The organism is Pseudomonas sp. ERMR1:02, assembly GCF_002277815.1.
Lineage (GTDB): Bacteria > Pseudomonadota > Gammaproteobacteria > Pseudomonadales > Pseudomonadaceae > Aquipseudomonas.
Window position 1 is genome coordinate 230,425 of record NZ_NKJI01000003.1, and the last position, 228,847, is coordinate 459,271.

Genomic DNA, 228,847 nt, shown 5'->3' on the forward strand with positions numbered 1-228,847 from the left:
GCGCGGCAGCTGTTGTTGCGAGCTGAGGGCTGGCGGCCGTATCGGGGGTATGCGGCGCAGTTGCTTTGGACATCACTGAATCGCGTGGACTGAGGTTGATTCGGATTTTTTGTCGACTGTGCTGCCGCCTTCGCGGGCAAGCCTCGCTCCTACAGGAGCGAGGCTTGCCCGCGAAGGCGATCTGAAGGTCACCACCACTGCGCGCGATGGGAACCCAATTCAGAGGCCGCAATCGCCCACTGCAACGGCGTACCCGTAATCTTCAGCGGCACCTGCAACCGATGCGCCGGCCCCCAGGGTGTCTGCTCAATCAATATCCCCTGATCGCCTTCATCCTCTGCCCGCAGCGGCTCTTCGGTGCCCGGTCCATTCTCGATCAACAACTTCGCCGTGCGTGCCAGCGACAACCGCGCCGATCCACTCTGTCCGCTGCTCAAGCGTTCTGCCAACAACTTGATCGCACTGGCGGCCATCAAATACCCGGTGGCGTGATCGAGCGCTTGCACTGGCAAGGGCGTCGGCTTGTTCGCGTGCTGCCAATGCATACCGGCTTCGGCAATGCCGCTGCTCATCTGCACCAGGCTGTCGAAGCCGCGGCGATTCTGCCACGGGCCGCTCCAGCCGTAGGCATTGAGGCTCACGTCGATCAGGCCGGGGGCCAGTTTTTGCCGTTCAGTGACACCGTAGCCCAGGCGCTCCAGAGCATTGGCGCGGTAGCCGTGGAGCACGATGTCGGCGTCCTTGAGCAGGCTTTCGAACACACTGCGATCAGTTTTGTCATGCAAGTCCAGGCGCGCACAGCGCTTGCCCAGGGTCATTTCCGGCACCACGCCCGGTTCGTTCCAGGTTGGTGGGTCGATACGCAAGACGTCGGCGCCAAGACCTGCGAGAAAACGGCTGGCTACGGGACCTGCGAGCACGCGGGTCAAATCCAGCACCTTGATACCGGCCAGCGGTTGCGCCACTGAACCCTGCCACGGTTTGGCGTTTGGGCTGCTGTGATGGCCGAGCTCAATCAGCGGTTCGGCATTCACGGCCTGACCTTGCGGATGGGCCTGCCATTGTTCCCAGGTGCGCATCTCGGCAGCGCAGCCACCGGCATCGACTACGGCCTGCTCCAGATCGCTCTTGGCCCATTGCGCCACTTTGCTCGCCATTGCTGCGCGGTCAGTGCAGACACCCAGCACCGATTGCGCCGCGGCGCGGTGATGGGGTGCATTGGTGTGCAGGCGAATCCAGCCATCCCTGGCGGCATAGTCACCGGCGATCGGGTCCCACAACGGTGGAACGCTCCAGCCCACTGGACGGATCGAACTCGAGAACCAGAACGAGGCCAGGCGCCGGTCGACTTCGAGGGTGGGTAAGCGTGCGGATTGCTGGTGGAGTAATTCGACGGTTGCCTGTCCGGCGGCCGCAATGCTGGCGCAGGCAAGGTCCGTGACGGCAAACGCCGAGGGCAGGGCACCGGTGCAGGTGAACGGGATTGGCGTGTGCGGCAAGCCGAGTGCGGCTTGAATGGACGTGAGTAAATCAGTCATCGAAGGCCCTCCGGAAAAGGGCTTCATAATAGATCGTTCCCACGCTCTGCGTGGGAATGCCTCAACGGACGCTCCGCGTTCGGCTCTGGAAGGGACGCGGAGCGTCCCGGGCTGCATTCCCACGCAGAGCGTGGGAACGATCAATCGGCGGCGGTATGGGCTACACCCGGAACTGATCCATCAGTTTCATCTGGTGGGTGGTCAGGTTGTTGAGCTTGCCGCTGATCTGCGCCGATTCGGTGGCTTGTCCGGTCAAGGTTTCGGTGACGGTGCGGATCGCCGAGACGTTGCGGTTGACCTCTTCGGCCACGGCGCTTTGCTGTTCGGCGGCGCTGGCGATTTGCAGGTTCATGTCGCTGATCACGGTGACCGCGTCGCTGATTTTGCCCAAGGCCTGGACCGCTTGCTGGATCTGCCCGGCATTGCTGTGGGCCTGGGTCTGGCTCGAATGCATAGTGGCAACCACGCCGCGGGTGCCGTTCTGGATGCGTTCGATCACCAGGCGAATTTCTTCCACCGAGTCCTGGGTGCGCTTGGCCAGGTTGCGTACTTCATCGGCCACCACCGCAAACCCGCGACCACTTTCACCCGCACGGGCAGCCTCGATCGCCGCGTTGAGCGCCAGCAGGTTTGTTTGCTCGGCGATGCTGCGGATCACTTCCAGCACCGAACCGATCTGCTCGCTATTCACCGCCAGGGCTTCGACTTCAGTCACAGCCTTGCTGACTTCGTCGGCCAGTCGATTGATGTCGCGGGTGCTGCGCTCGATGATCTGCATGCCATCGCGGGCCGACTGGTCGGCGCCCTTGGCGGCACTGGCCGCGTTCGACGCACTGTTGGCGACATCGTGGGCGGTAGCGCTCATTTCGTTGGACGCGGTGGCGACCTGGTCGATCTCGCGGAACTGCACCTGCATGCCTTCGCTGGTCTGGCGGGCGATTTCCGAAGACTGATCGGCGGTGCCACGAGCGTCGGTGATGCTTTGCTTGATCTGCGCGATAGTCGGTTGCAGTTTGTCGAGGAAGCGGTTGAACCAGCTGACCAGTTCGCCCAGTTCATCTTTCTTGCCGTAGTGCAGGCGTTGGGTCAGGTCGCCATCGCCGCTGGCAATCGCCTTGAGCATCTCGGCCACGCCGTTGATTGGCCGGGTGACGCCCGAGGCGGTGAGCCAGATCAGCAGCAAACCGATCAGGCCGGCAATGATCGCAACGCCCACCGCTTTGATCGTGCCGCTTTGCCGGGCATTGTCGAGCACCGCTTGCAGTTTCACTGAATCGGCCAGCAACACTTGCTTGGGTAAATCGATCACCACGCCCCAAGGTTTGGAGTCGGCAATCGGGCTGACCGGGTAAACCGCACGGATCAGGTCGCCCTGTTGGAGAACCTTCGGTGCGCCAGCACCAAGCAATTGCAGGACGTCCTTGCCATCCGCGCCGAGAGTATCGCCGATACTCTTGCCCACTTTCGTTGCATCGACACTGTAGGCAGCCATCACACCCGTGCCGGAGACGATCAGCATGTGCCCAGCGCTGTTGAACAACTCACGCTGGGAGTCCACCGACGCCGCTTGCAGGGCGTCGAGGGCGATGTCGACACCGACCACGCCGATGGACTTGCCATCCACCAGCAGTGGAACGGAAATGGTGGTCATCAACACTTCCTTGCCGCCGACGGTATCGGCATAAGGATCGAGCAGACAGGTACGCTTGCTGTCCCGAGGGCAGGTGTACCAGACGTTGTAGGGCGTGCCGCTGAGGTTCAAGGTGGTTTTGGTCATATCCTCTTCGACCATGATCGTGTTGAGCGCAGTTCCCCCGGCACGACTCCAGTAAGTGGCGAATCGCCCGATTTCGTTGGACTGGCGAGCGGCGTCATTGGCGAACTCGCTGTCCTTGCCATCCAGGCCATTGGGTTCGAACGCCAGCCAGATGCCCAGCACTTTGCCGTTGCGTTCGAAGGCAGTTTTCAAGCTCTGGTTCAACTCTTCGCGCAGGGTGCCGGGCTCAAGCGAACGCTTGGCGGCCATGTTGCGCATGTCCTTGATCTGATCCGCCAGGGCGGTCACTACCGTCAGGGTTTCACCGAACGTTTTCTGCACCCGCACCGCCTGCTCGGCAGCCTTGGCCTGCAGCAGGTTCTGCACGCTCTCGGTGAGCATCTTGCTGCTGGAGGCGCTGACCAGTTCATCGTTCTGATTGGTCTGGTAGAAGTTCATGCCCACGATCAATGCGACCACACCAAGCAGGCACAGACCGGAGAGCAGGACAGTTTTCAGGCGGATGGACAGTGAGTCGAACATAGGGCGAACTCGCGAAGGAATGAGTGTTGGCTGTGAGTCAGGTCGACTCGATACGCCAAATCCATTCAGCGCCATTCATTGCACATCGGCGTGGGGATGGGGTTGCATGAGAGCGATGCCGACGAACGGTCATGGTTGAACGTTTGCGCAGGAAAATGTGCCGAAAAGAGGCTAAAAAACGGGGAAAACCGAGGGGCGGATCAGGAGGGTTGCGGCACTGATTCGGGTCGCGACCAGATCCAAATGTTGCCCAGACCCATCCCGGCAATCGCCAAATAAACCGGCCAGCCATGATCAAGCATCACCAGCATCAGCGTGGCGCACAGCAACATACTGACAGTGGCACTGATCTTGGCTCGGCGCGCAATGACTTTGCCGTTGCGCCAGTTGCTCAGGATGGGGCCGAACAACCGATGGTTTTCCAGCCAGGCACTCAAGCGCGGTGAACTCCGGGTTGCGGCCCAGGCTGCCAACAGGATGAATTCGGTGGTCGGCAGGCCGGGAATGACGATGGCGATGAGGCCAATGCCCAGGCAGATGTAAGCCAGCAGGGCGAAGAGGAGGCGGGTGATTTTTGAGGTACTGCTCATAAGATCTACGTTTTTTTTGTAGGAGCGAGGCTTGCCCGCGAAGCTTTTGGCGGCTTCAAGATCCCCTTCGCGGGCAAGCCTCGCTCCTACAGGTACGGTGTTATCAGGCGAGTTCCGGAGTGGTGGAGTAAGCCCGCTCCAGCAACACCGTGAAGCGGTTGAACGCATCGATGGCGCCTTTATCCAGCTCGGCTTCTTCCTGGGCGCTCAGCTCAAGCCCGTCGAGGGTCTTGACGAAACGTTTCCAGCCTTCAGCGCGGCCGCCTGCCGGTTCGCCCAAGTGACGGGCACCGAAGGTTTCGCTCAAGCCAAGGCCTACGGCGCGCTTGATCAGGAACGCCGCGCCCAGTTTCGAGCCTTCGGACACGAAGAGCCAGCCCAGAGCTTCAGCGTTGCTCGAGTTGTTCAAGGCACCTGCGACCGGCACCGGAATTTCGGTTTCCAGGTCCGCCAGGTCAGCCTTGGCGGCCTCGGCACGGCAGCGATCAGGCAGGTCGGGGACGATGGCGGTCAGTTCGGCATCGTTGTACAACGCCACCAGTTCCGACTGAAACAGGTACTGCGCCACCACGAAGCGGGCGAAGCTGGCCTGGGTTTCGAACGGTGCGTGGGCTTTGACCAAGGCGTCGAGTTTGCTGTGGGGTTCGTGGGTGATCTGGTTCAGGCGTTGCGAGCGCAAGGCCGGGCGTTGAGCCGTGTCCCGATGGGTCATGGAAAATCCTTGAGAAAGAGAAGTGCCTGGTAACGAGACGAATGAGCAGGCGCATGACAGTAAAAATCCTCGTTGCGCGGCTCCAATAAAGTCGCGCTGCGAGGTGCGCATGGTCAGATATCCCAAACCAGATTGATCGCGAAGTTGCGACCTGGCTGAGTCAGGCGATCGAGGTTGGCGGGCTGTGTCACCGAGGCTTCGCCGACGCTGTCATAGCCCCGTACGTCATCCCACTCCCAGTATTTTTTGTCGGTCAGGTTGTACAGGCCGGCGTTCACGGTCACGTCGTCGGTCACCTTGTAGAAGCCGGCCAGGTCGAGCACGCCGTAACCCGGTGTCTTGAACTGGGTGCTCGTGCCGTCTGGGGTTTTGAAACTGGTGCTGTCGACCCGGGTTTTGCGTTTGACCACAGTCCAGCTCAGCAAGGCGCCGTATTTGTCCTGGTCATAACCCAGGCCAAACACGCCGGTCAGCGGGTTGACGCTATTCAGTGGCTCGCCGCTGTCATCGTTACGACCATGCAGGTAGGCCAGCGAGCCATGGGTATAAAGGCCACTTGGCGCACCGAACGTATCCAGGTTCAAGCGCCCCTTGAGCTCCAGGCCCTTGATGGTGGCGTGCTTGATGTTGTTGCTCTGGAACGTGAGCTCGGTGTAGCCAGGGGTAATGGCGTTCTCATTAATGAAGTCGCGGTATTTGTTGTAGAACACCGCGACATCGAAGGTGCCGGCTTCGAACTGGCCGCGCAAACCGGTTTCATAGCTCTTACTCTTTTCCGGCTCCAGGTCTGGATTTGGAGCGACCTGGTATCCACCTGCCACATTTTCGAATCGACCATACAACGCCTTGGCTGACGGTGTGCGGAAGCCTTCGGCGTACTGGCCGTACCAGGTGTAGTTGTCGTTGAAGCGATAAGTCGTACCGAGTTTCGGCGACAGGCGATGCCAGGTTTTTTCGTCCTCGTTCACCTCGCCATTGCCGCTCTGGTCGGCAGTGACCAGGAACTCGTCGGTCAGGTGCGGCTTGAGTTGGGTGTAGTCGTAGCGCAGGCCTGGCACAAAGGTCCAGTTGTTCCAGACGATCTGATCCTGGGCAAACAGGCTGTAGGTGTTGATGGTCGGATCCGGGAAGTCGCTGGCCGGGGTCAGGGTGTCGGCAGGGCTGACAGCGCCGATGACGCGGCAGGCGCCGGCAACGGTCAGGCAGGTGCCCGTGCCAGTGCGCAGGCCAGTGACTTTGTCCTGCTTGATGGTGGTGCCATAGGTGATGACATGGTCGGTGTCGGCGATGGCGAATGCCTTGTCAGCCTGGGCATCGAACACCCATTGGCGGTCTTTGTAGGTGGTGTCGCGGTTACGCAGCACCGTGCGCGACGGCGCGTAGATTTCCTCGGTGCTCTGGTCGGTCTTGGCGATCTGATAATTCAGCGTCCACTTGATGTTGTCGGCCAGGAGGCTGTTCAGAGCGAAGCTGTGATCAAGGCCAAAGCGCTCGCGGCTGATGGTGTCGTTGCCGGTGCGCGATTTGTAGAAGCCGAAACCGCGTCCTGCGTTGAACGGACCGCCCACGGCACTCAGTTGATTGGTGTCGCGATCATCTTTGTAGTGCTCGTAGGTCAAGCCGAATCGCGCATCATCGGCGTAGTTCCAGCCCAGCTTGGCCAGGACGTTGGTGGTGCGCACATCTTCGGGGTTGGCTTCGGTGCGGTTCAGGCCGGTGCCGCCGGTCTCGCCGTAGGATTGTGTTTCATGACCATTGCGCTGGCTCAGGTGCAGCAGGCCGTCGAAATCGCCGGTACGCCCCGCCACGGTGCCGGAAGTCAGCCAGCTGTCATCGGCCGAGCTGTAGCCGGTCTTCAAGCGTGCGCCGACGTCTTGGCCTGGCTTGATGATGTCGTCCGGGTCCAGCGTGTAGTAACTGACCGCGCCGCCGATGGCGTTGCTGCCGTACAGCACCGACGCCGGGCCGCGCAGGATTTCCACGCGCTTTATGATTTCCGGGTCGACATAGTTGCGGTTGGTCTGGGCATACGGGCCGTTGAAGAAGCCGTCAGGCACTTGCACGCCGTCCACCTGGGTCAGCACGCGGTCACCGTCGATGCCGCGGATGTTGTAGCCGGAAAGACCGGCACGGGTGCCAGTGCCGCCTACCGAAACGCCCGGTTCGTAGCGCACCAGATCCTTGATGGTGTTGACGTTGTTGCGGTCGAGTTCTTCGCGGGTGTGGACAGTGACGGTGCTCGGCACGCTATTCACGTCTTGTTCCTGGCGAGTGGCGCTGATGGTGACCTGCTGCAGGTTGAGTGCGCCGGGATTATTGCGTGGTTCAAGAATGATGTTGTTGGTGCCCAGTTTGCGATAGCTCAGGTTGGTCCCCACCAACAGCCGATCCAGGGCTTTTTCCGGCGACAACGACCCGCGCACCCCCGGTGAGTCCATGCCTTGTGCCAGTTCGGCCGAGAAGCCGACCTGCCAGCCAGTCACGGCAGTGAACGCATTGAGCGCCGACACCAATGATTGCTGGGGAATGGCGAACGAGTAGTTGCCCATGCTGCGGCCAGGCTGCTCGGCGGGCGTGGCGGCCATCAGCGGTGCAGTGCCAGCCATCAGGATGGCGGCGGTCAGCAGCGACAGCACGCGAGAAGGTGAAGAGGACTGGCGGGTAAGGCGAGAGGACATCGATAGCGCTCCGTGTCGCACGAATCTTTATAGGTGCTGACTGGCATCATGGAGATGCGAATCAATTGCATTGGCTATAACGAGACGTACAAGGACGGGCTATCGAGTAAAAATAATTCTCATTTAGTTCAGGATGACCAGCGCGGGGAATTCCTTGAGCCGGGCCGAGGTGATGTGGGCCAGCGAGCGGACCACGTCGAGCGGCTGGTCCAGTCGGTAATTTCCGGTCACGGCAACATTCGCCAACTGCTCGTTGTTGTTGATGATCCAGCCCGGATAGTAGCGACGCAGCTCCGCCAGCACTTGATTCAACGGACAGTTTTCGAACACCAGGCGACCCTGAATCCAGGCCAGGTCGGTGGCAGCATCAAGCTTGGCCGGTCGATCGAAACCGTTGGGGCCGATGCGGATGCTTTCCCCGGCAGTCAGGCGAACCCGTGCGTCGTCGCGGGTGGTGCGCAGATCGACATCCCCACGCTGCACTCGAACCTGGGTCACGCCATCCAGGTAACGCACAGCGAATGCCGTATCGCGAACGCTGGCGGTGACCGGGCCGGCGTCGATCTCCAGCGGTTGGCCGCGATGGGGCTGCACCTCGAAAAACGCTTCGCCCTGATACAGGCGAGCCACGCGCTGCTGGTCGTTGATGGTGCTGGAAAACGCCGAGTTGGTGTTGAGCAGGACTTTCGAGCCGTCCTCCAGTTGCAAACGCTGGCGTTCACCGACCACGGTCAGGTGATCGGCCTGCAAGCGCATCGGCAGGTTGCTGAAGCTGAACAGGCCGAGGATCAGCATGGCGGCGGTGGCCAACGGTTTCCAGTGCGGGCGCAGGCGTGACAAGAGCGTGACTTTGGTCGGCCGCGACGCCAGGCGTTGTGCGCATTGCGTGACTTGCGAACCGTTCCAGATCGCCTGGGCCCTGGCGAACGCATCGGCATGCGCCGGGTTGGCCGCGAGCCATTGGTGAAACTGGCGGGTCTGTTCTTCGCTCGGGCTGTCCAGCACGATCAGCCAGTCCAGGGCCTGGTCCATCGCATCAGCAGTGGCCTGCGCCGGTGAGGGCGAAGGGGAGCGGTGGGTGTCCGTCACGGTGTTTCCTCGGAGGGGCTTTTTGAGGAGCAGTTTCAAGCTACAAGCTGCAAGCTGCAAGTTCGGTCAGGCGTTGGGCTCGCCGTTTTTAACTTGCGGCTTGCAGCTTGAAGCTTGCAGCTGCCTCTGCGCTACCCCGATACAGATCGTCATGATCAGTTTCAGCTCCTTCTGCACAGTGCTGAGCGATACGCCGAGTTTTTCGGCGATCTCCAGATAGCTGTGCCCGTGCAGGCGGCTGAGGATGAAAATCTGCTGCTGACGGGAGCTGAGTTCACTGAGGCGCACGTTCAAACGCTCAAGCAATTGTTCTGCATGGGCGGCGTCCTCGGCACTGCTGGCGGGGGCGGCGACGCTTTCCATGACGTCCAGCGGGACGTCATCGACCATGGTGCGCGAGTGGATACGCCGCGCACGCAAATGGTCCAGCGCCAGATTGCGGGCGGTCTGGAAAACAAAGGGTTCAAGGTGATCGATGGCCCGCTCGCTGAGCGCACGGGTCACCCGCAGGTAGGTCTCCTGCAAGAGGTCTTCGGCGGTGCTGTGATCGTTGACCATCCGCTCCAGCGTGCGCAGCAGAGAGATTCGCTGGGTGATGAAGACGTCGTTGAAGCGCGATTGACTCACGGGAGGACCTGATCCGTTTCGAGCGAATGATAATGCTTATCATCCGCTCGGCTGGTCAAGTATTGATTTGTGAAGGTCTACGCACGGCCCTGCAAATACGTCGCGTAATCCGGAATCCGGTGCGCATGCGCCTGATCCATCAACGGGCTACTCAGCAGGTAGTCGGCGCTGCATTCGTTACACGCCACCGGAATGTTCCAGACCGCCGCGACCCGCAGCAGCGCCTTGATGTCCGGGTCATGTGGCTGCGGTTCGAAGGGGTCCCAGAAGAACACCAGCATGTCGACCCGTTGCTCGGCGATTTGCGCGCCGAGCTGTTGGTCGCCACCCAGCGGGCCGCTGATCATGCTCTCCACAGGCAGGTCGAGGCGTTGTTGCAACAACAGTCCCGTGGTGCCGGTGGCGACCAGTTCATGTTGCGCGAGCCGGTCTTTGTGCCGCTCGGCCCAGTCCAGCAAAAACACTTTGCAGTGGTCATGGGCGACCAGGGCGATGCGCTTGCGTGCCGCGATGGTCTTTTGTGTAAAGCTGATACCGATCATCGATGGTGCTCCGGAAATGGCACGCAGCCTGTAGGAGCGAGCCTGTCGAATCGTCGCACCGTCGCGATGGTCGTCAACGATGACGCGGGAAATCTGACACCCCACGGCGATCTTGAGTTCATCGCGAGCAGGCTCGCTCCTACAGGAAGGCGGCGTGCTGTTTTATTCGGCGTTGCACAACGCCAGGCAGTTATCGAGCATGCGGTTGGAGAAGCCCCATTCGTTGTCGTACCAGGCCAGCACCTTGAGCAGCTTGCCGCTGGATTTGGTGTGGTTGGCGTCGAAGATGGACGACAGCGGGTTGTGGTTGAAGTCGCTGGAAACCAGCGGCAGGGTGTTGTAGCCGAGGATTTTCGAATGCTGGCTGGCTTGTTTGAGCAGTTCGTTGACTTCATCGGCCGACGCTTCGCGTTTCAGCTGCACGGTCAGGTCCACCAGGGACACGTTGATCACCGGCACGCGCACGGCCATGCCGGTCAATTTCCCCGCCAGTTCCGGCAGCACCAGGCCCACCGCTTCGGCAGCGCCGGTCTTGCTCGGGATCATGTTCTGGGTGGCGGAACGGGCGCGGTACGGGTCGGTGTGGTAGACGTCGGTCAGGTTCTGATCGTTGGTGTAGGCGTGGATCGTGGTCATCAGGCCGCTTTCGATGCCCAGTTCGCGGTGCAGCACCTGGGCCACCGGGGCCAGGCAGTTGGTGGTGCACGATGCGTTGGAAATAATCTGGTGCGACTGGCGCAGAATGTCGTGGTTGACCCCGTAAACCACGGTGGCGTCGGCGCCTTTGGCCGGGGCCGAGATAATCACTTTGCGTGCGCCGGCCGTAATATGCGCGGCGGCTTTGGCCCGGTCGGTGAACAGGCCGGTGCATTCGAATACCACATCAATCTTTTCCGCGGCCCAAGGCAATTCGGCCGGATTGCGAATGGCGCTGACAGCGATACGGTCGCCGTTGACGGTCAGGCTTTCCTGATCATGCTGGACATCAGCTTCGAACGTGCCATGAACGGTGTCGTACTTGAGCAAATGCGCATTCATCGCGCTGTCCCCCAGGTCGTTGATGGCGACAATCTGCAAATCCTGACGATAGCCTTGGGTATAGAGTGCGCGAAGTACGTTACGGCCAATTCGGCCAAAACCATTGATTGCGATTCGAAGAGTCATATATCAGCGCCGCCGTCGTTTTGTTGTTGGAATTACAAGATTATTCGCAAAAAAATAGAAAACAAGCCTTTTTAGTGGCAATATTTTGTTCTATCTACAACGAGTGACCTGAATCAACTGGTCCAAATGGTCAACAAAACCGTCTGTCATCCCATCGACAACGGCTTTTGATCAGCATAGACAATCAGGTCGCCACATCCGTTAGCCTGGAGTTCTAAACATGCATCCCCGCGTCCTTGAGGTCACCGAACGGCTTATCGCCCGCAGTCGCGCCACGCGAGAGGCTTACCTTGCATTGATTCGCGGTGCGGCCAGCGACGGCCCGATGCGCGGCAAGCTGCAATGCGCCAACTTCGCCCATGGCGTGGCCGGTTGCGGCAGCGACGACAAGAACAGCTTGCGGATGATGAACTCCGCCAACATTGCGATTGTTTCGTCCTATAACGACATGCTCTCGGCGCACCAGCCGTACGAAGTCTTTCCGGAACTGATCAAAAAAGCCCTGCGTGAAATCGGCTCCGTCGGCCAGTTCGCCGGTGGTACCCCGGCCATGTGCGATGGCGTGACCCAGGGCGAACCGGGCATGGAACTGAGCCTGCCCAGCCGTGAAGTGATCGCGTTGTCCACCGCCGTGGCGCTGTCCCACAACATGTTCGACGGCGCGTTAATGCTTGGTATCTGCGACAAGATCGTCCCGGGCCTGATGATGGGCGCGTTGCGCTTCGGTCATCTGCCGATGATTTTCGTGCCGGGTGGGCCGATGGTGTCGGGCATTTCCAACAAGCAGAAAGCCGATGTGCGCCAGCGCTATGCCGAAGGCAAGGCCAGCCGCGAAGAGCTGCTGGAATCGGAAATGAACTCCTACCACAGCCCCGGCACCTGCACGTTCTATGGCACCGCCAACACCAATCAGCTGCTGATGGAAGTCATGGGCCTGCACTTGCCAGGTGCTTCCTTCGTCAATCCGAACACGCCGTTGCGCGATGCCCTGACCCGCGAAGCGGCGCATCAGGTGACGCGCTTGACCAAGCAGAATGGCGACTTCATGCCAATCGGCGAAATCGTCGATGAGCGCTCCCTGGTCAACTCCATTGTCGCTCTTCACGCTACAGGCGGTTCGACCAACCACACCTTGCACATGCCGGCCATCGCCATGGCGGCGGGTATTCAGTTGACCTGGCAGGACATGGCCGACCTCTCCGAGGTGGTGCCGACCCTGAGCCACGTTTATCCGAACGGCAAAGCCGACATCAACCACTTCCAGGCGGCGGGCGGCATGTCGTTCCTGATCCGTGAACTGCTGGAAGCCGGGCTGCTCCATGAAAACGTCAACACCGTGCTGGGCCACGGCCTGAGCCGCTACACCATGGAGCCGTTCCTCGACAACGGCGAACTGGTGTGGCGCGAAGGCGTGACCGACAGCCTCGACGAAACCATCCTGCGTCCGGTCGCTCGTGCGTTCTCGCCAGAGGGCGGCTTGCGGGTGATGGAAGGTAACCTCGGTCGTGGGGTGATGAAGGTCTCGGCCGTAGCGCTGGAAAACCAGATCGTCGAAGCGCCGGCCATGGTGTTCCAGGATCAGCAGGACCTGGCCGACGCGTTCAAGGCCGGTTTGCTGGAGAAGGACTTTGTCGCAGTGATGCGCTTCCAGGGCCCACGCTCCAACGGCATGCCGGAGTTGCACAAGATGACGCCGTTCCTCGGCGTGCTGCAGGATCGCGGCTTCAAAGTCGCACTGGTCACCGACGGGCGCATGTCCGGCGCGTCAGGGAAAATCCCGGCGGCCATTCACGTCAGTCCTGAAGCGTACGTGGGCGGCGCTTTGGCGCGGGTGCAAGAGGGCGATATCATCCGCGTCGATGGCGTCAAAGGCACCCTGGAGCTTAAGGTGGACGCCGAAGAATTCGCAGCGCGCACGCCGGCCAAGGGCCTGTTGGGTAACAACATCGGCACCGGTCGCGAGCTGTTTGGTTTCATGCGCATGGCCTTCAGCTCGGCAGAGCAGGGCGCCAGCGCCTTTACTTCTGCCCTGGAGACGCTTAATTGAAACTGGCTTTGGTCGGTGACATCGGTGGTACCAACGCACGTTTCGCGTTGTGGAAAAACCAGCAGCTGGAATCGGTCCAGGTTCTGGCGACGGCCGACCATGCCAGCCCGGAAGAGGCGATCAGCCTCTACCTGGGCGGGCTGGGCCTGGCGCCGGGCTCAATCGGTTCGGTGTGCCTGTCGGTGGCAGGCCCGGTGAGCGGTGACGAATTCAAGTTCACCAACAATCACTGGCGCCTGAGCCGCAAGGGCTTCTGTCAGAGCTTGCAGGTGGACCAGTTGCTGCTGGTCAATGACTTCTCGGCCATGGCCCTGGGCATGACCCGTTTGCAGCCGGGCGAATTTCGCGTGGTTTGCGAAGGTACCCGGAGCCGTTGCGCCCGGCGGTGGTGATCGGTCCGGGCACCGGCCTGGGTGTCGGCACCTTGCTCGATCTCGGCGAAGGGCGGTTTGCCGCGTTGCCGGGGGAGGGCGGTCACGTTGATTTGCCGCTGAGCAGTCCGCGGGAAACCCAGCTGTGGCAACACATCTTCAATGAAATTGGTCATGTCAGCGCCGAAACAGCGTTGAGCGGCAGTGGTTTGCCACGCGTCTATCGGGCGATCTGTGCGGTTGACGGCCATACGCCTGTTCTCGAAACCCCGGAAGCGATCACTGCCGCTGGTCTGGCGGGCGACCCGATTGCCCTGGAAGTGCTCGAGCAATTTTGCTGCTGGCTCGGTCGCGTGGCCGGCAATAACGTGCTCACCACGGGTGCACGGGGTGGCGTGTACATCGTTGGCGGCGTGATCCCGCGCTTCGCTGATTTCTTCCTCGAAAGCGGTTTCGCCCGGTGCTTTGCCGACAAGGGATGCATGAGCGATTACTTCAAGGGGATACCGGTGTGGCTGGTGACGGCGCCGTATTCCGGGTTGGTTGGCGCGGGTGTGGCGCTCGACCAGGCTTGAGACCGCGTCGCTCCTTTCGCGGGCAAGCCTCGCTCCTACAAGGTTCGCGCGAATCCTGTAGGAGCGAGGCTTGCCCGCGAAGAGGCCATCCCAGACACATAGATTTACGCTCGATCAGGCATAATCCGCCCAATTCAAACAACAAGGACGCCGCCCCGTGAGCTCAGTCAACAAGTCGATTTTGTTGGTCGATGACGATCAAGAGATACGCGAGTTGCTGGACACCTACTTGACTCGCGCCGGTTTCCAGGTTCGTACCACACCCGACGGCGCCGGTTTTCGCCAGGCCCTGAACGATGAGCCAAGTGATCTGGTGATCCTCGACGTGATGCTGCCGGACGAGGACGGCTTCAGTCTGTGTCGCTGGATTCGCCAGCACCCACGGCGGGCGCAGGTGCCTATCATCATGCTCACCGCCAGTTCCGACGAGGCCGACCGGGTCATCGGCCTTGAGCTTGGCGCCGACGATTACCTTGGCAAACCCTTCAGTCCGCGGGAATTGCAGGCACGCATCAAGGCCCTGTTGCGTCGGGCTCAGTTTGGTCAGGAGCGTAATGGCGGTGAAGTGCTGGCCTTCGATGACTGGCGGCTGGACATGGTCAGCCATCGACTGTTTCACGTCGATGGTGAAGAGGTGATTCTGTCCGGCGCCGATTTCGCACTGCTGAAACTGTTCCTCGATCACCCCCAGCAAATCCTCGACCGCGACACCATCGGCAACGCCACCCGTGGTCGTGAACTCATGCCACTCGATCGCATCGTCGACATGGCGGTCAGTCGCCTGCGTCAGCGTCTGCGTGACACCGAAAAACCGCCTCGCCTGATCCGCACCGTGCGCGGCAGCGGCTACCAACTGGCCGCCAATGTGATTGCCAGCAATGGTCACTGATTCTCTGCGTAAGCTCGCCCGACGGGTGCCGGTGCCGCGCTCGCTGCTCGGGCGCATGTTGCTGCTGACCCTGTTGGCGGTGTTGTTCGCCCAGACTTTGTCGAGCGTGATCTGGGTCTCGCAATTGCGCGCCACTCAACTCGCAGGCCTGGTCACCAGTGCCCGCAGCCTCGCCCATTCGATGACCGCCAGCGTCAGTTATTTCCGCTCGTTGCCAGTGGCATTCAGGCCGCTGGTGCTCGACCAGTTGCGCAGCATGGGCGGCACGCGGTTCGTGGTCACGCTCAACGACAAACCCTTGGGCATGGAGGTGCTGCCGATCACCCCACGCAAGGCAGCGGTGATCAAGGCTGTGGATGAAGTGCTGCGTCAGTCGCTGGGGCAGGACACGGATATCTCGGTCACTTTTGTCAGCCCCGAAGATCTGCGGATCTTCAATGGCGGTCTGAAACTCGATGAGTTGCCACGCTCCTGGGCGCACTACGCGCTGACCCTGGAACCGGTGAACCCGCCAGTGCTGGTGACACAGATCCAGATGGCCCTGGCGAATGGCTGTACATCGCCTCGCTGTTGCCCGAGCCCTACACCAGTCTTGAAGAACAAGGCCTGCCGGCGCAGCAGGTGTGGTTCATCGTCCTCACCAGCGGCTTTTTGCTGTTGTTCATCGGCCTGCTGGTGCATTGGCAGAGCCGGCCGCTCAAGCGTCTGGCGCGGGCGGCGCGGGACTTGTCGCTGGGCGCCGATGTCGAGCCGGTGGCCGAGGGCGGCGGCAGTGAAGTGGTCGAAGTCGGCCGTGCCTTCAACACCATGCGCGAGCGCATCAGCCGTTACCTGACCGAACGCAGCCAATTGTTCAGCGCGATTTCCCACGACCTGCGCACGCCGATTACCCGGCTGCGGCTGCGTGTCGAACTGCTCGAAGACGAAACCCTGCAAGCCAAGTTCGGCCGTGATCTGGATGAGCTGGAGCTGCTGGTCAAAGGCGCGCTGCAATGTGTGAAAGACACCGACATCCATGAAAACATTGAGCCGGTGGATCTCAACCATGTGCTCGATTGCCTGGTGGAACCTTATCTGGCACCCATTGGCAATGGCCGCGTGACCCAGCAGGGACGGGCGCTGGCGGCCTATCCGGGCAAGCCGCTGGCGCTCAAACGGTGCATCGGCAACCTGATCGACAATGCGCTGAAGTACGGCCAGAACGCGCACCTGCACATCGATGACGATGAGAGTGCGTTTGTGCTGCATGTCGACGACGAAGGGCCGGGCGTTCCCGAGCAGCGGCTGGAACAGGTATTCGAGCCGCACTTTCGTTTGGCCGGGCAGCAGCAGGGGTATGGGTTGGGGCTGGGGATTGCCCGCAATATTGCCCATAGCCATGGCGGGGAAGTGAGTTTGCAGAACCTGCGTGAAGGCGGGTTGCGGGTGACGCTTCAGTTACCCCGTTCAGTGGATTGACACACAAGACCTGTAGGAGCCGGCTTGCTGGCGATGGCGTCATTGAAAGCGCCATCGCCAGCAAGCCGGCTCCTACAGGTGTCTTTGTCACAGGTTGGTGACATAACTCGCCCCCTTCGTTACAAGCCCGCCCCGGACCGTTGTTTAGACTGCCCCCAGTCATAACAACAAAAAGGCCCCCATGCACACCTTCCAACCCGCCTTCAGCAGTTGGCTGAACGCACCCGCCCATCAACAATGGCTCGTCGCCGAAGGCTTGCGCCTGCTGGAATTTGCCAAGGCTGCGAAGCTGCCTGAAGGCTTCGGCAATCTCGACGAAAAAGGTCACCTGCCGGCCGACGCGCAAGCTGAAACCATGAACACCGCACGCATGACCCACAGCTTCGCCATGGCTCACATTCAGGGCTTGCCGGGTTTTGCCGAGCTGGTGGATCACGGCATTCGGGCCTTGCGTGGGCCTTTGCGCGATGCGCTGCATGGTGGCTGGTTCGCCATCGCCGAACACCGCGACGGCAACACCGGCAAGAACGCCTATCTGCATGCCTTCGTGGCGCTGGCCGCCAGTTCCGCGGTGGTCGCGCAACGTCCTGGCGGGCAAGCCTTGCTCGACGATGCCATCGACATCATCGACTCGTATTTCTGGAGCGAAGAGGAGGGTGCCATGCGCGAATCCTTCAATCGCGACTTTAGCTGCGAAGAAGCCTATCGCGGCGCCAACAGCAACATGCACGCCACCGAAGCCTTCCTCGCCCTGGCCGACGTCACCGGTGACAACCGCTGGCTGTGCCGCGCCCAGCGTATCGTCGAGCGGGTGATTCATGGTCACGCCGCCGCCAATGATTACTTGGTGGTCGAGCATTTCGACCGCGATTGGCAGCCGCTGCGCGAATACAACCACGACAACCCGGCCGATGGTTTTCGCCCCTATGGCACCACACCGGGACACGGTTTCGAATGGGCGCGGCTGTTGTTGCACCTCGAAGCGGCGCGGGTGCGGGCCGGGATGCTCACGCCGGGCTGGCTGGCCATCGACGCGCAAAAACTGTTCGAGAAAAACTGCCTGCATGGCTGGGACGTCGATGGTGCGCCGGGCATTGTCTACACCCTCGACTGGGACAATCGCGCGGTGGTTCGCCATCGCCTGCACTGGACCCATTGCGAAGCCAGCGCTGCTGCCAGCGTCTTGCTCAAGCGCACTGGCGATGAGCAGTACGAGCACTGGTACCGGATGTTCTGGGAATTTTGTGACCGTCATTTCATCGACCGCGAAGGCGGCAGTTGGCACCACGAACTCGATCCACTGAATCGCCCAAGTGCCGATATCTGGGCCGGAAAACCCGATCTTTATCACGCCTGGCAAGCGCTGCTGATCCCGCGCCTGCCCCTGGCGCCGAGCATGGCTACTGCTCTGGGGCAGTTGTCCCAGAGCGTTGCTGTGTAACCAGCTGTGTAACCAGCTGTGTAACCAGCTGTGTAACCATATGGTGACATTCGCGCGTCCCTTCGTTACCTGCGAAGGGGCGCGTCCTGTTTAAAATCCTGTGCAGCGCAAGCACCAGACTTGCAACGCATAACAACAAGAAAGGTACTACTAGATGAATGCGATTTCTCGCCTCGCTACTGTCATTTCTCTCGCCTCCCTGGTTCCATTTTCCGCGTTCCCGCTCAGCGCCCTTGCCGACGATTCCAAAGGTTCGGTGGAAGTCGTTCACTGGTGGACGTCCGGTGGTGAAAAGGCAGCGGTCGATGTCCTCAAGGCTCAAGTCGAAAAAGACGGCTTCACCTGGAAGGACGGCGCAGTCGCCGGTGGTGGCGGTTCCACGGCCATGACCGTTCTCAAGAGTCGCGCCGTCGCCGGTAATCCGCCGGGCGTAGCCCAGATCAAAGGGCCGGACATCCAGGAGTGGGGCAGCACAGGCCTGCTCAGCACCGACACCCTGAAAACCGTCGCCAAGTCGGAAAACTGGGATGGCCTGCTGTCGAAGAAAGTCTCCGACACCGTGAAATACGAAGGCGATTACGTTGCTGTGCCGGTGAACATTCACCGCGTCAACTGGCTGTGGATCAACCCCGAAGTCTTCAAGAAAGCCGGGATCGACAAAGCCCCGACCACCCTCGAAGAATTCTATGCCGCTGGCGACAAGCTCAAAGCCGCAGGCTTCATCGCGCTCGCCCACGGTGGCCAGCCTTGGCAGGACAGCACCGTGTTTGAAGACGTGGTGCTCTCGGTCATGGGTGCCGACGGTTACAAGAAAGCCCTGGTGGATCTCGATCAGAAAACCCTGTCGGGCGCCGAAATGACCAAGGCCTTCACCGAGCTGAAAAAAATCACCACCTACATGGACCCGAACCGCGCCGGTCGTGACTGGAACATCGCGGCCGCCGAGGTCATCAACGGCAAGGCCGGCATGCAGATGATGGGCGACTGGGCGAAAAGCGAATGGACCGCCGCGAAGAAAGTCGCGGGCAAGGACTATCAGTGCGTAGCGTTCCCGGGCACCGACAAAGCCTTCACCTACAACATCGACTCGCTGGCCGTGTTCAAGCTCAAGGCTGATCGCAAGGGCGACATCGCCGCGCAGCAAGACCTGGCCAAGGTCGCGTTGGGTACCGACTTCCAGAAAGTCTTCAGCATCAACAAGGGCTCGATCCCGGTGCGGACCGACATGCTGAACGAGATGGACAAGCTCGGTTTCGACGCCTGCGCTCAAACCGCCGCCAAGGACTTCCTGGCGGACGACAAGACTGGCGGCCTGCAACCGAGCATGGCGCACAACATGGCCACCTCCCTGGCCGTGCAAGGCGCGATCTTCGATGTGGTCACCAACTTCATGAACGACAAAAACGCTGACCCGGCCAAGGCCAGCGCCCAACTGGCATCGGCTGTCAAAGCGGCCCAGTAGTCCCGGGTGCCGCAGGCGTGCCTGCGGCCTCATTCGACGCGCTCTCCTGTAGGAGCGAGGCTTGCCCGCGAAAGCGGTGCATCAGTCGACATTTGTTTTGAATGTCAGTCCGCATTCGCGGGCAAGCCTCGCTCCTACAGATCCTCACCCATTCACCAGGATTATCCCGATGAGCTCTGTGGCGGTTTTCAGCAAAGCCTCACCGTTCGATGCGCTGCAACGCTGGTTACCCAAGTTGGTACTCGCGCCGAGCATGCTGATCGTGTTGGTTGGCTTCTACGGTTACATCATCTGGACGTTCATTCTGTCCTTTACCAACTCCAGCTTCATGCCGAGCTACAAGTGGGTCGGCCTGCAGCAATACATGCGCCTGATGGACAACGACCGCTGGTGGGTCGCGAGCAAGAACCTCGCGGTGTTCGGTGGCATGTTCATCGGCATCAGCCTGGTGCTGGGCGTGTTCCTCGCGGTGCTGCTGGACCAGCGCATCCGCAAGGAAGGCTTCATCCGCACCATCTACCTGTACCCGATGGCGCTCTCGATGATCGTCACCGGTACCGCGTGGAAATGGCTGCTCAACCCGGGCCTGGGGCTGGACAAAATGCTGCGTGACTGGGGCTGGGAAGGCTTGCGTCTCGACTGGCTGGTGGATCAGGATCGTGTGGTGTATTGCCTGGTGATCGCCGCCGTATGGCAAGCCTCCGGGTTTGTGATGGCGATGTTTCTGGCCGGCCTGCGCGGTGTCGATCAATCGATCATCCGTGCCGCGCAAGTCGACGGAGCGAGCCTGCCGACCATCTACCTGAAGATCGTGCTGCCGAGCCTGCGCCCGGTGTTCTTCAGCGCCTTCATGATCCTCGCGCACATCGCGATCAAGAGCTTCGACCTGGTGGCGGCGATGACCGCGGGCGGTCCGGGTTACTCGTCTGATCTGCCAGCGATGTTCATGTATTCCTTCACCTTCAGCCGTGGCCAGATGGGCATCGGTTCGGCCAGCGCCATGCTGATGCTCGGTGCCGTGCTGACCATCCTCGTGCCGTACCTGTACTCCGAGCTGCGAGGCAAACGCCATGACTAATCAACTTGGAAAACCGACGCTGAGCTTCAGTCGCATCGCCATCTACGCAACCCTGTTGCTGGCTGCTGCGGTGTACCTGATTCCGCTGATCGTAATGCTGCTGACCAGCTTCAAATCCCCGGAAGACATCCGCACCGGCAACCTGCTGAGCTGGCCGACCGTGGTCGATGGTATCGGCTGGATCAAGGCTTGGGACGTGGTCGGTGGCTACTTCTGGAACTCGGTGAAAATCACCGTACCGGCGGTTTTGATCTCGACCTTCATCGGTGCCATGAACGGCTACGTGCTGTCGATGTGGCGCTTCCGTGGTTCGCAACTGTTCTTCGGTCTGTTGTTGTTCGGCTGCTTCCTGCCATTCCAGACCGTGTTGCTGCCGGCCTCGTTCACCCTCGGCAAGTTGGGCCTGGCCAACACCACCTCGGGCCTGGTGCTGGTGCACGTGGTCTATGGCCTGGCGTTCACCACGCTGTTTTTCCGCAACTACTACGTGAGCATTCCGGATGCGCTGGTAAAGGCGGCGCGGCTCGATGGCGCGGGGTTCTTCACGATTTTCTGGAAGATCCTGCTGCCGATGTCGATCCCGATTGTGATGGTCTGCCTGATCTGGCAGTTCACCCAGATCTGGAACGACTTCCTGTTCGGCGTGGTGTTCGCCAGTGGCGATGCCCAGCCAATTACCGTGGCCCTGAACAATCTGGTCAACACCAGTACCGGGACCAAGGAATACAACGTTGATATGGCCGCCGCGATGATCGCCGGGCTGCCGACACTGCTGGTCTACATATTCGCTGGCAAGTATTTCCTGCGCGGGCTGACGTCCGGCGCGGTCAAGGGGTAGAACATGGCAACTCTCGAATTACGCAACGTCAACAAGACTTACGGTGCCGGTTTGCCGGACACCCTGAAAAACATTGAGCTGAAGATCGATGACGGGGAATTCCTGATCCTGGTCGGTCCGTCCGGCTGCGGCAAATCGACCTTGATGAACTGCATCGCCGGCCTGGAAACCATCAGCGGCGGCGCAATCCTGGTGGATGGCGCCGACATCAGCGGCATGAGCCCCAAAGATCGCGACATCGCCATGGTGTTCCAGTCCTACGCGTTGTACCCGACCATGAGCGTGCGCGACAACATCGCCTTCGGTCTGAAGATTCGCAAAATGCCGACCGCGGAAATCGACGAAGAAGTCGCCCGCGTTGCCAAACTGCTGCAGATCGAACACCTGCTCAGTCGTAAACCCGGTCAGCTCTCCGGTGGTCAGCAACAGCGCGTGGCGATGGGTCGTGCGCTGGCGCGGCGGCCGAAGATTTATCTGTTCGACGAACCGCTGTCCAACCTCGACGCCAAGCTGCGGGTCGAGATGCGCACCGAAATGAAACTGATGCACCAGCGCCTGAAAACCACCACGGTCTACGTGACCCACGACCAGATCGAAGCCATGACCCTGGGTGACAAAGTGGCGGTGATGAAGGACGGGATCATTCAGCAATTCGGTACGCCGAAAGATATCTACAACAACCCGGCCAACCTGTTCGTGGCGAGCTTTATCGGTTCGCCGCCGATGAACTTTATCCCGCTGCGTTTGCAGCGCAAGGACGGTCGTCTGCTGGCGCTGCTCGACAGTGGTCAGGCTCGCTGCGAATTGCCGCTGGGCATGCAGGACGCCGGGCTCGAAGACCGTGAAGTGATCCTCGGCATGCGTCCGGAGCAGATTGTCCTGGCCAACGGCGAGGCCAACGGTTTGCCGACGATTCGCGCCGAAGTCCAGGTCACCGAACCGACCGGGCCCGACACCCTGGTCTTCGTCAATCTCAACGACACCAAAGTCTGCTGCCGCCTGGCACCCGACGTTGCGCCGGCGGTGGGCGAGACCCTGACCCTGCAATTCGATCCTTCGAAAGTGCTGTTGTTCGATGCCAAGACCGGCGAACGCCTGGGGGCTGCCGGCCTGCCACAAGTCGAGAGCCACGCTGCCAACGTCGCTCAATTCAAAGGCCGCTGAGGTTAAAAACTGTAGGAGCGAGCACGCTCGCGATGGGCGTCAACGATGACGCTGGAAATCTGACACCCCGTGGTGTTCTCAGGTTTCTCGCGAGCATGCTCGCTCCTACAGAGGGGGAATCTGCGGCGCATGGCCTGTTGTGCGCCGCAACCGATGTAACCGCGTTAGATAAAAACAGTTAATAACAATAAAACGAGGATGTAGGGATGAAGAAGAACAACAGCGCTCAGCTTATCTGTCAGTTGTCAGCCATTGCGGCAATGATGCTGGCCGGTAGCGTGCACGCGGCTGACGCGTTTAGCGCCGATTCCGAATGGATGACCGGTGATTGGGGTGGCGAGCGGACCAGGCTGATCGAGCAAGGTATCGACATCAAAATGGACTACGTCGGTGAAGTGGGTGGCAACCTCCACGGCGGCTTCAACGACGACAAGACCGCGCGCTACGCCGACCAGTTTGGCCTGGGCGCGGCCCTGGACCTGCAAAAATTGCTCGGCTGGGATAACACCCAGGCCAAGATCCAGCTCACCAACCGTAACGGTGAGAACATCTCCAATGACCGTATCGGCGACCCGCGTGCTGGCACCTTGAGTTCCTCCCAGGAAGTTTACGGCCGTGGCCATATGGTCCGTCTGACCCAGTTGTGGATCAAGCACCAGTTCTTCGACAATACACTGGACGTCAAAGCCGGTTACTTCGGCGAAGGCGAAGATTTCAACACCTTCCCTTGCGAGTTCCAGAACCTGGCGTTCTGCGGTTCCCAAGTGGGTAACTGGGCAACCAACATTTGGTACAACTGGCCGATCAGCCAGGCCGCGATCCGCCTGAAGTGGAACATCTCGCCTGAGTTCTATGCGCAGATTGGCGCGTACAACCAGAACCCGACGCAACTGGAGCACGGTAACGGCTTCAAGCTCAGCGGTAGCGGCACCGAGGGCACTGTGTTGCCAGTCGAACTGGTCTGGTTGCCTAACCCTGGCAACCTGCCGGGCGAATACCGTGTCGGTTACTACAAAAGCACGGCCAAGGCCGATGACGTTCGTAAAGACGACAACGGCAATGATGCGGCAACCAGCGGCAATGCCTATCGCAGCCACGACAGCAAGCACGGCTACTGGTTCGTTGCGCAGCAACAACTCACTAGCCACAACGGCGACAAGACTCGCGGTCTGAACGTTGCCGCCAACGCCACCTTCCACGACAAGGACACCAACATCGTCGACAACTATCAGTCGCTGATGTTTGTGTACAAGGGCCCGTTCGATGCGCGTCCAAAAGATGACGTCGGTATCGGTTTCGCCCGTATCCATGTCAACGATGACGTGAAGAAAAACGCCGAGTTGGTCAACGCCGCCAATGGTGTCACCGAGTACGAGGATCCGCTGTTCTCGCCACTGCGTACCACCGAGTACAACTACGAGATCAACTACGGCTTCCACGTTACCAACTGGCTGACCGTGCGTCCTAACCTGCAATACATCACTCACCCGGGCGGTGTGGATGAAGTCGACAACGCGCTGGTCGCGGGCCTGAAAATTCAGTCGGTGTTCTAACGCTGTTGCGATAAGCTCCTCTCTCTATGTGCGCATTTTGCGGACAGCCAAGGCTGTCCGCTTTTTTTTGGGGACGGCGCATCCCGGTGACAGATGATTTTCAGGACCGTGGCACATGCTTGAGCATCCGCTACAACGCTTCTTCAAATCCTTGCGCGAACGACCGGTGTTTGCGTGGGAGCGCTATCAGAAGCGCGACGTGTTGGTGATCGATCATCCGCTGTGTCAGGCGGTGTTCAGTCGTCAGGGCGCGCAGTTGCTGCACTTTGAGCCCAAGGGGCAGAAGCCGTGGCTGTGGTGCGCGGCGAAGTGGCCGCAGGTCGGGGCCATTCGTGGTGGTGTGCCGGTGTGCTGGCCGTGGTATGGGCGTCATCCAAGCGAAAATGCCTGGCCGTCCCATGGCTGGGCGCGCTTGCTCGACTGGAAGTTGATCGACAGCAGCAGCGACGACGATGGTGTGCGCCTGCATTGGCAGCTTCAGCTGTGCGACTGGCAAGTGGACCTGCACGCGCACCTCGGTGAGCGCATGGATCTGCGTCTTAGCACCGAGCATCAAGACAGCCTGCCCTGCCAATTGAGTCAGGCGTTGCACGCTTACTGGCGTATTGGTGATGTTGGTGAGGTAGCGCTGTCTGGACTCGACGGCGCGCAAGGATACGATCAGTTGAACCGTGAAGTTTGCCTACAGGAAGGTGAGTTACGCGTTGATGGTGGCTGTCAGCGGGTGTTCCAGCATGACGGTGAATTGCAGCTTAATGATCACGCTTGGCAGCGGGCGTTGTGCATTGATACCGGTGACGCGGCGGATACGGTGGTCTGGCATCCGGGGTCACGGCCGTTGCTGGGGGTGAGCTGGAATGAGATATCGGAGTTTGTTTGCGTAGAGGCAGCAAGCGGCGGCACTGACAGCTTGTGCCTGAAACCCGGGGAGCGGGCGCATTTGAGTTTGCAGGCCAGAGTTGGGGCCTGAATTCTGTAGTGTTGCGGATGACGCCTTCGCGGGCAAGCCTCGCTCCTACAGGTTTTCAATTGACCGCGAAATCGGCGCAATCCTGTAGGAGCGAGGCTTGCCCGCGAAGAGGCCAGATCAGGCAATAGAAATCTCTGACTAGTTAAACTCGTCACCCACCGGATACCGGCTGGCATTCAAGCTCTCTTTGATCTTGCGCAAATGCGGCTGGAAATCCACGCCCCGACGCAAGGTCATGCCGGTGGCGAGCACGTCCAGCACGGTCAGCTGAATGATCCGCGAGGTCATCGGCATGTAGATGTCGGTGTCTTCCGGCAGCGGGATGTTCAGGCTCAAGGTGCTGGCCTTGGCCAGTGGCGAACCTTCGGCCGTCAGACCTAGCACCGAAGCGCCGTTTTCCCGGGCGATGCGCGCCACTTCCACCAGTTCGCGGGTGCGGCCGGTGTAGGAATGATCACGAACAGCTCGCCGGTGTGCGCCACCGAAGCGATCATGCGCTGCATCAGCACGTCGGCATGGGCGGTCACGGCCAGGTTGAAACGGAAGAACTTGTGCTGTGCATCCAGCGCCACGGGGCTGAGGCGCCTAGGCCGAAGAAGTGGATCTGCCGGGCCTGGATCAACAGGTCGACGGCGCGGCTGATCAGGTTCGGGTCCAGCGCCTGGCAAGCGCTGTCCAGCGACGCGATGGCGCTGCCGAAGATTTTCCGGGTGTAGGCTTCCGGATTGTCGTCGGCCTCCACCGCGCGGCTGACGTACGCCGCGCCGCTGGCCAGACTCTGGGCCAGTTGCAGTTTGAGCTCTGGGTAGCCGCTGACGCCGAACGAACGGCAGAAGCGGTTGACCGTCGGTTCACTGACCGAAGCGGCTTGGGCGAGGGCAGCGATGCTGAACCGGGTGGCCTGCTGTGGGTTGTGCAGGATCACCTCGGCGACTTTGCGTTCGGCCTTGTTCAACTCTTCAAGGCGATTCTGGATCTGCTCCAGTAAATTTCGCACGCGGTCCATATGAGTTTCCTTGATTCACCTGCGCCGATAAGCGCACGGCTAATGCAAAAAGGGCCTTTGGTGCGGCCCGTAACGGTGGCCTATCCTACTGATGGCTCCGACCGACCACCACTCGGAATCTGTATTTTGCGAAAATGTTGTGGTTATTACTACATTTTCCCTTGAGTGATGCCTTGAAAAAAGGTATTTGTAGCTTAACTTGATAAAAGAACAAACATCATGCTCTCGATTACGGTTGAACCTTGCACCTTTGCCTTGTTCGGCGCCTTGGGCGATCTGGCCCTGCGCAAGTTGTTTCCTGCCCTGTATCAACTTGATGGCGCCGGCCTGTTGCACGAGGACACGCGAATCATCGCGCTGGCTCGTGAGACAGGCAGCGAACAAGAGCATCTGGCGTTCATCGCCGCCGAGCTGCGCCGCTACGTCGGTGCCAAAGAGCTGGACGAAGCCGTGGTCGAGCGCTTCCTCGCCCGCCTGACGTATCTGCACGTCGATTTCATGAAGTCTGAAGACTATGTGGCCCTGGCTGAACAGGCTGGTAGTGCACAACGGGTCATTGCCTATTTCGCCACGCCGGCAGCGGTGTACGGTGCGATCTGCGAGAACCTGGCGAAGGTGGGGCTGGCGCAAAACACCCGCGTGGTGCTGGAAAAGCCAATCGGTTCGGACCTGGAATCCTCGCGCAAGGTCAACGATGCCGTGGCGCAGTTCTTCCCGGAGAACCGCACCTACCGCATCGACCATTACCTGGGCAAGGAAACGGTGCAGAACCTGATCGCCCTGCGTTTCGCCAACAGCCTGTTCGAAACCCAGTGGAACCAGAATTATATTTCCCACGTGGAAATCACCGTGGCCGAGAAGGTCGGCATCGAAGGCCGCTGGGGCTACTTCGACAAGGCCGGCCAGCTGCGGGACATGATCCAGAATCACCTGCTGCAACTGCTCTGCCTGATCGCCATGGACCCGCCGGCCGACCTGTCCGCCGACAGCATTCGCGACGAGAAAGTCAAAGTGCTCAAGGCGCTGGCGCCGATCAGTCCGGAAGGCCTGACCACCCAGGTGGTGCGCGGCCAGTACATCGCCGGCCACAGCGAAGGCAAATCGGTACCGGGTTACCTGGAAGAACCGAATTCCAACACCCAGAGCGACACCGAAACCTTCGTCGCCTTGCGTGCCGATATCCGCAACTGGCGCTGGGCCGGCGTGCCGTTTTACCTGCGCACGGGCAAGCGCATGCCGCAGAAACTGTCGCAGATCGTCATCCACTTCAAGGAACCATCGCATTACATCTTCGCTCCCGAGCAGCGCCTGCAAATCAGCAACAAGCTGATTATCCGCCTGCAACCGGATGAAGGCATTTCCTTGCGCGTGATGACTAAAGATCAAGGTCTGGATAAAGGCATGCAGCTGCGCAGCGGTCCGTTGCAGCTGAATTTTTCCGACACCTGGCGCAGCGCACGGATTCCCGATGCCTACGAGCGGTTGTTGCTGGAAGTGATGCGCGGCAATCAGAACCTGTTTGTCCGTAAAGATGAAATCGAAGCCGCGTGGAAGTGGTGTGACCAGTTGATCGCCGGGTGGAAAAAATCCGGTGATGCACCCAAGCCGTACGCGGCCGGGTCCTGGGGACCGATGAGTTCCATTGCTCTGATCACGCGGGACGGGAGGTCGTGGTATGGCGATATCTGATTTGAAACTGCCTCAGGGCGTCAGCGCCCGTGAGTTCAAGAGCCCGGTGTTGTTGGCTGAAGCCTTGGCACTGAACGTGGCCAAACAACTGAGCGATGCGATCGACGCCCAGGGCGCCGCGACCCTGGTGGTGTCCGGTGGTCGCAGTCCGGTGGCTTTTTTCCAGCACCTGGCCAAGCAGGCGCTGGACTGGTCGAACGTGGTGGTCAGTCTGGCGGACGAGCGCTGGGTGCCGGTGGAACATGCCGACAGCAATGCCGGTCTGCTCAAGAAATATCTGTTGCAAGGCCCGGCGGCCAAGGCGCAGTTCCTGAACCTTTACAGCGCCGCCGCCAACCTTGATCAGGCGGCTGAGCAGGCTGACCGTTTGCTCGCCGAATTGCCGGCGATCGACGTGCTGGTGCTGGGCATGGGCGATGACGGCCACACCGCGTCGCTGTTCCCCAACAGCCCGAACCTCGCCGAAGCCTTGCAGGCCGACGGCACCCGTCGCTGCTACCCAATGCTGGCGCCGACCGTGCCGCATCAGCGTTTGACCATGAGTCGAGCACTGCTGGCTTCGGCCAAACATAAAGTTCTGTCGATTTCCGGTCAGTCCAAGCTGACCACCCTTGATACCGCACTGGCCGGTGACGATGTCGCCGCATCGCCGATCCGCGCATTTCTGCAACCCACGTTAGAGATTTACTGGTGCCCATGAGCCAAGGAACAGCCGCTATGACAAACCCATCCCCGACCGTTTCCATGGCGGATAAAGTTGCCCTGATCGACAGCCTCTGCGTCAGGGCGCGGATCCTGCCGGTGATCACCATCGCTCGCGAACAGGACGTGTTGCCGCTGGCCGATGCCCTCGCAGCCGGAGGCCTTACCGCCCTGGAAGTGACCCTGCGTTCGCAGTTCGGCCTCAAGGCCATCCAGATCCTGCGTGAGCAGCGTCCGGAACTGGTGACCGGTGCCGGTACGGTGCTCGATCGCCACATGCTGGCCGCTGCCGAAGCGGCGGGTTCGCAGTTCATCGTCACGCCGGGCATCACTCGCGATCTGCTGGAAGCCAGCGTCGAAAGCCCGATTCCACTGCTGCCGGGCATCAGCAATGCCTCGGGCATCATGGAAGGCTACGGCCTGGGCTATCGCCGCTTCAAGCTGTTCCCGGCGGAAGTCAGTGGTGGCGTCGCGGCCATCAAGGCCCTGGGCGGCCCGTTCGGCGAAGTGAAATTCTGCCCGACCGGCGGCGTAGGTCCGGCCAATATCAAGAGCTACATGGCGCTGAAAAACGTCATGTGCGTGGGCGGTAGCTGGATGCTTGATCCTGAGTGGATCAAGAACGGCGACTGGGCCCGCATTCAGGAATGCACCGCCGAGGCCTTGGCGCTGCTGGACTGATCTTCACCTGACACTCGTTGTGTGTTCTACGGCTTTACGGTGCGCTTGGTCGGTGCACCGTTTTTTTTGCCTGAAAAAGACCTGTAGGAGCGAGGCTTGCCCGCGAAGAACGATGACGCGGTGTGTCTGTTTGACCGCGGCGCCCCCTTCGCGGGCAAGCCTCGCTCCTACAGGGGCATCAGCGCAATTCTGTAAGTGCCGTGACTAGCCGCAGAATGTGCTCGGCGGTGGTGGTCAAGCCAGGGGTGATGCGGATGCACGGGCCGCACGCCGCGCCGCTGCGCACCACGGTGAACAGGTTGTAGTCGCTGAGCAACCGCTCGACCATCGCCTGCTGATCGGCGTGTGCGGTGAAGCGCAGGGAGGTGATGCCGCAGTACAGCCGTGGGTCATCCGGGGTCAAAACTTCAATGCCTGGCAGTTCGCGCGCTGGACGGACCCACAAATTGCGCAGGTAGTTGAGCCGCGCACCCTTGGCGGCGGAACCGCCCATCGCGTGATGCTCCTCAATGACCAGCGGCAAGGTCAGCAGCGCCGGGATATTCGGTGTGCTGTAGGGCGTGCGGGCGCGAATGTCGGTGACCGGGTAATGCATTTCGCCCATGTCCGGGTCGATGTCCGCCAGGCGCTCGGGGCGATATAGAGGAAGCCCAGGGTCAGTGGCGCACCGATCCACTTGTGCAGGTTGTAGGCGGCGAACTCGATGCCCAGTTCATCGAGGTTGAATTCGAACTGGCCCAGTGCATGGGCGCCGTCAAGAATCACATCGATGTCGTGCTCCTTCGCTGCGGCGGCAATAGCCTGCACTGGCATCACCAGACCGGTGCGATGGGTGACGTGGGTCAGGGCCATCAGCTTGAGTCGCGGATAACGCGCGAAGGTTTCACGGTAGGTGGCGAGCAAACTGTCGAAGCTGGCGGGGTGCTGGTGTTCGATCTCGATCACCTCGACACCGCGATGTTTGGCCAGCCAGCGCATGGCGCCCTTGACGGTGTCGTACTCTAGATCGCAGATCAGCACCTGATCACCGGGTTGCAGGCGGTTGTAGTTGCGGATCAACGACTGCAAACCGTCAGAGGCATTGCGGGTGAGGGCGACGGCTTCGGCGGGAACGCCGATCAGCTTGGCCACCAGCGCCTGGATCTTCACGCTCTCGCCCTGTTCGAAGCGTTGACGAACATGAACCGAGTTGCCGCGGTTGATCAGTTCGATGTTGCGCTGATACTCCTCGACCACCGTGCGCGACATGCGCCCGAAGTAACCGTTTTCCAGATTGATCGGGCCGGGCTGGACGTCGTAGCGGTCGGCAAAGGTATGCCAGAAGGCTTCATCACGGGCGCGGCGAGTGTTATCGGGCATGGGCTACTCAATCAGAGGCGGGAAGAGTGAATCAGTGGCGAGGGGCGGGTTTGCCATGTTTGGCGCGCAGCGGTTCGAGTAATTCAGACAGGCCGTTGTGATCGATTTCCTGCATCAGCGCCAGTAGGCCACCCAAGTCACCATGGGGGAAACCTTGCCGGGCGAACCAGTTAAGGTAAGGACCGGGCAAGTCCGCAATGATTCGGCCTTTGTATTTGCCAAAGGGCATTTCGCGGGTTATCAGCAGTTCGAGCTTTTCAGGGTTCATGACTCAGTCGTCTTTATTCAATCGTTTTGGAAAATACAGGCATTCTGCATGCAGGCCAATTGACAGATCATGCAAAAAAAACGGATACAGATTCATTGATTAAATATAACTATCTGAAAAATAACGATTAATTTGTCGACTCGAAGCTGGCATGCGCTCTGCACTGAATAAGGCATCTTTCATCAACCGCAAGGAATTGAAAAATGACCGATATGAACAAAGAAGCGATTTCTGTACTCAACGACCTGATTGAAACCAGCAAAGACGGTCAGGAAGGGTTCAAGACTTGCGCTGAAGACATCAAACACCCTGAACTCAAAACCTTGTTCGTGCAACGCTCGGCTGAATGTGCAACCTCAGCCGCGGAATTGCAGAGTGCGGTGCGTTCGATGGGTGGCGATCCGGAAACTTCCACCAGTGTCAGTGGCGACATGCACCGCCGATGGGTCGATGTGAAGTCGATGTTTACCGGCAAGGATGAAGAGGCTGTGCTGAACGAAGCCGAGCGTGGTGAAGACCATGCAATGAAGGCTTACCGTGAAGCGATGGAAAAAATCAACAAACACAACCTGGTGGGTATTCGTGACATCGTTGAACGTCAGTACCACGGCGTGCAACGTAACCACGATCAGGTAAAAGCCCTGCGTAACCAGGCGCGCGCACGCTCGTAAGCGTTCGTTAGCTGTCAAAAACGCCAGCCAGTCTGGCGTTTTTTTGTGCCTTGGATATAGCACTGGACGGGGTATAGATAGCTAGCTAATAATTTGTTTTTCAAGGTCTTCGGCCTTGGCCGTCTATTGTTAAAACTTCTTTCCATGAGTCCTGTCCGTGCCTATTACTTTTCAGGCTTTGTTCGCGCCTGACCGCCGTGCCTTGCAGTTCGCGATCAAGACCTTGATCGGCGGCGGCCTGGCGCTGTGGCTGGCGTTGCGTTGGGGCCTGGAACAACCGGCCTGGGCATTGATGACCGCGTTTATCGTGGCGCAGCCGTTGTCCGGGATGGTGCTGCAAAAAGGTCTGGCGCGGCTGCTGGGCACCCTGGTCGGGACGATCATGTCGGTGGTGTTCATGGGCGCATTCGCCCAGACACCCTGGCTGTTTCTGTTGGCCCTGGCGTTGTGGCTTGGGTTGTGTACCGCGAGTTCGACCCTGTTGCGTAGCGCGTGGTCCTATTCATTCGTGCTGGCCGGGTACACGGTGGCGATCATTGCCTTGCCGGCCATTACCCATCCGCTGACGGTGTTCGATCAGGCCGTGGCCCGATGCACGGAAATCTGCCTGGGGATTATCTGCGCCACCGCCAGCAGCGCTTTGCTTTGGCCGATGCGTGTCGAACAGCAATTGTCAGTTCAGGCGCGGGCAGCCTGGCAAAGCGGCATGAATGCCGCGCGGGCGACTCTGGCCGGGGACGGTCAGGCACGTAAAGGGTTGCTGGAAATCCTCGGCAGAATCGTCGCGGTGGATGCCCAGCGCGAGCACGCCTGGTTCGAAGGCCGCCGTGGTCGGCAACGTGCGCGGGCGATCAGTGGCTTGAGTCAGAAACTGCTGATGCTGCTGCGCATCGCCCGTTCCGTGCGTCGGCAGTGGAAGCAGTTGGAGCCGCAGGAAGCCACGCAATTGATGCCTTGGATGGACGAGGTTCAGGGCGCATTGAACGGTGCCGATGCCTCGACCCTGCAAGCCTTGCGCCCACGTTTGCTCGACGCTTCCCATGACCCGCACATCAGCTGCGCGCAAAGTTATTGTCTGGTGCGCTTCACCTTGCTGATGGACACCGCCATGGCGGCGAATGCGGCGTTGCAAGCGGTGGAGCAGGGCAGTGAGACGGTCGCGCCACCAACACCCCTGGCACCGCACCGCGACCTGTCGTTGGCCCTGGTGTTCGGTGCGCGCAGCGCGCTGGCGTTTCTGGTGGTCTCGTGTTTCTGGCTGGCGACCGCCTGGCCCGCCGCAGCCGGTGCGCTGGTGCTGACGTGTGTGGTGTGCAGCCTGTTTGCCAGCCGCGAAAACGGCGCGCAGATCGGCATGAGTTTTATGCGCGGGATTTTTCTGGCCATTCCGGCGGCGTTTATCGTCGGGCAGATTCTGCTGCCGCAATGGAGCAGTTTCGCGATGCTCTGCCTGGCCATGGGTGTGCCGTTATTCTTCGGTGCGTTGGGCATGGCCAAGCCGCAGATCGGTGCGACGGCTACTTCGTTCTGTTTGCACTTCATTGTGCTGGTGGCGCCGCTGAACGTGATGAAGTTCGATGTCGCCGTGTTCTTCAATAGCGCGCAAGCCATGGTGGTCGGCGTAGGCGCGGCGGTGCTGGCGTTCCATCTGCTGATCTTGCGCAACCCGGCGTGGCATGGTCGACGATTACTGGCCGCAACGCTCGACGATCTGGTGCGCCTGACCCGGCGCAGTCTGCCCGGCGCCGAGAGCTGGTTCGGCGGGCGCATGGCTGATCGTCTGCTACAACTGGCGCGTCACTATCCGCAGCTTCCGGAGCCAGCGCGCAGTCGCTGGGACGACGGCTTGCTCGGCCTGGACATCGGTGACGAACTGCTGCACCTGCGCTTGAGCCTGGCGGTGGCGCAGTTACCAGTCACCGCGTCGCAACAGCGCTACCTCGAACAGCTTGAAAAAATTTTGCGGCAAGGCCCGGCCGCCAGTCGCGCCGAGGCGTTGGCCGAGCCAAGTGCGGCCTTGCTGCAAACCTTGTACGCCTTGCCCCCCAGCGATGCGGTGAAGCTGGCCCAGGGCGCGGTGCTGCAACTGCAAAACAGCTGGCGTGCCTGGTGCCGTCAGCAGGAGGAAGCTCATGGGCTTGCGTGAGTGGTCGGTGGGCGGCGTGCTGCTCAGCCCGTTTCTGATTTATGTGGTGTTGGCGCTGCTGGTGACCGGCGCCTTGCGCCTGCTGTTGCGCCTGACCCCGGTGGGCCGCTGGATCTGGCATGAAGCGTTATTCGATTGCGCCTTGTACGTCTGTGTATTGACCGTGATCACCGTCGTCCTCGGACCTTTATAAGGAGTTGAACATGCGTACATTCGTACGTGTCGCGGTAACCCTGTGCCTGGTGGCAGTGGCGATTTTTGCCGGTTTTCATCTGTGGCAGTACTACATGCTCACGCCCTGGACCCGCGATGCGCGCATTCGCGCCGATGTGGTGGTGATCGCCCCGGATGTGTCGGGTTGGGTGCGTGAACTCAAGGCCTCTGACAACCAGCAGGTGAAGGCGGGCGACTTGCTCTTGAGCATTGACCGCGACCGCTTCGAAGCTGCGCTGGAAAAGGCGCAAGCAGTGGTGCAAACCCGTCAGCAGCAACTCAATCTGCGCGAGCGCGAAGCCAGCCGTCGTGCCAGTCTCGGGCCGCAAGCGATCAGCGCCGAACTGCGCGAGAACGCCCAAATCAACGCCGGCATCGCCCGCGGTGAACTGCGCGAAGCCCAGGCCGAAGCCAAGGCCGCCGAGATCAACCTGGCCCGCAGTCAAGTCCACGCCCCTCGCAACGGGCACATCACCAATCTGCGTCTGGCCGAAGGTAATTACGTGAATGCCGGGCAATCGGTAATGGCCTTGATCGACGATTCGACTTTCTACGTGCAGGCGTACTTCGAAGAAACCAAACTGCCGCGGATTCGCGTCGGCGACCCGGTGAAAGTCTGGTTGATGAGCGCCGGGGATGCGTTGCAGGGCCACGTTGAAAGCATCAGCCGCGGGATCACCGATCGCAATACCACGCCGGACGGCCAACTGCTGGCGGAGGTGGAGCCGACGTTCAACTGGGTCCGGCTCGCGCAACGGATTCCGGTGCGGATCAAGCTGGACAAGGTGCCCGAAGGGATCAATTTAAGTTCGGGATGACGGCGAGTGTGCAGGTGCAGGAGGGGGAGCACTGAGACTGATGATCGTTCCCACGCGGAGCGTGGGAACGATTAGCGGGAGGATCAGCCGATGCTGATTGCCGGCAGCTCGGTCAGCGTCACGCTCTGCTGTTTGCGCGGCGCGAGGATTTCCGCCTCGCCATCCACCACCAACTCATCGCGCTGGTTGAACACACGAGTGGCAATGCGCACGCGGAATTTCGGCAGTTTTTCGAGGATTTCCAGACGCACCGTCAGGGTGTCGCCAATTTTCACCGGCTTCTGAAAACTCATCTGCTGACCGAGGTAGATAGTGCCCGGCCCAGGCAACTCGCAGGCGACCGCGGCACTGATCAGCGCGCCGCTGAACATGCCGTGGGCGATGCGTTCCTTGAACATGGTGCTGGCGGCGTATTCGGCGTCCAGGTGCACCGGGTTGTGGTCTCCCGACATCGCGGCGAACAACTGAATGTCGCGCTCTTCGACCGTCTTGCTGAAGCTGGCGGTCTGGCCGACTTCGAGAGCTGCGTATGGGGTGTTGGTAACCTGGGTCATCTGTCTCAATTCCTGTGACGAATAAAAAGATTCACAAAAAAACTATTCGGTTCGGTGTGGCCGGGGATTGCTCAGTGTCTGGTTGATCCAGGTCAGCACATCGGCGGTCACTTCATCGCGGTTGGTTTCGTTGAACAGTTCGTGCCGCGCCTGCGGGTAAATGGTCAGTTGCAGGCTCCGGTTGCCAGCCTCGCGCAAGGCGCCGGCCAGATCCTTCAGACGTTTGCCTTCGCTCACCGGATCACATTCGCCGCCGATTACCAGCAGCGGCAGGCCCGGATCGATCTGGGCGAGATTGGACGCTTTGCTGATTTGCTGCAACCCACCGAGCAAATCGATCCACAGCTGATTGGTGCAACGAAAGCCGCAGAGCGGGTCGTTTGCGTACAGATCGACTTCCGTCGGATCGCGGCTGAGCCAGTCGAAACGGGTACGCGCCGGTTTGAATTGTTTATTGAACGAGCCGAATGACAACCATTCGATCAGCGCGCTGCGCCCTTTGAGGCCCTGGCGCAGGCGTTCGAAACGGGCAATTTGGCGTGCCGCGCGATAAAGGGCCACGGGCTGAAAGTTCGAGCCGCTGAGAATGGCGCCGTGCAGGCTGGCGCTGTGATGCAGAAGATACGCCTGGGCGATGTAGCTGCCCATGCTGTGGCCCAGTAACACGATCGGCGCGCCGGGATGTTGCTGGCCGAGGTGCTGGTTGAGGCACGCCAGATCACCGACCACTTTGGCCCAACCGCCTTCATCGGCGAAATGTCCGAGTGTCCCGTTTTCGGCAGTTTTGCCATGTCCGCGCATATCCGGGGCGTACACACCGTAGCCCTGATCACAGATTTTTTCCGCCAGACGCGCGTATCGGCCGCTGTGTTCCGCCATGCCGTGAGCCAGCAGAATCACTGCCTTGGGGCTGCCTGCGGGCAGCCACTGGTTGACGAAAAGACGGGTGCGGTCACTAGTAGTCAGCCAGAACGTATCGTGGATCATCGCGATTCCTTTGCTGGGGGCCGTTGCCTGTGTAGGAGCGAGTTTGCTCGCGATGGTCGTGAACGATAACGCGTACAACCTGATGTTTAGTGGTGCCCCTGGTTTTTTCGCGAGCAAGCTCGCTCCTACAGTGAGCCGATTGCATTGTATAGCGCATCCTTCGTTGAGCGTCTGATCAGGCCGCGCCGCGGCAGCAAGATTCACACGATCTATGACGCACATGCGCATATTTGCCTGATTCGCCATAGCTGCTAGTGTCCGTGAAGCTCCGCTTTTCGGTTGTTTTTTTTTAAGAAATGACAGAAAAGCGGCCCCGGATAGGTTCAGGTAAAGAGGACAAGAACAATGCAACCTGATTTCTGGAATGACAAACGCCCGGCCGGCGTGCCCTTGGACATTGATGTCGCTGAGTACAAGTCGGTTATCGAGGTGTTCGAGCGTTCCTGCAAGAAGTTTGCTGATCGCCCGGCGTTCAGCAACATGGGTGTCACCCTGACCTACGCCGAACTGGAACGCTACAGCGCAGCGTTCGCCGGTTACCTGAAAGCCCACACCGATCTGGTACCGGGGGACCGCATCGCTGTGCAGATGCCCAATGTCCTGCAATACCCGATCGCGGTGTTCGGCGCCTTGCGCGCCGGGCTGATCGTGGTCAACACCAACCCGCTATACACCGCGCGGGAGATGCGTCATCAGTTCAAGGATTGCGGCGCCCGGGCGCTGGTGTACCTCAACATGTTCGGGCAGAAAGTCCAGGAAGTGCTGCCTGACACCGACATCCAGTACTTGATCGAAGCGAAGATGGGCGACCTGATGCCCGCCGCCAAAGGCTGGCTGGTCAATACGCTGGTGAACAAGGTCAAGAAAATGATCCCGGCCTATTCCTTGCCGCAGGCCATTTCCTTCAAGAGTGCCTTGCGCCTGGGCAAAGGGCAGGGGATCAAATCGCTGAATGCCGGCCTCAATGACATCGCCGTGCTGCAATACACCGGTGGCACCACTGGTCTGGCCAAGGGCGCGATGCTGACCCATGGCAATTTGGTGGCCAACATGCAACAAGCGCGGGCCTGCCTCCGTCAGTTTGCCAGCGACGGCCAGCCGCTGCTGCGCGAAGGGCAGGAGATCATGATTGCTCCGCTGCCGCTGTACCATATCTATGCCTTCACGGCCAATTGTATGTGCATGATGGTGACCGGCAACCACAACGTGCTGATCACCAATCCTCGGGACATCGGCGGCTTTATCAAGGAGCTGAAAAACTGGCGATTTTCGGCGCTGTTGGGGCTTAACACGCTGTTCGTTGCGCTAATGGATCACCCAGACTTCAAGACCCTGGATTTCTCCAACCTCAAGCTCACCAACTCCGGCGGCACCGCGCTGGTCAAGGCCACTGCCGAGCGTTGGGCGCAACTGACCGGCTGCCGGATCACCGAAGGTTACGGCCTGACCGAAACCTCGCCGGTGGCCTGCACCAACCCCTACGGCAATCAATCGCGCCTCGGCACGGTCGGCCTGCCGGTGCCAGGCACCACGCTCAAGGTCATCAACGATGAAGGGCTCGAGCAGCCATTGGGCGAGCGTGGCGAGTTGTGCATCAAAGGCCCGCAGATCATGAAGGGCTACTGGCAGAAGCCCGAAGCGACCGACGAAGTGCTGGATGCCGAGGGCTGGTTCAAGTCCGGCGACATTGCGGTGATCGACCCGGATGGGTTCGTGCGCATCGTCGATCGCAAGAAAGACATGATCATCGTCTCGGGTTTCAACGTGTACCCGAACGAAATTGAGGACGTGGTCATGGCTCACCCGAAAGTCGCCAATTGTGCGGTCATCGGCGTGCCGGACGAGCGTTCGGGCGAGGCGGTGAAGCTGTTCGTGGTGGCTCGTGAGACTGGTGTCAGCCTTGAAGAGCTCAAGGCCTACTGCAAGGAAAACTTCACGGCGTACAAAGTGCCCAAGCACATCGTGTTGCGTGAGTCGTTGCCAATGACGCCGGTGGGCAAGATTCTGCGGCGGGAGTTGCGCGATATCGCGTAATCATTGAATGGCCGATCCCTGTAGGAGCGAGCTTGCTCGCGATGGACGTTAACGGTAACGCGCCCTGTCTGGATGATCGCGTTGTCCGGACGTTTTTCGCGAGCAAGCTCGCTCCTACAGTTTTGACAAGCCCCGATTTTCGGGGCTTTCAGAGATGTATAGAATCTTTGCTCTAAAATGACTGCTTGTCATTCTTGAGTCACAAATGTGACCGTACAGGCCGATTTTGGCTCTGGTCGACCCTATTTAAAGCTGCTACTCTCGGCGCGTTTTGTGACTTCTCGGCCTAAAAAAAGCCAGACTCACCAATAGACAAACACCAATAATAATCGCATCAAATGCGGTGCTGAATTCGCGTTGTTGAGGAGTGGGCTTCCATGAACGAAGACTTTTGGAAGGATAAGTACCCAGCTGGAATTGCTGCCGACATCAATCCAGACGAGTACCCGAATATTCAGGCAGTGTTAAAGCAATCCTGCCAACGCTTCGCCAACAAACCGGCATTCAGCAACCTGGGCAAGACAATCACCTACGGTGAGCTGTACGAATTGTCCGGTGCCTTTGCCGCCTACCTGCAACAGCATACCGATTTGCAGCCGGGCGATCGAATCGCCGTGCAACTGCCCAACGTGCTGCAGTACCCGGTTGCCGTCTTCGGTGCGATCCGCGCCGGGTTGATCGTGGTCAACACCAACCCGTTGTACACCGCGCGGGAAATGGAGCACCAGTTCAACGACTCCGGTGCCAAGGCCCTGATCTGCCTGGCCAACATGGCGCACCTGGCTGAGACCGTCGTGCCGAAAACCGGGGTCAAGCACGTGATCGTCACCGAAGTGGCGGACCTGCTGCCACCGCTCAAGCGTCTGCTGATCAACAGCGTGATCAAGTACGTGAAGAAGATGGTGCCGGCGTATCACTTGCCAAAAGCCGTCAAGTTCAACGACGTGTTGAGCAAGGGCCACGGTCAGCCAGTGACTGAGGCCAACCCGGCGAGCAGCGATGTCGCAGTGCTGCAATACACCGGCGGCACAACCGGCGTGGCCAAGGGCGCGATGCTGACCCATCGCAACCTGGTGGCGAACATGCTGCAGTGCAAGGCGCTGATGGGCTCTAACCTCAATGAAGGCTGCGAGATCTTGATCACGCCGCTGCCGCTGTACCACATCTATGCCTTCACCTTTCATTGCATGGCGATGATGTTGATCGGCAACCACAACATCCTGATCAGCAACCCGCGCGATTTGCCGGCGATGGTCAAGGAACTGTCGAAGTGGAAGTTCAGCGGTTTCGTTGGCCTCAACACCTTGTTTGTGGCCCTGTGCAACAACGAAGGCTTCCGCCAGCTGGATTTCTCAGCGCTGAAAGTCACCCTGTCCGGGGGCATGGCCCTGCAACTGGCAGCGGCCGAGCGCTGGAAGGCAGTTACCGGTTGCGCGATCTGCGAAGGTTACGGCATGACTGAAACCAGCCCGGTGGCCACGGTGAACCCGATCCAGAACATCCAGATCGGCACCATCGGCATTCCCGTGCCATCGACCCTGTGCAAAGTCATCAATGATGCCGGTGTCGAGCAACCGATGGGTGATATCGGCGAGCTGTGTGTGAAAGGTCCGCAGGTCATGAAGGGCTACTGGCAGCGCCAGGAAGCCACCGATGAAATCCTCGACAGCGAAGGCTGGTTGAAAACCGGTGATATCGCGCTGATCCAGCCGGATGGCTACATGCGCATTGTCGATCGCAAGAAAGACATGATTCTGGTCTCCGGATTCAATGTGTACCCCAATGAACTGGAAGACGTGCTGGCGACCCTGCCGGGCGTGCTGCAATGCGCGGCCATTGGCATTCCGGACGAAAAGTCGGGCGAAGCGATCAAGATTTTCATCGTCGCTAAACCTGGCGTGACCCTGACCAAGGAACAGGTGATGGAGCATATGCGCGCCAACGTCACCGGGTACAAGGTTCCGCGCTCGGTGGAGTTCCGCGATGCACTGCCGACCACCAATGTCGGCAAGATTTTGCGTCGCGAGTTGCGCGATGAAGAGTTGAAGAAGATCAACGCGAAGAAAACCACCGCGTAATCAAACAAGAAGCCCCGCAGATGCGGGGCTTTCTTTTACCAGATCGTTCCCACGCTCTGCGTGGTAACGCATCCCGGGACGCTCTGCGTCCCAGAATCGGACGCAGAGCGTCCGGGGCGGCATTCCCACGCAGAGCGTGGGAACGATCAGTGTGGGAATGGTGGTTATTGGCGAAACGGCGCGAAGTTGACGTTGGTGCCCGCCGGGCGCATGTCCTGTAAGTATGAGTCCTTGTCGGCGCTCAGTTCCAGACTCAGGGCGGCCTTGCGCTTGCCCTGGTTACGCACCACCAGGCCTTCGAGTTTCTCACGCAGGAATACCGTTGGCACTTTCAAGTGCAGCAGTTCGTCGGTATCCGGGGTGTGCATCAGCAGGTGAATCCACTCGTACTGACCAATGGCCAGGCGCGCCACCGGGAGGTCAAACCACCAGATGTTGCGGTTGCGGTTCAATTCGGCGAAATGGCAGTTGTTGACGCCAAGCACAGCACCGCCAAGTTCCTGGTTTCTGCGGGCAATGGCCTGCTTTTTATCGAGTTTCATAACATTCCTGCGGGGATTGGATCTTCAGCGTCATAGCGCCGATACGTTGCGCATTCTCGGGGGTTGCCGGGGAAACATAAAGCCCAACCTGCGCTGAACGATAAAATGTCGTGGTGAAAATAAATGAAACTCCCGGCAAACGCCTCCGGTCAATCTTTGTGTAACGACTTTTCTCATTGATTTGTTCACAGGAGAAACACCATGAGCAGCACTGGCGATAAAGTAAAAGGCATGGCCAACGAAGCCGCTGGCAATGTCAAGCAAGGCATTGGCAAAGCTACCGGTAGTGACAAAATGCGCGCCGAAGGCGTAGTGCAGGAAAAGAAAGGCGAAGCACAACAAGCGGTCGGCAAGGCAAAAGATGCAATCAAGAAAGGTGTCGACAAGGCTTGATTCGGCCTTTGACGAGTATCAGGAACGGCCATCCTCGGATGGCCGTTTTTGTGTCAGCCTGAACTTGAGCGACGAAATTGTTTCAAAGTCGCCAGGTAGGCTACTTTGATGTAAGAAAACGGCCCCTGAGTCGCCATGATTTCAACCCCATTTTGCGGCGCAAGGAGACGCTAATGATTTTCCCGGACATGAGAGGCCTGCCCTTGCACCGTGTGATGATGCGCACGGTCACCGAGTTCGTTGACGACGAGATGTCGACCTATGCCTCGGCGCTGGCCTATCAAATGCTGTTTTCGCTGTTTCCCTTCATCCTGTTCCTTATCGCCCTGATCGGTTTCTTGCACCTGCCGGATTTCTTCTCCTGGCTGCGCCTGCAATCGGAACTGGTACTGCCGCCCCAGGCGCTGGAACAGGTGAACCCGGTGATCGACCAGCTCCAGCAATCCAAGGGTGGCCTGTTGTCGGTGGGTATCGTGATTGCCCTGTGGACGGCCTCTGCCGGCGTGCGGCTGATGATGAGCGCAATGAACGCAGCTTATGATGTGGTCGAAGGCCGTCCGGCGTGGAAGCGCTTTCCGCTGTCGATCATCTACACCGTAGGCATTGCAGGCATGCTGTTGGTTGCCGCTGCGCTGATGGTGCTCGGGCCGCAGGTGATGAGCTGGATCGCTGCGCAAGTCGGCCTCGAATACTTCATCGTTACGCTGTGGACCATCGCGCGGTGGCCGGTGATCGTGATTTTGCTGATGGTCGCCGTGGCGCTGATCTATTACGTCATGCCCGACGTCAAACAGGAATTTCGCTTCATCACACCGGGTTCGGTGCTGGCGGTGGTGGTGTGGATCCTCGCCTCCGTGGGTTTCGGTCTGTACGTCAAGGAATTCGCCAACTACAACGCCATGTATGGCAGTATCGGTGCGATCATCGTGCTGCTTTTGTACTTCTACATTTCCGCCGCGGTGCTGCTGCTCGGTGCCGAGATGAATGCGGTGATTGAGCACATGTCCCGCGAAGGCAAAGACCCCGGCGAGAAGGTCCCCGGCGAGCACGGTCCCGTCTATGAAGAGAAACACCACGTTTCCGGGCTGGGCCGGGATCACTCGGTGAAGCCACCCACTGACGAAGTCATCAAATGATCCGTGAAATTCTGAAAATGGGCGATGAGCGCCTGCTGCGCATTGCCCCGCCCGTGCCGGCCGAAATGTTCGACAGCCCCGAGTTGTGGCAACTGATCGACGACATGTTCCAGACTATGGAAAGCGTCGGCGGAGTTGGCCTGGCAGCGCCGCAGATCGGTGTCGATCTGCAACTGGTGATCTTTGGTTTTGAGCACAGCGAGCGTTACCCGGACGCGGAAGCCGTGCCGCAGACGATTCTGATCAACCCGTTGATCACGCCGTTGAGCCCGATCATGGAAGAGGGCTTCGAAGGATGCCTGTCGGTGCCCGGCTTGCGCGGCGCGGTGGATCGTTATCAGCAGATCCGCTACGAGGGTTTTGATCCCAAGGGCGAACCGGTTGTACGCATTGCCTCAGGTTTCCATGCGCGGGTGGTGCAGCACGAATGCGATCACCTGATCGGCCGCTTGTATCCGTCGCGCATCAGCGACTTCAGCAAGTTCGGGTTTACCGAAGTGATGTTCCCGGATCTTGATCCCAACGCTGACGACTGAAAAACACCATAAAACCATTGTAGGAATCGGTGTTATTTAGCGCTGCACCGCTGCCGAAGTAGAAGTCGACAGCGAGGCTTGCACGCACCATCCTTGGGCCGATCACACATTATCGAAGGTAGTTCTAACCAAGGGGTCTAAGCCCATGGCGATCATCGGTTTGCTGCGCGCGTAACGGTTCAGACGCTCGACCATGGCGTAGGGCATCGATGGATCAAAGGCAAAGCCGCGGCGCTCATAAAACTCGCGCAGGTCCGGATGGCAGAACAGCCAGACCGGAAGCTCATGCTCCTTGACCGCTTCAGCAATCAACGCGGCGGCGACACCCTGTTCGCGACAAGCCGGATCGACAAACAACCCGGTCAGCCAATGTCCGCCTGATACCGGGCGCAAGCAAAGCGCCGCGATGATCTCGTCACGTCGTGCGACCCACAGTTGTGCGTCGCGCACCGCTTTCATCGACGATTGGTGGGTGCGATAAAACTTGTTCACCAATGGCCACAGTGGCTCATCGAGTCGGATGTAACGAGTACTGTGCATAGGGCTAAACTGTTGAGGGCAAGCGCACGATTATAAAACAACGCGCACGCCAGGATAGGTGTATACCTGATCTCACATCCCTCGCGAGTGGAGTACGCATCATGTCTAAAGGTATGGAATCAAAAAAAGAGCTGAAGAAAAAACCAGCGAAAACCGCCATTGAAAAACGCGCCGACAAAAAGGCCAAAAGGTGAATGTGTTCGGACATTGATCCCGCGCTGACCGATCGCTTCCATGCAGAGCATGGGAGCGATCATCTGAAAATAATCTGCAAGAAATCCTGACGCCGTTGCACAGAAGGGGACTGGTCCCCGATCCGAGCAACGCCATGCCCCATTATTTCGATGACGCCCACCGAAAAGAAATCGAAACCCTGCGCCAACGCCTGACCGCCCGCACCGAGTGGCCGACCTGGCTGCTGTTGATCGGCGTCTACAGCGCCTGGTTCGCCATTGTTTTGAACAGCCATACATTGGGCTTGTGGTGGAGCACCCTGTTGTTGATCCCCGTGGTGGTGCTCTGGTTGTCGGTGCAGCACGAGTTGCTACACGGTCATCCGACCCGCTGGCCTGCGCTGAACAAAGTCCTCGGCTACGCGCCGTTCGCCGTGTGGTATCCCTACACGCTGTATCGCGACAGCCATTTGCTGCATCACCGCGACGAAGACCTGACCATCCCCGGTCGCGACCCGGAAAGTCGCTATTTGAGCATCGCGCAATGGCATGGCAGTTCGCTGTTCGAGCAAGGCCTGCACTGGCTGAATAAAACCGTGCTCGGGCGCTTCGTCATCGGTGCGCCGCTGGCCTTGCTGGGGTTGGCTCGGGAAGAACTGCAACGACTCAAGGCCGGTGAGCGACAGGCCTGGCTGATGTGGCTCAGCCATGGCGCGCTGACCCTGCTGATGCTGCTGTTCATCGCGCGCTACAGTGTGCTGCCGGTGTGGCATTACCTGTTGCTGATCAGTGTGCCGGCGCTGTCGATCGCGATGATTCGCTCCTACTATGAACACCGCCCGCACGGGCTACCTGAGCAGCGGACCGTGCTCAACGAAGCGGCGTGGCCCTGGCGCTGGTTGTTCCTCAACCTCAATCTGCACCTTGTACATCACGACTTGCCGGGGCTGCCCTGGTACGACTTGCCACGCGCTTATCGCCAGCGTCGCGAGCAATGGCTGGCCCGCAGCGGCGGGTTTGTGGTGCAGGGTTATGGGCAGTTGTGGCGGGAGCATGGGGTGAGGGCGATTGACAGTCCGCGGCATCCGTTTCATTAGTCTGGCCACCAGTAAACCCTGTGGGAGCGGTGGTGCGGCGATTCGGCTTGCTCGCGAAAGCGGAGTGTCAGTCAACATAGATGTTGGATGTTAAACCGTCTTCGCGAGCAAGCCCGCTCCCACATTTGATCTTCGTTGTACGAGGTTTTTTGATGACACAACACATCGCCGAATTACTGATGTACATCGCCCCCGAACCCATCCGCCTGGCCAACGAGCGCTGGCTGGCGCTTATCCTTGAGCGACTGGGGGCCACCCGCCGCAACGCCGAAGGCCTGACACTGATGGACCTTTGGCTATCCCCGCACTTACTGCTGACGCAAACCTGCGGCTATCCGCTGATGACCGCGCTGCGCGGCCAGGTCCGGATCCTGGGGCGTGCGCGCTATGAATTGCCGGACAGCAGCGGCGGCAACCATTGCAGCCTGCTGTTGAGCCGCGCCGACGATCCACGGCGAACCCTGCCGGACTTTCACGGCAGCCGTGGTGTGATCAATGGGGAAGACTCCAACAGCGGCATGAACCTGCTGCGTCATCGACTGGCGCCGCTGCATCAGGACGGGCAATTCTTTGCCCGGGTCGATGTCAGCGGCAGCCACCGCGAAAGCCTGCGCTGGTTGCGCGAAGACATTGCCGACCTGTCGGCCATCGACAGTGTGACCTACGCGTATCTGGCTCGTTATGCCGAGGCAGAAGTGGCTGGTTTACGAGTTGTCGCTCGCAGTGCCTTCAGTCCGACCTTGCCGTATATCACTGCGGCGAGTGTGAGTGATGAGCAGGCTGAAGACATTCGGCGAGTGATGAACCTGACGTTGGGCGAGCTGCCGGAGGTGGCTGAGGTTCTTGGTTTGCGAGAAGTGTTGCCAGCCAGTGAAAGCGACTATCAAATCATTCTCGACTATCAACAAGAAGCCGATGCCATGGGGTTCGGACACATTCGTTGACTGAAGACCATTCGCGGGCAAGCCTCGCTCCTACAGGTGCTGTGTCGATCACATGATTGATAATTCACACAGCGCCTGTAGGAGCGAGGCTTGCCCGCGAAAGCGATCTACCGAACGACACTAATTTATATTTCATAAAAGAATATAAAAATGAATTTTAAATATTATTAATGAATAAGGCTCCTTGCTAGGATCGCATCACCGGAAGACCGGACATTCAGCGACCCCTAACCCTTGGAGCCTCTATGTCCGGCACCGACGTTTCCCATCGCAATGACGTGGGTGGATTGTTCCGCGCCCATTACCCCTGGCTGTGCGCCCGCTTGCGCCAGTACCTGGGAGCCGCTTGCAGTGTCGAAGACATCGCCGCCGAAGCCTTCGTGCAATTGCTCGAAGCACCGCCGCCGGTGTCGATCCGCGAGCCTCGTGCCTTGCTCACCACCATTGCCCGTCGCCTGATCTTTCAACTGTGGCGCCGTCGCGATCTGGAGCGCCGGCACCTCGATGAGCTGCAACAGGTTGATCAACCTTCAGCACCGTCGCCCGAAGAGTTGGCGCAACTGACTCAGGCACTGCATGGCCTCGACCGCACACTGGCGCGCCTGCCCGGCAAGGTCAGGGCGACCTTTCTGCTGTCGCGGGTCGACGGTCTGACTTACCCGCAAATCGCTGCCGAGCTGGGCATTTCCCTGCGTTCGGTCAGCGTCTACATGACCCGCTCCGAGGCCTTGTGCGCCCGGCATAGCGCCAATCAGTTCCTGAACCGTCACCTACAGAACAAGAGGTCCGCATGAGATCGATCAAAACCCTGCTCGGCAGTTCGCTGCTGGCCCTGAGCCTGATTGCCAACCAGGCACCGGCGGCAGAAAAAGCCGCGCCCATCCACTTCGGCGACATCACCTGGGAAAGCGGCAGCCTGATCACCGAGATCCTGCGCCTGATTGTCGAAAAAGGTTATGGCTACCCGACCGATACCTTGCCCGGCAGCACCGTCAGCCTCGAGGCGGCGCTGGCCAAAAACGATATTCAGGTGATCGGTGAAGAGTGGGCCGGGCGCAGTCCGGCGTGGGTCAAAGCTGCGGGGGAAGGCAAGGTGTTTGGCCTGGGCGATACGGTAAAAGGTGCCACCGAAGGTTGGTGGGTACCGGAATACGTGATCAAGGGCGATCCGGAACGCGGCATCAAACCCCTGGCGCCGGAGCTGAAATCCGTGGCTGACCTGGCGAAGTACAAAGACGTGTTCCGCGACCCCGAAGACCCGAGCCGTGGTCGCTTTCTCAACAGCCCCACCGGCTGGACCTCGGAGATCGTCAACAGCCAGAAACTCAAGGCCTACGACCTTACGCAAAGCTTCGTAAACTTCCGCACCGGTTCCGGTGCAGCGCTGGACGCCGAAGTGGCGTCGTCGATCCGTCGTGGCAAGCCGGTGCTGTTCTACTACTGGTCGCCGACGCCGCTGTTGGGCCGTTTCAAATTGGTAAAACTCGACGAACCGGCGTTCGACGCCGAAGCCTGGAAAACCCTGGCCGACGCCAACAACCCGAACCCCAAAGGCACCCGTTCGATGCCGGCCAGCCTGGCGATCGGCGTGTCCGCACCGTTCAAGGCGCAGTATCCGGACCTGGTGGCGTTCTTCGAAAAAGTCGACCTGCCGATCGATCTGTTGAACCAGACTCTGGGGCAGATGAGCGAAAAACGGCAAAAACCTCGCGAAGTGGCCGAAGCGTTTTTGCGTGAGCGGCCGCAGGTGTGGAAGGGATGGGTGCCGGGGGAGGTGGCTAATCGGGTCACTGCAGGTTTGTGAACCGATGCATTTGCGAGGCGTTACGTAAACGACGCCGACTGTCGACACTGTTATTTATGACAGTAGACAAAAAATAGTGATGAATGAACTCTGTTCCCTGCTCTCGCTGGATTTGTTCAGTGCGTACAGTGAACGGAGTTTTTTACATGAACGCCCAATGGTCTGCTGGATTAGTGGCGGTGTGTGTCGGCATCGGCGCTCTGTTTTTCTCTGCCAGGCATGTGTCTATCCCGCCTAGTCCCTATACGTTGTTTGAGCCCGTCATGACTGCCGAACAAAAAGCCGAAGTGCAACGGCAGATTGACCGGCAGCTCAATCGGAAATCGGGCGGTCAGCAAGTCAGCGCCACTCAAGTGGCATACGCCATCGATGCCATTGTGCTGACCTTCCCGGTGCCCGGCGCGTCGGGGCAGTCTGATAGCTCCTGTGATTACGGCTATTTTTGTGTCTGGGATGCCTGGGATTACACGGGCAGAAAACTGTCGCTGCGCAGCACCCCGTCCAGTCGCCCGGTCAACCTGTCCGACTTTGGCATGAACGGTCATGTCTCCTCATGGCAGCACCACAACAAGGTCCACACCGTGAAAATTTTCGGCGTGGATGGGCCTGGTGCGAAGGGCAACATAATGATGAGCAACCTCAAGGAGGTTGGCTTGGGTAAGGGCTGTTGTCCCTTCAGCATTCCCGACCAGGTCAGCGTCACGGGCGCCTGGACTGAAATCTATTCTCAAAGTCGACTGGCTGAATATAACGACCGAATGATCAGTGTCGCGTTTTCACCCATGTTTATCTTATTTGCCCAGTAATCGCCCTACAGGGTGACCCTTTTCGGAGCTGAACCGTTTTTGTCCTGAACACAAAGTTAGAGCGCAATAGAGGCGAACGGTTGCCGACGAACGGCAAACGTTGCAGCGCCGGGTGGTTCAAGGCAGGCCGTTACAGCAATGTTTGAGAAAACCGGGTCGTGGTGCCAGACGCTTGAAATATTCATCGACGGCAGGGAAGTCGGGGCGCTCTATCGGCGTCATCAGCCAGCGATTGACCGACAGGCCGATGACAATATCGGCCAAGGTAAATTTCTCCCCGGCAACAAATGCCTTGGTGGTCGTGAGTTGATGCTCGAGGATGGCCATTTTCTGGTTCCAGCCACGCACGCCGACGTCCAGGCGATGCGGATCCTGGAACTCGGGATCCTTGCGAACCAGCGCCATGAACGCGTAGCTCCAGGACGGATTGAGTTCGGTGGCCTGCCAATCCATCCACTGCTCCACCCGGGCGCGAGCGGCCGGTTCGGAGGGCAGCAGCTCGTTGTGATGATGGTGGTGTTTGCCGGCCAGGTAGCGGCAGATGGTGTTGGATTCCCACAGCGCCCCGTTCTCATCAATGATCACCGGAACCTGCGCGTTGGGATTGAACCGCAGGAACTCGGGGCTATGGGTCGAGGCAAATCCGCTGCCCCAATCCTCACGCTCGTAGGACAGGCCCAGTTCCTCGCAGGTCCACAGGACTTTTCTGACGTTGATCGACGAGGCTTTACCGAGAATCTTCAGTGCATGGTCCATGTTGCTACTCCGTCAGCGAATCAAGGCGTCTGGAAATCATAGTGTGCCTGCCAACGTCTCACATCAAGCCTGTAGGAGCCGGCTTGCTGGCGAAGGCGGCGGATCAATCGACATGGGTGGAGGCTGGCACACCGCCTTCGCCAGCAAGCCGGCTCCTACAGTGAGCGACCGGTCAGGTACTCTCGCGAACCTTCAACTCAAACCCCATGTCCTGCACCGGTTTGGCCACGGTGTTGCCGGCCATCAGCGTCAGCATCTGCTCCGCCGCTCGGCGGCCGATGGCTTCGCGCGGGGTGCTGATGCTGCTCAGTCGCGGAACCATGTGAGCTGACGCTGGCAGGTCGTTGAAACCGAGAATCGCCACCTGCTCGGGGATCTTGATGCCGCAGCGCATGGCTTCGAGCAATGCACCCTGGGCCAGGTCGTCGTTGCCGAAGAAGATCGCATCGACATCGGGATGACTGGCGATCATCTGCAGGAACAACTCGCCGCCCAGGCCGACGGAAGACGGACGTGGCGTCAGCACTTCCAGCGCCGGGTCATACAGACCGGCCTTCTGCAGTGCGCGACGGTAACCTTCGCCACGCAGCAATGTACGTTGGTCAAGTTGCGCGCCAATGTAAGCCAGTCGCTTGCGGCCGCGGGACAGCAAATGTTCAGCCGCCGTTTCGCCGGCGGCCAGTTGCGAAAAACCGACGCAATTAAGGCCGGCGGCACTGTCCAGTTCCATCATGTACACGCAGGGAATGTTGCTCGCTTCGATCATCCGCCGCGAACTTTCGGTGCGGTCGAAACCGGTGAGCAGCAAGCCTCGCGGCTGATAGGCCATGTAGTTGCGCAGCAGGTTTTCTTCTTCGTCGCGGGAATAGTGGAAGTTGCCGATCAGCACTTCGAAGCCCTTGGGGCGCAAAACCTGATGAATGGCTTCCAGGGTGTCGATGAACAAAAGGTTGGACAGTGACGGCACCAAAACCACCACCGAATGACTCTGTGCCGAAGCCAGGGCGCGAGCGGCGGAATTAACCACATAGTTGAGTTCAAGCGCCGCGTTCTGCACTTTTTCCACCAGTTCGGTAGCCACCGTGCTCACGCCGCGCAGGGCTCGGGACGCGGTAATCGGGCTGACGCCGGCCAGGCGCGCGACTTCGTTCAGGGTAGGGCGGCCAGTGGTGCGCGTATTTTTATCGTTCTTGGTTGAGGTCATCGACGGCTTGCCAAACAAAATTCAAGGCACTAAGGTAGCGCTGTCTCGATGCAGCTGCAAATGCTTGAGCGGGGGTTCGCCTGATCCTCGCTTTTTGGCGTTTTTTTGGCATTGAGAACGAGCATGCTGCAACCCACAAAAATGACAAGAAGGCGTCGGCAACTTCTACTTTTGGTCTAGTGTCATAACTGGCAAAGGTAGCGCTGTCTGCGCACTGAGGTGTTACATGAACAATCCCATCACCGCCCTGGTCATCATGGGCGTTGCCGGTTGCGGTAAGACGTGCGTCAGCGAAGACCTGTGCCAGCTCAGCGGCGCCACTGCCATTGAAGGCGACTCTTTCCACCCTGCCGCCAATATCGAAAAGATGAGCGCAGGTATCCCCCTGAACGATGAAGACCGTGCCGGCTGGCTCGACAGCCTGTGCGATGAACTGCGCCGCATCGACGCCCTGGGCCAGCGCCCGGTGCTGACCTGCTCGGCCCTCAAACTCATTTACCGCGAGCGTCTGCGCAGTGCCTTGCCGGGCCTGGGCTTCGTGTTCCTTGAGCTGACCCCCGAAGTTGCCGCCGACCGTGTTTCTCATCGCCCCGGCCACTTCATGCCATCGACTCTGATCGACAGCCAGTTCGCCACTCTCGAATCCCCCGTCGGCGAGCCGTTGACCCTGGCCCTCGATGCGTCGACCCACAGCGTCGATCAGCTGGCCGTTCAGGCACACCACTGGTGGCTCGAGCACGGCCTGAAACGCGCCGGTTAATTTTTGCTTGCAGAGATAGCGCTGTCCTTATGGCTTTCGAATTACCCGCTTTAATAACAACAACAACCAGGAGACACCCCTAATGTTTGGCATGTCCCACGAGACGTTCCTGCTGCTCGATGCAGTAGTCACGGTGATCGGGCTTATCGTCCTGATCACCAAGTTCAAGTTCCACCCCTTTATCGCCCTGATCATCGCCGCAGCTTTCCTCGGGCTGACTTCCGGCATGCCAATCGGCACCGTGATCAAGGCGTTCCAGGACGGCTTTGGTGGCGTGCTCGGTTTCGTTGGCATCATCCTGGCGCTGGGCACCATGCTCGGCAAAATGATGGCCGAGTCGGGCGGGGCGGATCAGATCGCCCAGACCCTGATCCGCGCCTTCGGCAAAGAGAAAGTGCAGTGGGCAATGATGTTCGCCGCCTTCCTGGTGGGTATCCCGCTGTTTTTCGAAATCGGTTTCGTGCTGCTGATCCCGCTGGTGTTCATCGTCGCCCGGCGTACCGGCGTGTCGATCATCAAGATCGGTATCCCGCTGCTGGCCGGTCTGTCTGCCGTGCACGGTCTGGTGCCACCGCACCCGGGCCCGCTGCTGGCCATCGGCGTGTTCGGTGCCGACATCGGTAAAACCATTCTGTACGGTCTGATCGTGGCGCTGCCGACAGCCATCATCGCCGGCCCGATCTACGGCACCTTCATTTCCAAATACATTCCCGGTCACCCGAATCAGGAACTGGTGGATCAACTGGCGCGCGAGACGGATTCGGCCGATCTGCCGAGCTTCGGCATCACCTTGATCACCGTGCTGTCGCCGGTGTTCCTGATGCTGCTCAAGACCTTTGCCGATGTAGTGCTGCCGGACGGTAACTATTTCCGCACCTTCATGGACCTGATCGGTCACCCGATCTCGGCACTGCTGATCGCGTTGCTGCTGTCGCTGTACACCTTCGGCTACAAGCAGGGCATCGGTTCCCAACAGATTCTCAAATGGCTGGATGCGAGCCTCGCGCCGACCGCCGCGATCATCCTGATCATCGGCGCCGGTGGTGGCTTCAAGCAGATGCTGGTGACCAGTGGTGTGGGTGACGTGATCGGCCACATGGCGGTGGCCGCGCAAATCTCGCCGATCCTGCTGGCCTGGCTGGTGGCGGCGGTGATCCGTATCGCCACAGGTTCCGCGACCGTAGCGACCATTACTGGCGCGGGCATTGTGGTGCCGGTGGTGGGGATGATGCCCGGGGTTAACCGTGAGCTGCTGGTATTGGCGACCGGGGCTGGTTCCTTGATCCTGTCCCACGTTAACGACGCTGGTTTCTGGCTGGTGAAGCAGTACTTCAACATGACCGTGGCGGAGACGTTCAAGACCTGGACCGCGATGGAGACGATTCTGTCGGTGGTGGGGTTGGGCTTTATTCTGTTGTTGTCGTTGTTCGTTTAAATACAACGCAAACCAAAATGTAGGAGCTGGCTTGCCAGCGAAAGCGGCTTGAGAGTCAACATCAACGTTGAATGTCAGGCCCTCTTCGCTGGCAAGCCAGCTCCTACAGGTTTGTGCGTAAGGCGTTAGTTTTGCCTCAGGGCATTAAGACGCGCCTGGATTCGTTGGTCGGCGGAAGCATTACTTCTGATGGAGCCCCCAGAAGAGCTCGCATAACCCGAATCTTGGCTGTATGTGCTGAGATTTGAAACAGTACTGACCGTGCTGGGAGTGGAACCCGAGCTGGAATGGCTGGAGACGCTGTTACTGGATGGACTGCGAGACAGGGGCCTGCTTTGCGCAGCGGTTGATATCGTGACATTCGTCGAGGTTGCCGGGTTCTTTACATCCGAAGCCCATTGGACACTCTTCTTGACGGCGTTGTTGCTGCTTTGCTGAATCGGGAACGCAGAGGTTTGTTTGCGGGATTGTCCTAACGGCTTTTTATTAATTGCTTTGGGGTCAGTTCTTCGACTGTTTCCCATAGCAGCACCCATGGCACCCAAAATTCCTCCTTTCCCTGAGCTGGGTTGAGGGGGCAGTGCGTTTAATTGTGGTCCACTTGACGAATTGGACAAATCAAAAAAATTCCAGACCTTGAGTAATTTGCTCCAAAAGCTCCGTCCCGTCGGGTCCACATTCATCACGGGTTCACAACCACAGTACGCATACCCATTCAGCCCACCTTCACCAAACGGACTCATGCCGTCCGGACTATGAAACCGCATCACTCGCGGGTTATAGACGCGGTAACCCTTCCCCAAAAAATACCAATCAAGTCTCGCCTCGCGCAGTTCGCCATTGAACCCCAGGCGCGTCATAACCTCCTGTCGTGAGGACTGCTGACCATAGGGGGAGTATGCGATTCGGTGAATGCTGCCAGCCATTTCGGCGAGCACAGTGTTTTTGCTGTCGCTGGCTAACAACAAGATGCGGGATGAGTGATTGGCAGGTTTTGATGTGGACATGGCAGGGCCTTTGTTTGACGAAACGTCAATAAAGGCCTCCAGCATTTCATGTTGTTCCAGGGTCGGGAACTGACAGAACTACCAGGTTCCGTCGAGTGCACCACAAATCACATGTGGGAGCGGGCTTGCTCGCGAAGGGGTCATAACATTCAGAGTAAATATTGAATGTAAGTCCGCTCTCGCGAGCAAGCCCGCTCCCACAGTTGTTATGTGTCAGGCGTCAGGATTTGCTGACGAGCCCATCCGCCCGGAACATCCCGCGAATCCCGCGTACGGCCTGACGAATCCGGTCCTGGTTTTCGATCAGGGCGAAGCGCACATGATCATCGCCGTACTCACCAAAACCCACGCCCGGCGAGACGCAGACCTTTGCCTCGGCCAGCAGTTTTTTGGCGAACTCCAGCGACCCCAGATGCGCATAAGCCTCGGGAATCTTGGCCCAGACGTACATCGAAGCTTTCGGGTTTTCCACCATCCAGCCCAGCTCATGCAGGCCTTTGACCAGCACGTTGCGCCGCTGCCGATACTGTTCGGCGATGTCGAGCACGCATTGCTGATCGCCTTCGAGCGCTGCAATCGCCGCGACTTGCAGCGGGGTGAAGGTGCCGTAGTCGTGGTAGCTCTTGATCCGCGCCAGGGCGTTGACCAACTCCGGGTTGCCGACCATGAAACCGATACGCCACCCCGCCATGTTGTAGCTCTTGGACAGGGTGAAAAACTCCACCGCGATGTCCTTGGCGCCGGGTACCTGCATGATCGACGGGGCTTTCCAGCCGTCGTAGACGATGTCGGCGTAGGCCAGATCATGTACCACCAACACGTCGTACTGCTTGGCGAGGGCGATCACCCGTTCGAAGAAATCCAGCTCCACGCACTGCGCGGTGGGGTTGGACGGGAAACCGAGGATCATCATTTTCGGTTTCGGGATCGAGCCACGAATTGCCCGCTCCAGTTCGGCGAAGAAATCCACGCCCGGAATCAGCGGCACCGAACGCACCTGGGCGCCAGCAATTACGGCGCCGTAGATGTGAATCGGGTAGCTCGGGTTCGGCACCAGTACGGTGTCGCCCTGGTCGAGGGTCGCCAGCATCAAATGCGCCAGGCCTTCCTTGGAACCGATGGTGACAATGGCTTCGCTTTCCGGGTCGATGTCGACCTCGTAACGATTCTTGTACCAGTTGGAAATCGCCCGGCGCAGACGCGGAATGCCCTTGGACGTCGAGTAGCCATGGGTGTCTTCGCGCTGAGCAACGGTGACCAGTTTTTCGACGATGTGCGGCGGGGTGGCGCCGTCGGGATTGCCCATGCTCAAGTCGATGATGTCTTCGCCACGACGACGGGCGGCCATCTTCAGCTCGGCAGTGATATTGAAAACGTAAGGGGGGAGTCGATCTATGCGCGCAAAGCGGCGCGGCGAACCTTGTTCGGCCATTGAAGGGTGCCTCGGATTACGTAAGCGCCCGGAACCGTCCGAGCGACGCTGGTCACTGCGGTGACCTGTGGCGGAATGTACGGGCAGCTGTGGCAGACTGTCCAGCCTCCATGTAAACAAATATTTGCGAAGGAATTGGGTCGATGGAATTTACCAGTGGCTTCTTGCTGAGCCTTTCGCTGTGCCTGGACATCGGCGTGGCCAACATCGCAATGATCACCTTGGCGATGCAGCGCGGCTACTTTCAAGGCTTCGCCCTGGGCTTGGGTACCTGCGTCGGCGACCTGATCTACGCGGTGCTGGCGCTGGCCGGCATGACCGTTTTGCTGCAATACGAAACCGTGCGCTGGGTGTTGTGGATCGGCGGTTCGGCGCTGCTGGTGTACTTCGCGGCGAAGATGATTTATTCGGCGATCCACCATGAGGCGCTGTTGGCCGAGACCGCCGAAGTGGGCCACAACTCCCATCGCAAAGAATTTTTTCGCGGGATCTTCCTCGCGATGTCGTCGCCCAGTGCCATCCTCTGGTTTGCTGCCGTGGGCGGCACGCTGATCGCCCGTTCCGGCGGAGGTGGCCCGCTCAGCTCGGCACTGTTCCTCGGCGGATTTCTCTGCGCCGGGCTGTTGTGGTCCGCAGGCCTGTGCTTTGCCGCGAGCCACGGCGGCAAGTTGCTCGGCGACAAACTGCTGCGTTATTCCTACATGGCATCGGCGGCGATCTTCTGCTATTTCGCGGTGTACGTGATCCTATCGGGCTATAACGAGTTTGTCGGTGCCGCTGCCGTCGAGCAATTGCACGCCCTGTGATTTGGCGAATCGGGTTTGGCCTCTATACTTTCAGCCGAACCCACTTTTCGTTTCAGGAGTCGAGCCATGGATGTGCAAAAACGCGTTGAAGTGACGGAACCACGCTTCGAACACGGACACTTCCTGCTGATAGCAGGGCTTGGCGGACGTTTTACCCAGCAAACCACCCAAGACATTCCGGCACTCTGGGATAAATTCATTCCCCACATCGGCAATGTTCCGGGCCAGAAAGGCGAAGTGACCTACGGCGTATGTTCCAATTTCGACGGCAAGGGCGGTTTCGATTACATCGCCGGAGTGGAAATCAGCAAACTCGACGACTTGCCGGAACAGTACCGTTGGGTAGAGGTTCAGCCTCAACGGTACGCGGTGTTCGAGCACAAAGGCCGTTGAGCACCTTGCCACAGCTGTTTCAGTACATCTTCGGTACCTGGCAGCCGCAGTCCGGGCATGAGGTGCTGGATGCGCCGGAGCTGGAGCGCTACAGCGAAGACTTCAACCCGAACCTCAATACCGGAAAACTGGAAATCTGGGTGCCGATCAAAGCATGAGACGTGCGTCGAGAGGCGGACCGGTCCATTCGCCTCTCGATGTCGCGCCGCTGCTGATTTAAGATCCCCACCTTTTTTCCGCCGATTCCGAGCTGCCATGAACACCGTCATCCGCAACGTCACGCCTGCTGATCTGGACCGCTGCTACGCCATCGAAACCGTTGCCTATGAAGGTGACGAAGCCGCGACCCGCGAGAAAATTGCCACCCGCATTGCCACCTGGCCCGAGGGTTTTATCGTGGCGCAAGTGGACGCTGTGGTCGCCGGTTTCATCAATTCCGGCGCGGCGTTCGAGGTGGAAATGTCGGACGAGGCGTTCAAGGAATTGATCGGCCACGACCCGGCCGGCCCGCACGTGGTGATCATGTCGGTGGTGGTGCATCCGGATTACCAAGGGCAGGGCCTGGCGAAGCGCCTGATGGGTGAATTCATCGAACGCATGCGCGCATTGAACAAGGTCAGCATCAACCTGATGTGCAAGGAACGGCATATTCCGCTGTACGCCGGGTTTGGTTTTGCCTACATCAAGCCATCGGCGTCAGACCATGGCGGGATGGCGTGGCATGAGATGGTGCTCAAACTCTAAGCCCAACACAGTCCCCCTGTAGGAGTGGGGGCAGCTTAAAAGATCAGTGCCATCCGCCGTTCATAGCCGATCCGTCCTTTGTAAGCCTCGCCACTGTCGACAAATCCATACTTGGCATACAGCGCAATCGCCGCTTCATTGTCCGCATCCACCGACAACTCCAACCCCTGATTTCCGGCCAGGCCAGACGCGCCGCTTCGGGCAAGGCTTGCAGGCAGGCCTTGCCGTGGCCTTTGCCTTGAGAACGCTGGTCGACTTGCAAAGCATGTAATGTGGCGCTGTGCTCGTCAGCCCAGGCGGGCAACACAGGCGGGCGTTTAAGCAGCAGGAACGCCACGGGAATATCGTCGGCCAGCAGGGCAAATCCTTTTACGCCGGGGCCGGGTCTGGACAGCAAAGTGTGCAGTGCACCGTGAATGTCCCCGGAGAACCTGATTTGATCCGGATGAACTTCTATGGTCTCGACCTGCTGGCGCTGGCGCGCGTTCAGGCTTTCGTAAGGCACGAGTCGGGCTGTCAATGGAGTGTCCTTTTTCCAACATGAATGAGCCTCGGATTCTAACGAGTATGGCCGTTTGGATTATTTTTATTTGGTCTGTCGATTTGCCGGATCGCCAGACGACTAAGGGTGTCTTCACAAATGCCAATGTGCGTCCATAGTTGATCCGTCCGATCAGGAGAGCGCGATGAAATATTTATGTCTGGTCTACAGCGATGAGCACCTGCTGCATTCGCTGCCGGAGAGCCCGAACGACGAGGAGTGCATGGCGTACGCCGAGTCGGTCCAGGGCAGTGGCCGAATGGTCGCCGCCGAGGCGCTGGAATCGGTGCAGACTGCCACCACCGTGCGCATGCGCAACGGCAAGCTGTCGATCACCGACGGCCCGTTTGCTGAAACCAAGGAGCAATTGGCCGGCTTCTACCTGATCGATGCCAAGGATCTGAACGAAGCCATCCAGCTCGCCGGGGACATTCCGGCGGCACGGGTCGGCTGTGTCGAAGTGCGCCCCGTTCGTCAGTTGAATCCTTGAAATGCCAGTGACGGCGCAGGCGCGGGTCGAGCAGGTCTATCGCGAAGAGTCGCGGCGCATCCTTGCGACGCTGATCCGCCTGCTCGGCGATTTCGACCTCGCCGAAGAGGCCTTGCATGAGGCGTTTTTCGTCGCGGTGGAGCGCTGGCAGCAGGACGGTGTGCCGGACAACCCGCGGACCTGGCTGGTATCTACCGGGCGCTTCAAGGCGATCGACGTGTTGCGGCGGCGCGCCCGCTTCGCCGCTTCACGACCGTTGTTGATCGCGCAGCTGGAAGCGCTGGAACAGGCCGACTGGAGTGACGAAGACGTGGAAGACGATCGCTTGCGCCTGATCTTCACCTGTTGTCACCCGGCATTGGCGGCGGACGCCCAGGTGCCGTTGACCCTGCGAGAAGTCTGCGACTTGACCACCGAAGAAATCGCCCGGGCCTTTCTCTCGGCGCCGGCCACCATCGCCCAGCGCATCGTGCGCGCCAAGGCGAAAATCCGCGATGCAAAAATCCCTTATCAAGTGCCGTCCCTGGCGGAGTTGCCCGAACGCCTCGACAGCGTGCTGCGGGTGATTTACCTGGTGTTCAATGAAGGCTACTCGGCGTCCATCGGCGCGCTGGTGACCCGCGAGGAGTTGACGCGTGAAGCGATTCGCCTCGGACGTTTGCTGATGGAATTGCTGCCGGAGCCGGAAGTCATGGGCCTGCTGGCACTGATGCTGTTGCACGAGTCGCGACGTGTGGCCAGAACCTCCACGAACGGCGAATTGATCTTGCTGGATGAGCAGGACCGAAGGTTGTGGGACCGCGAGATGATTGCCGAAGGCTGTGCGTTGGTGAAGCGGGCACTGGCCACTCGACGATTCGGCCCGTATTGCCTGCAAGCGGCGATTGCGGCAGTGCATGCCGAAGCGCCGTCGGTGGATGAAACCGATTGGGCCCAGATCGTCGGGCTGTACGACGTATTGCTGCAAGCCGTGCCGTCGCCGGTGATCGAGTTGAACCGGGCGGCGGCAATGTCGAAACGCGATGGTCCGTTGGCGGGGTTGACGCTGGTCGAGGCGATTCTGGATCGCGGGACCTGCTGGATTACCACCTGGCGCATTCGGCGCGGGCGGATTTTTGTCGGCAGTTGGGAAGGGTGGAGCAAGCGCGAGCTGCGTATGAGCGGGCGCTGGAATTGACGCAGCAAGAGCCGGAGCAGCGGTTTATCGAGGCTCGGATCAAGGCTTTGGAGTGATTGGATCTTACGGGCGCCTTCGCGGGCAAGCCTCGCTCCTACAGGTTCTGTGCATATCCTGTAGGAGCGAGGCTTGCCCGCGAAGGCGCCCGACCTGACACAACTATTCCAGCATCTTGCCCAACAACCAACTCCCCGCCGGCCCCGGCGGATTCAGGCGCGACCACAGCGCATCCACATACACGGTTTTCGGCCAGCCGCGCACTTGCAGTTCCTGCAACGATCCCGGACCAAAGCGCTCCACCAGCCAGCGCGGTAACGGCGCCCAGCCGAATCCGCCCTGGGCCATTTCCAGCAGCATCAAATAACTGGGCGCCGACCAGACGCGGCCCTTCGCTCGGCTCTCATACGGATTGACGATGGTCGCCAGGCGCAATTCGCGGTGTTGTTGCAGTACGTCCTGATCGATGTGTGTCAGCGTGGCCAGGGGATGCCGGGGCGACACGAACAGGGCGATTTCCGTGCGCTCATCCACCGTCGAATTGACCAGGTCCGGCGGGTAACTGTCCTGCATTTCGGCGAAGGCAACCTGCGCCCGGCCGCTTTGCACCAGCGCCACCAGATCGTCGCATTCAGCGATCAGACATTCTAATTCCAGGTCCGGATAGCGCTGCTCGAAAGCGCTGAGTGACGCTTCGAAACGGTCGGACTGGTAGGTGTCGGACAGCGCCACGGTCAGCTTCGCCTCGACCCCTTGGGACAGTTGACTGGCAGTCATTTCCAGGCGGCTGGTGGCGGCCAGGATATCTTCGGCCCGCTGCAACATCACATGCCCGGCCGGGGTAAGAGCGGGTTTGCGGCTGCTGCGGTCAAACAGCGTCAGGTTCAGATCGATTTCCAGACTGGCCACTGCCGCGCTGATGGTTGACTGGCTGCGGCCCAACTTGCGCGCCGCGGCGGAAAACGAGCCCTGCGTCGCGGCTTGGACAAACGCCTGGAGCACTTCCTGGGAAGCCATGAACTATCGCCTTGATCGATGGTTATTGGTTATGAAGTATCGGTGTGATGTTGGACCATGGCAACCACACTCGCTTACATAGGCAATCAAGGAGTCACGTCATGAGCACCAACAAATCCATCACTGAACGTATTTTCCAGGCCGTTGGTTTCGAACTGCTGGCCATCCTGATCTGTACCCCAATGCTGGCCTGGATCATGGACAAACCGATGCTGGAAATGGGCGTCGTCACCCTCGTAATTGCCGCACTGGCTCTGGCCTGGAACGTGGTGTTCAACGGCATGTTCGACCGGGTGCTCAAGCGCTTCGCCATTGCGCATAACGCCTGGGTCCGCGTGGTGCATGCGTTGTTGTTCGAAGGTGGCCTGGTGGCCCTTGGCGTACCGCTGATTGCCTGGTGGCTGAACATCAGCCTGTGGCAGGCGTTCCTGCTGGACATCGGCGTGTTGCTGTTTTTCCTGCCGTACACCTACGTCTACCACTGGGTATACGACGTGATGCGCGCCCGAATGGTCCACGCTTAACAACACATAACAACGTATACCCTTGTAGGAGCGAGGCTTGCCCGCGAAGGCGATATGTCAGGCAACATCAATGCCGACTGACACGACGCCTTCGCGGGCAAGCCTCGCTCCTACAGGCCATATGGTGTTTAGAAAATTTGGGTGAACAACCAATACAAACTTCCCGACAACAGGATCGCCGCAGGCAAGGTCAGGACCCAGGCCATCAGCAGGTTGCGGATGGTCTTCATCTGCAAGCCGCCGCCGTTGGCGACCATGGTCCCGGCCACGCCCGAAGACAGCACGTGGGTAGTCGATACCGGCAAACCGAACATATCGGCGGCGCCGATGGTCAGCATGGCCACCGTTTCCGCCGAGGCACCCTGGGCGTAAGTCAGGTGGGTCTTGCCGATTTTTTCACCGACCGTCACCACGATGCGCTTCCAGCCGACCATGGTGCCAAGGCCCAGAGCGATGGCCACCGCGATCTTCACCCACAGCGGAATGAACCGCGTGGAACTGTCGATCTGTTGCTTGAACAGTTGCAGCTTGCCGCTGGTGTCAGGGTCGAAGTTACCGACCTTGTTCTTGTCCATCAGGCGAATGGTTTCGCTGGTCAGGTACATATCGTTACGCACGTTGCCCACGGCCTCGGCCGGCACCTTGGACAGCGAGCCGTAACTCTTGACCTGAGCACCGATGCTGCCAGTCAACGCGGCGAGCGCTGGTACCAGTTGCGGTGTCGCTTCCTTGCTGCGCACGTACTCGGACAATACCGGACGCGGATCGGCGGGGGCTGGCAGGGGGGCGCTTTTCACCAGCGCTTGCTGGGTGACTTCAGCTACAGCGGCGAACTGCAGCGCCTGATCGGCGGGCATGGTGCGGTTCAGCGCATACGCCATTGGCAGTGTACCGACCAGAATCAACATGATCAGGCCCATGCCTTTCTGGCCATCGTTGGAACCGTGGGCGAACGACACGCCGGTGCAGGTCAGGATCAACAGTCCGCGAATCCACCACGGCGGCGGTGTGTTGCCCTTTGGTTCCTTGTACAGCGCACGGTTCTTGACGAAGGCGCGCAGCGCCAGTAACAACAGCGCCGCGCAACCGAAGCCGACCAAGGGCGACAGCAGCAACGCGTAACCGATCTTGGTCGCTTGCGCCCAGTCCACACCGCTGGTGCCGTCACGCCCGTGCATCAGCGCGTTGGCCACGCCGACGCCGATGATTGAACCGATCAGCGTGTGCGACGACGACGCCGGCAGACCCAGCCACCAGGTGCCGAGGTTCCACAGGATCGCGGCGATCAGCAGGGCGAAAATCATCGCGAAACCGGCGGAAGAGCCAACTTGCAGAATCAGCTCCACCGGCAGCAACGCGATGATGCCGAACGCCACCGCGCCGCTGGACAGCAGCACGCCGAGGAAGTTGAAGAACCCGGACCAGACCACCGCGAAATTCGGCGGCAGCGAGTGGGTGTAAATCACCGTGGCCACGGCGTTGGCCGTGTCATGGAAACCGTTGACGAACTCGAAGCCCAGGGCGATCACCAGCGCCACGCCCAACAGCAGAAATGGCGTCCAGGTGGTCACCACAGTGCCGAGTTCGCTCATGTCGTGCATCAGGCTGTAGGCAGTAAACAACAGCCCCATGGCCAGCACCGCGAAAAAAATCACGAAGGTGAGCAGGCCGGGTTTTTTGTCGAACTGCGGTTTGCCGCTACTGGTGGGTGCCGGGGCGGTGGAGAAGGAAGGAGTAGCCATAACGGACAATCCTGAGTCGGGATGGAGTATCCGTCATGATCATTGCGAAATGTTACAGGTAGGCTGCGTTGGGTCAGGGTTTGGGTTGTTTACTTATCCGTTGATCCGGATGCCCAGAAGAATGATCGTTCCCACGCTCTGCGTGGGAATGCATCCCGTGACGCTCTGCGTCACAGATCCAGAGCGGACGCGGAGCGTCCAGGGCGGCATTCCCACGCGGAGCATGGGAACGATCGGTGAAGGGGCGTCAATAATCCCGCCGTTTACGAAACGCCCAACGCCCGGCAATCACGGTGAACGTCGCCACTAGCGCCACCAGAATCCAGAACCCCTCCGGATCCTGGGAAAGCGGCACCCCACCAACGTTCATGCCGAAAAAACCGGCGATGATGTTGATCGGCAGCGCCAGCACAGTGACCACGGTCAGGGTAAACAACGTGCGGTTGCTCTGTTCGTTGAGGTTGGCGGCGATTTCCTCCTGCAACAGCTTGATGCGTTCACCCAGCGCCGTCAGGTCGTTGATGATCAATGCGAACTCCTCGGTGGATTTACGCAGCTCCTTGACGTCTTCCTTTTGCAGCCATGGCGGCGGGCGGTTGAGCAGCCGCAGCAGTGAGCCCGGCTCCAGCGCCAGCAGACGTTGCAGGCGAACCAGTACTCGGCGATTGGCGCCCAGTTCGGCGCGGTTGGTGGACAGGCGCGAGGAGAGCAATTCGTCTTCGATCTGATCCACGCTCAGGCTGGTCTTGCGCACGATCTGGGTCAGCACTTCACCCTGATCGCGCAGCAGATGCACCAGCAATTCCAGCGGCGAACGAAAGCGCTCGCCAGCCTTCACCGAGGAGCGCAACTTGTCCACGGAGTGCAGCGGTTGCAGGCGCGCACTGATGATCAGCCGGCTGCGCACGCAAACCCACAGCGTCGAGACATCTGACGACACCATGCTGCTGAGGTTGAACACCACATCGTTGACCACTGCCAGCAACGCCGAATCGACATGCTCGATGCGCGTCGACCGCGAACCTTCGTGCAAGGCTTCGAAAAACTCGTCGGGCAATTCCAGATGGCTTTTCATCCAGCGCTCGCACGCCGCATGTGCGAGGTTCAGGTGCAGCCAGAGAAATTCGTCGCTGTCTTGCGGCTGTTGCAGGCATTGCAATGCCCTGGCCGAATCGATCTCACGTCCGCGCTCGCCGGGACGAAAACTGAAACCGTAAAGCAGGCCGAACAGATCCGTGTCGCGATGGCTTTGATCGATGCTGTGGTTCATGAGGGCTCGCAAGGGAAGGCGCCTGTCGCGGGTTTTACAGGTTCAGATGAGCCGCATCATCGCAAGACGTCATGACGTTTTTGTGACGATAAAGTGAACGCACAAGATTGCTATACCGATGGTCGGATTCGCCTCAAGAACCGCTCTGGCCCGCCGATCAAGCTTTAGCTAAGTTGCGCGCCTTCGGCCAAAAGCCAACGCCGCAGACAGGGATGTCCGGACACTTTTCACGCCTTCACCGGGCGTGTCTCATTCCTGCCATGAGTATCTTCCGATGTTTTTGCAAAAGTCCCTGAGAGCGCAAATTCTCGCCCTGTTGAGCGGCAGCCTGTTCGCGATGCTGTTGATCGCCCTGGCCTGTTTTCACTTTCTCTCCAGCGGCGTGCAGAGCTACGCCAACCTGATCGAAGGGCCGTTGCACACTTCGCAATTGATCGATGAAGCCAACCTGCAATTCAAGGTGCAGGTGCAAGAGTGGAAAAACGTTTTGTTGCGCGGCAAGCAACCGGCGGACCTGGACAAATACTGGAAGCAATTCGAAGACCGCCAGCGCGATGTGCAGGGCATCCTCGGTGAACTGGCCGGGCAGAAAGGCATAGAGCCGCAACTCAAGACCCGCATCGAACGTCTGCGCGATGAACATCGCTTGCTGGGCGCCGCTTACCAGAAGGGCCGTGATGCCTACGTGGCGGCTGGCGCCGATCCGACGGCGGGCGACACCGCGGTCAAAGGCGTTGACCGTGCGACCAGCGATCAGATGAGTGAATTGGTCAGCGAGTTGCGCAAGCAGGGCGCTGAACAATCGAAGCTGATCAGCGCCAGTGCCGACCGTACCGTGCTGCTGGGAATCATCGTGATGTTGGCCTCGGGGCTGTTGATTGGCCTGCTGAGCCTGTGGCTGGTCAATCGCAATCTGGTCGAGCCGATTCGCAAACTGATCGAATACGTGGCGCAACTCAGCCAGGGCAAATTTGCCGAACGCGTAGCCAGTACCCGTCAGGATGAACTGGGAAAACTGGCGATGGCTGCCAACACCCTGCGCGATTTCCTCGCCGAAACCTTCAACCGTTTGCAGCGCAGCGCCTCGGATCTGGACAGCGCCAGCGGCGAGTTGAATTCGATTGCGACCCTGATGGCGTCCGGCACCAGCGAGCAGTTCAACCGAACCGATCAGGTGGCCACGGCGATGAACGAAATGTCCGCCACTGCCCAGGAAGTCGCCCGTCATGCGGCCGATGCGGCGCGTGCCGCCGATGATGCTGATCAGTCGGCGCAGCAGGGCGAAAAAGTCATGCAGGGCACCATTCACACCATCACCCAAATGCGCGGCGAAATCGCTAACACCGCCACGGTCATCCGTCAGCTGGAAACCGACAGCGGCCGCATCGGCAAAGTGCTGGAAGTGATCCGCGGCATCGCCGAACAGACCAACCTGCTGGCGCTCAACGCCGCCATCGAAGCGGCCCGCGCCGGTGAAGCGGGACGCGGTTTTGCGGTGGTGGCCGATGAAGTGCGCAGCCTGGCCCAGCGCACGGCCGCATCGATCATCGAGATCAACCAGATTATCCAGACCGTACAGACCGGCGCGGTGAATGCAGCGCAGGCGATTGAAAGCGGTCAGTCGCGCAGCGAAGAAAGTGTCCAGCAAGTGACCGAGGCTGGCGCCATGCTCGAACGCATCACCCTGGCCGTGGAGGCCATTCGCGACATGAACCGCCAGATCGCCACCGCCGCCGAAGAACAGACTTCGGTGGCCGAAGACATCTCGCGCAACCTCACCGAGATCACCAGCATTGCCAGTACCAATATGGATAACGTGCAGCGCACCGAAGCGGCGAGCAACAACTTGCACGGCTTGTCAGGGGAGTTGAACGAGGTCACGGCGCGCTTGAGCGCCTGATGAAAACGGCGGCAACAGCAGGCGGCCCAGTCGCAGATCGCAGCGACTTCGGCTTCGTTGCAGAGCGCAGCCGCGGCGTTGTTGCAGGCGCTGACGGATTCCTCTTCCAGCACCTCGGGGACGCTGGTCAGCACTACAGCCTGATCAATCGTTCAGACGCAAAAAAACCGCACGATCGGAAAATCGTGCGGCTTTTTGCTGTGCGCATCAGTGGTCTTTTTTGTTTTTCAGGACTTCACCGGTGGCGGCATTCAAATCCACGTCCCATTCAACGCCTTGGGCGTCACGCAACTCGACTTCATACTCGTAGAGACTACCCGAGTGGTGGTTGTCCAGGTCGCTGTCGGTGATCGTGGCGCCTGGGTGCAGCTTCAGCACGATCTGGTTTAGCTCTTCCAGCGGCTTGATCTTGCCATCCTTGACCAGTTGCGGGATCTGGTCGACGGGCACATCGGCCTGGGCCAAACCTGCTGTGAGGGTCAGGGTTGCAGCGGCGAACAGGGCAGTCAAAGTCTTCATGGGCTTCCTTGGGAGAGCTGTTTAAGTGGGATCAGATTAGTGGTGGCAACTTAATTCAGCCTTAAATTCCCTTGCCTCTGTCACTGTAGGAGCGAGCCTGCTCGCGATGGACCTGAGAGCACTACGGGGTGTCAGGCTTCCCGCGTCATCGTTGACGACCATCGCGAGCAAGCTCGCTCCTACAGAAGGTGATCAATACCCGTTATTCTTCAACACCTGATCGACACTCGCCACCGCCGGGCGCTTGTAGAACTTCAACAATTCGCTGGCACGGTTGGTGAAAACACCATCAACCCCCGCATCCATGACCTTCTGATAATCCACCGCATCATCGAGGGTATAGACATGCACCAGCAGACCCTGGTCATGGGTGTACTGATTCATCCACGGTTGCACCAGATCCGCATAACTCTGATCACCACCCCGGGTCAGCGCGGCGGACGGGCCGGTGCCGATTGCGCCCTGGGCCTTGGCGTAGTCGACCCAGCGCTGGAATTCGGCTTTGTCCTTGGGTTGCTGTTTAGCGTAGTAAGCGGCTTTGTCCTTCTCGCCAGACTCAGCAAACGTGACCTTCGAATCAGGCTCGATATTGCCTTCGCCAACCCACAGCAACAGGATTTTCGGCACCTGCGGCATTTCCTTTTCCAGCAGTTCGAGGCTGCTCTTCTCGAAGGTTTGCAGGATCACCTTGCCTGGCCCTTGACCGACCGCCAACTCGCTTTTCGACTGTTTCGAATCTGCCGGGCTCAGCCAGCCACGGTCCTGAAGTTTTTCCTTGAGGTCATGCTCGATGCCGGGAAATTGCTTCGCCTCCTTGGTCTCGATGTACAGGCCCGGCTTGTGCAGCGGGTTGCCTTGGGCGATGTCGATGATTTCATCGAGGGTCAGAATTTTCAGGCCCGCGTAGGAAGGACGCGCGCGATCCGGGTAAGCGCTGTTGAACCAGCTCCCGGCATCCAGGGTTTTCAATTCGGCCATGGTGAACGCGGTAGCCGGGCTGTCCTTGCGCTCAGGGAATTTGCTGGCGACGTCGGTGGTGCGTTGCAGGTTGTTATCGTGAAGGGCGAACAGCACGCCATCCTTGCTGCGTTGCAAGTCCATTTCCAGGTAGTCGGCACCGAGGTCGCGCGCCAGTTTATACGCGGCGGCGGTGGATTCCGGTGCATCGAAGGACGCGCCACGGTGGGCGATCACTGCCGGGTGCGGGATGCCCAATCCGGTCGCCAGCGCCTCGGGACCAGTCTCGCTGACGGCTTGCGCTTGGCCAAAGCCGAGCAGGACGCTGAGCAACAAGGCACTTTTGGTAAAGGTGGCAGGCATGGTCGAGATCCTTTCGCGATGGTTTTCAAAGACGTCCCTTTTAACAACTGAGTGTTGCCGGCGCTATCGCGAGACCGACATAAAGGGTTTAAAGCTGATTTTCGTCAGCGCTTTTGTGCGCTTGTTTGCAGTACGCTTGGCCCCGGCAATTACCCCGGCAGAGGGAAAACCATTCGTTGGCCCTGCGTGTAAACCATCGATCACGTTTTGTGAGGTTTACCATGCGCATCACTTCCCAACTCATTTGCCAGGCTGCCGACCAGCTCCAAGGCTTCGTCGGCCTCAATCGCAAGACCGGCCGCTACATCGTCCGCTTCAGCGAAGATTCCTTTGGTATGGACGTTGCCGACGACGGCATCATCCCGGTCAGCGAATTCGTCTGGGTGCCTGGCCCCGAGCAAACCATGACCCTCAAGCGCGACTTGATTCGGTTACTGCTGGATCAGAACATCGACGAGCGGATCAACATCACCGAACCCTTGCGGGTGTACATGAATCGGCGGGATGTGCCGGAGATATCGGCGGTGCGGAGTTTGGTGCGGGGCTGATGGTTTTGGGCTGACTGTTCTGGCCCCTTCGCGGGCAAGCCTCGCTCCTACAGGTTTGATGTCGTACACATATTTTATGATCGACTCAAACCCGTAGGAGCGAGGCTTGCCCGCGAAGAGGTCCGGAACAACACCACATCAACTACAGCTTGAACTCATACGCCCGCTCAACCTTGCACACCCGCGTATGACACTGCGCATACCACGTCGACCGCCCCCGCTCACGAATCTCACTGTGCTCAGGATGATGCTTCCACGCCAGAATCGCCGCCTCACTCGCCCAATACGACACAGTAATCCCCACCCCATCATCGCCCCGCGCCGACTCCACGCCGAGGAACCCCGGTTGTTCGCGCGCCAACTCCACCATCCGCGTGGCTGCTTCGGCGTACCCCTGGTCACCGTCAGTGCGCAGCGAGGTGAAGATCACTGCGTAATACGGCGCGGGCGGCGTATTGGCGATCATGACCGCTGCTCCGCGCACGCTTCGACCAGTGCACGCACCAGTGGCGGCAGGGTGCCCTTGAGCGCAGCGCGTTCGGGCTGGAACAGCGTGGCAACAAAAAATGGATGACCTTTGAGTTCCAGTGCGCGCAAGCCTTGCGCCAAATCTCGGCCGACACAGTGCAGATCGTTCTGGAGCAGCTCCCTTTCGAATTCGGGATTCACACCGTAGTTGCAGCGATAGCCTTCACGAATCTCGGACGTTTCATACGCCTTGGCGATCAACGAACCTTCAAGCAAATGAATCGAATCGACGACCTCCACCAGCGAACACGCCAGTGGCGTGAGCAATGCCCGGGCGGAGTGAGGTGATGTCTCGCCGTGCTCGGCATCCGGCCAGCCGAGCACGTTGCGCGCATATTCCAGCAGCGCGTGTTGAAAACCGCCGCAGGTGCCCAGGAAAGGTCGTTGTTGTTCGCGGGCAAAGCGAATCGCATGCAAAGCACCGTCCATGCTGCGATAAGGGCTGGCGGGCACACACCAGAAACCGTCGTATGCATCGAGCGGCATGTTGGCGCTGATGCTGTCAGTGGCCAACCATTGCCCTTGCACGTTTCGGCCGCTGTGCTCGGCGGCCATGTCGAGGGCCAGCGGGATCGCCTGGTGGGCGGTGACTTGCGGGTCGTAATCGCCGATGAGGGCGATGCGAATGACGGGGTTTTCCATGAGTGACCTCTGCGCTTGTTGATTCTCGACGCCCACTATAGATTGGCGTTCACGCACTCAATATTGGCATTACTCCAAGTGATCAATGCAGCGACGCACTATCGACTGGACTACCCGGACCTGGCTCTGATCCTGGCTTTGGTACGCGGCGGCTCTCTGGCCCGGGCCTCGCAGCTGATGAAAGTGGACGTCTCGACGGTGTTTCGAGCCGTGCGTCGACTGGAAGCCGCGCTGGGCCAGCAGTTGTTTGAAAAAAGCCGCGCCGGATACCTGCCCACCACGTTGGCGCAGTCGTTGGCCGAGCAGGCGGAGCGGGCCGAACAGGCATTGGAAGCGGCGCGCATCGGCGTGGAGCAGGGCGGGGAAGTCATCAGCGGTACCGTACGCCTGACCTGCACCGATTCGGTCCTGCAAGGTTTGCTGTTGCCGGCGCTGGCGCAGTTCATGCCGAACTATCCGGCGCTGACCATCGAACTGAGCACGTCCAACGACTTTGCCAATCTCAGTCGCCGCGATGCCGACATCGCTCTGCGGCTGACCCGCACGCCGCCGGAACATTTGGTGGGTCGACGCCTGGCGGACATTTCTTACCGTGTGTGCGCCAGTGCGGGTTATTTGCAATCGGTCGATGCCGAGGACTTGGCCGCATTGACCTGGATCGCCCCGGATGACTTCCTGCCTGATCACCCGACGGTGGCCTGGCGCCGTCTGGCGTTGCCAGGTGTGATGCCGGGTTATCGCTGCAACAGCATGCTGTCGATCAGCGAACTGGTGCGCGCCGGGTTGGGCGTGGCAGCGTTGCCGGACTTTTTGATCGGTGATCAATTGCAACCGTTGGGTGAGCCGTTGCACGGTTACGACACTGCGCTATGGCTGCTGACCCGCCCGGATTGCCGCGCCTTGCGCTCGGTGGTCACGCTGTTTGACGAGTTGGGACGCGCGCTGAAATTGCCGTGAGACCGTTCAGTCCTTCGGCTGATCCTTGCGCACGAAATGCTGATGCATCTCTGAGGTCAGGCTTTCGATGCGCTCGGTCAGCTCCTTGGTCATTTGTGTCAGGCGGGTGTTTTGCTCAAGCAGCTCCAGCAGTTGCCCAGTGTTCTGCGCCGCTTGCGCCTGACGTTCACTGTTGGCGATCGCCAGCGCTTCGCGGTGCTGCGCATCGGCTTCGGATTGGGCTTTGTCCCGCGCCGCCTGACGGGTTTGGGCCAGCAGAATCAAAGGCGCGGCATAGGCCGACTGCAGACTGAATGCCAGGTTTAGAAGAATGAACGGGTAGACGTCGAAGTGGGTGAAACCGAACAGGTTAAGGCACACCCATATCACCACGATCAGCGTTTGCGCACCGAGAAAGGTCGGCGTGCCGAAGAACCGCGCAAAGGCTTCGGCGCGCAGGGCAAATTTGTCGTTGCCGAAGGTGGGGGCAAGGTGGGCATGAGGACGATGAAAGCGCAGGTGATCAACGGCGGCGGTGGTTTTGGTTTCGCTGGTCGTGCTGGTCATGGTGTTCTCTGAATGGCGCTGGGACTGAGGCTCACTATAGCCCCAGCCACAGTTTCATTCTGAAACACATTGCGCAGTGTGATTTGGAGCTACGGACAGTGGGAATACTTGGTCGAAAATGTCATTTATTGCACTTGGTAGCAGGCCAAAAACATGTCCAGTGCCGACTCAGCCACGGTGCCTTGCATTTCAGGTGACAAGACCGGCTGCCCCATGGAAATCTGTGGCCAGAATGCGAAGGATTTGAGCAGCCCCTGGAGCTGTTGCGCGGCAAAGTCAGGAGCGACCGCTTTCAAACGGCCATCGGCCTGGGCGGCGCGAATCCACACGGTCAGGCCTTCTTCGTGCTCACCCATGCGGGCGACCATGTTCTGTGCGCGTTCAGGGGAATGGATGGTGGTCGCAATCGCCACCCGTGCCAGGTCTAAAAAATTGTCATCGCCGAGCATCTGCAGTTTTGCCTGCAACAAAGGGCGCAACTGGTCGCGCAGCGGCAGATCGGGGCGATAGGGCGTTTCCTGCTCCGCCGTTACCCGCGCCCATAATTGATTGAGGATCTCGGCGAACAACTCTTCCTTGCTGGGGAAATGGTTGTACACCGTGCGCTTGGACACGCCAGCAGTGGCAGCGATTTTGTCCATGCTGGTGATTTCGAAACCGTTGGCACGGAATTCGGCAATCGCCGCCTGAATGATGGCTTCGCGTTTTCGGTCGGTCAGGCGCAGGGGAGCTGTCATAAATACGCTTCGGCAGAGGACTGTTTAAAAATTACACTCGGCAGTTTACTTGTGATCGGCTTTGTTGCAACCTAGAAACTACACTGTGCAGTGTAATGTTTTGTTAATCCTGTGCAGTGAAAATTAAAGTTTGCGGCTAATGCGTGCGTGCCTTGGCCATTTATCGTCCCAAAGCGGAAAATCGTGAAGTGTGCGGTTTTTCTGGAGTCATTCAGTCATGGCCAATTCAACTTCCCCGGCGGATAGCGCTGCCACACCTCAAGCGTCTCGTCAGAAAGAAGGGCAATACCGTAACCATGCGCCGGTGAAACGCGAAGGCTTTCGCAAGACCTTGCGCATCCTGTGGAACGTGATCTTCCACAAACCGCGCGACACCCGCCCGAGCGCACCCGTCCCAGTGCAAGCCCTGACGCAAGCGGCGCTGATTGCCGCGCCAAACCACAGCGTCTATCGCCTCGGCCATTCCACCGTTTTGCTCAAGCTGCGCGACAAATTCTGGATCACCGACCCGGTCTTCGCCAAACGTGCCTCACCCGTGCAGTGGGCCGGCCCCAAGCGGTTTCACCAGCCGCCCATCAGCCTGGACCAATTGCCGCCGATTGAAGCGGTAATCCTGTCCCACGATCACTACGACCACCTGGATTATCAGGCGGTGCTGCAACTCGCCGACAAGACCAAATACTTCCTCACCCCGCTGGGCGTGGGCGACACCCTGATCAAATGGGGCATCGACGCCAGCAAGATCCGGCAACTGGACTGGTGGCAGGACACCGAAGTGGACGGCATCCGCTTCATCGCCACACCGTCACAACACTTTTCCGGCCGCGGACTGTTCGATGGCAACAGCACCCTTTGGGCCTCGTGGGTGATGATCGACGGCGACACGCGCATATTCTTTAGCGGCGACAGCGGTTACTTCGACGGCTTCAAACGCATTGGCGAGCAATACGGCCCCTTCGACCTCACCCTCATGGAAACTGGCGCCTACAACGTCGAGTGGCCGCATGTGCACATGCAACCCGAACAAACCCTGCAAGCCCACCTCGACCTCAAAGGTCGCTGGCTGCTGCCGATCCACAACGGCACCTTCGATTTGTCGATGCACGCCTGGTACGAACCTTTCGACCGCATCCTGGCCCTGGCCTGGGAACGCAGCGTTTCGATTACCACGCCGCAGATGGGCGAGGCATTCAACCTGATGTATCCACAACGGGGTGAGGCCTGGTGGTTGGCAGTTGAACAGCAGGTGTATGAGGACCAACAAAGCGTCGGGTGAGGCGACTACGAACCAGGACGAACATTCTCACGAATGGCTGCGATCTGTGATGACGGATAATTTCGGCCGCTTCTGTAGGCTGAAACCGGGTGAGATCATTCACTCATCAGTCATAAGGATTTTTACATGGACGTAACATTGAACGGCTGCATGAAGCGGCTGGCCGGGATTGCCCTGTTATCGATAGCGGCAAGCGCAGCCAATGCGCAGACTTCCGCGCCTGAGAACAGGTTGGAGTACTTGAGTGTCGATGAAATCAACCAGAGGATGGATCGCGGTCAGCTGAGTTCTGAAACGCTGGTTCGGCACTTGTTACAGCGGATCGACAGGCTGGACAAAAAAGGCCCGGCGATCAACGCCATCATCGAACTCAATCCCGATGCATTGGCCATGGCCGAGGCAATGGACCGAGAACGAAAGGGCGGGTACATCCGAGGGCCTTTGCATGGCATCCCGGTATTGCTCAAAGACAATATCGATACGTCCGATGAAATGCAGACCAGTGCCGGCTCACTCGCCATGGTCGGGCAACCCGCCGCGCAGGACGCCTTTATCGTGCAACGCCTCAGGGCGGCCGGGGCGGTGATTCTCGGTAAAACCAATCTCAGTGAATGGGCATACTTTCGTGATCCAGCCATTCCCAGCGGCTGGAGCGGGCGCGGTGGGCAGACCAAAAATCCGCACGTATTGAGCGGCGATCCCTGCGGTTCCAGTTCAGGTTCCGGTGCAGCCGCCGCTGCAGGTTTTGCTCCCTTGACCGTCGGAACTGAAACCGCTGGCTCGATTATCTGCCCGGCGTCCTTCAACGGCGTGGTGGGTCTCAAACCCACAGTGGGTCTGTTAAGTCGTAGCGGAATCATCCCGGTTACTCACAAACTCGATACACCCGGACCCATGGCACGCACGGTTCGCGACGCGGCACTCTTGTTGAATGCCATGGCGGGTGATGATGCCGCCGATCCAGTTCAAAAACCGCGCGCGCTGACGGGGGTGGACTACACAGTAATGTTGCGACCGGATGCACTGGTCGGCCAGCGTATCGGCTATCCCGCCAAATTTGATACCAGCGCTTCGCCGCTCCAGATCGATCCCCAGTTTTCTAAAGCACTGGAACTCATGCAGGCTGCTGGCGCGACGTTGATCCCCGTGAAACTGAAAGATCCACGTTCGGAACGGGTGGACGACGCGTTTCACATGGGTATCAAACGTGAATTGCCTCGTTACCTTGCAACACGAACCGCAATTCCCGCCCAGACACTGGAAGACCTCTTACTGTTCAATGCCAGTAATGCCGAAGATCATGGCCAAGACACGTTGATAGCGGCCAGCAAAGTTGTCTTCGACGAGCAAACCTACAATCAGCTTTGGCAGAAAATCAAAAGTGAAAACGCCGCTGCCATCGATCAATTACTGGCAACGTATCAGCTGGACGCCCTCGTATCAGACGTCGCTTCGGCTGCGATGAACATCGTACCGCTGTCGGGATACCCCGGCGTCATGGTGCCTTCCGGAATAGACGATGACGGGTTGCCCACATCGGTTTTCTTCTTCGGACCTCGCTGGAGCGACGCCAGGCTTCTGGCCTTGGCGTACGGTTATGAACAAGTGGCCAATGCGCGACGGACGCCAGCGTTCAAGCCATAGTGATCGCCCGGCACAATCAAACCCTGTAGGAGCGAGCCTGCTCGCGATGGACGTTAACGATAACGCGGGCTGCCTGATTGAACGCACTGCCCTCAAGTTCATCGCGAGCATGCTCGCTCCTACAGGGGGCGATGCCCATGACCCATTGCCTCACTCAACCATCGCAAAATCCGTCCGCCCCACCGGATTCGGCGTCGATCCTTTCACATTCATCCCACGCCCCGGCGCAAACCCCGGGAAGAACACCAGCCCCTGCGACTCAAACCGATACGCCAACGCCAATCGCGTGACATCCAGCACCTCACGCTCCGCTTCGAAACGCTGAATGGCATCCACTGACACCCCGGATTCCTCAGACAACTCTTCCACACTCCAACCCAGCATCGCTCGGGCCTGGGCGCAGTGGGCCGGGGTGAATTGGAAAAGGGCGATACGTTCCAGGGTGATTTTCATCGCGTGAGAGGCCATGGTGTTCTCCGGGCTCGAGAGTGTTGGTCAAAATATACTGTGTTTTTGTACAGTTGTTCTTCGTGCGAATCAAATGCATTTTTTGGTTTTCCCTGTTGCACCCTGTCCAACCGGACGGACGGTGCCCGCTTAACGGCTCAGGATAAAAATCGATTTTTGAGTTGGTGGAGATGGTTTTCTTCCACAACAATCAAGCTTCGCGCTACCTAACGGCTTGCAGGAGGGAGATATGCCGATCGCTGAAAGTGACTGGAAGAAATTCAAGGAGCTGTGCAGGATTGCGCTCGACCGTTTTTGTCAGGGCGTTCTTGCCGATGCAAAGGCGATTGCTCAGCACGGGGCGCTGTCTGCTCATGCGCGTTATGGAATGCTCTACGGCTTAATACAGGATCGAAACAAGGACATGTACCAAGCTTTCGACGCGAACAGCCAATCCCGTTCCAGTGCTATCAGAGGATTGGCCTTGATGGTCATGCATGACTTGCTGACCGAGGCGGAACTAGCGGTTCTCAGTGAAGAGGCGCGCGATTCCATCTCGTATGTTGTTCGCCAGCCTTATGAGCTTGAATGGGTTGATGAGATCGTGCGGCAGGACTGACAATCACACTGACCATCCCACCACCAGAGAATCGGATGCTGATCTTCAACTGCAGCGAAGCCGCCAGTAACTTCTTCAGCCGTGTGCACAAAGGCAAAAAAATCACTCCGGTGGAGAAACCGCCATCGCCCGTTATCGAGGACGATGAGGCGAGTGAATTCGCTGAACAGTGGCTGGTTCACGCCACCACGGTGCAGCGCAAACATGTGTTGTACGTCATCCATGTGCAAACCCGTTATTGCATGATTTTCGCGGACGCGAAAAAGGCCGATGTCGAAGGTTTCGTTCGACGCTTTGCCGACCGTTGGGTGGAGGGGCTAATCCGGCATGCCGGGAACCACGACATTCTTCGCTGGGTTGATCCCGAGCTGATGATGGAACGTTTCCAGGAGGGTTGCCGCGAGTACGTCTTTTACAAACGTGGCCATCGTGGTGCGCAAAAACATATCAATGAAATCGCCTGGGTTTTCGAAGATTGCGCCGCTGAATGGGGGACCTTGCCTTCGGATGAATTTTCAGCCGGACGTTTCGATGGCGATATGAATGACACACCCCGAAGCAGCAAAGGCCGCAAGGACTATTACTACCCCGATGAGGAAATGGTCGCTCACTGGTTGCGTCGATACGCTGGCCTTGATGAGTCCGGCATTCAAGCCGCACTTAAACGGCGTATGGAAGTGAAACGGGAAATATGGGCGTTCGAAGATCAACTCAGACGCCAAGAGCAATGAGCGATTGAAATAACGCTGGGAGCCGGTCTCCTAACCCTCCAATCCCGGCGCCTCCCGCACAATAAAGTGATCCAGATTCTCAATATTGGCACTGAACACCCCGAACGTCTGCTCGGGGTTTTTTTTGCTCGGCACCTGCTTCAACTCAGGCTGAACACCATAAAAAAAGCAATACAACTCCCGCCCACTCTCGATGGCATGCTTGATCTCTTCCAAAAACGCCTTGCGCTTGCGGTAGGTGTCGATCAGCTTCTTGCTCAGGTAAACATTGACTGAATACGGCTTCTTCTCGAACCAGACCTTCTTCTCGAAATCGATACGAAAACTCTGGGTGTAGTCTTTGATCTCCTTGATCCTGCCCCAATAAATCAGCCCCTTGTTGTCCTGCAGATACTCGATCCTCTTGAAAAACGCCCCGTAGGTTGCCGCGTGCTCACCGATCTTCAGCGGCATGCGCTTTAGCAACTCCTTGTCCTCGAAATTCGAGACAAAACACTCCACCGGATGGGCGAAAATTCGAGTCTTGTCCGGTGTCGATTCCTGGGCCGGATGCTCGACGTTACTGTCCACTAAAGTCGTTATCGCCTCATCCCTCGCAACGTCCGCCACCACCGCCGGGCTGCGTGGCTTGCGCACATACTGACGTCGGGCCAGCAACAACTCCGACGGAAAATGCTCCTCACGACCGCCGTCCGCTTCCGCCCCATCCACTTCCACACCCGATGCCGGCGCCTTCAGGCTCACATAAGGACAACCCTCTACATGCCGCGTACTCGGCAAATTCTTGAAATGCGGCGTGCGCACGTAATTCACATTCTTGGCATTGAACGTCCCCAACCCATTTGCCACATCGAACGCCAAACGACAGGCATCGTTGGGGCACTGGAAGTGCTCCCGGGCGGAATCGAACGCCATGGTCTCGTCGAAATTGAGATCGCGCACGTCATAGATCGACAGCTTTTCGTCGAGGCTGAGGCAGTAGGCGAGGTCGAATTTCATGGCGGGGGGCGGGTCCGTGAGGGGGAAGGGTATTAATAGCGGGAGGCGGGGCGGGTTGCACTCACTGTTTTCAACACACCGCGAATCGATGGCAACCCACCAAACCTGTGGGAGCGAGCTTGCTCGCGATTCTCAAACTCACCGCAGCCATCAAGCCGACCACCAACCTGTGGCGAGGGAGCTTGCTCCCGCTGGGCTGCGAAGCGGCCCCAAAAACAGAAAACGTGGTACATCAGGTAAATCGTATTTCGCACTAATCGGAAACGATTAATAAACGAAAACCCCGATCAGGTGACCGGTCGGGGTTTTTGTTTGTGCTGGATTTTTTAGGCGCCTGCGCGTGCTCCGATGAAGTATTCCAGACCATCTGGGAAATCAATTTTTAGCAAATCTGCAACCTGTCTGACCTGATGTTCAGTAAGTTCCAGTTCTCCGGGCTCCAATTCTTCGAGGGTTTTTGATTCAGTCAGTTGAGCCAGAGCCTGGTTGAGTTCGTAATCCTTAACAGCCAGTTCGAACTGCAATGAATCGTCCTGCTTCTCATCGGGGTAAAAGCCAGTTATTACGAGGTGCCGCATGCTGTAATCCCTCATTTCTTTAGGTTTTTCTACCAGATTTGGCAGGCTTGGTCTGTTTCCCCGTTTCAGAATTTAACTCGCCTAAGTGCTTTCCTTATTTGGCATAAAATTCGACTGTCCCGTGTTGGCTGTCCCACTCCCTGAACTACCATTTGTCACGATAGATGAACGCCACTTGGTAATCATAGAAAGACATTCGAATGCTATGGAGGAAGTGGGGTTGCAGCGTGCTGACCCAATGAGGGGCAACGTCAAAACCACCGTTGTTCATATTGTTTTCGATAGGCATGCCAAGAGCCTCAATCACAGAGCCATCATCGCCAAAATCTTGCGACAACTCTTCTCCTTCGCCAAGCGCAGTTTCCTTGTCGTACCATTCAAGTCTAATTTTCAGTCCCATATAGCCCTCATAGATATTTCCTGATGCTTCGATTCTTTTTTGGGGGATCCAGTTGTTCACCGGTTTTATGATCGAATGAGCCAAGGTGGCTACCGTCACTTGCGCGATACGCCTCCAGTTCACCGTGGAGGAAATCCCACTCGTATATAGTTCTACCCTTTACATCAATCCAGCGATCCCGGAGACCGCCCTTGTAAGGAGTTTTCTTCTTTGCTCTCTTCAAGTCGGGGAATGCAGTTATGTCCTCTGTTTCTGGAGCAGGATGGTACGCATGGCCAGCTTCGGCAGTGCCTTTGCCGCGAACACTCATCACAATATAAACCGGCTTCACGCCCGAACCCGCCGGAAACACAAGAATGAAATCCTTGTACTCAGGCGGATAGATGGGATTCACGATGATGGCGTCAGCCTGTTTCGTGGGCGGGTAAACCCAGATGTGCGGTGCTTGCGGGGCGGCTTCCAGTTTGGGGATGCCGAGGATGTCGGAGCCGTCGACGGCAGGGGTCCAGATCAGTTCGATACCTTCGCCGAGGTCAGCGACATATTCGCTGCCGCGCGAAGCGATCTGCACCACATCGACCATTTCCCAGTCACGGTTCTTGCCGGTGTAGAAGCCGTAGCCTTTGAGACTGCCGTCAGCCTGTTGTTCGACTTGTAGGCGCACGCGGGTGCGAGCCTGTGTAAGAGCGCGCAGTTGGTCTTCGGAGTAGATGGCGCTGTCGCCGAGGCTGGGTGTCCAGAACACCGCGACCACGCCGGCCAATGCAGCCGTTGCTGCAGCGCCGAGTGCAGCCGCCGCGCCTATGACCGGGACGACGAGCGCTGGAGCGCGAAGTGCAAGTTGCCGAGGCCAAGCGAAAGGGTGGAGCCACTGATCGTTTGCAGATTCAGCAGCCCAACATCGTCAACCTCACGAGCACCGAGCCAGGCGATCTCGCCGTAGTCCTCAAGGCTGTCGGTCGGCACCATTCCCGAAGCATTGGAGTAGTTGATGATTGCGTCCGGCAGCTTGCAGGACTTGGCGAAGACGCAACCGGCTGGAGGTGTTTTCTGCTTTTCCTCGACGACTTTACGGCTGCGTTCGAAGGCGTCTTGCCTTGCAAGCATGTCGTCCCAAACTTTTTGTCTGGCTTCCCGCTCGACCAGTTCAGTGGCCGACATAACGCGGTAGGTGACGTGATGCCCGTCTCCCGTCGGTTTGTTTCTAACCTTGATGCCCGTAGTGTCAGCCACTGACTGTCCTTGTGTGTTCGTCCTTCGGTAGCCCTTGGAAAGGGCTGCGCGACGTTAACGAACCGGATAAGTCGTGGCTGTAGGATGTGTCTCGAATGACGCTAGGAGTTGTCGCTGTTTCTCAGGATGGCAGCGAAGTGCTTTTGCGACTCGCCGCTTTTACAGGCGTGAGCGCGTTGTCTGTTCTGCAATGCGGAGGATCTGCCTGACAGACGGTCAGCTCGATACCTTGCCTTCAGAAAATCACCAGCTTAGTCTAGCTTAGCTAACTCTATCGAGGTGCCATATGAATGAACTGGTGCAAGTAAACATGCACGAAGCAAAATCCCAACTCTCCCAACTTGCAGAACGTGCATGGCACGGCGACAAGGTTGTGATTGCCAAGGCCGGCAAGCCTTACCTGGATCTGTTGCCTCATGTCGATACACCTCGGGTGCGCAAGCCTGGGCGTTTGAAGGGAAGATTCGGATGTCTGCGGATTTCGACAAGACCCCGAGGACATCATTGATGGATTTGAGGGCAGCCTATGAGGCGCTTGTTATTGGATACTCATGCGTTTCTTTGGTGGTTGTCCGATGATCCTGCGCTAGGCGTAGTTGCTCGACAAATGATTGGGGAGCCACGTAATCAGGTCCTGGTGAGCGCCGCTTCGATCTGGGAGATATCGATCAAGCAGGCGAAAGGAATGCTAGAGGCTCCAGAGGATCTAGAGGCGCTGGTTGAGGACGAGGGTTTTACCAAACTGCCGATTTCGCTATTCCATGGACAGCAAGCGGGCAAGTTACCGGAGATTCATCGCGATCCGTTTGATCGGATGTTGATTGCCCAGGCTCAGGCGGAAGGGCTGGAGTTGGTCACAGCGGACGGGATTATTCCTCAGTATGGTGTACGGGTGGTTTCGGCAAGGTTATGAGGGGGCGGGATACTGATGTTTCCAAACCCGCCGCAGATCCCCGTGTGTGCGAGCCTGCTCGCGATTCCCAAACTCACCGCCCCTCTCAAGCCGACCACCAACCTGTGGCGAGGGAGCTTGCTCCCGCTGGGTCACGTAGTGGCCCCAAAACGAGCATTCGCGGTACATCAGGTAAACCGCGCTGCGCGGATTGGCGAATGCCAACATAAAAAATCCGCTGCCTGAAAATCAAACAGCGGATTTTTATGTGGACGAAATCAGAATCCGCGCATCAATCGCGACACCTTCCGCCACCACGATTCACGCCGATTGAACTGATCACCCGCCAGCAAACACGGCATATCCCGCAACCGAATCCACGGCTCATCCTGCCAGTGCAGCATGCTGAGTGACATCTGCGGCCAACTCAGCACACTCAACGTCGGACGCTCGATGGACCGCAACGGTCGGGCATCACGCAAGGCAGGCACCACCTGACGCGTCAGCCACTCACGAAGTTGTCGATACTCGGGGCAGTAGTGATAGATCAACAGCGCGTACACACCGGATTCACTCACCACCAAGCGTTCTTCGGCTGTGCCGTAGGTCTCGATAAACATCATCTGCCATTGATCAGCGTCGAGCTTGCGCAGCATGCGCTCGTCAAGAAACTCACCCATCAAACGACCCAGCTCATGGGCGCAGAACCAGGGTTGGTTCTCCACCAAAAGTGCATGCAGGTGAGTTCTATGGCGAATGAACAGAGTCGGTACAAGTGGCTCAGGCATGGCGTACCTCCAAGAGCGGAAGCACGGGATTCGAACGGCGGGAACGGCGAGTCACCTTCATCGTGAAGGTTCGATAGTCAGGCATTTCCTTTACCTCTGGCTGCTTTCTTAGGGCATTCGTTAAGGGTGTCGGGAGCTAAGAAACCCACCAGAGACGGGCCGGACATATTCCCCTTTCGGGTCTTGTATTCGCCCACTCCCGACATAACGGGGATTTTCTCGCAGGCGTAAAGAAACCGCAGGCGAAAAAAAGCCGCATGACTGTCGGGTGCGGAGGACCGCTCTGGTTGAGGCGTTTCTTAGGCGCCGAATTAAGAGCCTAGGGGTTCAATGACGGTCGGTCAACCCTTCAAAAACGTTCATCATTTTTTTTGCAGTAAGTTTAAATTTAACGAGGTACGTTTGAGGTTACGGTAAAGGGGGACGAATTGCCGACACACGCTGCGATCGGCCTATCATTGTCTCTGTGGAAATTGGAAATACTTTTTGGTGTCCGGAGCCAAACGCTCGAGGCACTTCACTATCGACTATGTTCTGAGCTTTGGCTCCAGCCAGAGGGTTATATTGAGTTCGATTAAGACAGCCGTGGATGTATATTTTTGAGTAATCCTACAGGTGCTCGGCTGGACGCCAGTTAAAGCAGAGTGACATTCTCATATCTGAATGTAGATATGAGAATGTCTTAATGCGGGCTGTTTGATTTCGCTTTTGGCATTTTGCCCGCCCCATTGCATCAGAATTGCTGATGGGCCAACCCAGACAGGTCCACTTGGTACTCTACGTGTACTACCCCCGCAGGGAGAACTCCTGCGAGAAAACTATCAGGCGTAATTTTGGGAAAATCCGCGTTTACATGGAAGAGCAGCGCCTCTAGAACGTTGAAAGACTCCTTTCGTGCAGAGCAACCTGCCTCGAGTCCGCAACGCAATAGCGCATCCTCTAGCAACTTCTTCGAAACCCCTGCGTCGATCAGACGTTTGCATACCGCATCAATCGAATCTCCCGAAGTAGCAGGCTCAAAACGGTAATGGAGCAAATTTAAAGGTTTTCCAGAGGAAAGCGCGAGCTGGAATTGTCCTGATACGTGGATACGCGTGTCGTAACGGCTGATCGTCGACTTCACCTCATAACCCGCGGCGTCCGTATGTATGTCGACTGCGCCGCCGAAAGGTCCGCGCCAGTCGAAGTTCAAGCCTTGATCAATCAGTTTTTCTATTGCAAGCAGCTCGGCCAGCGTGTCGTAACTGCTGCGGTTTACCAGCGCGTTTCCCATCAGGTGCCGCCAGCGTTCCCACCATGACAAAGGATCTCCAACTAACTCCTGTCTTGTCACATTTTCCTTACCTGCCGCAACCATATGCTCGCAGATAACTCCGAATTCATTTCGCAACCATTCGGTTGAAGATTCGAGCCTTAGGAAACGTCTAACTTGGCCCTCCACAAGGCGTTCGACTGTTCTTAGGTGAGCCCCGGCGAATCCTTCGGATAAGCTTATGTCGACATGCAACTCGATTGCTACTCCAAAAACTCCCCCTTCTCTAAAAATCCATGCCGGACAGGTGTCGGGTAAAGCTTCGATAGGCAGCATCCGTCCGCTGTGATCTAGGTTAGCGAAGCCTTGGCGTATCTCACTAAGTAGATCCATCTATTTCTCCGTTTTAAGTTGGAGTCTGGTATCAAGGCAACCTGCCTCGTTAAATAACGCTTTAGCGTAGCCCTCCAAACCTCCCTCGCAGCAGGAAGGTTCAACAACCAGTACCTTGGCGGTGTTCAGTTTCATCACTGCGCGAAACTGATCCTGAGATGGTTTCCGCAAATAGCGCTCCATGAAGAGTGAGCGTGTGAGTTCGACTCTGAAACCGGATCTACCTGGTCGTTCCACTAACTGCACCACTGTATCGGTGGTTACGGTTTTGAGAACAGCCTTGGTCGCCTCTTCTGTCCCTTGCCACGTGAGGTGCACAGTCCACCAGGTGGCTCGAAGCCAGATGCGGCTACGGCCCTGCCAGTAACGAACCGCAGAGCCATTTTCCCATCGGCTTTTCACTAAGTCAGGAACTAGTTTCAGGGAGAGGAATCGCCAGAAGCCATCGTCCGCAGCTGTGCGCAAACTCATGCCTTCTGAAGCAAGAATTCTGTAGAGGATATTCCCAACTTCAATGTCGTAAAGGCCGGCTCCCAACTTCTTATCTCTGCCATCCTTGTAGAAGGGTATTTCCGCCAAAAGCAAACCTCGAAGTCGTTGCTGTTCGGCCGTCAACCCAGTCGGAAGAAACTCATTGTTTACCACCATTTCTTCATAACGACGTCGAGACAGAGTCAAGTTCAGCGTAGGGAAGGTCATTTAGAAATCCCCGTTTCACGGATCCGGCGGTCGAACCAGCATTGTGTCGTTGCAAAAAGGGAGCTAAGGGAGCCGGTATCCAATTCACCTAGGCGAATGAAAGCAGCAACAGCATCCGCGATACTCGCAAAATCGTCTGACTGCCCATAATGATTCAGAATGGAGTCGAAGTCAGACCCCAAGTCGATTTTGACCTGATGAATAACAAGTGCAATCCAAGACGATACAACTTGTCTCATCAGCGGGCTCTGTCGATTCGGTTCAGTACGGCGCTCTCGCAATTGGTCGAAAAGCTCGTGATCTCTGTTCAATATCAGAGCTACGTAACCGCTGGAAAACGGTTCATCTCTCGGGTCACTCCACGTGGCTCTCATCTCCCAGAGGGCGCCTTCTGCACCTAAAGCTTCTTCCTGAACCGGGAACAATGAGCCATCCCCATCAATGACGATTTCAATCGGCAGAGTCAGCGGCCCTAGACGACAGCCGCGCTGGTTGGCGAGTCCAACTAAAATATCGTTGCTACCGGGATGACCCAGAAGCAGCTGGACCGTTACCAGTCCATTTCCTCGTATACTACTCGCGGGCAAATGAAGGATAAGCTCGGCTGTATCCTCACCAGAGAGAAAATTCTGCTTTGTCAATAAAAATGGCTGACTAAGCGTACGCCAGCAGGAGTCTGCCGAAGTCCATTCTAAGGCTAGGAGCAACTCTCCATCGCTTGCGGCAAGACCTCCGTCTTCAAACAGTTGCTGTAGTAATCGAGTTTTTGATATGGAGCAGCGAACAACTAGGTCGTGGGTGTCAGCACTCCAGTCACTGTCTGTGCCAAGCGTATATTGATTTTCGGAAATCGCTTTTGCGCCAGGATCTTCCCCGCTGCTGGATGTGAATCCATAACGGGTGCTGAGGCAGAAGTCTTCAGGCAAGTTGGCAGGTAGTGTTCGGTAAAGCGCCAAGGGGCTGCTCACAATCCACTCCCCGCTTTTTTCGATGCTCTTACGCCAAAGATCGGCCGTAGCGTTTTCCCTGCAACGGTGACGACCTTCATCATGAGATGGCCTTTCACATTAGAGGGTTGTTCGGACAGGTTGGCGTAAATGAGCAGCTTATTCGTGCTCTTTTCCGTGACGTTTCCCCCCAGCTTGGCTGTCCCTTGATCAACGGCGGCCAGACTGCCTGTCAAAAGATGGAATGGAAATTGACCCAGACCACTTTCGGCCCATGCGTCTGCTGAAATAGGGCCTGCCTCTGAATCTACTTCAACAAAAATTTCCCTTGGTGACTTCGAATCTTCGGAACCCCAAAGGAGAGTCCAACCGATCGACAGGCCGTCTGCGACATATGCGACATCTTGAATTTCAAGTACCGGTCCTGCCAGAGAGACGCGACGCGGACCACTCTCTGTGTCGAAGTGCTTTAATGAAGGCGCCGCTTTACCACCCCTGCCATCTGAACCGAACCCTCGCGCCGGAAGTAGAAGGTCGGCAAGATTCCGGGCCATGCGAATCGATGGCTTTACCGTTGAATTTGCAGGAGGGCGCAGACCGAAGTCTCTGAGAGTCTTGCCACATGCGGTACGGATTTTTTCGACGATTCGCATGCCACTTATATCGACCCATGCAGCATGGTCGGCTCGTTCACAGCTGCGCAAATATCCTTCTAAATGCTGGGCAGATCTAGCGTAGCCACGCTGGTCCGAAGGCTGTAAAAGTCTGTCAGGCTGAGGAACAAAGAGAGCAATCATATGCGACCCGTCTGGTGAACCCGAGAAACCTCCAGCCCAACCTCGACTTTCTGTACTGTCATCCCAGCAGATACTCATTCCAGGTTTTCGCATAAAAGTCACGATAGGGCGATACGGAGCCGCAGTTTCACAGTGGCCGAATACACATAAACCAGGGCTTAGATTGTTGTGGGGCGCTCCCATGCCCAGTTGCTCCGCCGTAAGTAGTGCTGCAACTAGTAGGCCGGCAGATCCACCATCGAGGAACTCATTGCGCAAAAAAATATGCTTGCGAATTATATTTTCTGACTGAACCCCCTGCTGGGAGAAATAATCGTTGATTGGAACATTTTCGGACACAGCGCGGTTATAGAGGGATTGAGTTGCGCGAAAAACGGGGAGCATCTGGCGTTGATAAATAGCCTGACCATTGACCCTCGCGGCAAGATATGACCCTCCTATAAAAGCCGGGTTATCGATGCGGGCACAAAACCAGCGCTGCAAGGCAATGCGAATGTATGTCTCGTAGTTTTGGTACCACCAAGGTCGCGGTCCATTTTCTTTGTCAAACGCAGGGATCAGATCTTTCCGGAGAAAGGGGATGAGGATTGATGTACCCGTTATATCTCCAATAAAGGGTTCAACACCGAGCTTTTCGAGAACTAGATGGATTTGCTCTGGCGAGGTGACGGGACGCAACTCTTCTTCTGCCCCCACCATGCTATTCCAGTTCGACTTGCCTGCTGAAGTCGATCAGTCCGTGTTTCGTCCTCAACCAGACTAGCTACAAGGCGTTCTTCAAAACCTTCGCCGGACCTGATGCGGCTGTAGTAGATAACAAGGCCCGAGCCCATCTGGAAATAGCAGGTTTTTCCAAGTCCCCAAGATCCGCCGGCCGCATTATCTCGTCGAGTTCGACCAATTTCGAATACGAGCTTCAATAAATTGCCGTGAGGTGCATCACCTTCAACCGAGCCAAAAGTCAGCGGCCCTGTCAAACCCTCCGTCATCGAATCGCGGATTTCGAGCATCGTCTCTTTGTCGGCATATCGATCATATATAGCCGACACATCGATACCTTCGCCAAAGACCGATGCAATAGCTTGGGTGGACGATTCACGCAGGTTGAAATCTACTTGTACTGGCGCGTTAGAGGCTCTAGCGCGTCCAGCGTCCAGAGCGTTCTGCACAGACTCTCGGATAAGGAGGTCCAGACGGGGCATTTCTTCGTTCTGCATTGCGCGGAGTAAAAAAGCCCCCGACTCCTGCATGGGTTGTAATGGCAAACCATAGTATTTCATTGGTTATACCTCAGCTCCGGTATCGTCCAAATCGTCTTCTGTGCTGACAAGCGACGGAGGAATTTTTACCGTGAGATGCGTTGCATAGGTCCGCTTTTTCTTTTCACCGCCTGGTAGCCACAAACTGACGCCTACGATGTCCGACGCAGCGTTGAGAGAGTCGCGGCGCCTACTATTTGATTTCAAAGAGGATACGTCCCGAGAATACTCACTGACGCTGTCGATCAAATAGAAAAGGAGCTGCGGAATACCTCCTACCCCGCCTGAGGCTCGCATCCTGTCGATCTCACCATTATCGAAATTTGAATCTGAAGCCTTAAATCCATCAGGAAGCTTGGCATCAGCTAGCAGATCTCTCGGGTCGCGCAAAGCACCGATGGACACCCCATCATCCGAACGGGCCGTGACGATTCGGCTTCGGTTAACCAGTCCTATTACCCCTCCCGGTAGCTCCCAAGACCTTTTCTTACCGGAGTTCCCGGCCACAACTACGTTCCAATAGTTGTACCCCGCATCAGCTTCATGTTGCTCGAGCCACTTTAAAAAGGGGGTGATGTCCGAAAAAAACTGGTTGCCAGAGTGGAACTCGAAACTACTCAAGAACCCCGCCACTTCCGCGACAGGCACATTCCGCCAGACAAGACTGTTGCCGTTACCTCTTTCGCCGTCCTTGTTGCGATCCCTAAGAAAGGCTTCAGTAAGGAGACGATTTTTGTTCAATATTTTCTCTGCATGGTCTCCGTCGTGAAAGAGAGTCGTTTGGCGGTTTATGCCGGAAAAGTCGAAGTCCGCCGTGACGGTTTTCTGCATCTTATTTGGAGCGGTTGGTCTGAGCCAGGCCATACGAGGATGCACGCGTACCCTTGGGCCGAACTCGGAAGGTCGGGATCCTCCGTGCATGAATCGCTCTAGATCGTCGCGTAAATCTTCCTCAGCGATCGTCATGAACTCGTACCGTTCTCTGGTTTCACAAGGCATCCATATCCTAGGCAAGAGCTCATAGCCTCGTCGATATCCGAACCATCGTCCCATTTGCATCAGTGAATCGGCTTGAGCAGAGGCGCGCAGGAAAAATGTGCTGACTAGGTTTTCAATGGTTAACCCTCGGGAAAGGGTGCCACCCCCAATCACAATGAATGCTGAAGCGAAGTCAAGTTGATCTGATGCGTCCGGATAAAAAAGCCGCCGGACTTCATTTTCGTCATTTATACCGTTATTTGCGCAGTTATCTACGCAGATATGAATTCCTTTGTGGTAAGTCCGCTCCTGCTGATCGTCGAGCTCAATCGCTGTAATTTTCAGCAGCAGGGCCTTGATTTCAGGAAAAATAGTATTGAAATCTGGAAGCTCATTGATCGTGTCAAGCCGACCATAGCCACGAAAACGTTCCGAGAAATCCAGTCTGTCTAGATCTGAAGTTACGGAATTCCATAGCAACGAACATTCTGACCGGAAACGAGCTTCATCGACATTGCAGGTCTGTGCGCAGATATCAAGGAACCCCCGCACCGCGCGCTCCATATTTGTATGGTGCAGCTGCTTGGAACTGGTGTGCACAAGCATACTGACAGGTTTTCGGGCTCCACTTACGCGTATTGTGGCAACACAGCAGAGGAACCACAGCAAGCTTCGCTCGAGCGTAGCGGGTAACTCTGTCTTTTTTCCATGGTGTAGCTCATCTATTTTTCCCAAGTCATCCTTCGGCACATCGAGAACAATGCCAAGTGGATCTCGCCCCGCTTCAAGATGGCCAAAAATCTGCACGGGGCCGAAATGTTCATTTGACTGCTCAAGGGCTACGATAAAATCCTCAGGATATAACGTCTTCCCAGGCCCTTCATTTAGGAAATTTGCTGCAGGGGTCGCGGTGTAAGCAACGTAGTTGACGCTCTGCAGAGGCAGGTTGACGAGTCGAAGAATGAGCTTGTTAATCTTCGAGCGCTCTTCCTTCGACACTTGCCCGGTATTGATGCCTGCCTGATCGGCTTCGTCATCGATGATTACAAGCCGCATCTGCTTCATCGCGACCTTATGAGCTTCGATCCACTCGATAAGATGCTTTAAGCGAGAAGGATTCTTCAGGCAAACGATCATATGCCGATCAGGTCGTCCAGGCTCGAACTGCATATTTTCCGCCCTGTTGCCGTACGGGCTGTCCTTGGAAGGGTGATCAATCGATTTCCAGTTCAGATTACCGGGGAGAAAGAGATCTTTGATCAAGCGCTCGCGTGTCTGGATACGCAAGTTCTCTAAGGTTCCGGTCAATACGACGAACAGGTTCCAGCGATGGTCGGCAGCCATGGAAATTAGGCCAGCCATGTTTGCCGTTTTCCCGGACTGCACATGACCTACTACTAAGCCCTTCACTGGGCCCCGACTGCTGGTGTCGGTGCGAAGATAGCGAAGAACTCTAAGGGCTGCTGTTTCGATATTCTGAACTGACGTTTCGTTCCAATCCTGCTTGTGCAAGTGCGCTCGGTAAAGCTGCCATGCACTGTGTGGGTCGCTGGGAACCTGCACGTCTGGCTCTGCCTCTTCGGCACCTACAACTACTAGCGGACGGGTAGCGACAAGAGATCTCTGTTCGGCAAGCTGTTTCGCGTTGATGATTTCACGCCAACGCAGTGCTCTTTCTTCAGGGCTGCTTCCCAACGAGGGCCACCCCTGCAGCTCCTCCTGCTCAAGGAACCAATTGTTTAGGTCTTCTGGCGTCTTTCCAAGAGAGGGAAGCTCTTCCCAGCTTTTGCCTCTCTGGCGCCACCTTTCAATGAAGGTTCTGCAAAGATCGTACGCTGGGTCAATACTGATATTAGACATTGGCTTCCCTACTCTCGTGCAATTCGGGGGGCAAGACGCCTAACGGCGTCGCAGATTTTGCGCATGAATAGTGGCATAGCGCCGGTAGGCATGCAAAATGGATGGCTTTTTTGAAGGCGTGATCATTCACTCCGACTGGCTGAAAACTGGCAGCTGGCGCATTGCCTTGGCTAGTGATCCTGCCCGAGACATTCTCAATCCGTTCAACGGAACGAGTCATGCTTGAGTGATTGCGGCGATTAAGAGTATGAAATGCATATTAATAGACAGTGGTGGTGCGTATGGACCCAGCATGACTCTATTTAGTCCGGTCGATGATGAGTCGTTGCGAAACTGGTTCAAGCACAGTGCTTTGACTTTTTGGAGGCACTCCTTACAAAAATTTTCATCACGAAGCGCAAGTATTTCTGCACCTGCTAATCCGCGTGGAGGGACGAATACACAACGTATTTTCATGATGGCGAGGTGTAGCCTGCAGCGCTGAGCTAGAAGAAATCAGTTATCTGCTATGACAGATCATCAGCTAACCGGCACAGGAAAGTTGGGCCAGGAAACGTATTTTTGATTACAATCCGGGACGGCTTCCAGAAGCCAGTTCAATTCTGATTCAGGCCCGCGGATACCACACTCCCAAAGCTCGAAGACGCGCCAACCCTCCTGTAGCAGTTCGGTTTTGTTCCTAAGGTCGCGTTTCACGTTCTGGTCGAATTTCAATCGCCAGAATTCTTCACGGGTCCGAGGGGTTGTGGCGTAGCGACATCCAGGGTGTCTGTGCCAGAAGCACCCATGAACAAAAATGCAGACGTTGTAGCGAGGAAGCACTACGTCTGGTCGACCAGGAAGCTTCCGAGAATGCAATCGATACCTGAAGCCATGCCGATGCAGAAGCTTCCGTACCTTCATCTCGGGAGATGTATCGCTGCCGCGAATAGCGGCCATCATTCGAGATCTGACTTCTTTACTGACTATGTCCATGACTGAGCCCCAGATGAATTTGCCGTTAGGCCGAGATACAGCTACCGATTGCAGCACTGAGCTTTCGAAGCCAATCCAGATAGTCGATCTTTTTGCGGGTCCAGGAGGGCTTGGCGAGGGGTTTGCCTCCTCGGGTGATGGAGCTCGGTTCGAAATCGTGGTCTCAGCCGAAATGGACCCTATTGCTCGGGAGACGCTAAAGCTTAGAGCGTTCTATAGGTTGCTGAAGCTGAAGCAGCCTGATCGGCTTTGCGATTACTACGATTTTTGCAACGGCCTTAGCGAGACTCCTTTCAGTAATTTAAGCAAACCCCTGTGGTTTGAGGCTGAACAAGAGGCTAGGTGCATCACTTTGGGGTCGGAAAAAGGTGACGTAGAACTCGATAAGATTCTCGACGATCGACTCGAAGATCGACCTTGGGTCCTGATTGGTGGTCCTCCCTGTCAAGCCTATTCAATCGTAGGTCGATCAAGAAATCTGGGAAAAGCCGATTACAGTGCAGAAAATGATCATCGCCATTTCCTCTACAAAGAATATCTGCGAATCATCAAAGAAAGAAAACCTGCAGTTTTCGTGATGGAAAATGTAAAGGGCATCCTATCTTCGAAAATTGCCGGGAAAAGTATATTCACGCAAATATTGCAGGACCTTACTGATCCTAACAAGGCTCTTGGTGACCCTGTATCAGGTAGAAAGTATCGTATTTGTTCTCTCGTGACTGGTCAGTCCTTTGGTCCTGGTGACGATGTTAATAAGGTGGATTCTCGTGGCTTTATAATTAAATCTGAGGAGCATGGCATTCCCCAAGCTAGGCATCGGGTAATCTTAATAGGTATCGCCTTGGATGATGCGGGGAACATCCCCGAGTACGGATGCGTTCCCGAGATTAATGGACGGGTCAGCACGAAGCAGGTTCTAGATGATCTCCCTGAGCTGCGAAGCCGACTGACCAAGCAGCGTGATGACAGCGAAGCTTGGTATACAGAAGTTGCAAACCAACTCGATCAGCTGAGATCTGAAGTTGACGGCAGAGTAGAGCCGAAACTTGATGCTGCGATGAAAATTGCGCGTGATGCACTTTTTTCAACCTCTTTAGATGTTGGGGCGCTTCGAGTAGCCCGCCGTAAGGGAGATGGAAGAACTGGCGATAAAAATCTGGACCGATGGTATCGCGATGATAATCTAAAGTATTGGCTGAATCACGATGCTCGTGGGCACATGTCTTCAGATTTGCGTAGATACATGTTTGCTAGTGTTTATGCTCGGGCCTATAAAACCTCTCCGAAAGGGCATCAACAGTTTAGCCTATCAGGTCTTGCACCTGCTCATAAGAACTGGGAAAGTGGCAAGTTTAGTGATCGTTTCAGAGTTCAACTAGAGGGGTGCCTGCAACGACTGTCACTAGTCATATATCTAAGGATGGTCACTATTTTATCCATTATGACCCTAAACAATGTCGGAGCTTGACAGTAAGAGAGGCTGCGCGCCTTCAGACTTTTCCTGATAATTACTTTTTTCAAGGTAATCGAACACAGCAGTTTCATCAGGTCGGAAATGCAGTGCCGCCGTTATTGGCAAATAAAATTGCCTCGGTTGTTTACGCCGTGGTGTGTAAAAAAATTCAAGGCAAAGAACCAGAGCTTTATCGTGATATTCGCGTATCGCCAGTGGGGTTGACTGAAAACGCATAAAGTGACACGAAAATGTATGTAGTTTGATGCTTAAAAGGGGAGTCCTAAAAAGTGATAGGCTCCCGGTTGTAGCATGCATGGCAGGTACTAGCTAAGATCCTGCTATCTATATGCTAAGTTTGACTCTCCTTTTGCGAAGATGGTTTTATTATTGCTATTTTTATTGATTTTATGAAGTGCATTTCTTTCTCCCGTGTCGGCAACTAAGTTTGGGGGGTTAGTATTTATACCACGACTGGTATTTGTTGGATGTTACGGCTTCCCCGGCGTGCTTTTCAATTTGATTGCATTCTTCGCAAAGTAGTTGAATATTTGAGATGTCATTAAGACCGTGTTTGGCTAGCGGTACGATGTGATCATAATTTTCTTGATTTTCTAGATTTATTTGGCCGGATAAATCCTTGTCGCAAAGTACGCAGCGACCTCTGTCACGGTAGAAAACTGCACGGCGGACCCATTTGGGAATGGTTGCGCGTTTCAATATGCCAGGCTTTAAAAAGAGTTCTTCCAGTTCTTTGGGGACGGCTTCGTAGCTAGCTTCCCTCTGCAGAGCATTTGCCATCATAATATTGAAGATTTTGCTTAGTTCGCGATTCTGGAATAGTACATGAAACACTTCTTTTGCGATGTGCTGGATGAGTTGGTCAAAGACACCATCCTCTCGAAGTTCGTGGATGAATTCATAGACGTCATCAATATCGCTATTGATAAAGTCTTTTCCTAGCTTATTGAGGAATGCTTCGAAACTTTGATGTTTCATGTTGTGGTATTCAAGTGCGCGCTCAATTGGCAACATGCTTGGTTTCATGTGTTGCAAAAGAATAGGTAGTTCTTGAAGGTTTTCCAGTATGCTCTTCTTTCTGGCTAAGGCAGGATCGTCTGCTTGGTCGTAATAAACATCTTGAATTATAAATTCAATAAATTCGTGTAAGGCAGAGAATTTACAAAATTTTCCTACTTTAAAATAGATGCGTCCATCACCATAGAATTCATTCAGCATTCTGAGGTAATCATCGGGGTAGTAAAGGATGTTTTTTATGATATTGCAAAAATAATAGGTGTCATAAAATCTTACCTCCAGCATGTCTGTCAAACCCCCGCTTGCTTGCTGAGCAATATACTCAGGTTAAGTATTGGATATTCTAATTTGCCGTATTCGCTCTAAGCGTCTGGGTATGATGGCATTTTGCGTGTTGCGTTTCTATAGGATGGGCGTTTTCGAAGTGAGCCGCAGGTGAGTAGGTGCAAGAAAGTTATGAGGTTTGGCATAAAAAAAGCCCCGACAAAGTCGAGGCTTTTTTGAATCTTACATACTGATAGAAATCTTAAGTTGCTTGATTTCGACTATCAATCCCAGCTCAAAGCCCCACCAGTCTGATACTCAATAACCCTCGTCTCAAAGAAATTCTTCTCTTTCTTCAAGTCCATAATCTCGCTCATCCAAGGGAACGGGTTAGTGGTCCCTGGGTATTCCTCTTTCAAACCGATCTGCGACAACCGACGGTTAGCAATGAACTTCAGATAATCCTCCATCATCGCCGCATTCATACCCAACACCCCACGAGGCATGGTATCCCGTGCGTATTCAATCTCCAGCTGAGTCCCCTGCAGAATCATCTGGCTCGCTTCTTCCTTCATTTCGGCATCCCACAAATGCGGGTTTTCGATTTTGATCTGGTTGATCACGTCTATGCCGAAGTTCAGGTGCATGGATTCGTCGCGCAGGATGTATTGGAACTGCTCGGCGACGCCGGTCATTTTGTTGCGGCGGCCCATGGAGAGGATTTGGGTGAAGCCGCAGTAGAAGAAGATGCCTTCCAGAACGCAGTAGTAGGCGATCAGGTTGCGCAGCAGTTCTTTGTCGGTTTCGACGGTGCCGGTTTCGAACTTCGGATCGGAGATCGAGCGGGTGTATTTCAGGCCCCAGGTGGCTTTTTTCGCGACCGATGGGATCTCGTGGTACATGTTGAAGATTTCGCCTTCATCCATGGCCAGCGATTCGATGCAGTACTGGTAGGCGTGGGTGTGGATCGCCTCTTCGAAGGCCTGGCGCAGGATGTACTGGCGGCATTCCGGGTTGGTGATCAGGCGGTACACGGCCAGGACCAGGTTGTTGGCAACCAGGGAGTCGGCGGTGGAGAAGAAGCCGAGGTTGCGCATGACGATGCGGCGCTCGTCGTCGGTCAGGCCTTCCGGGTTTTTCCAGAGGGCGATGTCGGCGGTCATGTTGACTTCTTGCGGCATCCAGTGGTTTGCGCAGCCGTCGAGGTATTTCTGCCAGGCCCAGTCGTACTTGAATGGCACGAGTTGGTTGAGGTCGGCGCGGCAGTTGATCATGCGCTTTTCGTCAACGGCGACACGGGCGGAGGCGCCTTCGAGTTCGGCGAGGCCTTCGGCGACGTCGAGGGAGTCGAGAGCTGCCTTGGCGCGGGCGACGGCGACGGAGTCAGAGGCAGTCACGGCGCGGGCTTCCAGGGCGGCGGCACCGCCGGCGCTGTCGAGACGGTCCATATTGGCTTCGGTGGCGTGGCCGGCGTTGGCGCTCTTGGTCACTACTTCCGTGTCTTCTTTGTCGAATTCGTCCCAGCTCAGCATGACGTGTCGTCTCCTGCGTGAGGGCCAGTTTACCCGTGTGAAAATGATGGTCTGGTTTTCACACGACCGTACTGGCCGCATTGGATAGCGTTTTTTGCAGCGGTACACGCAGGCAAATAAACATAATTTTGTACGGGGTCCGAGAGCCTTTGACGGGCGCAGAAATCGATGAGGACTTCGGCGTGGGCTTCAGACTGGCTGTCATCCCTGTAAGGGAATATTGCAGGCCCGTTTAAGCCGGCATTATATGGAAATTTTTGCGGTCGTGGTGGGGCGAATCCGCGCATGGAGCGGTCGAGGAGGGAGGTTTTTCGGTTGGAGCTAGGGAATATAGGGCTTTGGCGGGTGCAGATTTTTTTTCGCAAAAATCGCTTGAAATCAGTTTTGTTCAAGAAATGATCAAAAAAAGGCTTTTTTCACTACATCTTGTGTTTCGAATCGTTTTTCGACGACTCCAGACACAACTGAGCCCGACCGAAGCCGGGCTGAAATCGACCTTCAACGTTGCGCTGAAACAGCTCGATTCGGTGCAGTCTGATCAGCCGCTGGAGCAGCCGTTACCCATGACGCTGTAGCGCAGAATGTGGCGTTGACCTTTGGAGTCGTCGTATTCCATTTTCATCGGGACAACTTCGCAAACATTGGGAGCTTCGCTCATGGAAACAACTTTGGCGATGTCCAGGTGCATTGAGTAAGTGTAATCCTCAACTGCCGGTTGTTGCTGCGCGACATCAGTCGGGACCTCGTCTGCCATGGCGGTCAAGCACAGGCTGCTGAGGGCCAGAACCAATAAAGCTTTCATCTGATTTTTACCTTCTTAAGGTCGAATGGGGTCACGCAACCTTTTTGGGGTTGCGTGTGGAACTGCATTACTTGGTTTTGGGTTAACTGCCTTCGTGGGGGCTGTATCTGGGTTAACTCAGGTTGCCGGGTTGGCGAGGCAGATTTTAGGCGTGGGGGATACGTTCATATAGATGTGCTTTTGATAAACACCTTTGACAGATCTTGTAACAATCCCTGGATAATCTCTTCTGTTGATCGTTCCAACGCGCTACGCGGGAACGATCAACCTCACTGTAGGAGCGAGCTTGCTCGCGAGAAACCGGAGGGCGCCGCAGGGTGTCAGGTTGGGCGCGTTATCGTTGACGACCATCGCGAGCAAGCTTGCTCCTACAAAAAAACGGAGAGGCGGGGGGCGGGATAGAGCTATTCAGGGCAATTTGTATGGGCTTGTTACTACCATCGTCGAATGGTTCTATAGGCGCGGCCCGGCTAAAACGAGGCTATACAAAAACAACTATTCCACCGAGGTAAGAAAGATGAGTGCGGCTTCTCTGTATCCCGTTCGTCCCGAGGTTCTGGCCAATACGCTGACTGACGAGGCGACCTACAAGGCCATGTACCAGCAGTCGGTCGTCAACCCAGACGGTTTCTGGCGCGAGCAGGCCAAGCGCCTCGACTGGATCAAGCCTTTCACCACGGTGAAGCAGACTTCCTTCGACGATCACCATGTCGACATCAAATGGTTCGCCGACGGTACCCTGAACGTTTCCTACAACTGCCTCGACCGTCATCTGGCCGAGCGCGGCGATCAAACCGCAATTATTTGGGAAGGGGATGACCCTTCCGAAAGCCGCAACATCACTTACCGCGAACTGCATGAACAAGTCTGCAAGTTCGCCAATGCGCTGCGTGGCCAGGATGTGCACCGCGGCGACGTGGTGACTATCTATATGCCGATGATCCCCGAAGCCGTGGTCGCCATGTTGGCTTGCACCCGGATCGGCGCGATTCACTCGGTGGTGTTCGGCGGTTTCTCGCCGGAAGCCTTGGCTGGCCGCATCATCGACTGCCGCTCGAAAGTGGTGATCACCGCCGACGAAGGCATTCGTGCCGGCAAGAAGATCCCGCTCAAGACCAATGTCGACGACGCGCTGACCAACCCGGAAACCAGCAGCATCCAGAAAGTCATCGTGTGCAAGCGCACCGGTGGCGACATCAAGTGGAACCAGCACCGCGACATCTGGTACGAAGATCTGATGAAGGTGGCCGGCAGCGTTTGCGCGCCGAAAGAGATGGGCGCCGAAGAAGCGCTGTTCATCCTGTACACCTCCGGTTCCACCGGCAAGCCGAAGGGCGTGCAGCACACCACGGGCGGCTATCTGTTGTACGCGGCCATGACCCATGAGCGAGTGTTCGACTACCGTCCGGGCGAAATTTTCTGGTGCACCGCCGACGTCGGCTGGGTCACCGGCCACAGTTACATCGTCTACGGCCCGCTGGCCAACGGCGCGACCACGCTGCTGTTCGAAGGCGTGCCGAACTATCCGGACATCACCCGGGTGGCGAAGATCGTCGACAAGCACAAGGTCAATATCCTCTACACCGCGCCGACCGCGATCCGCGCGATGATGGCCTCGGGCACTGCCGCTGTAGAAGGCGCCGATGGCAGCAGTCTGCGCCTGCTCGGTTCGGTGGGTGAGCCGATCAACCCGGAAGCCTGGGATTGGTACTACAAGAATGTTGGCAAGTCCCGTTGCCCGATCGTCGATACCTGGTGGCAGACCGAAACCGGCGGCAACATGATGAGCCCGCTGCCGGGCGCTCACGGCCTTAAGCCGGGTTCTGCGGCACGTCCGTTCTTCGGCGTGGTGCCGGCCCTGGTGGACAACCTGGGCAACATCATCGAAGGCGAGGCCGAGGGCAACCTGGTGATTCTCGATTCGTGGCCAGGCCAGGCACGTACGCTATATGGCGACCATGATCGCTTCGTGGATACTTACTTCAAGACCTTCCGTGGCATGTATTTCACTGGTGACGGCGCTCGTCGTGATGCCGATGGTTACTACTGGATCACCGGTCGTGTGGATGACGTACTCAACGTCTCGGGCCACCGCATGGGTACTGCCGAGATCGAAAGCGCGATGGTTGCTCACCCGAAAGTTGCTGAAGCAGCGGTGGTGGGCGTGCCGCACGACATCAAGGGGCAGGGCATTTATGTTTATGTCACTTTGAACGGTGGCGAAGAGCCGAACGAACAGCTGCGCCTGGAGTTGAAAAACTGGGTGCGCAAAGAGATTGGTCCAATTGCTTCGCCGGATGTCATCCAGTGGGCGCCGGGGCTGCCGAAGACTCGTTCGGGTAAGATCATGCGCCGGATTCTGCGCAAGATTGCGACGGCTGAATATGAGGGGTTGGGGGATATTTCCACCCTGGCCGATCCGGGTGTGGTGCAGCATTTGATTGATACGCACAAGACGATGAATGTTGCGTAAGTAGCGTTTGGAGTCATCGAAGCCCTGCCAGGTGTGAGTCTGGTGGGGTTTTTTATTGCCTGATGGTTTTGTGTTGTCTGGGTGGGCCTCTTCGCGGGCAAGCCTCGCTCCTACAGATTTGAGTCGTACGCAAATGTAGGAATCGCTCTGAATCTGTAGGAGCGAGGCTTGCCCGCGAAGGGGAACGCCCAGACACCGCATAAACAACAACCAATAATTATCGGCTTCCCTTGTAGGTGCTTTCCCACTGTTACCCATCGGTTTTCAAGTAACTGAATGTGTAACCGCTCGCGCCGATACGGGGCATTGGGAAACGCAAAGCCTCATGAGCGGGCTGAAAAAACAGCAAAGAAAAATAACACCCCACGCTACGCTTGCCGGATTAGAAGGGTTTGCCAATAATAGGCCCGCAATTTGCTACATAGATCGGTTTACCCTCTTTTGCCTTTGCATGATTTTGCAAGGCTGTCAACGTGCCCAAACGGCTTTCTCGGTGCTTCTGTAACTAGTTGTCGCATTGAAGAAATATCGGCTTCGGGCCTGTCGTTAGAATGCCGATCATTCGCTCGTCGTTGTCTGTGTTGAAATTTCGCACACGCAATGTAGGACGCAGCAACGCTTTCCGGTTCCACCCATTCGCATATTGGGCTGTCGCTCACTCTGCCGTTTTAGCCCTTTACCGATGGAGTCCCAAGATGAAGAAACTCGTGCTGCTTGGCGCCCTGGCACTGTCCGCCGTGCTGTCCATGCCATCCTTCGCCGATGAAAAACCTCTGAAAATCGGTATCGAAGCGGCTTACCCTCCGTTTGCTTCCAAAGCACCGGACGGCAGCATCGTTGGTTTCGACTACGACATCGGCAACGCCCTGTGCGAGCAGATGCAGGTCAAGTGCGTATGGGTCGAGCAAGAGTTCGACGGTCTGATCCCGGCACTCAAGGTGCGCAAGATCGACGCGATTCTGTCGTCGATGTCGATCACTGAAGATCGCAAGAAGTCCGTGGACTTCACCAACAAGTACTACAACACCCCGGCTCGCCTGGTCATGAAGGCCGGCACTCAGGTCAGCGACAACCTGACCGAGCTCAAAGGCAAGAACATCGGCGTGCAGCGTGGCTCGATCCACGAGCGTTTCGCCCGCGAAGTCCTGGCTCCGTTGGGTGCCGAGATCAAGCCGTACGGTTCGCAGAACGAAATTTATCTGGATGTGGCTGCCGGTCGCCTCGACGGTACCGTGGCAGACGCTACGCTGCTGGATGACGGTTTCCTGAAGACCGAAGCCGGTAAAGGTTTTGCCTTCGTGGGACCAGCCTTCACTGACGTCAAATACTTCGGCGACGGTGTAGGTATCGCGGTTCGCAAGGGTGACGCGCTCAAAGACAAGATCAACACCGCGATCACTGCCATCCGCGAAAACGGCAAGTACAAGCAAATCCAGGACAAGTACTTCGCCTTCGATATCTACGGCAAGTAACACGTCCAAGCGACAAGTCCAAAATGGCGCAAGCAACAGGATCTCTGAGGTTTGCGCCATTTTTTCATCCCAACTTTCGAGGACCTGAATCATGTTGAAAGGCTACGGGGCTGTCATCCTCGATGGCGTTTGGCTGACGCTTCAGCTCGCCTTGTCGTCCATGGCCCTGGCCATTGTGCTGGGCCTGATCGGCGTGGCACTGCGTCTGTCGCCGGTGCGCTGGCTGGCTTGGCTGGGCGACCTGTACTCCACGGTGATCCGCGGGATTCCCGACCTGGTGCTGATCCTGCTGATTTTCTACGGCGGCCAGGACCTGCTCAACCGCGTCGCTCCGATGCTTGGCTATGACGAATATATCGACCTGAATCCGTTGGTGGCCGGTATCGGCACCCTGGGCTTCATCTTCGGTGCGTACCTGTCGGAAACTTTCCGTGGCGCGTTCATGGCGATCCCCAAAGGCCAGGCTGAAGCCGGTATGGCTTACGGCATGAGCAGTTTCCAGGTGTTCTTCCGGGTGCTGGTGCCGCAGATGATTCGCCTGGCGATTCCGGGCTTCACCAACAACTGGCTGGTACTGACCAAGGCTACCGCGCTGATTTCGGTGGTGGGTCTGCAAGACATGATGTTCAAGGCCAAGCAGGCGGCCGACGCCACCCGTGAGCCTTTCACCTTCTTCCTGGCAGTGGCGGCGATGTACCTGGTGATCACCAGTGTTTCGTTGCTGGCATTGCGTCACCTCGAGAAGCGCTACTCGGTAGGCGTAAGGGCGGCTGAGCTATGATCTTCGACTACAACGTCATTTGGGAGGCTTTGCCGCTGTACCTCGGCGGCTTGGTGACCACCCTAAAACTGCTCGCGCTGTCGCTGTTCTTCGGCTTGCTGTGTGCGTTGCCGCTGGGCTTGATGCGCGTCTCGAAAAACGCTGTCGTCAACCTGGCGGCGTGGCTCTACACCTACGTGATCCGCGGCACACCGATGCTGGTGCAGCTGTTCTTGATCTACTACGGTCTGGCGCAATTCGAAGCGGTGCGCGAAAGCTTCCTCTGGCCGTGGCTGTCCAGCGCAACGTTCTGTGCGTGCCTGGCGTTTGCCATCAACACCAGCGCCTACACCGCCGAAATCATCGCCGGCAGCCTGCGGGCCACGCCGAACGGTGAGATCGAAGCGGCCAAGGCCATGGGCATGTCGCGCTTCAAGATGTATAAGCGGATTTTGCTGCCGTCGGCCCTGCGCCGGGCTCTGCCGCAGTACAGCAATGAAGTGATCATGATGCTGCAGACCACCAGTCTGGCGTCCATCGTGACCCTGATCGACATCACCGGTGCCGCGCGCACGGTCAACGCCCAGTTCTACCTGCCGTTCGAGGCTTACATCACGGCAGGTGTGTTCTACCTGTGCCTGACCTTCATTCTGGTGAAGCTGTTCAAACTGGCCGAGCGCCGCTGGCTGGGCTATCTGGCCCCGCGGAAGCACTGATATGGAACGCATCGATCATGTGTTGCCGTGGAGTCATCTCGGTAGCGAGCGGCAGATTTCGGTGTTCTGCTTTGGCAATAGGGAGCGCAATGGCGAGCGCAAGGCCTACATCCAGGCCAGCCTCCATGCCGATGAACTGCCGGGCATGCGCACGGCCTGGGCGCTGAAAAAACGCCTGGCCGAACTCGAAGCTCAGGGCTTGCTCAACGGCGTGATCGAACTGGTGCCGGTGGCCAATCCACTGGGCCTCGGTCAACTGTTGCAGGGCAATCATCAAGGGCGTTTCGAGGCGGGCAGTGGCAAGAACTTCAACCGGGATTTCGTCGAACTCAGTGCGCCAGTAGCCGCGCAACTCGATGGACATCTGGGCGATGACCCGCACGCCAATATCCGTCTGATCCGCCAGGCCATGAGCGATCATCTGGCGGCATTGCCAGAGCCGAGCAGTCAGTTGCAAGCCATGCAACGGGTTCTGCTCAGCCACGCCAGCACCGCCGATGTGGTGCTGGATCTGCACTGCGACGCCGAAGCAGCGCTGCACATGTACGCCTTGCCGCAGCACTGGCCGCAATGGCGTTCGCTCGCCGCGCATCTGAACGTGAAGGTCGGTCTGCTGGCGGAAGATTCCGGCGGCAGCTCCTTCGACGAAGCCTGTTCGCTGCCGTGGTTGCATCTGTCCCGCCTGTTCCCGGACGCGCAAATTCCGCTGGCGTGCCTGGCGACTACCATTGAATTGGGTGGTCAGGCCGACACCGGTCGCGCTGAGTCCGAGGCTCACGCCGAAGGCATTCTGGCATTCCTCGCTGAGCAGGGTTTGATCAGCGGCGAATGGCCCAAACCCGCACAGGACGCTTGCGAAGGCATGCCGTTCGAAGGCACCGAATTGCTGTTCGCGCCGCATCCTGGTGTGGTGAGTTTTCTGCGTAAACCCGGTGAATGGATCGAGGCCGGTGATGAGATTTTCGAAGTGATCGATCCGCTGGCGGATCGAGTCAGCACGGTGTGTGCTGGTACGTCCGGGGTGCTTTTTGCCATTGAACGGCTGCGTTATGCCCAACCCGGTTTCTGGCTGGCCAAGGTGGCGGGGCGCGAAGCGCTACGTCACGGGCGCTTGCTCAACGACTGACTGACTGCTTTTTGTGAGAACCGACCGCATGTACAAACTTGAAGTCCAAGACCTGCATAAACGCTATGGCAGTCACGAAGTGCTCAAGGGCGTGTCCCTGAAAGCGGCGGCTGGCGATGTGATCAGCATCATCGGCTCCAGTGGCTCCGGCAAAAGTACTTTCCTGCGCTGCATTAACCTGCTGGAGCAGCCGCACGCGGGCAGGATCCTGCTCAACAACGAAGAGCTGAAGCTGGTGGCGAACAAGGACGGCGGGCTCAAGGCTGCCGACCCGAAACAGCTGCAACGCATGCGTTCGCGCCTGTCGATGGTGTTCCAGCACTTCAACCTGTGGTCGCATATGACGGCCCTTGAAAACATCATGGAAGCGCCGGTCCACGTCCTCGGCATGTCCAAGGCTGAAGCCCGCGAGAAAGCCGAGCTCTACCTGAACAAAGTCGGCGTTGCACATCGCAAGGATGCCTACCCGGGTCACATGTCCGGCGGCGAACAGCAGCGCGTGGCGATTGCCCGTGCGTTGGCGATGGAGCCGGAAGTCATGCTGTTCGACGAACCGACTTCGGCCCTCGATCCGGAACTGGTTGGTGACGTGCTGAAAGTGATGCAGGCCCTGGCCCAGGAAGGCCGGACCATGGTAGTGGTGACTCACGAAATGGGCTTCGCCCGTGAAGTGTCGAACCAGTTGGTGTTCCTGCACAAAGGCGTCGTCGAAGAAAGCGGCAACCCGCGTGAAGTGCTGGTGAACCCACAATCCGAGCGTCTGCAGCAATTCCTTTCGGGTAGCCTCAAGTAATCAGAACTGCCGTTGTGCACCGGGATCGTGCATGCTTCGCAACCTGTAGGAGCTGGCTTGCCAGCGAAGGCATTTTTACATTCAACGATGATGTTGGATGGGATGGCCTCTTCGCTGGCAAGCCAGCTCCTACAGTGGATCTCTGTTGGTTTTGAGATTTGCGCTGATTTACGGGCTAGCATTGGCCCATTGCCTTCATCACTGTTTTCGTTTTCGGATTGCCCGCCATGACTGCCCATCGAATTGGTTTCCTGATTTGGCCCAGCACTAAAGCACTGACGCTTGCGCTGGCTGAGGAGGCCTTGCGTGTTGCCCAGCGTGTGCATCCGGACGTGGTCTACGAACTGTCGTTCTTGCAGGCCGAACCACCGAGCGAAAGCGCCTGGCAATTGCCCGGCGAAGCCTGGACCGGCAAGCTCGAAAATTTCCAGAGGCTGTTCCTGCTCGCCGACGAGCCGCCGACCGCTTTGGCGCCGGCGTTGAGCAGTGCGCTGAAACAACTGGTGCGTTCCGGTTGCGTGATCGGTGGCTTGTCAGCCGGTGTTTATCCGCTGGCGCAACTCGGTTTGCTCGACGGTTATCGCGCCGCCGTGCATTGGCGCTGGCAGGACGATTTCACCGAACGCTTTCCAAAAGTCATCGCCACCAGTCACCTGTTCGACTGGGATCGCGATCGCCTGACCGCGTGTGGCGGTATGTCGGTACTCGACTTGTTGTTGGCCGTGCTGGCCCGTGATCACGGTGCGGAACTGGCCGGTGCGGTGTCGGAAGAACTGGTGGTCGAGCGCATCCGCGAGGGTGGTGAACGTCAGCGCATTCCGTTGCAAAATCGTCTTGGCTCCAGCCATCCCAAGCTCACCCAAGCCGTGCTGCTGATGGAAGCCAACATTGAAGAACCGCTGACCACCGACGAAATCGCCCAGCACGTGTGCGTATCCCGTCGCCAGTTGGAGCGGATCTTCAAGCAATACCTCAACCGTGTGCCGAGCCAGTACTACCTGGAATTGCGCCTGAACAAGGCCCGGCAGATGTTGATGCAAACCAGCAAGTCGATCATCCAGATCGGCCTGTCGTGTGGCTTCTCCTCTGGGCCGCATTTCTCCAGCGCCTACCGCAACTTCTTCGGCGCCACGCCGCGGGAAGATCGCAACCAGCGGCGCAGCAGCAGTCCGTTCGAGTTGTCGTCGGTGCCACCCGAGCGCGGGTGATTTACTCGTCGATCTCGGAACCATTAGAGGTGGAAATCTCCATTTCACCTCGATCGAGCACCTCTTCTACGCCAAAGTCTACGCGCGTGCGTTCGTAGTAGCTGATCAGCTGCAACAGGCTTTCCTCTGAAAACGGGTTGCCTCTCAAGGTTATGCACTCTGCGACGTCCGTGGGCAATTCCATGAGGTCGCTGGGCACTTCAGTAATCGCATTTTCGCTCAAGTCTACCCAGTCCAGGTCGTTCAGCTGAAATAGGCCATTAGGTATTTCAGTGATGCCAGTGTCGTTTAGCAGGATTGTCGCCAGGTTTGTCATCTGGCGCAGATCAAGGGTCTGTCCCAAAGGACTGTGGCTCAGATCGAGGTAGTCGAGCAGCTCCATTCCCGCCAATGCATTTGTAGACTCTACCGATAGCGTCATCCTGCAATTGGGTAGTGACAGTGAGCGCAGATGACCCATCTTGAACACGGCGTCGGGAATATTGCCAAGATGGCATTCGCGCAAGCTGAGACTTTGCAAGTTCGGAAACGACTCCAGGAAGCGCCCGATGCGCGTCACGCCATCGGCGCTTTGCAGTTCCAGCGTTGTGACATGGCTGAAATCGGCACTCAATGCAGGCAACTCACCGCTTATCGGCGTATTGAGAACCAGTTCAAAGATCGGCTGAAGTGAGTCGTTGAAACTGTCCATCCCCGTTTCACGGCGCCAGCATCGTTCCAGCGTTTGCACGAACTCGTCGCGGTTGACGTTCTCGACAAACAATTGATGTACATCGAACGGCTCGCCCGTCAGCGGATGCCGGGGAGGCAGGTCGGCGGTCCAGGTGGCGAGGTCGCTGCTCAGCTGAGTGAGTTCCGCTTCCAGTTTGGCGAGCGCTGTCCTGCCGTCTGCCAGTGTGCCGGGCAGTTCATACACGAAGTCGCTCGCGTGTTCGAACTCCATGTTGGGGTACAGCGCCGTGACTCGTTGAATATCCGCCTCGGGTGCCGAAATACCCAGATCGTTAGAGGTTTCGACGTAATGCTGTTTAACTATTTCCCGCGCTGTATCGCTAAGCGGGTTGTCAGAAAGATGAACGCCGCGCTTTTCGCACACCGGACTCTCAAGCAGTCCGGAAGGCAACTCACTTATGTAATTGCTCATCAACATAAGGCTCTCGAGCCGGGTGTGTCGCAGGGCGCCTCTGGGGATTTCAGTCAGCCCGGTATGCGTCAGGTCCAGATGGGCGAGCGTCGGCATTGATTCGATGCTCGGCACGCCTTCAAATGTGTTTCGGTAGAGCTCCAGCATCGTCAGTTTTTTCATCGAGGCCAGTTTTGACCAAGCGGCTGTATCGAATTTGATCGCGCAATCGCTGAGGATCAATACGTCAAGATTCGCCATTTGCCCGATGGCCTCGGGAAGCGTACTCAGAGAGAAACGACGCAACTTCAGCCGGCGAAGCGCGGGAAATTGCTGCAAAAAACCATGCACATCTTGCGCCGAATGATGACCTTCGAGCTTCAGTTCCGAGACGTGGCTGAAGTTGGCCGTCAGTTGCGGCAGGTCGCCGGGCACAGGCTCTGCGAACCGCAGCGTATAACCTTCGGTCCCGTCCGGCGCACCAAAGTCCCGATCCGATTGCCGCCGCCAACTGCGCTGGATTTCCTGGGCGAGCAACCGGCGGTTACGTCGTACCGCTTGTTGTTCCACGTCACTCAGCGGGAGTCGGGTTTCGTGGTGGACGGTGGGGGAATCGCTGATCCAGAGATCCAGGTCTCGATGCAACTGATAGAGCTCTTGGGCCAGGCGTGTAAGTTCCGAGCGAGGACCATCGGGGTGTCGTCGCAGGTTGGCAACGGCAGTGCTCAGTTCTTCCTGGGTCAGGCTGGGATAAACCTCGCGAACACGATCGTCGAGCGTTGGCGTCTCACGGTTGATGCGGCTGTAACCCTCCGCGCCGCCGGGCAGGCGCATGGTGGCCGGGTCGTAGAAGGGTTTCCGATGGGGGGTGTCTGCGAACAGCGTGCGCAGCTCCGGTTGAGATGCCGCGTGCTCAGCGATGCGCTGCTTGAGCACTTCGCCATTTTTGGCCGAAAGACCGGGTGCGTTGCGCTCCGCGTCGGTCAAGGTTTGCAGGATGGCCTGATAAAAGGTGCCAGGCTGACGACTCGTTTCATGGACATGGAAAGAGCCGTCTTCAGCGTGCACCAGTGTCCTGAGAATTGGCGCGTCCGTCTGCCCGATGCTGTCTCGCAAATAGCCCGTATGAGAATACTCCCTGACTTCTATGCGCAGACTAGCAGGCCAGCCTGGCATTGATTCGAGACTGTGCAGGGCCAGTCGATAATAGTCATGCGTGTCCATACCTTCGAGATAAAACCCCTCATAGGCCCTGGCGACACGTACTGCTTCCATGGCTCTGAGCGCCACGTTTTTCAAGCGTGGAGGCACTTGCCCGCTGTGCAGTTGCATCCATTCGCTGCCCGTTGCATTGCTCACCAGCTCTTGTGCGATGTCTGTCGGCAGGTGTTGCACAACACCTTGCAGCAGCTGGACGTTGCGATCATCGGTTTTCTCAAGTTCACGGTTGCGAGATTCGAACAGCGAAAGGCGCTGGTTCAGTGCCTGATAGCGGTCGGGATGGTCGCCACCGGCCTCGATGAGTGCCTGGATGTCGCGGTCTATTTTAAAGCGCTTGATGGTGTCGGTCAGCAGTGAAGGCGGACGCTGATTTTCAACATGGATTTCGCGTAACACATTGTCGTGGAAGCCGCTAATTCGCAGGACTTGCTCGCGCTCGGCACTGGTCAAAGACTCGACTAAAGGACCAAGGCGACGCATCACGGTGTCGCGGTCCCACGTCAAGGGTTGCTCCAGTGTTGTCTGCCAGGCGCCGTGGTTGTTGTGCCGCAGTGGCGGCTTATAGGCGTCGGCCCGGTTCGGATGCTCAATTTGGAATTCGCCAGTCTGGCCATCCGGCTTGACGGCATAGAGTTTGTCTTCAAGGCGCAGCAGCGTTTTTCCATCATGCTGGTAAAGACCGCGGTGATCGGGTTTGGCGGCTTTCGGCAAATCGACGGATTGCTCGTATGGGGCGAGATTTGGCTTCCAGTAGCGGGTTTTGCCACCGACCGTTTCTACGGGTTTGAGTGTGGAGAACATGGTCACCGATTCGCGGGACATCAAACGGCTGAATGCACCGGCCGCCAGGGCGCCACCCACTGCGAATGTCCCGAGTTGAACCACCGATTCAGACAGGGCTATCACGTGGCCGAGCGCTTCGGTTTTAAGGCCTTCGGCCCAATCGACAATGCCTTCGAAGACTTCATCGAGCATTTGGTAGGCCATGTAGGCCAGCATCAATTCACCCAGAAACGGCACAAAAGGCAGAGCCACAAACGACGCGACTTCAAGAATCGTCGTGGCGACTTTGCTGAAGGCGTCCCACAGCGCCCATCGTGCGGCACGGTCGGCGCTGGTGGTGGAGACGGCCATGGAGCGCGCGTCGTTGAGGATCTTGTTCAGTTGTTGCTGATAAAGGTGAATCCACAGATCGCTTTTGACCGGGCTCACCGAAAACAGCAAGTTGGGTTTGTCGATGGGGGTTTCTCGCCAACTGGGCATCGGATCGCCGTACCGGTGCTCGTGCCAGGTCACAGCACTGAGGCGACGGCTGAGGTCGGCGAAAAAGTGCCCTCGTTCCTGATGTTCGACGAATCGGCTGAAGAACGACTGGTAGTCGGGGGAGCGCAGTTTGTCGGTCAGCTCTTTGATGAATGCCAATGAGTCGGGATATTGCTTGAGCGGATGCTCCGGATCGTCGGGGACGTAGACAATGACTCGTGTTGCCTGCTGCAAGCGAGCGAATCTGGGCGCGAAAACCACGATGCCGGTGAGCGATGAGGACATCATCGACAGGTCATGGCAGTGCAAAAGTTGACTATCCAGCCGCATGCCCTCGCGGCCCTCAACAATGCCGAGAATCGAATCAAATGCGTCGGTCGGCAGGTCTTTGCGGATGTGAGCCAGTTGCAGGGCTGCTCGAAGGGCGGCTTTGTGTGTACGGATGACATCCAGCTTCACGACCTCGCCGGCCACCCGGCTAGTCAATCCCAGGTTTTCTTTAAGGTAAGCCTCGTACTGGCCGCCGATATCCAGTTCCCGACACAACTGGGTGAATCGCTGAACAGGCAGTTGGCGTTTCAGTGCCGGCAACGTGTCGAACTGTCCGGTGGGAGAGGGCTCGGTGATGAATGTCGAGTCTCGCTCGTAGGCGTCTGACTGTGTCTCCGACTCTTGAAAGTTGTGCAGGGCGGCATCGAGCAGCGATACCGTCCAGGTACGGGCGCCACCGGTTTTGATCGGGAACCAGGGGGTGCTCTGAGGAATGTACAGGCGCAAGAAAGTAGTCTTGACGTCCACTTCCAGGCTGAAGCGGGTTTTGAGGGCGTCGCTCAGGAGGGTTTCGGCAAAATCCCGGGCGTTTTGCAGTTTGCCCAGTCGTGCCTCCAGTCGATTGCGCTGGGTCCAGTGTTCTTCGCTGGCCGATTTCAGCGACTGCTGTTGCTGGCGGGTTGCCGTGGTGTACCAGTCTGGAAGTTGCAGCCGAGCATCTTTCAGGGCGTTGCGCGTGCGGGGCGATGCTTTTAGTGCCCAGGCTGGCAAATTGTTGAGCGCCAGGTGGAAATGCGCGTCGGGCTGCGCTGTCAGTTCGGGTTCATGCTGATTCATTGTGGTGTTGCCTTGGCATTCGGATTGAAGCCAAGGAAAACAAGCGAAGAAGCACGCTGTGCGGTACATATTTACCGCTCCGCTCGACAACCCTGCCTGAAACCTGTGCAGCCGGTTTAAACTGCGCCTTTGCGACCCTATATGTCGCATTGCCGTAAACCCGGGAAAATCCGGTGTTTGCGCTATAAGAAGTTGTCGCTTGGCGGCAAGGCCGGGCTGAAAACTGTCCTTACAATCCCCCATCGCTCGCCAGTTTCAGGCGAGTGTTCCTCTTCAGGAGACTCCGATGTCCGTTGAGCACGCTGCGGTAGAACGCGCCGATTTCGACCAGGTAATGGTTCCCAACTACGCGCCTGCCGCTTTCATTCCGGTACGTGGCGCCGGTTCCCGCGTTTGGGACCAGTCCGGCCGCGAGCTGATCGACTTCGCCGGCGGGATTGCCGTCAACGTATTGGGCCATGCGCATCCGGCGCTGGTCGGTGCATTGACCGAGCAGGCGAACAAGCTGTGGCACGTGTCCAACGTGTTCACCAATGAGCCGGCCCTGCGCCTGGCCCATAAGCTGATCGACGCGACCTTTGCCGATCGTGCCTTCTTCTGCAACTCTGGCGCCGAAGCCAACGAGGCCGCTTTCAAGCTGGCCCGTCGTGTCGGCCACGATCGTTTCGGCAGCGAGAAGTACGAAATCATTGCCGCACTCAACAGCTTCCACGGTCGGACCCTGTTCACTGTGAACGTCGGTGGTCAGTCGAAGTACTCCGATGGCTTCGGGCCGAAAATCACCGGCATCACTCACGTGCCGTACAACGATCTGGCTGCACTGAAAGCCGCCATTTCCGACAAGACTTGCGCTGTAGTGCTGGAACCGATCCAGGGCGAAAGCGGCGTGATCCCGGCCGAGCTCGAATACCTGCAAGGCGCCCGTGAACTCTGCACCGCACACAACGCGCTGCTGATCTTCGACGAAGTGCAAACCGGCATGGGCCGTACCGGCAAACTGTTTGCCTACCAACATTACGGCGTGACCCCGGACATCCTGACCAGTGCCAAGAGCCTGGGCGGCGGTTTCCCGATCGCGGCGATGCTGACCACCGAAGACCTGGCCAAACACCTGGTCGTCGGCACCCACGGCACCACCTACGGCGGCAACCCGCTGGGGTGCGCTGTCGCTGAAGCGGTGATCGACGTGATCAACACGCCTGAAGTGCTGGCCGGCGTCAATGCCAAGCACGACAAGTTCAAGGCGCGCCTTGAGCAGATCGGCGAGAAGTACGGCCTGTTCACCAAGGTCCGCGGCATGGGCTTGCTGATCGGCTGCGTGCTGAGCGAAGCCTGGAAAGGCAAGGCCAAGGACATCTTCAACGCCGCTGAAAAAGAAGGCTTGATGGTGCTGCAAGCGGGCCCGGACGTGGTTCGTTTCGCCCCAAGCCTGGTGGTTGAAGACGCCGATATCGATGCCGGTCTGGATCGTTTCGAACGTGCCGCGGCGAAATTGACGCAAGCCTGATAGACCCTTCGACGCCTGAGTGTTCAGGCGTCGAACCAATTTTTATGCCGGGCCCGGAACCCAATGTGGGAGCGGGCTTGCTCGCGAAAGCGATGTATCAGTCAACATCGTTGCTGTCTGACACACCGCTTTCGCGAGCAAGCCCGCTCCCACATTGGTCCGAGTGTCGTCAATGACACCCCGGTTATTTTTACTCAAAGAGTTTTAGAAAGGAGTGACACCATGCTGGTGATGCGCCCCGCGCAAATGGCTGATCTGGGCGAGGTACAGCGTCTGGCTGCGGACAGCCCGATTGGTGTCACTTCCTTGCCGGATGACGTTGAACGCCTGAGCGACAAGATCGCCGCGAGCGAAGCCTCGTTTGCCGCCGAAGTCAGCTTCAATGGTGAGGAGAGCTATTTCTTCGTCCTTGAAGACAGCACCACCGGCAAACTGGTCGGCTGCTCGGCGATCGTGGCCTCGGCGGGATATTCCGAGCCGTTCTACAGTTTCCGAAATGAAACCTTCGTGCACGCCTCCCGCGAGCTGAAGATTCATAACAAGATCCACGTGCTGTCGCAGTGCCACGACCTGACCGGTAACAGCCTGCTGACCAGTTTCTACGTGCAGCGCGAGCTGGTGGGTTCGCCATGGGCCGAGCTCAATTCCCGTGGCCGCTTGCTGTTCGTGGCCAGCCATCCGGAGCGCTTTGCCGATTCCGTGGTGACCGAGATCGTCGGCTACAGCGATGAAAACGGCGACTCACCGTTCTGGGACGCCATTGGCCGCAACTTCTTCGACCTCAACTACGCCGAAGCCGAGCGCCTGTGCGGTCTGAAGAGCCGCACGTTCCTGGCCGAGCTGATGCCGCATTACCCGATCTACGTGCCGCTGCTGCCGGACTCCGCTCAAGAGGCGATGGGCCAGGTGCACCCACGGGCGCAAATCACCTTCGACATCCTGATGCGCGAAGGTTTCGAGACTGATCACTACATCGACATTTTTGACGGCGGCCCGACCTTGCACGCCCGCGTCTCGGGGATCCGTTCGATTGCCCAGAGCCGCGTGGTGCCAGTAAAAATCGGCGAGCCGGTCAAAGGTGTTGGTCGCCAGTACCTGGTAGCCAACGCCCAGTTGCAGGATTACCGCGCGGTCTTGCTTGAGCTCGATTACGCGCCAGGCAAACCAGTGACCCTGGATCTGGAAGCGGCCGAAGCCCTGGGCGTCGGTGAAGGTGCGAGTGTGCGCCTGGTAGCGGTTTAACACCTGCTCCAACAAATGACTGGAAAGCAGCGAGTTTCGCGGGTGGCGCAAGCGGCCCGTTTGAGGAGATAGCATGATCGTTCGTCCCGTACGCAGCAGCGATTTACCCGCTCTGATCGACCTGGCCCGCAGCACCGGCACCGGCCTGACCACTTTGCCGGCCAACGAAGAGCGTCTGGCTCACCGGGTCGGCTGGGCCGAGAAGACCTTTCGCGGCGAAGCCGGGCGGGGCGATGCGGACTACCTGTTCGTGCTCGAAGATGACAACGGTCGCGTGGTGGGCATTTCCGCCATCGCTGGCGCCGTCGGCCTGCGTGAACCCTGGTACAACTTCCGGGTTGGCCTGACGGTCAGTGCTTCGCAAGAGCTGAATATCTATCGCGAAATTCCGACGCTGTTCCTGGCCAACGACCTGACCGGCAACTCTGAATTGTGCTCGCTGTTCCTGCACGCCGATTATCGCAACGGCCTCAACGGTCGCATGCTGGCCAAGGCGCGGATGCTGTTCATCGCCGAGTTCCCGCAACTGTTCGGCAACAAGATCATCGCCGAGATGCGCGGTGTGTCCGACGAAGCCGGGCGTTCGCCGTTCTGGGAAAGCCTGGGTCGGCACTTTTTCAAGATGGAATTCAGCCAGGCCGATTACCTGACGGGCGTTGGCAACAAGGCGTTCATCGCCGAACTGATGCCAAAATTCCCGCTGTACACCTGCTTTTTGTCGCCGGATGCGCGCAACGTCATCGGTCAGGTTCACCCTGACACCGAGCCGGCGCTGGCGATGCTTAAGAGCGAAGGTTTCAGCTATCAAGGCTACGTCGACATCTTCGACGCCGGCCCAGCGGTGGAATGCGAAACCGGCAAGATCCGCGCAGTGCGCGACAGCCAGGCACTGGTGCTAGCCGTCGGCACACCGGGTGACGACGCTACGCCGTTCCTGATTCACAACCGCAAGCGCGAAGACTGCCGGATGACTGCTGCGCCAGCCCGCTTCGCCGCCGGAACGCTGGTGGTCGACCCGCTAACCGCCAAACGTCTTCAACTCAACGCCGGCGATCAGGTGCGCGCCGTTCCGTTGTCCGCTGCTCGGGAGTCGAAATAATGAAGTCGCTATACATTGCAGGTGAATGGCTGGCCGGTCAGGGCGAAGTCTTTGAATCGCTGAACCCGGTGACCCAGCAAGTGCTGTGGTCCGGTGAAGGTGCCACCGCCGCTCAGGTTGAATCGGCTGTGCAAGCGGCGCGTCAGGCGTTCCCGGGCTGGGCCCGCCGGACTCTGGAAGAACGCATCGTGGTGCTGGAAGCCTTTGCTGGCGCATTGAAGAGCAACGCTGACGAACTGGCCCGCACCATCGGTGAGGAAACAGGCAAGCCCCTGTGGGAAGCGGCGACCGAAGTCACCAGCATGGTCAACAAGATTGCGATCTCGGTGCAGAGCTACCGCGAACGTACCGGCGAAAAGAGCGGCCCGCTGGGCGACGCCACCGCCGTGCTGCGTCACAAGCCCCATGGCGTGGTCGCGGTGTTTGGTCCTTACAACTTCCCTGGCCACTTGCCCAACGGCCACATCGTGCCGGCGCTGCTGGCCGGTAACAGTGTGCTGTTCAAACCAAGCGAACTGACACCGAAAGTCGCCGAACTGACGGTCAAGTGCTGGATCGAAGCCGGCCTGCCGGCCGGTGTGTTGAACCTGCTGCAAGGCGCGCGCGAAACCGGTATCGCTCTGGCGGCAAATCCGGGCATCGACGGGCTGTTCTTCACCGGCTCCAGCCGCACCGGCAATCACCTGCACAATCAATTCGCCGGCCGTCCGGACAAGATCCTCGCGCTGGAGATGGGCGGTAACAACCCGCTGGTGGTCGATCAGGTCGCCGATCTCGATGCCGCTGTTTACACCATCATTCAATCGGCATTTATTTCCGCCGGTCAGCGTTGCACTTGTGCGCGCCGCTTGCTGGTGCCGCAAGGGGCATGGGGCGATGCGTTGCTGGCGCGTCTGGTGGCAGTCAGCTCGACGATTGACGTGGGTGCCTTCGATCAACAACCGGCGCCGTTCATGGGCTCGGTGATTTCCCTTGGCGCGGCCAAAGCATTGATGGAGGCTCAGGAGCATCTGCTGGCCAACGGTGCGGTGGCCTTGCTGGAAATGACTCAACCTCAGGCTCAGGCCGCGTTGCTGACCCCTGGCATTCTCGATGTGACCGCCGTGGCCGAGCGCCCGGACGAAGAGCTGTTCGGTCCGTTGCTGCAAGTGATTCGCTACGCTGATTTCGAAGCGGCAATCACTGAAGCCAACGACACCGCCTACGGTCTGGCGGCCGGCCTGCTCTCGGATTCCGAAGCGCGTTATCAGCAGTTCTGGCTGGAAAGCCGCGCCGGTATCGTCAACTGGAACAAACAACTGACCGGTGCCGCGAGCAGCGCGCCATTCGGCGGCGTCGGCGCTTCGGGCAACCATCGCGCCAGCGCCTATTACGCGGCGGATTACTGCGCGTACCCGGTGGCCTCGCTGGAAACGCCGAGCCTTGTCTTGCCGAGCGCACTGACCCCTGGCGTGCGCATGTCGTAAGACCGCTTTCGCGGGAAAGCCTCGCTCCTACAGGATTCATGTCGGCCGCCAATTCCGCGGTTGATCAACAAAACCTGTAGGAGCGAGGCTTGCCCGCGAAGGCCGCGACTCGGTCTTACTGAATTGTTACCTGAAGCCTATAACAACAGATTCTCGTGGAGCCTCGCTGATGAAATCCTATGAAATCAATTTCGACGGTCTAGTGGGGCCGACCCATAACTACGGTGGCCTGTCCTACGGCAACGTCGCGTCCCAGAGCAACAGCCAGCAATCTTCGAACCCGAAGGAAGCCGCGCTGCAAGGCCTGGCGAAAATGAAAGCGCTGATGGAGATGGGCTTCCAGCAAGGCGTACTGGCGCCGCAAGAGCGCCCGGATGTGGCAGCACTGCGTCGCCTGGGCTTCAGTGGTACCGACGCTGAAGTGATCGAGCGCGCCGCCAAAGAAGCGATGCCGCTGCTGGTCGCCAGTTGCTCGGCGTCGAGCATGTGGGTAGCCAACGCCGCCACCGTCAGCCCGAGTGCCGATACCGCGGACGGCCGCGTGCATTTCACCGCCGCCAACCTGAACTGCAAGTACCACCGCAGCATCGAGCACCCGACCACCAGCCGCGTACTCGGGGCGATGTTTGCCGACCAGAAGCACTTCGCCCATCACGCCGCCTTGCCGGCCGTGGCGCAGTTCGGTGACGAAGGCGCGGCCAACCACACCCGTTTCTGCCGCGAATACGGCGAAGCCGGCGTCGAGTTCTTCGTATTCGGCCGTAGTGCGTTCGACACCCGCTACCCGGCTCCGCAAAAGTACCCGGCGCGCCAGACCCTTGAAGCGTCCCAGGCCGTCGCGCGTTTGCACGGTTTGAGTGATGACGGCGTGGTGTACGCCCAGCAGAACCCGTCGGTGATCGATCAGGGGGTGTTTCACAACGACGTGATAGCGGTCGGTAATGGCGAAGTGCTGTTCTATCACGAGGACGCCTTCCTCGAGACCGAGCAGATGCTTGCTGAATTGCAGAGCAAACTCGCCAAAGTCGGTGGGAAATTTCAGTCTGTCTGCGTACCGCGTTCTGCGGTAACCGTCGAAGACGCAGTTCGGTCCTACCTGTTCAATAGCCAGCTGCTGTCGCGTCCTGACGGCTCCATGCTGTTGATCGTTCCGGAAGAATGCCGTGGCAATGAGCGTGTGTGGCAATACCTGCAGGGTTTGACCAGCTCCGGCGGCCTGATTCGTGAAGTGAAAGTTTTCGATCTCAAGCAGAGCATGCAGAACGGCGGTGGCCCTGCTTGCCTGAGGTTGCGCGTCGCGCTCAACGAAACCGAGCTGGCGGCAGTCAATCAAGGGGTTATCATGACGGCACCGTTGTACGGCACGTTGACCGAATGGGTCGAAAAGCACTACCGCGACCGCATGACCGAAAACGATCTTGCGGACCCGCAATTGCTGCTTGAGTGCCGGACGGCACTGGATGAACTGACGCAAATCCTTAAACTGGGCGCGGTTTATCCATTCCAGATCAATTGATCGACGGCGCGCGTTCGGGCACGACAGCGCGCCGCTTCATCTCAAACGAGAGCGTAATTACATGAGCGATACCCTGCAGCTGATCCTTGAAGACACCGACGGCACGCAACTGGAAACCTCCTGCACCCGCGTCGCGGTCATGTGGCAAGGCAAAGAGCTGTGGATCCAGCACGATGGCCGCGGCCAATTGCTGATCGGCGTGGACGTCGAAGAAGGTGACGCCGAGTACGCCAACCTGCTGCTGCGCCCATTGGCGACTAATCTGGTAAGTCTGCAACTGGAAATGGAACCGGCTGAAGTCGGCGACGAAGACCACGTTCACGGCCCGGATTGCAATCACGACCATTAAGGAAACCGCTCTATGCTCGCCCTCGGCAAACTGCTTGAACTGACCCTCGCCGGCCGCGAACCGGCGGAGAAGACTCAACTGACTGTCGAAGGCGTGCGCATGCGCTGGTTGAGCGAGGGTGCGCTGGAAGTCCGGCCACCCGAAGCGCGCGACAATGGCCTGGATCTGCTGCTGTCAGCGGGGATCCATGGCAACGAAACAGCACCGATCGAACTGCTTGATCGGCTGCTGCATGACATCGCACGCGGCGATCTTAAGCCGCGCGCACGTATTCTGTTCCTGTTCGGTAACCCCGAAGCGATTCGCAAGGGCGAGCGTTTCGTCGAGCAGGATGTCAATCGGCTGTTCAATGGCCGTCACGAACAAAGTAGCGGCTTCGAAGCCTTGCGCGCTTGCGAGCTGGAGCGGCTGGCCGCCAGTTTCTTCAGCCTGCCGGATCGCCAGCGTCTGCACTACGACCTGCACACCGCGATTCGCGGCTCAAAAATCGAGCAGTTCGCGTTGTACCCGTGGAAAGAAGACCGCCAGCATTCGCGCCAGGAACTGGCTCGCTTGCGTGCCGCCGGCATGGAGGCGGTGCTGCTGCAGAACAAACCGTCCATCGTTTTCAGTTCCTACACCTACGACAAACTCGACGCCGAGGCCTTCACGCTCGAACTGGGCAAGGCGCGGCCGTTTGGGCAGAACGACGGGGTCAATGTCTCCCTGCTGGAAACCCGCCTGAAACAGATTATCGAAGGCAGCGAGCCGGAATCGACTGAAGAGGCGTTGGACGGTTTGCAGTTGTTCAGCGTGGCTCGGGAAATCATCAAGCACAGCGATAATTTCCGCCTGAACCTGCCAGCGGACATCGAGAATTTTTCGGAGCTGGAAGTGGGTTATTTGCTGGCCGAGGACATCGCCCAGACCCGCTGGATCATCGAAGAAGAGGGTGCCCGGATCATCTTCCCGAACCCCAAGGTGAAGAATGGCCTGCGTGCCGGCATCCTGATCGTGCCGACTACCGACGAAAACCTGGCCTGAGACAGGCACGCCGCCCTCCTGTAGGAGCGAGCATGCTCGCGATGAGCCGGAGAACGCTGCGGGGAGCCAGGCTTCCCGCGTTATCGTTGACGACCATCGCGAGCAAGCTCGCTCCTACAAGGTTTTCGATACTTAGACCGCTACCGCGCGCGGTTCGGTACGACGCAATGCACGGACCTTGCTCAGCGTATCCGCGCAAGTCTTCGCCGCTTCCTGGCCCTTATGCACAAAATGCTCGAAGAAGAACTTCTGATGTTCTTCGCCAGCATGGAAGTGGTGCGGGGTCAGGGACACGGAGAATACCGGTACTTCGGTTTCCAGCTGGACCTGCATCAGGCCGCTGACAACTGACTGGGCGACGAACTCGTGACGGTAGATCCCGCCGTCCACCACCAGCGCTGCCGCGACGATGCCGGCATAGCGACCGGTCTTGGCCAGCAACTTGGCATGCAGGGGCATTTCAAAGGCACCGCCGACTTCAAAGAAATCAATGTCGGACTCGTGATAACCCTGGGCAATCATTTCGCTGACGAAGCCTTTACGGCTCTGATCGACGATTTCTTTGTGCCAGCAGGCTTGAATGAACGCAACGCGCTCGCCGTGATGGTTTTTACTTTTGCTGTCGATTGCGGTGGGTTGCATGTTCTGACTCCTGTTTGTGTGAAAAACAGGGCGTTATGAATCGATTGGGATTTAAGGGTACGCAGGCACAAATGCCTGCGGACGGCGCTTTGGTACTGAGCCTAGGCGGCGCCAATCCCGTTCTCTCTTCATCCGGACTATGACCGTCGGCCCCGGGATCACACCGGGTCTGCTGACCTTGATGTCAGTCACCGCCGAAGCCGTGCCGTCACCAAGCGCTCGCGGGCTATGCGCATTGCGCGCAATTACCGCCGGTGGGGAGTTGCACCCCGCCCTGAGAACGTTTTGCCGCCAGAATGTTTGGCGGCGAAGCGTTTTTATCACATATTTCCTACATGCGCATTCATGCTTTCAGATGATTGCCATCGATTTTTCGCTGTATAAACCAGCCTTTTCCTTGATCAAGGGTTGATTATTCATCGGCATGACCGCAGTAATTCTCTTCTGAAGGGATTCCCCCTGCATACCGAGGCCAGAGTCATGAGCGTTATCGATCTTCGCAGCGACACCGTCACCCAGCCCACCGCTGGCATGCTTGACGCGATGGCTGCAGCGGCCACCGGCGATGATGTTTATGGCGAAGATCCGACGGTCAATCGTCTGGAAGCCGAGTTGGCCAAGCGCCTGGGTTTTGCCGCCGCATTGTTTGTCCCTACTGGCACCATGAGCAATCTGCTGGGGCTGATGGCGCATTGCGAGCGCGGTGACGAGTACATCGTCGGCCAACAAGCCCACACCTATAAGTACGAAGGTGGTGGTGCGGCGGTGCTTGGCTCGATCCAGCCGCAGCCGCTGGAAGTGCAAGCCGATGGTTCGCTGGATCTGAGGCAGGTCGCAGCCGCCATCAAAGCGGATGATTTCCACTTCGCTCGCACCCGACTACTGGCGCTGGAAAACACCATGCAGGGCAAGGTTCTTGCGCTGGAATACCTGGCCCAAGCCCGCAGTTTTACCCTTGAACACGGTCTGAAACTGCATCTGGACGGTGCGCGGCTGTATAACGCGGCGGTCAAGCTGGGTGTTGATGCCCTGGAAATCACCCGGCATTTCGATTCTGTCTCGGTTTGCCTTTCCAAAGGCCTGGGCGCGCCGGTCGGTTCAGTGCTGTGCGGCTCGGTCGAGTTGATTGGCAAGGCGCGGCGCCTGCGTAAAATGGTCGGCGGCGGTATGCGTCAGGCCGGGATTCTGGCAGCGGCAGGCTTGTATGCACTGGATAACAACGTCCAGCGCCTGGCCGACGACCATTCCAACGCACAATTGCTGGCCGAAGGCCTGCGGGCGGCAGGTTATGAGGTCGAACCGGTGCAAACCAACATGGTTTACGTGCAGATGGGCGACCAGGCCGAGGCACTCAAGGCTTTTGCCGCTGGGCGCGGTATCACGTTGAGCGCCGCCGCACGTCTGCGCATGGTCACCCACATGGACGTCAGCCCTGCGCAAATCGAGCAGGTCGTCGCGACATTCGTCGACTTTTCGCGCAAGTGATAGCGTTAGCCGTCCAATTGACCGTTTCTATCGTATAAACACGCTGTACCCCGCGCGCAGGGCCGATATAATGCGGCCCTTTGCCGTCGCTTCGTCTGTTGACGTTTCGAACAGGCCTTTGGCCGCAGCCTCCGTGGAAGAACCTAATGAAAAGCGCAGAAATCCGTGAAGCCTTCCTTCGCTTCTTCGAAGAGCAAGGCCACACCCGTGTAGCCTCCAGCTCTTTGATTCCGGGCAACGACCCGACCCTGCTGTTCACCAACGCGGGGATGAACCAGTTCAAGGACTGCTTCCTGGGCCAGGAAAAACGCGCGTACACCCGCGCTGTCAGCAGCCAGAAATGCGTGCGCGCCGGCGGCAAGCACAACGACCTGGAAAACGTCGGTTATACCGCTCGTCACCACACATTCTTCGAAATGCTGGGTAACTTCAGCTTCGGTGACTACTTTAAGCGTGACGCCATCACCTACGCCTGGAACTTCCTGACCTCCGACAAGTGGCTGAACCTGCCGAAGGAAAAGCTCTGGGTCACCGTCTACGCCAGCGATGACGAGGCGTACGACATCTGGACCAAGGAAATCGGCGTTCCGGCCGAGCGTATGGTTCGCATCGGCGACAACAAAGGCGCGCCCTACGCTTCCGACAACTTCTGGACCATGGGTGACACCGGCCCATGTGGCCCTTGCACCGAGATTTTCTACGATCACGGCGCCGACATCTGGGGCGGCCCACCGGGCTCGCCGGAAGAAGATGGCGACCGTTACATCGAAATCTGGAACAACGTGTTCATGCAGTTCAACCGCACCGCCGACGGCGTGTTGCACCCGTTGCCGGCTCCGTCGGTGGACACCGGCATGGGCCTGGAGCGGATCAGTGCCGTGCTGCAGCACGTTCACTCGAACTATGAAATCGACCTGTTCCAGAGCCTGCTGAGCGCTTCGGCCAAAGCCATCGGTTGCACTAACGACGCCCAGGCTTCCCTGAAAGTCGTGGCTGACCACATTCGTTCCTGCGGCTTCCTGATTGCCGACGGCGTGTTGCCGTCCAACGAAGGTCGCGGCTACGTGCTGCGCCGGATCATTCGTCGCGCTTGCCGTCACGGCAACAAGCTGGGCGCCAAGGGCAGCTTCTTCTATCAGATCGTCGCGGCCCTGGTCGCCGAGATGGGTGAAGCCTTCCCTGAACTGAAGTCCCAGCAGGCGCACATCGAGCGCGTGCTGAAAGCTGAAGAAGAGCAGTTCGCCAAGACTCTGGAGCAGGGCCTGAAGATCCTCGAGCAGGATCTGGCCGAACTCAAGGGCGACGTGGTGCCGGGCGAGGTAGTGTTCAAGCTCTACGACACCTACGGTTTCCCGATGGACTTGACCGGCGACATCGCTCGCGAGCGCAGCCTGACCATCGACGAAGAAGGTTTCGAGCGCGAAATGGAAGCCCAGCGCGTCCGTGCCCGTTCCGCCAGCTCCTTCGGCATGGACTACAACAGCCTGGTCAAAGTCGACGTAGACACCGAATTTACCGGTTACCACGTGACCAGCGGTTCGGCGAAAGTCGTTGCTCTCTATAAAGATGGGCAATCGGTCGACATATTAAGTGAAGGCGAAGAGGGTGTGGTGGTTTTGAACCAGACCCCGTTCTATGCGGAATCGGGTGGTCAGGTCGGTGATTGTGGTTATTTGCAGGCCGGCGCTTCGCGTTTCGACGTGCGCGACACCACCAAGACCGGCGGCGCGTTCCTGCATCACGGTGTGCTGGTGTCGGGTAGCCTGTTGATCGGTGCGCCGGTTGAGACTCACGTCGAGGCTGATGTGCGTCACGCCACTTCGCTGAACCACTCGGCGACGCACTTGCTGCACGCTGCGTTGCGTCAGGTGTTGGGCGACCATGTTCAGCAGAAAGGTTCGTTGGTTGACAGTCAGCGCCTGCGCTTTGACTTCAGCCACTTCGAAGCCGTCAAGCCTGAACAACTGAAAGCGCTGGAAGAAATCGTCAACGCCGAGATCCGCAAGAACTCTGCCGTTGAAACCGAAGAAACCGATATCGAAACCGCCAAACAGAAAGGCGCCATGGCGCTGTTCGGCGAGAAGTACGGTGATAGTGTGCGTGTACTGAGCATGGGCGGTGATTTCTCCGTCGAACTGTGCGGTGGCATCCACGCTAACCGTACCGGCGACATCGGTCTGCTGAAGATCATCAGTGAAGGCGGTGTCGCGTCTGGTGTGCGTCGTATCGAGGCAGTTACCGGTGCCGCGGCACTGGCTTACTTGAACGGGGCGGAAGAACAACTCAAGGAAGCGGCAAGCCTGGTCAAGGGCAGCCGCGACAACCTGATCGACAAGCTGACGGCTGTGCTGGAGCGCAATCGTCTGCTGGAGAAGCAACTCGAGCAGTTGCAGGCCAAGGCGGCCAGCGCGGCCGGCGACGATCTGTCGGCGCAAGCGCAGGACGTCAAAGGTGTAAAAGTGCTGGCCGTGCGTCTGGACGGTCAGGATGGCAAGGCGCTACTGGCGCTGGTCGATCAGCTGAAAAACAAACTCGGTCGCGCAGTGATCCTGCTCGGCAGTGTCCATGAGGAAAAGGTCGTTCTGGTTGCAGGCGTAACCAAAGACCTGACTGGCCAACTCAAAGCCGGTGATTTGATGAAGCAAGCCGCTGCGGCAGTGGGCGGGAAGGGCGGTGGTCGTCCAGACATGGCGCAGGGCGGCGGTATCGACGCCGGCGCACTGGATGCAGCACTGGCGCTGACCGTTCCATTTGTAGAGCAGGGTTTATAAGGCAGTGTGTCCGGCTCGCAGTCTAGTGGCGGGCCGGAACGCTGTTTGAGTGATAATTTGGGCGCCCTTCATGGGCAGAGGCGGCTTTGAAATGGCTTTGATCGTACAGAAATTTGGAGGCACCTCGGTCGGCACTGTCGAGAGAATCGAGCAGGTCGCCGACAAGGTTAAGAAATTCCGCGATGCCGGCGATGACCTGGTGGTTGTGCTGTCTGCAATGAGCGGCGAAACCAACCGTCTGATCGATCTGGCCAAGCAAATCAGTGGTGACGGCCAGCCGGTTCCTCGTGAACTGGATGTGATCGTTTCCACAGGTGAGCAGGTGACGATCGCCCTGTTGGCCATGGCGCTGATCAAGCGCGGTGTGCCAGCGGTGTCTTACACCGGCAATCAGGTACGGATTCTGACGGATAGCGCGCACAATAAAGCGCGTATCTTGCAGATTGATGACCAGAAGATTCGCGGTGACCTGAAAGCCGGTCGCGTGGTAGTTGTCGCCGGTTTCCAGGGCGTCGACGAACACGGCAACATCACCACCCTCGGTCGTGGCGGTTCCGACACCACCGGCGTGGCGCTGGCGGCAGCCTTGAAGGCTGACGAATGCCAGATCTACACCGACGTCGACGGGGTGTACACCACCGACCCACGCGTGGTGTCCGTGGCTCAACGCCTGGACAAGATTACCTTCGAAGAGATGCTGGAAATGGCCAGCCTCGGTTCCAAGGTGTTGCAGATCCGTGCGGTGGAATTCGCCGGCAAGTACAACGTTCCGCTGCGCGTACTGCACAGCTTCAAGGAGGGTCCGGGCACCCTCATTACTATTGATGAAGAGGAAACCATGGAACAGCCGATCATTTCCGGCATCGCTTTCAATCGCGATGAAGCCAAGCTGACCATCCGTGGCGTGCCAGACACCCCGGGCGTTGCGTTCAAGATTCTCGGTCCTATCAGCGCCGCGAACATCGAAGTCGACATGATCGTGCAGAACGTCGCGCACGATAACACCACCGACTTCACCTTCACCGTGCACCGCAATGACTATCAGGCCGCCCAAGGCGTGCTGGAGAACACCGCACGTGAGATCGGTGCCCGTGAAGTCGTTGGCGACACCAAGATTGCCAAGGTATCGATCGTCGGCGTTGGCATGCGCTCTCACGCAGGTGTAGCCAGCCGCATGTTCGAATCCCTGGCCAAGGAAAGCATCAACATCCAGATGATCTCGACTTCGGAAATCAAAGTCTCCGTAGTGATCGAAGAGAAGTACCTGGAACTGGCTGTGCGCGCCCTGCACACGGCTTTCGATCTGGACGCACCGGCCCGCCAGGGCGAGTGATGCGTTTGCCAAAGGGCGCGGTCTGACCGCGCCCTTTGTTTTTTTGAATGGCGTGGCCCCGAGGCTGTTCTTTTGCTCGCGCTAGTCAATACTCAGGCATGTAGTCCTCGGCCTCTTTGGTTGTAGGACTAGTGCTTTTTTTTTGCAGACTGTTGCCCCTGAAATGTAATGCGTGAGGAGAAAGGTATGCTGATTCTGACTCGTCGGTGTGCAGAAAGCCTGATTATTGGTGATGGTGAAATCACCGTGACCGTGCTCGGCGTCAAAGGAAATCAAGTGCGTATTGGTGTTAATGCCCCCAAAGAGGTGGCTGTTCACCGTGAGGAAATTTACCTGCGCATCAAGAAAGAGAAGGACGAAGAACCAAGCCATTAATTTTTATCGTTTTTATGTTTGCAAACGGGGAAAAGGTTGGTTAAGATACGCCCCGTGTTGCGGAGAGCTGGCCGAGTGGCCGAAGGCGCTCCCCTGCTAAGGGAGTACACCTCAAAAGGGTGTCGGGGGTTCGAATCCCCCGTTCTCCGCCATTATTTGCGTAGTACGTTGTAATCTGGCTTCTTCAGTAAGTTGTTGAAAATACTAGAAAAAAGCGCTTTACAAACAGATTGAACGGCCTATAATGCGCGGCAACAAATGCACTCGTAGCTCAGCTGGATAGAGTACTCGGCTACGAACCGAGCGGTCACAGGTTCGAATCCTGTCGAGTGCACCATTTAAGAGTTGTTTGCAGTAATGTGAATGACTTGGCTTCAACCAGTTGTGATCTGGTATAAAAACACAAATGCACTCGTAGCTCAGCTGGATAGAGTACTCGGCTACGAACCGAGCGGTCACAGGTTCGAATCCTGTCGAGTGCACCATACAACAGAAAGCCCGCATTTAATGCGGGCTTTTTGCCGTCTGGGATTTGGCTTTTCCTTTCATACATCCTCTCTCATCGAATTCAACGTGTGCGCTACGACCTCGCTTGGTTTCGTAGCGGTAGCTCGTGCTCGAATTCCGAATACTGATCTTGTCTGGCTTGCCGAGAGCGCTTTCGACGTCTTGCTGGCTCATGCCTGCGATAATCCGCTGATTGATGATTGCTTCGCGCCGCTCTCCGGCGCTGATCAAGTTCCCGCATCTGTCCTCGGCCGTGCCAGCAACGGTTGGATCTCTTCTTGTGGTTTTCGTGCTTGATGTTTTGCGAGCCTCCGCTTCAGGCATTAACGCTGTCATTGTGCTGCCAGGGGTGAAAGGTCGGACTTCCTGGGGCGTAAGGCTTTCGCCGGCCGTACAGCTCAGTGTAGTGAAGGTTATGTGCCCGTTGGCTGCTTCGCATCGGTGGATGGTCGTGGCGAGCGCCCAGGGCGAGGAGAGCAGGGTTATGAGTAAACAATATTGCGTGTGCGATGGCATCGAGCGTCCTCCGTGACGGTTCTTCTCAAGCGTAGCTGCCGCATTTTTTACGGCAGTGTGTTTTCTTTTCAGGATAAGTCGTCGGAGTTTCAAGGATCAGGACAGTGCTCAAGATTGTCTTGCAAGCGCTTGTTTCAGCCGCGATTTTTTAACATTTAAAACCGTCAAGCGGTGTATCATTGCGCCCGTCAGCCCCGCCGGGGCTTGTGGAATACCTCCATGGACTTACCCAGTAGTTACTCAGTAAACCGTTTTTCCAATCATGAATTGACTGATTGATCCTTCCGGCTTGTTCCACTGCTGGGAGTGGAGTTCGCCTATGTCTGAAATTGAAGTAAAGAAACACAGGAAAGCTTGCAGGACCGCCTCGCTCAAGTTATTGAGCTGTTGCAGCGTCAGCGAGTGGTTGAAGACCTGACTCATCGCCAGGAAGGTCCGCATCACGACCGGGTCGAGAACCTGGTTCACCGGCAGAACCTCGTAGAGTTGCAGCGCAAGCTCGATGATCTGCACTCCGCCGACGTCGCCTACATCCTTGAAGCCTTGCCGCTGGATGATCGTCTGACGCTCTGGCAATTGGTCAAGGCTGATCGCGACGGCGACATTCTTCTTGAAGTATCCGACTCGGTCCGTGAAACCTTGATCGCCGACATGGACGATCATGAGCTCCTGGCTGCGGCCAAGGACATGGACGCCGACGAACTTGCTGACCTGGCTTCCGAGCTGCCGCGAGATGTCGTCCACGAGCTGATGGAAACGCTGGATCAGCAACAGCGCGAACGCGTGCGTTCGGCCCTGTCCTATGACGAGGAGCAGGTCGGTGCGTTGATGGACTTCGAGATGGTGACGATTCGCGAGGATGTCAGTCTTGAAGTGGTATTGCGTTACCTGCGTCGTCTCAAGGAGTTGCCGGGCCACACCGACAAACTGTTCGTAGTCGATTACGACGGTGTCCTCAAGGGTGTGTTGCCGATCAAGCGTTTGTTGGTCAACGATCCGGATAAACAGGTTTCTGAAGTCATGGCCAGCGATCCGGTGAGTTTTCATCCGGACGAAGAAGCTTACGATGCTGCTCAGGCTTTTGAGCGTTACGACTTGATTTCTGCGCCTGTGGTAGACAAGAACGGCAAGCTCATCGGTCGTCTGACCATCGATGAAATGGTCGACCTGATTCGTGAGGAGAGCGAAAGCGAAGTTCTCAACATGGCAGGTCTGCGTGAAGAGGAAGATATCTTTGCGTCGGTATGGAAGTCGTTGCGTAACCGTTGGGCCTGGCTGGCGGTGAACTTGATCACTGCATTCGTTGCATCTCGGGTGATCGGTCTGTTTGAGGGTTCCATCGAGAAGCTCGTGGCGCTCGCGGCATTGATGCCGATCGTGGCGGGTATCGGTGGTAACTCCGGTAATCAGACTATTACCATGATCGTTCGGGCCATGGCTCTAGACCAGGTAAGTACAGGTAATACTTCGCGACTCATGCGCAAGGAGTTGGCGGTTGCACTGATCAATGGTGTGGTCTGGGGTGGTGTGATTGGCGTTGTTGCCTTCCTGCTTTATGGCAGTTGGTCTTTGGGGGTGGTGATGACCGCAGCCATGACGCTTAACCTGTTGCTTGCTGCGTTGATGGGAGTTTTGATTCCGATGACGCTCGCGCGAATTGGGCGCGACCCCGCAATGGGGGCCAGTGTAATGATCACTGCCATGACAGATAGTGGTGGCTTCTTCATTTTCCTTGGGTTGGCGACAATTTTCCTGCTCTAGTCTCTTTCTTCAAAAACCGCTATCCGGCGGGTTTAATGAGATGGTCAGCCTGACCGAGAAGCCCTGCAGGTTTACGCTTGCAGGGCTTTTCTCGTTTTGGCGGAGGATCTCTCATGAACACGATGACGCTTCTCGGTATCAACATTGGCAAACACAGTTTCCACCTGCACGGCCAGGACGCCAAAGGTCATCAGGTTTCACGCAAGAAAACCAGCCGCGGCCAATTGCTCAGCACATTGGCCCAACTGCCGGTCTGCACGGTCGTGATGGAGTCCTGCGGTGGTGCCCACTGGTTGGCTCGACAGGCCAGCGCGTATTCAACGGGAGGGAAGACGGTGCTGCAGGGAATCAGCAAACGCGGCGACAAGCACATCCGTCAACTACTAGTGCAGGGCGCACGATCCATCATGCAGCATATCGACAAGAGGGAATGCCCTGGGGCCTTGGGTTCGAGGGTTGTTGACGCGTCGCCACTCCAACGTCGTAGCGTGTGCGCTGGCGAACAAACTGGCGCGAGTCGTGTGGGCGGTACTGGCCAAAGGCGGCCAGTACGACCCACATCCCAACGCCTGAACCTACAGGTTTAATACCGGCTTTTGCGACGTCACGGCCCGACTGAGAACCTGGCATAAAAATCAGCTTTAGAGGCTGAGGGTTTTTCAGGACAGTCGGGAGCGGCTACTCATCGAGGGTCGAGCGTTGTGCTAGCAACGCTCACAACGAGCCCGGATACATTAGCGCAGGCCGGCTTTACCGAAAATAGCCAAATGAGGTTGCAGAAGGGCTGACCATACATTTTATGCTCGAATTTCAGGCAAAAAAAAGCCAGCGATTAGGCTGGCTTGGGCTTTCAGTGCGAATCAGGAGGCGTCAGCGGCCATTTCGGCATCATGAGCAATGAGCGAAACGAGAGCGTTTTGCTGGCGGTGGGAAAGTTGGCGAAAGCGTTGCAGTAATTCACGTTCATGCAATGAAAGCTCGGGGCTGTCCAAGCGCATGCTTAGTTCTTCGCCTAGCGCGCCTTCCTGAATAAGGCTTTGCTCAAGGCGCGCGATGATTTCGGAGTTCATGCTGCGGTGATGATTGCGAGCCACCTCGGCAATGCGCTCACGCATTCCGTCTGGCAGGCGTACGACGAACTTGTCAGCCGTACGGCTGGAATAAACTGCCTGTTTCAATGGGCGCATATATTTAACCGGTTAGTTCAGGGGAGCGGTTCTCGGGACTGGCCGCAGGATGTCTGATACGACAAGCGCTACAGCCAAATGTTCAACCTGAATTGATAGAGGCTCGCATCATGCCTCAAAGTCGCCAGATCATTGGCGTCAATTCTGTGACAAATATTGAACTGGATAAAGGCGTTATGCCAGCACCAATTATCAGAAATGCGTACTGGTCTGGAAAGCTGCCTGGCCGTTTTTCTGATCTGCGTCCACTCCCCGGCACTCGACGTCAAATGCCTGAGGGTGTAAGCCTGCGGATTCGATCATTGTCCCTTATCCTTACAGGATAGTGGCAAATTGCCGATTTGCCAGAGGTGGGCGTGCAGTGATGGCATTTTAGGATGGATGGCGGACTGATTTTTTCAGGTGTGGTCCTCCAGAGCGGGCAGCGGCGTTCCTAAGGGGCTGCCCGGCGATGGTTTCTGTTTGGTGTACTTCCGAGACGAAGGCGTCGTGAGTCGTCTCTTGATTTGTGCGGTAAAACTTCCTATCCCTAATGGAGCATCTGCCTACACTTAAAAAGCACACGGACGACATGACAAAGGCGGGCTTGCCCGTTAACATGCATGCCGTCTATCGCTCTGCGTATCCTCGCGGGCAATTTGTGTCTCAGTAGCTCAATTGGATAGAGCATCCCCCTCCTAAGGGGAAGGTTGGCAGTTCGAACCTGCCCTGGGACACCATATAATCCGGGCCTTTCAAGCCATTCTCCTGACAGCTGAATTTCTTCGTGACAGCAGGGTGGCAGCAGCAGGCCAAAGAAAGCCCCACCGGGAGATGCTCGGTGGGGCTTTTTTGTTCCTGGCCTCAGGCCATGGCCAAACCCCGTTTCCTGAGTATTGTGATGTGTTCAAGATAGGGTGCTCCGAATGCTTATGCTGGTATCTGATGCAGCCTGTGGCGGAGACATCTAACAGTGAAAACCGTCGGGGAATAACCCTGTTGGTTTCTCAGATTTCACGTAGCGACGCGCTCGCTTTCAAATGCTGAGCAGGGACTGAGACCAGCGTTGTTGTTGCTTCACTCCCTGCGAAGCAGGGCCCACCATCACGAAGTGATGTGTAGTGGGTTACACATTGCCGCCTTGAGTTTGTTCAAACTGGGGGGTTGCATTGGGTGATGCTCCAAGCGCTTAACTGACTGATAAGGCAGTTAAAAGCGACGGAGAAGCGCTATGGCTTACGCAATCATCAGGGCGAAGAAACTCAAGACCATGGGAGCGGTGTCGAGGTCGGCAAAGCACACGTTCAGGATGCAGCCCACCCCGAATGCAGATCCCGCGCTCACAGGGCGAAACCGAACGGTGGGGGCCAAAGGATCGGAGCAGATACTCGCTGCCCTGGTGCGCACGTTGCCGACGAAAAGGCGCAAGGATGCGGTGCTCGCGATTGAGTACCTGGTCACCGCATCCCCTGAAGCTTTCAAGCGTCACGGCGGACGTCTGGATGATATGGGGGACGGTTACTTTGCCGATGCGTTGAGGTGGCTGAAGACGCGCCACGGTGCAGCGAATGTCCTCAGTGCGACCATCCACCTGGATGAATCAACGCCGCATATGGTCGTTTACGTTGTGCCTATGACAGCAGACAGGAGGCTGTCGTGTCGTGACTTCCTCGGCGGGCCTGAGAAGCTCAGAGCGATGCAAACCAGCTTCCATGCCAAGGTTGGTGCTCAGCGTGGGCTGGAGCGCGGCGTGGCGGGTTCGAAGGCGAAACATGAGGCGGTGTCGGCGTTCTATTCGACCATGGCAGCAGCAGGCGAAGCGCCGGTGCTGAAGCCTCGCGACTATGCAGCCGCGGCTGTCGGCGTGAAGACTGGAGCCTGGCAGCGAGCCGAAGCCGTGGCCAGCGCCAATGCCCAGGGCGCAGCTCGTCACGCACGTTCAAAACAGGCAGTGCTCTCCCGTGTGCATGCTGTGAAAAAAGCAGCGTCACTGGTGGAAGATCGGCAGCGAGAAATAGAACGGCGGGAGCACCAGCTGCGCAGCAGAGAAGTGGATCTGGAACGGCGCTCCAGGAGCATTGACGACCTGGTGACCCAGGCCAGTGAGGCGGAGCAAAAAGCGGTGGTGCTCGCCGCTGAAAAGTTCGCCCTGGAGCATCGTCTAAAAATGCTTGAGAGCAGTCTGGCCAATGACAAAGCCCTGGCGCGAGAAGCTCGCCACGATCAGGAGTTCACTCTTGGCTGAGCGCATCGCCTAATCTCTAACGCTGAAAACGACAAACCCCGCACTGGGCGGGGTCGGTCGTTTGCAGGCTGGCTAGCGTTGCCCCACTGAGAGAGCTCAACAACGCCAGGCAGCTTGAAGCGAGTGTATCAGCCCATGGAGAGCAGGTCAGCCCATCTCCCAGGCCACAAATGGCGCCAGCGCGGACATGTCGAAAAAAACGGGCGCGAAAAAAAATCGTCGTGAAAAAGCACTTATCCCCCTCCCGCCAACGCGCTCTGCGTCATTTTTTTTTGCAAACTCACAGATAGTGAAAATAGGGCTTCCAGCTAGGCCCGCTGCGGGGCTTAGCGGGAAGAAGCCGATTTCATTTTGTGAAAGCTTTTTCAGTTATGTGCAAAGAATCTGCACTCGTTACCACCAGGCCCCCAGGCTATGACCGCATAGCAAACCCAATAGGAATAGGGGCAAGGCTAAGTTTTCGAAAACAGAATGAGTTACTTCGGACGCAATAAGCTGGCGTGTCCGGTTAGAACGAAACTCGGCTAGAAGCCGCTGTTTATGTGGCCTGCGGGGGATTCCGGCCTTTTCACAGAATTGCACATCTCCATACCTGACCAGGGTAGGAGGCGAGGAGGCTGATTAATCCGCTCACAACGCCGCTAAGCAAAGGCTCATTGGGGTTTTTTCAGGGGACTCATAGGGAAACGGTAATTTTGGTAATGACGCTGAGCAATCCAGCTGAACCCCTTATAAACCGTGGCTTTGAGGAATTACCTTCTGTGGTAATTTCTGGTAATCCTGTGGGTAATATTTCGGCAAGTGGTTGATTTTAAAGGGTTTAATGTTCTGTGAAGATTACTGGATCTAAAGGTAATGTTCTTACCAATTATTACTATATTATTACCAACCCTTAATGCTGTTAATTCATTGATAAATAAGGGTTTTTCTACATTGGTCAGGGGGCATTACCAATATTACCTTTTCCCCATGGGTCAACCTAAAATGGCAGCTATCCCTCGGGATGGGTCTGTATGGACTAAGGCTTATGAGCATGAGTGGATACCTCTCGTGTAATCCAAACACATGACACTGGCCGCAAAATAACGATGAATTTGTCTGCTGAGGTGGGGGAGGGATGGTGGAGTGGCGTGAGACCGTCTCACGCTTGGCGGCAGGCGGCCCGAATGGGCTAGTGCTACCCATGCTCGCCTCATAAAATATCGGCGTTGTACTTCTCGCTGTTGGTCGTCCTGAGGCCACCGGCGTAGTTAATGAGATCAATCGTTGTCCATGGCCCACAGCGGCCGCGGAAAAATCGGATGCCCTGCTCGGCAAGCGATCTTTCGACATCAGAGCGGCGCTGGTAGCCAGTAATACGCTGAAGGTCTGCGAATACTAAGACGTTTTCCATTCGAGAATTCATGGCATTAACTATCCTGCGAAATGCCCCAGGCAGCGGGGTGCTGCGACTGGGGCAAAATTATCAGAACGAATTGAAGTCACTCATGTGGCCTCGGTGGAACACCATTCGCCAGGATTTTCCTGCCAGGCGATGATTGCTGACTCACGCCATCCGACACGTCCTGGTGAGATGCGGACAGGTCTGGGGAACTGTCCGCTTTTCATAACTCGCCAGAGGGTGGTTCGAGAAAGGGAGGTGGCCTCGAGCACGTCTCTTTCCCGCATGAAACGATCCAGCTTACTCACGTTGAGCTCCTACGATCTGAGCCTATGCGAGACTCCTAAACTGATGGGCTGCTGAATCTCAGGACGCTGCCGTTGTACGCTTAAGTTTCTGAAGTGCAGCGAAGTTATCGACTACTGCTTCTTTCTGTACGGCAGGAGGCATAGTTGCCAGTGTTGGTGCCAGTGTGTCTTTCTCGGCCCCATCAAATAGCTTTTCAAGTTTTTGCCCGAGAGTGATCCAGGTGAGCTCATGGATTTTCGCTTGTCGTTCGTATGGGCTGTTGCAGCGGGAGAGCATCACCTCATGCTCGCTAAGACTTTTGAGCAGTACAGCGCGGGATAAAGCGAACAACTCCAACAGGATATCGAGCGTGCCTTCCTGCTTTAACGCTTTTGCCAAAAGGGCCTGCTGAAGTTCTTTGTTTATTGAGGTAGGAACGCCCACCAGTTTCAAGCGTGCCTCTGCCACTTTAATAATCAAGTTGTTTTGGATGCCTGCTCGTGTCTCGGCAGTGAGGCGTAACTTTTGTGCGTCCTTCCTGAGCTGAGAACTACGTTCAATTTCTTCATTGATTTTACTCTGATCGATTGCGCCTGAGCTGCCCTTGGCATTCCAGGAAGAATCAGTGCGACCGGCTTGACCTTCAAGCTCAGAGGCTTTCTGCATTAACCGTTTATCTTCTTGCACAACTTCGGTGTACTGATTTTGCAGAGCGATGTAAGCGTCTCTATCAGCCTCAAAACAAGCTAAGCGTTCCTGTAGTTCAGGACTCAGATTTTCTCGATCAATGGTGGTAAGTTGCATGTCGTTATTCCTTGGTAAGTTATGTTGCTTGCGCCCTGGCGCTAGGCTTATCACACCAGTTCTACGTTCTCAGCCATGGCGATTTTCCCAAAGTGCTCAACTACATAGCCTTCGTTCCGGCTGTTGTAGTCTTCGACGCGGTTGCGCTTCGGGTTTTCCTGCATGAGCACGCGCCAGCTGGTGTCTTGGAAGTAGATCGACAGATTGTCCCAGCTGGTGATCAGCACGGCGTTAACCGGGAAGAACGGCACGCTGAAGCTTGGTACACCGCCGTAGGTGTTCACGACCTTCGCACTTTCTATGCGTTCTTTCTCGGTAGGTGTACCCGCCTGTTTGGCATACAGCACAGCCTTGTCATGAGCCAGCAGGTCAGAGCCAATGATCGCGATCAGGTCACCACCACCGCGTAGATTGTCGTCAATCGCTCGCGTTACGTCATATACGAGGGCGTCCAGGTTGGCATAGTCGCCGCCTTCACCAAGGCGAATTTTGCCAACCTCCAGGCCCTGACTGATCACCTGGCCTGGCACCTGCTCACGGGCCTGTTGCAGCCAGCCCTTGTTGACATCTTCGAGCATGGGGAAGGCTTCAATGTCAGTCTGTGCGGCGCTATGAGTGCCACGAAACCCAACCATCATGCGATCTAAGGCGATCTGCTTTTCTACGGCATCGGAATAGCGCTTGTGGAAGTCAGGGAACTTAGCCCAGGCATCAACCTTGGCCCAAGGCAGGCTAACATCCGATTCGGTGGGCGACAGTTCATAAGTATTGTTGTCCAAACTGGAAAAGTCTTTTGGTTCGCGATCTGTGGTCTTGATGTTGGTTCGACCGGTCACAGGGCCGGTTACCCCGAGCATGATTTTTTCGCCCTTGATCTCACTAACAGGAATGATGTTGATACGTTCTAGGAAGTCGGATTTTGCCGTGATACTTGCATTTATCGATTGGGCAGTGCTGGGTTCGATAGTAAAATAATTAGCCCCTTCGCGTGCTTTATAAGCCTTGGCGAAAGCCTTTTGTAAAGTTGCATACTTGATAGTGCCGTTATTGTTGCTCATGGGTGTTCCCTATTTTGAGGATAAAGGTTTAAGCGGATTACTTGGTAGTCGGATAAATTTGAATGTGGGGGGGGTGTATTAAGTCTTGGTTGCGAGTTAATATTAACACAATACAGCTGTCTATCTAACAGGGTTGCGTTGATTTATGCGGGTTACTTGTCGTGACTGTGAGGGGAAGGCGTTAATTTCAGAAGTGGAAGAGCTGTCTTCTGAGTCGAAGAAATTGTACTGTTTGTGTTTGAGTCCCAGGTGTGGGCACTCTTTTGTTATGGATTTAGCTTTTTCTCATACTCTCAATCCGTCCGCAAAAAAATTAGATATTTCTCTTCTTGAGCGGTTTCGTGAGCTTTCTAGTGCTCAGCAGCTTAATCTTCTCGATAAACTAGACGAGTTTAGGTGAGCGGGTGAGTCTACTGAGCGATAGTTACAGAGCTTGTCCGGCATGTTCTTGAAAGTGTGGGGCTGAACTATTTGTCTGAAGCAAGAGTGTGTTGAGCGTCTTTAAAACTGGTGTGTCCGGCTATTCTTGCCGCTTTTTCGAGAGCTTGCATGTGCTGTAACTGGCCCTCAGAGGCTTTCTTCAGTTGCTTGGCCAAACGCTTGATTCCAGCAATGGTGCGCGGTTTATCGGCAGCTTCGGCGCTATTAATGAAAGCTTGCATGGTTCTGTCCTTTAAGGGGTAGATGCGGCGCAACTCTTTTTGCACCGCTTTGTACCGGTTGTTGAGTGTCATTGAATGGGATGAAGCTCGCCATTCACCTTGAAAAAAAGCTTCACGTCATCGAGGCGGTACCAACCACCAATTCCGCCTCTCACTACATACCCATATGGGTCTGCAACGAAGCAAATTGGGAATGGATAGATATGATTTTTTTGAATCATCTCTTCCGCTTGTGAGGCGTATTTACTGGACGGGTTGATTTCGGCGTACAACTGCTGACCGATAATTCGTAGGCCATCCGGGTTTTGGCCAGCTACGAAGGCCTTGAAGATCAATTGCACTGTGTTGTGCACGTATCGTTCACCGTCGTACTCGAAGTTTTGGCGCGAGATTTTTTCTTTCATCGCCTCTTCAAATGCCGCGATGTTCAACTGGTGTTCCAGCAGACTCTTTTCGTCGTCATGCATAGCTTTTCTCCTTCGGTTCATGTGCCAGCTGCGTTGGCGTCCGCAGCCTGGCGATTTACGTTCAACGGTGGACATCCCTTCCATCTGCAGCGCCCCCGTTCTGTTACTTTTTGAAGATCCAGCACTTGACCGTGGTCGGCCGTCCTGCAAGCGGGTTTCGGTTGTTGAACGCGGCACGCACTGCGCTGTGCACGGCTTTGTTCTCGATAAACCTGTGTGATCTGGACTCTCTGAGCAGGTCTCGCAGAGTCCCCACGTCAGCGAGCTTCTGTTTGTGCTCTGCAGCGCGCTCGCTGAACTCGTTTAAGTTGATCGCGATTACAGATGTATCGGCACTGTGATCGACCACAGGGTCTTCACTGAGCGACTGGAGGTACTCGTACACTTCCCAAAACTCAGCCACGGCAGGGTGATCGGAACTGATTGAGGCTTGCCGCTCGATCGCCATACGGACGATCTGAAAGCGTGTGGCGTTCACCTGATGCTCTTGCAGTTTGAGAACCATGCAAATGCAATCGAGCAGGGCGAGTAGCTGTGCGTGGTTCTTGCTGATGCGCTCCACACGGATATAGCCGCGCAGTTTGTTGCCGCAGCCACTGCAGGTGGAATTCTCATCGGGAAAGGCGCTTTCGCACGCAAAACAGTGGGTATGCAGGCGGCGAAGTTTTGACTCGTACTCGGGCATCCGCTGAGAAAACAGAGACATGACCTCGGCTTCCTTACGGATCGACAGTAAGAGGAAATGACTCAGCTTCGCACCGTCTAAGGCGTTGAGCTGATCTGCGGCTTTCCGGCTCTCAGGCGTAACTGTCGGGCGCAGGAAGTGGAGCTTCGTGATCCGCGTCATGATCGCTTCGTGCGCCACTACTGCGGCGTTCTGACTGATGGCGATTGCGCCTCGGAATGGTGGCTCGTACGTTTCGTTACCGGCCGTTTTGACCCCTTTAGTTGCCAGCGTGCCACCGCCATAAAAGTCCTTTAGCTCATCCCACTCAAAGGCTTTGGCATGTGACTTTTCGTCGCCATGTCGATCGGCTTCCAGAAAAACAACGGGCATGCCAGACACCTGAGCCATCAGTCGAGAACGACCTGCCTTGGTCGATTTCATCGGGTCGAAGCCTTCATATCCCTCACGGCCTAGCAGCTTCCACAGCAGGTTGAGCAAGGTCGTCTTGCCAGCTCCTGCCTCGCCGGTGGCCTCCATGAATGGATAGGACTGGAATTTGCCGCGGATCTGTTCACAGAAAAGCGATCCAAAGAACCAGACTAGGGCGACAATTCCCTGGGCGCCGAAACAGATCCAAAGGAGCCGAAGCCATTCTTCGTTGTAGCCCTTTGCATCCTGCACCAGCTTGATCGCGATCCCTTTCTGCAGGGTCTTTAGTCGCAGCTTTCCAAACTCAAAGTAGTCCTCGTTGTTGACTTGGTAGGCCACTCCATCTTTGATGGCCACGTCACCAAAGATGTAGCAGCCGTGCTCTTTGCTGTAGCCGACATAGTCGATGGTCGACACGGATTTGATTCCGTAGAGCTGGTCTTTCATAAGCTTGTCGAGCTGTTGTCCGGTGCCGGTGTACATGGCGCCGGCAGCCATGCCGAGCAGGCGCTTTTTGAATTCGCTGGCAGCAGCAAGTTGGCTACTGGTGAAGGTGTTCTTGACACTGCCTCCGTCGTGCGGGAAATCGACGCGCACGTAGTACCAGGCTTCGTCGGTGATTTCGTTGCGCTGGTAGTACAGAGCCTGGGGGTAGCAGTTCGCGATCTCCACCACGCTGCCGGACTGTTGCAGCGCCTTCTGGCGCGCCTGCGCCTGGTTGAGCAATTGGTCGTCCTGATCTTCGCTGTCTTCGATGTCTTGCATCGCGCGGTTGAACTTCTCCATGTCCAACTTGAACCAGTACAGGCGGTTGCCGAAGCCAAGGTGAAATTCGCCCCGTTTGTTCCAGTCGTACATAAGCAGCGCCTTTTCTGCCGCGTTTTCGGCGATCAGCAGCGCGCCCTGATGGCGCGCCTGCTTCAGATCTGCGGCGATCTGATTCGTGCGTTTATCGTCGCCGTCAATGAATACCCAGCGCTGATGCAAATCGTTCCAATCGGTCTTGCGTCCGTCGCGCTGGGGAATCTGAGCGGCCTCGCAGACAAAGCCCAACTCCCGGGCTTGGTGTACCCAACGCCTGGTGTAAGCGTGGGCGCCGGGCTCGTTGTCCAGCGCCCAAATCAGCTTGGGCAGTTTGCCGGCGCGCTGACTCGCCAACGCTTTCAGCGAGTCGATCGGGAAGGCGTTCGACGACATAGCAGACACGGCACTGATGTTGTTGTGCACCAAGGCAATGGCATCGAAAATTCCTTCGACAATCCATAGCTCTTCGACCTCGAGCACATCAACGCAAGGCGGGCACCACCACACCCCCCGATATGAATCGCCTGGAGCAAAGCGCGCCTTCATCTTGCCGAAGCGCTGGGGCTGATCAATCAGGCGTTCCCAGTAACTGCCTCGTTCAAGGGCGAATCGCACGGTGGCAGTACCGGCGTTGAGGCTGCCAGAGAAGTAGGTGTCCTGAGTGAACCAGCCAGCTATCAGTTCATATTTGAAGCCGCGAGAGAATTCCAGGTACGCCCGGGCTGTGGCTGTTGGATCGCTTTCGGTTGCCGGTGATCGCTTACTCCAATCCTCGAATAAGTCGTCATAAAGTTCTTTGACATAAAGTGTGTGGCCACACTTTTCCTGTCGCCCACAGATCACCATCCACGGATTGTCGTGGCGGGTGTACAGCTCTTTCTTTTTGCACTTGGGGCATTCACCGCCGCGCATGTAGTTTCCGGCACGGGGTTTCAACCCGTAATCGGACTCAAGGCGTTGCAGAACGTCGTGACGCAGATCGTCTCTCATAGATTAATTTCGCTGCTTCAATGTAGTGGGGAGGGTGCCGATCAGGCGTTTCTGCGTAGCCATGTAAGGACTAAAGGCGAGAATTTTTTTGTGTCGTTCCTGGGCGGGAACAAGCCGGTTCCGGTCGTCGTATCGAGGGTCGTTGGAGCGAATACGATGTTGCTCTGGCAGGTTGGCCAGATCCGTTCTGAAGTTGTACGGGGCATCGGTGGCTTTCTTCAGGCAAGCCGATTCCCTCAGCGCATCACTGCACTCTTGAAAAGTGTTCATCTCGATTCTTCCGTAAAGATGGGAGGAAGGTCACAGGGCTCGTATGCCTGTTACCCCTTCGTGAGGGCTCACATCACCGGTGGCCGGCCGTCACGCTATTGTCTTGATCGCCTCGCTACGGGTAATTTGGCGCGCTGTTGTCGCACCCAGGTAATCACCTCGCCTGCAAACCATCTTTTCGCCGCTTTCGCTCCAGTAGCGCAGGGCTGTACGCTCGTGGGGAAGTTGGGCTGAACGACGACTCTGCGCTCAACGGTGTAGACGGCTAGCTTTAAGTAAGCCGCGATATCCTGTGATGTCCACAGCTCGTCTTCAGCTGCTACTGCTGGACGCTGCAACTGCCGAATCAGTTCGTTGATCGAGCTGAGCAGATCTACCAGATCGGTTGGCGAGTCACCTGACATGGCTTTTCTCCAGAGATTCAAAGCGCTGAGGTCGCGACTCATAAACCACGGACTGAATAACAAGCGAAATTTCCTCCCCAACCGATTCCAAAAAAGAGGCGATCATCTTCGGGGTGTAGGTTGTTGAGCGCTGCACCTCACCGAACAAAATGCTCATCAATGTTATGGCGTCCTGAGCACGCTGTAGCTTGTGAAACTCATCTTCGGGCAGGCTGTAGGGACGATTCATTTATGAATCCCCACGCGCCAGGCACCGATGTTGCGCAGCGTTTCGAGATCGATCAGATAGGTGCTCGCTGCCAGTGTTAGCTGACCAAGTGATCGGCCGGCACGATCAAACAGGCTGATGGTGATTTGCATGCTTATACCCCTTGAGTTGTCGCGAGTCTGAAAGACGGCGATTGTTTGAATACAAGGGGTGCAGTGCTGGCATCAATTGCCAGCAGAGGAGTAAACTTTAGTGATCGCATGGTTTTCCCTAAGAGTTCTGTGCGGTGGGTCGGGTCAGTGGTCGAAACACTGACTCGGCACGTTTTCTTTCGGGCCTGTGATCATCAGGCCTCAATGTGATTTGCATCCCTTCTCGTTTTGCTCCCTTCAGTGCTGCAGCCATCACCTGGCGCCATCCTTAGCTACCCGCTCAATCCAAGCTTTCAGTTCGGTCATCAGGATCAGACGTCGGCGTCCAAGCTTGAACGCTTTGAGCTCGCCAGAGCCGATTACCTCGTAAATTCCCGACCGTGAATGGCTGGTAAGTCGCGCAGCTTCTTCAACGCTTACAGATAGCGAAGGCACGGTTTCTGCTTGGGTCATTTCTTTCTCCTTGAGTGTCCACATGGACTGTACGATACTGCCCGATACGTAAGCATAGTATTTGTAAGTAACATTCTATGCAAGCTGTTTTGTTTGTAGACACCTATGGAGCGCAGATGGCAAACCGGTCAAAAAAGGTAGTGATATCGGCACGGATCGACCCACAGCTGAAAGATGCCTTGGACATCGCTGCGAGTAAGCAGAACGAGAAAATCGTGAAGCTCTTGGAGGAGTTTGTAGAGATAGGGCTAGGTACCCTGACGCTTCCAAACCCGTTTCGAGAGGGGAAAATACGTTTTGGCAACGAGATTAATTTTCTAGAGGTATTTGAAGCTGTATGGGATCCGGATGAGGTGCTCTTTAAGCTAAGAGCGGGCGCGATCGGGCCGGAGTTTTGTGGCGAAACGCTTTCTCGTCAGGCAAAGGTCGTAATTGGCTCTGAGTACTTCAAGGGCGAATATGATCTATTCGATGATTTGAACGGCCATACGCAAATATGGGGTGGCACGTACGACAAGCACTACGTGAACCTGGAGCTGGTGAAGAAGGAATGGCCGATCATCGAGAGCTACATAGCTTTTCTGGATAACAATCAGCCACTAGTGGTTTCGTATGAGGATTACAAAAAAATGAGAGGCCTCGACAGCTAGATAAGCTCTACTGCCGCAGCCTTTGTGCCTGGTGCTAGATGGGCGTATCGAAGCGTCATTTTGATGTCTGAATGCCCTAATAGATCGCGTACTGTGTTGAGTGGTACGCCAGCCATCACGAGACGCGAAGCGAAGTCATGACGCATGTCATGCCATCGAAAGCCGATGATCTGGGCGCGTTCCAACAACCTTAGCCATGCGCTTTTAACGTCGTCCATGCGCTCGCCGCCTTGCCCTGGGAAAACATAACCTACCTCACTCGACTGTTCCTTCCATGCTTTCAGCGTAGCCAGCGACTCTTGGTTCATAGGTATATGCCGAGTTTCGATTGTTTTGGTCGTGTCGCCAATGATCGTTATCGTCTTAGTGGTAAAGTTGACTGATGGCCACTTGAGATCAAAAAGCTCGCCACGCCTAACTCCTGTGTTGAGCGAGACTATTACCATGGGCTTTAGGTGGTCGGTAAACGTTAGGCTCTGGAAGTCCGGCATCTGTTCCTTTTTACGATCTGATCGCCACTTGTTCGCTCTTTCCCGCTCGGCCCGGGCTTCATCCTGTCGCGAGTCGAGGGCTTCTCTTAAGCGCTTTGATTCATCGGAAATCAGATAACGGACTTGACCCTTTGAATCGACCTTGAGAGCTTTCAATTTCGCCAACGGGTGCTCACTGATGAACTCCCACTCCACCGCTCGACTGAATACCCCGCTGATGCTTCCCATCTTCCGATTGGCGGTGGAGGCAGCGTTGCCTGCTTGCAGCCAGGCTGTACGAATCTGCTCGAGATCCCGAGTGGTAATCGCATCAACGCGTTGCGCCATGATGGTGGTGAAGTTGTTGTCCAGAGTGTGTTGAGTCTTTTTATGTCCTCGATGGTGGGCCTTGAACCATGGCATGTAGTGCTGATCCACAAACTCTCTCAACGAGGGTAGGGCTGCGCCCTTGCGGCCTTGGGTGACGGCCAGCGGTTCGCCGTGGGCGTGAGCATCCGCAAGGTACTGCGCTGCCTCAGTTCTGGCCTGGTCGAGCGTCAGCACACCAACGCGACCGAGCGTGGCATTCTTGTTGCGTCCCCAGGTAACCATGAAGGATTTATGGCCGCTGGGTAGGACGCGTATGAACAGACCCGGTTGGGTCGTGTCGTGAACCCGGTATGCCTTCTGCTCGGTCACGAGGCTGTTGATTAGTCGCTGAGTTATTTTGGTTTTCAAGGTTTTTGATCCGTGACAGCACCGTGGCAGCAAAAATCACTATACGGTTCAGTCTTTTCGGACGCAACCAAACTATGGCGCCCATTGTATATGGGGTTAGCTCCGGCCTTGCTAGGCGCGATATGGCCCTCCTAAGGGGAAGGTTGGCAGTTCGAACCTGCCCTGGGACACCACCTTTTCTCTCCTTGATCTTCCTTTGCTCTCAGTCATTAGAAGTGGCGACTCCGATGAATCTTCCTGGTCCAGGTTTTACTACCTCTATATAGAAGGGGGCGGGGGCTATCCGATTTTTGCGAGTAATTGATAGAAAACCCAAATCAGAGCTTGACGGCAGATTCTGGAGGCCTATAATTCGCCCCACTTCCGGCGCAGTCGAAACGGAAAACTCCTTGGTAAACAATGAGTTACGCAGTTTTCGGCAGTGAGTTGCTTCAGGTCATCGAAGCCGAAAGGAAGTTGAAAAAGAGGTGTTGACAGCAGCGAGTAACGCTGTAGAATTCGCCTCCCGCTGACGAGAGATCGAAAGCGCAAGTGGTTGAAGTTGTTAAGGAAATCCTTGAAAACTTTTGAAATAATCACTTGACAGCAACAGAGGCTGCTGTAGAATGCGCGCCTCGGTTGAGACGAAAGATCTTAACCAACCGCTCTTTAACAACTGAATCAAGCAATTCGTGTGGGTGCTTGTGGTATCAGACTGCTAGTCAACAGATTATCAGCATCACAAGTTACTCCGCGAGAAATCAAAGATGTAACCAACGATTGCTGAGCCAAGTTTAGGGTTTTCTCAAAACCCAAAGATGTTTGAACTGAAGAGTTTGATCATGGCTCAGATTGAACGCTGGCGGCAGGCCTAACACATGCAAGTCGAGCGGATGAGGAGAGCTTGCTCTCTGATTCAGCGGCGGACGGGTGAGTAATGCCTAGGAATCTGCCTGGTAGTGGGGGACAACGTCTCGAAAGGGACGCTAATACCGCATACGTCCTACGGGAGAAAGCAGGGGACCTTCGGGCCTTGCGCTATCAGATGAGCCTAGGTCGGATTAGCTAGTTGGTGAGGTAATGGCTCACCAAGGCGACGATCCGTAACTGGTCTGAGAGGATGATCAGTCACACTGGAACTGAGACACGGTCCAGACTCCTACGGGAGGCAGCAGTGGGGAATATTGGACAATGGGCGAAAGCCTGATCCAGCCATGCCGCGTGTGTGAAGAAGGTCTTCGGATTGTAAAGCACTTTAAGTTGGGAGGAAGGGTTGTAGATTAATACTCTGCAATTTTGACGTTACCGACAGAATAAGCACCGGCTAACTCTGTGCCAGCAGCCGCGGTAATACAGAGGGTGCAAGCGTTAATCGGAATTACTGGGCGTAAAGCGCGCGTAGGTGGTTTGTTAAGTTGGATGTGAAAGCCCCGGGCTCAACCTGGGAACTGCATTCAAAACTGACAAGCTAGAGTATGGTAGAGGGTGGTGGAATTTCCTGTGTAGCGGTGAAATGCGTAGATATAGGAAGGAACACCAGTGGCGAAGGCGACCACCTGGACTGATACTGACACTGAGGTGCGAAAGCGTGGGGAGCAAACAGGATTAGATACCCTGGTAGTCCACGCCGTAAACGATGTCAACTAGCCGTTGGGAGCCTTGAGCTCTTAGTGGCGCAGCTAACGCATTAAGTTGACCGCCTGGGGAGTACGGCCGCAAGGTTAAAACTCAAATGAATTGACGGGGGCCCGCACAAGCGGTGGAGCATGTGGTTTAATTCGAAGCAACGCGAAGAACCTTACCAGGCCTTGACATCCAATGAACTTTCCAGAGATGGATTGGTGCCTTCGGGAACATTGAGACAGGTGCTGCATGGCTGTCGTCAGCTCGTGTCGTGAGATGTTGGGTTAAGTCCCGTAACGAGCGCAACCCTTGTCCTTAGTTACCAGCACGTAATGGTGGGCACTCTAAGGAGACTGCCGGTGACAAACCGGAGGAAGGTGGGGATGACGTCAAGTCATCATGGCCCTTACGGCCTGGGCTACACACGTGCTACAATGGTCGGTACAGAGGGTTGCCAAGCCGCGAGGTGGAGCTAATCCCACAAAACCGATCGTAGTCCGGATCGCAGTCTGCAACTCGACTGCGTGAAGTCGGAATCGCTAGTAATCGCGAATCAGAATGTCGCGGTGAATACGTTCCCGGGCCTTGTACACACCGCCCGTCACACCATGGGAGTGGGTTGCACCAGAAGTAGCTAGTCTAACCTTCGGGAGGACGGTTACCACGGTGTGATTCATGACTGGGGTGAAGTCGTAACAAGGTAGCCGTAGGGGAACCTGCGGCTGGATCACCTCCTTAATCGACGACTCAGCTGTACCATGAGCTCCCACACGAATTGCTTGATTCATTGAAGAAGACGATAAGAAGCAGCCCGAAATTGGGTCTGTAGCTCAGTTGGTTAGAGCGCACCCCTGATAAGGGTGAGGTCGGCAGTTCGAATCTGCCCAGACCCACCAATTTTGTGTGGGAACCTGTAGAAATACGGGGCCATAGCTCAGCTGGGAGAGCGCCTGCCTTGCACGCAGGAGGTCAACGGTTCGATCCCGTTTGGCTCCACCACTACTGCTTCTGTTGTAAGAGCTTAGAAATGAGCATTCCACCGAGACGGTGATGAATGTTGATTTCTAGTCTTTGGCTAGATCGTTCTTTAAAAATTTGGGTATGTGATAGAAAGATAGACTGAACGTTACTTTCACTGGTAACGGATCAGGCTAAGGTAAAATTTGTGAGTAATTGCGAATTTTCGGCGAATGTCGTCTTCACAGTATAACCAGATTGCTTGGGGTTATATGGTCAAGTGAAGAAGCGCATACGGTGGATGCCTTGGCAGTCAGAGGCGATGAAAGACGTGGTAGCCTGCGAAAAGCTTCGGGGAGTCGGCAAACAGACTGTGATCCGGAGATGTCTGAATGGGGAACCCAGCCATCATAAGATGGTTATCTTAAGCTGAATACATAGGCTTAAGAGGCGAACCAGGGGAACTGAAACATCTAAGTACCCTGAGGAAAAGAAATCAACCGAGATTCCCTTAGTAGTGGCGAGCGAACGGGGACCAGCCCTTAAGTGGCTTTGAGATTAGCGGAACGCTCTGGAAAGTGCGGCCATAGTGGGTGATAGCCCTGTACGCGAAAATCTCTTGGTCATGAAATCGAGTAGGACGGAGCACGAGAAACTTTGTCTGAATATGGGGGACCATCCTCCAAGGCTAAATACTACTGACTGACCGATAGTGAACTAGTACCGTGAGGGAAAGGCGAAAAGAACCCCGGAGAGGGGAGTGAAATAGATCCTGAAACCGTATGCGTACAAGCAGTGGGAGCCCACTTTGTTGGGTGACTGCGTACCTTTTGTATAATGGGTCAGCGACTTATTTTCAGTGGCGAGCTTAACCGAATAGGGGAGGCGTAGCGAAAGCGAGTCTTAATAGGGCGTCTAGTCGCTGGGAATAGACCCGAAACCGGGCGATCTATCCATGGGCAGGTTGAAGGTTGGGTAACACTAACTGGAGGACCGAACCGACTACCGTTGAAAAGTTAGCGGATGACCTGTGGATCGGAGTGAAAGGCTAATCAAGCTCGGAGATAGCTGGTTCTCCTCGAAAGCTATTTAGGTAGCGCCTCATGTATCACTGTAGGGGGTAGAGCACTGTTTCGGCTAGGGGGTCATCCCGACTTACCAAACCGATGCAAACTCCGAATACCTACAAGTGCCGAGCATGGGAGACACACGGCGGGTGCTAACGTCCGTCGTGAAAAGGGAAACAACCCAGACCGTCAGCTAAGGTCCCAAAGTTATGGTTAAGTGGGAAACGATGTGGGAAGGCTTAGACAGCTAGGAGGTTGGCTTAGAAGCAGCCACCCTTTAAAGAAAGCGTAATAGCTCACTAGTCGAGTCGGCCTGCGCGGAAGATGTAACGGGGCTCAAACCATACACCGAAGCTACGGGTATCACTTAGGTGATGCGGTAGAGGAGCGTTCTGTAAGCCTGTGAAGGTGAGTTGAGAAGCTTGCTGGAGGTATCAGAAGTGCGAATGCTGACATGAGTAACGACAATGGGTGTGAAAAACACCCACGCCGAAAGACCAAGGTTTCCTGCGCAACGTTAATCGACGCAGGGTTAGTCGGTCCCTAAGGCGAGGCTGAAAAGCGTAGTCGATGGAAAACAGGTTAATATTCCTGTACTTCTGGTTATTGCGATGGAGGGACGGAGAAGGCTAGGCCAGCTTGGCGTTGGTTGTCCAAGTTTAAGGTGGTAGGCTGAGATCTTAGGTAAATCCGGGATCTTAAGGCCGAGAGCTGATGACGAGTTACCCTTTGGGTGACGAAGTGGTTGATGCCATGCTTCCAAGAAAAGCTTCTAAGCTTCAGGTAACCAGGAACCGTACCCCAAACCGACACAGGTGGTTGGGTAGAGAATACCAAGGCGCTTGAGAGAACTCGGGTGAAGGAACTAGGCAAAATGGCACCGTAACTTCGGGAGAAGGTGCGCCGGTGAGGGTGAAGCACTTGCTGCGTAAGCCCACGCCGGTCGAAGATACCAGGCCGCTGCGACTGTTTATTAAAAACACAGCACTCTGCAAACACGAAAGTGGACGTATAGGGTGTGACGCCTGCCCGGTGCCGGAAGGTTAATTGATGGGGTTAGCTAACGCGAAGCTCTTGATCGAAGCCCCGGTAAACGGCGGCCGTAACTATAACGGTCCTAAGGTAGCGAAATTCCTTGTCGGGTAAGTTCCGACCTGCACGAATGGCGTAACGATGGCGGCGCTGTCTCCACCCGAGACTCAGTGAAATTGAAATCGCTGTGAAGATGCAGTGTATCCGCGGCTAGACGGAAAGACCCCGTGAACCTTTACTATAGCTTTGCACTGGACTTTGAATTTGCTTGTGTAGGATAGGTGGGAGGCTTTGAAGCGTGGACGCCAGTTCGCGTGGAGCCAACCTTGAAATACCACCCTGGCAACTTTGAGGTTCTAACTCAGGTCCGTTATCCGGATCGAGGACAGTGTATGGTGGGTAGTTTGACTGGGGCGGTCTCCTCCTAAAGAGTAACGGAGGAGTACGAAGGTGCGCTCAGACCGGTCGGAAATCGGTCGTAGAGTATAAAGGCAAAAGCGCGCTTGACTGCGAGACAGACACGTCGAGCAGGTACGAAAGTAGGTCTTAGTGATCCGGTGGTTCTGTATGGAAGGGCCATCGCTCAACGGATAAAAGGTACTCCGGGGATAACAGGCTGATACCGCCCAAGAGTTCATATCGACGGCGGTGTTTGGCACCTCGATGTCGGCTCATCACATCCTGGGGCTGAAGCCGGTCCCAAGGGTATGGCTGTTCGCCATTTAAAGTGGTACGCGAGCTGGGTTTAGAACGTCGTGAGACAGTTCGGTCCCTATCTGCCGTGGACGTTTGAGATTTGAGAGGGGCTGCTCCTAGTACGAGAGGACCGGAGTGGACGAACCTCTGGTGTTCCGGTTGTCACGCCAGTGGCATTGCCGGGTAGCTATGTTCGGAATAGATAACCGCTGAAAGCATCTAAGCGGGAAACTAGCCTCAAGATGAGATCTCACTGGAACCTTGAGTTCCCTGAAGGGCCGTCGAAGACTACGACGTTGATAGGTCGGGTGTGTAAGCGCTGTGAGGCGTTGAGCTAACCGATACTAATTGCCCGTGAGGCTTGACCATATAACACCCAAGCAATTTGCGTCGAAAGGCCAGATTGCGGTGTGTGAAGACGCAATGAACCGAAAGTTCGCACAACACACAAATCTATTACATACCCAATTTGCTGAAGCGTCGAAAGACGGTTCGGTACCCGAATTTCTTGACGACCATAGAGCATTGGAACCACCTGATCCCATCCCGAACTCAGCAGTGAAACGATGCATCGCCGATGGTAGTGTGGGGTTTCCCCATGTGAGAGTAGGTCATCGTCAAGATTAAATTCCGAAACCCCTATCTGCGTATGCAGGTAGGGGTTTTGTTTTGTCCGCAGGAAAGTGGCGTAACGAAAACTCCGATCTACGCCACCACATATCCAGACTATTTCACTGAGCAAAGGCGCGATTGCACGCCTATTGCTTCAAGAGAACGCTACTGCTGGCCGATAACGATATGGTCACAGCGATCTTCACTTCTCGCATATGGCTACTAGTTATCATCTGCCCGCTGGAAGGGGCGGTGAAGTGATCCACGTATTTGCCTTTCGGTTCTTCTTCTTAAATTGCCTGGAAATCTTCGATGCTGTCGTATCACCAAAAGAGTTTTCTGATCGTCGATGATTTTTCGGACTTCCGCAGTTCGGTCAGGTCCATGCTACGGGAGCTGGGTGTCAAGGATGTGGATACCGCTGACACTGGTGAGCAGGCACTGAAAATGTGTTCACAGAAGTCCTATGATTTCATCCTGCAAGATTTCCACTTGGGAGATGGCAAGAAGAACGGTCAACAGGTACTCGAAGACCTGATGATTGAGAAGCTGATCAGCCATGAAAGTGTATTTGTCATGGTCACTGCCGAAACTAGTCAGGCCATGGTGCTCAGCGCGCTCGAGCACGAACCTGACGCTTATCTGACCAAGCCTTTCAACCGCTCCGGTCTGGCCCAGCGCCTTGAGCGCCTGGAGCAGCGCAAGACTTTGCTCAAGCCAATCCTGCAGGCCCTCGACAGGGGAAAACCGGTTGAAGTACTCAATGCCTGCATTGCCCTGTGCAAGCAAGATATCCGATATTCGCCGTTGTGCCTGCGCTACCGCGCCGATGCGCTGCGCGACCTCAATCAAAATGAGGCATTGGAGCGTCTTTACGACAGCATCATTACCGATCGACCTTTGCCATGGGCGTTTGCCGGACTGGGCAAGTTGATGTTCAAGCGTGGTCAGATTGCGCAGGCTAAAGGCGTCTATGAGAAAGCGCTAAAAGTCTTCCCGATGATGCCGGCGCTGTACGACGGCATGGCGGATGTTTTGGTTGCTGAAGGAGACACCAAAGCAGCCCAGAAAGTATTGGAAGAGGCGATCCGGCTGTCGCCGTTGGCAGTGCGTCGCCAGGCGCAGTTGGGCAAGCTGGCAATGACTAACGAAGATTTTGACACGGCCTCCAAAGCCTATCGCCAAGCTGTTGCCCAAGGTGCCCAGTCACGATTCAAGGATGCTGAAAGTAATCTTGGACTGGCCCATGCCTTGATTAGCAAAGGTAGCGAAAAAGGCCTGGATACCCGGACCCGACTGGAAATCAATACAACGCTGAGCGCGGTGGCCAAGGAGAATCCGTCCGACCCCGGCTTGCAAATCCGTGCGCGGTTGATGAAGGCCACCAGTCTATTGCTCAACGATGCCGAGACAGCTGAAAAGCTCACTGAGCAGGCGATGATGCGCCTCGATGGCATGGAGCAGTTCATGAGCGCTGAAGCCGCGCTATTGGTCGCCAAGCAATTGCAGATGCTCGGTCAGGCAGAGGCAGGTACTTCGATGCTGAAAAACTGTGCGGAAATCTACGGTGATGATCCCGCGGTGATGAAGGATATAGCCAAGCTCACCGACGACCCGACCATTCTCAACTCCGGTAACGCCGCTGCTGACCTTAACCGTCAGGGCGTGCGCGTGTACAAGACCGGCAATTTGCCGGAAGCCCGGGAAGTGTTCCGCAAAGCCCTGACGCTGCAGCCAAAGAACATCAGTATCGCGTTGAACATGGCGCAGGCTTTGCTGCATGGCACCGATACCAGTGTAACGTCGGCCGAACTCGAAGAGTGTCGGGCCTGCCTGAAAATGGTCGGTTTGATGCCTGACACCGATTCGCGTTATCCGCGTTATCAGAAGCTCAAAAGCAAGGCGTTTGGCGAATGAACGATAACTTGCAGACCCTGGATTTTTCCACGGTGATCGCTTCCACCGTGCACGACATGAAGAACTCGTTGGCCATGCTGATGCAGGCCCACAGCCAATGGTTGGCGAACCTTCCCGACTTGGCACGGCATACCTCGGAGCAGGGCGTGATCGAGTTCGAATTCGCTCACCTCAATGGCATGCTCGTACAGTTGCTCGGGCTGTACAAGCTGGGTGTCAATCAGATGCCCTTGCAACCTGCCTACCACGAGTTGGATGACTTCATCGAAGCGCAACTGGCCTGCCATCAGGATGTATTCGCCAGCCGCGGTATTGCAGCGACCTTTGAAGTCGATCCCTTGAGCCCTCTGGGGTTCTTCGATCGAGAGTTGATCGCCTCGGTTCTGGCCAACAGCATCAACAATGCCATACGTTACGCCCGTCACGCGGTATTGATCAGCGTCAGCGACGAAGCCGGGCAACTGGTACTGACCATCAATGACGATGGCGAGGGCTATCCCGCCGAGATGATCGAGCATCAGGCGGACTACGTGCAAGGCATCAATCACCTCACCGGCAGCACAGGCCTGGGGCTGTACTTTGCCGACCGGATTGCGGCATTGCATCAGCGCAATGGTGTCGTCGGACGCACCGAAATCAGCAATGGCGGTCCCTTGGGCGGGGGCGTGTTCAGTATCTACCTACCCTGATCATTTCCCTTGGCTTAGAGCTTTTTGTTTGACGCTGCTTGATATTCCGAACACACGGAGCCTATTTTGTACGGGTCGCCGTTCGCGGCCCGCACAATAACTAGGATTGCGTCATGACAACCGATGGCCTGAGTTCAATCGCGGAGCGTTTGACGGGCATTGATGAGATTGAATGTGTCACACCGGATTTGAATGGCGTGCCGCGGGGTAAAGTGATGACCGCCGAGGGTTTCCTCGAGGGGCGTCGCTTGCAGATTGCGCGGGGCGTGCTGCTGCAGTGCATCATGGGCGGATATCCGCCAGCACGATTTTACGGTAGCGACGACGGCGATCTCGCGCTGGTTCCAGACCCTGCGCGAATCCATCGCTTGCCCTGGAGCAAGCAACCGCGAGCATTTGCCATTTGCGATGCGGATGAGCTGAATGGCGAAAGCTCCAATCTGTCGACCCGTGCTCAACTCAAGAGTGTCATCGCGCGTTACACGGCCCTTGGCTTGGCGCCAGTGGTGGCAACCGAGCTGGAGTTTTTTGTCTTCGCACCTAACGCCGACCCGACTCAGCCCTTCCAGCCGCCCGTCGGCCTGGATGGTCGTCGCGAAGACGGTCATTCGGCGTTTAGTGTCAGTTCCAATAATGGTTTGCGGTCATTTTTCAGTGAAGTCTACGAATGCATGGCGGCTTTAGGTTTGCCTCGCGATACTTTCATGCATGAGATGGGTGTCAGTCAGTTCGAGATCAACCTGCTGCACGGCGATGCGTTGCGACTGGCCGACCAGACATTCCTGTTCAAGCATTTACTGAAAGAAGTCGCACTCAAGCATGGCCTTGCCGTGAACTGTATGGCCAAGCCATTGGCGCATACACCCGGCAGCTCGATGCATATTCATCAGAGCATCATCGAGGCCGACACGGGGCGCAACGTGTTCAATGACGATGCCGGACAGTCGACCGAAACCTTCCGCCATTTCATCGCTGGCCAGCAGGCCTGTATGGCGGATTTCACCGCGCTGTTTGCGCCGAATGTGAATTCATATCAACGCTTGTTCCATCCCTACGCATCACCGAATAATGCTTGCTGGTCTCATGACAACCGTACGGCAGGTTTGCGCATTCCGGCCAGTTCGCCTGTCGCCCGTCGAGTGGAAAACCGTTTGCCCGGAGCTGATGCCAACCCATATCTGGCGATAGCTGCCAGCCTGGCTGCGGGGTTGTATGGCATTGAGCACAAACTGGAGCCGAGCGAGCCGATCCAGGGAGAGTTCCAGGTGCCGGACAATCTTTCATTGCCCTGTACCTTGCATGCTGCTCTCGAGCGTCTGAAACGTAGCCAATTGGCGAAGGAACTGTTCAGCGAGGCGTTCATCGAAGGTTACATCGCTTCGAAGACCATGGAGTTGACCAGCTTCTTTAATGAAATTACCCCCTGGGAAAGGCGTGTTCTAGCAGCCCAGGCCTGACGCAACGTCTATAACGGGCTATCTTTTCGGTAGTCCGTTTCTCACCGCAAGGAGCCGCTCGGAACGCCGATGCGCCAAATCTGGAAACCCTTTCGAGCGCTTTATTTCGCCTCGCTGATGATGTTGATCGGCTCCGGCTTGCTGAGTACCTACCTGGGCTTGCGCCTGGCGGCCGATCACGTCGACAGCTTGTGGGTCGGTGCGTTGATGGCTGCCAACTACTTCGGTTTGGTACTGGGCGGCAAGATCGGCCACCGCTTGATTGCCCGTGTCGGGCACATTCGCGCTTATTCGGCTTGTGCCGGGATCGTCGGTGCAGCGGTGCTCGGGCACGGGTTGGTAGACTGGCTGCCGGCCTGGATATTCCTGCGAGTCATCGTCGGCCTGGGCATGATGTGCCAATACATGGTCATCGAGAGTTGGCTTAACGAGCAGGCCGAAGCCTCGCAGCGAGGCACGGTATTCAGCGGTTACATGATCGCCTCGTATCTGGGGCTGGTGTTGGGGCAGTTGATTCTGGTCATGCACCCGAGCCTGGGTCTGGAATTGCTAATGCTGGTCGCCTTGTGCTTTGCCCTGTGTCTGGTGCCTGTGGCTCTGACTCGGCGAATTCACCCGGCGCCGCTGCATCCGGCACCGATGGAGCCTCGATTCTTCATAAAGCGCGTGCCGCAGTCGTTGAGCACCGTGCTGGGAGCGGGGTTGATCATCGGCTCGTTCTACGGACTGGCGCCGCTGTATGCCTCGCAGCAGGGGCTGTCGACTGAGCAGGTCGGATTGTTTATGGGGAGCTGCATTTTCGCCGGCCTGTTGGTGCAGTGGCCGCTGGGCTGGCTGTCCGATCGTTACGACCGGGCGTTGTTGATCCGCTGTTTTGCTTTGATCCTCGCGCTTGCTGCATTGCCATTGGCGATCCTCAAACAGGTGCCGCTTGAGATATTGTTCATCGCCGGGTTTGTCTGTTCGCTGGTGAAGTTCTGCCTGTATCCACTGGCAGTGGCATTCTCCAATGACCACGTCGAGGGCGATCGTCGCGTGTCTCTGACCGCAATGTTGCTGGTGACCTATGGCGTCGGCGCCAGTATCGGGCCGCTGGCGGCGGGGGTGCTGATGAAGCTGTTCGGCAGCCACATGCTTTATGCCTTCTTCAGTTTCTTCGCGTTGGTGCTGGTGTGGCGAATTCGCCCAAAAGCGGTCACCAATCTGCATCAGGTAGACGATGCGCCGCTGCATCACGTGGCCATGCCGGACAGTATGTCGAGTTCGCCGCTTGTGGCTTGCCTTGATCCGCGGGTCGATGAGCAAGTGGTTCAGGATCAGATGCAGAATCCGCTGCCAAATGAACCGACTCCCGAAACGGAGCCGCAAACCGATACGCCTCCAGAGGAACCGGATTCGGGTCGGGAGCAAAGTTTCACCGAAGCCAGGCCATAACAATCAGGCAAAAAAAACGGGCAGTCTCCGAGAGGGGCTGCCCGTTTTTTGTTGAAACGTAGTATCAGAAGTCGTCTTTGTCGAAGCGCCGCGCTTCGCGTTGCAGCTGATAGACGAACCGCTCGACCTGCCGCTGCACCAGCCCGCTCATGTTATGAAAGCGCACGCCGGCGAAGGTGGTGGCGATTTTTTCTTCGAAGTGCAGGTAGCGCAGTTCTACCGGCGCCGTCATCTTGCCGAAGGGCAGGGCGGCCATGAAACGATCATAGACCTGGCCCAGCTGCAGGCTGCCTGTGATGTCGCCGGCGAAGCGTAATTTGCAACCGGTGGCCGAGATGTCCAGCAATTTGCCGCTGATCGGCGCCTTTAGTTTTTCGCCACCCAGATCGACGTCGACCAGCTGCGCCAGCTTCAAAGCCGCACGGAACGCATTCCGACGCTGGTGGTAGACCACCTCGTCGGGCAGCGTGCCTCGGTAGCAACGACTGCCGCCGGACTCGTCGATGGTCAGCGGACCATTGCTTTCCCAGGCAATGCGCACACCCTCATGGAAGCCTTCGACCTTGAACGGTTCGCCGGCCAGCAGGTAGCGTTCGCCGTCGCGGGGAATCATTTCGTCCAGGGCAATCATGTTGCTTTCGCGGTCAATGTCCACCAGATAGCTCTGGAAGCGCTGGCTGCGCTCGTGGAAAGTGATGATCAGCGGGTCATGGCTTTCTTGCAGTTGGCGAAGGTTGCCGGAGATTTCCAGGGGCGTGCTGAGCACCTTGGGTGGCTGCGGAGCATCGTCCGCATTTAAGGCATTGGACACGGTTAATCAATCTCCAGACAAATTTTGACTACGGCTAGCCAGCATTTTGCCAGCATGTTTCGCGTCTTGATAGAGCGCGCTCATCGACGGGCTTAAGCCTGACTGAGCGGGCGCGGTTTCACAAGCTTGGAAAATGTTCCGCTAGCATCATAGAGCGCTGGAGGTTCACCGCCGGTGAGGATTTTCAGCTGGGTGGCCGTGGCGGCCTGCTGCACCAGTATCGACTGGCCGTTGTTGGCATTGGCGGCCTGACATTGGGTCAGAAAGTCGGTCAGCACATCGCTTTGCGCCATCAATGCTTCGCCGATGCTGGACTGGCTGGCCAGTTGCTCCAGGCCGTTGCGATTGGTTGGCAGGTTGAGACTGGCGAGGATTTCACTGCGCTTGCGGCCATGCTGTTCAAGCAAAATGATCAATGCCTGCTTCTGCGCCAGAATGTCTTCGAGCAGGTACATGTCGCGACCATGCAAGGCGAGGGACTCGGTTCGCAGCAACTCCAGCAGTTGTTGCGCTGGAGCAAAATCGTCGGTGATCAGTTGCAGTAAATTAGTGTCGTGCATGGCTGGCCTTGGGTTTTAAGCGTCCAAAAGCCTGGCGCGGGCCGTGGCCTAGCGCTGGGCTTCGAAGTTGAGCAGTTTGCTGGCTACACGGTTGCTGTCGACTTTATAGCTGCCATCGGCAATCGCTGCTTTCAGCTCGGCCACGCGGGCTTTGTCGACGGCAGGCTGATCGCGCAGCGTATCAGTGACCTTCTGCAACTGTTGAGCCTCATCGCTGAGATGTACCGATTCCCCGACTGTAGCGGTACCGGCCTGTTCGACCGGAGTATTCAGCGGCGTGGATATGCCGCTATCGGCGGTTTCCTTGGAAACGCTGGTACGTGTACTGCTCGTAAGTGACGAGGAGCTGTTCAAACGACTGAAATCGATGACCATGATAAAAAAACCTCTGGAAATTTGGACGCTTGCCATGGTTTCGGCCATTCCCTGAAAAACTTTAGGCCCATTTATCCATGAGCTTGCGCGCGTCAGCGCTTGCCCTGCATAGAGCACAGTTTAGGGAACAGCCATGGCCAGCGCCACATCTTCACGAACAGAGAGCTTGTGCATGGCCGCTTACAGGGATACCTCCACCTGGCCCGGCGCGACGACTTGCGCCTTGATGACCCGCTGGGAGTTGAGGTTTTTCACCCGGATCTGTTCGCTCATGCTGCCGTTGGCCAGCGCTTCACCGGGCATTCGCACACTGAGCGTACCACTGCGGGCGGTGATGACTACTTGATCGCCCTTGCGGATGACTTCCGCCTGTTCGAGGTGCACCAGCGTAATGACCTGATCGGCGACCATTGGTCGGGTAAGTCGTTGCCCTATCGCCTGATCCGTGGAGGTCAGATAGCCCTGGTTGATCACGCTGATATCGCGCTCGCGCAGGGTGACATCTTCAGGCTCGACAATACCGGTGCGGCGTAAGGGCCGGGTGGTGGTCACGACGTCGCGAAACAGGCGTACTTGAGCGGGTACGAAGACTGTCCAGGGTGATGTTCCTTCGCAGCGAACCTTGACCGTGACCCGGCCCAATGGCTTGGCCGGACTCTCCAGCGAGGCTGTCAATTCCTTGTCGCACATCGGCATGCGCATACGCGGGTCGAGCTGGTTGACCAGGATTTCGTAGCGACCTTTCGTTTGACTGGTGGCCAAATAGTCTTCAACGGTGAATTCAAGAAAGCCCTGGGTGACGCCGATAAGCATGTCAGGCAAGGTAACCGCGTCAGCAAGGGCAGGGCTGCCAGCGTTAAACAGGCACACAGCGGCCATCACGCCGAGGAATTTGCGGTAGGGAATAGTCGGGCGTCGGAAAAATGTCGGTTCTGTGTTCATAGAAAGATAAAAAGCAAGCGCCGTGCCGTTTAGAGATGAATGTGCGTCGCAACAACACTTGGCGTTGGTGTAGGAGTCTGGTCATGGCTGGTGTAATGGATTCGGTGAACCAGCGCACGCAACTGGTGGGGCAGAATCGCCTTGAGCTGTTGTTGTTCCGTCTCGACGGCCAACAGCTGTATGGGATCAACGTATTCAAGGTTCGGGAGGTGCTGCAATGCCCCAAACTGACGCTGATGCCCAAGTCCAGTCCTGTCGTGTGCGGCGTGGCGAATATTCGGGGGGCGACCATTCCGATCATGGATCTGGCAATGGCGACCGGCTCCGGTGCGTTGAAGGACAAGAACAATCCCTTCGTGATCATCACGGAGTACAACACCAAGACCCAGGGGTTTCTGGTGCGTTCGGTGGAGCGCATCGTCAACATGAACTGGGAAGAGATTCATCCGCCACCCAAGGGCACCGGGCGCGATCACTACCTGACGGCTGTGACTCGGGTCGACAACCAGTTAGTCGAAATCATCGACGTCGAGAAGGTTCTGGCGGAAGTGGCGCCGACACCGGAAGCGATTTCCGTCGGCGTGGTGGATGTCGAAACCCAGCACAAAGCGCACTCGCTGCGCGTGCTGACGGTCGATGACTCATCGGTGGCACGTAAGCAGGTCACGCGTTGCCTGCAAACGATCGGTGTCGACGTGGTGGCGTTGAACGACGGCCGGCAAGCGCTGGATTACCTGCGCAAACTGGTCGACGAGGGCAAGAAGCCGGAAGAAGAGTTCCTGATGATGATCTCCGACATCGAGATGCCGGAGATGGACGGGTACACCCTGACGGCCGAGATCCGCAGCGACCCTCGCATGCAAAAGCTTCACATCATCCTGCATACTTCGTTGTCGGGAGTGTTCAATCAGGCGATGGTCAAGAAAGTCGGTGCCGATGACTTCCTGGCCAAGTTCCGTCCTGATGACCTGGCATCCCGGGTAGTCGACCGGATCAAAGCAGCAGACATCAGCTAGGGGCGTTCGGCCCCTGGCAGTCAACACGATTTTAGAGGCGGCAGCATTGTCTACGGGTAATTTGGATTTCGAACAGTTCCGGGTGTTCCTGGAAAAAGCCTGTGGCATTTTGCTCGGTGAAAATAAGCAGTATCTGGTCTCGAGCCGTCTCAACAAACTGATGGAGCAGCAAGGCATCAAGTCTCTGGGTGAGTTGGTCCAACGCATCCAGACCCAGCCGCGCAGCGGGTTGCGCGAGATGGTAGTGGACGCGATGACGACCAACGAAACCCTGTGGTTTCGTGACACCTATCCGTTTGAAGTCTTGAAGAACAAAGTGCTGCCTGAGTCGATCAAGGCCAGTCCCGGCCAGCGTCTGCGGATCTGGTCGGCGGCGTGTTCGTCGGGTCAGGAACCGTACTCGCTGTCGATGTCCATCGACGAGTTCGAGCGGGCCAATGTCGGGCAATTGAGGATGGGTGTGCAGATTGTGGCCACCGATCTGTCCGGCACCATGCTGACCAACTGCAAAACCGGCGAGTACGACAGCCTGGCCATCGGTCGCGGCCTGTCGCCCGAGCGACTGCAGCGTTATTTCGACCCGAAAGGGCCGGGACGCTGGGCCATCAAGGCGCCGATCAAGAGCCGGGTGGAATTTCGCTCGTTTAACCTGCTGGACAGCTATGCGAGTCTAGGCAAGTTCGACATCGTGTTCTGCCGCAACGTCCTGATCTACTTCTCTGCTGAAGTGAAGAAGGACATTCTGTTGCGCATTCACAGCACGTTGAAACCGGGTGGTTATCTGTTCCTCGGCGCTTCCGAAGCGCTGAACGGATTGCCGGATCATTATCAGATGGTCCAGTGCAGCCCGGGGATTATTTACCAGGCGAAGTGACCGGTTGGCGTCATCGAAAAACGGGAGTCCGCAAGGTCTCCCGTTTTTTTATGCCTGCAGACTTCTCGCCGACACCGCCTATCCCTGTAGGAGCCGGCTTGCTGGCGAAGAAGGCAGTCCAGTCGACAATACAGTGCCTGACACGCCGCCTTCGCCAGCAAGCCGGCTCCTACAGCTGATGGTGGTGTGATAGCGGCAGAAAAGCGGCATCCAGCGGAAGCCGTTTGCCGCTTTTCTGGCATTGCCGCATTGCCACTGCCCGCAAAGCCCCGTTTTATGGGCTTTTTCTAATTGGCATGACGCTTGCTATGTTCATCGTACGAAAAATCAGGTCACCCGAAGGTTTCCCGACATGAGCATCAGTTTCGATAACGCGCTCGGCATTCACGAAAAGGCTCTGGGCTTCCGCGCCCAGCGTGCCGAAGTCCTGGCCAACAACATTGCCAACGCCGACACCCCGAACTACAAGGCTCGGGATCTGGAGTTCTCGAAAGTACTCGAGGCGCAGAACGATAAAGCCAGGAACGGCACGTTCGCCTTGAACATGACCAACAGCCGCCATATCGAAGCCGAAGGCCTGGGCAATGGTGACGAGTCGCTGATGTATCGCACGCCGATGCAACCGTCGATTGACCAGAACACTGTGGACGCTCAGCTGGAGCAATCGAACTACGCGGAAAACGCAGTCAACTTCCAGGCCAGCTTCACCCTGCTCAACAGCAAATTCAAAGGGCTGATGTCGGCCCTGCGCGGAGAGTAAGTCATGTCTCTATCCAGTGTTTTCAACATTGCCGGTAGCGGCATGAGTGCGCAGACCACGCGTTTGAACACCGTCGCTTCGAACATCGCCAACGCCGAGACCGTCTCGTCGAGCATCGACCAGACCTACCGTGCGCGTCATCCGGTATTCGCCACCATGTTCCAGGGCGGCCAGAGCGGCGGCAGCGATTCGCTGTTCCAGAACCAGGAGGCCGCCGGTCAAGGTGTGCAGGTACTGGGCGTGGTCGAAGACCAAAGTAATCTCGAGGCACGCTACGAGCCGAACCATCCGGCTGCCGATGCCAAGGGCTATGTCTACTACCCGAACGTCAACGTGGTGGAAGAAATGGCCGACATGATTTCCGCGAGCCGTTCGTTCCAGACCAACGCCGAAATGATGAATACCGCCAAAACCATGATGCAGAAAGTCCTGACCCTCGGTCAGTGATAAGGGGCGACTCAGATGAGTGTTTCCGATACCACCAGTAGCTTGAGCCTCAACGATATCCTGGCCAACTCCTCGATCAAGACCACCAAGGATACCGACGCCCTGGCGTCGGCGGCGGGCAGTGCCACGGGCAAAAAGGCCTTGGGTAAGGATGCGTTCCTTCAGTTGCTGGTGACGCAACTGAAAAACCAGAACCCGCTGGAGCCTCAGGGCAACAGCGAGTTCGTGGCGCAAATGGCGCAGTTCAGTAGCCTGGAAGGCATTACCAACCTCAACAGTACCGTGAGCGGCATCGCTGGCACCTTCGGCTCATCCCAGGCATTGCAGGCCTCGTCTCTGGTGGGTCGTTCGGTCATTGCGCCGGGCGACAAGTCCGTGATGCAACAAGGCAAGAGCTTGACCGGCTCGATTGCGATACCGCAATCGGTAGCCTCGACCTCCCTGAAGATCACCGACAAGGACGGCAAGGTCGTTCGCACCATCGAGCTCGCCGACCAGAAAGCCGGCAATGCCAGCTTCACCTGGGATGGCAAGAACGATGCCGGCAACCCGGTGGAGTCGGGCACCTACACCTTCGCAGCGAACTCAACCATCGATGGCCAGAGCGTGGCGCTGGTCACTAACCTGCCAGCGACCGTCAACAGCGTGACCATCAGCCAGACCGGCGGTGAGTTGATGCTCAATCTGGCCGGGCTGAGCAGTGTCGCCCTGTCCAAAGTGCAAACCATTGGTTTATAGAGCCGACTAACACGGCACAAAGGAGTGGAATATGTCTTTCAATATCGGCCTTAGCGGTCTCTATGCAGCCAACAAACAACTGGACGTCACCGGCAACAACATCGCCAACGTCGCGACCACCGGCTTCAAATCGTCCCGTGCAGAATTCGAAGATGTGTACTCGGCGACCAAGCTGGGTTCGGGCAGCAAGACCACCGGTAGCGGTGTGCGTCTGGCCAACGTTTCCCAGCAGTTCACCCAGGGCGACATCAGTAACACCGGTAACGTATTGGACATGGGCATCAACGGCTCCGGCTTTTTTGTGCTGAACAACAGTGGCTCACTGTCTTACACCCGAGCCGGTACGTTCAAAGTCGATAAGGAAGGCTACGTCACCAACACTGACGGCACCGCGCGCCTGCAGGGCTATGGTGTGGATGCCAATGGCAAGATCCTCAATGGCGTGTTGACCGATCTGCGCATCGACACTTCGAACCTGGCGCCGAAATCCACTACCAATGTGTCGTCGACGATCAACCTGAACTCTACGGAACCGCTCATTGACCAGACTGTTGCTGCCAACAAGTTCGATCCGACCAAGTCGGCCACCTTCACCAAGCAGTTCAGTACCCCGATTTTCGACACTCAGGGTAACCAGCACACCATGGATCAATTCATGGTCAAGACGGGCCCTAACACCTGGGATACCTACACGCTGATTGATGGTCGCAACCCGGATGGCAGCGATCCTAGTCTTGCTGCTTCGCCACCGGTCCCTTCGACCATGTCGTTCGATACGAGCGGCAAGCTGGTTTCGGTCAGTACCCCGAACCCACCGGGCGCGCCGGTTGTCAGCAGCGATTTGAAGATCACCGGCTGGGTTCCGGGAAAAGTGACCAATGGTGTGTGGGCAGCCAACGGGGCCGCCGCTGACCCGGCAGGTGTGACCATTGCCATGGCCAACACCACTCAGTTCAACGCCGACACCGCGCGTTCGATTCCTACGCAGAACGGCTACGCCACTGGCCAGATCACTAACCTGACCATCGACGGCAGCGGTGTGATGCTGGCCAATTTCAGCAACTACCAGACCAAACCGATCGGTCAGCTGGCATTGGCCAGCTTCACCAACGAACAAGGTCTGCAGCCTGTGGGCGGCACCAGCTGGAAAGAAACCTACGCTTCGGGTATTGCGGGCTACGATGCACCGCAAACCGGCACTCTGGGTACGATTAATTCCAACTCCCTGGAAGAGTCCAACGTCAACGTGACCAATGAGCTGGTTGACCTGATCAAGGGGCAGAGCAACTATCAGGCGAACGCCAAGACCATCTCCACCCAGAGCACCATCATGCAGACCATCATTCAGATGACCTGATTTGGGTAACTGAAGGCGTTGCACAAGAAGCCCTTCGGAAGAGGGGCTTTTTTGTGGGTGCGCCAGGCATGGCGCGTTGCGCGCAAGCGCAACCAGCTTGGCTGTGGTGGCCTCGCTGGTGACTTGGAGGTGAAAGTCCTCTACACACCCGGCAAGGGGAAGTGTTAGCCAGAGGCAAGGGTGTCGCGGGTGACCGCGAATCTGAAGGAAGCCCGAGGCAAAATGCTGGCCTGACGAACAGGAAGCGGATAGAGGCGGCGCAGCGGGGTAAGGCGGCCCAAACCGTCAAAGCCCAATACTTGCACGGAACGCTGCGACGTAGATCCGACAGGCATAAGCAGGAAGGTCGCGCGAATTACCCTGGGAGATCTGCACGTTTGCCACTGTGCTACCGCGCGTCGAGAGGCGACGGGATGAGCGTGCAGAAGTCAGCCGAAGCCGTAGTAAGTGACGAATAACCCCGTCGCCAAGGGCCGAACAGGTTATGCCGCCAGTAGGCGTCAAAGTCTCGTTGAATACCGAAATGCAGAAATTTCTCCCAGAGAAGACTGTTACCCCGAGTCCCGGACAGTATCCGAGGATAACGGCTGGCAGCGCAAAGGTATCGGCGGCGTCTGTGACGTGGACGAACGCGGAGTCGGACATGCTTATGGAACGGGTGCTTGCACCGGCTAATCTTAGGCGTGCGTATAAACGCGTGGTCAGCAACAAGGGCGCGCCGGGTGCCGATGGCATGACGGTCGACGACTTGGCGAACTACGTGAAACAGTATTGGCCGATCCTCAAGGCACGGTTGCTGGCCGGCGAGTATCACCCGCAAGGTGTGCGCGCCGTCGACATCCCCAAACCTAAAGGTGGAACACGGCAACTGGGTATTCCCAATGTCGTGGATCGCCTGATCCAGCAGGCACTGCTGCAACAGCTCACGCCGATTTTCGATCCTCTGTTCTCGGATTACAGCTACGGTTTTCGTCCGGGCAGAAGCGCTCATCAAGCCATTGAAACTGCTCGCGGTCATGTGGCGGCAGGGCATCGCTGGTGCGTGGAACTGGATCTTGAGAAGTTCTTTGATCGGGTTAATCACGACATCCTGATGGCTTACGTGGCGCGTCAAATCGAAGATAAGCGCGTGCTCAAGTTGATCCGTCGTTACTTCGAAGCGGGAACGATGTCAGGCGGTATTGCCAGCCGACGGCAGGAGGGGACGCCGCAAGGCGGCCCGCTCTCGCCGTTGCTGTCGAACATCCTGCTCAACGAACTCGACCGCGAGCTGGAACGACGGGGCTATCGATTCGTACGCTATGCCGACGATGCGAACATCTATGTGTGCAGTCGTCGTGCTGGTGAACGAGTGATGAGAAGTGTTGAGCGCTTCCTGAATCAGCGCCTGAAACTGACGCTGAACCGGGAAAAGAGCCGTGTGGCGCGGCCCTGGGTCTGTGATTACTTGGGCTATGGGATGAGCTGGCATCAACAGCCGAGGCTGAGAGTGGCGACGACGAGTCTGGGTCGCTTGCGCGGCCGACTCAGAGATCTGCTGCGCAGAGCACGAGGCCACAAGATGGCGAATATCATCGAGCGGATAAACCCCGTGCTACGCGGATGGGCTGGCTACTTCAAGCTGAGCCAGAGCAAGCGGCCACTTGAGGAACTGGACGGCTGGGTGCGGCACAAGCTTCGTTGTGTCGTCTGGCGTCAATGGAAGCGGCCCTTTACAAGGGCGCGCAACTTGATACGTCTGGGACTCAATGAAGCGCGGGCGTGGAAATCGGCAGTCAATGGCCGAGGCCCATGGTGGAACTCGGGAGCGCCCCATATGAATCAGGCGCTACCGAAGAAGCTGTGGGATCGACTCGGGTTAGTCTCGGTACTGGATACGATAAACCGGCTTAGCCGCATAGCTTGAACCGCCGTATACGGAACCGTATGTACGGTGGTGTGAGAGGACGGCGGCTGTGAGGCCGCCTCCTACTCGATCCGGGATTTTTGTCTGGATCGGGATTTTACGTTGTTTGGGTGGGCCTCTTCGCGGGCAAGCCCGCTCCCACATCGACCGCGTACTCAAGGCGAACTCAGTTCCCTGTGGGAGCGGGCTTGCCCGCGAAGAGGCCCGTTCGCCTGGCGCATTTCTTCCAGACAAAAGAAAAACCCCCGACCAATCCAGAGGACTGATCGGGGGTTTCAGGTCAGCGCCTTTGCGCGCCTACCGGCTCAGCTTATTGGCAAGCTTCGCAATCCGGCTCGTCGATGGCGCAAGCCTTCGGTACTGGAGCAGGACCTGCTGGAGCCGCCAGGACCGAGTCGTCACCGTGGTTGCCGCCGCTGGAAACAGCGTTCAGCTTGCCGGTGTTGATGGTCGACTTCTCGGTGCTGGTCGCGGCCAGGGCACGGAGGTAGTAAGTGGTTTTCAGGCCACGGTACCAAGCCATGCGGTAGGTCACGTCCAGCTTCTTGCCCGAAGCGCCAGCGATGTACAGGTTCAGCGACTGAGCCTGGTCGATCCACTTCTGACGACGGCTAGCCGCGTCGACGATCCACTTGGTGTCCACTTCGAAGGCAGTCGCGTAGAGCTCTTTGAGTTCTTGCGGGATGCGTTCGATCTGCTGCACGGAACCGTCGTAGTACTTCAGGTCGTTGATCATGACCGAGTCCCACAGACCGCGAGCCTTGAGGTCGCGAACCAGGTACGGGTTGATCACGGTGAATTCGCCCGACAGGTTCGATTTCACATAGAGGTTCTGGTAGGTCGGTTCGATCGACTGCGACACGCCAGTGATGTTGGCGATGGTCGCGGTCGGTGCGATGGCCATGATGTTGGAGTTACGAATACCTTTCTGAACTCGGGCGCGTACAGGTGCCCAATCCAGGGTTTCGTTCAGGTCAACATCGATGTACTTCTGGCCACGGGCTTCGATCAGGATCTGTTGCGAATCCAGTGGCAGGATGCCCTTGGACCACAGCGAACCCTGGAACGTCTCGTAGGCGCCACGCTCGTCAGCCAGGTCGCAGGAAGCCTGGATCGCGAAGTAGCTGACCGCTTCCATCGACTTGTCGGCGAACTCGACGGCAGCGTCGGAACCGTAAGGGATGTGCTGCAGGTACAGCGCGTCCTGGAAGCCCATGATGCCCAGACCGACCGGACGGTGCTTGAAGTTGGAGTTCTTCGCTTGCGGCACCGAGTAGTAGTTGATGTCGATCACGTTATCGAGCATGCGCACGGCGGTGTTCACGGTGCGTTCCAGCTTGGCGGTATCCAGCTTGCCGTTGACGATGTGGTTCGGCAGGTTGATCGAGCCCAGGTTGCAAACGGCGATCTCGTCCTTGTTGGTGTTCAAGGTGATCTCGGTGCACAGGTTCGAGCTGTGAACCACGCCGACGTGCTGCTGCGGGCTACGCAGGTTGCACGGGTCTTTGAAGGTCAGCCATGGGTGGCCGGTTTCAAACAGCATGGACAGCATCTTGCGCCACAGGTCTTTGGCCTGGATGGTCTTGAACAGCTTGATCTTGCCTGGGTACTGGGACAGGGCTTCGTAGTACTCGTAACGCTCTTCGAAGGCCTTGCCGGTCAGGTCGTGCAGGTCCGGCACTTCGGATGGCGTGAACAGGGTCCACGGACCATCATCGAAGACGCGCTTCATGAACAGGTCAGGGATCCAGTTGGCGGTGTTCATGTCGTGGGTACGACGACGATCGTCACCGGTGTTCTTGCGCAGCTCGATGAACTCTTCGATGTCCATGTGCCAGGTTTCCAGGTAGGCACACACAGCGCCCTTGCGCTTGCCACCCTGGTTAACGGCGACGGCGGTGTCGTTCACTACTTTCAGGAACGGCACAACGCCCTGGGATTTGCCGTTGGTGCCCTTGATGTACGAACCCAGTGCACGAACCGGCGTCCAGTCGTTGCCCAGGCCACCGGCGAATTTCGACAACATGGCGTTGTCGTGGATCGCGTGGTAGATGCCCGACAGGTCATCCGGCACGGTGGTCAGGTAGCAGCTCGACAGCTGTGGACGCAGGGTGCCGGCGTTGAACAGGGTAGGGGTCGACGACATGTAGTCGAAGGACGACAGCAGGTTGTAGAACTCGATCGCACGGTCTTCTTTGTGCTTCTCTTCGATCGCCAGGCCCATGGCCACGCGCATGAAGAAGATCTGCGGCAGTTCGAAGCGCACGCCATCCTTGTGGATGAAGTAACGGTCGTACAGGGTTTGCAGGCCCAGGTAAGTAAACTGCTGGTCGCGCTCGTGGTTGATCGCCTTGCCCAGTTTTTCCAGGTCGAAGGTGGCCAGGACCGGGTTCAGCAATTCGAATTCGATACCCTTGGCGATGTAGGCAGGCAGAGCCTTGGCGTACAGATCGACCATTTCGTGGTGAGTGGCGCTCTCGGCAACACCGAGGAAGCCCAGGCCTTCGGCACGCAGGGTGTCCATCAGCAGGCGAGCGGTGACGAACGAGTAGTTCGGCTCACGTTCAACCAGGGTACGGGCGGTCATCACCAGAGCGGTGTTGACGTCGGTCAGGGCCACGCCGTCGTACAGGTTTTTTAGTGTTTCGCGCTGGATCAGGTCGCCGTCGACTTCTTCCAGTCCTTCGCACGCTTCGGTGACGATGGTGTTCAGGCGGCCCATGTCGAGTGGAGCAAAGGTGCCATCGGCGCGGGTGATGCGGATCGACGGGTGAGCGTTTACCGCTTCCTCGGCCGGGGCGTGGGCAGCGCGTTCTTTCGAGCGACCGTCACGGTAGATCACGTAGTCGCGAGCGACTTTCTGCTCGCCGGCACGCATCAGGGCCAGTTCGACCTGGTCCTGGATTTCTTCGATGTGAATGGTGCCGCCCGAAGGCATGCGGCGTTTGAAGGTTGCAGTGACCTGTTCGGTCAGGCGGGCAACGGTGTCGTGGATTCGCGACGATGCGGCAGCGGTGCCACCTTCAACTGCGAGAAACGCTTTGGTGATAGCGACGGTGATCTTGTCATCGGTGTAAGGAACGACAGTGCCGTTACGCTTGATCACGCGCAGCTGGCCAGGCGCGGTGGCGGACAGATCCGAATTCGAATCAGCGGCCTGCGGCAAGGTGCCCTGCGGGTTCTCGCGAGTTGTGTCGGTTTGCATGGGTGTCTCCACGTTCTCTATGTTTGTTTGGGCACCATCACGGTGCCCACCGTTCCGTCCTGAAGCACTACAACCGGCGAAGGCCGGGCATAACAACTTCAGGACAGTAGGAAGGGTGCTATTGGGCGCCGCTTCCATGCCGAAGTCTTTGATCTCACGCCTTTGGCTTGAAACCTGGGTCCTTTAAGGTGACAGTTGGGACTGCAACACCCGTACCGTTTTCACCGCTTTGGGCCGAAATACAGTAGCCATCCGCACGCGCGGTTTGGTCTTTTAAAAATACGTTTGGTTCAACCGGATAGAGGCAAGAAAAGCGCTTGAAATTGGTGTCCGGTTTGTGTTTGGTTTTTTGCGCAAAACCCTACATCTAGGGTTTTTTTGGCGCTGAGCTACAAGATAATGCGTTTTAGGGGGGATTGCAACGTACTACCTGTGGATAAACCTGTGCGTAAATTGTGTGTGAAAGACCTAATCGGCGTGTAGGCCGCGATGCTGCTGGACCGAACCTTTTTTCATCATTTTTCAACGATCGAAAACGCCCGGACGGATTTTTAAGGGCGCGAACCCTATCACAAAAAACCGCCGTGTCCGAACGCATTTACCAGCTTGTGTTCTGCGCAGGTGACGTTTATACAATCGGCCAGCCCGTAGGAAATTTAACCTCTCCAATCATTACAAAGAGACGGGCAGATCCTTCCTTATTAGAGTTCTTGGCAAGTAGAGGTTACCCGTGGAGCAACAAGCCTGGCAGGTATTGATTGTGGAGGACGACCAGCGTCTGGCCGAGCTGACCCGCGATTACCTGGAAGCCAATGGCCTGTGTGTGTCGATCGAGGGCAATGGCGCCCTGGCGGCGGCGCGCATCATCAAGGAGCAGCCGGACCTGGTGATCCTCGACCTGATGCTCCCGGGCGAAGATGGCCTGAGCATTTGCCGCAAAGTCCGCGACCGTTATGACGGCCCGATCCTGATGCTCACCGCGCGCACCGACGATACCGACCAGATTCTCGGCCTCGACCTGGGCGCCGACGACTACGTGTGCAAACCGGTGCGCCCGCGCTTGCTGCTGGCGCGCATCCAGGCGTTGCTGCGTCGCAGTGAAACACCGGAGGTCGTCCCGCAAAAACAACGGCGCCTGCAGTTCGGTCCCTTGGTGGTGGACAACGCGTTGCGCGAAGCCTGGCTAAACGACAACGGCATCGAACTGACCAGCGCCGAGTTCGATTTGCTTTGGCTGTTGGTGGACAACGCGGGACGCATTCTGTCCCGGGAAGAAATCTTCACCGCGCTGCGCGGCATCGGCTATGACGGCCAGGACCGCTCAATCGACGTGCGTATCTCGCGCATCCGCCCCAAAATCGGCGATGACCCGGATCATCCACGGCTGATCAAGACCGTGCGCAGCAAAGGCTACCTGTTCGTTCCCGAGGCCTGCGTAGACCCATCCCTGTGAACTCGATCTTCCTGCGCATCTATGGCGGCATGTGCGCCGCGCTGGTTCTGGTGGCGGTGCTTGGCGTGCTGGCGTTGCACATGCTTAACCAGGTGCGTAGCGAGCAGTATCGCGAACGTCTGGCCCATGGCACGTTTTCGCTGATGGCCGACAACCTGCAACCGATGAACCAGACCGAGCGCCACCGGGCACTGGTGGTGTGGGAGCGGCTGCTGGGGATTCCGCTGGCGCTGAAAACCTTCAATGAGACCGACCTCGACCTCACCCAGCGTACCCGCGTGCTGCGTGGCCAGGCGCTGGTGGAGCAAACCGGTCCGCATGCGGCGAAGGTTTACCGTCTCATCAGTGACAAGGAACAGCTTGTACTCACCGGGGAAGTGCAACAGATCAGCGAGCAATTGGCCCGGGCGACGATTTACCTGTTGGCTGACGAACTGGTGCGTTACCCGGTGGGTGAGCAACCGGTACGCCTGGCGCAATTGAAGCAGGACAAGGGCTTTGGTTTCGACTTGCGGCTGGTCACGGTTGAAGATGCCGACATGGACGAAGACCAGAGTCGTCGGGTGTCGGAAGGCGACACGGTGATGGCGCTGGGCAAGGGCGGCGATTCGATCCGGGTGTTCGCCGGCATGGTCGGCACGCCGTGGGTGCTGGAAATCGGCCCGTTGTATCAGATGAATCCTTATCCGCCGGAATGGCTGGTGCTGATCGCCGCGCTGGGCTTGACCTTGATTGGTTTGATCGTCTACCTGCTGGTGCGTCAGCTGGAGCGCCGCTTGCGCGGTCTGGAAGCGGCGGCCACGCGCATCGCCAAGGGCAGCCTGGAAACCCGCGTGCCGACGCGCGGTGCGGACTCCGTGGGACGGCTGGCCTCGGCGTTCAACGGCATGGCCGAGCACCTGCAGCAATTGCTGGCGATCCAGCGTGAACTGGTGCGCGCCGTGTCCCACGAATTGCGCACGCCGGTAGCGCGCTTGCGCTTTGGCCTGGAAATGATCGGCTCGGCCACCACCCCGCAAGCCCTGGAAAAATACTGCGAGGGTATGGATCACGATATCGAGGATCTCGACCGTCTGGTGGACGAAATGCTGACCTATGCGCGGCTGGAGCAAGGCTCGCCGGCACTGAATTTTCAACGCATCGACCTGGATGCGCTGGTCAATCAGGTGATCGAGGAGCTGGCGCCGTTGCGCGCCGATGTCATGGTGCAGCGGGGCTTGTGCCTGTCGGCCGCCGATTGTGACGACGCTTGGGTCGAGGCTGAGCCGCGCTACTTGCATCGGGCGCTGCAGAACCTTGTGAGCAACGCCATGCGCCATGCGCATTCACGGGTGTCCATCAGCTATCAGGTGGGGCAACAGCGCTGCCGGGTGGATGTCGAGGACGATGGGCCGGGCGTGCCGGAAATCGCCTGGGAGAAAATCTTCACCCCGTTCCTTCGTCTCGATGACAGCCGCACCCGTGCATCGGGCGGGCATGGGTTGGGGTTGTCGATTGTGCGGCGCATCATCCATTGGCATGACGGGCGAGCGTTGATCGGCAAGAGCAAAAGCCTGGGCGGCGCTTGCTTTAGTTTGAGTTGGCCGCGGAATCAGGAGAAACGTTGAGATGTGCGGTGAATGTTCCACCGCCTTCGCGAGCAAGCCCGCTCCCACATTTGATCTGTGTCGTACACAAAACCAATGTGGGAGCGGGCTTGCTCGCGAAGATGCCTTCACAGGCGCCGAAAATCTTCAGGCCTTGATGCTGACCAGGCTCAACAACTGCCCATCCCGCACCCCGAATTGCGCATCCAGCTCCGTACCGTTGCGCCATTCACTGGACAGATCGGTCAGCAGCCGCAATCGCACCTCACCCGCCTCGGTCCACTCCAGCACTTCGGCGTGTTCAAAGTAGAAACGTTGCTGGACGATCGGATAGAGCGCCTTGAACAGGCTTTCCTTAACCGAAAAGGTCAGGGTCACCAGCAACGCCAGTTGATCGCGACAGCCAGCGGCCATGCGCTGAAGCTCAGGCCTGGTGAGGATTTCCCCGGCCAGGCGTTCGGCGCGTTCGGCGTTGAGCAGGTTTTCCATGTCCATACCCAAGCCGCGCCAATGGCTTTTCTTCGCGACAATCGCCGCGGCGCGTCCGGTGCTGTGGGTGATCGAGCCGGTGATATGCACTGGCCACACAGGCGCCCGGTCTTCGCCGATGGCCGGGCTGAAACTCAGGCCTTCCAGTTGTTGCAATGCAGCTCGCGCGCAAACCCGTCCGGCGAGAAACTCCGCCTGACGTTTAGCAACGGAACGCTGAATGCTCGCCGGCGCCTCGATGGCGCTGCGCTGGAAATCATCGCTGAGCAGTCGAGCGGTGTTGAAGTGGGTACTCAACAGCACCGCATCGGGCAGCACAAACGGCAGCGGCCAGTGAGCATCGAGGGGAGTGCAGCAGGCGGGCAGGGCGGGGATGGAATTCATGTCAGGCATTTTGCCGGGTTGCCTTGCGGCTGGGTAGTCCTGACGCTAGATCGCGTTATCGTTCTTCGCGGGCAAGCCTCGCTCCTACAGGGACAACTGAATTCTGTAGGAGCGAGACTTGCCCGCGAAAGCCGCACCGCGGTCTATCTGATTAACCAAAGATCTTCTTGAAAAACGCCTGCATATCCGCCCACGACGATTCATCCGCCGCTTTGTTGTAACCAATATCCGGGCCGCCATGATCGCCATGGCTCAAGCGATCGGCGTCAGGATTACTGAAACCGTGCTTGGCGCCGTCAAGGCTGACGAATTTGTAGTCGGCGCCGGCCTTGTCCATCTCGGCCTTGAAGGCGGTAACGTTTTCCGGCGTCACCATGCTGTCCAGCGCGCCGTGCTCGACCAGAATTTTCGCTTTCACGCTACCAGGCGTTGCCGGAGTATTGGTCGCCAGCGCGCCGTGGAAACTCACCACACCCGCCAGCGGCACACCCTGGCGCGCGGCATTGAGCACTACAGCGCCACCGAAGCAGTAACCGATGGCGGCCACCTTGTTCGGGTCGGTTTGCGGCTGTTTCTTCAGCAAGTCGAGCCCGGCCTGAAAGCGCGCACTGGACGCAGCACTGTCTTTCATTGCAGCTTGCATGAACGCCATGGCGTCCTTGGGATGTTCAGTGTTCTTGCCATCGCCATACATGTCGATGGCCAGGGCGCTGTAGCCCAGACCGGCCAGATCGCGGGCGCGGCGCTTGGTGTAATCGTTGAGCCCCCACCATTCATGCACCACCACGACACCGGGGCGCGGGCCTTTGATCGCATCGTCGTAGGCGTAATAACCGATCAATTTGGTGCCGTCGGTGCTTTGGTAGGGGATTTCCTGGGTCTTGATAGCGGCCTGGCTGAGCCCGCTCAAGGACAGAAAGAGGAAGGCGAGGAACATGCGCATGGTCGATCTCCTGTTGAAATTCATCGGAACACTCTCATCGGAACACTCGGATCGGATTGATCAGCTTAGATTCAGATTGCGTTCAGGGGGAGTTCAGGGCGGGGTAAGTAACCTTGTCGACACCAAAAGCGCTACGATTTGACGGGTATCAGCAAGCAGTCGTGATATTAGCCAACGCAACGCGCGTGCCTTTGATACATGCCTTTGGGAAAATGCCTTTGGGTATGTCGTGCCTCTGGAGCTGTTGATTTGCAGGAGAGCCTTATGAAATTACTGGTCGTCGAAGATGAAGCGCTGTTGCGCCATCACCTGCAAACCCGTTTGACGGAAAGCGGCCATGTGGTCGAGTCCGTGGCCAATGCCGAGGAGGCGCTGTATCAGACCGAACAGTTCAACCATGACCTGGCGGTGATCGATCTCGGTCTGCCGGGCATGAGCGGCCTGGATCTGATCCGTCAGTTGCGCTCGGGGGGCAAGACCTTTCCGATCCTGATTCTTACAGCGCGCGGCAACTGGCAGGACAAGGTCGAAGGTCTCGCTGCCGGGGCCGACGACTATGTGGTCAAACCGTTCCAGTTCGAGGAACTGGACGCCCGGCTCAACGCGTTATTACGCCGTTCCAGCGGGTTTACCCAGTCGACCATCGTCGCCGGGCCGTTGTTGCTCGATCTCAATCGCAAGCAGGCGTCCCTCGACGATCAACCGCTGGCGCTGACGGCCTACGAATACCGCATCCTCGAATACCTGATGCGCCATCACCAGCAAGTAGTGGCCAAGGACCGCTTGATGGAGCAGTTGTACCCGGATGACGACGAGCGCGATCCGAACGTGATCGAAGTGCTGGTCGGCCGTCTGCGACGCAAACTCGAGGGAACAGCCGGGTTCAAGCCGATCGATACGGTTCGCGGCCTCGGCTACCTGTTCAATGAGCGCTGCACTTGATTCGTTCTCTTCGTGTTCGCTTGATGCTCGCCGCCACGATCCTGGCGGTGTTGTTCATGCTGGCGCTGTTGCCGGCGATGCAGGGTGCGTTCAGCCTGGCGCTGCAGGATTCCATCGAGCAGCGCCTGGCGTCCGACGTGACGACGCTGATCTCCGCCGCCCGCGTGGAAAACAACCACTTGCAGATGCCGGCGCAATTGCCTGACGAACGATTTAACCTGACCGATAGCCGTTTGCTCGGTTACATCTACGACCGTGAAGGTCACCTGGTCTGGCGTTCCAGGGCCACCCAGGAAGAGATGATCAATTACAAACCGCGTTATGACGGGCGCGGTAACGAGTTCGCCAGAATCAGCGAAGCCAATGGCCAGGAGTTCTTCGTCTATGACGTGGAGGTCAAGTTGCTGGGGGCAAGAGTGCGGCGTTCAGCATTGTTGCGCTGCAACCGGTTCGCGAGTACGAACTGACCCTCGAAGGCCTGCGCGAAAACCTCTATCTGGGCTTCGGCGCAGCGTTGCTGGTGCTGCTGGCGTTGCTCTGGATCGGCCTGACCTGGGGCTTGCAGGCATTGCGCCGGCTCAGTCAGGAACTGGACGAAATCGAAAGTGGTGCCCGCGAAAGCCTCAGCGAGCAACACCCCCGCGAACTGCTGCGTCTGACCGGCTCGCTGAACCGCTTGTTGCACAGCGAGCGCGACCAGCGTAGCCGTTACCGTGATTCGCTCGACGATTTGGCGCACAGCCTGAAAACCCCGCTGGCGGTGCTGCAGGGGGTCAGCGAGGACATGGCGCAACGCCCTGAGGATCGCGATCAGGCTTGGGTTCTGCAAACCCAGATCGAGCGCATGAGCCAGCAGATCAGCTATCAATTGCAGCGCGCCAGCCTGCGTAAAAGCGGCCTGGTGCGTCATCAGGTTCGCTTGCGTCCGGTACTGAAAAGCCTGTGCGACACCCTGGACAAGGTCTACCGCGACAAGCGCGTGCGGGTGGCACTGGATCTGCCGCAGGAGTGTTACGTGCCAATCGAGCAGGGCGCCTTGCTGGAGATGATGGGCAACCTGCTGGAGAACGCTTATCGCCTGTGCCTGGGCGAAGTGCGCATCAGCGTGCGGCAGACCCTGAGCGGCATCGAGTTGTGCGTCGAAGACGATGGCCCCGGTGTCCCGCCCGACCAGCGTGCGCGAATCCTGCAAAGAGGTGAGCGGCTGGATCGGCAGCATCCCGGGCAAGGCATTGGCCTGGCGGTGGTCAAGGACATTATCGAAAGCTACAGCGCTAAACTGACCCTGGGGGATTCACCCTTGGGCGGGGCGGCGTTCAGGATTCTGTTTCCGGTGGTCTAGAATATGATCGTTCCCACGCGCAGCAAAGGAATGCAGCCCGGGACGCTCCGCGTCCCAGAAGCGGACGCAGAGCGTCCATTGAGGCATTCCCACGCAGAGCGTGGGAACGATCATTGTGTAGCTCAATTTTCCTGCGCGCGGTAGGCCCCAGGTGTAAGCCCCGTCCACTTCTTGAACGCCCGATGAAATGCCGACGGCTCGGAAAATCCCAGTTGCTCGGCGATCTGCTGCAATGGCAGATCGTTGCGGCTCAGGTGATAGATCGCAATGTCGCGACGCAACTGGTCCTTCAACTCCTGAAAACTGGTGCCTTCTTCACGCAGATGCCGACGCAGCGTCTGCGGGCTGATGTGCAGGTGCGCGGCCACGGCTTCCAGGTCCGGCCAGTGTGAACTGTCGCGACCGAGCAAACGTCGCAACTGACTGCTCAGGCTGTGGCCATTATCCGGTCGCGATAGCAGATCGGCAGGAGAGCGCTCAAGGTAATGCTTGAGGGTGCGTTCGTCCTGCAACAGTGGCATATCAAGGTAACGACTGTGAAACAGCAGACTGCTCTGCGCGGTGGTGCTTTTTACTGTCGTGCTCTTTGTTGTGGTGCTCTTTGTTTTAAAAAAATCCAGCGCACAGGAGAACAGCAAATCATATTCGGCCCCGTGTTCCGGTCGCGGGTAGCTGAATGTGGCTTGCTCCAGGCGAATGCGCTGGCCGATCAGCCAGCTGCCGAACCGGTGCCAGATCACCAACAGATATTCGGTGAGGAAATGGTCCGGGTCCCAGAGTTGCGAATCGTCCAGGCTCAGGCGAATCATTTCGCCTTCGTGCATCAGGGTCAGGCGCGGGGCGCCGGGGAATAGGCTATAAAACAATAAGCCGCGTTTGAGTGCCTTCTCCAGATTACGGCAATGAATCACGGCATGGCACATCATCGCGAAGCTGCCCGATTTGCTCGGGGCATGCCCGAACCCCAGGTATTCGTCGTCCAGTGCCAGCCACAGCGCCTGGATCAGTTGGGTGAATTGCTCCGGTGCGATGCGCGCCCGCGGCTCGTCGAGCAGCTCGGGGCTGATCCCCAATTGCTGCAACAGGCCCGAATAGTCGTAGCCATGCCGTTGCGCGCCGCGCAGGACTGCACGGGCGAAATGACTGGCGATGGTGCGTTCGCGCATAACAGGCACATCCATCCATTGAGCGACGGATGGTAGCTGCGGTTTCAGCAAATGAACAAGGCGGATATCCGCCAAATTGCAGGACGCGGTTTGGTCAATGGGCGGAAATCCGCCACCGCACTGTAACCGTTTGCTGGCAAAGAAAAACCTGAAGCCCTGATATCAAAAGGTTTGTAGGACGATTCGCGGTAGGTGGCACGGGCTTTGCGATGTAACTGGCAGATGCTTGCCGACGCGCAGCTCGAAAAAACAAATCCCTCCAGTGCAGGAGGGTTCGCAAATGAGGTGTCGTGGACAACGGATGGATGTTGTCACCGCGCGCTCTTGAGGAACTTTGCAATGACGACTCGTCAGCCACTGTACAAATCCCTGTATCTCCAGGTGATCGTTGCAATTGTCATCGGTATTTTGCTCGGTCACTTCTATCCACAGCTCGGTGTGGCCGTTAAGCCGCTGGGTGACGGGTTCATCAAACTGATCAAAATGATCATCGCCCCGATCATCTTCTGCACCGTCGTCAGCGGTATCGCTGGCATGCAGGACATGAAGTCGGTTGGCAAGACCGGCGGTTACGCGCTGCTGTATTTCGAAATCGTTTCGACCATCGCCTTGCTGGTGGGTCTGCTCGTGGTCAACATCGTGCAGCCAGGTGCCGGCATGCACATCGATGTAACTACTCTGGATGCCTCCAAAGTCGCTACGTACGTTGCGGCCGGTGCCGATCAAAGCGTGATCGGCTTCCTCCTGAACGTGATTCCCGCCACCATCGTCGGCGCGTTCGCCACGGGCGACATCCTGCAAGTGCTGATGTTCTCGGTGATCTTCGGTTTCGCCTTGCATCGCCTGGGTGCCTACGGCAAGCCGATCCTGGACTTCATCGATCGTTTCGCCCACGTGATGTTCAACATCATCAACATGATCATGAAGCTCGCGCCGATCGGTGCCTTCGGTGCCATGGCCTTCACCATCGGTGCTTATGGTGTCGGCTCGCTGGTGCAGCTGGGTCAACTGATGGCCTGCTTCTACATCACCTGTGTGCTGTTTGTCCTGATCGTGCTGGGCGGTATCGCTCGCGCTCACGGCTTCAGCGTGCTGAAAGTGATCCGCTACATCCGTGAAGAACTGCTGATCGTGCTGGGTACGTCCTCTTCGGAATCGGTACTGCCACGCATGCTGATCAAGATGGAGCGTCTGGGCGCGCAGAAATCCGTCGTGGGTCTGGTGATCCCGACCGGTTACTCGTTCAACCTCGACGGTACTGCGATCTACCTGACCATGGCGGCCGTGTTCATTGCCCAGGCAACTGACGCCCACATGGACATCACGCACCAGATTACCCTGCTGGTGGTGTTGCTGCTGTCCTCCAAAGGCGCTGCCGGTGTCACCGGTTCGGGCTTCATCGTACTGGCGGCTACCCTATCCGCCGTCGGCCATCTGCCGGTTGCCGGCCTGGCGCTGATCCTCGGTATCGACCGCTTCATGTCCGAGGCCCGTGCCCTGACCAACCTGATCGGTAACGCCGTTGCCACTCTGGTAGTGGCCAAGTGGGTCAAGGAACTGGACACCGACGTGTTGCACGCCGAACTGGCTTCTGGCGGTCGCGGTATTGCTGACGAGCGTGCAGAAGACGACCTGGGTGTGGCCGAAGGCCCGACCCCCAGCAACGTAAAGTAAACAACGTCAAGAAAACTTCTGTGCAATAAAAAACCCGCTTCGGCGGGTTTTTTATTGCCCGGGTTTGAGCGCAACGGTCAGCGCGACTGGCGCATAAGGTGATTGCTCCAGGGCGTTCGGCTGCCTAGTCTGGAAGACATCATATGGGGGAGAACGTTCATGCTCGGTCCACTGGCATCACTCAAGGTTCTGGATTTCTCGACACTATTGCCGGGGCCGTTCGCCTCACTGTTGCTGGCGGACATGGGCGCCGAGGTGCTGCGTATCGAGTCGCCGACGCGCATGGATCTGCTGCGTGTGCTGCCGCCTCACGATCAGGGCGTTTCGGCCAGCCATGCCTACCTCAATCGCAACAAGCGCAGCCTGGCGCTGGACCTCAAACAGCCTGAGGCGCTGGAGGTGATCAAGCATTTGCTCAAGGACTACGACATCGTGCTGGAGCAGTTTCGCCCCGGCGTCATGGAGCGTTTGGGCCTGGGCTATGAAGCCTTGAAGGCGATCAACCCGAAGCTGATCTATGTGTCGATCACCGGTTACGGACAGACCGGTCCCTATAAGGATCGCGCCGGTCATGACATCAATTATCTGGCGCTGGCCGGGCTGGCGAGCTACACCGGCCGCGCCGACAGCGGACCGCTGCCGTTGGGGGCGCAGGTGGCGGATGTCGCCGGTGGTTCGCTCCACGGCGTGATCGGCCTGTTGGCGGCGGTGATCGCCCGGCAGCAAACCGGACAGGGGCAGCATCTGGATGTGAGCATGACCGACTGCGCGTTCAGCCTGAACGCCATGGCCGGTGCCGGGTATCTGGCCTGTGGCGTCGAGCCGGAGCGGGAAGATCAGATGCTCAATGGCGGCAGCTTCTACGACTATTACCGTTCGCGGGATGGGCGCTGGTTATCGGTGGGCAGCCTGGAACCGGGCTTCATGAAACAGCTGTGTGTGGCGTTGGGGCTGGAAGAACTGGCGAGCCTCGGCCTGTCACCGCAATCGGCGCAGCAGAAAAAGCTCAAGGACGCGCTGAAGCTCGAATTCGAAAAATATGACTTTGCCGAATTGTGTGCGCTGTTTGCCGAGCTGGATGCCTGTGTCGAGCCGGTGTTGAGTCTGGGAGAAGCAGTGCAGCATCCGCAGCTGCAGGCGCGAGAATTGGTGACTCAGGTGCCGCGTGGCGATGGGTCGAGTCAGGCGCAGTTGGCTTGCCCGTTGAAGTTTTCAGACGGTTTGCCGCAGCCCAGGCATATTGGCGCGGCGCTGGGGCAGCATACGGATCAGGTGTTGGGGAGTTGGGGTTCAGCGCTGAGCGAATTGAAGCCCTGCGGCGTGCCAAGGTTATTCTCTAGCGCCTGTACCGGCCTCATCGCGGGCAAGCCCGCTCCCACAGTGACCGGAGTTGCTCACAAATTTTGTAATTAAAGCTGATCCCTGTGGGAGCGGGCTTGCCCGCGATGAGGCCGTGGAGGCACCACATATTTTGCTACTCGACCCGCATCTCCCCACTAAACACCAACGTACTGCGGCAACGCCGACACAAATACCGTCGCCCCTGCCTCACCAGGCCATGACGCTGGGCCGAAAACGGGAAGTCGCTGTCGACGCACGGGCATTTGTAGATGTAGCGGGTCACGCTGCGGCGTTTGACGTCGTAGGTGTGGCAACGATTGGGCGGCAGTTCGTAAACGCCGCGCATGATCAATTGCCACTCTTCGCCATGGGGCTGGATGCGGTCGCCGAACAGTTGATGGGCGATCAGGTGAGCGACTTCGTGAGCGACGGTCTGCTTGAGGAAGTCTTCGGTGTTTTCCCGGTACAACTGCGGGTTGAAACGCAGCAGATTCTCGTGCAAATGCGCGACGCCGGCTTTTTGCCCGCGCAGCTTGAGGCTCACCACGGGGCGTTTGAAAGGTCGTTTGAAAAAGGATTCGGCTTGTTGGAAACAGTCTTCGACGCGGGAATTGAGTTGCTCGGGCATGCTTGATGTATCTCCAGAGACGTTGAGTATGCCGCAACCCCAGGGCCTTGCGAATCGTCCAAGCGCCGAATGGTCGTTGCCGTTCCAGTTGCTCAAGCATTAAAAGGCCGCCTTGCGGCGGCCTGTGTCGGCAGATCTAGTTTTTTGTGGTGAGCTGCTAATTCGTATAGACCGGCCCCACGCCGAGTCCCCAGACAATCACGGTGAACGCCATGATGGCCACCAGTACCACCAGGCCTACGGCGAGCACAGAGCTGGAAAACAGGAATCCCTCATCGGTTGGAATGTTCATGAACGTCGGTAGCCCGACATACAGCAGGTAGACGGTGTAACAGATCGCCGCGGTGCCGATGATCATCCCCAGCCACAAGTGTGGATACAGCGCCGCCAGACCGCCAATGAACAGCGGTGTCGCGGTATAGGTCGCAAACGCTACGCAGCGGGCCAGGCTAGGGTTGGCGTCATAGGTGCGGGCCATCCAGTGGATAAACGCCCCCATTACTGCAACTCCGCCGAGCATCGCCACGTAAGACATGATCGACATCCATAGTGCGCTTTCCATCGTCAGCATTACGGGCGCCCGGCTGCCGATGACCCAACCAACCTTTGTGGTGCCGATAAACGCCGCCACAGCAGGAATGGCCGCCAGTATCAGCGTATGGGTCAGGTACATGTGGCTGATGCTTTCCTCCTGGTCGCCACGGATGTCTTTCCATTCTTGGTCAGGGTGGGTGAAGAGCCCCACTACGTGATGGATCATGCCAGTCACTCCTCTTGTTTTTACCGTCGCCCCCCAGTGGAGCGCCTACGGGCCAATGGCCAAGTAAGTAATAGGTCTAGATTGGTATGCGACCTTATGACGGAGTATAGGAAGGACTTAACCTCACAAGGTGTATGGGCTTAGAGCAAATCGCGCTGTAAAACGCTGGCTTAATCGCACTTGTGTCTGTAGAGAGGCAATCCGTCAGAACGCTTCGCCCCTGAACGGTTTTTGCGTAAAATGCGCGCCTTTCGTCACACCTCACGGATTCGCGTCATGGGCACTCTTACGGTCAACCAGAACAAACTGCAAAAGCGCCTTCGCCGTCAGGCCGGTGAAGCTGTCGCCGATTTCAACATGATTGAAGACGGCGACAAGGTCATGGTCTGCCTGTCCGGCGGCAAGGACAGCTACACCATGCTCGACGTGCTGATGCACTTGCAGAAGGTCGCGCCGATCAAGTTCGAAATCGTGGCCGTGAACATGGACCAGAAGCAGCCGGGCTTCCCCGAGCACATCCTGCCGGCCTACCTGAAAGAGCTGGGCATCGAGTATCACATTGTCGAGAAAGACACCTACTCGGTGGTCAAGGAGCTTATTCCTGAAGGGAAAACCACCTGCTCGCTGTGCTCGCGTTTGCGTCGCGGCACGCTCTACACCTTCGCCGACGAAATCGGCGCGACCAAAATGGCCCTCGGTCACCATCGTGACGACATCATCGAGACCTTCTTCCTTAACATGTTCTTCAACGGTTCGCTCAAGGCGATGCCGCCGAAACTACGGGCTGACGACGGTCGCAACGTGGTGATCCGTCCGCTGGCCTACTGCAACGAGAAAGACATCCAGGCCTATTCGGATCTCAAGCAATTCCCGATCATCCCGTGCAACCTCTGTGGCTCTCAAGAAAACCTGCAGCGTCAGGTGGTCAAGGAAATGCTGCTGGACTGGGAACGCAAGACCCCGGGCCGTACCGAAAGCATCTTCCGCAGCCTGCAGAACGTGATCCCGTCGCAATTGGCGGATCGTAATCTGTTCGATTTCACCAGCCTCAAGATCGACGAGACGGCAGCTTCGCGCTTCGTCAACGTCGTAAACCTCTAACCAAACCTGTAGGAGCTGAGCTTGCTCGCGAAAGCGGTGTGTCATTCAACGAATATGTCGACTGATACGCCGCTTTCGCGAGCAAGCTCAGCTCCTACAGGGTTTTTGTTTCAATCCTCAGGAGAGGGCATGCGCGATTACAAGTGGCTGAACGAATTCTGCTTGAACCGCTTCGGTTCGGCGGCTGAACTGGAAGCCCATCTGCCCGTTCCCAAGACTGCGGCGCAATTATGCAAGATCAGCGACGACCGCTACCTCTCTACCATGGCCTTGCGTGTGTTCCGCGCCGGGCTCAAGCACAGCCTGGTAGATGCCAAGTGGCCGGCCTTCGAAGAAGTGTTCTTCAAGTTCGACCCGGAAAAAGTCGTGCTGATGAGCGCCGAACATCTGGAGCGCCTGATGCAGGACGCGCGGATCATTCGCCACCTGGGCAAACTCAAGAGCGTGCCGCGCAACGCGCAATTCGTACTGGATGTGGCCCATGAAAAGGGCAGCTTCGGTGCGATGATCGCTGATTGGCCGGTGACCGATATCGTCGGATTGTGGACTTTCCTCAAGAAGCGCGGCCATCAATTGGGCGGTCTGTCGGCTCCGCGTTTTCTGCGGATGGTCGGCAAGGACACCTTCGTGCCGAGCTACGACGTCGTGGCGGCGTTGAATGCACAGGACATCATCGACAAGGCGCCGAGCAGTCTGCGCGACCTGGCGTTGGTACAGGACGTGTTCAACCAGTGGCATGAAGAAAGTGGCGGACGGCCGATGAGCCAGATCTCGATGATGCTGGCTTACACCGTCAATCATTAAGACCGGGTCGCCCCATTCGCTGGCAAGCCAGCTCCTACAAGAGCGTCGCAAACCCTGTAGGAGCTGGCTTGCCAGCGAAGGCGTCGGATCAGGCGACGGAGATTTCGCCCTCGCCAGCCAACTTGCGATTCAACTGATACCTCCACCGCACAAACAGCAGCGCCGAGCAGAACACCGCCAGGCTGGCGCCCATTTCCAGCAGACCGAACATCTGCCGGTTCGGGTCGTACGCGGCCAATGCGCCCTTGATGAAATACAGGTTCACCACAAAACACATCCACGAATGCCCGCGCGGGCTGCCGACAATCATGCCGGGCGCCAACAACAGCAGCGGCACCAGTTCAATCAGCAAAATCACCCATGGCCGGGCACCGTGCAGATCGGCGAACAGCAGGTAGTAGATACACAGCAGCCCTACCAGACCAAAAAAACACAGCAGACTGATGACGCGCATGGCCCGAACACGGGGCTCAAGCCATTCGATGGCGGGCAGGATCTTCGGCTTCTTTGCCACCCTCAGCCCTCCAGTTTCTGTGCAGTCTTGGCCAGGCGCATACCCAGCGCGCGGCACAGCGCCACTTCGTGCGCGTCCAGGCCACTTTTGCCATCGGCCCCTGCGTGATGGCTGGCGCCATAAGGCGTGCCGCCGCCCTGGGTTTCCAGTAACGCCGACTCGCTGTACGGCAGGCCGGTGATGAGCATGCCGTGGTGCAGCAACGGCAACATCATCGACAGCAAGGTAGTCTCCTGCCCGCCGTGAAGGCTCGCGGTGGAGGTGAACACGCCGGCCGGTTTGCCCACCAGGGCGCCGGTCAGCCACAGGTTGCTGGTGCCGTCGAGGAAATACTTGAGTGGCGCCGCCATGTTGCCGAAGCGCGTCGGGCTGCCCAGTGCCAGGCCTGAGCAGTTCTTCAGGTCGTCGAGGCTTGCGTAGAGCGCGCCTTCGTCCGGAATATCCGGCGACACGGCTTCGCATTCGGTGGAAATCGCCGGTACCGTGCGCAACCGTGCTTCAAGCCCGGCCTGTTCTACGCCACGGGCAATCTGCCGGGCCATTTCGTTGGTCGAGCCGCTGCGGCTGTAATACAGCACCAGGATGTACGGCGAACTCACGGCAGCAGCTCCAGGATTTGCTCCGGTGGACGGCCGATGACAGCTTTGTCGCCGACTTCGAGAATCGGGCGCTCCATGAGTTTCGGATGGGCAGCGATGGCAGCGATCAACTGCGCCTCGCCGAGGCTGCTATCGGAAAGGTTGAGGGTCTTGTACTCGTCCTCGCCGGTGCGCAGCAGTTCCCGGGCGCTGATTCCGAGCTTGGTCAGCAGGCTCTGGATTTGCGCGGCATCCAGCGGGGTTTCCAGATAGCGGACCACGGTCGGTGTCAGGCCACGAGCTTGGAGCAGTTCGAGCGCACCGCGGGATTTCGAGCAGCGCGGGTTGTGATAAAGCGTCAGATCGGTCATGAGCGGGTCGCATCTTGTGTGAGGTGGCGGCTATTCTAACTGTGCCACGCGTAATCCAGAACCTTGGGAGGCAATGGGTCGCGGCAGTATTCTTTTTTCGATAAGGATCACGACATGACAAGGCGACTGGCAGCAGCATTGGCGATCATCGGGACGTTGATGCTGGGGGGCTGCGGTAACGACTACGGGATCGATCAGAATGGACACAAGGTCGCCGCCGAGCACCTGGACAATCAATGGCTGGTGCTCAACTACTGGGCCGAATGGTGTGGCCCGTGCCGTACCGAGATTCCGGAGTTGAACACCCTGGCCGAGCAGCTCAAGGGCAAGAAGATCGGTGTGTTCGGGGTCAACTTCGACAATGTGCAGGGCGAAGAGCTGAAAAGTGCCAGCGAGAAACTCGGGATCAAATTCACCGTCCTGGCGCAGGACCCTTCAGAGTTGTTCGAACTGCCGCGCAGTGAGGCGTTGCCGGTGACGTACATCATCGATAACAAGGGCAAGGTGCGGGAACAGTTGATGGGCGAGCAGACGGCGGCGGGGGTGATGGCGAAGCTGGAGGCGTTGCAGGCCAAGAATTGAGTGATCGTTCCTACGCAGAACGTTTGATCGTTCCCACGCTCCGCGTGGGAATGCATCCTGTGACGCTCTGCGTCACGATTTGCAAAGGGACGCGGAGCGTCCCGGGCGGCATTCCCACGCAGAGCGTGGGAACGATCGGCTGGGGGAATTAACCCTCTTCGAGCCACCAGCGCAGCGGCTCGCCTTCAGCCGGCCAGAAGCGCATCTGCTCGATCGACGAGACGTCCCAGCGCTGCACGTTTTCCAAGGCCTGAAGGAAGCGTTTTTCCTGTTCCATCAGCGCCGGCGCGCAGAGTTTGCGGGTGCTGCCGACCTTGCCGAAGCTCAGCTTGCTGCCTTCGAGCGTGTACGGTGCAAACCAGTGGTTGCAGCCACCGTTACCGTACGCGCGACCGTCTTCACCGAGGGTGATGGTCAGGTGGCTGTAATCCATCAACGGCCGTTCGCCGATCCACTCCAGGATGTAGCTACGGTTCTGTTGCAATTGCACAGGTTCGGCGGCGCAACCCAGCAGGCTTGCACCGACCATACCCGCCAGAGCGAGGCGTTTCATCACGCAGGCTCCTGGCATTTCGGGCAAAGGTGTTTCTCGCCAACGGACTTCCAGCCCAACTCGGCAATCCGCGCGGCGGCGGCAGGTTTTTCAGCTTTGTTGCCCAGTTTGGCGTCGACCGCGAACTCGAAGCTCAACGCCTTGGCGCAGCTGTCGCAGTTCACTTGCCAGGTGTGAATTGCCAGTTCGCCGAACACCGGACCACTGGCCACCGCGACCCATTGGCCGGGCGGGTTGATCAAGTGGCGAACCGTTTCGACGGTCAGGCGCATGGACAAGTCTTTGGCGCCCTTGAGGGTCACGACCAGCACGTCATTGTTGCGAATCGAGCCGCCGTTGCCGGTAACTTGATAACGCCCCGGCACCAGGGCACGGCATTCGGTGAGGGTGTGTTGCGGGTTCATCAGGCTGTAGCGGAAATCGTGTTCGACCATGGGTCCTCCAAATATGCGCGGTATGCTAGCACGGGCATACGCGCAGCATGGCGCGGGCATATGACCTTCGATCAGGTTCAGTCGCCCTCTACACGATTCTCAGGCGTGCCTGCCATCCAGGCCGCGATATTGTGCAAGGTGGTCGCGGCAATCGCGCCCAAGGCTTCGTGGGTCAGGAAGGCCTGGTGCGCGGTGACGATCACGTTAGGAAAGGTCAGCAGTCGCGCCAGTACATCGTCCTGTAATGGCATGTCGGAACGGTCCTCAAAAAACAGCTGCGCCTCCTCTTCATACACGTCCAGCCCCAGATAGCCCAGTTGACCCTCCTTCAACGCGTCGATCAGCGCGGGCGTGTCCACCAAGCCGCCGCGACCAGTGTTGATCAACATCGCACCGGGTTGCATGTGCGCCAGTGATTCGTGGTTGATCAAATGTTTGCTCTGTTCGTTGAGCGGGCAGTGCAGGCTGATGATCTGCGACTCGGCCAGCAGTTGCGGCAAGCTCAGATAACGGGCGCCCAGTGCTTCGACCTGTGGGTTCGGAAAAGGGTCGTAGGCCAGTAGCTGGCATCCGAAGCCGTTCATGATTTTGGCAAACGTCGCGCCGATCTGCCCGGTGCCGACCACGCCGACGGTCTTGCCCACCAGATCGAACCCGGTCAGCCCGTGTAGGCTGAAATCGCCTTCGCGGGTACGGTTGTAGGCGCGGTGCAAACGGCGGTTCAATGCCAAGATCAGCGCCACCGCATGCTCGGCCACGGCATGGGGCGAGTAAGCCGGTACGCGCACAATCATCAGTCCCAGGCGTTTCGCCGCCGCCAGGTCGACATGGTTGTAACCGGCCGAGCGCAGGGCGATCAGGCGTGTGCCGCCGGCGGCCAGGCGTTCAAGCACCGGGGCGCCGAGGTCGTCATTGATGAAGGCGCAGACTACCTCGTGATGCTCCGCCAACGCAGCCGTATCCAGACTCAGTCGCGCCGCCTGAAAGTGCAACTCGATACCGGCTGGCTGTTCGGCGGCGAGAAAACTGTCGCGGTCGTAAGTCTGGCTGCTGAAAAGAATCGTGCGCATGCTGTCCTCCTGGAGAGTGAATCTTGAAGAGCGTCCCCTCACCCTGTAATTGGATGGACTCGCCCAAGCCGAGGCGTCAATGCGCCACGGTGGCAGTCTAAACAGCCAACGACAGCGAGGGCGAGTCCATGAAAAAGCATACTTCGATTGATCAATCCGTGTCTTCTTCCGATTTGTCGGCCTGCACAACCGTGGCGGTCGATCTGGCCAAGCAGGTCTTTCAGGTCGCCGGTGAAGACGTCCTCGGCCAGGTGCACTACGAGCAGCGGATCAAGTCGCGCGAGGCGTTTTATGAGTTTCTCCGCCAGTTGCCGCCTCATGTCGTGGTGCTGATGGAGACCGGCCCGGGGGCTCAAGCCTGGGCCCGGCAGCTGCAAGACCAAGGCAATCTGGCGCGGATTCTTCCAGCCGGTTTGGTGGCCACACATCGCAGCGGGCCTAAGAATGATCGCAACGATGCGCTGGCGATTCTGCGGGCTGGTCGCGATGAAAAGATCTGCGCAGTGCCGGTCAAAAGCGTTGCGGCGCTGGCAATGCAGGCGTTGCATCGCGCCCGCCAAGGCTATGTGCGTCGACGCACGGCGGTGAGTAATCAGATGCGCGGCCTGCTGCTCGAGCACGGCGTGGCCTTGGCGCAGGGCGATGTGGCGATCAGTCAGAAAATTCCGCGGGTACTGGAAGATGCCACCCAGCCGGTGCCGGGCCTGCTGCGTGAACTGATCGACGAACTGTTGGCCGAGTGGCGCCATTTGGGCGAACGCATCAGCGTGCTGACGGGGCGCCTGGAAGTGGCCGCCAACGCCGACATGACGGCGAAGCGACTGATGACTGTGCGCGGCATCGGCCCAGTCACTGCCACGGCACTGGTGGCCAAGGAAACCAAGCCTGAGCGATTTCCCAATGCCCGCAAGTTTGCCGCGTACTTTGGCATGGTGCCTGACCAGTACAGCAGCGGGCAAACGGTCCGGCTGGGGGACATGACCAAGCGAGGCGATGTGTATTTACGCAGCCTGATGATCCAGGGAGCCCATGCGGTGCTGCAACAACTACGACCTGATTCCCAGCAACCCGATGACCGCCGCTTGTTGCGCTGGATGAGCCGGCTGGGTCGTAAGGAGGCTGCGGTCAGGCTAGCCAACCGCAACCTGCGAATCGTCTGGGTGCTTCTCCAGAATGACCAGACTTATCGTCGCCAGGCTGGTGATGGCCAGCAAGCGACGATGAGCCACTGAGCGACAGAGTTCTGCCACCGAGGTACTAACTGTCCGGCCCTTTGCTGAAAAAAAATTGACCCCAGGTAAGACCGGCGTGGATTGATGCCTTAGCTCCTACTGGCCTTCGAGGCCTGACTGTAATCGGCATACCACGAGCTCTTCCAATTTTGGCCAGAAGCCGAAGACGGCTTCCTCGAATAGGCCTAATACATAGATGCAACGGGGCGGCGGTTTTTCAAAAGCGGGTAGACAGTGGGGGCGAGTCCATACATAGGAGCTGGCTTGCCAGCGAAGGGGCCCCAAAATTCTACGTTGTTCTTGAGGTTGCCTTCGCTGGCAAGCCAGCTCCTACAGGTCTGCGGTGAGCTTAGCGCTTAGGGTTCAGAGCGCTATTGCGCTACATCAAGCATTGATACGCGCCTGGGCGGCCAGGCGATTGATCGCCCGGTCGAGTTCTTCGAGAGCACCAAAGGCCTTCGGGTCCTGTTGTTTAAGAAGGGTCTCACTGCGTTGGCACGCGGCGCGCAGTTGCGGGACGCCGCAATAGCGGGTGGCGCCATGCAGGCGATGGACCCGTTCGATCAGGGCATTGTGGTCATGGCTTTCCTGCGCCTGGCGAATCGCTTCGCGATCAGCCTCCAGCGATGCCAGCAACATCGCCAGCATGTCCGCGGCCAGATCGGCCTTGCCGGCGGCCAGGCGCAAACCTTCTTCGTGATCCAGCACCTGCAGCTCATAGGCGCCGCCGTGGCTGTCGCCGGAGCGTTCCGGACTCTGGTTGCGCAGCGCCAAACCGCTCCACTTCAACACCACTTGCGCCAGTTGCCGCTCGCTGATCGGTTTGGTCAGGTAGTCGTCCATGCCGCTTTGCAGCAATGCACGCTTTTCGTTGGCCATGGCGTGGGCGGTGAGGGCGACGATCGGCAGCGGCGTGCAATGCCGTTCGCTTTCCCACTGGCGGATCGCTTCAGTGCTCTGGCGTCCATCCATGCCGGGCATCTGCACGTCCATCAGCACCAGATCAAAAGTCTCGGTCTGTACCGCTTTGACGGCGGCGTAACCGCTTTCTACCGCAAGCACTTTGGCACCCATGTCTTCGAGCAGGGTCTGCACCAACAACAGGTTGGCCGGGTTGTCGTCGACACAAAGCACTTTCGGTGCACGGCTGGAGACCGGTTCACCGGGCTCGCTGCGGGGCTGTCGTGGGTTGACCAGGTCGGACAGCGCACGCCGCAGCTTGCGCGTGCAGGCCGGTTTGGCCTGGAGCTGGCTGTGGGGGTTGGGCACCGAGAGGTGGAACAGCGTCTGTTCCGTGGTCGGGCACAGTACCAGCACTTTGCAGCCCAGGTGTTCGAGGTCCCAGATGTACTGGTTGAGGCGCTCGGGCGGCATGTCGTTACTGGTGACGCCCAGTACTGCCAAGTCAATCGCCTGATCGGTCTGATGAGCGCCGGTCACGCCATTGGTCAGGCTTTCCAGGGTATTGAACGGGGTCACGGCCAGGCCGCAGTCCTCCAGTTGATGCTGCAACGCCTGGCGGGCCAGTTCGTGGTTTTCCAGCACCGCCACGCGTCGCCCGGACAACGGCGGGCCGGGCAGGTCTTCGGCGTCGTCGCGGGTTTTGGGTAGGCTCAGGCTGATCCAGAACTCCGAACCTTCGCCCGGCGTACTTTCGACACCAATCTCGCCGCCCATCTGTTCGATCAGCCGCTTGGATATCACCAGCCCCAGGCCCGTGCCGCCGGGTTGCCGCGACAGCGAATTGTCCGCCTGACTGAACGCCTGGAACAGCGCGCGCACGTCCTGGTTCGACAGGCCGATGCCGGTGTCCTGGATGCTGATGCGCAGTTGCACGCTGTCTTCGTTTTCTTCCTCAAGCATCGCGCGGGCAACAATAGTGCCTTCGCGGGTGAACTTGATCGCGTTGCTGACAAGGTTAGTGAGGATCTGTTTGAGCCGCAACGGATCGCCCACCAGCGACAACGGCGTGTCGCGGTAAACCAGACTCACCAGTTCCAGCTGCTTGGCGTGGGCGGCAGGGGCGAGGATGGTCAGCGTGTCCTGCAGCAGGTCGCGCAGGTTGAACGGAATATGGTCTAACACCAGTTTGCCGGCCTCGATCTTCGAGAAGTCGAGGATCTCGTTGATGATACCCAGCAGGCTGTCGGCGGATTTTTCGATGGTGCCCAGGTAGTCGAGCTGGCGCGGGGTCAGCTCGCTTTTTTGCAGCAAGTGGGTGAAACCGAGAATACCGTTGAGCGGCGTGCGGATCTCGTGGCTCATGTTGGCGAGGAATTCGGATTTGATCCGGCTCGCCTCCAGGGCTTCCTTGCGCGCCAGATCGAGCTCGATGTTCTGGATTTCGATGGTTTCCAGGTTCTGGCGCACGTCTTCGGTGGCCTGGTCGATGCTGTGCTGCAATTCTTCCTGGGCGTTCTGCAGAGTGCCGGCCATTCGATTGATGCCGGATGCCAGTTCATCCAGCTCCTGGCTGCCTAGGGGGGCAGGCGGGTTTCCAGATGACCGTCCTTGAGCTGGGCCACGGCTTGCTTGATCTGGCTCAATGGCCGATTGATCGTGCGGCCCATGCGCAAAGCCAGCAATGCCGCCCCACCAAGGCCCGCAGCGATCATCATCAGGCTGGCAAACAGGCTGCGGTAGCCGCGCAGCAGCATGCCGTTGTGGGACAGTTCGAGCTCGACCCAGCCCAGCAGGCGGTCGGCTTCATCGGGAATCAGGTCACCGGCCAGGTTGCGGTGTTTGCCGAACACAGGCAGCAAATAACGTGTTGCATCGCTGCCACTGCGGCGCAGCATCTGCGAGCCATCACCCAGTGGCGCCTGATTGAGCATGGTCGGCCCGGCGTGGGCCAGCGGCGTGCGGTTTGGCGCGAGGAAGGTCACGGCGCGCACGTCCGGTTGTTCCAGAGACTCGGTGGCAATACGTTCCAGCAGTTCGGTGTTCTTGTGCCCCATGGCCGGTGCCACCAGCGGCGCCAGTTGCTCGGCGATCATTTCGCCGCGCTGCATGAGTTGGGTTTGCAGGTCGGATTGCTGCATCCAGGTAAAATAGCCGCCCAGGACCAACGCCATCAGGCTGGTCGGCAGCAGGGTCAGCAACAGCACGCGGCCTTTAATTCCCAGGTTCTTGAGCACGCATCTCTCCTGCAACCAGCTATTTATAGACCTGCACATGCGTCCGGCACGCGCCACTTGCGCAGTGTAGCGAGTTGCATGCAGTCAATCCTCGTAAAATTGAAGTCATTCATTCGTCAGTCGGTTCAACACTTTTGCGTGTGGGACAACCCCTTGGGTTGCCCTATGCCGCGCAATCTTGAATAATTATCAACTGAGAATTATTTGCAGATACTCATGACTCCCATCGCTGCCGGCCATCCCCGTATCCTCTCCATCGAAGACGACCTCGTGCTTGGTGCCTATGTTCACGAGCATTTGGGCCGTAACGGTTTTCAGGTGACCTGGTGCCAAAACGGCCAGGAAGGACTGGACGCGGCCCGTCAGCAACCCTTCGATGTGGTGCTGATGGACATTCTGCTACCCGGCCTGGACGGACTCTCGGTGCTGACGAAATTGCGCCAGAGCCATTCCACTCCGGTGTTGTTGATGTCGGCGCTCGGTGCCGAAGCGGATCGTATCAGCGGCTTTCGCCTGGGGGCCGATGATTACCTGCCCAAGCCCTTCAGCATGGTCGAGTTGCGCGTGCGTATCGAAGCGATTCTGCGCCGGGTTGCTCTTGATCGTCGGCCGGCGCCGACGACAATTGCCACGGTGGCGGACAGTCTGCGTTTCGACGATGAACTGTTTGAGGTTTTTTACGGCGAGCAAGCGGCCGGCCTGACCCGCAGCGAGTACCGGCTACTGGAAACCCTGAATCGCAATGGCGATGAAGTATTGAGCAAAGCCTTCCTTTATCAGCATGTGCTGCAACGGGGCTACGCAGCCCATGACCGCAGCCTGGACATGCACATCAGCCAGATCCGCCGCAAACTCAAGGCCATCGGCTACACCGAGCGCGAAGTGCGCACGGTCTGGGGCAAGGGCTACGTCCTGAGTGCCGGCGATGAAATGTAAGTTGCCAGGGCGGCATTCGCTGTTCTGGAAGCTCGCCTGTTTGCTGGTGGCGTTCTGTCTGTTGATGATCTGGCTGAGCTGGTCCTGGGGTCGCTATATGGAAGAGCGCAACCAGTTCCTGTCGGATGAAGCCCGCGGCACTCTGACGCGCTATGCCGGCGAAGCCGAACAGGCATGGCGGCAGCGCCAGCGTGAGGGCGTCGATAGCTGGCTGCAGAGCATGCAGCATCGCGAAAGGAGTTGGATCGGTGCCATCGGCGGTGATTTGCAGTCCCTGGGCAGCCAACCGCTGACGGAAAAGGAAATCGAGCACCTGACCTTTCTGCGCGGCCTGGATTGGCCCATTCACAAGAAAGGCCGGCCGTGGATGCGCGTGCCGTTTCCCGGTGTCCCGTCCGCCGGCAGCCTGGTGATTGAACTGCCCGAGCGTTTTGTTCCCGGGCACTATCGAGTGTTCTGGCGCGTGATCACCAACGGCGTGATTCCGGGTCTGTTCACCTTGTTACTATGCGTTGGCCTCTATCGTTTGTTGGTGATCCCCCTCAATACCTTGCGCGAGCAGGCCAATGCATGGCGCGCTGATCAATTGAATGTGCGGCTGTCGAGTCTTACCACCAATCGTTCCGACGAATTGGGGGAGCTGGGCAGGGCGTTCGATCACATGGCCGAACGCCTGCAAAGCACCGTGGCGTTGCAGCAGCAATTGCTGCGCGATCTTTCCCACGAATTGCGCACGCCATTGAGTCGCCTGCGAGTCGCCAGTGAAAGCGAGCAGGCTCTGGAGCCATTGCGCGAGCGCATCGGCCGTGAGGTCGACGGCATGCAGCGGCTGGTAGAAGACACCCTGCAACTGGCTTGGCTCGACACCGAGCGCACCCGCTTGCCCGACGAAGCGATTCAGGTCCAGGCCTTGTGGGAAATGCTCACGGAAAACGCCTGCTATGAAAGCTGTTGGCCCCAGGGGCAGTTGCAATGCACGGTGGATGCGTCCTGCTGGGTACGCGGCCACCTCAATACGTTGGCCCAGGCGCTGGAAAACATGCTGCGTAACGCGATTCGACATTCCCCCAAGGGTGGCATCGTCCACCTTGGCGGACGACGTGATGGCGACTACTGGCACCTGTGGCTGGAGGATCAGGGCGGCGGCGTGGCGGAAGCTGATCTGGAGCGGATCTTCCTGCCCTTCATCCGTCTTGACGGCTCGCGGCCAGGGGATGGCGGGTTTGGGTTGGGCCTGAGCATCGCGAGGAATGCGGTGCAGCGGCAGGGCGGGAAGCTTTGGGCTGAGAACACCGGGGGCGGGTTGCGGATGAATATGCGGTTGGTGGCGGAGGATAGTAGTGCCTGTGATGACGCCTTCGCGAGCAAGCCCGCTCCCACACTGACTGTGTTTCAACCACAAAATCTATGATTACCCAAGACCCTGTGGGAGCGGGCTTGCTCGCGAAGAGGCTCTCCCATCCACCCCATAACCCTGCCTTATTCCGATAAGCCATAAGCACCGCACTTTGCGTGATATGGCCTTCGAAGGTTTGCCGGTATGATAGGCGCCCCCGCAGTCTGGATTGCGAATTACGCCATGACCTTGCAGTACCCAACCATCGCCGATTGCGTCGGCAACACTCCGCTGGTCCAATTGCAGCGCCTGCCCGGTGCCACCAGCAACACCCTTTTGCTCAAGCTCGAAGGGAACAACCCGGCGGGTTCGGTCAAGGACCGTCCGGCGCTGTCGATGATCACTCGCGCCGAGTTGCGCGGGCAGATCCATGCCGGCGATACGCTGATCGAAGCCACCTCAGGTAATACCGGGATTGCGCTGGCCATGGCCGCCGCAATCAAGGGTTACAAGATGATCCTGATCATGCCGGACAACTCCAGCGCCGAGCGCAAGGCCGCGATGACGGCGTATGGCGCCGAGTTGATTCTGGTTACTCAGGAAGAGGGCATGGAAGGCGCCCGCGACCTTGCTCAGCGTATGGAAGCCGAAGGCCTCGGCAAGGTGCTGGATCAGTTCGCCAACGGGGACAACCCTGAGGCGCACTACACCACCACCGGCCCGGAAATCTGGCGCCAGACCGAGGGCACCATCACCCATTTCGTCAGCTCCATGGGCACCACCGGTACCATCATGGGCGTCTCGCGCTACTTGAAAGAGCAGAACGAGAACGTGCAGATCATCGGTCTGCAACCCATGGAAGGTTCAGCGATTCCGGGCATCCGTCGCTGGCCCCAGGAATACCTGCCTAAGATCTACCAGGCCGATCGCGTTGACCGCATCGTCGACATGGCCCAGAGCGAAGCCGAAGATGTGACCCGTCGTCTGGCCCGTGAAGAAGGAATTTTCTGCGGCGTGTCGTCCGGCGGTGCCGTGGCAGCCATGCTGCGTCTGTCCCAGGAAGTTGAAAACGCGGTGATCGTCGCGATCATCTGCGACCGAGGCGACCGTTATCTGTCGACCGGCATTTTCGACGCGCCCAACTGATGGCCAAGCATGAGAGAGGCCTGCGCTTCCAGCCCACGGGCGGCAGCAAGGCCCCGCAAGTCCCGACCGGTAAAAAGCAGCGCCTGACCATCGAGCGCCTGGCCAATGACGGTCGTGGTATCGCGTTTTTCGAAGGCCGCACCTGGTTTGTTCTCGGCGCATTGGCTGGTGAGGATATCGAGGCGCGCGTGCTCGGTGCCCATGGCAAAGTGGTTGAGGCACGTACCGAACGGGTGTTCAAGGCCAGCGAACTGCGTCGCCCGGCGCCGTGCGCCCATGCCGATCGCTGCGGCGGTTGCAGCGTGCAGCATCTGCCACATAACGAACAACTCGCCCTGAAACAGCGCATGCTCGCCGAGCAGTTGTCCAGGGTCGCCGGCGTCGAGCCAGAAGAATGGGCCGCCCCTTTGAGCGGGCCTGAGTTCGCCTACCGTCGTCGCGCCCGCGTCGCCGTGCGCTGGGACATGAAGGCGAAAAAACTCGAAGTCGGTTTCCGCGCCGCTGGCAGCCACGACATTGTCGCCATCGACGAATGCCCGGTGCTGGTACAACCCTTGCAACCGATCATGACCCGCTTGCCGGAAATGCTGCGGCGCCTGAGCAAGCCCCAGGCGCTCGGTCATGTGGAGTTGTTCGCAGGTTCTTCGCTGGCGGTTTTGCTGCGGCACATGGCGCCGTTGTCCGACGCCGACCTAACGATCCTCAAGGATTTCTGTGCGTTCCATGAAGCCCAGTTGTGGCTGCACGGCGACGGCGAACCGCAACCGGTCGAGGCTGCTCAATCGTTGGGCTATCGTCTAGAACAGTGGAATCTGGAGTTGGCGTATCGACCCGGGGATTTTGTCCAGGTCAACGCCGGGGTCAACGAAGCAATGGTTGCCCAGGCACTGGATTGGTTGAAGCCGACTGCGGATGAGCGAGTACTCGATTTGTTCTGTGGCCTGGGCAACTTTGCCTTGCCGCTGGCGCAAACCGTTCGCGAAGTGGTGGCGGTGGAAGGTGTGCAGGTGATGGTCGAGCGGGCAGCTGCTAACGCCATCAGCAACAATCTGCATAACGCGAAGTTTTTTCAGGCCGATTTATCCCAGCCTTTGACCGATGCCGAATGGGCGCGTGAAGGCTTTTCTGCGGTACTCTTGGACCCACCGCGTGACGGTGCTTTCGAGGTGGTTCGCAAGCTCAAGTCGCTGGGTGCCGAACGGTTGGTGTATGTGTCGTGCAACCCGGCAACTCTGGCGCGCGACACGGTCGAATTGATCAAGCAGGGCTACCGGTTAAAACGTGCCGGGATTCTCGATATGTTTCCTCAAACGGCACATGTCGAGGCCATGGCGTTATTTGAAGCGAGCTAGGATGGCTCGTCTGGTCCGACTGGCCCGCCCGTGCAGCCGCACACCAGCCCGACGTGGGCGTACGGGCAACGAAGGTCAGCGATTCTGACGCATTGAATCTGCGTCGTAGGGAAGGTAAGCAAGATGGTACAGGTGAGAGCACACCAGCCGATCAATACCGACGGCAGTATCAATCTCGAGGCTTGGCTCGATCATGCGGTCAGTGTCGATCTGGCACTGGATCGCGAAGCCTTGAAAGAAGCCTGCGAGTACGCTCGCGAGGCCGAACAACAAGCCAATGCGGCGAATAATTTGTGGTCTGAAGGAAACTCGAGTTTCCGCACCGGCCTTGAGATCGCCGAGATTCTCGCCGACCTCAAACTCGATCAGGATTCGCTGGTTGCCGCGGTCCTGTACCGGGGCGTGCGCGAAGGCCAGATCCTGTTGTCGGCGGTCAGCCAGCGCTTCGGTCCACTGGTGGCCAAGCTTATCGACGGCGTGCAGCGCATGGCGGCGATCAGCGACAGTTTGACCCCCCGTAAATCCCTGGTGCTGGGCACTCAAGGCCAGGTGGAAAACCTGCGCAAGATGCTCGTGGCCATGGTCGACGACGTACGCGTCGCACTGATAAAACTGGCCGAACGCACCTGCGCGATCCGTGCGGTGAAAACTGCTGATGACGAAAAGCGCAACCGCGTGGCCCGCGAGGTTTTCGACATCTACGCGCCACTCGCCCACCGTTTGGGTATCGGTCACATCAAATGGGAACTGGAAGATTTGTCCTTCCGTTACCTTGAGCCTGACCAGTACAAGCAGATCGCCAAGTTGCTCCACGAGCGGCGACTGGATCGCGAGCGCTTCATCAGCGACGTGATGAGCCAACTGAAAAACGAGTTGCAGGCCACCGGTGTCGACGCCGATATCAGCGGCCGGGCCAAACACATCTATTCGATCTGGCGCAAAATGCAACGTAAGGGTCTGGAGTTCAGCCAGATCTACGACGTGCGCGCCGTTCGCGTGCTGGTGCCGGAAATGCGCGACTGCTACACCGCGCTCGGCATTGTCCACACCTTGTGGCGGCACATCCCGAAAGAGTTCGACGACTACATCGCCAACCCCAAGGAAAACGGCTACCGCTCGCTGCACACGGCGGTGATCGGGCCCGAGGGCAAAGTGCTGGAAGTGCAGATCCGTACCCACACAATGCACGAAGAGGCCGAACTGGGCGTTTGCGCCCACTGGCGTTACAAAGGCACCGACGTCAAATCCGGCTCCAATCACTACGAAGAGAAAATTTCCTGGCTGCGTCAGGTGCTCGAGTGGCATGAAGAGCTGGGCGACATCGGTGGTCTGGCAGAGCAGTTGCGGGTCGATATCGAACCCGATCGCGTGTACATCTTCACCCCGGACGGTCACGCCATCGATTTGCCGAAGGGTGCGACACCGCTGGACTTCGCCTACCGCGTGCACACTGAAATCGGTCACAACTGCCGGGGCGCCAAGATCAACGGGCGTATCGTGCCGCTCAACTACAGCCTGCAAACCGGTGAACAGGTCGAGATCATCACCAGCAAGCACGGCACCCCGAGTCGCGACTGGCTGAACCCGAATCTGGGTTACGTCACCACGTCACGGGCACGAGCAAAGATCGTTCACTGGTTCAAGTTGCAGGCACGCGATCAGAACGTCGCCGCCGGTAAAACCCTGCTGGAACGTGAACTCAATCGCCTCGGTCTGCCGGCTGTGGATTTCGACAAGCTGGCCGACAAGGCCAACATGAAAACCGCCGAGGACATGTTTGCCGCGCTCGGTGCCGGCGACTTGCGCCTGGCGCAACTAGTCAACCTGGCGCAGCAACTGGTCGAACCGGAGCGCGGCAATGAACAGCTGGAACTGATTCCGCGCAAGGCCACCGGTTACAAACCGGGCAAGCGTGGCGACATTCAGATCCAGGGCGTGGGCAACCTGATGACCCAGATGGCGGGCTGCTGCCAGCCGCTGCCGGGGGATGCGATCGTCGGTTACATCACCCAGGGGCGCGGTGTCAGTATCCACCGACAGGACTGCGCCTCGGTGCTGCAGTTGGGTGGCCGAGAACCAGAGCGAATCATTCAGGTCAGCTGGGGGCCGGTGCCGGTGCTCACTTACCCGGTGGACATTGTCATTCGCGCTTACGACCGTTCGGGACTGCTGCGTGACGTTTCCCAAGTGCTGCTCAACGAGCGGATCAACGTGCTGGCGGTCAACACCCGCTCGAACAAAGAGGACAACACTGCGTTGATGTCCCTGACCATCGAGATTCCGGGCCTTGATGCGCTGGGGCGGTTGCTGGGGCGGATTTCCCAATTGCCGAACATTATCGAGACACGGCGTAACCGAACCCCATGACACCGCCCCCTGTAGGAGCGAGACTTGCCCGCGAAGGCTGCATACCTGACACACCGCCTTCGCGGGCAAGCCTCGCTCCTACAGGGTTGGCGATTTCCGTGGCAATTACGACATGTTTGGACGAGATGATCGATGTACAAACTTGAAGACCTGCTACATCTGATGAACCGTCTGCGCGACCCACAGTACGGTTGCCCGTGGGACATCAAGCAAACCTACGCCACCATCGTCCCGCATACCCTTGAGGAAGCCTACGAAGTCGCCGACGCCATCGAGCGTGGTGACTTCGATCACTTGCAGGGTGAGCTGGGCGATCTGCTGTTTCAGGTGGTTTATTACAGCCAGTTGGCCCGGGAAGAAGGGCGCTTCGAATTCGATGGCGTGGTGGACAGCATCACCCGCAAGCTGATCCGCCGTCATCCTCACGTTTTCCCCACTGGTGATCTGTATGCGCCGCTGGACGTTCCGCGTCTGAGTGAAGAGCAGGTCAAGCAGCGCTGGGAGGAAATCAAGGCCGAAGAACGCGCAGAGAAATCCTCCGCTCCTGAACAGCTCTCCTTGCTCGATGACGTCCCAGCCGCATTGCCGGCGTTGTCCCGATCAGCCAAGTTGCAAAAGCGCGCAGGGCAGGTCGGATTCGACTGGCCGGACGCGTTGCCGGTCCTCGATAAAGTTCGTGAAGAACTGGATGAAGTACTCGAAGCCATGTCTGAAAACGATCCAGCGGCAGTGGCTGATGAAGTCGGTGATCTGCTGTTTTCCGTGGTCAATCTGGCGCGCCACCTCAAGGTCGACCCGGAAACCGCGCTGCGTGGCGCCAACAGCAAGTTCGAGCGACGCTTCCGTTTTATCGAACAGGCATTGCGCGACACCCACCGTCCCATGGAAGATTGCACCCTCGAAGAGTTGGACGCCCTATGGGGCGAAGCCAAACGTCAGGAAAAGAATGTGCCCAGCTGCGGTTGAGCAGTTGCCTAAGTGAGTAATAAGCACCATGAGCATTTCCCTTCGTGACCAGTTGCTCAAAGCAGGGCTGGTCAACCAGAAGCAGGCCAAGCAGGTCAGCAAAGACAAGCAGAAACAACAGCGCCTGGCCCACAAGGGCCAGATCGAACTCGATGATTCCCAGCAGCGTGCGGCCCAGGAAGCCATGGCCGAGAAGGTCAAGCGCGATCAGGAACTCAACCGCCAGCAGCAGGAAAAAGCCGAGGCCAAGGCCCGTGTCGCGCAGATCAAGCAATTGATCGAAGCCACGCGCCTGCCGAAATTGACGACCGAGGACTACTACAACTTCGTCGACGACAAGAAGGTCAAGCGTCTCTCGGTCAACACGCTGATGCGCAACAAGCTCAGCAACGGATCATTGGCCATCGTGCATCACGCCGGCGGCTATGAAGTGATACCTCGGGAAGCGGCCCTGAAAATTCAGGAGCGTGATCCACAACGTATCGTGCAGCTTAACGTGCAGACCGAAGAAGTCGCGTCCGAAGACGATCCGTACGCGGCCTATCAGATCCCTGATGATCTGATGTGGTAAGCCGTCAGAGGCTGTAAGACCCCTCTCATACCGCAATGCTGTTGTAGGAGCGAGCTTGCTCGCGATGGTCGTTAACGATTGCGCGTGTTTACTGGTTAAACGCAGCGCTCTTGAGTCCATCGCGAGCAAGCTTGCTCCTACGCAGAGCGTAGTTCTCGTTGCTGCTCCAGTGCTTCCAGTTCGGCCTTGTAGTTGTGGGCGTCTATCTCGCAATGGAACATCCCGACCAGCAGGTCCTGTTGATGCACATCCCAGATCCGGATTCCGGCGGCCACGACTTCATGGGATTTATGTGAATCGTCGCGTTCAGTTACTTTTACAGTCATCTGCTAGCTCCAATCTCTGTTATCTGCAGCAAGGCATGTGCAGGACTCTGTTATAGGTTTTGTTAGCCTGCTAAGTAAATGACTGAGTTTGGAAAGGGTTTTTTGCAAAAATGGAAACAGTCCTGCAGCCAGTGAAATCCGCGGCATTCAGTCGCAAGGCGTTTGGTTTCATGACAAAAGCTTCATGTTCGTGAGCAGAGTCGGCAGGTTTAACCAAGCACTTGTAGGAGCCAGGCTTGCCGGCGAAAGCGGCCTTGAGTACGCCTTCGCTGGCAAGCCTGGCTCCGACGAGAAGCGATTTGCGGTGACACATTTTTCAGGCACAAAAAAACGCCCCGAACCAGTCGGGGCGTTTTTTGTGCGGCTCAAAGGCGGGGGATTACTTACCCTGCCAGCGCTTGAGTACCAGTGTGGCGTTGGTGCCACCGAAACCGAAGCTGTTGCTCATCACGGTGTTGATGGTGGCGTTTTCGCGGGTCTTGGTCAGCACCGGCAGGTCAGCCACTTCCGGGTCCAGCTCGTCGATGTTGGCGGAGCCGGCAATGAAGTTGCCTTCCATCATCAGCATGCAGTAGATCGCTTCGTGAACGCCGGCGGCGCCCAGTGAGTGACCCGACAGGCTCTTGGTGGAGCTGATGGCCGGAGCCTTGTCGCCAAACACTTCACGCACACCCTTCATTTCCGCGACGTCGCCGACCGGGGTCGAAGTGCCGTGGGTGTTCAGGTAGTCGATCGGAGTGTCGACGGTGGACATGGCCATCTGCATGCAGCGGATGGCGCCTTCGCCACTTGGAGCAACCATGTCGTAGCCGTCGGAGGTCGCGCCGTAGCCAACGATTTCCGCGTAGATCTTCGCGCCACGGGCCAGAGCATGTTCCAGCTCTTCAACCACCACCATGCCACCACCGCCGGCGATGACGAAACCGTCACGGTCGGCGTCGTAGGCACGGGAGGCTTGTTCCGGGGTGTCGTTGCGCTTGCTGGACAGGGCGCCCATCGCGTCGAACAAGAACGACTGGCTCCAATGCTCTTCTTCACCGCCACCGGCGAAAACGATGTCCTGCTTGCCCATCTGGATCTGTTCCATGGCGGTACCGATGCAGTGAGCACTGGTGGCGCAGGCAGAAGCGATGGAGTAGTTCAGGCCCTTGATCTTGAACGGCGTGGCCAGGCAAGCGGAAACGGTGCTGCTCATGGTCCGCGTCACACGGTAAGGGCCGACGCGCTTGACGCCTTTCTCGCGCAGGATGTCCAGCGCTTCCATCTGGTTCAGCGTGGACGCGCCACCAGAGCCGGCGATCAGGCCGGTACGCGGGTTGGACACTTGCTCTTCGGTCAGGCCGGAGTCGGTGATGGCGTCTTTCATGGCCAGGTAGGCGTAAGCCGCCGCGTGGCCGACGAAGCGATAAATCTTGCGATCGATCAGTTCTTCAAGGTTGAGGTCGATGGAGCCGGAAACCTGGCTACGCAGACCCATTTCGGCATATTCCGGGTTGAACCGGATGCCAGGGCGGCTTGCACGCAGGTTAGCGGAGACGGTCTCTTTGTCATTGCCCAGGCACGAAACAATGCCCAGACCAGTGATAACGACGCGGCGCATGCGGATAACCCTTAGAAGTTGTCAGTGGAGGTGAATACGCCGACCCGGAGGCCTTCGGCGGTGTAGATTTCGCGACCGTCGACAGTGACCGAACCGTCGGCGATGGCCAGGTTCAGCTTGCCCTTCAGGACGCGCTTGATATGAATGTTATAGGTGACTTTCTTGGCGGTCGGCAGGACCTGGCCGAAGAACTTCACTTCCCCCGAACCCAAGGCGCGACCGCGGCCCGGCAAGCCTTGCCAGCCGAGGAAAAAACCGACCAGTTGCCACATGGCGTCGAGGCCCAGGCAGCCCGGCATCACCGGATCGCCTTCGAAATGGCAGGCGAAGAACCACAGGTCCGGATTGATATCCAGCTCGGCGACCAATTCACCTTTGCCGTACTTGCCACCCTCTTCGCTGATCAGCGTGATGCGATCAACCATCAGCATGTTCGGGGCGGGCAGTTGCGCGTTACCTTGGCCGAACAGCTCACCGCGACTGCAGCGCAGCAGGTCTTCCCGGGTAAAGGCGTTTTGTTTGGTCATGCGAGCTCCTCAATAGTCCCATGCGGCAGGTGGGGTAAATCTTCCCGGCCGATCGATGCGTTCATGCCTCGAACCGGCAGCCTACTCATAGACTATTGCGTTGTGGTGAAAGTCACAGCACCAAGGACATGAATGTACACTTGTGCACTGAAATTTTTATCCAAGCCCCTTTTCGGGCCTGTTCGGGTGCCTAAGACTGCCGCACTTTCGCCTTTCACGCCAGTCGCAGATGCTCGAAAGGCCTGTACTACTGCACCCATCGCTGCAGAATTTGCTGAAGATCAGTACGTTTGAAGGGCTTGGCCAGGTAATCGTTCATCCCCGCCGACAAACAGGCTTCGCGATCACCCTGCAAGGCATTCGCCGTCAGGGCGATGATCGGCAAATCAATGCAACCGGGAAGTCGGCGAATCTGTCGGGTGGCTTCGTAGCCGTCGATGACTGGTAATCGGCAGTCCATCAGAATCGCTTCGAAAATCAGGCTTTCGGCACTGCGCACCGCCTGCGCGCCATCGGCGGCGACGCTGACAGTAAAGCCCAGGCTGCGTAACATCGCTTCGATGACTGTCTGATTGACCGGATTGTCTTCGACCAGCAATACATTGCGGCCTTCGCCATCGTCCTTGCCCGTCGACGCCCGAGGTGCCAGCACTGGCAATGGCTGTTGATAAAGCGCCAGCGGGATTTCCAGGGTGAACACCGAACCACGCCCTTCTTCGCTCTGGGCGCGAAGGGTGCCACCCATGCGTTCGGCCAGGGTTCGGGCAATCGGCAGGCCCAGGCCGGTGCCGCCGTAACGTCTTGAAATAGAACTGTCGGCCTGCAGAAACGCGTTGAACATCAATTCCAGGCTGTCGCTCGCAATGCCGATCCCACTGTCGCGCACGGTGCAGGTGAACCACAGCAATTCATGATCCAGTGACTGCCACTGCGGTTCGATAGAGACGCGACCCTGTTCCGTGAACTTCAGCGCGTTGCCGATCAAGTTGACCAGAATCTGCCGGATCCGCGTTGGATCGCCCTGAACCTGCAACGCTTGCATGTCCTCGGGGATCAGCAATTGCAGATCCAGCCTGCGTTGTGCGGCGCTGTGCTGGAAAGACTGGGCGCAGGCGCCGATCAGGTCGGCGAGGTTGAACGGAATGTGTTCCAGCTCCAGTTCCGAGCGCTCTATGCGCGAGAAATCCAGAATATCGTTGATGACTTTGAGCAGATGCTCGGTCGACTCTGAAGCCAGCGCTGCGTACTCGACCTGCTCCGGCGTCATATCGGTGGTTTCCAGCAGCTGAAGCATGCCCAGTACCCCGTTCATCGGCGTGCGCAGTTCGTGGCTCATCATCGCGAGGAAATCGGATTTTGCGTTGTTGGCCTTCTCGGCCTCTTCACGGGTCTGGATCAACTGCGCCATGGCCTGATGCTGTTCGCGGCTGGCCTGTTCGAGACCACTGGCAAGGTTGTTGATGTGTTGCGACAGGGCGCCCAGTTCGGTGTCGTCGACAATGGGCAGGGGCGTTTTGTAGTCGCCTTCCTGGATCGCCTTGACCGCGTCGCCGATGTCGCGGATCGGTTGTGACAGGCTGCCCGCCAAGCGCCGGGCGAGTACGAAAGTAAATAGCAGAGCGAACAGCGCCAGAATCCCGGCCTTGAGCAGGATCTCCTGCTGACGCTGACTGAACGCATCGTTGGACAAGCCGACGATCACCCGGCCCAGATAATCCTCGGCCGGGGCCGTGCTGGCGACTTTGCTGTTCTGGAAAAAATCATTGTGCAGCGGGATCCGTTGCAACCGCACCGGCGCCTGGAATACTTCAACCTGGTGCGGGCGGGTGTGGATGGCCGATGGTTGTTCGACGTACACCAGAATCCGGTTGGCGCTGTCCTGGATTTCCAGAAAACGCACGTTGGGCGTAGCCAGCGTGGCCTTGAGCAGAGTCTCCAGCACCTCGTTGTTGCCGGAAATCACCCCGTACTCGGTGGCCGGGGCCAGTTGGTTGGCGATGAGTTGGCCCGTGTGGTCGAGCTCCTGTCGCAGGTCCTGGATTCGCACGAAGGTAAAGAAGCTGATCAACAGCAATGTCAGCAGCAGGGCGGGGCCGAGGCTGATGAGCTGGGTCCGGGTGTTGATGTCCCAATGGCGACGGAAGGTCATGGGCGGCGTTCTCTTTCAGCCAACAGTGTTGCGACAGACGCTTCGTTTATCTGTTCAATACCTAATGAACGAGCCACCTGCGGATTGCTTGAGACTTTGAAGCGAGGTGGGTAGTGCGTGCGCGGCCAGGTGGCGGGAGGCTGGTCGAGCAGCTCATCGAGAATCGCCAGCCAATCGCTCTGATCGCTGTAGGTGCTGGCCAGGCTTCCGGCCCTGACGAATCCGGCGTTGGGACCGATCAGCGCCAACTGTCGCGAGTAGCTGCTCAGTAGCAGGTTTTTTGCAGTTTCGGGTTGTACAGATCGGAGTCATCGAGGCCCAGCAGCACATCGCTGCTGTTCAGCAAGGCTTGCAACGGACGACTGTCATGGATGTTGTCCCAGCGCTCGGTGACCACCTCAAGCCCCAGTGGATGAGCAGCCCGACGCAATTCTTTTAACAGAAATTCGCTGTGACGGTCGTACAACACACCGACCCTTTTTACTTGCGGCAGAAGGATTCGGGTCAGGCGCAATTGGCGGTCCAGCGGCGGGTCGCTCCAGAGCAGACTGAGGTACGGGGGCAAGCTTTCGCCAAGATGCTGTTGTGCTTGCAGACGGCTGATACGCAGCACCAGTGTCGCCGGGCCTTGGGCGTCTTGCAGGCGCCAGTCGAGGCTTGGCAAGTCGAGCAGAATCAAACGGATGTCGCCCGCGAGTTCCCCGGGCGAAGGCAGGTTGGCCAGCGGCTGGAAGCGCACGTGATCGCCAGGGCGCAATGCGCGCAGGGCCTGGATGAAGGATTGCACGCCGGGGCTGTCTTCGGCACCGGTCAACAGAATGTCCGCGCCGTTGGCCGACAGGCAGCTCAGCCAGCCGCTGATCACCAGGCACAGCATCGCCAGCAGGTGACCAACACTTGGCGTCTTGCGTGGCGGACAATGTGCCATCTTAAAACGCCAGCTCCGCGCTGAAGTACATCACCCGATGCTCATCGTAGTTGTTGTCGACAAAGGTGGTGGGCTGATTGTCGAGGCGTTGCGCAAGTACGCCGGCCAGTTCCAGGCTGGCCTTGCCCAGGTCAATGCGTTTGGCGATGCGTGTATCGACCCGCTCGAAGCGGTAGCCGTTGAGTGCGTCGTCGCCATAGTAGAAAAGTGCACTGTTCCAGCCATGTCCCCAGTCCCGCAGCCAGCCGGCGGAACCGCTGTTGCGTGCGGTCTGTTGTGTGTCCTGCCGATTGCTCGCGTCGGCATCGACGTAGGCATAGGTCAGGCGCAGTCGGTCGGCATTGCCGATTCTCCAGTCGAGCTGAGTTTCGGCTCCCGAAAAACGTGCAGTGTTGGCGTTGCTTGCAATGAACTGATTGTTGCGCAACGGTTCGCTGATCATGCCGGTGATTTCGTCGTAAAACAGCTTCACGTCGACCGCCAGCCCCCACTCGGCAAAATAGCCGTTGTAACCCAACTCCCGGGAACGCATGTGTTCCTGATCGAGGTTACCCGGGCCGCGGGTCTTGACGAAATAACGGGCACTGGACTGGCCATACGCGCCGGGCTGCAAGTTGGTGACCCGGTAGCTCCAGTTGACGCTGTTCTCGAACATGTCCGGCGAACGGATGGCTTCGGAATACACTGCACGCAAACCATGGCGTGGATTGATCAGGTAATTGACCGCCACTCGCGGGGTCAGCGAACTGCCAATCAACTGTGTGTCTTCGAACATGGCACCACCCTGCAGCAGCCAGTGTTCGCTGGCGCGCCACTCGAGTTGGCCGAATGCCCGCCAGGTGGTGTCATCAAGGGTGCCATTGAAGTAGGTCTCGGAGTCTGCCCGGTCGTAACGATAGTTCAAGCCGCTGACCAGCCGCAGGCTATCGGACAGGCTCAGGGTGTCCTGCAATTCGAGGTCGTAGCGTGACTCTCGGGTGCTTTGGTCGATGTTGCCGCACACGGTCTGTCGGGCGCCGTTGCGCCACTGATCGAGTACCTGATTGGCCAATGCCTGCTGGGCAGGATCGCCGGCGGGTGCGCCGGAGCTGGTGAAACTCTCGATGTTGCGCGCAAGGCGTTCGGTGTAGTTCGGGTTGAGCTGCCAGAGCTCGGTCAGCTGTGGGCTGAATGACACCTCGGCATCACAGGCGCGCCAGGTCTGCTGACGGTCCCAATGCTGGGCCGAGCCCTGAACGTACAGGCTGTGATCGGGATTGATGTCGAGGTTCCAGCGCAGCGAGCCGGCGTAGTCCTTGGCCGTGACGTCGGAATTGTTTCCGGAATTGGTAATCCCTGAAAACACCGGGCGGTAGGTATACGGACGCTGGTTGCTGCCTTCTTTGGCGTTCAACTGCCAATCGATACTATGCCGTTCGTTGAGGGTCTGGCTGACAGCCAGGTTGAAGCGGTTCAAGCGGCGACTGTCGCGGTAATCGGCGCCGTTGCGGTCGGCATCGAAGCCATCGTCCTGCTGGCCGGACAGCGACAGGCGCAAGTCACCATCATTCCAACCCACGCCCTGGCTGGCATAAAAATCGTCGATGCCACGCTGACCGCGAGTGACTTTCATCCGCGTACCGTGGCTGTCCGCCGGGTTTCGCGTAATGATATTGACCACCGCCATCAACGCATTGGCGCCATAGCTGACGGTGTTCGGGCCGCGGAAAACTTCGATGCGTTCGATATCCTCCATGGCCACCGGAATGTCGCTCCAGTCAACCGTGGACAGGCCTGCACGGTAGACCGAGCGGCCATCGATCAGCACCTGCATGCGTCGCGCTTCGGTGGCATTGGTGCCGTGATAGTTCACCGCCGCCTGATTGCCGCTGATGTTGCCGACCATCATGCCTGGCACCAACCGGAGCACTTCGCTAATGTCACGGGCGCCACTGGCGGTGATCAGGGCGTTATCGATCACCGTCATGCTTCCCGGCACGGCGGCCGGCGACTGCTTCAACCGTGTGGCCGTGAGCACTTGTGGCAGCGAGTCGCTGTCGAGGAACAAGTCGTCAGCCAGCAATGGCGAGCTGAAGACCAGCGCCAGTACCAGCGGCGAGTGGGGTGAAGGCGAACCCAGTGACACGACACTTCCCTGTTTATTATTGATGGCGCGCATGTTAACCGAGCCGGATGACTTTTCCAGTCACGATGTCAGCACTTTCCGTGGTTTTATCGGACTTCATTCCTTATGCGCGGTAATTGACGCGGGGGCTGGCCGACACTGGGACGCTCCGTATAATGCCGACATCGCCACTGGTATGGATTAACGGATTGCATATGACTGAACAGCGCCCGATTGCGGTCCTGGGAGGCGGAAGTTTTGGTACCGCCGTGGCTAACCTGCTCGCCGAAAACGGGCATCAGGTGCTGCAGTGGATGCGTGATCCCGAACAGGCCGAGGCCATTCGGGTCAATCGCGAGAACCCGCGCTACCTTAAAGGCATCAAGATTCTGCCCGGTGTGACCCCGGTCACCGACCTGCAAGCCACCCTGCAAGCCTGCGACCTGAGTTTCGTCGCGTTGCCATCCAGCGCGCTGCGTTCGGTGTTGGCCCCGCATGCCGAACTGCTGCGCGGCAAGATGCTGGTGAGCCTGACCAAGGGTATCGAAGCCCACACATTCAAGCTGATGAGCCAGATCCTCGAAGAGATCGCCCCGCAAGCGCGCATCGGCGTTTTGTCCGGGCCGAATCTGGCCCGTGAAATCGCCGAGCACGCGTTGACCGCAACGGTAGTCGCCAGTGAAGACGAAGAACTCTGCGAACGGGTTCAAGCCGTACTGCATGGCCGTACGTTTCGTGTGTACGCCAGCGCCGACCGTTTCGGCGTGGAGCTGGGCGGGGCGTTGAAGAACTGCTACGCGATCATCGCCGGCATGGCGGTGGCGCTGAACATGGGAGAAAACACCAAGAGCATGCTGATCACCCGGGCGCTGGCGGAGATGACACGCTTCGCGGTGAATCAGGGCGCCAACCCGATGACCTTTCTCGGTCTGGCAGGCGTGGGCGATTTGATCGTGACCTGTTCGTCGCCGAAAAGTCGTAACTACCAGGTCGGGTTTGCCCTCGGCCAGGGGTTGAGCCTGGAGGAGGCGGTCAACCGTCTGGGCGAAGTGGCCGAAGGCGTGAATACCCTCAAGGTGCTCAAGGCCAAGGCCCAGGAAGTGGGCGTGTACATGCCGCTGGTCGCCGGGCTGCACGCGATCCTGTTCGAAGGGCGCACGCTTGAGCAGGTGATCGGGCTGCTGATGCGTGGTGAGCCGAAAACCGACGTCGACTTTATTTCCACCAGCGGTTTCAACTGAGCCCTCTACTTATCAGGAACGGAGCGAGACATGAGCGATCAAAAAGTAGAAGCCAAATACGAGTCCATTCTGCTGCGGGTACTTTGGATGATCGTCTTTGTGCTGGTTTGGCAAGTGGCGCAATTCATTCTTGGCGCGGTGGTGCTGGTGCAGTTGATCTATCGTTTGATCTATGGCGCCCCGAGCGCCACCCTGATGAACTTCGGCGACAGCCTGAGCCAGTTTCTGGCGCAGATCGGTCGTTTCGGCAGTTTTCACAGCGACCAGAAGCCCTGGCCGTTCGCCGATTGGCCAACGCCGCGTACGCCGGAAGGTGAAGCGCCGCACGTCGTGGCGCCAGCCCCGCATCCGGCCCGAGATGAGGAACCCAAGCTATGAAACTCTGGGTATTGCGTCATGGTGAAGCTGTACCACACGGTTCCACGCCCCACGATTCGGAGCGGGAATTAACGGCCAACGGTCGTGCAGAAGTGCTGCGTGCCGCTGCCAACCTGATTGGTCAGCCGCTTACAGCGATCTACGCCAGCCCTTATGTGCGAGCGCAGCAGACCGCGCAACTGGTACGGGATACCTTGGGTTTCGGGCCGGAAATCCGCATCGTCGAGTGGTTGACCCCGGATGTCGACCCCGACAGAGTTACCGATCAATTGAAGTCAGTAACTAATGTGCTGCTGGTTTCCCATAATCCACTGGTGGGGAACCTGCTCAGCTACCTGCAACATGGCGCCGGTCATCCACCGGAAAGAGTCAGTACCGCCGGCTTGGCCGAGCTTGAAAGCAATGAACTGCTGATCGGATCGATGAAGCTCAACAGCATCAAGCACCCATAAGCGCTCTATTTTTGCTTTTTGCTTGTGTAGGAGCGAGGCTTGACCGCGAAGCTCTTGGCGGTTTCAAGGGCCTCTTCGCGGGCAATCCTCCCCCCTACAGGTCCCATGTCGTTCAAAAAATATTGTATGAAATTGCCAACCAAGCAGTTGCTTGGTTAGCTACGCTTGCTCCAGACCAAAAACAAAGGAGCGAGTCGCATGTCTGCTGCTTTTCGTTTGCCGTTGGATGTGTTCTACGAGCGTGAAGCCCGTCATCCCCGCCAGCGCTTTATGGTCCAGCCTATCGGCGGCGGGCAGGTCGAGACCCTGACCTGGGCCGACGTCGGTCATCAGGCCCGCTGCGCGGCGCACTGGCTGCGGGCCCGCGAATTGCCCCAAGGCAGTCACATCGCCCTGATATCGAAAAACTGTTCGCACTGGATCATTGCCGACCTGGCAATCTGGATGGCCGGGCATGTTTGCGTGCCACTGTACCCAAACCTTACAGCCGAGTCCGCGGCCCAGGTGCTGGAGCACTCGGAAGTGGCGTTGGCCTTTATTGGCAAACTCGATGACTGGCCTGGCATGTCCCGCGGAGTCCGCCCGGACCTGGTGACCATCAGCCTGCCGCTGCATCCGCCAGGCACCTTCGATTTCAGCTGGGCCGATCTGCAACGCAGTTCGCCGATCCAGGACGACCCCAAGCCTGGCGCAGATCAACTGGCGACCATCATCTACACATCCGGCACTACCGGCATGCCCAAAGGGGTGATGCACAGCTTCGGCAATCTGGGATTCGCCACCACTCGCGGCACGCAGTTGTTCGGCCTGAAGGAGTCGGATCGACTGCTGTCCTACCTGCCGCTTTGCCACGTTGCCGAACGGATGTTCGTCGAACTCGCGTCAATTTATACCGGGCAAACCGTATTCTTTGCCGAGAGCCTCGACACCTTCCTTACCGATCTGCGGCGTGCCCGGCCGACGGCGCTGTTCGGCGTGCCACGCATCTGGACCAAATTTCAGATGGGTGTGTACAGCAAGATCCCGGAAAAACGCCTCGACTTCCTGCTCGGTCTGCCGATTATCGGCAAGCGGGTCGGGCACAAAGTCCTCGCTGGATTGGGCCTTGATGCCTTGCGCGTGGCGTTGTCCGGTGCCGCGCCGGTGCCGCTGAGCTTGCTGCTGTGGTACCGCAAACTGGGGCTGGATGTGCTGGAGGTCTACGGCATGACGGAAAGCTGCGGCTACTCGCACATCTGTCTGCCGGGGCAGAACAAACCTGGCTGGATCGGCAAGCCCTGCCCGGAGGTCGAGGTACGAATCGATGAATCGGGCGAGGTGCTGGTACGCAGCGGCGCGACCATGCTCGGGTATTTCAAGGAGCCGCAGAAAACCGCCGACACCATCACCGCGGACGGCTTCCTGCGCACCGGCGACAAAGGCGAGGAAGACGCCGAAGGTTACCTGCGCCTGACCGGTCGCCTGAAGGAAATTTTCAAGACCAGCAAAGGCAAGTACGTGGCACCGGCGCCCATCGAAAATCGCCTGGCGGTGCATTCACGCATCGAGCAGGTATGCGTGGTTGGCGATGGCTTGAGTGCACCATTGGGCTTGTGCGTTCTCTCGGCGGTGGGGCAGCAGGACGCGGGGGGAGCGGCGCGCGCAGGTTTGCTCTCCAGTCTGGAAAAATTGCTGGAAGAGGTCAATGCGGCCCTCGATAAACACGAACGCTTACGGCGCCTGGTGGTGGTCAAGGACAGCTGGGCCGTGGAAAACGGCTTCCTCACACCGACCCTGAAGATCAAGCGCAACGTCATCGAAGCGGCCTACGGCGCACGCTTCGATGAATGGAGCGAGCGCAGCGAAGCGGTGCTGTGGCAGGATTGAGCCACGAACAAAACCAACAAGGAAAACCTGCGATGAGCCTGTGGCGAACCACACCCAACATCGAACAGTTGAACGCAATCCAGAAAAACACCATTGGCGAAGTGCTGGATATCCGCTTCGAAGCCTTCGATGAAGAGTCGCTGACCGCGAGCATGGTCATCGACCACCGCACCCACCAGCCTTACGGCTTGCTGCATGGTGGCGCCTCGGTGGTGCTGGCCGAGTCCGTCGGCTCCATGGCGAGTTACCTGTGCATCGACGCCAGCAAGTTTTACTGCGTGGGCCTGGAAATCAACGCCAACCATCTTCGAGGCTTGCGAAGTGGCCGGGTGACAGCGGTGGCCAAGCCGATCCACATTGGTCGCACGACCCATGTCTGGGACATTCGCTTAACTAGCGATGAGGGCAAGGCCAGTTGCGTGTCGCGCTTGACCATGGCGGTGGTGCCGCTGGGTGAAAACCCGCCCACGCGTTGACCTCGTACCCTGTAGGAGCGAGCCTGCTCGCGATGGTCGCCAACGATAACGCTGGGTGCCTGATTCCCCGAGGTGTTCTGGCGTTCATCGCGAGCTCGCTCCTACAAGGATCTGCTTTACCATGGCCGGACTGTCATCATTCCTGTCAGTTACGGTCATTGCTGTAGGGCACGGTCTTACGGACAATCAACGTCTGTTCTCGCTCATGGATGTTCCGGTATGTCGCAACAGATATTCTTCGCCCACGCCAATGGTTTCCCTTCGGGCACCTACGGCAAGTTGTTCGCAGCGCTGGCGCCCGAGTATCAGGTGACGCATCTGGAGCAACACGCCCATGACCCGCGTTTCCCGGCGGACGACAACTGGTACAACCTGGTGGACGAACTGATCCATCACCTGCAGCAACAGGCGGAACCGGTCTGGGGTGTCGGCCACTCCTTCGGCGGCGTGCTGCACCTGCACGCAGCATTGCGTTGCCCCGAGCTGTATCGCGGGGTGGTAATGCTCGATTCGCCGGTGCTCACCCGCACCGATCAATGGGTGATCCGGGCTGCCAAGCGCTTCGGTTTCATCGATAAGTTGACGCCCGCTGGCCGTACCTTGGGACGACGCGAAGAGTTCGCCGACCTCGAAAGCGCCCGCCGCTATTTCGCCGGAAAAACCCTGTTTCGCGGGTTCGATCCGGAGTGTTTCGACGCCTACCTGCAATACGGTTTGCAACAGGTCGGCGACAAGCTGCGCCTGCGCTTCGATCCGGCCACGGAAATCAGTATCTACCGTGGCGTGCCCCACACCAGCCCTGGCCGCACCCGGCAGTTGAAAGTGCCGCTGGCGCTGGTACGCGGACACAAGAGCCGGGTGGTGATGCGTCATCAAACCAGTTCGGTCGGGCGCATGCCGCTGGGCGAAGCCTTGTCCATGCCCGGTGGCCACATGTTCCCCCTCGAACGCCCCAAGGACACTGCCGCAATGCTGAAAAAACTGTTTAGCCGCTGGGACGGTCGCCAGCAGGATTGCGCATGAGCAACGTCGTCGAAGAAGTCCGCCTGAGCCTGCCGCACATCGAACTGGCGGCACATTTGTTCGGCCCTGAAGACGGTTTGCCAGTAATCGCCCTGCATGGCTGGCTCGACAATGCCAACAGTTTCGCCCGGCTGGCGCCGAAGCTCAAAGGCTTGCGCATCATTGCCCTGGACATGGCCGGTCACGGTCACTCCGGGCATCGTCCGGCGGGTGCCGGCTATGCCATGTGGGACTATGCCCACGATGTACTGCAAGTCGCCGACCAGCTTGGCTTAAGCCGTTTTGCGCTGCTGGGTCACTCGATGGGGGCGATCGCTTCCTTGATCATTGCCGGGTCACTGCCAGAACGTGTCACTCATCTGGCGTTGATCGACGGCATCATTCCTCCTACAGACAAAGGCGAAAATGCTGCCGAACGCATGGGCATGGCCTTGCAGGCGCAGCTGGATCTACGGGAAAAACGCAAGCCGGTCTACGGCACTCTCGAACGGGCCATCGAGGCGCGAATGAAGGGGGTAGTGGCGGTCAGTCGCGAAGCCGCCGAGTTGCTGGCCCAGCGTGGCCTGATGCCGGTGCCGGGCGGTTACACCTGGCGCACCGACAATCGCCTTACGCTGCCATCGCCGCTACGTCTTACCACTGAACAAGCGATGGCTTTTGTCCAACGCGTCAGTTGTCCTGCAAAACTGGTGGTTGCCGCCGACGGCATGCTCGCCAAGCATCCTGAATTGCTGGAGCGTCTACCCTTTAGCCGTGAACAGCTGCCAGGCGGCCACCATTTGCACCTGAATGACGAGTCCGGTGCCGATCTTGTCGCAGACTGTTTCAATCGGTTCTTCGCCGTTCCTTGACTTGCGCCGGGCAACTGTCGAGGCTGGGCGGGTTGAAATGGGAGACAACCATGATAGATCTGTACACCGCTGCGACCCCGAATGGCCACAAGGTCTCTATCGTGCTCGAGGAACTCGGCCTGCCTTACACAGTGCAGGCCTTGAGTTTCGACAAGAAGGAACAGAAGTCCCCGGACTTCCTCAAGATCAACCCCAATGGCCGGATTCCGGCGATTGTCGATCGCGCCAACGGTGATTTCGCCGTGTTCGAATCCGGCGCCATCCTGATTTACCTCGCTGAAATGACCGGCAAACTGTTGCCCACCGACCCCAAGGGGCGTTCGGTAGCATTGCAGTGGCTGATGTTCCAGATGGGCGGCATCGGCCCGATGCAGGGGCAGGCCAACGTGTTTTTCCGGTATTTTCCGGAAAAACTCCAGGGCGCCATCGACCGCTATCAGCATGAAACACGCCGCCTCTACGAAGTGCTCGACACCCGTCTGCAAGCCGAGGAGTTTCTCGCCGGGGAGTACAGCATTGCCGACATTGCGACCTTCCCATGGGTACGTGGCTACGAGTGGTCCGGTGTTTCGGTGGATGGCCTGACAGCGTTGCAACGCTGGATGGCAACCATGGAAGCGCGGCCAGCGGTGCAGCGCGGTTTGCTGATTCCTGAACGCACCGATGACGCCAGCGTCGTCAAGGGTGCCCAGGCCATGCTGATCCGATGAGTCTATCGAAGCGTTCTCTCAGTCTGCTGGCACTGTGTAGTTTCAGTCCCCTTTTGTTTGCCGCTGATATCCCGGGCAGTCAGGACCTGCCGATCGTGCCGCGCATGACCGATGCGCAAATCGTCGACTACCGCCCTGCGGCCGAATTCGAGCGGATTTATCCGCTCGGTTCGATCCGCAAGATCAGCGGCCAGTTGCGCTTCGACGGTCAGGTCAGCACCCGTGGCAACGTCACGTCGGTGACCTACGAGTTGCCGCCGGAACATTCATCCATCGATGCCTTCACCGCTGCCCGCGAAGCGTTGCAGAAGCAGAACGCTCAGTTGCTGTTCTGGTGCCAGGCCCGTGATTGCGGTGAAAGCAGCCTGTGGGCCAACGAAGTGTTCGGCAACGCCAAGCTCTACGGCTCCGATAATGAACAGGCGTACCTGCTGTTGCGTCTGGCCGCCCCTCAGGACAATACGTTGGTGGCTCTTTACAGCATCACTCGAGGCAATCGCAAAGCCTATCTTCACGTCGAACAGTTCGATGCAGCCGCACCGCTGGGCGATTTGCTGCCGACCTCCGCGACCTTGCTGCGCGAACTCAAGAGCACCGGCGAACTAGACTTCCCCAAACTGACCAATGCGCCAGATGACTCCTGGCTGCGATTGATTTCCCGTGGCATGAACCTGGACGCGACCCTGCGGGTGAGTATTTCCGGAGCGAATGCCGAAGCCTGGCGTCAGGCATTGATCGGGCAGGGTGTGCGTGCGGCACGGATGGAGACCGGCAGCGTCGAAGGCTCTGGCCTGCATTTCCAACTGTTGCGATAAGCTTTAAAGGGTGAACGCGTCCTGCGCGTTCGCCTACTCTTTCGCAAACTGACTTTTTTGAGCTTTTTTTTCAGGACATTGGATGATCAGTAACGATCGGCTGTTGGTGCAGATCCTGCTCCTGGTGCTGTTTGGTGCGAGCTTCTGGGTGATGGCGCCGTTCTGGTCGGCGTTGTTCTGGGGCGCGGTGCTGGCCTTTGCCAGTTGGCCGCTGATGCGCCTGCTGACCCGCTGGCTCAATGGTCGAGAATCCCTGGCGGCAGCGCTATTGACCATGGGCTGGATGGTGCTGGTGGCGGCGCCGCTGGTGTGGCTGGGGTTCAACCTGGCGGATCATGTGCGTGATGCCGTGGCGTTCATCAAGGATGTGCAGGTCGATGGCCTGCCGCAAGCACCGGTCTGGCTGGGCAGTGTTCCCTTAGTGGGCGAACGTCTGACGACGTTCTGGAACAGTGTCGATCAGCAAGGCGCGGCGATGATGGTGTCGCTAAAACCTTACTTCGGCCAGGTCGGAAACTGGTTGCTGGCGCGCAGTGCGCAGATTGGTGGCGGCATTCTCGAGCTTACCTTGAGCATTGTCTTCGTGTTCTTTTTCTATCGTGACGGGCCCAGGATTGCGGCATTCGTACGTGGCCTGCTGGAACGACTGATCGGCGACCGCGCCGGGTATTACATCGAACTGGTGGCGGGCACGGTGCAGCGGGTGGTGAACGGTGTGATCGGCACGGCAGCGGCCCAGGCGGTACTGGCGCTTATCGGGTTCCTGATTGCCGGCGTGCCGGGGGCTTTGGTACTCGGCATTTTCACGTTCCTGCTCAGCCTGATTCCCATGGGGCCGCCGCTGGTATGGCTCCCGGCCACGGCCTGGCTGGCCTGGAAAGGCGAGTACGGGATGGCGGTGTTCCTCGGGATCTGGGGCACATTCATCATCAGTGGCGTGGACAACGTGCTCAAGCCTTACCTGATCAGTCGCGGCGGGAATCTGCCATTGGTGATTGTGCTGCTGGGGGTATTCGGCGGGTTGATTGCGTTCGGCTTCATCGGCCTGTTCATCGGTCCGACGCTGCTGGCGGTGGCGTACAGCTTGTTGACCGACTGGAGCAAGAGCCAAGCGAGGGGCGATGACCGACGCTGAATTCAGGACGGAGTGCGCAGGAGACGTAGAAAACAGACTCGCGTTGGTCTGGCGGACGGATGATGGGGGACCGTCAGACCAACGCAAGGCTGAAAAGAAGCAGCTTTAAGCGGCAAGCTGCAAAGAATGCGCGTGAACTCTAAACTTGTGGCTTGAAGCTTGCCGCTGCGTCTTTAGAACTTCGCTTCGGCATCCAGTTGCAGGGTGTTGATGTCCGAATCTTTCTTGTTGATGTTGGCGTTGGTCTGGTCAGAGGTAGCCAAGAAGTAGGTGGCACCCAGGGCGAAGTTCTTGTCCAGCTCGTAGCTCACTTTCAGCTTGCTGCCGCGCGAACCGGTAAAACCGTTGGCGAAGTCGGAGTCGGTGAAGGCGCCAACCACTGCGTTACGCTGCACGTCGCGGTAGTTGTAGTCCACGGCGAAGCCGTAGAACTTGGTCTTGACGCCAGCCAGCCAGGCGGTGTCCTGATCGTTGCTGGCATTTTTGTTGTCGACGTACTGACCGTAGAGCGAGAGCGGTACTGGCAGGCCGCCGATGTCGAGCTGACCGAAGCCTTCGTACAGTTTGAACTGTTCGTTCGGGCTGTTGCCGTTGATAGCCAATTGTCCTGGGATGACGCCGGCGACCGGGGTGATGTTGTCATCATTGTCGTAGCCGTAGACGCTACCACCCAGGGTCAGTTTCAGGTTGTCGGTGATGCCGAAGCGCGCGCCCAACTGACCCGCATACAGACGCAGGTCGTGTTTGAACTGCACGCCGTCGCCGTCGACGTTGTCCTTGAGGGTGTAGTGACCGGCGCTACCGAACAGCTCAGTACTGCCGCTCAGCGGGTACTTGTACGACAGCGACAGACCTTCAGGGCTGATGTCGCTATCCCAGATGATGTCGCCCATGCTCACCCATTGCTGAGGCATCTTGCCGCCAACGATGTGCAGGTTTTTGATGGCGTCCGGGTGGTAGTCGACGTAGCCCTGATCCAGCCAGATCTGCTTCTTGTCGAAGTAGTTGTCCAGGCTCTGGTTGGTGGAGCGCGGGTCGTCGTTGTTACCGGTGGCGATACGGATACCGGTATCGACTTGCGGGTTGATTTCGCTGTAGGCACCCAAGCGGGCACGAACGCGCTGACGATTCTGGTCTTTGTTGTTCGATACGCCGTCGTTTTGCACGGTTTCCTGACGGAAACGCACGTCGCCCTTGAATTGGGTCTTGGCGGCCCACGCCAGTTTCTGGTCGAAGGTGCTCAGTTCATTGGTCTTCTTCGCGGTTGCCGCGATTTGCTCGTTGCTCTCTTGTTGAGCTTGACGGGCGATTTGCTGGTCTTTTTGGTCCCTGGCCAGCTCGGCTTGCAGTTCGCTGTACTGCGCGTTGGTGATCGAGCCGTTAGCTTTGAGCATGTCGAGCAGTTTGGCGTCGACTGCGGCGCTGGCCGGAACACTCATGGCCAGCAGCAGGCCCCCACACAGGGCTGCCGCAGTTTTCGTGGAAGCAAGACGCATATCAATCTCCGAAGATGAGAGTGGATGACTGAGCCATCCAGGGCACAACCGACCATTGATGGACGGAAAACAGTGACCGGGTATAACCCGGCGCTCTAAAAACAGGCGCCAGTATCGCGATGGTTTATGACAGAGCAGTGGCAATGTGATGGCGTGTCGATGACGATACAAAGTCTTCGCGAACTATTGAGTTAGAGCGCTGTCGTCCAATTGCGGGTGTGCAATGAATGGCGATAGGCGATACTTGCGGGGCTTTAGCGCCATGAATGAGTGAGGATGGTGATGCCGTTGCAACGTCTGCAAAGTCTGTCCGAAATCGCTCCGCAAACGTGGGACGCCCTGGTGCCCGAGACTCAGCCGTTTCTGAGTCACGCCTTTCTGAGTGCACTGGAAGACAGCGGCAGCATTGGTCCCCATTCCGGCTGGCAGCCCGAACATTTGCTGCATGTCGAAGGTGATCGACTGATCGCCGCATTGCCCAGTTACCGCAAATGGCATTCCTACGGCGAGTACGTGTTCGACCACGCCTGGGCTGATGCTTGCGAACGCGCCGGCATTGATTACTACCCCAAACTCTTGACCGCCGTTCCGTTCAGCCCGGTCAGCGGTCCGCGTTTGCTGGCCGCCAGCGTCGAGGACGGCTTCGAATTACTGAAAAGCCTGCCGGGTTATCTTGAGATCGAACAACTCTCCAGCGCCCACATCAACTTCACCGATCCGTTTACTGATGCCGCGTTGTCCGAACAACCGGGTTGGTTGCAACGCATTGGCTGTCAGTACCACTGGCAGAACCGCGGCTATCGGGACTTCCAGGATTTCCTCGATGCCCTCAGTTCGCGAAAACGCAAACAGATGCGCAAGGAACGCGAGCAAGTGGCGGGGCAGGGGTTTGAGTTCGAATGGCTCGAAGGCCGGCAACTGACCCAGGTGCAGTGGGATTTTGTCTACGCCTGCTACGCCAATACCTACGCGGTGCGTAGGCAAAGACCTTACCTGACGCGGGAGTTTTTCAGCCTGCTGGCCGAGCGCATGCCGCAATCGATCCGCGTGGTGTTTGCCTTACAGGGCTCACGGCCGGTGGCGATGGCTTTCAGTCTGGTGGGGGGCGACAGTTTCTACGGTCGTTACTGGGGCTGTCTGGCGGAGTTCGATCGCCTGCACTTCGAGACCTGTTTCTACCAGGGAATGGACTATGCGATCGCCAACGGCTTCCAGCGCTTCGATGCCGGAGCCCAGGGTGAGCACAAGTTGATTCGTGGGTTTGAACCGGTGATCACTCATTCCTGGCATTACCTGCGCCATCCTGGCCTGAAGGCCGCGGTCAAAGATTTCCTGCATCAGGAGCGGGTGGGTGTGCTGGCCTATGCCGAGGATGCGAAGACGGCGTTGCCTTATCGGCAATCCTGATTCGGGTGGATCACACTAACCCCTGACTGATCGTTCCCACGCTCTGCGTGGGAATGCAGCCCGTGACGCTCCGCGTCACTGGACGCAGAGCGTCCCTTGAGGCATTCCCACGCGGAGCGTGGGAACGATCAGTCCTCCGGGGGGGTCAATCGATCCCGACAAACCCACCCGTCTGGTGCTGCCACAACCGCGCATACAAACCGCCATGGGCCAGCAGTTCGGCGTGGCTGCCGGTTTCGGCGATCTTGCCGTTCTCCAGCACCACCAACCGGTCCATCCGGGCGATGGTCGAAAGCCGGTGGGCGATGGCAATCACGGTTTTGCCCTGCATCAGGGTTTCCAGACTTTCCTGGATCGCCGCTTCGACCTCCGAATCCAGTGCCGACGTGGCTTCGTCCATGATCAGGATCGGCGCGTCCTTGAGCAGCACCCGGGCGATGGCGATCCGCTGACGCTGGCCGCCGGAGAGCTTCACCCCGCGTTCACCGACATGGGCATCGAAGCCGATGCGCCCTTCAGCGTCCGACAGCGTGGGAATGAAGCCGTCGGCGCGCGCTTTATGTACCGCCTCCCAGAGCTCGGTGTCGGTTGCGTCGGGTTTGCCATACAGCAGATTGTCGCGGATCGAACGATGCAGCAGGGATGTGTCCTGGGTGATCATGCCGATGCGTTCGCGCAAGCTTTCCTGGCTGACATCGGCAATGTTCTGGCCGTCGATAAGAATCCTCCCGCCCTCCACGTCGTAGAGGCGCAGGAGCAGGTTGACCAGCGTCGACTTGCCAGCACCGGACGGACCGATCAGGCCGATTTTCTCACCGGGTTTGATCGTCAGGTCGAGCCCGCCGATGATTCCGCTCTTTTTGCCGTAGTGAAAGTCCACGTTATCGAAACGCACTTCGCCACGGGCCACGGCCAACGGTTTGGCCTGGTCGCGGTCAGTTACGCTGACCGGTTGCGAGATGCTCTGCAAACCGTCCTGAACCATGCCAATGTTTTCGAAAATACCGGTAACCACCCACATGATCCAGCCGGACATGTTGACGATCCGGATCACCAGTCCGGTGGCTAGCGCGATCGCGCCCACGGTAATCAGCGACTGCGTCCACAGCCAAAGGGCCAGCCCGGTGGTGCAGACGATCAACAGGCCGTTCATGCTGGTGATGACCACGTCCATGCTGGTGACGACACGGCCGGCGAGTTGTGCTTTTTCGGTTTGTTCCTTGATCGCTTCGCGGGCGTATTGCTGCTCGAAGTTGGTGTGAGCGAACAGCTTCAGGGTGGTGATGTTGGTGTAGCCGTCGACGATACGCCCCATGAGTTTTGAGCGTGCATCGGAAGACACGACCGAGCGTTCCTTGACCCGTGGCACGAAGTAATAGAGAGCGCTGATGAACGCGACGATCCAGGTCAGCAACGGGATCATCAGGCGCCAGTCGGCTTCGGCGAACAGCACCAGCGAACTGATGGCGTAGATCAGCACGTGCCACAGTGCATCCACCGCTTGCACGGCCGAATCGCGCAACGAGTTGCCGGTTTGCATGATGCGTTGGGCAATGCGCCCGGCGAAGTCATTCTGGAAAAAATTCAGGCTTTGTTTGAGCACGTAACTGTGGTTTTGCCAGCGGATCAGGCTGGTCATGCTAGGGCTTAAGGTCTGGTGCACCAGCAGGTCATGCAGGCCGACGAACACCGGACGCAGAATCAGCGCCACCACCACCATCCATGCCAGTTCGGTGCCGTGTTCCTGGAAGAAGTCGACATTGGGTGTGCCCTGGGCCAGATCGATGATGCGGCTCAGGTAGCTGAACAACGCCACTTCGATCAAGGCGCCGAACAGGCCGACTATCAGGAGGGCGGCGAAACTCGGCCAGACCTGCTTGAGATAATAGGTATAGAAGGGCAGAACGCGATCCGGCGGAGCGGCTGTCGGGGCGTCGCGGAAGATGTCGATCAGTTTTTCAAAACGGCGATAAAGCATCGGTTTTCCACCCGCGAACGGGCACTCCTTTAAACGGTTTGAGCGTTGCCGGTAAAACCGGCAACGGCTCGGACATCCTTGTCCATCTTAGTATCAGTCGATGCGCTTGGCCGACTTGATGAACACCGGATCGGCCGGCACATCTTTCATACCGCCGCGCATGGTGGTTGGCGAGTTGACGATGATGTCGACCACATCCATGCCTTTGACCACTTTACCGAACACCGCGTAGCCATCACCCTGGTCAAGGAAATCGTTGTCCTTGACGTTGATGAAGAACTGGCTGGTGGCTGAATCAGGCACAGAAGTACGCGCCATGGACAAGGTGCCACGAACGTTCATCAGGCCATTCTTGTGCTCGTTCTTGATCGGCGCCTTGGTGTCTTTTTGCTGCATTTGTTGGGTGAATCCGCCGCCCTGAACCATGAAGCCCGGAATCACCCGGTGGAAAATCGTGTTGTTGTAGAAGCCGCTGTCCACGTACTCAAGGAAGTTCTTGGTACTGATCGGGGCCTTGACCGGGTCCAGTTCGATTTCGATCTGGCCGTTGGTGGTTTCCAGCAGGACATGCGGCGCCTTGGCAGGCGTCGCCGCCATCAGGTTGGCGGCAAACAGTACGGAGCCAGCGGCGAGGGCGATTTTTTTCAGCATGGGTCAGTGATCCTGAGTGTGGTGGTATCGACTGCGGTGAGAAACTCGAGCAGTGTCTGGTTGAAATGTTCTGGCTGATCCAGCGGGGTAGCGTGACGCGAGTCGGCAATCACCACCAGCCGCGCATCGGGCAGCAGTTTTACGTAATTCTCCTTCAGCGAGACCGGCGTGTAGTCACGGTCGGCGCTGACGATGAGGGTTGGACAGGACACTTTCGAAAGTCGTTCCTGAACCCCCCAGCCAACGATGGCATCGAAGCTGGCGAGATAAGCATGTTTGTCATTTTTGCCCAGCGTTCGGTCATCTTTTGTCGCAGATCCGCCTGCTCGGGTTTGGGAAATAACTTGCCGCCCAGGGTTTTGCCAATGGTGCGCAAACTGAGGACGCGCATCAGGCTCCAGCGTTTGAACCACTGCCAGTAATCGTCGCGGCTGCGCAGTTTGACCTCGGGCGCGCTGTTGACGATGCACAGGCTTTTAAGCAGTTGCGGCTGATCCACGCCCAGCTGAAAACCGATCATGCCGCCCATGGACAAGCCTACATAATGGGTCGGGCCAAGATTCAGATGCTCTATTAGCGCGACCAGATCGGCGCTGAATCCGGCAATGCTGTATCGCTCGCGGGGCTTGTCGGAGCGCCCGTGGCCGCGCACATCGGGGACGATCACCCGGTAGCGAGCGGCCAGCGCGGGGATCTGTTTTTCCCAGTCCAGGGTGCTGGAACCCAGGCCGTGGACCAGCAGCAACGGCGTGCCGTGGCCATATTCCTCATAGTGCAGGTTGCAACCTTCGTGTTCGAAATAGGCCATGCATACACTCCGTGTCAGGCTTGTTCAGGGGCAGCGAATGGTGCGTCCAGCGGCGCGGTGTCAAAGGTGCGCAGCAGTTCGATAAGAATCTGCGTGGCCGGGCCGAGTGGTTTGTCCTTGTTCGAATACAGGTAAAAACTCGGGTTACGGCTACCGCCTTGATCCAACGGTAGCAGCTTGAGCGTACCTTCCTTGAGTTCCCGTTCAATCATGTGCCTTGGCAACCACGCGAACCCAAGGCCGCTGCCGACAAAAGTGGCGGCGGTGGCCAGGCTACCGACGGTCCAGCGTTGTTCCGCGCCGAGCCAGCCTACATCCCGTGGTTGCTGGCGACCGGAGTCGCGGATGACCACCTGCAATTGGCTTTCAAGGTCCTGGAAATTCAGTTCACGGTTAAGGCGGTGCAGGGGGTGTTCCGGGTGGGCGACCGCGACAAACTCGACATCGCTCAATTCCGCGCCCAGATACCCGGGAATGCTGAAACCGCTGATGGCCAGGTCGGCCACGCCTTCGAGCAGCACTTCTTCCACCCCCGACAATACTTCCTCGCGCAAACGCACCCGGCAACCACGGCTTTGCGGCATGAACGCGGTCAGGGCGCGGACGAGGCGGGCGCTGGGGTAAGCGGCGTCGACCACCAGGCGCACTTCGGCTTCCCAGCCTTGTTCCATGTGGTGGGCAAGGTCTTCCAGTTGACTGGCCTGTTTTACCAGTTGCCGGGACCGGCGCAGCAGTACACCACCGGCCTCGGTCAGCACCGCTTTGCGGCCATCGATGCGCAGCAGCGGCACACCGAGGTGGTCCTGCATGCGCGCTACGGTGTAGCTGACTGACGATTGCGAGCGGTGCAGCGCCTCGGCGGCCTGGGCGAAACCACCGTGGTCGACCACGGCCTGAAGCGTTCGCCATTGATCAAGGGTCACGCGGGGCGCTTTCATGATGGGCTCCTGTTGTCCTAAGCTGGCAGTTCTTATTGGAGACTGCTGAATGAAAAAAATCTGTTTATTGCTGCTGGCAATGTTGCCACTGACTGCGTTTGCCTATCCGATCGACGTACAAAAAGAACTCAACGGCCTGAAGATCGACTACACCACCTATGCCTCCGATTACGACATGGGTTCGATTACCGTGAACAACTACGGTGAGACCGCCGCCGAATGCGCGGTAGTGTTTCGCAATGGTCCTGAATCGCCAAAGACACGCAGGATCAATCTCGATGCCGGCAAAAGCGCGGACCTTTCAGCCAAGTTCAATCGCAAAATCATCAAGCTGTACATCAGCATGACCTGCAAGCCGAAATGACATCCAGCGGAGCAGGCCAGCCCGTCATGCTCCGCTTATAAACGAATTTATTGATCGGTTATAGCAGTTATTTGCGCTTTTTGATCGATGCAACACTGTTTAACCTTCACTCCATCGACCTACAGCATTCTCAGATGGAGACTACATCCCATGTCACGCGTTCTGATCATCGAAAGCAGTGCCCGTCAGCAAGACTCGGTTTCCCGTCAACTGACCCAGACCTTCATCAACCAGTGGAAAGCCGCGCACCCGCAGGACCAGATCACCGTTCGTGACCTGGCCGTCAACCCGGTGCCCCACCTGGACATCAACCTGCTGGGCGGCTGGATGAAACCCGCCGATCAGCGCAGCGACATCGAACAGCTTTCCCTGGAACGCTCCAACCAGTTGACCGACGAATTGCTGGCTGCCGACGTGCTGGTCATGGCTGCGCCGATGTATAACTTCGCCATTCCGAGCACCCTCAAAGCCTGGCTCGATCATGTGCTGCGTGCCGGCGTGACCTTCAAGTACACCGAAACCGGTCCGCAGGGCCTGCTTAGCGGCAAACGTGCCTACGTGCTGACCGCTCGCGGCGGGATCTACGCCGGCAGCACCGCGGACCATCAGGAACCGTACCTGCGTCAGGTCATGGGCTTCATCGGCATCCACGACGTGACGTTCATTCACGCCGAAGGCATGAACCTGGGCGGCGACTTCCAGGAGAAAGGCCTGAACCAGGCCAATGCCAAGCTTTCGCAGGTGGCCTGACCGGTTAATCGCCAGATAATCGCTGGATGGTCTAGTGACCTGGCGCAACCCTTCAAGCCTGTACGCGCATCGAACCTCCCTTTGCACTTATTGCTCCTGAGTGCTGTAGCCCGATTGAACGCTTTAGCGAGATCGGGCTTTTTTTTGCGCGGGATTTGATGAATTTCCACCAATCCCCTGTGGGAGCGGGCTTGCTCGCGAATGCGGTGTGTCATTCAACTTTGATGGTGACTGACACGACCTCTTCGCGAGCAAGCCCGCTCCCACAGGGGATTGGTGCTGCCTGACGATTCGCAGTGAAGGGCAAAACCCGCTATCGTCGCCGCCATTCGAAACGAGGCGAGCATGGGCTATCTACTTTTTGTCACGCTGATCCAGGCGTTTTCCTTCAGTCTGATCGGCGAATACCTTGCCGGCCATGTCGACAGTTACTTCGCGGTGCTGGTGCGCGTGCTGCTGGCCGGACTGGTGTTCATTCCATTGACGCGCTGGCGCTCGGTGGCGCCTGCTTTCATGCGCGGCATGTTGCTGATCGGCGCCCTGCAGTTCGGCGTAACTTACGTCTGTCTGTACCTGAGCTTTCGCGTGCTGACGGTCCCGGAAGTGTTGCTGTTCACCATCCTCACGCCGTTGCACGTGACCCTGATCGAAGACGCGCTGAATCGCCGCTTCAATCCATGGGCATTGATCGCAGCCCTGGTGGCGGTGGCAGGCGCGGCGGTCATTCGTTTCGACCGCATCAACCCGGATTTCTTCATGGGGTTCCTGCTGCTGCAACTGGCCAACTTCACCTATGCCGCCGGACAAGTGCTCTATAAGCATCTGGTGGCGCGGTATCCGAGCGATCTGCCGCATTACCGACGCTTCGGCTATTTCTACCTGGGTGCACTGGCGGTGGCATTGCCGGCATTTCTGCTGTTCGGCAAACAGAACTTCCTGCCCGAAGCGCCACTGCAATGGGGCGTATTGTTCTTCCTCGGCCTGGTCTCGACGGCGTTGGGGTTGTACTGGTGGAATAAAGGCGCGTGCCTGGTCAATGGCGGGACGCTGGCGGTGATGAACAACCTGCATGTGCCGGTGGGGTTGTTGATCAATTTGCTGATCTGGAATCAGCATGAAGAGCTGGGGCGGTTGTTGCTGGGTGGGGCGGTGATTCTGATGGCGGTGTGGGTCAGTCGGTTGGGTGTCAGACCGGCCGCCTTGCACTCTTCGTAGGAGCGAGGCTTGCCCGCGAAGGCGGTGTGTCAGGAAACATTGGTGTCGATTGACACTCCGTCGCCGCGGGCAAGCCTCGCTCCTACAGTGGGATATGTTGTGTTACATGATTTGTTTTTCCGGCTGGGGAATATGGCTTGCGCCGAGGACAGCCGGCAGCAAGCCAGCGCGTAAATCCGTGCCACTGGGCTGCTGATAAAGGCTTAACCCGAATTCCGGCAGCACCGCCAGCAAGTAATCGAAAATATCACCCTGAATACGCTCGTAATCGGCCCATGCCGTGGTGCGGGTGAAGCAGTAGATTTCCAGCGGGATACCCTGGGCCGTGGTCTGCATCTGTCGGACCATGCAAGTCATGTTCGGCTGGACCTCCGGGTGGCTCTTCAGATACGCCAGGGCATAGGCGCGAAACGTCCCGATATTGGTCATCCGTCGACGGTTGGCCGACATGGCCGCGACGTTGCCCTGGGCTTCATTCCAGGCTTTGAGTTCGGCCTGTTTGCGGCTGATGTAGTCAGTCAGTAAATGTACCTGGGAGAGTTTCTGCTCTTCGTCATTGCGGATGAATCGCACGCCGCTGGCGTCGATGAACAGGCTGCGCTTGATCCGTCGACCACCGGACTGCTGCATGCCACGCCAGTTCTTGAACGACTCGGACATCAGGCGCCAGGTCGGGATGGAAACGATGGTCTTATCAAAGTTCTGTACTTTGACCGTGTGCAGGGTGATGTCCACCACATCGCCATCGGCACCGACTTGCGGCATCTCGATCCAGTCGCCGACCCGCAGCATGTCGTTACTGGTCAACTGCACGCTGGCGACGAACGACAGCAGCGTGTCTTTGTAGACCAACAGAATCACCGCCGACATGGCACCCAGTCCGGACAGCAGCAACAGCGGCGAACGGTCGATCAACGTCGCGACAATGATGATCGCGCCAAACACATACAAGACCATTTTCGCCAGTTGCACATAGCCTTTGATCGAGCGGGTGCGGGCGTGCTCGGTGCGGGCGTAGATGTCCAGCAAGGCATTGAGCAGGGCACTGATGGATAACATCAGGAACAGAATGGTGAATGCCAGTGCCACGTTGCCGAGGAAGATCATCGCGGTTTTACTCAGTTCCGGCACCAGATGCAGACCGAACTGGATCACCAGCGATGGCGTCATCTGTGCCAGGCGCTGAAACACCTTGTTGTGGCGAAAGTCGTTGATCCAGTGCAAGGCGGGCTGACGGCCAAGCATGCGGCTGGCGTGCAGGATCAGGTAGCGTGCCACTCGTCCGAGCACCAGGGCGATCACCAACAGCACCACCAGCGCCAGGCTGGCATGCAGGAGCGGGTGCTGATCGAGGGCGCCCCAAAGGTCTTGGGCGTTGAGCCAGAGCTGTTTGATATCCATGGGCAAAAACGATTCTTCTATAAGACGCGACGGGCGATTAGAGCATTTAAGACGCTTTGTATTGCGATCTGGGACAAGTCAGGCAACAAAAAAGCCACTGATTGCGCCCGTTTGTATAAAGACGCTCGGCCTGGGCGCCCGAAACCGGTAACCTATGCAGCTGATTTTTTGCATTTCTTCGAGGTAGCACCCGTGTTTTCCGAATTCGCCCTTCACGAACGCCTGCTCAAAGCCGTGGCCGAGCTTAAATTTGTCGAGCCAACGCCTGTGCAAGCAGCGGCTATTCCGCTGGCGCTCCAGGGGCGTGACTTGCGGGTGACGGCGCAAACCGGTAGCGGCAAGACTGCCGCTTTCGTCCTGCCGATCCTCAACCGTCTGATCGGCCCGGCCAAGATCCGTGTCAGCATCAAGACACTGATCCTGCTGCCCACCCGCGAGCTGGCCCAGCAGACCTTGAAAGAAGTTGAACGCTTCGCGCAGTTCACTTTCATCAAGTCCGGCCTGATCACCGGCGGTGAAGACTTCAAGGTCCAGGCCGCCATGCTGCGCAAGGTGCCGGACATCCTGATCGGTACGCCGGGGCGGATGATCGAGCAGCTGAACGCCGGCAACCTCGACCTGAAAGAAGTCGAAGTGCTGGTGCTCGACGAAGCCGACCGCATGCTTGACATGGGTTTCGCCGAAGACGTGCAGCGCCTGGTGGACGAGTGCACCAATCGTCAGCAGACCATGTTGTTCTCTGCCACCACCGGTGGTTCGGGCCTGCGCGAGATGGTCGCCAAGGTGTTGAACAACCCTGAGCACTTGCAGCTCAACGCGGTCAGCCAGCTGAACGAGACCACCCGCCAGCAAATCATCACCGCCGACCACAACCAGCACAAAGAGCAGATCGTTAACTGGTTGCTGGCCAACGAGACCTATCAGAAGGCCATCGTCTTCACCAATACCCGTGCCATGGCCGACCGTATCTACGGTCGCCTGGTGGCACAGGAATACAAAGCGTTCGTACTGCACGGCGAAAAGGACCAGAAGGATCGCAAACTGGCGATCGATCGTCTGAAGCAGGGCGGGGTGAAAATCCTCGTGGCTACCGACGTTGCTGCTCGCGGTCTGGACGTCGACGGCCTGGACCTGGTGATCAACTTCGACATGCCACGCAGCGGCGACGAATATGTACACCGTATCGGTCGTACCGGCCGTGCCGGCAATGATGGTCTGGCGATCTCGCTGATCTGCCACGGCGACTGGAACCTGATGTCGAGCATCGAGCGCTATCTCAAACAGAGCTTCGAGCGCCGCACCATCAAGGAAGTCAAAGGCACCTACGGCGGACCGAAAAAGGTCAAGGCCTCGGGCAAAGCTGTCGGCGTGAAGAAGAAAAAGACCGACGCCAAGGGCGACAAGAAAAAAGTCGCTGCCAAGACCCCAACCAAGCGCAAGAGCGCCAACCGTCCGAAGGCCGAAGCCCCGTCGCTGGTCAGCAAGGACGGCATGGCCCCGCTCAAGCGCCGCAAGCCAGAGGCGCCGGCTGCTGAGTAAGCGCTTAAGCTAAATAAAAATGCCCGTATCGCAAGATACGGGCATTTTTGTTTAGATGTCGCATAGACCTGAGGTAGTGATTTTCCATGCTGGTGATTTCCAACAACGTGCAGCTGCCGGATGCCGAGATCGAGTTGACTGCCATTCGCGCCCAGGGCGCTGGAGGGCAGAACGTCAACAAGGTCTCCAGCGCCGTGCATCTGCGCTTCGACATTCCGGCCTCGTCCTTGCCCGAGTTTTACAAGGAGCGGTTGTTGGCGCTGCGCGACAGTCGCATCACCAGCGAAGGCGTGTTGATCATCAAGGCCCAACAATACCGGACCCAGGAGCAGAACCGTGCCGATGCGCTGGAGCGTTTGACTGAACTGATCCTCAGTGCCACCAAGGTCGAAAAGAAACGCCGTCCGACCAAGCCAACCCTCGGTTCGAAGACCCGTCGGCTCGAATCCAAGAGCAAGCGTGGCAACATCAAGGCCGGGCGCGGCAAAGTGGATTTCTAGCGGGTTTCCCGAGTCTCACGGTTCTTCGGTGCCTGCCGGTACAGGTAAATGCAGAGTATCAAGCTGCTGATTGCAGCCAGCGCGGCGAACAGGAAGATCGAAGCAAAACCGAATCCCGCCGCAACCGCACCGGCCAGTGGCCCAGTGATCCCCAGTGACAAATCGATGAACAGCGAATAGGCCCCGACCGCCGCGCCTCGGCTAGAGGCGGGCACCAGGTTGACCGCTTCAACCCCCAGCGCTGGAAACACCAGCGAGAAGCCGAAGCCGCTCAGCGCTGCACCCGCCAGCGCCCAATGGGCATCCGGCGCCAGCCACAGCAGCAACAATCCCAACGTTTCCACGGACAGGCAGGCAATCGCCACGCGAAAGCCTCCCAGGCGATTGATCAGGTTGCCGAACAACAGCCGCGCGCCGATGAAGCTGGCGCCGAACAGGCTCAGGCACAACACCGCGTTATCCCAGTGCTGGGTGGCGTAATACAGGGTGATAAAGGTAGCGATGGTGCCGAAACCGATGGAGCCCAACGCCAGGCCGCAACCGTGGGGCAGTACCCGCCCGAGCACATGCATGAAAGGCAAGCGCTCACCGACCACGATTGGCGCGGCGGTTTTCGGCCAGGCCAGCAGCAGGCCGAATATCGCCAGCAGCACAATGCTCACGCCCATGCTCCACAAACCCAGTTTGCCGACCAGCCATACGCCCAGCGGAGCACCGACGGCCAGTGCGCCATAGCTGGCGATGCCGTTCCAGGAGATGACCTTGGCGGTGTTCGCCGCACCCACCCGGCCGATGCCCCAGCCAATCGAACCCGATCCCACCAGGCTTTCCGCGCTGCCAAGCACCAGGCGCCCGATCAACAGACTGGTCAGACTCAACATGGGCAAGTTCTGGGTCCACGCCGAAATCAGCATGAAGACACCGCTCAAGCCGCAACCGGCCAAGCCATACATCACTGCCAGCTTGCTGCCCTTGTTGTCGATGATTTTCCCGGCGTAGGGACGGCTGAGCAGGGTGGCGAGGTATTGCACACTGATCACAAGCCCCGCGATCACCGCGCCGAAACCCAGGTCGCTGTGGACGTAGCCAGGCAGTACCGCCAGAGGAATGCCGATATTCAGGTAGCCGATAAAGGTAAACAGAACGATGGAAACAACTTGCAGCGTGACCGCCAGGGGGCGCTGGTTTTCAGACATGGGTAAAGGTCCACGGGAAAGCAGGATTAGATAGGCTGCTTATGATAACGGTGCTAGCGTTCGTGGGTCGTGAAAAAGTAAAACTATTTGCCGGACGGACCGTCAGGGCTTGGCAGGCGCCACCAATTGCGTGGTGACCAGGGCGGCGAGCGCATTTTCTTCGCTGCCGAAACGGGCGAGCAAAGCGGCTTGTTTCTCGGGAGAGAGGCGATTCCAGATCTCGATCATTTTCTCGGCGGTGCCGATCAGAACGCTGGCTTGCTCTTCGCTAAAATCGTCGGTCATGGAGGAGGGCTCACGGTTCAGGCGGTGTGGAAAGCGCATGTTAGCGCTTTCCACACGGTCTGTACGGCGGTGTTTCAGTCTTCGCTGTCAGCCTGGCGGCTGTCAGATGCTTCTCTCGGCTCGGGCTGTTGGGCGCCGGCTTGTTGCGTGGTCGTCTGCTCAGGTTCGTGCAGGCTTGGGAAGGGGAGATTAGGAATCTCGTGCATAGTCGCGCTCCTCGCTAAGTCTGTTGATAGATCTGGTAGATCCGCGCTTTTGAAAAAGCCTGGAGAGGATACAGCACAAGAAATGACAAACAGACTTTATATCCATTTGTTTCGACGGATGGGGTTGTATAGACAGGAGTGTGTGGGTAACACGACGGTGATCGTTCCCACGCTCTGCGTGGGAATGCCTCTACGGACGCTCCGCGTTCGGCTCTTGATTTGGGACGCGCAGCGTCCCGGGCTGCATTCCCACGCAGAGCGTGGGAACGATCAGAGGTGGAGGGAAGTTATTTGCAGACTGTGGCGATGGCCTCAGCCAGCAAATCCAGACGCGTCGCATCAATCCCCGCCACGTTCGCCCGGCCTGTGCCAACCATGTAGACGCTGTGATGATCGCGCAATTGCTTGACCTGCTCCGGCGTCAATCCGGTGTAGGAAAACATCCCGCGCTGCACGCCAATGTGCGCAAAGCGCTCGCGCAAGCCGTGAGGCTCCAGCGCTTCCACCAGACCGCTACGCAGTTGGGCGATACGCAAGCGCATGGCTTCCACTTCATCGCTCCAGAGCTGTTTCAACTCCGGATCGCCAAGGATGGTCGCCACCACCGCGGCACCATGATCCGGCGGCGTCGACCACAGGTTGCGGGCGATGTTGGCCAGTTGGCTGCGAATATCTACCAGTTTGTCTGCGGTTTTCGCGCAGACAATCAGGGCACCGGTGCGGTCGCGGTACAGGCCGAAGTTCTTCGAGCAGGAGCTGGTGATCAGCACCTCCGGCAGTTCTGCGGCGAACAGACGGGTAGACCAGGCGTCCTGTTCCAGACCATCGCCAAAGCCCTGGTAGGCGAAGTCGATCAGCGGAAGCAGCTCACGTCGACGCACCACGTCCAGCACCCGACGCCAGTCGTCGTGGGACAGATCGAACCCGGTCGGGTTGTGGCAGCAAGCGTGCAGCAACACCACATCGCCCTTGGGTACCTCATTGAGCACCGCGAGCATCGCGTCGACGTCGAGACGGTTGTCGCTGCCCACGTACGGGTAGTGACTGACC

General features: G+C 57.8%; 195 protein-coding genes, 6 tRNA genes, 3 rRNA genes, 19 pseudogenes and 1 riboswitch (2 of these 224 running past the window's edge). Of the genes and pseudogenes, 125 read left to right on the top strand and 98 right to left on the bottom strand.

The window, feature by feature from the left end; genetic code table 11:
* A pseudogene (locus CES87_RS07125) lies at positions 1-93 on the top strand (DNA-3-methyladenine glycosylase); it begins 770 nt to the left of the window's first position.
* A 95-nt stretch (positions 94-188) separates the two neighbouring features.
* Here CES87_RS07125 and CES87_RS07130 read toward each other — a convergent pair.
* The 10 genes and pseudogenes from CES87_RS07130 to gap form a co-directional block, all read right to left on the bottom strand.
* Complete coding sequence (locus CES87_RS07130) at positions 189-1,538, bottom strand: CoA transferase (protein WP_128605564.1); 1,350 nt, start codon at positions 1,536-1,538, stop codon at positions 189-191.
* A gap of 160 nt (positions 1,539-1,698) precedes the next feature.
* Positions 1,699-2,454, bottom strand: a complete 756-nt coding sequence (locus tag CES87_RS34170) for a methyl-accepting chemotaxis protein (protein ID WP_371858188.1) — start codon at positions 2,452-2,454, stop codon at positions 1,699-1,701.
* Positions 2,455-2,604: 150 nt separating this feature from the next.
* Positions 2,605-3,912 (bottom strand): annotated as a pseudogene (locus CES87_RS34175) (chemotaxis protein); the annotation flags it as partial.
* Between the two features lie 125 nt (positions 3,913-4,037).
* On the bottom strand, positions 4,038-4,427 hold the full coding sequence (locus CES87_RS07140) for a YbaN family protein (protein ID WP_128605566.1): 390 nt from the start codon (positions 4,425-4,427) through the stop codon (positions 4,038-4,040).
* A 103-nt stretch (positions 4,428-4,530) separates the two neighbouring features.
* Positions 4,531-5,139 carry a biliverdin-producing heme oxygenase gene (locus tag CES87_RS07145; RefSeq protein WP_128605567.1) on the bottom strand — a complete coding sequence of 203 codons (609 nt, stop codon included), beginning with the start codon at positions 5,137-5,139 and terminating at the stop codon, positions 4,531-4,533.
* Between the two features lie 113 nt (positions 5,140-5,252).
* Complete coding sequence (locus CES87_RS07150; protein WP_128605568.1) at positions 5,253-7,817, bottom strand: TonB-dependent receptor; 2,565 nt, start codon at positions 7,815-7,817, stop codon at positions 5,253-5,255.
* A gap of 123 nt (positions 7,818-7,940) precedes the next feature.
* Complete coding sequence (locus CES87_RS07155; protein WP_128605569.1) at positions 7,941-8,906, bottom strand: FecR domain-containing protein; 966 nt, start codon at positions 8,904-8,906, stop codon at positions 7,941-7,943.
* A gap of 66 nt (positions 8,907-8,972) precedes the next feature.
* Positions 8,973-9,533, bottom strand: a complete 561-nt coding sequence (locus CES87_RS07160) for an RNA polymerase sigma factor (protein ID WP_128605570.1) — start codon at positions 9,531-9,533, stop codon at positions 8,973-8,975.
* Between the two features lie 77 nt (positions 9,534-9,610).
* Entirely contained in the window at positions 9,611-10,075 is a 465-nt protein-coding gene (locus tag CES87_RS07165) for a methylglyoxal synthase (RefSeq protein ID WP_128605571.1), read from the bottom strand.
* A 162-nt stretch (positions 10,076-10,237) separates the two neighbouring features.
* Positions 10,238-11,239, bottom strand: coding sequence for a type I glyceraldehyde-3-phosphate dehydrogenase (gene gap / locus CES87_RS07170; RefSeq protein ID WP_128605572.1), 1,002 nt, complete (start codon positions 11,237-11,239; stop codon positions 10,238-10,240).
* A gap of 220 nt (positions 11,240-11,459) precedes the next feature.
* Here gap and edd point away from each other — a divergent pair, with 220 nt between their 5' ends.
* From edd to CES87_RS07225, 11 genes and pseudogenes are all read left to right on the top strand, one after another.
* Positions 11,460-13,286: a phosphogluconate dehydratase gene (gene edd, locus CES87_RS07175; RefSeq protein WP_128605573.1), complete on the top strand. Its 1,827-nt coding sequence runs from the start codon at positions 11,460-11,462 to the stop codon at positions 13,284-13,286.
* Positions 13,283-14,232 (top strand): annotated as a pseudogene (locus tag CES87_RS07180) (glucokinase). The gene edd and the pseudogene CES87_RS07180 overlap by 4 nt, the downstream one beginning before the upstream one ends.
* Before the next feature lie 157 nt (positions 14,233-14,389).
* Complete coding sequence (locus CES87_RS07185) at positions 14,390-15,121, top strand: response regulator (RefSeq protein ID WP_128605574.1); 732 nt, start codon at positions 14,390-14,392, stop codon at positions 15,119-15,121.
* A gap of 31 nt (positions 15,122-15,152) precedes the next feature.
* A pseudogene (locus CES87_RS07190) lies at positions 15,153-16,579 on the top strand (ATP-binding protein).
* A 181-nt stretch (positions 16,580-16,760) separates the two neighbouring features.
* On the top strand, positions 16,761-18,020 hold the full coding sequence (locus CES87_RS07195) for an AGE family epimerase/isomerase (protein ID WP_128605575.1): 1,260 nt from the start codon (positions 16,761-16,763) through the stop codon (positions 18,018-18,020).
* Positions 18,021-18,174: 154 nt separating this feature from the next.
* Positions 18,175-19,482, top strand: coding sequence for an ABC transporter substrate-binding protein (locus CES87_RS07200; RefSeq protein ID WP_128605576.1), 1,308 nt, complete (start codon positions 18,175-18,177; stop codon positions 19,480-19,482).
* 169 nt (positions 19,483-19,651) lie between these two features.
* Positions 19,652-20,560, top strand: coding sequence for a carbohydrate ABC transporter permease (locus tag CES87_RS07205; protein ID WP_008019256.1), 909 nt, complete (start codon positions 19,652-19,654; stop codon positions 20,558-20,560).
* The gene (locus CES87_RS07210) at positions 20,553-21,398 is read left to right on the top strand and encodes a carbohydrate ABC transporter permease (protein WP_128605577.1); all 846 of its coding nucleotides are present in this window, start codon (positions 20,553-20,555) and stop codon (positions 21,396-21,398) included. The genes CES87_RS07205 and CES87_RS07210 overlap by 8 nt, the downstream gene beginning before the upstream one ends.
* Before the next feature lie 3 nt (positions 21,399-21,401).
* Positions 21,402-22,562, top strand: coding sequence for an ABC transporter ATP-binding protein (locus tag CES87_RS07215; RefSeq protein WP_128605578.1), 1,161 nt, complete (start codon positions 21,402-21,404; stop codon positions 22,560-22,562).
* 206 nt (positions 22,563-22,768) lie between these two features.
* A complete protein-coding gene (locus CES87_RS07220; RefSeq protein WP_128605579.1) occupies positions 22,769-24,115 on the top strand; it encodes a carbohydrate porin in 1,347 nt (448 codons plus the stop codon).
* Between the two features lie 115 nt (positions 24,116-24,230).
* Positions 24,231-25,085, top strand: a complete 855-nt coding sequence (locus CES87_RS07225; RefSeq protein ID WP_128605580.1) for a D-hexose-6-phosphate mutarotase — start codon at positions 24,231-24,233, stop codon at positions 25,083-25,085.
* A gap of 138 nt (positions 25,086-25,223) precedes the next feature.
* Here the strand turns inward: CES87_RS07225 and CES87_RS07230 are convergent.
* Positions 25,224-26,082: pseudogene (locus tag CES87_RS07230) on the bottom strand (MurR/RpiR family transcriptional regulator).
* 228 nt (positions 26,083-26,310) lie between these two features.
* Here CES87_RS07230 and zwf point away from each other — a divergent pair.
* The 3 genes from zwf to CES87_RS07245 are packed head-to-tail and all read left to right on the top strand — an operon-like array spanning position 26,311 to position 29,163.
* Entirely contained in the window at positions 26,311-27,780 is a 1,470-nt protein-coding gene (gene zwf, locus CES87_RS07235; RefSeq protein ID WP_128605581.1) for a glucose-6-phosphate dehydrogenase, read from the top strand.
* The gene (gene pgl, locus CES87_RS07240) at positions 27,767-28,480 is read left to right on the top strand and encodes a 6-phosphogluconolactonase (protein WP_128605582.1); all 714 of its coding nucleotides are present in this window, start codon (positions 27,767-27,769) and stop codon (positions 28,478-28,480) included. The genes zwf and pgl overlap by 14 nt, the downstream gene beginning before the upstream one ends.
* A gap of 17 nt (positions 28,481-28,497) precedes the next feature.
* The gene (locus tag CES87_RS07245) at positions 28,498-29,163 is read left to right on the top strand and encodes a bifunctional 4-hydroxy-2-oxoglutarate aldolase/2-dehydro-3-deoxy-phosphogluconate aldolase (protein WP_128605583.1); all 666 of its coding nucleotides are present in this window, start codon (positions 28,498-28,500) and stop codon (positions 29,161-29,163) included.
* A 178-nt stretch (positions 29,164-29,341) separates the two neighbouring features.
* Here CES87_RS07245 and CES87_RS07250 read toward each other — a convergent pair.
* Both CES87_RS07250 and CES87_RS07255 read right to left on the bottom strand, forming a co-directional pair.
* Positions 29,342-30,522, bottom strand: a pseudogene (locus CES87_RS07250) (aminotransferase class V-fold PLP-dependent enzyme).
* 31 nt (positions 30,523-30,553) lie between these two features.
* Positions 30,554-30,790 carry a DUF3820 family protein gene (locus CES87_RS07255; protein WP_128605584.1) on the bottom strand — a complete coding sequence of 79 codons (237 nt, stop codon included), beginning with the start codon at positions 30,788-30,790 and terminating at the stop codon, positions 30,554-30,556.
* Positions 30,791-30,993: 203 nt separating this feature from the next.
* Between CES87_RS07255 and CES87_RS07260 the strand changes: the two genes are divergently transcribed.
* The 4 genes and pseudogenes from CES87_RS07260 to CES87_RS07275 all read left to right on the top strand — a co-directional run bounded on the left by CES87_RS07260 (position 30,994) and on the right by CES87_RS07275 (position 34,673).
* Positions 30,994-31,461, top strand: a complete 468-nt coding sequence (locus CES87_RS07260) for a PA2169 family four-helix-bundle protein (protein WP_128605585.1) — start codon at positions 30,994-30,996, stop codon at positions 31,459-31,461.
* A gap of 157 nt (positions 31,462-31,618) precedes the next feature.
* Positions 31,619-33,607, top strand: a complete 1,989-nt coding sequence (locus CES87_RS07265; protein WP_128605586.1) for an FUSC family protein — start codon at positions 31,619-31,621, stop codon at positions 33,605-33,607.
* Complete coding sequence (locus CES87_RS07270; RefSeq protein ID WP_128605587.1) at positions 33,594-33,800, top strand: DUF1656 domain-containing protein; 207 nt, start codon at positions 33,594-33,596, stop codon at positions 33,798-33,800. Before CES87_RS07265 ends, CES87_RS07270 begins: the two co-directional genes overlap by 14 nt.
* A gap of 10 nt (positions 33,801-33,810) precedes the next feature.
* Positions 33,811-34,673, top strand: a pseudogene (locus CES87_RS07275) (efflux RND transporter periplasmic adaptor subunit).
* Positions 34,674-34,721: 48 nt separating this feature from the next.
* Here CES87_RS07275 and CES87_RS07280 read toward each other — a convergent pair.
* Together CES87_RS07280 and CES87_RS07285 are read right to left on the bottom strand one after the other, a co-directional pair.
* Positions 34,722-35,192 carry a MaoC family dehydratase gene (locus CES87_RS07280; protein WP_128605588.1) on the bottom strand — a complete coding sequence of 157 codons (471 nt, stop codon included), beginning with the start codon at positions 35,190-35,192 and terminating at the stop codon, positions 34,722-34,724.
* Positions 35,193-35,234: 42 nt separating this feature from the next.
* Positions 35,235-36,179 carry an alpha/beta hydrolase gene (locus CES87_RS07285; protein WP_128605589.1) on the bottom strand — a complete coding sequence of 315 codons (945 nt, stop codon included), beginning with the start codon at positions 36,177-36,179 and terminating at the stop codon, positions 35,235-35,237.
* A gap of 345 nt (positions 36,180-36,524) precedes the next feature.
* Between CES87_RS07285 and fadD2 the strand changes: the two genes are divergently transcribed.
* Together fadD2 and fadD1 are read left to right on the top strand one after the other, a co-directional pair.
* On the top strand, positions 36,525-38,213 hold the full coding sequence (gene fadD2 / locus CES87_RS07290; RefSeq protein WP_128605590.1) for a long-chain-fatty-acid--CoA ligase FadD2: 1,689 nt from the start codon (positions 36,525-36,527) through the stop codon (positions 38,211-38,213).
* A gap of 377 nt (positions 38,214-38,590) precedes the next feature.
* The gene (gene fadD1, locus CES87_RS07295) at positions 38,591-40,291 is read left to right on the top strand and encodes a long-chain-fatty-acid--CoA ligase FadD1 (RefSeq protein WP_128605591.1); all 1,701 of its coding nucleotides are present in this window, start codon (positions 38,591-38,593) and stop codon (positions 40,289-40,291) included.
* Between the two features lie 164 nt (positions 40,292-40,455).
* On the opposite strand, the gene CES87_RS07305 is transcribed toward fadD1, so the two are convergent.
* Entirely contained in the window at positions 40,456-40,833 is a 378-nt protein-coding gene (locus CES87_RS07305; RefSeq protein ID WP_008032995.1) for a hypothetical protein, read from the bottom strand.
* Positions 40,834-41,034: 201 nt separating this feature from the next.
* Between CES87_RS07305 and CES87_RS07310 the strand changes: the two genes are divergently transcribed.
* The 3 genes from CES87_RS07310 (at position 41,035) to def (ending at position 42,898) form a co-directional block, all read left to right on the top strand.
* The gene (locus CES87_RS07310; RefSeq protein ID WP_128605593.1) at positions 41,035-41,226 is read left to right on the top strand and encodes a CsbD family protein; all 192 of its coding nucleotides are present in this window, start codon (positions 41,035-41,037) and stop codon (positions 41,224-41,226) included.
* Positions 41,227-41,399: 173 nt separating this feature from the next.
* Entirely contained in the window at positions 41,400-42,362 is a 963-nt protein-coding gene (locus CES87_RS07315; protein WP_128605594.1) for a YihY/virulence factor BrkB family protein, read from the top strand.
* The gene (gene def / locus CES87_RS07320) at positions 42,359-42,898 is read left to right on the top strand and encodes a peptide deformylase (protein WP_128605595.1); all 540 of its coding nucleotides are present in this window, start codon (positions 42,359-42,361) and stop codon (positions 42,896-42,898) included. The genes CES87_RS07315 and def overlap by 4 nt, the downstream gene beginning before the upstream one ends.
* 102 nt (positions 42,899-43,000) lie before the next feature.
* Here the strand turns inward: def and CES87_RS07325 are convergent, their stop codons facing one another.
* Entirely contained in the window at positions 43,001-43,438 is a 438-nt protein-coding gene (locus CES87_RS07325) for a GNAT family N-acetyltransferase (protein WP_128605596.1), read from the bottom strand.
* Between the two features lie 328 nt (positions 43,439-43,766).
* Between CES87_RS07325 and CES87_RS07330 the strand changes: the two genes are divergently transcribed.
* The 5 genes from CES87_RS07330 to CES87_RS07355 all read left to right on the top strand — a co-directional run bounded on the left by CES87_RS07330 (position 43,767) and on the right by CES87_RS07355 (position 48,262).
* On the top strand, positions 43,767-44,708 hold the full coding sequence (locus CES87_RS07330; protein ID WP_128605597.1) for a fatty acid desaturase: 942 nt from the start codon (positions 43,767-43,769) through the stop codon (positions 44,706-44,708).
* 152 nt (positions 44,709-44,860) lie between these two features.
* A complete protein-coding gene (locus tag CES87_RS07340) occupies positions 44,861-45,652 on the top strand; it encodes a phosphate/phosphite/phosphonate ABC transporter substrate-binding protein (RefSeq protein ID WP_128605598.1) in 792 nt (263 codons plus the stop codon).
* A 245-nt stretch (positions 45,653-45,897) separates the two neighbouring features.
* Positions 45,898-46,446 carry a sigma-70 family RNA polymerase sigma factor gene (locus CES87_RS07345; protein WP_128605599.1) on the top strand — a complete coding sequence of 183 codons (549 nt, stop codon included), beginning with the start codon at positions 45,898-45,900 and terminating at the stop codon, positions 46,444-46,446.
* Positions 46,443-47,456 (top strand): ABC transporter substrate-binding protein, encoded by a 1,014-nt coding sequence (locus CES87_RS07350; RefSeq protein WP_128605600.1) that lies wholly within the window; start codon positions 46,443-46,445, stop codon positions 47,454-47,456. Before CES87_RS07345 ends, CES87_RS07350 begins: the two co-directional genes overlap by 4 nt.
* A 146-nt stretch (positions 47,457-47,602) precedes the next feature.
* Positions 47,603-48,262: a peptidase inhibitor family I36 protein gene (locus CES87_RS07355; RefSeq protein ID WP_128605601.1), complete on the top strand. Its 660-nt coding sequence runs from the start codon at positions 47,603-47,605 to the stop codon at positions 48,260-48,262.
* A 117-nt stretch (positions 48,263-48,379) separates the two neighbouring features.
* Here the strand turns inward: CES87_RS07355 and CES87_RS07360 are convergent, their stop codons facing one another.
* Positions 48,380-49,018 (bottom strand): glutathione S-transferase family protein, encoded by a 639-nt coding sequence (locus CES87_RS07360; RefSeq protein ID WP_128605602.1) that lies wholly within the window; start codon positions 49,016-49,018, stop codon positions 48,380-48,382.
* 172 nt (positions 49,019-49,190) lie between these two features.
* Complete coding sequence (locus tag CES87_RS07365) at positions 49,191-50,222, bottom strand: LacI family DNA-binding transcriptional regulator (protein WP_128605603.1); 1,032 nt, start codon at positions 50,220-50,222, stop codon at positions 49,191-49,193.
* A 226-nt stretch (positions 50,223-50,448) separates the two neighbouring features.
* Here CES87_RS07365 and CES87_RS07370 point away from each other — a divergent pair, with 226 nt between their 5' ends.
* Positions 50,449-50,982, top strand: coding sequence for a gluconokinase (locus CES87_RS07370; protein WP_128605604.1), 534 nt, complete (start codon positions 50,449-50,451; stop codon positions 50,980-50,982).
* Positions 50,983-51,064: 82 nt separating this feature from the next.
* On the top strand, positions 51,065-52,417 hold the full coding sequence (locus CES87_RS07375; RefSeq protein WP_128605605.1) for a GntP family permease: 1,353 nt from the start codon (positions 51,065-51,067) through the stop codon (positions 52,415-52,417).
* A gap of 125 nt (positions 52,418-52,542) precedes the next feature.
* Here the strand turns inward: CES87_RS07375 and CES87_RS07380 are convergent, their stop codons facing one another.
* The gene (locus CES87_RS07380; RefSeq protein WP_128605606.1) at positions 52,543-53,469 is read right to left on the bottom strand and encodes an RHS repeat-associated core domain-containing protein; all 927 of its coding nucleotides are present in this window, start codon (positions 53,467-53,469) and stop codon (positions 52,543-52,545) included.
* A 175-nt stretch (positions 53,470-53,644) separates the two neighbouring features.
* Positions 53,645-54,856, bottom strand: coding sequence for an alanine transaminase (alaC, locus tag CES87_RS07385; RefSeq protein WP_128605607.1), 1,212 nt, complete (start codon positions 54,854-54,856; stop codon positions 53,645-53,647).
* Between the two features lie 143 nt (positions 54,857-54,999).
* Here alaC and CES87_RS07390 point away from each other — a divergent pair, with 143 nt between their 5' ends.
* The 3 genes and pseudogenes from CES87_RS07390 (at position 55,000) to CES87_RS07400 (ending at position 56,799) form a co-directional block, all read left to right on the top strand.
* Positions 55,000-55,662 carry a LysE family translocator gene (locus tag CES87_RS07390; protein ID WP_128605608.1) on the top strand — a complete coding sequence of 221 codons (663 nt, stop codon included), beginning with the start codon at positions 55,000-55,002 and terminating at the stop codon, positions 55,660-55,662.
* A gap of 66 nt (positions 55,663-55,728) precedes the next feature.
* Positions 55,729-56,213, top strand: a pseudogene (locus tag CES87_RS07395) (GyrI-like domain-containing protein).
* Positions 56,214-56,310: 97 nt separating this feature from the next.
* Positions 56,311-56,799 (top strand): GNAT family N-acetyltransferase, encoded by a 489-nt coding sequence (locus CES87_RS07400; protein ID WP_128605609.1) that lies wholly within the window; start codon positions 56,311-56,313, stop codon positions 56,797-56,799.
* Between the two features lie 35 nt (positions 56,800-56,834).
* Here CES87_RS07400 and CES87_RS07405 read toward each other — a convergent pair.
* Positions 56,835-57,319, bottom strand: a pseudogene (locus CES87_RS07405) (GNAT family N-acetyltransferase).
* A 166-nt stretch (positions 57,320-57,485) separates the two neighbouring features.
* On the opposite strand from CES87_RS07405, the gene CES87_RS07410 reads away from it, so the two are divergent.
* Both CES87_RS07410 and CES87_RS07415 read left to right on the top strand, forming a co-directional pair.
* Positions 57,486-57,830: a YciI family protein gene (locus CES87_RS07410; protein ID WP_128605610.1), complete on the top strand. Its 345-nt coding sequence runs from the start codon at positions 57,486-57,488 to the stop codon at positions 57,828-57,830.
* 1 nt (position 57,831) lies between these two features.
* Positions 57,832-59,063 (top strand): annotated as a pseudogene (locus CES87_RS07415) (RNA polymerase sigma factor).
* Between the two features lie 103 nt (positions 59,064-59,166).
* Here the strand turns inward: CES87_RS07415 and CES87_RS07420 are convergent.
* Positions 59,167-60,021 carry a LysR family transcriptional regulator gene (locus tag CES87_RS07420; protein WP_128605611.1) on the bottom strand — a complete coding sequence of 285 codons (855 nt, stop codon included), beginning with the start codon at positions 60,019-60,021 and terminating at the stop codon, positions 59,167-59,169.
* A gap of 101 nt (positions 60,022-60,122) precedes the next feature.
* On the opposite strand from CES87_RS07420, the gene CES87_RS07425 reads away from it, so the two are divergent.
* Entirely contained in the window at positions 60,123-60,545 is a 423-nt protein-coding gene (locus CES87_RS07425) for a multidrug/biocide efflux PACE transporter (RefSeq protein ID WP_128605612.1), read from the top strand.
* A 128-nt stretch (positions 60,546-60,673) separates the two neighbouring features.
* Here the strand turns inward: CES87_RS07425 and CES87_RS07430 are convergent, their stop codons facing one another.
* Together CES87_RS07430 and CES87_RS07435 are read right to left on the bottom strand one after the other, a co-directional pair.
* On the bottom strand, positions 60,674-62,287 hold the full coding sequence (locus CES87_RS07430; protein WP_128605613.1) for an inorganic phosphate transporter: 1,614 nt from the start codon (positions 62,285-62,287) through the stop codon (positions 60,674-60,676).
* A gap of 247 nt (positions 62,288-62,534) precedes the next feature.
* A complete protein-coding gene (locus CES87_RS07435; protein WP_128605614.1) occupies positions 62,535-63,557 on the bottom strand; it encodes a transporter in 1,023 nt (340 codons plus the stop codon).
* Between the two features lie 274 nt (positions 63,558-63,831).
* Here CES87_RS07435 and CES87_RS07440 point away from each other — a divergent pair, with 274 nt between their 5' ends.
* A complete protein-coding gene (locus tag CES87_RS07440) occupies positions 63,832-65,457 on the top strand; it encodes a methyl-accepting chemotaxis protein (RefSeq protein ID WP_128605615.1) in 1,626 nt (541 codons plus the stop codon).
* 207 nt (positions 65,458-65,664) lie between these two features.
* On the opposite strand, the gene CES87_RS07445 is transcribed toward CES87_RS07440, so the two are convergent.
* Positions 65,665-65,976 carry a PepSY domain-containing protein gene (locus tag CES87_RS07445; RefSeq protein ID WP_128605616.1) on the bottom strand — a complete coding sequence of 104 codons (312 nt, stop codon included), beginning with the start codon at positions 65,974-65,976 and terminating at the stop codon, positions 65,665-65,667.
* A 192-nt stretch (positions 65,977-66,168) separates the two neighbouring features.
* The gene (locus tag CES87_RS07450; protein WP_128605617.1) at positions 66,169-67,296 is read right to left on the bottom strand and encodes a glycerophosphodiester phosphodiesterase; all 1,128 of its coding nucleotides are present in this window, start codon (positions 67,294-67,296) and stop codon (positions 66,169-66,171) included.
* Positions 67,297-67,517: 221 nt separating this feature from the next.
* Here CES87_RS07450 and CES87_RS07455 point away from each other — a divergent pair, with 221 nt between their 5' ends.
* The gene (locus CES87_RS07455; protein ID WP_128605618.1) at positions 67,518-67,844 is read left to right on the top strand and encodes a DUF2025 family protein; all 327 of its coding nucleotides are present in this window, start codon (positions 67,518-67,520) and stop codon (positions 67,842-67,844) included.
* Between the two features lie 142 nt (positions 67,845-67,986).
* Here CES87_RS07455 and CES87_RS07460 read toward each other — a convergent pair whose 3' ends face one another.
* Both CES87_RS07460 and CES87_RS07465 read right to left on the bottom strand, forming a co-directional pair.
* Positions 67,987-68,310 (bottom strand): antibiotic biosynthesis monooxygenase, encoded by a 324-nt coding sequence (locus CES87_RS07460; RefSeq protein ID WP_128605793.1) that lies wholly within the window; start codon positions 68,308-68,310, stop codon positions 67,987-67,989.
* The gene (locus CES87_RS07465; RefSeq protein ID WP_128605619.1) at positions 68,307-69,014 is read right to left on the bottom strand and encodes a CTP synthase; all 708 of its coding nucleotides are present in this window, start codon (positions 69,012-69,014) and stop codon (positions 68,307-68,309) included. Before CES87_RS07465 ends, CES87_RS07460 begins: the two co-directional genes overlap by 4 nt.
* A gap of 15 nt (positions 69,015-69,029) precedes the next feature.
* Between CES87_RS07465 and CES87_RS07470 the strand changes: the two genes are divergently transcribed.
* Complete coding sequence (locus CES87_RS07470) at positions 69,030-69,971, top strand: LysR family transcriptional regulator (protein ID WP_128605620.1); 942 nt, start codon at positions 69,030-69,032, stop codon at positions 69,969-69,971.
* Between the two features lie 6 nt (positions 69,972-69,977).
* Here the strand turns inward: CES87_RS07470 and CES87_RS07475 are convergent, their stop codons facing one another.
* Positions 69,978-70,517, bottom strand: a complete 540-nt coding sequence (locus tag CES87_RS07475) for a DUF1003 domain-containing protein (RefSeq protein WP_128605621.1) — start codon at positions 70,515-70,517, stop codon at positions 69,978-69,980.
* Positions 70,518-70,642: 125 nt separating this feature from the next.
* The gene (locus CES87_RS07480; protein WP_128605622.1) at positions 70,643-71,254 is read right to left on the bottom strand and encodes a TetR/AcrR family transcriptional regulator; all 612 of its coding nucleotides are present in this window, start codon (positions 71,252-71,254) and stop codon (positions 70,643-70,645) included.
* Between the two features lie 217 nt (positions 71,255-71,471).
* Here CES87_RS07480 and CES87_RS07485 point away from each other — a divergent pair, with 217 nt between their 5' ends.
* Both CES87_RS07485 and CES87_RS07490 read left to right on the top strand, forming a co-directional pair.
* The gene (locus CES87_RS07485) at positions 71,472-72,530 is read left to right on the top strand and encodes an MBL fold metallo-hydrolase (RefSeq protein ID WP_128605623.1); all 1,059 of its coding nucleotides are present in this window, start codon (positions 71,472-71,474) and stop codon (positions 72,528-72,530) included.
* A gap of 126 nt (positions 72,531-72,656) precedes the next feature.
* Positions 72,657-74,174: an amidase family protein gene (locus CES87_RS07490; protein ID WP_128605624.1), complete on the top strand. Its 1,518-nt coding sequence runs from the start codon at positions 72,657-72,659 to the stop codon at positions 74,172-74,174.
* A 150-nt stretch (positions 74,175-74,324) separates the two neighbouring features.
* On the opposite strand, the gene CES87_RS07495 is transcribed toward CES87_RS07490, so the two are convergent.
* The gene (locus tag CES87_RS07495) at positions 74,325-74,642 is read right to left on the bottom strand and encodes a helix-turn-helix transcriptional regulator (RefSeq protein ID WP_128605625.1); all 318 of its coding nucleotides are present in this window, start codon (positions 74,640-74,642) and stop codon (positions 74,325-74,327) included.
* A 229-nt stretch (positions 74,643-74,871) separates the two neighbouring features.
* On the opposite strand from CES87_RS07495, the gene CES87_RS07500 reads away from it, so the two are divergent.
* Together CES87_RS07500 and CES87_RS07505 are read left to right on the top strand one after the other, a co-directional pair.
* Complete coding sequence (locus CES87_RS07500; RefSeq protein WP_128605626.1) at positions 74,872-75,240, top strand: hypothetical protein; 369 nt, start codon at positions 74,872-74,874, stop codon at positions 75,238-75,240.
* Positions 75,241-75,275: 35 nt separating this feature from the next.
* On the top strand, positions 75,276-75,971 hold the full coding sequence (locus CES87_RS07505) for a hypothetical protein (protein ID WP_128605627.1): 696 nt from the start codon (positions 75,276-75,278) through the stop codon (positions 75,969-75,971).
* Positions 75,972-76,001: 30 nt separating this feature from the next.
* Here the strand turns inward: CES87_RS07505 and CES87_RS07510 are convergent, their stop codons facing one another.
* The 6 genes and pseudogenes from CES87_RS07510 to CES87_RS34190 form a co-directional block, all read right to left on the bottom strand.
* Positions 76,002-76,970 (bottom strand): hypothetical protein, encoded by a 969-nt coding sequence (locus CES87_RS07510; RefSeq protein WP_128605628.1) that lies wholly within the window; start codon positions 76,968-76,970, stop codon positions 76,002-76,004.
* A 326-nt stretch (positions 76,971-77,296) separates the two neighbouring features.
* Positions 77,297-77,548, bottom strand: coding sequence for a pyocin S6 family toxin immunity protein (locus CES87_RS07515; RefSeq protein WP_128605629.1), 252 nt, complete (start codon positions 77,546-77,548; stop codon positions 77,297-77,299).
* A gap of 19 nt (positions 77,549-77,567) precedes the next feature.
* Positions 77,568-77,636: pseudogene (locus CES87_RS34180) on the bottom strand (hypothetical protein); the annotation flags it as partial.
* Between the two features lie 57 nt (positions 77,637-77,693).
* Complete coding sequence (locus tag CES87_RS07525) at positions 77,694-77,948, bottom strand: colicin E3-like toxin immunity protein (RefSeq protein ID WP_128605630.1); 255 nt, start codon at positions 77,946-77,948, stop codon at positions 77,694-77,696.
* Positions 77,949-77,955: 7 nt separating this feature from the next.
* Positions 77,956-78,702 carry an S-type pyocin domain-containing protein gene (locus tag CES87_RS34185; protein WP_371858189.1) on the bottom strand — a complete coding sequence of 249 codons (747 nt, stop codon included), beginning with the start codon at positions 78,700-78,702 and terminating at the stop codon, positions 77,956-77,958.
* Between the two features lie 47 nt (positions 78,703-78,749).
* Positions 78,750-79,181 (bottom strand): hypothetical protein, encoded by a 432-nt coding sequence (locus CES87_RS34190; protein WP_371858184.1) that lies wholly within the window; start codon positions 79,179-79,181, stop codon positions 78,750-78,752.
* Between the two features lie 286 nt (positions 79,182-79,467).
* Here CES87_RS34190 and CES87_RS07535 point away from each other — a divergent pair, with 286 nt between their 5' ends.
* Both CES87_RS07535 and CES87_RS07540 read left to right on the top strand, forming a co-directional pair.
* A complete protein-coding gene (locus CES87_RS07535) occupies positions 79,468-79,689 on the top strand; it encodes a type II toxin-antitoxin system Phd/YefM family antitoxin (RefSeq protein ID WP_128605631.1) in 222 nt (73 codons plus the stop codon).
* A gap of 33 nt (positions 79,690-79,722) precedes the next feature.
* Complete coding sequence (locus CES87_RS07540; RefSeq protein WP_256590846.1) at positions 79,723-80,094, top strand: type II toxin-antitoxin system VapC family toxin; 372 nt, start codon at positions 79,723-79,725, stop codon at positions 80,092-80,094.
* A 257-nt stretch (positions 80,095-80,351) separates the two neighbouring features.
* Here the strand turns inward: CES87_RS07540 and CES87_RS07545 are convergent, their stop codons facing one another.
* The 7 genes from CES87_RS07545 to CES87_RS07575 all read right to left on the bottom strand — a co-directional run bounded on the left by CES87_RS07545 (position 80,352) and on the right by CES87_RS07575 (position 89,046).
* The gene (locus CES87_RS07545) at positions 80,352-80,861 is read right to left on the bottom strand and encodes a Bro-N domain-containing protein (protein ID WP_128605633.1); all 510 of its coding nucleotides are present in this window, start codon (positions 80,859-80,861) and stop codon (positions 80,352-80,354) included.
* A 733-nt stretch (positions 80,862-81,594) separates the two neighbouring features.
* A complete protein-coding gene (locus tag CES87_RS07550; RefSeq protein ID WP_128605634.1) occupies positions 81,595-82,506 on the bottom strand; it encodes a PD-(D/E)XK motif protein in 912 nt (303 codons plus the stop codon).
* A complete protein-coding gene (locus CES87_RS07555) occupies positions 82,507-83,205 on the bottom strand; it encodes a hypothetical protein (RefSeq protein ID WP_128605635.1) in 699 nt (232 codons plus the stop codon). It abuts the gene before it with no gap.
* Positions 83,202-84,173, bottom strand: coding sequence for a hypothetical protein (locus CES87_RS07560; protein WP_128605636.1), 972 nt, complete (start codon positions 84,171-84,173; stop codon positions 83,202-83,204). Before CES87_RS07560 ends, CES87_RS07555 begins: the two co-directional genes overlap by 4 nt.
* Positions 84,170-85,648, bottom strand: coding sequence for a hypothetical protein (locus CES87_RS07565; RefSeq protein ID WP_128605637.1), 1,479 nt, complete (start codon positions 85,646-85,648; stop codon positions 84,170-84,172). Before CES87_RS07565 ends, CES87_RS07560 begins: the two co-directional genes overlap by 4 nt.
* Positions 85,591-86,229: a hypothetical protein gene (locus tag CES87_RS07570; protein WP_128605638.1), complete on the bottom strand. Its 639-nt coding sequence runs from the start codon at positions 86,227-86,229 to the stop codon at positions 85,591-85,593. The genes CES87_RS07565 and CES87_RS07570 overlap by 58 nt, the downstream gene beginning before the upstream one ends.
* Positions 86,230-86,232: 3 nt before the next feature.
* Positions 86,233-89,046, bottom strand: a complete 2,814-nt coding sequence (locus CES87_RS07575) for a Z1 domain-containing protein (protein WP_128605639.1) — start codon at positions 89,044-89,046, stop codon at positions 86,233-86,235.
* A gap of 97 nt (positions 89,047-89,143) precedes the next feature.
* Between CES87_RS07575 and CES87_RS32965 the strand changes: the two genes are divergently transcribed.
* Positions 89,144-89,272 (top strand): hypothetical protein, encoded by a 129-nt coding sequence (locus CES87_RS32965; protein ID WP_256590847.1) that lies wholly within the window; start codon positions 89,144-89,146, stop codon positions 89,270-89,272.
* 293 nt (positions 89,273-89,565) lie between these two features.
* Here CES87_RS32965 and CES87_RS07580 read toward each other — a convergent pair whose 3' ends face one another.
* Positions 89,566-90,021, bottom strand: coding sequence for a very short patch repair endonuclease (locus tag CES87_RS07580; RefSeq protein WP_128605640.1), 456 nt, complete (start codon positions 90,019-90,021; stop codon positions 89,566-89,568).
* Here CES87_RS07580 and CES87_RS07585 point away from each other — a divergent pair.
* Both CES87_RS07585 and CES87_RS34195 read left to right on the top strand, forming a co-directional pair.
* Positions 90,020-91,489: a DNA cytosine methyltransferase gene (locus tag CES87_RS07585; RefSeq protein ID WP_322784177.1), complete on the top strand. Its 1,470-nt coding sequence runs from the start codon at positions 90,020-90,022 to the stop codon at positions 91,487-91,489. The genes CES87_RS07580 and CES87_RS07585 overlap by 2 nt on opposite strands.
* On the top strand, positions 91,405-91,713 hold the full coding sequence (locus CES87_RS34195; RefSeq protein ID WP_322784178.1) for a DNA cytosine methyltransferase: 309 nt from the start codon (positions 91,405-91,407) through the stop codon (positions 91,711-91,713). The genes CES87_RS07585 and CES87_RS34195 overlap by 85 nt, the downstream gene beginning before the upstream one ends.
* Positions 91,714-91,930: 217 nt before the next feature.
* Here CES87_RS34195 and CES87_RS07590 read toward each other — a convergent pair whose 3' ends face one another.
* The 3 genes from CES87_RS07590 to CES87_RS07600 all read right to left on the bottom strand — a co-directional run bounded on the left by CES87_RS07590 (position 91,931) and on the right by CES87_RS07600 (position 95,110).
* The gene (locus CES87_RS07590; RefSeq protein ID WP_218196258.1) at positions 91,931-92,713 is read right to left on the bottom strand and encodes an HNH endonuclease; all 783 of its coding nucleotides are present in this window, start codon (positions 92,711-92,713) and stop codon (positions 91,931-91,933) included.
* 347 nt (positions 92,714-93,060) lie between these two features.
* The gene (locus CES87_RS07595; RefSeq protein WP_128605641.1) at positions 93,061-94,308 is read right to left on the bottom strand and encodes a ribonucleotide-diphosphate reductase subunit beta; all 1,248 of its coding nucleotides are present in this window, start codon (positions 94,306-94,308) and stop codon (positions 93,061-93,063) included.
* Between the two features lie 538 nt (positions 94,309-94,846).
* Positions 94,847-95,110, bottom strand: coding sequence for a DUF2790 domain-containing protein (locus CES87_RS07600; protein ID WP_128605642.1), 264 nt, complete (start codon positions 95,108-95,110; stop codon positions 94,847-94,849).
* A gap of 517 nt (positions 95,111-95,627) precedes the next feature.
* Between CES87_RS07600 and acs the strand changes: the two genes are divergently transcribed.
* The 7 genes from acs to argR all read left to right on the top strand — a co-directional run bounded on the left by acs (position 95,628) and on the right by argR (position 103,658).
* Positions 95,628-97,583: an acetate--CoA ligase gene (gene acs / locus CES87_RS07605; protein ID WP_128605643.1), complete on the top strand. Its 1,956-nt coding sequence runs from the start codon at positions 95,628-95,630 to the stop codon at positions 97,581-97,583.
* A 695-nt stretch (positions 97,584-98,278) separates the two neighbouring features.
* Entirely contained in the window at positions 98,279-99,055 is a 777-nt protein-coding gene (locus tag CES87_RS07610; protein ID WP_128605644.1) for an ABC transporter substrate-binding protein, read from the top strand.
* A 91-nt stretch (positions 99,056-99,146) separates the two neighbouring features.
* Entirely contained in the window at positions 99,147-99,836 is a 690-nt protein-coding gene (locus tag CES87_RS07615) for an ABC transporter permease (RefSeq protein ID WP_128605645.1), read from the top strand.
* Positions 99,833-100,531, top strand: a complete 699-nt coding sequence (locus tag CES87_RS07620) for an ABC transporter permease (protein WP_128605646.1) — start codon at positions 99,833-99,835, stop codon at positions 100,529-100,531. Before CES87_RS07615 ends, CES87_RS07620 begins: the two co-directional genes overlap by 4 nt.
* 1 nt (position 100,532) lies before the next feature.
* Positions 100,533-101,657 (top strand): M14 family metallopeptidase, encoded by a 1,125-nt coding sequence (locus tag CES87_RS07625; RefSeq protein ID WP_128605647.1) that lies wholly within the window; start codon positions 100,533-100,535, stop codon positions 101,655-101,657.
* Between the two features lie 28 nt (positions 101,658-101,685).
* Positions 101,686-102,450 carry an ABC transporter ATP-binding protein gene (locus CES87_RS07630; RefSeq protein WP_128605648.1) on the top strand — a complete coding sequence of 255 codons (765 nt, stop codon included), beginning with the start codon at positions 101,686-101,688 and terminating at the stop codon, positions 102,448-102,450.
* A 227-nt stretch (positions 102,451-102,677) separates the two neighbouring features.
* Complete coding sequence (gene argR, locus CES87_RS07635; protein WP_128605649.1) at positions 102,678-103,658, top strand: transcriptional regulator ArgR; 981 nt, start codon at positions 102,678-102,680, stop codon at positions 103,656-103,658.
* Between the two features lies 1 nt (position 103,659).
* Here argR and CES87_RS07640 read toward each other — a convergent pair whose 3' ends face one another.
* Positions 103,660-108,372, bottom strand: coding sequence for a dermonecrotic toxin domain-containing protein (locus CES87_RS07640; RefSeq protein ID WP_128605795.1), 4,713 nt, complete (start codon positions 108,370-108,372; stop codon positions 103,660-103,662).
* A 286-nt stretch (positions 108,373-108,658) separates the two neighbouring features.
* On the opposite strand from CES87_RS07640, the gene CES87_RS07645 reads away from it, so the two are divergent.
* The 7 genes from CES87_RS07645 to astE all read left to right on the top strand — a co-directional run bounded on the left by CES87_RS07645 (position 108,659) and on the right by astE (position 116,574).
* A complete protein-coding gene (locus CES87_RS07645; protein WP_128605650.1) occupies positions 108,659-109,879 on the top strand; it encodes an aspartate aminotransferase family protein in 1,221 nt (406 codons plus the stop codon).
* Positions 109,880-110,101: 222 nt separating this feature from the next.
* Entirely contained in the window at positions 110,102-111,121 is a 1,020-nt protein-coding gene (aruF, locus tag CES87_RS07650) for an arginine/ornithine succinyltransferase subunit alpha (protein ID WP_128605651.1), read from the top strand.
* Between the two features lie 73 nt (positions 111,122-111,194).
* A complete protein-coding gene (gene astA, locus CES87_RS07655) occupies positions 111,195-112,220 on the top strand; it encodes an arginine N-succinyltransferase (RefSeq protein WP_128605652.1) in 1,026 nt (341 codons plus the stop codon).
* Entirely contained in the window at positions 112,217-113,686 is a 1,470-nt protein-coding gene (astD, locus tag CES87_RS07660; protein ID WP_178081403.1) for a succinylglutamate-semialdehyde dehydrogenase, read from the top strand. Before astA ends, astD begins: the two co-directional genes overlap by 4 nt.
* A 169-nt stretch (positions 113,687-113,855) precedes the next feature.
* On the top strand, positions 113,856-115,202 hold the full coding sequence (gene astB, locus CES87_RS07665; protein ID WP_128605654.1) for an N-succinylarginine dihydrolase: 1,347 nt from the start codon (positions 113,856-113,858) through the stop codon (positions 115,200-115,202).
* Between the two features lie 61 nt (positions 115,203-115,263).
* Positions 115,264-115,551, top strand: coding sequence for a topoisomerase II (locus tag CES87_RS07670; protein ID WP_128605655.1), 288 nt, complete (start codon positions 115,264-115,266; stop codon positions 115,549-115,551).
* A 12-nt stretch (positions 115,552-115,563) separates the two neighbouring features.
* Entirely contained in the window at positions 115,564-116,574 is a 1,011-nt protein-coding gene (astE, locus tag CES87_RS07675; protein ID WP_128605656.1) for a succinylglutamate desuccinylase, read from the top strand.
* A 132-nt stretch (positions 116,575-116,706) separates the two neighbouring features.
* Here astE and CES87_RS07680 read toward each other — a convergent pair whose 3' ends face one another.
* Positions 116,707-117,216: a 6,7-dimethyl-8-ribityllumazine synthase gene (locus CES87_RS07680; RefSeq protein WP_128605657.1), complete on the bottom strand. Its 510-nt coding sequence runs from the start codon at positions 117,214-117,216 to the stop codon at positions 116,707-116,709.
* Between the two features lie 115 nt (positions 117,217-117,331).
* Positions 117,332-117,502, bottom strand: a riboswitch (FMN riboswitch).
* Positions 117,503-117,696: 194 nt separating this feature from the next.
* On the opposite strand from CES87_RS07680, the gene ltaE reads away from it, so the two are divergent.
* The 7 genes from ltaE to CES87_RS07715 all read left to right on the top strand — a co-directional run bounded on the left by ltaE (position 117,697) and on the right by CES87_RS07715 (position 123,665).
* Positions 117,697-118,701 (top strand): low-specificity L-threonine aldolase, encoded by a 1,005-nt coding sequence (gene ltaE / locus CES87_RS07685; protein ID WP_128605658.1) that lies wholly within the window; start codon positions 117,697-117,699, stop codon positions 118,699-118,701.
* Between the two features lie 146 nt (positions 118,702-118,847).
* Positions 118,848-121,472 (top strand): alanine--tRNA ligase, encoded by a 2,625-nt coding sequence (gene alaS / locus CES87_RS07690; protein WP_128605659.1) that lies wholly within the window; start codon positions 118,848-118,850, stop codon positions 121,470-121,472.
* A 91-nt stretch (positions 121,473-121,563) separates the two neighbouring features.
* A complete protein-coding gene (locus CES87_RS07695; RefSeq protein ID WP_077045934.1) occupies positions 121,564-122,805 on the top strand; it encodes an aspartate kinase in 1,242 nt (413 codons plus the stop codon).
* Positions 122,806-122,991: 186 nt separating this feature from the next.
* Positions 122,992-123,180 (top strand): carbon storage regulator CsrA, encoded by a 189-nt coding sequence (gene csrA / locus CES87_RS07700; protein WP_002554426.1) that lies wholly within the window; start codon positions 122,992-122,994, stop codon positions 123,178-123,180.
* 61 nt (positions 123,181-123,241) lie between these two features.
* Positions 123,242-123,332: transfer RNA gene (locus tag CES87_RS07705), tRNA-Ser, on the top strand.
* Positions 123,333-123,440: 108 nt separating this feature from the next.
* Positions 123,441-123,517, top strand: a tRNA-Arg gene (locus CES87_RS07710).
* 71 nt (positions 123,518-123,588) lie between these two features.
* A tRNA-Arg gene (locus CES87_RS07715) sits at positions 123,589-123,665 on the top strand.
* A gap of 19 nt (positions 123,666-123,684) precedes the next feature.
* Here CES87_RS07715 and CES87_RS07720 read toward each other — a convergent pair.
* Positions 123,685-124,203, bottom strand: coding sequence for a cell envelope protein SmpA (locus tag CES87_RS07720; protein ID WP_128605660.1), 519 nt, complete (start codon positions 124,201-124,203; stop codon positions 123,685-123,687).
* 319 nt (positions 124,204-124,522) lie between these two features.
* On the opposite strand from CES87_RS07720, the pseudogene mgtE reads away from it, so the two are divergent.
* Positions 124,523-125,964: pseudogene (mgtE, locus tag CES87_RS07725) on the top strand (magnesium transporter).
* A gap of 113 nt (positions 125,965-126,077) precedes the next feature.
* Positions 126,078-126,537: pseudogene (locus tag CES87_RS07730) on the top strand (transposase).
* A gap of 287 nt (positions 126,538-126,824) precedes the next feature.
* Here CES87_RS07730 and CES87_RS07735 read toward each other — a convergent pair.
* Positions 126,825-127,151 carry an Arc family DNA-binding protein gene (locus CES87_RS07735; protein ID WP_077048487.1) on the bottom strand — a complete coding sequence of 109 codons (327 nt, stop codon included), beginning with the start codon at positions 127,149-127,151 and terminating at the stop codon, positions 126,825-126,827.
* 642 nt (positions 127,152-127,793) lie between these two features.
* On the opposite strand from CES87_RS07735, the gene CES87_RS07745 reads away from it, so the two are divergent.
* A tRNA-Arg gene (locus CES87_RS07745) sits at positions 127,794-127,870 on the top strand.
* Between the two features lie 491 nt (positions 127,871-128,361).
* Complete coding sequence (mobV, locus tag CES87_RS07750) at positions 128,362-129,375, top strand: MobV family relaxase (RefSeq protein ID WP_128605663.1); 1,014 nt, start codon at positions 128,362-128,364, stop codon at positions 129,373-129,375.
* 1,192 nt (positions 129,376-130,567) lie between these two features.
* Here mobV and CES87_RS07755 read toward each other — a convergent pair.
* From CES87_RS07755 to CES87_RS07770, 4 genes are all read right to left on the bottom strand, one after another.
* Positions 130,568-130,780 (bottom strand): DUF4224 domain-containing protein, encoded by a 213-nt coding sequence (locus CES87_RS07755; protein ID WP_128605664.1) that lies wholly within the window; start codon positions 130,778-130,780, stop codon positions 130,568-130,570.
* 80 nt (positions 130,781-130,860) lie between these two features.
* Positions 130,861-131,043, bottom strand: a complete 183-nt coding sequence (locus CES87_RS07760; protein WP_178081404.1) for an AlpA family transcriptional regulator — start codon at positions 131,041-131,043, stop codon at positions 130,861-130,863.
* Positions 131,044-131,122: 79 nt separating this feature from the next.
* Positions 131,123-131,848 (bottom strand): hypothetical protein, encoded by a 726-nt coding sequence (locus CES87_RS07765; RefSeq protein WP_128605666.1) that lies wholly within the window; start codon positions 131,846-131,848, stop codon positions 131,123-131,125.
* Positions 131,849-131,898: 50 nt separating this feature from the next.
* Positions 131,899-132,906, bottom strand: a complete 1,008-nt coding sequence (locus CES87_RS07770) for a phage major capsid protein, P2 family (protein ID WP_128605667.1) — start codon at positions 132,904-132,906, stop codon at positions 131,899-131,901.
* A 145-nt stretch (positions 132,907-133,051) separates the two neighbouring features.
* Between CES87_RS07770 and CES87_RS07775 the strand changes: the two genes are divergently transcribed.
* Positions 133,052-133,306, top strand: coding sequence for an ogr/Delta-like zinc finger family protein (locus CES87_RS07775; protein ID WP_128605668.1), 255 nt, complete (start codon positions 133,052-133,054; stop codon positions 133,304-133,306).
* A gap of 67 nt (positions 133,307-133,373) precedes the next feature.
* Here the strand turns inward: CES87_RS07775 and CES87_RS07780 are convergent, their stop codons facing one another.
* The 7 genes from CES87_RS07780 to CES87_RS07810 form a co-directional block, all read right to left on the bottom strand.
* On the bottom strand, positions 133,374-133,568 hold the full coding sequence (locus CES87_RS07780) for a hypothetical protein (protein ID WP_128605669.1): 195 nt from the start codon (positions 133,566-133,568) through the stop codon (positions 133,374-133,376).
* A 68-nt stretch (positions 133,569-133,636) separates the two neighbouring features.
* Positions 133,637-134,035 carry a hypothetical protein gene (locus tag CES87_RS07785; protein WP_128605670.1) on the bottom strand — a complete coding sequence of 133 codons (399 nt, stop codon included), beginning with the start codon at positions 134,033-134,035 and terminating at the stop codon, positions 133,637-133,639.
* Positions 134,036-134,138: 103 nt separating this feature from the next.
* The gene (locus CES87_RS07790) at positions 134,139-136,925 is read right to left on the bottom strand and encodes a toprim domain-containing protein (RefSeq protein WP_128605671.1); all 2,787 of its coding nucleotides are present in this window, start codon (positions 136,923-136,925) and stop codon (positions 134,139-134,141) included.
* A gap of 3 nt (positions 136,926-136,928) precedes the next feature.
* Positions 136,929-137,195 (bottom strand): hypothetical protein, encoded by a 267-nt coding sequence (locus CES87_RS07795; RefSeq protein ID WP_128605672.1) that lies wholly within the window; start codon positions 137,193-137,195, stop codon positions 136,929-136,931.
* Positions 137,196-137,588: 393 nt separating this feature from the next.
* On the bottom strand, positions 137,589-137,828 hold the full coding sequence (locus CES87_RS07805) for a hypothetical protein (RefSeq protein WP_128605674.1): 240 nt from the start codon (positions 137,826-137,828) through the stop codon (positions 137,589-137,591).
* A complete protein-coding gene (locus CES87_RS32970) occupies positions 137,825-137,959 on the bottom strand; it encodes a hypothetical protein (protein WP_256590848.1) in 135 nt (44 codons plus the stop codon). The genes CES87_RS07805 and CES87_RS32970 overlap by 4 nt, the downstream gene beginning before the upstream one ends.
* Before the next feature lie 252 nt (positions 137,960-138,211).
* Positions 138,212-138,412 carry a helix-turn-helix domain-containing protein gene (locus CES87_RS07810; RefSeq protein WP_128605675.1) on the bottom strand — a complete coding sequence of 67 codons (201 nt, stop codon included), beginning with the start codon at positions 138,410-138,412 and terminating at the stop codon, positions 138,212-138,214.
* A gap of 116 nt (positions 138,413-138,528) precedes the next feature.
* On the opposite strand from CES87_RS07810, the gene CES87_RS07815 reads away from it, so the two are divergent.
* Complete coding sequence (locus tag CES87_RS07815; RefSeq protein WP_128605796.1) at positions 138,529-139,062, top strand: hypothetical protein; 534 nt, start codon at positions 138,529-138,531, stop codon at positions 139,060-139,062.
* Here the strand turns inward: CES87_RS07815 and CES87_RS07820 are convergent.
* Positions 139,059-140,270: a site-specific integrase gene (locus CES87_RS07820; protein WP_128605676.1), complete on the bottom strand. Its 1,212-nt coding sequence runs from the start codon at positions 140,268-140,270 to the stop codon at positions 139,059-139,061. The genes CES87_RS07815 and CES87_RS07820 overlap by 4 nt on opposite strands.
* 803 nt (positions 140,271-141,073) lie before the next feature.
* Between CES87_RS07820 and CES87_RS07830 the strand changes: the two genes are divergently transcribed.
* From CES87_RS07830 to CES87_RS07870, 9 genes are all read left to right on the top strand, one after another.
* Positions 141,074-142,610, top strand: a 16S ribosomal RNA gene (locus CES87_RS07830).
* An 81-nt stretch (positions 142,611-142,691) separates the two neighbouring features.
* Positions 142,692-142,768, top strand: a tRNA-Ile gene (locus CES87_RS07835).
* A 27-nt stretch (positions 142,769-142,795) separates the two neighbouring features.
* Positions 142,796-142,871 (top strand) — tRNA-Ala (locus CES87_RS07840).
* A 232-nt stretch (positions 142,872-143,103) separates the two neighbouring features.
* A 23S ribosomal RNA gene (locus CES87_RS07845) occupies positions 143,104-145,993 on the top strand.
* Between the two features lie 138 nt (positions 145,994-146,131).
* Positions 146,132-146,247, top strand: a 5S ribosomal RNA gene (gene rrf, locus CES87_RS07850).
* Together the 16S, 23S and 5S rRNA genes with 2 tRNA genes alongside form the textbook arrangement of a ribosomal RNA operon.
* A gap of 301 nt (positions 146,248-146,548) precedes the next feature.
* Positions 146,549-148,153, top strand: a complete 1,605-nt coding sequence (locus CES87_RS07855; RefSeq protein ID WP_128605677.1) for a tetratricopeptide repeat-containing response regulator — start codon at positions 146,549-146,551, stop codon at positions 148,151-148,153.
* Positions 148,150-148,842 carry a sensor histidine kinase KdpD gene (locus CES87_RS07860; RefSeq protein WP_128605678.1) on the top strand — a complete coding sequence of 231 codons (693 nt, stop codon included), beginning with the start codon at positions 148,150-148,152 and terminating at the stop codon, positions 148,840-148,842. The genes CES87_RS07855 and CES87_RS07860 overlap by 4 nt, the downstream gene beginning before the upstream one ends.
* Before the next feature lie 215 nt (positions 148,843-149,057).
* Positions 149,058-150,299: a glutamine synthetase family protein gene (locus tag CES87_RS07865; protein ID WP_178081405.1), complete on the top strand. Its 1,242-nt coding sequence runs from the start codon at positions 149,058-149,060 to the stop codon at positions 150,297-150,299.
* Positions 150,300-150,368: 69 nt separating this feature from the next.
* A complete protein-coding gene (locus tag CES87_RS07870; protein ID WP_128605680.1) occupies positions 150,369-151,733 on the top strand; it encodes an MFS transporter in 1,365 nt (454 codons plus the stop codon).
* A 64-nt stretch (positions 151,734-151,797) separates the two neighbouring features.
* Here the strand turns inward: CES87_RS07870 and CES87_RS07875 are convergent, their stop codons facing one another.
* The 4 genes from CES87_RS07875 to flgA all read right to left on the bottom strand — a co-directional run bounded on the left by CES87_RS07875 (position 151,798) and on the right by flgA (position 154,421).
* A complete protein-coding gene (locus tag CES87_RS07875; RefSeq protein WP_128605681.1) occupies positions 151,798-152,544 on the bottom strand; it encodes a flagellar brake protein in 747 nt (248 codons plus the stop codon).
* A 92-nt stretch (positions 152,545-152,636) separates the two neighbouring features.
* Positions 152,637-153,104 carry a flagella synthesis protein FlgN gene (locus CES87_RS07880; RefSeq protein WP_128605682.1) on the bottom strand — a complete coding sequence of 156 codons (468 nt, stop codon included), beginning with the start codon at positions 153,102-153,104 and terminating at the stop codon, positions 152,637-152,639.
* Positions 153,105-153,152: 48 nt separating this feature from the next.
* Positions 153,153-153,479, bottom strand: coding sequence for a flagellar biosynthesis anti-sigma factor FlgM (flgM, locus tag CES87_RS07885; protein ID WP_128605683.1), 327 nt, complete (start codon positions 153,477-153,479; stop codon positions 153,153-153,155).
* 180 nt (positions 153,480-153,659) lie between these two features.
* Positions 153,660-154,421, bottom strand: a complete 762-nt coding sequence (flgA, locus tag CES87_RS07890; RefSeq protein WP_128605684.1) for a flagellar basal body P-ring formation chaperone FlgA — start codon at positions 154,419-154,421, stop codon at positions 153,660-153,662.
* An 83-nt stretch (positions 154,422-154,504) separates the two neighbouring features.
* On the opposite strand from flgA, the gene CES87_RS07895 reads away from it, so the two are divergent.
* The 7 genes from CES87_RS07895 (at position 154,505) to ltrA (ending at position 161,519) form a co-directional block, all read left to right on the top strand.
* Positions 154,505-155,437: a chemotaxis protein CheV gene (locus tag CES87_RS07895; RefSeq protein WP_128605685.1), complete on the top strand. Its 933-nt coding sequence runs from the start codon at positions 154,505-154,507 to the stop codon at positions 155,435-155,437.
* A gap of 46 nt (positions 155,438-155,483) precedes the next feature.
* Positions 155,484-156,311, top strand: a complete 828-nt coding sequence (cheR, locus tag CES87_RS07900) for a protein-glutamate O-methyltransferase CheR (RefSeq protein WP_128605686.1) — start codon at positions 155,484-155,486, stop codon at positions 156,309-156,311.
* A gap of 352 nt (positions 156,312-156,663) precedes the next feature.
* Entirely contained in the window at positions 156,664-157,071 is a 408-nt protein-coding gene (gene flgB / locus CES87_RS07905; RefSeq protein ID WP_128605687.1) for a flagellar basal body rod protein FlgB, read from the top strand.
* 3 nt (positions 157,072-157,074) lie between these two features.
* Entirely contained in the window at positions 157,075-157,518 is a 444-nt protein-coding gene (flgC, locus tag CES87_RS07910) for a flagellar basal body rod protein FlgC (RefSeq protein WP_096509466.1), read from the top strand.
* A gap of 15 nt (positions 157,519-157,533) precedes the next feature.
* Entirely contained in the window at positions 157,534-158,256 is a 723-nt protein-coding gene (locus CES87_RS07915; RefSeq protein WP_128605688.1) for a flagellar hook assembly protein FlgD, read from the top strand.
* 31 nt (positions 158,257-158,287) lie between these two features.
* Positions 158,288-159,613, top strand: a complete 1,326-nt coding sequence (flgE, locus tag CES87_RS07920) for a flagellar hook protein FlgE (protein ID WP_128605689.1) — start codon at positions 158,288-158,290, stop codon at positions 159,611-159,613.
* Between the two features lie 484 nt (positions 159,614-160,097).
* The gene (ltrA, locus tag CES87_RS07925; protein WP_128605690.1) at positions 160,098-161,519 is read left to right on the top strand and encodes a group II intron reverse transcriptase/maturase; all 1,422 of its coding nucleotides are present in this window, start codon (positions 160,098-160,100) and stop codon (positions 161,517-161,519) included.
* A 310-nt stretch (positions 161,520-161,829) separates the two neighbouring features.
* Here ltrA and CES87_RS07935 read toward each other — a convergent pair whose 3' ends face one another.
* Positions 161,830-164,724 carry a ribonucleoside-diphosphate reductase subunit alpha gene (locus tag CES87_RS07935; RefSeq protein ID WP_128605692.1) on the bottom strand — a complete coding sequence of 965 codons (2,895 nt, stop codon included), beginning with the start codon at positions 164,722-164,724 and terminating at the stop codon, positions 161,830-161,832.
* Positions 164,725-165,454: 730 nt separating this feature from the next.
* Here CES87_RS07935 and CES87_RS07940 point away from each other — a divergent pair.
* A complete protein-coding gene (locus tag CES87_RS07940) occupies positions 165,455-166,177 on the top strand; it encodes a winged helix-turn-helix domain-containing protein (RefSeq protein ID WP_128605693.1) in 723 nt (240 codons plus the stop codon).
* Positions 166,174-167,784 (top strand): ATP-binding protein, encoded by a 1,611-nt coding sequence (locus CES87_RS07945; protein ID WP_128605694.1) that lies wholly within the window; start codon positions 166,174-166,176, stop codon positions 167,782-167,784. Before CES87_RS07940 ends, CES87_RS07945 begins: the two co-directional genes overlap by 4 nt.
* Before the next feature lie 126 nt (positions 167,785-167,910).
* Here CES87_RS07945 and CES87_RS07955 read toward each other — a convergent pair whose 3' ends face one another.
* Positions 167,911-168,636 carry a 4'-phosphopantetheinyl transferase gene (locus tag CES87_RS07955; RefSeq protein ID WP_218196260.1) on the bottom strand — a complete coding sequence of 242 codons (726 nt, stop codon included), beginning with the start codon at positions 168,634-168,636 and terminating at the stop codon, positions 167,911-167,913.
* A 151-nt stretch (positions 168,637-168,787) separates the two neighbouring features.
* Complete coding sequence (locus CES87_RS07960) at positions 168,788-169,579, bottom strand: dienelactone hydrolase family protein (RefSeq protein WP_128605697.1); 792 nt, start codon at positions 169,577-169,579, stop codon at positions 168,788-168,790.
* A gap of 264 nt (positions 169,580-169,843) precedes the next feature.
* Here CES87_RS07960 and CES87_RS07965 point away from each other — a divergent pair, with 264 nt between their 5' ends.
* Together CES87_RS07965 and CES87_RS07970 are read left to right on the top strand one after the other, a co-directional pair.
* Positions 169,844-170,521, top strand: coding sequence for a response regulator (locus tag CES87_RS07965; RefSeq protein ID WP_128605698.1), 678 nt, complete (start codon positions 169,844-169,846; stop codon positions 170,519-170,521).
* Positions 170,518-171,863, top strand: a pseudogene (locus CES87_RS07970) (ATP-binding protein). Before CES87_RS07965 ends, CES87_RS07970 begins: the two are co-directional and overlap by 4 nt.
* Positions 171,864-171,985: 122 nt before the next feature.
* On the opposite strand, the gene CES87_RS07975 reads toward CES87_RS07970, so the two are convergent.
* Entirely contained in the window at positions 171,986-173,029 is a 1,044-nt protein-coding gene (locus CES87_RS07975) for an AraC family transcriptional regulator (RefSeq protein WP_128605699.1), read from the bottom strand.
* A 339-nt stretch (positions 173,030-173,368) separates the two neighbouring features.
* Here CES87_RS07975 and CES87_RS07980 point away from each other — a divergent pair, with 339 nt between their 5' ends.
* Positions 173,369-174,703 carry a dicarboxylate/amino acid:cation symporter gene (locus tag CES87_RS07980; protein ID WP_128605700.1) on the top strand — a complete coding sequence of 445 codons (1,335 nt, stop codon included), beginning with the start codon at positions 173,369-173,371 and terminating at the stop codon, positions 174,701-174,703.
* A gap of 159 nt (positions 174,704-174,862) precedes the next feature.
* A pseudogene (locus CES87_RS07985) lies at positions 174,863-176,043 on the top strand (CaiB/BaiF CoA transferase family protein).
* A 134-nt stretch (positions 176,044-176,177) separates the two neighbouring features.
* On the opposite strand, the gene CES87_RS07990 reads toward CES87_RS07985, so the two are convergent.
* On the bottom strand, positions 176,178-176,672 hold the full coding sequence (locus CES87_RS07990) for a SprT family zinc-dependent metalloprotease (RefSeq protein WP_128605701.1): 495 nt from the start codon (positions 176,670-176,672) through the stop codon (positions 176,178-176,180).
* Between the two features lie 157 nt (positions 176,673-176,829).
* The gene (locus CES87_RS07995) at positions 176,830-177,432 is read right to left on the bottom strand and encodes a Yip1 family protein (RefSeq protein ID WP_128605702.1); all 603 of its coding nucleotides are present in this window, start codon (positions 177,430-177,432) and stop codon (positions 176,830-176,832) included.
* A gap of 276 nt (positions 177,433-177,708) precedes the next feature.
* On the opposite strand from CES87_RS07995, the gene ttcA reads away from it, so the two are divergent.
* Positions 177,709-178,533, top strand: a complete 825-nt coding sequence (ttcA, locus tag CES87_RS08000; RefSeq protein WP_128605703.1) for a tRNA 2-thiocytidine(32) synthetase TtcA — start codon at positions 177,709-177,711, stop codon at positions 178,531-178,533.
* Positions 178,534-178,662: 129 nt separating this feature from the next.
* Positions 178,663-179,337 carry a DNA-3-methyladenine glycosylase I gene (locus CES87_RS08005; RefSeq protein ID WP_128605704.1) on the top strand — a complete coding sequence of 225 codons (675 nt, stop codon included), beginning with the start codon at positions 178,663-178,665 and terminating at the stop codon, positions 179,335-179,337.
* A gap of 88 nt (positions 179,338-179,425) precedes the next feature.
* On the opposite strand, the gene CES87_RS08010 is transcribed toward CES87_RS08005, so the two are convergent.
* Genes CES87_RS08010 through arsC form a run of 3 tightly spaced genes read right to left on the bottom strand, consistent with a single transcriptional unit; the run spans position 179,426 to position 180,800 of the window.
* On the bottom strand, positions 179,426-179,851 hold the full coding sequence (locus CES87_RS08010; RefSeq protein WP_128605705.1) for a DUF2069 domain-containing protein: 426 nt from the start codon (positions 179,849-179,851) through the stop codon (positions 179,426-179,428).
* Positions 179,852-179,853: 2 nt separating this feature from the next.
* Positions 179,854-180,450 (bottom strand): NAD(P)H:quinone oxidoreductase, encoded by a 597-nt coding sequence (gene wrbA / locus CES87_RS08015; protein ID WP_128605706.1) that lies wholly within the window; start codon positions 180,448-180,450, stop codon positions 179,854-179,856.
* On the bottom strand, positions 180,447-180,800 hold the full coding sequence (gene arsC, locus CES87_RS08020; protein WP_128605707.1) for an arsenate reductase (glutaredoxin): 354 nt from the start codon (positions 180,798-180,800) through the stop codon (positions 180,447-180,449). Before arsC ends, wrbA begins: the two co-directional genes overlap by 4 nt.
* 114 nt (positions 180,801-180,914) lie before the next feature.
* Here arsC and CES87_RS08025 point away from each other — a divergent pair, with 114 nt between their 5' ends.
* A complete protein-coding gene (locus CES87_RS08025) occupies positions 180,915-181,382 on the top strand; it encodes a TlpA disulfide reductase family protein (protein WP_128605708.1) in 468 nt (155 codons plus the stop codon).
* A 148-nt stretch (positions 181,383-181,530) separates the two neighbouring features.
* On the opposite strand, the gene CES87_RS08030 is transcribed toward CES87_RS08025, so the two are convergent.
* The 3 genes from CES87_RS08030 to CES87_RS08040 all read right to left on the bottom strand — a co-directional run bounded on the left by CES87_RS08030 (position 181,531) and on the right by CES87_RS08040 (position 183,439).
* Positions 181,531-181,935: an META domain-containing protein gene (locus CES87_RS08030; protein ID WP_128605709.1), complete on the bottom strand. Its 405-nt coding sequence runs from the start codon at positions 181,933-181,935 to the stop codon at positions 181,531-181,533.
* Positions 181,935-182,369 (bottom strand): hypothetical protein, encoded by a 435-nt coding sequence (locus CES87_RS08035; RefSeq protein ID WP_128605710.1) that lies wholly within the window; start codon positions 182,367-182,369, stop codon positions 181,935-181,937. Before CES87_RS08035 ends, CES87_RS08030 begins: the two co-directional genes overlap by 1 nt.
* A gap of 77 nt (positions 182,370-182,446) precedes the next feature.
* Positions 182,447-183,439: a 2-hydroxyacid dehydrogenase gene (locus CES87_RS08040; protein ID WP_128605711.1), complete on the bottom strand. Its 993-nt coding sequence runs from the start codon at positions 183,437-183,439 to the stop codon at positions 182,447-182,449.
* Positions 183,440-183,612: 173 nt separating this feature from the next.
* Here CES87_RS08040 and CES87_RS08045 point away from each other — a divergent pair, with 173 nt between their 5' ends.
* A complete protein-coding gene (locus tag CES87_RS08045) occupies positions 183,613-184,671 on the top strand; it encodes an IS110 family transposase (RefSeq protein WP_128605370.1) in 1,059 nt (352 codons plus the stop codon).
* 384 nt (positions 184,672-185,055) lie between these two features.
* Here CES87_RS08045 and CES87_RS08050 read toward each other — a convergent pair.
* A pseudogene (locus CES87_RS08050) lies at positions 185,056-187,808 on the bottom strand (response regulator).
* Positions 187,809-188,024: 216 nt separating this feature from the next.
* Here CES87_RS08050 and CES87_RS08055 point away from each other — a divergent pair.
* The 7 genes from CES87_RS08055 (at position 188,025) to CES87_RS08085 (ending at position 196,482) form a co-directional block, all read left to right on the top strand.
* The gene (locus CES87_RS08055; protein ID WP_128605712.1) at positions 188,025-188,744 is read left to right on the top strand and encodes a response regulator transcription factor; all 720 of its coding nucleotides are present in this window, start codon (positions 188,025-188,027) and stop codon (positions 188,742-188,744) included.
* Positions 188,734-190,155 carry a sensor histidine kinase gene (locus CES87_RS08060; protein ID WP_128605713.1) on the top strand — a complete coding sequence of 474 codons (1,422 nt, stop codon included), beginning with the start codon at positions 188,734-188,736 and terminating at the stop codon, positions 190,153-190,155. The genes CES87_RS08055 and CES87_RS08060 overlap by 11 nt, the downstream gene beginning before the upstream one ends.
* A gap of 168 nt (positions 190,156-190,323) precedes the next feature.
* Entirely contained in the window at positions 190,324-191,226 is a 903-nt protein-coding gene (cysM, locus tag CES87_RS08065; RefSeq protein WP_128605797.1) for a cysteine synthase CysM, read from the top strand.
* The gene (rlmD, locus tag CES87_RS08070; protein ID WP_128605714.1) at positions 191,226-192,578 is read left to right on the top strand and encodes a 23S rRNA (uracil(1939)-C(5))-methyltransferase RlmD; all 1,353 of its coding nucleotides are present in this window, start codon (positions 191,226-191,228) and stop codon (positions 192,576-192,578) included. Before cysM ends, rlmD begins: the two co-directional genes overlap by 1 nt.
* Before the next feature lie 123 nt (positions 192,579-192,701).
* Positions 192,702-194,945, top strand: coding sequence for a GTP diphosphokinase (relA, locus tag CES87_RS08075; RefSeq protein ID WP_128605715.1), 2,244 nt, complete (start codon positions 192,702-192,704; stop codon positions 194,943-194,945).
* 132 nt (positions 194,946-195,077) lie between these two features.
* Entirely contained in the window at positions 195,078-195,911 is an 834-nt protein-coding gene (mazG, locus tag CES87_RS08080) for a nucleoside triphosphate pyrophosphohydrolase (protein WP_128605716.1), read from the top strand.
* A gap of 28 nt (positions 195,912-195,939) precedes the next feature.
* A complete protein-coding gene (locus tag CES87_RS08085) occupies positions 195,940-196,482 on the top strand; it encodes a DUF2058 domain-containing protein (RefSeq protein ID WP_128605717.1) in 543 nt (180 codons plus the stop codon).
* Positions 196,483-196,619: 137 nt separating this feature from the next.
* Here the strand turns inward: CES87_RS08085 and CES87_RS08090 are convergent, their stop codons facing one another.
* From CES87_RS08090 to CES87_RS08120, 6 genes and pseudogenes are all read right to left on the bottom strand, one after another.
* Positions 196,620-196,808 (bottom strand): hypothetical protein, encoded by a 189-nt coding sequence (locus CES87_RS08090; RefSeq protein WP_128605718.1) that lies wholly within the window; start codon positions 196,806-196,808, stop codon positions 196,620-196,622.
* Positions 196,809-197,187: 379 nt separating this feature from the next.
* The gene (gene fabB / locus CES87_RS08100; RefSeq protein WP_044461945.1) at positions 197,188-198,408 is read right to left on the bottom strand and encodes a beta-ketoacyl-ACP synthase I; all 1,221 of its coding nucleotides are present in this window, start codon (positions 198,406-198,408) and stop codon (positions 197,188-197,190) included.
* An 11-nt stretch (positions 198,409-198,419) separates the two neighbouring features.
* Positions 198,420-198,935 (bottom strand): 3-hydroxyacyl-[acyl-carrier-protein] dehydratase FabA, encoded by a 516-nt coding sequence (gene fabA / locus CES87_RS08105; protein WP_128605720.1) that lies wholly within the window; start codon positions 198,933-198,935, stop codon positions 198,420-198,422.
* Between the two features lie 247 nt (positions 198,936-199,182).
* Positions 199,183-201,084, bottom strand: a complete 1,902-nt coding sequence (locus CES87_RS08110) for an ATP-binding protein (RefSeq protein ID WP_128605721.1) — start codon at positions 201,082-201,084, stop codon at positions 199,183-199,185.
* Positions 201,081-202,012: pseudogene (locus CES87_RS08115) on the bottom strand (ABC transporter substrate-binding protein). The gene CES87_RS08110 and the pseudogene CES87_RS08115 overlap by 4 nt, the downstream one beginning before the upstream one ends.
* A gap of 1 nt (position 202,013) precedes the next feature.
* Positions 202,014-204,137, bottom strand: a complete 2,124-nt coding sequence (locus tag CES87_RS08120; protein WP_128605722.1) for a TonB-dependent siderophore receptor — start codon at positions 204,135-204,137, stop codon at positions 202,014-202,016.
* Between the two features lie 194 nt (positions 204,138-204,331).
* On the opposite strand from CES87_RS08120, the gene CES87_RS08125 reads away from it, so the two are divergent.
* The 10 genes from CES87_RS08125 (at position 204,332) to CES87_RS08170 (ending at position 213,063) form a co-directional block, all read left to right on the top strand.
* Positions 204,332-205,357 carry an NAD(P)H-dependent glycerol-3-phosphate dehydrogenase gene (locus tag CES87_RS08125; RefSeq protein ID WP_128605723.1) on the top strand — a complete coding sequence of 342 codons (1,026 nt, stop codon included), beginning with the start codon at positions 204,332-204,334 and terminating at the stop codon, positions 205,355-205,357.
* A gap of 30 nt (positions 205,358-205,387) precedes the next feature.
* Positions 205,388-205,735, top strand: a complete 348-nt coding sequence (locus CES87_RS08130) for a DUF4389 domain-containing protein (RefSeq protein ID WP_128605724.1) — start codon at positions 205,388-205,390, stop codon at positions 205,733-205,735.
* Positions 205,732-206,187 (top strand): phosphohistidine phosphatase SixA, encoded by a 456-nt coding sequence (gene sixA / locus CES87_RS08135; RefSeq protein ID WP_128605725.1) that lies wholly within the window; start codon positions 205,732-205,734, stop codon positions 206,185-206,187. The genes CES87_RS08130 and sixA overlap by 4 nt, the downstream gene beginning before the upstream one ends.
* 198 nt (positions 206,188-206,385) lie before the next feature.
* Positions 206,386-208,053, top strand: a complete 1,668-nt coding sequence (locus CES87_RS08140) for an AMP-binding protein (RefSeq protein ID WP_128605726.1) — start codon at positions 206,386-206,388, stop codon at positions 208,051-208,053.
* Positions 208,054-208,085: 32 nt separating this feature from the next.
* Positions 208,086-208,529, top strand: a complete 444-nt coding sequence (locus CES87_RS08145) for a hotdog fold thioesterase (protein WP_059406909.1) — start codon at positions 208,086-208,088, stop codon at positions 208,527-208,529.
* Positions 208,530-208,748: 219 nt separating this feature from the next.
* Positions 208,749-209,552: an alpha/beta fold hydrolase gene (locus CES87_RS08150; protein WP_128605727.1), complete on the top strand. Its 804-nt coding sequence runs from the start codon at positions 208,749-208,751 to the stop codon at positions 209,550-209,552.
* Positions 209,549-210,403: an alpha/beta hydrolase gene (locus CES87_RS08155; RefSeq protein ID WP_128605728.1), complete on the top strand. Its 855-nt coding sequence runs from the start codon at positions 209,549-209,551 to the stop codon at positions 210,401-210,403. The genes CES87_RS08150 and CES87_RS08155 overlap by 4 nt, the downstream gene beginning before the upstream one ends.
* Positions 210,404-210,453: 50 nt before the next feature.
* A complete protein-coding gene (locus tag CES87_RS08160; protein WP_128605729.1) occupies positions 210,454-211,113 on the top strand; it encodes a glutathione S-transferase family protein in 660 nt (219 codons plus the stop codon).
* Positions 211,110-211,928, top strand: a complete 819-nt coding sequence (locus CES87_RS08165; RefSeq protein ID WP_128605730.1) for a DUF4892 domain-containing protein — start codon at positions 211,110-211,112, stop codon at positions 211,926-211,928. Before CES87_RS08160 ends, CES87_RS08165 begins: the two co-directional genes overlap by 4 nt.
* Positions 211,929-212,010: 82 nt before the next feature.
* Positions 212,011-213,063: an AI-2E family transporter gene (locus CES87_RS08170; RefSeq protein ID WP_128605731.1), complete on the top strand. Its 1,053-nt coding sequence runs from the start codon at positions 212,011-212,013 to the stop codon at positions 213,061-213,063.
* Between the two features lie 173 nt (positions 213,064-213,236).
* Here the strand turns inward: CES87_RS08170 and CES87_RS08175 are convergent, their stop codons facing one another.
* On the bottom strand, positions 213,237-214,559 hold the full coding sequence (locus CES87_RS08175) for a putative porin (RefSeq protein ID WP_128605732.1): 1,323 nt from the start codon (positions 214,557-214,559) through the stop codon (positions 213,237-213,239).
* 282 nt (positions 214,560-214,841) lie between these two features.
* On the opposite strand from CES87_RS08175, the gene CES87_RS08180 reads away from it, so the two are divergent.
* A complete protein-coding gene (locus tag CES87_RS08180; protein WP_128605733.1) occupies positions 214,842-215,966 on the top strand; it encodes a GNAT family N-acetyltransferase in 1,125 nt (374 codons plus the stop codon).
* 145 nt (positions 215,967-216,111) lie between these two features.
* Here CES87_RS08180 and CES87_RS08185 read toward each other — a convergent pair whose 3' ends face one another.
* The 4 genes and pseudogenes from CES87_RS08185 to CES87_RS08200 all read right to left on the bottom strand — a co-directional run bounded on the left by CES87_RS08185 (position 216,112) and on the right by CES87_RS08200 (position 220,341).
* The gene (locus CES87_RS08185) at positions 216,112-217,944 is read right to left on the bottom strand and encodes an ABC transporter ATP-binding protein (protein ID WP_128605734.1); all 1,833 of its coding nucleotides are present in this window, start codon (positions 217,942-217,944) and stop codon (positions 216,112-216,114) included.
* Between the two features lie 93 nt (positions 217,945-218,037).
* Positions 218,038-218,595: a peptidylprolyl isomerase gene (locus CES87_RS08190; protein ID WP_128605735.1), complete on the bottom strand. Its 558-nt coding sequence runs from the start codon at positions 218,593-218,595 to the stop codon at positions 218,038-218,040.
* Between the two features lie 3 nt (positions 218,596-218,598).
* Positions 218,599-219,403: pseudogene (locus tag CES87_RS08195) on the bottom strand (alpha/beta fold hydrolase).
* 14 nt (positions 219,404-219,417) lie between these two features.
* Positions 219,418-220,341 (bottom strand): LysR family transcriptional regulator, encoded by a 924-nt coding sequence (locus CES87_RS08200; RefSeq protein ID WP_128605736.1) that lies wholly within the window; start codon positions 220,339-220,341, stop codon positions 219,418-219,420.
* Between the two features lie 49 nt (positions 220,342-220,390).
* Between CES87_RS08200 and CES87_RS08205 the strand changes: the two genes are divergently transcribed.
* Together CES87_RS08205 and CES87_RS08210 are read left to right on the top strand one after the other, a co-directional pair.
* Positions 220,391-220,705, top strand: coding sequence for a 3-phosphoglycerate kinase (locus CES87_RS08205; RefSeq protein ID WP_128605737.1), 315 nt, complete (start codon positions 220,391-220,393; stop codon positions 220,703-220,705).
* 150 nt (positions 220,706-220,855) lie between these two features.
* Positions 220,856-221,455 carry an FMN-dependent NADH-azoreductase gene (locus CES87_RS08210; protein ID WP_128605738.1) on the top strand — a complete coding sequence of 200 codons (600 nt, stop codon included), beginning with the start codon at positions 220,856-220,858 and terminating at the stop codon, positions 221,453-221,455.
* A 168-nt stretch (positions 221,456-221,623) separates the two neighbouring features.
* On the opposite strand, the pseudogene CES87_RS32975 reads toward CES87_RS08210, so the two are convergent.
* Positions 221,624-221,752 (bottom strand): annotated as a pseudogene (locus CES87_RS32975) (metal ABC transporter ATP-binding protein); the annotation flags it as partial.
* 48 nt (positions 221,753-221,800) lie between these two features.
* On the opposite strand from CES87_RS32975, the gene CES87_RS08220 reads away from it, so the two are divergent.
* Positions 221,801-222,670 (top strand): carboxylate/amino acid/amine transporter, encoded by an 870-nt coding sequence (locus CES87_RS08220; protein ID WP_128605739.1) that lies wholly within the window; start codon positions 221,801-221,803, stop codon positions 222,668-222,670.
* A gap of 102 nt (positions 222,671-222,772) precedes the next feature.
* Here the strand turns inward: CES87_RS08220 and CES87_RS08225 are convergent, their stop codons facing one another.
* Positions 222,773-224,071, bottom strand: coding sequence for a mechanosensitive ion channel family protein (locus tag CES87_RS08225; RefSeq protein WP_128605740.1), 1,299 nt, complete (start codon positions 224,069-224,071; stop codon positions 222,773-222,775).
* Positions 224,072-224,263: 192 nt separating this feature from the next.
* Between CES87_RS08225 and CES87_RS08230 the strand changes: the two genes are divergently transcribed.
* On the top strand, positions 224,264-225,610 hold the full coding sequence (locus CES87_RS08230) for a DEAD/DEAH box helicase (RefSeq protein ID WP_128605741.1): 1,347 nt from the start codon (positions 224,264-224,266) through the stop codon (positions 225,608-225,610).
* Between the two features lie 86 nt (positions 225,611-225,696).
* Entirely contained in the window at positions 225,697-226,110 is a 414-nt protein-coding gene (arfB, locus tag CES87_RS08235; protein WP_128605742.1) for an alternative ribosome rescue aminoacyl-tRNA hydrolase ArfB, read from the top strand.
* Here the strand turns inward: arfB and CES87_RS08240 are convergent.
* The 3 genes from CES87_RS08240 to CES87_RS08250 all read right to left on the bottom strand — a co-directional run.
* The gene (locus CES87_RS08240; protein WP_128605743.1) at positions 226,107-227,306 is read right to left on the bottom strand and encodes an MFS transporter; all 1,200 of its coding nucleotides are present in this window, start codon (positions 227,304-227,306) and stop codon (positions 226,107-226,109) included. The genes arfB and CES87_RS08240 overlap by 4 nt on opposite strands.
* Before the next feature lie 102 nt (positions 227,307-227,408).
* A complete protein-coding gene (locus CES87_RS08245; RefSeq protein ID WP_128605744.1) occupies positions 227,409-227,591 on the bottom strand; it encodes a hypothetical protein in 183 nt (60 codons plus the stop codon).
* A gap of 493 nt (positions 227,592-228,084) precedes the next feature.
* Positions 228,085-228,847: the 3' portion of an amino acid aminotransferase gene (locus CES87_RS08250; RefSeq protein ID WP_128605745.1), read on the bottom strand. 431 nt of this gene lie beyond the right edge of the window; only the last 763 of its 1,194 coding nucleotides appear in the window; its start codon lies off the right edge, out of view; the stop codon is at positions 228,085-228,087.

Excerpts from the sequence above, each read along its gene's own strand:
- CES87_RS08175 (WP_128605732.1), bottom strand. The coding sequence starts at position 214,559 with ATGCGTCTTGCTTCCACGAAAACTGCGGCAGCCCTGTGTGGGGGCCTG.
- CES87_RS07355 (WP_128605601.1), top strand. The coding sequence starts at position 47,603 with ATGAACGCCCAATGGTCTGCTGGATTAGTGGCGGTGTGTGTCGGCATC.
- CES87_RS08040 (WP_128605711.1), bottom strand. The coding sequence starts at position 183,439 with ATGCGCACGATTCTTTTCAGCAGCCAGACTTACGACCGCGACAGTTTT.
- CES87_RS07380 (WP_128605606.1), bottom strand. The coding sequence starts at position 53,469 with ATGCTGGAGGCCTTTATTGACGTTTCGTCAAACAAAGGCCCTGCCATG.
- CES87_RS07610 (WP_128605644.1), top strand. The coding sequence starts at position 98,279 with ATGAAGAAACTCGTGCTGCTTGGCGCCCTGGCACTGTCCGCCGTGCTG.
- CES87_RS07525 (WP_128605630.1), bottom strand. The coding sequence starts at position 77,948 with ATGGGACTGAAAATTAGACTTGAATGGTACGACAAGGAAACTGCGCTT.
- CES87_RS07150 (WP_128605568.1), bottom strand. The coding sequence starts at position 7,817 with ATGTCCTCTCGCCTTACCCGCCAGTCCTCTTCACCTTCTCGCGTGCTG.
- CES87_RS07315 (WP_128605594.1), top strand. The coding sequence starts at position 41,400 with ATGATTTTCCCGGACATGAGAGGCCTGCCCTTGCACCGTGTGATGATG.
- astA (WP_128605652.1), top strand. The coding sequence starts at position 111,195 with ATGATCGTTCGTCCCGTACGCAGCAGCGATTTACCCGCTCTGATCGAC.
- CES87_RS07720 (WP_128605660.1), bottom strand. The coding sequence starts at position 124,203 with ATGCCATCGCACACGCAATATTGTTTACTCATAACCCTGCTCTCCTCG.
- CES87_RS08005 (WP_128605704.1), top strand. The coding sequence starts at position 178,663 with ATGCGCGATTACAAGTGGCTGAACGAATTCTGCTTGAACCGCTTCGGT.
- CES87_RS07400 (WP_128605609.1), top strand. The coding sequence starts at position 56,311 with ATGAACACCGTCATCCGCAACGTCACGCCTGCTGATCTGGACCGCTGC.
- CES87_RS07280 (WP_128605588.1), bottom strand. The coding sequence starts at position 35,192 with ATGACCCAGGTTACCAACACCCCATACGCAGCTCTCGAAGTCGGCCAG.
- CES87_RS07130 (WP_128605564.1), bottom strand. The coding sequence starts at position 1,538 with ATGACTGATTTACTCACGTCCATTCAAGCCGCACTCGGCTTGCCGCAC.
- CES87_RS07595 (WP_128605641.1), bottom strand. The coding sequence starts at position 94,308 with ATGCTGAGCTGGGACGAATTCGACAAAGAAGACACGGAAGTAGTGACC.
- CES87_RS07500 (WP_128605626.1), top strand. The coding sequence starts at position 74,872 with ATGCCGATCGCTGAAAGTGACTGGAAGAAATTCAAGGAGCTGTGCAGG.
- arfB (WP_128605742.1), top strand. The coding sequence starts at position 225,697 with ATGCTGGTGATTTCCAACAACGTGCAGCTGCCGGATGCCGAGATCGAG.
- flgE (WP_128605689.1), top strand. The coding sequence starts at position 158,288 with ATGTCTTTCAATATCGGCCTTAGCGGTCTCTATGCAGCCAACAAACAA.
- fadD1 (WP_128605591.1), top strand. The coding sequence starts at position 38,591 with ATGAACGAAGACTTTTGGAAGGATAAGTACCCAGCTGGAATTGCTGCC.
- acs (WP_128605643.1), top strand. The coding sequence starts at position 95,628 with ATGAGTGCGGCTTCTCTGTATCCCGTTCGTCCCGAGGTTCTGGCCAAT.
- CES87_RS07760 (WP_178081404.1), bottom strand. The coding sequence starts at position 131,043 with ATGCGGGAAAGAGACGTGCTCGAGGCCACCTCCCTTTCTCGAACCACC.
- CES87_RS07430 (WP_128605613.1), bottom strand. The coding sequence starts at position 62,287 with ATGGCTACTCCTTCCTTCTCCACCGCCCCGGCACCCACCAGTAGCGGC.
- CES87_RS07755 (WP_128605664.1), bottom strand. The coding sequence starts at position 130,780 with ATGAATTCTCGAATGGAAAACGTCTTAGTATTCGCAGACCTTCAGCGT.
- CES87_RS07365 (WP_128605603.1), bottom strand. The coding sequence starts at position 50,222 with ATGACCTCAACCAAGAACGATAAAAATACGCGCACCACTGGCCGCCCT.
- CES87_RS08205 (WP_128605737.1), top strand. The coding sequence starts at position 220,391 with ATGAAAAAAATCTGTTTATTGCTGCTGGCAATGTTGCCACTGACTGCG.
- CES87_RS07165 (WP_128605571.1), bottom strand. The coding sequence starts at position 10,075 with ATGATCGGTATCAGCTTTACACAAAAGACCATCGCGGCACGCAAGCGC.
- CES87_RS07775 (WP_128605668.1), top strand. The coding sequence starts at position 133,052 with ATGCGGGTTACTTGTCGTGACTGTGAGGGGAAGGCGTTAATTTCAGAA.
- fabB (WP_044461945.1), bottom strand. The coding sequence starts at position 198,408 with ATGCGCCGCGTCGTTATCACTGGTCTGGGCATTGTTTCGTGCCTGGGC.
- CES87_RS07990 (WP_128605701.1), bottom strand. The coding sequence starts at position 176,672 with ATGCCCGAGCAACTCAATTCCCGCGTCGAAGACTGTTTCCAACAAGCC.
- CES87_RS07630 (WP_128605648.1), top strand. The coding sequence starts at position 101,686 with ATGTACAAACTTGAAGTCCAAGACCTGCATAAACGCTATGGCAGTCAC.
- CES87_RS07420 (WP_128605611.1), bottom strand. The coding sequence starts at position 60,021 with ATGGCTTCCCAGGAAGTGCTCCAGGCGTTTGTCCAAGCCGCGACGCAG.
- CES87_RS07440 (WP_128605615.1), top strand. The coding sequence starts at position 63,832 with ATGTTTTTGCAAAAGTCCCTGAGAGCGCAAATTCTCGCCCTGTTGAGC.
- CES87_RS07995 (WP_128605702.1), bottom strand. The coding sequence starts at position 177,432 with ATGATCCATCACGTAGTGGGGCTCTTCACCCACCCTGACCAAGAATGG.
- mobV (WP_128605663.1), top strand. The coding sequence starts at position 128,362 with ATGGCTTACGCAATCATCAGGGCGAAGAAACTCAAGACCATGGGAGCG.
- flgB (WP_128605687.1), top strand. The coding sequence starts at position 156,664 with ATGAGCATCAGTTTCGATAACGCGCTCGGCATTCACGAAAAGGCTCTG.
- gap (WP_128605572.1), bottom strand. The coding sequence starts at position 11,239 with ATGACTCTTCGAATCGCAATCAATGGTTTTGGCCGAATTGGCCGTAAC.
- CES87_RS07895 (WP_128605685.1), top strand. The coding sequence starts at position 154,505 with ATGGCTGGTGTAATGGATTCGGTGAACCAGCGCACGCAACTGGTGGGG.
- CES87_RS07145 (WP_128605567.1), bottom strand. The coding sequence starts at position 5,139 with ATGACCCATCGGGACACGGCTCAACGCCCGGCCTTGCGCTCGCAACGC.
- CES87_RS07810 (WP_128605675.1), bottom strand. The coding sequence starts at position 138,412 with ATGACCCAAGCAGAAACCGTGCCTTCGCTATCTGTAAGCGTTGAAGAA.
- CES87_RS08240 (WP_128605743.1), bottom strand. The coding sequence starts at position 227,306 with ATGTCTGAAAACCAGCGCCCCCTGGCGGTCACGCTGCAAGTTGTTTCC.
- CES87_RS08140 (WP_128605726.1), top strand. The coding sequence starts at position 206,386 with ATGTCTGCTGCTTTTCGTTTGCCGTTGGATGTGTTCTACGAGCGTGAA.
- CES87_RS07205 (WP_008019256.1), top strand. The coding sequence starts at position 19,652 with ATGAGCTCTGTGGCGGTTTTCAGCAAAGCCTCACCGTTCGATGCGCTG.
- zwf (WP_128605581.1), top strand. The coding sequence starts at position 26,311 with ATGCTCTCGATTACGGTTGAACCTTGCACCTTTGCCTTGTTCGGCGCC.
- CES87_RS07870 (WP_128605680.1), top strand. The coding sequence starts at position 150,369 with ATGCGCCAAATCTGGAAACCCTTTCGAGCGCTTTATTTCGCCTCGCTG.
- CES87_RS08180 (WP_128605733.1), top strand. The coding sequence starts at position 214,842 with ATGCCGTTGCAACGTCTGCAAAGTCTGTCCGAAATCGCTCCGCAAACG.
- CES87_RS07735 (WP_077048487.1), bottom strand. The coding sequence starts at position 127,151 with ATGCGCCCATTGAAACAGGCAGTTTATTCCAGCCGTACGGCTGACAAG.
- CES87_RS08035 (WP_128605710.1), bottom strand. The coding sequence starts at position 182,369 with ATGGTCGAACACGATTTCCGCTACAGCCTGATGAACCCGCAACACACC.
- fadD2 (WP_128605590.1), top strand. The coding sequence starts at position 36,525 with ATGCAACCTGATTTCTGGAATGACAAACGCCCGGCCGGCGTGCCCTTG.
- CES87_RS08125 (WP_128605723.1), top strand. The coding sequence starts at position 204,332 with ATGACTGAACAGCGCCCGATTGCGGTCCTGGGAGGCGGAAGTTTTGGT.
- CES87_RS07670 (WP_128605655.1), top strand. The coding sequence starts at position 115,264 with ATGAGCGATACCCTGCAGCTGATCCTTGAAGACACCGACGGCACGCAA.
- CES87_RS07425 (WP_128605612.1), top strand. The coding sequence starts at position 60,123 with ATGAGCACCAACAAATCCATCACTGAACGTATTTTCCAGGCCGTTGGT.
- CES87_RS07860 (WP_128605678.1), top strand. The coding sequence starts at position 148,150 with ATGAACGATAACTTGCAGACCCTGGATTTTTCCACGGTGATCGCTTCC.
- CES87_RS08170 (WP_128605731.1), top strand. The coding sequence starts at position 212,011 with ATGATCAGTAACGATCGGCTGTTGGTGCAGATCCTGCTCCTGGTGCTG.
- CES87_RS08210 (WP_128605738.1), top strand. The coding sequence starts at position 220,856 with ATGTCACGCGTTCTGATCATCGAAAGCAGTGCCCGTCAGCAAGACTCG.
- CES87_RS07815 (WP_128605796.1), top strand. The coding sequence starts at position 138,529 with ATGGCAAACCGGTCAAAAAAGGTAGTGATATCGGCACGGATCGACCCA.
- CES87_RS07935 (WP_128605692.1), bottom strand. The coding sequence starts at position 164,724 with ATGCAAACCGACACAACTCGCGAGAACCCGCAGGGCACCTTGCCGCAG.
- aruF (WP_128605651.1), top strand. The coding sequence starts at position 110,102 with ATGCTGGTGATGCGCCCCGCGCAAATGGCTGATCTGGGCGAGGTACAG.
- CES87_RS07855 (WP_128605677.1), top strand. The coding sequence starts at position 146,549 with ATGCTGTCGTATCACCAAAAGAGTTTTCTGATCGTCGATGATTTTTCG.
- CES87_RS07485 (WP_128605623.1), top strand. The coding sequence starts at position 71,472 with ATGGCCAATTCAACTTCCCCGGCGGATAGCGCTGCCACACCTCAAGCG.
- CES87_RS07980 (WP_128605700.1), top strand. The coding sequence starts at position 173,369 with ATGACGACTCGTCAGCCACTGTACAAATCCCTGTATCTCCAGGTGATC.
- CES87_RS07435 (WP_128605614.1), bottom strand. The coding sequence starts at position 63,557 with ATGAACCACAGCATCGATCAAAGCCATCGCGACACGGATCTGTTCGGC.
- CES87_RS07220 (WP_128605579.1), top strand. The coding sequence starts at position 22,769 with ATGAAGAAGAACAACAGCGCTCAGCTTATCTGTCAGTTGTCAGCCATT.
- CES87_RS07270 (WP_128605587.1), top strand. The coding sequence starts at position 33,594 with ATGGGCTTGCGTGAGTGGTCGGTGGGCGGCGTGCTGCTCAGCCCGTTT.
- CES87_RS08225 (WP_128605740.1), bottom strand. The coding sequence starts at position 224,071 with ATGGATATCAAACAGCTCTGGCTCAACGCCCAAGACCTTTGGGGCGCC.
- CES87_RS08025 (WP_128605708.1), top strand. The coding sequence starts at position 180,915 with ATGACAAGGCGACTGGCAGCAGCATTGGCGATCATCGGGACGTTGATG.
- flgA (WP_128605684.1), bottom strand. The coding sequence starts at position 154,421 with ATGAACACAGAACCGACATTTTTCCGACGCCCGACTATTCCCTACCGC.
- CES87_RS07795 (WP_128605672.1), bottom strand. The coding sequence starts at position 137,195 with ATGAACACTTTTCAAGAGTGCAGTGATGCGCTGAGGGAATCGGCTTGC.
- CES87_RS07805 (WP_128605674.1), bottom strand. The coding sequence starts at position 137,828 with ATGAATCGTCCCTACAGCCTGCCCGAAGATGAGTTTCACAAGCTACAG.
- CES87_RS08165 (WP_128605730.1), top strand. The coding sequence starts at position 211,110 with ATGAGTCTATCGAAGCGTTCTCTCAGTCTGCTGGCACTGTGTAGTTTC.
- CES87_RS07210 (WP_128605577.1), top strand. The coding sequence starts at position 20,553 with ATGACTAATCAACTTGGAAAACCGACGCTGAGCTTCAGTCGCATCGCC.
- CES87_RS08190 (WP_128605735.1), bottom strand. The coding sequence starts at position 218,595 with ATGCTGAAAAAAATCGCCCTCGCCGCTGGCTCCGTACTGTTTGCCGCC.
- CES87_RS07390 (WP_128605608.1), top strand. The coding sequence starts at position 55,000 with ATGGAATTTACCAGTGGCTTCTTGCTGAGCCTTTCGCTGTGCCTGGAC.
- CES87_RS08160 (WP_128605729.1), top strand. The coding sequence starts at position 210,454 with ATGATAGATCTGTACACCGCTGCGACCCCGAATGGCCACAAGGTCTCT.
- mazG (WP_128605716.1), top strand. The coding sequence starts at position 195,078 with ATGTACAAACTTGAAGACCTGCTACATCTGATGAACCGTCTGCGCGAC.
- CES87_RS07330 (WP_128605597.1), top strand. The coding sequence starts at position 43,767 with ATGCCCCATTATTTCGATGACGCCCACCGAAAAGAAATCGAAACCCTG.
- CES87_RS07555 (WP_128605635.1), bottom strand. The coding sequence starts at position 83,205 with ATGACCTTCCCTACGCTGAACTTGACTCTGTCTCGACGTCGTTATGAA.
- csrA (WP_002554426.1), top strand. The coding sequence starts at position 122,992 with ATGCTGATTCTGACTCGTCGGTGTGCAGAAAGCCTGATTATTGGTGAT.
- CES87_RS07305 (WP_008032995.1), bottom strand. The coding sequence starts at position 40,833 with ATGAAACTCGATAAAAAGCAGGCCATTGCCCGCAGAAACCAGGAACTT.
- CES87_RS07915 (WP_128605688.1), top strand. The coding sequence starts at position 157,534 with ATGAGTGTTTCCGATACCACCAGTAGCTTGAGCCTCAACGATATCCTG.
- CES87_RS07410 (WP_128605610.1), top strand. The coding sequence starts at position 57,486 with ATGAAATATTTATGTCTGGTCTACAGCGATGAGCACCTGCTGCATTCG.
- CES87_RS07350 (WP_128605600.1), top strand. The coding sequence starts at position 46,443 with ATGAGATCGATCAAAACCCTGCTCGGCAGTTCGCTGCTGGCCCTGAGC.
- flgM (WP_128605683.1), bottom strand. The coding sequence starts at position 153,479 with ATGGTCATCGATTTCAGTCGTTTGAACAGCTCCTCGTCACTTACGAGC.
- CES87_RS07260 (WP_128605585.1), top strand. The coding sequence starts at position 30,994 with ATGACCGATATGAACAAAGAAGCGATTTCTGTACTCAACGACCTGATT.
- CES87_RS07580 (WP_128605640.1), bottom strand. The coding sequence starts at position 90,021 with ATGGACATAGTCAGTAAAGAAGTCAGATCTCGAATGATGGCCGCTATT.
- CES87_RS07325 (WP_128605596.1), bottom strand. The coding sequence starts at position 43,438 with ATGCACAGTACTCGTTACATCCGACTCGATGAGCCACTGTGGCCATTG.
- CES87_RS07770 (WP_128605667.1), bottom strand. The coding sequence starts at position 132,906 with ATGAGCAACAATAACGGCACTATCAAGTATGCAACTTTACAAAAGGCT.
- CES87_RS07695 (WP_077045934.1), top strand. The coding sequence starts at position 121,564 with ATGGCTTTGATCGTACAGAAATTTGGAGGCACCTCGGTCGGCACTGTC.
- CES87_RS07585 (WP_322784177.1), top strand. The coding sequence starts at position 90,020 with ATGACTGAGCCCCAGATGAATTTGCCGTTAGGCCGAGATACAGCTACC.
- CES87_RS07620 (WP_128605646.1), top strand. The coding sequence starts at position 99,833 with ATGATCTTCGACTACAACGTCATTTGGGAGGCTTTGCCGCTGTACCTC.
- CES87_RS08150 (WP_128605727.1), top strand. The coding sequence starts at position 208,749 with ATGTCGCAACAGATATTCTTCGCCCACGCCAATGGTTTCCCTTCGGGC.
- alaS (WP_128605659.1), top strand. The coding sequence starts at position 118,848 with ATGAAAAGCGCAGAAATCCGTGAAGCCTTCCTTCGCTTCTTCGAAGAG.
- CES87_RS07285 (WP_128605589.1), bottom strand. The coding sequence starts at position 36,179 with ATGATCCACGATACGTTCTGGCTGACTACTAGTGACCGCACCCGTCTT.
- CES87_RS07475 (WP_128605621.1), bottom strand. The coding sequence starts at position 70,517 with ATGACCAGCACGACCAGCGAAACCAAAACCACCGCCGCCGTTGATCAC.
- cysM (WP_128605797.1), top strand. The coding sequence starts at position 190,324 with ATGACCTTGCAGTACCCAACCATCGCCGATTGCGTCGGCAACACTCCG.
- ttcA (WP_128605703.1), top strand. The coding sequence starts at position 177,709 with ATGGGCACTCTTACGGTCAACCAGAACAAACTGCAAAAGCGCCTTCGC.
- CES87_RS07625 (WP_128605647.1), top strand. The coding sequence starts at position 100,533 with ATGGAACGCATCGATCATGTGTTGCCGTGGAGTCATCTCGGTAGCGAG.
- CES87_RS07645 (WP_128605650.1), top strand. The coding sequence starts at position 108,659 with ATGTCCGTTGAGCACGCTGCGGTAGAACGCGCCGATTTCGACCAGGTA.
- CES87_RS07245 (WP_128605583.1), top strand. The coding sequence starts at position 28,498 with ATGACAAACCCATCCCCGACCGTTTCCATGGCGGATAAAGTTGCCCTG.
- CES87_RS07570 (WP_128605638.1), bottom strand. The coding sequence starts at position 86,229 with ATGAAATACTATGGTTTGCCATTACAACCCATGCAGGAGTCGGGGGCT.
- CES87_RS08200 (WP_128605736.1), bottom strand. The coding sequence starts at position 220,341 with ATGAAAGCGCCCCGCGTGACCCTTGATCAATGGCGAACGCTTCAGGCC.
- sixA (WP_128605725.1), top strand. The coding sequence starts at position 205,732 with ATGAAACTCTGGGTATTGCGTCATGGTGAAGCTGTACCACACGGTTCC.
- CES87_RS32970 (WP_256590848.1), bottom strand. The coding sequence starts at position 137,959 with ATGCAAATCACCATCAGCCTGTTTGATCGTGCCGGCCGATCACTTGGT.
- CES87_RS07515 (WP_128605629.1), bottom strand. The coding sequence starts at position 77,548 with ATGCGGCACCTCGTAATAACTGGCTTTTACCCCGATGAGAAGCAGGAC.
- CES87_RS07780 (WP_128605669.1), bottom strand. The coding sequence starts at position 133,568 with ATGCAAGCTTTCATTAATAGCGCCGAAGCTGCCGATAAACCGCGCACC.
- CES87_RS07510 (WP_128605628.1), bottom strand. The coding sequence starts at position 76,970 with ATGAAATTCGACCTCGCCTACTGCCTCAGCCTCGACGAAAAGCTGTCG.
- CES87_RS34170 (WP_371858188.1), bottom strand. The coding sequence starts at position 2,454 with ATGCAGGTGCAGTTCCGCGAGATCGACCAGGTCGCCACCGCGTCCAAC.
- CES87_RS07505 (WP_128605627.1), top strand. The coding sequence starts at position 75,276 with ATGCTGATCTTCAACTGCAGCGAAGCCGCCAGTAACTTCTTCAGCCGT.
- CES87_RS07450 (WP_128605617.1), bottom strand. The coding sequence starts at position 67,296 with ATGCCTGCCACCTTTACCAAAAGTGCCTTGTTGCTCAGCGTCCTGCTC.
- CES87_RS07535 (WP_128605631.1), top strand. The coding sequence starts at position 79,468 with ATGAATGAACTGGTGCAAGTAAACATGCACGAAGCAAAATCCCAACTC.
- CES87_RS07565 (WP_128605637.1), bottom strand. The coding sequence starts at position 85,648 with ATGGTGGGGGCAGAAGAAGAGTTGCGTCCCGTCACCTCGCCAGAGCAA.
- CES87_RS07575 (WP_128605639.1), bottom strand. The coding sequence starts at position 89,046 with ATGTCTAATATCAGTATTGACCCAGCGTACGATCTTTGCAGAACCTTC.
- argR (WP_128605649.1), top strand. The coding sequence starts at position 102,678 with ATGACTGCCCATCGAATTGGTTTCCTGATTTGGCCCAGCACTAAAGCA.
- CES87_RS07965 (WP_128605698.1), top strand. The coding sequence starts at position 169,844 with ATGAAATTACTGGTCGTCGAAGATGAAGCGCTGTTGCGCCATCACCTG.
- CES87_RS08085 (WP_128605717.1), top strand. The coding sequence starts at position 195,940 with ATGAGCATTTCCCTTCGTGACCAGTTGCTCAAAGCAGGGCTGGTCAAC.
- CES87_RS07865 (WP_178081405.1), top strand. The coding sequence starts at position 149,058 with ATGACCGCCGAGGGTTTCCTCGAGGGGCGTCGCTTGCAGATTGCGCGG.
- CES87_RS07195 (WP_128605575.1), top strand. The coding sequence starts at position 16,761 with ATGCACACCTTCCAACCCGCCTTCAGCAGTTGGCTGAACGCACCCGCC.
- CES87_RS07340 (WP_128605598.1), top strand. The coding sequence starts at position 44,861 with ATGACACAACACATCGCCGAATTACTGATGTACATCGCCCCCGAACCC.
- CES87_RS32965 (WP_256590847.1), top strand. The coding sequence starts at position 89,144 with ATGGATGGCTTTTTTGAAGGCGTGATCATTCACTCCGACTGGCTGAAA.
- CES87_RS07255 (WP_128605584.1), bottom strand. The coding sequence starts at position 30,790 with ATGAACCCTGAAAAGCTCGAACTGCTGATAACCCGCGAAATGCCCTTT.
- CES87_RS08055 (WP_128605712.1), top strand. The coding sequence starts at position 188,025 with ATGACTCCCATCGCTGCCGGCCATCCCCGTATCCTCTCCATCGAAGAC.
- CES87_RS07225 (WP_128605580.1), top strand. The coding sequence starts at position 24,231 with ATGCTTGAGCATCCGCTACAACGCTTCTTCAAATCCTTGCGCGAACGA.
- alaC (WP_128605607.1), bottom strand. The coding sequence starts at position 54,856 with ATGGCCGAACAAGGTTCGCCGCGCCGCTTTGCGCGCATAGATCGACTC.
- CES87_RS07465 (WP_128605619.1), bottom strand. The coding sequence starts at position 69,014 with ATGGAAAACCCCGTCATTCGCATCGCCCTCATCGGCGATTACGACCCG.
- CES87_RS07495 (WP_128605625.1), bottom strand. The coding sequence starts at position 74,642 with ATGGCCTCTCACGCGATGAAAATCACCCTGGAACGTATCGCCCTTTTC.
- CES87_RS08185 (WP_128605734.1), bottom strand. The coding sequence starts at position 217,944 with ATGCTTTATCGCCGTTTTGAAAAACTGATCGACATCTTCCGCGACGCC.
- CES87_RS07360 (WP_128605602.1), bottom strand. The coding sequence starts at position 49,018 with ATGGACCATGCACTGAAGATTCTCGGTAAAGCCTCGTCGATCAACGTC.
- CES87_RS07370 (WP_128605604.1), top strand. The coding sequence starts at position 50,449 with ATGAACAATCCCATCACCGCCCTGGTCATCATGGGCGTTGCCGGTTGC.
- CES87_RS07375 (WP_128605605.1), top strand. The coding sequence starts at position 51,065 with ATGTTTGGCATGTCCCACGAGACGTTCCTGCTGCTCGATGCAGTAGTC.
- rlmD (WP_128605714.1), top strand. The coding sequence starts at position 191,226 with ATGGCCAAGCATGAGAGAGGCCTGCGCTTCCAGCCCACGGGCGGCAGC.
- CES87_RS07310 (WP_128605593.1), top strand. The coding sequence starts at position 41,035 with ATGAGCAGCACTGGCGATAAAGTAAAAGGCATGGCCAACGAAGCCGCT.
- CES87_RS07955 (WP_218196260.1), bottom strand. The coding sequence starts at position 168,636 with ATGAATTCCATCCCCGCCCTGCCCGCCTGCTGCACTCCCCTCGATGCT.
- CES87_RS07545 (WP_128605633.1), bottom strand. The coding sequence starts at position 80,861 with ATGCCTGAGCCACTTGTACCGACTCTGTTCATTCGCCATAGAACTCAC.
- flgC (WP_096509466.1), top strand. The coding sequence starts at position 157,075 with ATGTCTCTATCCAGTGTTTTCAACATTGCCGGTAGCGGCATGAGTGCG.
- fabA (WP_128605720.1), bottom strand. The coding sequence starts at position 198,935 with ATGACCAAACAAAACGCCTTTACCCGGGAAGACCTGCTGCGCTGCAGT.
- CES87_RS07140 (WP_128605566.1), bottom strand. The coding sequence starts at position 4,427 with ATGAGCAGTACCTCAAAAATCACCCGCCTCCTCTTCGCCCTGCTGGCT.
- CES87_RS07345 (WP_128605599.1), top strand. The coding sequence starts at position 45,898 with ATGTCCGGCACCGACGTTTCCCATCGCAATGACGTGGGTGGATTGTTC.
- arsC (WP_128605707.1), bottom strand. The coding sequence starts at position 180,800 with ATGACCGATCTGACGCTTTATCACAACCCGCGCTGCTCGAAATCCCGC.
- def (WP_128605595.1), top strand. The coding sequence starts at position 42,359 with ATGATCCGTGAAATTCTGAAAATGGGCGATGAGCGCCTGCTGCGCATT.
- CES87_RS08130 (WP_128605724.1), top strand. The coding sequence starts at position 205,388 with ATGAGCGATCAAAAAGTAGAAGCCAAATACGAGTCCATTCTGCTGCGG.
- CES87_RS07615 (WP_128605645.1), top strand. The coding sequence starts at position 99,147 with ATGTTGAAAGGCTACGGGGCTGTCATCCTCGATGGCGTTTGGCTGACG.
- CES87_RS07590 (WP_218196258.1), bottom strand. The coding sequence starts at position 92,713 with ATGCTGAATGAATTCTATGGTGATGGACGCATCTATTTTAAAGTAGGA.
- CES87_RS07790 (WP_128605671.1), bottom strand. The coding sequence starts at position 136,925 with ATGAGAGACGATCTGCGTCACGACGTTCTGCAACGCCTTGAGTCCGAT.
- edd (WP_128605573.1), top strand. The coding sequence starts at position 11,460 with ATGCATCCCCGCGTCCTTGAGGTCACCGAACGGCTTATCGCCCGCAGT.
- astE (WP_128605656.1), top strand. The coding sequence starts at position 115,564 with ATGCTCGCCCTCGGCAAACTGCTTGAACTGACCCTCGCCGGCCGCGAA.
- CES87_RS08110 (WP_128605721.1), bottom strand. The coding sequence starts at position 201,084 with ATGACCTTCCGTCGCCATTGGGACATCAACACCCGGACCCAGCTCATC.
- relA (WP_128605715.1), top strand. The coding sequence starts at position 192,702 with ATGGTACAGGTGAGAGCACACCAGCCGATCAATACCGACGGCAGTATC.
- astB (WP_128605654.1), top strand. The coding sequence starts at position 113,856 with ATGAAATCCTATGAAATCAATTTCGACGGTCTAGTGGGGCCGACCCAT.
- CES87_RS08090 (WP_128605718.1), bottom strand. The coding sequence starts at position 196,808 with ATGACTGTAAAAGTAACTGAACGCGACGATTCACATAAATCCCATGAA.
- CES87_RS07680 (WP_128605657.1), bottom strand. The coding sequence starts at position 117,216 with ATGCAACCCACCGCAATCGACAGCAAAAGTAAAAACCATCACGGCGAG.
- CES87_RS07640 (WP_128605795.1), bottom strand. The coding sequence starts at position 108,372 with ATGAATCAGCATGAACCCGAACTGACAGCGCAGCCCGACGCGCATTTC.
- CES87_RS08245 (WP_128605744.1), bottom strand. The coding sequence starts at position 227,591 with ATGACCGACGATTTTAGCGAAGAGCAAGCCAGCGTTCTGATCGGCACC.
- ltaE (WP_128605658.1), top strand. The coding sequence starts at position 117,697 with ATGAGCGTTATCGATCTTCGCAGCGACACCGTCACCCAGCCCACCGCT.
- CES87_RS08155 (WP_128605728.1), top strand. The coding sequence starts at position 209,549 with ATGAGCAACGTCGTCGAAGAAGTCCGCCTGAGCCTGCCGCACATCGAA.
- pgl (WP_128605582.1), top strand. The coding sequence starts at position 27,767 with ATGGCGATATCTGATTTGAAACTGCCTCAGGGCGTCAGCGCCCGTGAG.
- CES87_RS08030 (WP_128605709.1), bottom strand. The coding sequence starts at position 181,935 with ATGAAACGCCTCGCTCTGGCGGGTATGGTCGGTGCAAGCCTGCTGGGT.
- CES87_RS07550 (WP_128605634.1), bottom strand. The coding sequence starts at position 82,506 with ATGGATCTACTTAGTGAGATACGCCAAGGCTTCGCTAACCTAGATCAC.
- CES87_RS07200 (WP_128605576.1), top strand. The coding sequence starts at position 18,175 with ATGAATGCGATTTCTCGCCTCGCTACTGTCATTTCTCTCGCCTCCCTG.
- CES87_RS08060 (WP_128605713.1), top strand. The coding sequence starts at position 188,734 with ATGAAATGTAAGTTGCCAGGGCGGCATTCGCTGTTCTGGAAGCTCGCC.
- CES87_RS07445 (WP_128605616.1), bottom strand. The coding sequence starts at position 65,976 with ATGAAGACTTTGACTGCCCTGTTCGCCGCTGCAACCCTGACCCTCACA.
- CES87_RS07215 (WP_128605578.1), top strand. The coding sequence starts at position 21,402 with ATGGCAACTCTCGAATTACGCAACGTCAACAAGACTTACGGTGCCGGT.
- CES87_RS07600 (WP_128605642.1), bottom strand. The coding sequence starts at position 95,110 with ATGAAAGCTTTATTGGTTCTGGCCCTCAGCAGCCTGTGCTTGACCGCC.
- CES87_RS07785 (WP_128605670.1), bottom strand. The coding sequence starts at position 134,035 with ATGCATGACGACGAAAAGAGTCTGCTGGAACACCAGTTGAACATCGCG.
- CES87_RS08220 (WP_128605739.1), top strand. The coding sequence starts at position 221,801 with ATGGGCTATCTACTTTTTGTCACGCTGATCCAGGCGTTTTCCTTCAGT.
- CES87_RS07880 (WP_128605682.1), bottom strand. The coding sequence starts at position 153,104 with ATGCACGACACTAATTTACTGCAACTGATCACCGACGATTTTGCTCCA.
- CES87_RS07455 (WP_128605618.1), top strand. The coding sequence starts at position 67,518 with ATGCGCATCACTTCCCAACTCATTTGCCAGGCTGCCGACCAGCTCCAA.
- CES87_RS08145 (WP_059406909.1), top strand. The coding sequence starts at position 208,086 with ATGAGCCTGTGGCGAACCACACCCAACATCGAACAGTTGAACGCAATC.
- ltrA (WP_128605690.1), top strand. The coding sequence starts at position 160,098 with ATGCCGCCAGTAGGCGTCAAAGTCTCGTTGAATACCGAAATGCAGAAA.
- CES87_RS07480 (WP_128605622.1), bottom strand. The coding sequence starts at position 71,254 with ATGACAGCTCCCCTGCGCCTGACCGACCGAAAACGCGAAGCCATCATT.
- CES87_RS07490 (WP_128605624.1), top strand. The coding sequence starts at position 72,657 with ATGGACGTAACATTGAACGGCTGCATGAAGCGGCTGGCCGGGATTGCC.
- CES87_RS07460 (WP_128605793.1), bottom strand. The coding sequence starts at position 68,310 with ATGATCGCCAATACGCCGCCCGCGCCGTATTACGCAGTGATCTTCACC.
- CES87_RS07765 (WP_128605666.1), bottom strand. The coding sequence starts at position 131,848 with ATGCAACTTACCACCATTGATCGAGAAAATCTGAGTCCTGAACTACAG.
- CES87_RS07960 (WP_128605697.1), bottom strand. The coding sequence starts at position 169,579 with ATGCGCATGTTCCTCGCCTTCCTCTTTCTGTCCTTGAGCGGGCTCAGC.
- CES87_RS07975 (WP_128605699.1), bottom strand. The coding sequence starts at position 173,029 with ATGCGCGAACGCACCATCGCCAGTCATTTCGCCCGTGCAGTCCTGCGC.